219 protein-coding genes (2 of these 219 only partly in view) are annotated in these 230686 nt (G+C 62.0%); 111 read left to right on the top strand and 108 right to left on the bottom strand.

What is annotated here, in order from left to right; genetic code table 11:
* Positions 1-291, bottom strand: partial view of a class-II fumarase/aspartase family protein gene (locus AC1DUY_RS01370; protein ID WP_478111795.1) — the beginning only. It extends 1059 nt beyond the left edge of the window; 291 of the gene's 1350 nt are visible here — the first part of the coding sequence; the start codon lies at positions 289-291; its stop codon lies off the left edge, out of view.
* Positions 292-426: 135 nt separating this feature from the next.
* Here AC1DUY_RS01370 and AC1DUY_RS01365 point away from each other — a divergent pair, with 135 nt between their 5' ends.
* The gene (locus tag AC1DUY_RS01365; protein ID WP_478111793.1) at positions 427-1176 is read left to right on the top strand and encodes a GntR family transcriptional regulator; all 750 of its coding nucleotides are present in this window, start codon (positions 427-429) and stop codon (positions 1174-1176) included.
* Positions 1177-1220: 44 nt separating this feature from the next.
* Here the strand turns inward: AC1DUY_RS01365 and recJ are convergent, their stop codons facing one another.
* The 7 genes from recJ to AC1DUY_RS01330 form a co-directional block, all read right to left on the bottom strand.
* Positions 1221-3059, bottom strand: a complete 1839-nt coding sequence (gene recJ, locus AC1DUY_RS01360; RefSeq protein WP_478111791.1) for a single-stranded-DNA-specific exonuclease RecJ — start codon at positions 3057-3059, stop codon at positions 1221-1223.
* Positions 3060-3106: 47 nt separating this feature from the next.
* Positions 3107-3826, bottom strand: coding sequence for a haloacid dehalogenase type II (locus tag AC1DUY_RS01355; protein ID WP_439083406.1), 720 nt, complete (start codon positions 3824-3826; stop codon positions 3107-3109).
* 79 nt (positions 3827-3905) lie between these two features.
* Positions 3906-4358: a GNAT family N-acetyltransferase gene (locus tag AC1DUY_RS01350; protein ID WP_478111788.1), complete on the bottom strand. Its 453-nt coding sequence runs from the start codon at positions 4356-4358 to the stop codon at positions 3906-3908.
* A gap of 10 nt (positions 4359-4368) precedes the next feature.
* Positions 4369-5367 carry a class II fructose-bisphosphatase gene (glpX, locus tag AC1DUY_RS01345; RefSeq protein WP_441229741.1) on the bottom strand — a complete coding sequence of 333 codons (999 nt, stop codon included), beginning with the start codon at positions 5365-5367 and terminating at the stop codon, positions 4369-4371.
* A gap of 57 nt (positions 5368-5424) precedes the next feature.
* On the bottom strand, positions 5425-6747 hold the full coding sequence (locus AC1DUY_RS01340; RefSeq protein ID WP_120289462.1) for a homoserine dehydrogenase: 1323 nt from the start codon (positions 6745-6747) through the stop codon (positions 5425-5427).
* 77 nt (positions 6748-6824) lie between these two features.
* Positions 6825-8045, bottom strand: a complete 1221-nt coding sequence (locus tag AC1DUY_RS01335) for an LL-diaminopimelate aminotransferase (RefSeq protein WP_089264170.1) — start codon at positions 8043-8045, stop codon at positions 6825-6827.
* A gap of 93 nt (positions 8046-8138) precedes the next feature.
* On the bottom strand, positions 8139-8459 hold the full coding sequence (locus tag AC1DUY_RS01330; protein WP_441229742.1) for a hypothetical protein: 321 nt from the start codon (positions 8457-8459) through the stop codon (positions 8139-8141).
* 352 nt (positions 8460-8811) lie between these two features.
* Between AC1DUY_RS01330 and AC1DUY_RS01325 the strand changes: the two genes are divergently transcribed.
* The 3 genes from AC1DUY_RS01325 (at position 8812) to AC1DUY_RS01315 (ending at position 12069) form a co-directional block, all read left to right on the top strand.
* Positions 8812-10551, top strand: a complete 1740-nt coding sequence (locus tag AC1DUY_RS01325) for a PHA/PHB synthase family protein (RefSeq protein WP_478112408.1) — start codon at positions 8812-8814, stop codon at positions 10549-10551.
* A gap of 147 nt (positions 10552-10698) precedes the next feature.
* Positions 10699-11100, top strand: coding sequence for an MAPEG family protein (locus AC1DUY_RS01320; protein ID WP_089264168.1), 402 nt, complete (start codon positions 10699-10701; stop codon positions 11098-11100).
* Between the two features lie 27 nt (positions 11101-11127).
* On the top strand, positions 11128-12069 hold the full coding sequence (locus AC1DUY_RS01315; protein WP_089264167.1) for a glutaminase: 942 nt from the start codon (positions 11128-11130) through the stop codon (positions 12067-12069).
* A 113-nt stretch (positions 12070-12182) separates the two neighbouring features.
* Here AC1DUY_RS01315 and AC1DUY_RS01310 read toward each other — a convergent pair whose 3' ends face one another.
* Complete coding sequence (locus AC1DUY_RS01310) at positions 12183-12383, bottom strand: DUF2735 domain-containing protein (RefSeq protein ID WP_093758441.1); 201 nt, start codon at positions 12381-12383, stop codon at positions 12183-12185.
* Between the two features lie 502 nt (positions 12384-12885).
* On the opposite strand from AC1DUY_RS01310, the gene AC1DUY_RS01305 reads away from it, so the two are divergent.
* Together AC1DUY_RS01305 and AC1DUY_RS01300 are read left to right on the top strand one after the other, a co-directional pair.
* Positions 12886-13920 carry a glutamine synthetase beta-grasp domain-containing protein gene (locus tag AC1DUY_RS01305; protein ID WP_089264165.1) on the top strand — a complete coding sequence of 345 codons (1035 nt, stop codon included), beginning with the start codon at positions 12886-12888 and terminating at the stop codon, positions 13918-13920.
* Between the two features lie 161 nt (positions 13921-14081).
* Complete coding sequence (locus AC1DUY_RS01300; RefSeq protein WP_478111783.1) at positions 14082-14612, top strand: N-acetyltransferase family protein; 531 nt, start codon at positions 14082-14084, stop codon at positions 14610-14612.
* Positions 14613-14672: 60 nt separating this feature from the next.
* Here the strand turns inward: AC1DUY_RS01300 and argC are convergent, their stop codons facing one another.
* From argC to AC1DUY_RS01275, 5 genes are all read right to left on the bottom strand, one after another.
* Positions 14673-15731, bottom strand: coding sequence for an N-acetyl-gamma-glutamyl-phosphate reductase (argC, locus tag AC1DUY_RS01295; protein ID WP_478111781.1), 1059 nt, complete (start codon positions 15729-15731; stop codon positions 14673-14675).
* On the bottom strand, positions 15728-16414 hold the full coding sequence (locus AC1DUY_RS01290) for an FMN-binding negative transcriptional regulator (RefSeq protein ID WP_175368924.1): 687 nt from the start codon (positions 16412-16414) through the stop codon (positions 15728-15730). The genes argC and AC1DUY_RS01290 overlap by 4 nt, the downstream gene beginning before the upstream one ends.
* Before the next feature lie 232 nt (positions 16415-16646).
* Positions 16647-17636, bottom strand: a complete 990-nt coding sequence (locus tag AC1DUY_RS01285) for an MBL fold metallo-hydrolase (RefSeq protein WP_115028867.1) — start codon at positions 17634-17636, stop codon at positions 16647-16649.
* 146 nt (positions 17637-17782) lie between these two features.
* On the bottom strand, positions 17783-18772 hold the full coding sequence (locus AC1DUY_RS01280; protein WP_478111778.1) for an MBL fold metallo-hydrolase: 990 nt from the start codon (positions 18770-18772) through the stop codon (positions 17783-17785).
* A gap of 148 nt (positions 18773-18920) precedes the next feature.
* On the bottom strand, positions 18921-19451 hold the full coding sequence (locus AC1DUY_RS01275; RefSeq protein ID WP_093758436.1) for a DedA family protein: 531 nt from the start codon (positions 19449-19451) through the stop codon (positions 18921-18923).
* A 278-nt stretch (positions 19452-19729) separates the two neighbouring features.
* On the opposite strand from AC1DUY_RS01275, the gene AC1DUY_RS01270 reads away from it, so the two are divergent.
* Together AC1DUY_RS01270 and parE are read left to right on the top strand one after the other, a co-directional pair.
* Positions 19730-20110, top strand: a complete 381-nt coding sequence (locus AC1DUY_RS01270; RefSeq protein WP_478111775.1) for a hypothetical protein — start codon at positions 19730-19732, stop codon at positions 20108-20110.
* Between the two features lie 102 nt (positions 20111-20212).
* Positions 20213-22261, top strand: a complete 2049-nt coding sequence (parE, locus tag AC1DUY_RS01265; RefSeq protein ID WP_478111774.1) for a DNA topoisomerase IV subunit B — start codon at positions 20213-20215, stop codon at positions 22259-22261.
* Positions 22262-22339: 78 nt separating this feature from the next.
* Here parE and AC1DUY_RS01260 read toward each other — a convergent pair whose 3' ends face one another.
* Complete coding sequence (locus tag AC1DUY_RS01260; protein ID WP_089264157.1) at positions 22340-22936, bottom strand: TetR/AcrR family transcriptional regulator; 597 nt, start codon at positions 22934-22936, stop codon at positions 22340-22342.
* Between the two features lie 136 nt (positions 22937-23072).
* Between AC1DUY_RS01260 and AC1DUY_RS01255 the strand changes: the two genes are divergently transcribed.
* From AC1DUY_RS01255 to AC1DUY_RS01240, 4 genes are all read left to right on the top strand, one after another.
* A complete protein-coding gene (locus AC1DUY_RS01255; protein ID WP_478111771.1) occupies positions 23073-24041 on the top strand; it encodes an SDR family NAD(P)-dependent oxidoreductase in 969 nt (322 codons plus the stop codon).
* 27 nt (positions 24042-24068) lie between these two features.
* Positions 24069-24335: a hypothetical protein gene (locus AC1DUY_RS01250; RefSeq protein ID WP_478111769.1), complete on the top strand. Its 267-nt coding sequence runs from the start codon at positions 24069-24071 to the stop codon at positions 24333-24335.
* 90 nt (positions 24336-24425) lie between these two features.
* Positions 24426-25196: an SDR family NAD(P)-dependent oxidoreductase gene (locus AC1DUY_RS01245; RefSeq protein WP_478111767.1), complete on the top strand. Its 771-nt coding sequence runs from the start codon at positions 24426-24428 to the stop codon at positions 25194-25196.
* An 18-nt stretch (positions 25197-25214) separates the two neighbouring features.
* Positions 25215-25985 carry an SDR family NAD(P)-dependent oxidoreductase gene (locus AC1DUY_RS01240; protein WP_478111765.1) on the top strand — a complete coding sequence of 257 codons (771 nt, stop codon included), beginning with the start codon at positions 25215-25217 and terminating at the stop codon, positions 25983-25985.
* Positions 25986-25991: 6 nt separating this feature from the next.
* Here AC1DUY_RS01240 and AC1DUY_RS01235 read toward each other — a convergent pair whose 3' ends face one another.
* Positions 25992-27224, bottom strand: a complete 1233-nt coding sequence (locus tag AC1DUY_RS01235; RefSeq protein WP_478111763.1) for an FAD-dependent oxidoreductase — start codon at positions 27222-27224, stop codon at positions 25992-25994.
* Between the two features lie 94 nt (positions 27225-27318).
* Positions 27319-28818, bottom strand: coding sequence for a caspase family protein (locus AC1DUY_RS01230; RefSeq protein ID WP_478111761.1), 1500 nt, complete (start codon positions 28816-28818; stop codon positions 27319-27321).
* Positions 28819-29049: 231 nt separating this feature from the next.
* Between AC1DUY_RS01230 and AC1DUY_RS01225 the strand changes: the two genes are divergently transcribed.
* The 5 genes from AC1DUY_RS01225 to AC1DUY_RS01205 all read left to right on the top strand — a co-directional run bounded on the left by AC1DUY_RS01225 (position 29050) and on the right by AC1DUY_RS01205 (position 34917).
* A complete protein-coding gene (locus AC1DUY_RS01225; protein ID WP_441229754.1) occupies positions 29050-29358 on the top strand; it encodes a hypothetical protein in 309 nt (102 codons plus the stop codon).
* A gap of 369 nt (positions 29359-29727) precedes the next feature.
* On the top strand, positions 29728-30342 hold the full coding sequence (locus AC1DUY_RS01220; protein WP_089264150.1) for a TetR/AcrR family transcriptional regulator: 615 nt from the start codon (positions 29728-29730) through the stop codon (positions 30340-30342).
* A gap of 119 nt (positions 30343-30461) precedes the next feature.
* Positions 30462-31838, top strand: coding sequence for an MFS transporter (locus AC1DUY_RS01215; RefSeq protein WP_478111759.1), 1377 nt, complete (start codon positions 30462-30464; stop codon positions 31836-31838).
* 376 nt (positions 31839-32214) lie between these two features.
* Positions 32215-33726 (top strand): DEAD/DEAH box helicase, encoded by a 1512-nt coding sequence (locus tag AC1DUY_RS01210; RefSeq protein WP_089264148.1) that lies wholly within the window; start codon positions 32215-32217, stop codon positions 33724-33726.
* 123 nt (positions 33727-33849) lie between these two features.
* Positions 33850-34917 (top strand): GGDEF domain-containing protein, encoded by a 1068-nt coding sequence (locus AC1DUY_RS01205; protein WP_089264147.1) that lies wholly within the window; start codon positions 33850-33852, stop codon positions 34915-34917.
* A 133-nt stretch (positions 34918-35050) separates the two neighbouring features.
* Here the strand turns inward: AC1DUY_RS01205 and AC1DUY_RS01200 are convergent, their stop codons facing one another.
* The 8 genes from AC1DUY_RS01200 to AC1DUY_RS01165 form a co-directional block, all read right to left on the bottom strand.
* On the bottom strand, positions 35051-35518 hold the full coding sequence (locus tag AC1DUY_RS01200; RefSeq protein ID WP_478111756.1) for a TfoX/Sxy family protein: 468 nt from the start codon (positions 35516-35518) through the stop codon (positions 35051-35053).
* Between the two features lie 212 nt (positions 35519-35730).
* Complete coding sequence (locus tag AC1DUY_RS01195) at positions 35731-36132, bottom strand: HesB/IscA family protein (RefSeq protein WP_089264676.1); 402 nt, start codon at positions 36130-36132, stop codon at positions 35731-35733.
* Between the two features lie 89 nt (positions 36133-36221).
* Entirely contained in the window at positions 36222-36623 is a 402-nt protein-coding gene (locus AC1DUY_RS01190) for an SUF system Fe-S cluster assembly protein (protein ID WP_170849663.1), read from the bottom strand.
* Positions 36620-37867: a cysteine desulfurase gene (locus AC1DUY_RS01185; protein ID WP_093758422.1), complete on the bottom strand. Its 1248-nt coding sequence runs from the start codon at positions 37865-37867 to the stop codon at positions 36620-36622. Before AC1DUY_RS01185 ends, AC1DUY_RS01190 begins: the two co-directional genes overlap by 4 nt.
* Positions 37864-39183, bottom strand: coding sequence for a Fe-S cluster assembly protein SufD (gene sufD / locus AC1DUY_RS01180; protein WP_478111753.1), 1320 nt, complete (start codon positions 39181-39183; stop codon positions 37864-37866). Before sufD ends, AC1DUY_RS01185 begins: the two co-directional genes overlap by 4 nt.
* A gap of 11 nt (positions 39184-39194) precedes the next feature.
* Entirely contained in the window at positions 39195-39953 is a 759-nt protein-coding gene (gene sufC, locus AC1DUY_RS01175) for a Fe-S cluster assembly ATPase SufC (RefSeq protein ID WP_089264143.1), read from the bottom strand.
* 155 nt (positions 39954-40108) lie between these two features.
* Positions 40109-41590 carry a Fe-S cluster assembly protein SufB gene (gene sufB / locus AC1DUY_RS01170; RefSeq protein ID WP_439063959.1) on the bottom strand — a complete coding sequence of 494 codons (1482 nt, stop codon included), beginning with the start codon at positions 41588-41590 and terminating at the stop codon, positions 40109-40111.
* A gap of 108 nt (positions 41591-41698) precedes the next feature.
* Positions 41699-42907, bottom strand: a complete 1209-nt coding sequence (locus AC1DUY_RS01165) for a cysteine desulfurase family protein (RefSeq protein ID WP_478111750.1) — start codon at positions 42905-42907, stop codon at positions 41699-41701.
* Positions 42908-43183: 276 nt separating this feature from the next.
* On the opposite strand from AC1DUY_RS01165, the gene AC1DUY_RS01160 reads away from it, so the two are divergent.
* The gene (locus AC1DUY_RS01160; protein ID WP_068736626.1) at positions 43184-43831 is read left to right on the top strand and encodes an alpha/beta hydrolase; all 648 of its coding nucleotides are present in this window, start codon (positions 43184-43186) and stop codon (positions 43829-43831) included.
* A gap of 99 nt (positions 43832-43930) precedes the next feature.
* Here AC1DUY_RS01160 and AC1DUY_RS01155 read toward each other — a convergent pair whose 3' ends face one another.
* The 3 genes from AC1DUY_RS01155 to AC1DUY_RS01145 form a co-directional block, all read right to left on the bottom strand.
* The gene (locus AC1DUY_RS01155) at positions 43931-45457 is read right to left on the bottom strand and encodes a porin (protein ID WP_478111748.1); all 1527 of its coding nucleotides are present in this window, start codon (positions 45455-45457) and stop codon (positions 43931-43933) included.
* Between the two features lie 75 nt (positions 45458-45532).
* Entirely contained in the window at positions 45533-45703 is a 171-nt protein-coding gene (locus AC1DUY_RS01150; RefSeq protein ID WP_478111746.1) for a hypothetical protein, read from the bottom strand.
* 71 nt (positions 45704-45774) lie between these two features.
* Positions 45775-46884: an anhydro-N-acetylmuramic acid kinase gene (locus AC1DUY_RS01145; RefSeq protein ID WP_478111744.1), complete on the bottom strand. Its 1110-nt coding sequence runs from the start codon at positions 46882-46884 to the stop codon at positions 45775-45777.
* Between the two features lie 155 nt (positions 46885-47039).
* On the opposite strand from AC1DUY_RS01145, the gene tyrS reads away from it, so the two are divergent.
* The 4 genes from tyrS to AC1DUY_RS01125 all read left to right on the top strand — a co-directional run bounded on the left by tyrS (position 47040) and on the right by AC1DUY_RS01125 (position 53268).
* Entirely contained in the window at positions 47040-48290 is a 1251-nt protein-coding gene (gene tyrS / locus AC1DUY_RS01140; RefSeq protein ID WP_478111742.1) for a tyrosine--tRNA ligase, read from the top strand.
* 84 nt (positions 48291-48374) lie between these two features.
* Positions 48375-49592, top strand: a complete 1218-nt coding sequence (locus tag AC1DUY_RS01135) for an MFS transporter (protein ID WP_478111740.1) — start codon at positions 48375-48377, stop codon at positions 49590-49592.
* Between the two features lie 110 nt (positions 49593-49702).
* Entirely contained in the window at positions 49703-51397 is a 1695-nt protein-coding gene (locus tag AC1DUY_RS01130; protein WP_093758416.1) for a methyl-accepting chemotaxis protein, read from the top strand.
* Between the two features lie 176 nt (positions 51398-51573).
* Positions 51574-53268, top strand: coding sequence for a methyl-accepting chemotaxis protein (locus AC1DUY_RS01125; protein ID WP_478111738.1), 1695 nt, complete (start codon positions 51574-51576; stop codon positions 53266-53268).
* 75 nt (positions 53269-53343) lie between these two features.
* On the opposite strand, the gene AC1DUY_RS01120 is transcribed toward AC1DUY_RS01125, so the two are convergent.
* Together AC1DUY_RS01120 and AC1DUY_RS01115 are read right to left on the bottom strand one after the other, a co-directional pair.
* Positions 53344-54114 (bottom strand): SDR family NAD(P)-dependent oxidoreductase, encoded by a 771-nt coding sequence (locus tag AC1DUY_RS01120; RefSeq protein ID WP_478111736.1) that lies wholly within the window; start codon positions 54112-54114, stop codon positions 53344-53346.
* A 105-nt stretch (positions 54115-54219) separates the two neighbouring features.
* On the bottom strand, positions 54220-55443 hold the full coding sequence (locus AC1DUY_RS01115; RefSeq protein WP_175368902.1) for an ABC transporter substrate-binding protein: 1224 nt from the start codon (positions 55441-55443) through the stop codon (positions 54220-54222).
* Positions 55444-55681: 238 nt separating this feature from the next.
* Here AC1DUY_RS01115 and AC1DUY_RS01110 point away from each other — a divergent pair, with 238 nt between their 5' ends.
* The gene (locus AC1DUY_RS01110; RefSeq protein WP_175368901.1) at positions 55682-56425 is read left to right on the top strand and encodes an IclR family transcriptional regulator; all 744 of its coding nucleotides are present in this window, start codon (positions 55682-55684) and stop codon (positions 56423-56425) included.
* A gap of 45 nt (positions 56426-56470) precedes the next feature.
* Here AC1DUY_RS01110 and AC1DUY_RS01105 read toward each other — a convergent pair whose 3' ends face one another.
* The gene (locus tag AC1DUY_RS01105; protein ID WP_478111733.1) at positions 56471-59704 is read right to left on the bottom strand and encodes a YhdP family protein; all 3234 of its coding nucleotides are present in this window, start codon (positions 59702-59704) and stop codon (positions 56471-56473) included.
* On the opposite strand from AC1DUY_RS01105, the gene AC1DUY_RS01100 reads away from it, so the two are divergent.
* From AC1DUY_RS01100 to AC1DUY_RS01080, 5 genes are all read left to right on the top strand, one after another.
* On the top strand, positions 59660-60220 hold the full coding sequence (locus AC1DUY_RS01100; protein ID WP_478111731.1) for a hypothetical protein: 561 nt from the start codon (positions 59660-59662) through the stop codon (positions 60218-60220). The two genes, AC1DUY_RS01105 and AC1DUY_RS01100, sit on opposite strands and share 45 nt — an antisense overlap.
* Positions 60221-60415: 195 nt before the next feature.
* Positions 60416-60556: a hypothetical protein gene (locus AC1DUY_RS01095; RefSeq protein WP_478111729.1), complete on the top strand. Its 141-nt coding sequence runs from the start codon at positions 60416-60418 to the stop codon at positions 60554-60556.
* 20 nt (positions 60557-60576) lie between these two features.
* Positions 60577-61371: a peroxiredoxin gene (locus AC1DUY_RS01090; RefSeq protein WP_478111727.1), complete on the top strand. Its 795-nt coding sequence runs from the start codon at positions 60577-60579 to the stop codon at positions 61369-61371.
* 91 nt (positions 61372-61462) lie between these two features.
* The gene (locus AC1DUY_RS01085) at positions 61463-62821 is read left to right on the top strand and encodes a M23 family metallopeptidase (RefSeq protein ID WP_093759081.1); all 1359 of its coding nucleotides are present in this window, start codon (positions 61463-61465) and stop codon (positions 62819-62821) included.
* Positions 62822-62982: 161 nt separating this feature from the next.
* Positions 62983-65043: a carbamoyltransferase C-terminal domain-containing protein gene (locus AC1DUY_RS01080; protein ID WP_478111725.1), complete on the top strand. Its 2061-nt coding sequence runs from the start codon at positions 62983-62985 to the stop codon at positions 65041-65043.
* Here the strand turns inward: AC1DUY_RS01080 and AC1DUY_RS01075 are convergent.
* Together AC1DUY_RS01075 and AC1DUY_RS01070 are read right to left on the bottom strand one after the other, a co-directional pair.
* The gene (locus AC1DUY_RS01075; protein WP_089264130.1) at positions 65040-66020 is read right to left on the bottom strand and encodes a tripartite tricarboxylate transporter substrate binding protein; all 981 of its coding nucleotides are present in this window, start codon (positions 66018-66020) and stop codon (positions 65040-65042) included. The genes AC1DUY_RS01080 and AC1DUY_RS01075 overlap by 4 nt on opposite strands.
* 196 nt (positions 66021-66216) lie before the next feature.
* Complete coding sequence (locus AC1DUY_RS01070) at positions 66217-67086, bottom strand: fumarylacetoacetate hydrolase family protein (RefSeq protein ID WP_478111722.1); 870 nt, start codon at positions 67084-67086, stop codon at positions 66217-66219.
* Between the two features lie 228 nt (positions 67087-67314).
* Between AC1DUY_RS01070 and AC1DUY_RS01065 the strand changes: the two genes are divergently transcribed.
* Complete coding sequence (locus AC1DUY_RS01065; RefSeq protein ID WP_441277413.1) at positions 67315-67944, top strand: helix-turn-helix domain-containing protein; 630 nt, start codon at positions 67315-67317, stop codon at positions 67942-67944.
* Between the two features lie 84 nt (positions 67945-68028).
* Here AC1DUY_RS01065 and AC1DUY_RS01060 read toward each other — a convergent pair whose 3' ends face one another.
* The 5 genes from AC1DUY_RS01060 to AC1DUY_RS01040 form a co-directional block, all read right to left on the bottom strand.
* Positions 68029-68412, bottom strand: coding sequence for a hypothetical protein (locus AC1DUY_RS01060; RefSeq protein WP_116662286.1), 384 nt, complete (start codon positions 68410-68412; stop codon positions 68029-68031).
* 173 nt (positions 68413-68585) lie between these two features.
* The gene (locus AC1DUY_RS01055) at positions 68586-69464 is read right to left on the bottom strand and encodes an NAD(P)-dependent oxidoreductase (protein ID WP_478111719.1); all 879 of its coding nucleotides are present in this window, start codon (positions 69462-69464) and stop codon (positions 68586-68588) included.
* Positions 69465-69467: 3 nt separating this feature from the next.
* Positions 69468-70599, bottom strand: a protein-coding gene (gene prfB, locus AC1DUY_RS01050; RefSeq protein WP_139285829.1) for a peptide chain release factor 2 whose coding sequence is annotated in 2 segments (ribosomal slippage) — positions 69468-70529 and positions 70531-70599 — 1131 coding nt in all. Because the reading frame shifts where the segments join, the coding sequence is not laid out codon by codon here.
* Positions 70600-70707: 108 nt separating this feature from the next.
* Positions 70708-73200, bottom strand: coding sequence for a penicillin-binding protein 1A (locus AC1DUY_RS01045; RefSeq protein WP_175368894.1), 2493 nt, complete (start codon positions 73198-73200; stop codon positions 70708-70710).
* A gap of 246 nt (positions 73201-73446) precedes the next feature.
* The gene (locus AC1DUY_RS01040; protein WP_439077241.1) at positions 73447-74745 is read right to left on the bottom strand and encodes an N-acetylmuramoyl-L-alanine amidase; all 1299 of its coding nucleotides are present in this window, start codon (positions 74743-74745) and stop codon (positions 73447-73449) included.
* Between the two features lie 699 nt (positions 74746-75444).
* Between AC1DUY_RS01040 and AC1DUY_RS01035 the strand changes: the two genes are divergently transcribed.
* Positions 75445-78627, top strand: coding sequence for an Rne/Rng family ribonuclease (locus AC1DUY_RS01035; RefSeq protein WP_478111716.1), 3183 nt, complete (start codon positions 75445-75447; stop codon positions 78625-78627).
* Between the two features lie 74 nt (positions 78628-78701).
* Here the strand turns inward: AC1DUY_RS01035 and AC1DUY_RS01030 are convergent, their stop codons facing one another.
* The 3 genes from AC1DUY_RS01030 to AC1DUY_RS01020 form a co-directional block, all read right to left on the bottom strand.
* Positions 78702-80042, bottom strand: coding sequence for a dicarboxylate/amino acid:cation symporter (locus AC1DUY_RS01030; RefSeq protein WP_478111714.1), 1341 nt, complete (start codon positions 80040-80042; stop codon positions 78702-78704).
* Between the two features lie 118 nt (positions 80043-80160).
* The gene (locus AC1DUY_RS01025) at positions 80161-80769 is read right to left on the bottom strand and encodes a biotin transporter BioY (protein ID WP_478112406.1); all 609 of its coding nucleotides are present in this window, start codon (positions 80767-80769) and stop codon (positions 80161-80163) included.
* 17 nt (positions 80770-80786) lie between these two features.
* Positions 80787-81989 carry a pyridoxal phosphate-dependent aminotransferase gene (locus tag AC1DUY_RS01020; protein ID WP_478111712.1) on the bottom strand — a complete coding sequence of 401 codons (1203 nt, stop codon included), beginning with the start codon at positions 81987-81989 and terminating at the stop codon, positions 80787-80789.
* A 111-nt stretch (positions 81990-82100) separates the two neighbouring features.
* Between AC1DUY_RS01020 and AC1DUY_RS01015 the strand changes: the two genes are divergently transcribed.
* Positions 82101-83516, top strand: coding sequence for a M48 family metalloprotease (locus AC1DUY_RS01015; RefSeq protein ID WP_175368890.1), 1416 nt, complete (start codon positions 82101-82103; stop codon positions 83514-83516).
* Between the two features lie 82 nt (positions 83517-83598).
* Here AC1DUY_RS01015 and AC1DUY_RS01010 read toward each other — a convergent pair whose 3' ends face one another.
* Both AC1DUY_RS01010 and AC1DUY_RS01005 read right to left on the bottom strand, forming a co-directional pair.
* Complete coding sequence (locus AC1DUY_RS01010; RefSeq protein WP_478111710.1) at positions 83599-84255, bottom strand: hypothetical protein; 657 nt, start codon at positions 84253-84255, stop codon at positions 83599-83601.
* A gap of 20 nt (positions 84256-84275) precedes the next feature.
* Positions 84276-85241 (bottom strand): OmpA family protein, encoded by a 966-nt coding sequence (locus tag AC1DUY_RS01005; protein ID WP_478111708.1) that lies wholly within the window; start codon positions 85239-85241, stop codon positions 84276-84278.
* A gap of 359 nt (positions 85242-85600) precedes the next feature.
* Here AC1DUY_RS01005 and AC1DUY_RS01000 point away from each other — a divergent pair, with 359 nt between their 5' ends.
* The 3 genes from AC1DUY_RS01000 (at position 85601) to AC1DUY_RS00990 (ending at position 88536) form a co-directional block, all read left to right on the top strand.
* Entirely contained in the window at positions 85601-86449 is an 849-nt protein-coding gene (locus AC1DUY_RS01000) for a DUF3313 family protein (protein ID WP_184516964.1), read from the top strand.
* Positions 86450-86554: 105 nt separating this feature from the next.
* Positions 86555-87280 (top strand): response regulator, encoded by a 726-nt coding sequence (locus AC1DUY_RS00995; RefSeq protein WP_089264118.1) that lies wholly within the window; start codon positions 86555-86557, stop codon positions 87278-87280.
* 26 nt (positions 87281-87306) lie between these two features.
* Positions 87307-88536 (top strand): ATP-binding protein, encoded by a 1230-nt coding sequence (locus tag AC1DUY_RS00990; RefSeq protein ID WP_478111705.1) that lies wholly within the window; start codon positions 87307-87309, stop codon positions 88534-88536.
* A 240-nt stretch (positions 88537-88776) separates the two neighbouring features.
* On the opposite strand, the gene AC1DUY_RS00985 is transcribed toward AC1DUY_RS00990, so the two are convergent.
* Positions 88777-89904 (bottom strand): patatin-like phospholipase family protein, encoded by a 1128-nt coding sequence (locus tag AC1DUY_RS00985; protein WP_478111703.1) that lies wholly within the window; start codon positions 89902-89904, stop codon positions 88777-88779.
* Positions 89905-90015: 111 nt separating this feature from the next.
* The gene (locus tag AC1DUY_RS00980) at positions 90016-91242 is read right to left on the bottom strand and encodes an adenylate/guanylate cyclase domain-containing protein (RefSeq protein ID WP_478111701.1); all 1227 of its coding nucleotides are present in this window, start codon (positions 91240-91242) and stop codon (positions 90016-90018) included.
* 105 nt (positions 91243-91347) lie between these two features.
* Here AC1DUY_RS00980 and AC1DUY_RS00975 point away from each other — a divergent pair, with 105 nt between their 5' ends.
* The 3 genes from AC1DUY_RS00975 to AC1DUY_RS00965 all read left to right on the top strand — a co-directional run bounded on the left by AC1DUY_RS00975 (position 91348) and on the right by AC1DUY_RS00965 (position 94610).
* Entirely contained in the window at positions 91348-92607 is a 1260-nt protein-coding gene (locus AC1DUY_RS00975) for a GGDEF domain-containing protein (protein WP_478111699.1), read from the top strand.
* Between the two features lie 133 nt (positions 92608-92740).
* Positions 92741-93505 carry a DsbA family protein gene (locus AC1DUY_RS00970; protein ID WP_439058516.1) on the top strand — a complete coding sequence of 255 codons (765 nt, stop codon included), beginning with the start codon at positions 92741-92743 and terminating at the stop codon, positions 93503-93505.
* Between the two features lie 196 nt (positions 93506-93701).
* On the top strand, positions 93702-94610 hold the full coding sequence (locus AC1DUY_RS00965) for a cation diffusion facilitator family transporter (protein WP_089264113.1): 909 nt from the start codon (positions 93702-93704) through the stop codon (positions 94608-94610).
* Position 94611: 1 nt separating this feature from the next.
* On the opposite strand, the gene AC1DUY_RS00960 is transcribed toward AC1DUY_RS00965, so the two are convergent.
* Complete coding sequence (locus AC1DUY_RS00960) at positions 94612-96636, bottom strand: pyrroloquinoline quinone-dependent dehydrogenase (protein WP_478111696.1); 2025 nt, start codon at positions 96634-96636, stop codon at positions 94612-94614.
* Positions 96637-96777: 141 nt separating this feature from the next.
* Positions 96778-96945 carry a hypothetical protein gene (locus AC1DUY_RS00955; protein WP_231080567.1) on the bottom strand — a complete coding sequence of 56 codons (168 nt, stop codon included), beginning with the start codon at positions 96943-96945 and terminating at the stop codon, positions 96778-96780.
* A gap of 134 nt (positions 96946-97079) precedes the next feature.
* Here AC1DUY_RS00955 and AC1DUY_RS00950 point away from each other — a divergent pair, with 134 nt between their 5' ends.
* The 9 genes from AC1DUY_RS00950 (at position 97080) to AC1DUY_RS00910 (ending at position 104978) form a co-directional block, all read left to right on the top strand.
* A complete protein-coding gene (locus tag AC1DUY_RS00950; protein ID WP_089264111.1) occupies positions 97080-97286 on the top strand; it encodes a DUF6894 family protein in 207 nt (68 codons plus the stop codon).
* A gap of 113 nt (positions 97287-97399) precedes the next feature.
* Positions 97400-98137 carry a DUF1236 domain-containing protein gene (locus AC1DUY_RS00945; protein ID WP_478111694.1) on the top strand — a complete coding sequence of 246 codons (738 nt, stop codon included), beginning with the start codon at positions 97400-97402 and terminating at the stop codon, positions 98135-98137.
* A gap of 288 nt (positions 98138-98425) precedes the next feature.
* Positions 98426-98893: a type II 3-dehydroquinate dehydratase gene (gene aroQ / locus AC1DUY_RS00940; RefSeq protein WP_093758393.1), complete on the top strand. Its 468-nt coding sequence runs from the start codon at positions 98426-98428 to the stop codon at positions 98891-98893.
* Between the two features lie 51 nt (positions 98894-98944).
* Positions 98945-99439, top strand: coding sequence for an acetyl-CoA carboxylase biotin carboxyl carrier protein (accB, locus tag AC1DUY_RS00935; protein WP_093758392.1), 495 nt, complete (start codon positions 98945-98947; stop codon positions 99437-99439).
* A gap of 30 nt (positions 99440-99469) precedes the next feature.
* A complete protein-coding gene (gene accC / locus AC1DUY_RS00930; protein WP_478111691.1) occupies positions 99470-100822 on the top strand; it encodes an acetyl-CoA carboxylase biotin carboxylase subunit in 1353 nt (450 codons plus the stop codon).
* A gap of 116 nt (positions 100823-100938) precedes the next feature.
* Positions 100939-102462, top strand: coding sequence for a sensor histidine kinase (locus AC1DUY_RS00925; RefSeq protein WP_478111689.1), 1524 nt, complete (start codon positions 100939-100941; stop codon positions 102460-102462).
* Positions 102459-102899 carry a response regulator gene (locus AC1DUY_RS00920; RefSeq protein WP_089264105.1) on the top strand — a complete coding sequence of 147 codons (441 nt, stop codon included), beginning with the start codon at positions 102459-102461 and terminating at the stop codon, positions 102897-102899. The genes AC1DUY_RS00925 and AC1DUY_RS00920 overlap by 4 nt, the downstream gene beginning before the upstream one ends.
* Positions 102896-103990: a response regulator gene (locus AC1DUY_RS00915; RefSeq protein ID WP_089264104.1), complete on the top strand. Its 1095-nt coding sequence runs from the start codon at positions 102896-102898 to the stop codon at positions 103988-103990. Before AC1DUY_RS00920 ends, AC1DUY_RS00915 begins: the two co-directional genes overlap by 4 nt.
* 148 nt (positions 103991-104138) lie before the next feature.
* Positions 104139-104978: a metallophosphoesterase family protein gene (locus AC1DUY_RS00910; protein ID WP_093758389.1), complete on the top strand. Its 840-nt coding sequence runs from the start codon at positions 104139-104141 to the stop codon at positions 104976-104978.
* Here AC1DUY_RS00910 and AC1DUY_RS00905 read toward each other — a convergent pair.
* Entirely contained in the window at positions 104905-105402 is a 498-nt protein-coding gene (locus AC1DUY_RS00905; RefSeq protein ID WP_309946016.1) for a Crp/Fnr family transcriptional regulator, read from the bottom strand. The two genes, AC1DUY_RS00910 and AC1DUY_RS00905, sit on opposite strands and share 74 nt — an antisense overlap.
* A gap of 251 nt (positions 105403-105653) precedes the next feature.
* On the opposite strand from AC1DUY_RS00905, the gene AC1DUY_RS00900 reads away from it, so the two are divergent.
* Genes AC1DUY_RS00900 through upp form a run of 3 tightly spaced genes read left to right on the top strand, consistent with a single transcriptional unit; the run spans position 105654 to position 108834 of the window.
* Positions 105654-106910, top strand: a complete 1257-nt coding sequence (locus AC1DUY_RS00900; protein WP_478111685.1) for a GTP cyclohydrolase II — start codon at positions 105654-105656, stop codon at positions 106908-106910.
* A 10-nt stretch (positions 106911-106920) separates the two neighbouring features.
* On the top strand, positions 106921-108165 hold the full coding sequence (locus AC1DUY_RS00895) for a URC4/urg3 family protein (protein WP_478111683.1): 1245 nt from the start codon (positions 106921-106923) through the stop codon (positions 108163-108165).
* Positions 108166-108204: 39 nt separating this feature from the next.
* A complete protein-coding gene (upp, locus tag AC1DUY_RS00890) occupies positions 108205-108834 on the top strand; it encodes a uracil phosphoribosyltransferase (RefSeq protein WP_089264099.1) in 630 nt (209 codons plus the stop codon).
* Positions 108835-108891: 57 nt separating this feature from the next.
* On the opposite strand, the gene AC1DUY_RS00885 is transcribed toward upp, so the two are convergent.
* On the bottom strand, positions 108892-110337 hold the full coding sequence (locus tag AC1DUY_RS00885; protein ID WP_478111681.1) for a DASS family sodium-coupled anion symporter: 1446 nt from the start codon (positions 110335-110337) through the stop codon (positions 108892-108894).
* A gap of 451 nt (positions 110338-110788) precedes the next feature.
* Positions 110789-112144, bottom strand: a complete 1356-nt coding sequence (locus tag AC1DUY_RS00880; protein ID WP_478111679.1) for an NAD(P)/FAD-dependent oxidoreductase — start codon at positions 112142-112144, stop codon at positions 110789-110791.
* A gap of 287 nt (positions 112145-112431) precedes the next feature.
* On the opposite strand from AC1DUY_RS00880, the gene aat reads away from it, so the two are divergent.
* Complete coding sequence (gene aat, locus AC1DUY_RS00875) at positions 112432-113118, top strand: leucyl/phenylalanyl-tRNA--protein transferase (protein WP_478112404.1); 687 nt, start codon at positions 112432-112434, stop codon at positions 113116-113118.
* Positions 113119-113133: 15 nt separating this feature from the next.
* Here the strand turns inward: aat and AC1DUY_RS00870 are convergent, their stop codons facing one another.
* Positions 113134-114054, bottom strand: coding sequence for a DUF2155 domain-containing protein (locus AC1DUY_RS00870; protein ID WP_115028915.1), 921 nt, complete (start codon positions 114052-114054; stop codon positions 113134-113136).
* A gap of 225 nt (positions 114055-114279) precedes the next feature.
* On the opposite strand from AC1DUY_RS00870, the gene AC1DUY_RS00865 reads away from it, so the two are divergent.
* The 3 genes from AC1DUY_RS00865 to AC1DUY_RS00855 are packed head-to-tail and all read left to right on the top strand — an operon-like array spanning position 114280 to position 116556.
* Positions 114280-115059, top strand: a complete 780-nt coding sequence (locus tag AC1DUY_RS00865; protein WP_478111676.1) for an SDR family NAD(P)-dependent oxidoreductase — start codon at positions 114280-114282, stop codon at positions 115057-115059.
* 27 nt (positions 115060-115086) lie between these two features.
* On the top strand, positions 115087-116034 hold the full coding sequence (locus AC1DUY_RS00860) for an alpha/beta hydrolase (protein WP_478111674.1): 948 nt from the start codon (positions 115087-115089) through the stop codon (positions 116032-116034).
* A 30-nt stretch (positions 116035-116064) separates the two neighbouring features.
* Positions 116065-116556 (top strand): GFA family protein, encoded by a 492-nt coding sequence (locus AC1DUY_RS00855; RefSeq protein ID WP_478111672.1) that lies wholly within the window; start codon positions 116065-116067, stop codon positions 116554-116556.
* On the opposite strand, the gene AC1DUY_RS00850 is transcribed toward AC1DUY_RS00855, so the two are convergent.
* Complete coding sequence (locus AC1DUY_RS00850; protein ID WP_478111670.1) at positions 116553-117287, bottom strand: GntR family transcriptional regulator; 735 nt, start codon at positions 117285-117287, stop codon at positions 116553-116555. The genes AC1DUY_RS00855 and AC1DUY_RS00850 overlap by 4 nt on opposite strands.
* Before the next feature lie 163 nt (positions 117288-117450).
* Between AC1DUY_RS00850 and AC1DUY_RS00845 the strand changes: the two genes are divergently transcribed.
* Genes AC1DUY_RS00845 through aroQ (AC1DUY_RS00830) form a run of 4 tightly spaced genes read left to right on the top strand, consistent with a single transcriptional unit; the run spans position 117451 to position 120832 of the window.
* Positions 117451-118470, top strand: coding sequence for a TRAP transporter substrate-binding protein (locus tag AC1DUY_RS00845; RefSeq protein ID WP_120289336.1), 1020 nt, complete (start codon positions 117451-117453; stop codon positions 118468-118470).
* 57 nt (positions 118471-118527) lie between these two features.
* A complete protein-coding gene (locus tag AC1DUY_RS00840) occupies positions 118528-119103 on the top strand; it encodes a TRAP transporter small permease (protein ID WP_478111668.1) in 576 nt (191 codons plus the stop codon).
* Complete coding sequence (locus AC1DUY_RS00835; RefSeq protein WP_068736733.1) at positions 119100-120380, top strand: TRAP transporter large permease subunit; 1281 nt, start codon at positions 119100-119102, stop codon at positions 120378-120380. Before AC1DUY_RS00840 ends, AC1DUY_RS00835 begins: the two co-directional genes overlap by 4 nt.
* Positions 120381-120394: 14 nt before the next feature.
* Entirely contained in the window at positions 120395-120832 is a 438-nt protein-coding gene (gene aroQ / locus AC1DUY_RS00830) for a type II 3-dehydroquinate dehydratase (RefSeq protein ID WP_439085052.1), read from the top strand.
* A gap of 22 nt (positions 120833-120854) precedes the next feature.
* Here aroQ (AC1DUY_RS00830) and aspA read toward each other — a convergent pair whose 3' ends face one another.
* From aspA to AC1DUY_RS00815, 3 genes are all read right to left on the bottom strand, one after another.
* Positions 120855-122270: an aspartate ammonia-lyase gene (gene aspA / locus AC1DUY_RS00825; protein ID WP_478111665.1), complete on the bottom strand. Its 1416-nt coding sequence runs from the start codon at positions 122268-122270 to the stop codon at positions 120855-120857.
* A gap of 298 nt (positions 122271-122568) precedes the next feature.
* A complete protein-coding gene (locus tag AC1DUY_RS00820; protein ID WP_089264087.1) occupies positions 122569-122979 on the bottom strand; it encodes an NADH:ubiquinone oxidoreductase subunit NDUFA12 in 411 nt (136 codons plus the stop codon).
* Positions 122976-123152: a hypothetical protein gene (locus AC1DUY_RS00815; RefSeq protein ID WP_478111662.1), complete on the bottom strand. Its 177-nt coding sequence runs from the start codon at positions 123150-123152 to the stop codon at positions 122976-122978. The genes AC1DUY_RS00820 and AC1DUY_RS00815 overlap by 4 nt, the downstream gene beginning before the upstream one ends.
* Before the next feature lie 114 nt (positions 123153-123266).
* Between AC1DUY_RS00815 and AC1DUY_RS00810 the strand changes: the two genes are divergently transcribed.
* The gene (locus AC1DUY_RS00810; protein WP_478111660.1) at positions 123267-123767 is read left to right on the top strand and encodes a BA14K family protein; all 501 of its coding nucleotides are present in this window, start codon (positions 123267-123269) and stop codon (positions 123765-123767) included.
* A gap of 200 nt (positions 123768-123967) precedes the next feature.
* Entirely contained in the window at positions 123968-125164 is a 1197-nt protein-coding gene (locus AC1DUY_RS00805; RefSeq protein ID WP_441229785.1) for a GAF domain-containing sensor histidine kinase, read from the top strand.
* A gap of 3 nt (positions 125165-125167) precedes the next feature.
* On the opposite strand, the gene AC1DUY_RS00800 is transcribed toward AC1DUY_RS00805, so the two are convergent.
* Positions 125168-126628 (bottom strand): glycosyltransferase family 2 protein, encoded by a 1461-nt coding sequence (locus AC1DUY_RS00800; protein WP_478111658.1) that lies wholly within the window; start codon positions 126626-126628, stop codon positions 125168-125170.
* A gap of 177 nt (positions 126629-126805) precedes the next feature.
* Between AC1DUY_RS00800 and AC1DUY_RS00795 the strand changes: the two genes are divergently transcribed.
* Positions 126806-127417, top strand: coding sequence for a cytochrome b (locus AC1DUY_RS00795; protein ID WP_478111656.1), 612 nt, complete (start codon positions 126806-126808; stop codon positions 127415-127417).
* Here the strand turns inward: AC1DUY_RS00795 and AC1DUY_RS00790 are convergent.
* Complete coding sequence (locus tag AC1DUY_RS00790; RefSeq protein WP_068736749.1) at positions 127380-128279, bottom strand: DMT family transporter; 900 nt, start codon at positions 128277-128279, stop codon at positions 127380-127382. The two genes, AC1DUY_RS00795 and AC1DUY_RS00790, sit on opposite strands and share 38 nt — an antisense overlap.
* Positions 128280-129033: 754 nt before the next feature.
* On the opposite strand from AC1DUY_RS00790, the gene AC1DUY_RS00785 reads away from it, so the two are divergent.
* From AC1DUY_RS00785 to AC1DUY_RS00765, 5 genes are all read left to right on the top strand, one after another.
* Positions 129034-132777 (top strand): vitamin B12-dependent ribonucleotide reductase, encoded by a 3744-nt coding sequence (locus AC1DUY_RS00785; RefSeq protein WP_309945975.1) that lies wholly within the window; start codon positions 129034-129036, stop codon positions 132775-132777.
* A 239-nt stretch (positions 132778-133016) separates the two neighbouring features.
* The gene (locus AC1DUY_RS00780) at positions 133017-133529 is read left to right on the top strand and encodes a hypothetical protein (protein WP_478111653.1); all 513 of its coding nucleotides are present in this window, start codon (positions 133017-133019) and stop codon (positions 133527-133529) included.
* Between the two features lie 172 nt (positions 133530-133701).
* Positions 133702-134409: a hypothetical protein gene (locus AC1DUY_RS00775; protein ID WP_478111651.1), complete on the top strand. Its 708-nt coding sequence runs from the start codon at positions 133702-133704 to the stop codon at positions 134407-134409.
* A gap of 6 nt (positions 134410-134415) precedes the next feature.
* Entirely contained in the window at positions 134416-134673 is a 258-nt protein-coding gene (locus tag AC1DUY_RS00770) for a hypothetical protein (RefSeq protein ID WP_439075229.1), read from the top strand.
* Positions 134674-135146: 473 nt separating this feature from the next.
* Positions 135147-135422: a c-type cytochrome gene (locus AC1DUY_RS00765; RefSeq protein ID WP_478112402.1), complete on the top strand. Its 276-nt coding sequence runs from the start codon at positions 135147-135149 to the stop codon at positions 135420-135422.
* 231 nt (positions 135423-135653) lie between these two features.
* Here the strand turns inward: AC1DUY_RS00765 and AC1DUY_RS00760 are convergent, their stop codons facing one another.
* Positions 135654-136922, bottom strand: a complete 1269-nt coding sequence (locus AC1DUY_RS00760; RefSeq protein ID WP_120292593.1) for an alpha-hydroxy acid oxidase — start codon at positions 136920-136922, stop codon at positions 135654-135656.
* A gap of 342 nt (positions 136923-137264) precedes the next feature.
* On the opposite strand from AC1DUY_RS00760, the gene AC1DUY_RS00755 reads away from it, so the two are divergent.
* The 3 genes from AC1DUY_RS00755 to AC1DUY_RS00745 all read left to right on the top strand — a co-directional run bounded on the left by AC1DUY_RS00755 (position 137265) and on the right by AC1DUY_RS00745 (position 139017).
* On the top strand, positions 137265-137816 hold the full coding sequence (locus tag AC1DUY_RS00755; protein WP_439066556.1) for a lipid-binding SYLF domain-containing protein: 552 nt from the start codon (positions 137265-137267) through the stop codon (positions 137814-137816).
* Positions 137817-138026: 210 nt separating this feature from the next.
* A complete protein-coding gene (locus tag AC1DUY_RS00750; protein ID WP_158596860.1) occupies positions 138027-138203 on the top strand; it encodes a hypothetical protein in 177 nt (58 codons plus the stop codon).
* Between the two features lie 16 nt (positions 138204-138219).
* Entirely contained in the window at positions 138220-139017 is a 798-nt protein-coding gene (locus AC1DUY_RS00745; RefSeq protein ID WP_478111648.1) for a lysozyme family protein, read from the top strand.
* A 65-nt stretch (positions 139018-139082) separates the two neighbouring features.
* Here AC1DUY_RS00745 and AC1DUY_RS00740 read toward each other — a convergent pair whose 3' ends face one another.
* The 6 genes from AC1DUY_RS00740 to AC1DUY_RS00715 all read right to left on the bottom strand — a co-directional run bounded on the left by AC1DUY_RS00740 (position 139083) and on the right by AC1DUY_RS00715 (position 146085).
* Entirely contained in the window at positions 139083-139451 is a 369-nt protein-coding gene (locus AC1DUY_RS00740) for a hypothetical protein (protein WP_478111646.1), read from the bottom strand.
* The gene (locus tag AC1DUY_RS00735) at positions 139451-142672 is read right to left on the bottom strand and encodes an efflux RND transporter permease subunit (protein ID WP_478111644.1); all 3222 of its coding nucleotides are present in this window, start codon (positions 142670-142672) and stop codon (positions 139451-139453) included. The genes AC1DUY_RS00740 and AC1DUY_RS00735 overlap by 1 nt, the downstream gene beginning before the upstream one ends.
* Positions 142673-142693: 21 nt before the next feature.
* Positions 142694-143704, bottom strand: coding sequence for a divalent metal ion exporter adaptor subunit IhpB (ihpB, locus tag AC1DUY_RS00730; protein ID WP_478111642.1), 1011 nt, complete (start codon positions 143702-143704; stop codon positions 142694-142696).
* Entirely contained in the window at positions 143701-144972 is a 1272-nt protein-coding gene (gene ihpA, locus AC1DUY_RS00725; protein ID WP_478111640.1) for a divalent metal ion exporter subunit IhpA, read from the bottom strand. The genes ihpB and ihpA overlap by 4 nt, the downstream gene beginning before the upstream one ends.
* A 54-nt stretch (positions 144973-145026) precedes the next feature.
* Positions 145027-145452: a hypothetical protein gene (locus AC1DUY_RS00720; RefSeq protein WP_309945788.1), complete on the bottom strand. Its 426-nt coding sequence runs from the start codon at positions 145450-145452 to the stop codon at positions 145027-145029.
* A gap of 174 nt (positions 145453-145626) precedes the next feature.
* Positions 145627-146085, bottom strand: coding sequence for an ester cyclase (locus tag AC1DUY_RS00715; protein WP_478111638.1), 459 nt, complete (start codon positions 146083-146085; stop codon positions 145627-145629).
* Positions 146086-146350: 265 nt separating this feature from the next.
* Between AC1DUY_RS00715 and AC1DUY_RS00710 the strand changes: the two genes are divergently transcribed.
* Positions 146351-147028: a nitroreductase gene (locus AC1DUY_RS00710; protein ID WP_120292480.1), complete on the top strand. Its 678-nt coding sequence runs from the start codon at positions 146351-146353 to the stop codon at positions 147026-147028.
* 8 nt (positions 147029-147036) lie between these two features.
* Here the strand turns inward: AC1DUY_RS00710 and AC1DUY_RS00705 are convergent, their stop codons facing one another.
* Entirely contained in the window at positions 147037-147375 is a 339-nt protein-coding gene (locus tag AC1DUY_RS00705) for a hypothetical protein (RefSeq protein ID WP_478111635.1), read from the bottom strand.
* 196 nt (positions 147376-147571) lie between these two features.
* Between AC1DUY_RS00705 and AC1DUY_RS00700 the strand changes: the two genes are divergently transcribed.
* Positions 147572-149035 carry an L-lactate permease gene (locus AC1DUY_RS00700; protein ID WP_478111633.1) on the top strand — a complete coding sequence of 488 codons (1464 nt, stop codon included), beginning with the start codon at positions 147572-147574 and terminating at the stop codon, positions 149033-149035.
* Positions 149036-149077: 42 nt separating this feature from the next.
* Here AC1DUY_RS00700 and AC1DUY_RS00695 read toward each other — a convergent pair whose 3' ends face one another.
* From AC1DUY_RS00695 to AC1DUY_RS00675, 5 genes are all read right to left on the bottom strand, one after another.
* A complete protein-coding gene (locus AC1DUY_RS00695) occupies positions 149078-149479 on the bottom strand; it encodes a DUF1330 domain-containing protein (RefSeq protein ID WP_309945780.1) in 402 nt (133 codons plus the stop codon).
* A 48-nt stretch (positions 149480-149527) separates the two neighbouring features.
* Entirely contained in the window at positions 149528-150475 is a 948-nt protein-coding gene (locus AC1DUY_RS00690) for a Dyp-type peroxidase (RefSeq protein ID WP_478111631.1), read from the bottom strand.
* Positions 150476-150544: 69 nt separating this feature from the next.
* Complete coding sequence (locus AC1DUY_RS00685; protein ID WP_478111629.1) at positions 150545-152017, bottom strand: amidase; 1473 nt, start codon at positions 152015-152017, stop codon at positions 150545-150547.
* Between the two features lie 244 nt (positions 152018-152261).
* On the bottom strand, positions 152262-153518 hold the full coding sequence (locus tag AC1DUY_RS00680; RefSeq protein ID WP_309945776.1) for an amidohydrolase/deacetylase family metallohydrolase: 1257 nt from the start codon (positions 153516-153518) through the stop codon (positions 152262-152264).
* 214 nt (positions 153519-153732) lie between these two features.
* A complete protein-coding gene (locus AC1DUY_RS00675) occupies positions 153733-154092 on the bottom strand; it encodes a hypothetical protein (RefSeq protein WP_089264657.1) in 360 nt (119 codons plus the stop codon).
* A gap of 112 nt (positions 154093-154204) precedes the next feature.
* Between AC1DUY_RS00675 and AC1DUY_RS00670 the strand changes: the two genes are divergently transcribed.
* On the top strand, positions 154205-154438 hold the full coding sequence (locus tag AC1DUY_RS00670) for a hypothetical protein (protein ID WP_478111627.1): 234 nt from the start codon (positions 154205-154207) through the stop codon (positions 154436-154438).
* A 343-nt stretch (positions 154439-154781) separates the two neighbouring features.
* Here AC1DUY_RS00670 and AC1DUY_RS00665 read toward each other — a convergent pair whose 3' ends face one another.
* The 3 genes from AC1DUY_RS00665 to AC1DUY_RS00655 form a co-directional block, all read right to left on the bottom strand.
* A complete protein-coding gene (locus tag AC1DUY_RS00665; protein ID WP_478111625.1) occupies positions 154782-155231 on the bottom strand; it encodes a hypothetical protein in 450 nt (149 codons plus the stop codon).
* 105 nt (positions 155232-155336) lie between these two features.
* Positions 155337-156548 (bottom strand): patatin-like phospholipase family protein, encoded by a 1212-nt coding sequence (locus tag AC1DUY_RS00660; RefSeq protein ID WP_478112400.1) that lies wholly within the window; start codon positions 156546-156548, stop codon positions 155337-155339.
* A 23-nt stretch (positions 156549-156571) separates the two neighbouring features.
* Positions 156572-156850, bottom strand: coding sequence for a hypothetical protein (locus tag AC1DUY_RS00655; protein WP_231080520.1), 279 nt, complete (start codon positions 156848-156850; stop codon positions 156572-156574).
* A 236-nt stretch (positions 156851-157086) separates the two neighbouring features.
* Between AC1DUY_RS00655 and AC1DUY_RS00650 the strand changes: the two genes are divergently transcribed.
* The gene (locus AC1DUY_RS00650) at positions 157087-157713 is read left to right on the top strand and encodes a TetR/AcrR family transcriptional regulator (RefSeq protein WP_120292463.1); all 627 of its coding nucleotides are present in this window, start codon (positions 157087-157089) and stop codon (positions 157711-157713) included.
* Between the two features lie 21 nt (positions 157714-157734).
* Here AC1DUY_RS00650 and AC1DUY_RS00645 read toward each other — a convergent pair whose 3' ends face one another.
* Positions 157735-158283 (bottom strand): cupin domain-containing protein, encoded by a 549-nt coding sequence (locus tag AC1DUY_RS00645; RefSeq protein WP_093758353.1) that lies wholly within the window; start codon positions 158281-158283, stop codon positions 157735-157737.
* A 147-nt stretch (positions 158284-158430) separates the two neighbouring features.
* On the opposite strand from AC1DUY_RS00645, the gene aptA reads away from it, so the two are divergent.
* Complete coding sequence (aptA, locus tag AC1DUY_RS00640) at positions 158431-159762, top strand: omega-aminotransferase AptA (protein WP_231080519.1); 1332 nt, start codon at positions 158431-158433, stop codon at positions 159760-159762.
* Between the two features lie 84 nt (positions 159763-159846).
* Here aptA and AC1DUY_RS00635 read toward each other — a convergent pair whose 3' ends face one another.
* Positions 159847-160137: a hypothetical protein gene (locus AC1DUY_RS00635; protein ID WP_478111622.1), complete on the bottom strand. Its 291-nt coding sequence runs from the start codon at positions 160135-160137 to the stop codon at positions 159847-159849.
* 220 nt (positions 160138-160357) lie between these two features.
* Positions 160358-160750 (bottom strand): MerR family transcriptional regulator, encoded by a 393-nt coding sequence (locus tag AC1DUY_RS00630; protein ID WP_089264019.1) that lies wholly within the window; start codon positions 160748-160750, stop codon positions 160358-160360.
* A gap of 62 nt (positions 160751-160812) precedes the next feature.
* Here AC1DUY_RS00630 and AC1DUY_RS00625 point away from each other — a divergent pair, with 62 nt between their 5' ends.
* Together AC1DUY_RS00625 and AC1DUY_RS00620 are read left to right on the top strand one after the other, a co-directional pair.
* Positions 160813-161562 carry a cation efflux transmembrane domain-containing protein gene (locus AC1DUY_RS00625; protein ID WP_478111619.1) on the top strand — a complete coding sequence of 250 codons (750 nt, stop codon included), beginning with the start codon at positions 160813-160815 and terminating at the stop codon, positions 161560-161562.
* Between the two features lie 839 nt (positions 161563-162401).
* A complete protein-coding gene (locus tag AC1DUY_RS00620; RefSeq protein ID WP_478111617.1) occupies positions 162402-163385 on the top strand; it encodes a Bug family tripartite tricarboxylate transporter substrate binding protein in 984 nt (327 codons plus the stop codon).
* A 204-nt stretch (positions 163386-163589) separates the two neighbouring features.
* Here the strand turns inward: AC1DUY_RS00620 and AC1DUY_RS00615 are convergent, their stop codons facing one another.
* Positions 163590-164573 (bottom strand): zinc-binding metallopeptidase family protein, encoded by a 984-nt coding sequence (locus AC1DUY_RS00615; protein ID WP_439071951.1) that lies wholly within the window; start codon positions 164571-164573, stop codon positions 163590-163592.
* 178 nt (positions 164574-164751) lie between these two features.
* On the opposite strand from AC1DUY_RS00615, the gene blaBJP reads away from it, so the two are divergent.
* Both blaBJP and AC1DUY_RS00605 read left to right on the top strand, forming a co-directional pair.
* Entirely contained in the window at positions 164752-165639 is an 888-nt protein-coding gene (gene blaBJP, locus AC1DUY_RS00610; RefSeq protein ID WP_478111615.1) for a BJP family subclass B3 metallo-beta-lactamase, read from the top strand.
* A 96-nt stretch (positions 165640-165735) separates the two neighbouring features.
* Positions 165736-166140, top strand: coding sequence for a GFA family protein (locus tag AC1DUY_RS00605; RefSeq protein WP_478111613.1), 405 nt, complete (start codon positions 165736-165738; stop codon positions 166138-166140).
* Between the two features lie 19 nt (positions 166141-166159).
* Here AC1DUY_RS00605 and AC1DUY_RS00600 read toward each other — a convergent pair whose 3' ends face one another.
* Positions 166160-167407: an MFS transporter gene (locus tag AC1DUY_RS00600; RefSeq protein WP_478111611.1), complete on the bottom strand. Its 1248-nt coding sequence runs from the start codon at positions 167405-167407 to the stop codon at positions 166160-166162.
* Positions 167408-167601: 194 nt separating this feature from the next.
* Between AC1DUY_RS00600 and yghU the strand changes: the two genes are divergently transcribed.
* Complete coding sequence (yghU, locus tag AC1DUY_RS00595; RefSeq protein ID WP_478111609.1) at positions 167602-168474, top strand: glutathione-dependent disulfide-bond oxidoreductase; 873 nt, start codon at positions 167602-167604, stop codon at positions 168472-168474.
* 94 nt (positions 168475-168568) lie between these two features.
* Here yghU and AC1DUY_RS00590 read toward each other — a convergent pair whose 3' ends face one another.
* A complete protein-coding gene (locus AC1DUY_RS00590; RefSeq protein WP_093758344.1) occupies positions 168569-168790 on the bottom strand; it encodes a hypothetical protein in 222 nt (73 codons plus the stop codon).
* Between the two features lie 85 nt (positions 168791-168875).
* Positions 168876-169298 (bottom strand): group III truncated hemoglobin, encoded by a 423-nt coding sequence (locus tag AC1DUY_RS00585; RefSeq protein ID WP_120292443.1) that lies wholly within the window; start codon positions 169296-169298, stop codon positions 168876-168878.
* Positions 169299-169632: 334 nt separating this feature from the next.
* Between AC1DUY_RS00585 and AC1DUY_RS00580 the strand changes: the two genes are divergently transcribed.
* From AC1DUY_RS00580 to AC1DUY_RS00570, 3 genes are all read left to right on the top strand, one after another.
* Complete coding sequence (locus tag AC1DUY_RS00580; RefSeq protein WP_089264011.1) at positions 169633-170532, top strand: helix-turn-helix domain-containing protein; 900 nt, start codon at positions 169633-169635, stop codon at positions 170530-170532.
* A gap of 218 nt (positions 170533-170750) precedes the next feature.
* Positions 170751-171725, top strand: coding sequence for a Bug family tripartite tricarboxylate transporter substrate binding protein (locus tag AC1DUY_RS00575; RefSeq protein ID WP_089264010.1), 975 nt, complete (start codon positions 170751-170753; stop codon positions 171723-171725).
* 33 nt (positions 171726-171758) lie between these two features.
* On the top strand, positions 171759-172076 hold the full coding sequence (locus AC1DUY_RS00570) for an NIPSNAP family protein (protein WP_478111605.1): 318 nt from the start codon (positions 171759-171761) through the stop codon (positions 172074-172076).
* A 232-nt stretch (positions 172077-172308) separates the two neighbouring features.
* Here the strand turns inward: AC1DUY_RS00570 and AC1DUY_RS00565 are convergent, their stop codons facing one another.
* Together AC1DUY_RS00565 and AC1DUY_RS00560 are read right to left on the bottom strand one after the other, a co-directional pair.
* Positions 172309-173103, bottom strand: a complete 795-nt coding sequence (locus tag AC1DUY_RS00565) for a class II aldolase/adducin family protein (RefSeq protein ID WP_068736808.1) — start codon at positions 173101-173103, stop codon at positions 172309-172311.
* A gap of 30 nt (positions 173104-173133) precedes the next feature.
* Positions 173134-174117, bottom strand: coding sequence for a Bug family tripartite tricarboxylate transporter substrate binding protein (locus AC1DUY_RS00560; protein ID WP_478111602.1), 984 nt, complete (start codon positions 174115-174117; stop codon positions 173134-173136).
* A 330-nt stretch (positions 174118-174447) separates the two neighbouring features.
* On the opposite strand from AC1DUY_RS00560, the gene AC1DUY_RS00555 reads away from it, so the two are divergent.
* A complete protein-coding gene (locus AC1DUY_RS00555) occupies positions 174448-174909 on the top strand; it encodes an MEKHLA domain-containing protein (protein ID WP_478111600.1) in 462 nt (153 codons plus the stop codon).
* 9 nt (positions 174910-174918) lie between these two features.
* Here the strand turns inward: AC1DUY_RS00555 and AC1DUY_RS00550 are convergent, their stop codons facing one another.
* Positions 174919-175623, bottom strand: a complete 705-nt coding sequence (locus AC1DUY_RS00550; RefSeq protein WP_439058569.1) for a GntR family transcriptional regulator — start codon at positions 175621-175623, stop codon at positions 174919-174921.
* A gap of 121 nt (positions 175624-175744) precedes the next feature.
* Here AC1DUY_RS00550 and AC1DUY_RS00545 point away from each other — a divergent pair, with 121 nt between their 5' ends.
* The 7 genes from AC1DUY_RS00545 to AC1DUY_RS00515 all read left to right on the top strand — a co-directional run bounded on the left by AC1DUY_RS00545 (position 175745) and on the right by AC1DUY_RS00515 (position 182742).
* Positions 175745-176719 carry a Bug family tripartite tricarboxylate transporter substrate binding protein gene (locus tag AC1DUY_RS00545; RefSeq protein WP_478111598.1) on the top strand — a complete coding sequence of 325 codons (975 nt, stop codon included), beginning with the start codon at positions 175745-175747 and terminating at the stop codon, positions 176717-176719.
* 57 nt (positions 176720-176776) lie between these two features.
* The gene (locus AC1DUY_RS00540) at positions 176777-177916 is read left to right on the top strand and encodes a mandelate racemase/muconate lactonizing enzyme family protein (RefSeq protein ID WP_309945750.1); all 1140 of its coding nucleotides are present in this window, start codon (positions 176777-176779) and stop codon (positions 177914-177916) included.
* Between the two features lie 16 nt (positions 177917-177932).
* Positions 177933-178838: a fumarylacetoacetate hydrolase family protein gene (locus AC1DUY_RS00535; protein ID WP_120292425.1), complete on the top strand. Its 906-nt coding sequence runs from the start codon at positions 177933-177935 to the stop codon at positions 178836-178838.
* Between the two features lies 1 nt (position 178839).
* Positions 178840-179793 (top strand): hydroxyacid dehydrogenase, encoded by a 954-nt coding sequence (locus tag AC1DUY_RS00530; RefSeq protein WP_309945745.1) that lies wholly within the window; start codon positions 178840-178842, stop codon positions 179791-179793.
* Between the two features lie 7 nt (positions 179794-179800).
* On the top strand, positions 179801-180940 hold the full coding sequence (locus AC1DUY_RS00525) for a mandelate racemase/muconate lactonizing enzyme family protein (protein ID WP_478111595.1): 1140 nt from the start codon (positions 179801-179803) through the stop codon (positions 180938-180940).
* Positions 180933-181961, top strand: coding sequence for a Bug family tripartite tricarboxylate transporter substrate binding protein (locus AC1DUY_RS00520; protein WP_478111593.1), 1029 nt, complete (start codon positions 180933-180935; stop codon positions 181959-181961). The genes AC1DUY_RS00525 and AC1DUY_RS00520 overlap by 8 nt, the downstream gene beginning before the upstream one ends.
* A 199-nt stretch (positions 181962-182160) precedes the next feature.
* Entirely contained in the window at positions 182161-182742 is a 582-nt protein-coding gene (locus tag AC1DUY_RS00515) for a CPBP family intramembrane glutamic endopeptidase (RefSeq protein ID WP_320444345.1), read from the top strand.
* Between the two features lie 17 nt (positions 182743-182759).
* On the opposite strand, the gene AC1DUY_RS00510 is transcribed toward AC1DUY_RS00515, so the two are convergent.
* The gene (locus AC1DUY_RS00510; RefSeq protein ID WP_089263998.1) at positions 182760-183041 is read right to left on the bottom strand and encodes a hypothetical protein; all 282 of its coding nucleotides are present in this window, start codon (positions 183039-183041) and stop codon (positions 182760-182762) included.
* A 148-nt stretch (positions 183042-183189) separates the two neighbouring features.
* On the opposite strand from AC1DUY_RS00510, the gene AC1DUY_RS00505 reads away from it, so the two are divergent.
* Complete coding sequence (locus AC1DUY_RS00505) at positions 183190-183663, top strand: ClpXP protease specificity-enhancing factor SspB (protein WP_441229823.1); 474 nt, start codon at positions 183190-183192, stop codon at positions 183661-183663.
* A 5-nt stretch (positions 183664-183668) separates the two neighbouring features.
* On the opposite strand, the gene AC1DUY_RS00500 is transcribed toward AC1DUY_RS00505, so the two are convergent.
* The 4 genes from AC1DUY_RS00500 to AC1DUY_RS00485 form a co-directional block, all read right to left on the bottom strand.
* Complete coding sequence (locus AC1DUY_RS00500) at positions 183669-184535, bottom strand: tetratricopeptide repeat protein (protein ID WP_441229824.1); 867 nt, start codon at positions 184533-184535, stop codon at positions 183669-183671.
* Between the two features lie 67 nt (positions 184536-184602).
* Positions 184603-185310 (bottom strand): GrlR family regulatory protein, encoded by a 708-nt coding sequence (locus AC1DUY_RS00495; protein ID WP_093759064.1) that lies wholly within the window; start codon positions 185308-185310, stop codon positions 184603-184605.
* 193 nt (positions 185311-185503) lie between these two features.
* A complete protein-coding gene (locus AC1DUY_RS00490; protein ID WP_093758337.1) occupies positions 185504-188734 on the bottom strand; it encodes an efflux RND transporter permease subunit in 3231 nt (1076 codons plus the stop codon).
* Between the two features lie 126 nt (positions 188735-188860).
* A complete protein-coding gene (locus AC1DUY_RS00485) occupies positions 188861-190069 on the bottom strand; it encodes an efflux RND transporter periplasmic adaptor subunit (protein WP_093758336.1) in 1209 nt (402 codons plus the stop codon).
* 199 nt (positions 190070-190268) lie between these two features.
* Between AC1DUY_RS00485 and AC1DUY_RS00480 the strand changes: the two genes are divergently transcribed.
* The 4 genes from AC1DUY_RS00480 (at position 190269) to fabG (ending at position 194187) form a co-directional block, all read left to right on the top strand.
* A complete protein-coding gene (locus AC1DUY_RS00480) occupies positions 190269-190856 on the top strand; it encodes a TetR/AcrR family transcriptional regulator (RefSeq protein ID WP_068736841.1) in 588 nt (195 codons plus the stop codon).
* Between the two features lie 225 nt (positions 190857-191081).
* Entirely contained in the window at positions 191082-192230 is a 1149-nt protein-coding gene (locus AC1DUY_RS00475) for an MFS transporter (RefSeq protein WP_478111587.1), read from the top strand.
* Between the two features lie 46 nt (positions 192231-192276).
* Positions 192277-193494: a multidrug effflux MFS transporter gene (locus AC1DUY_RS00470; protein ID WP_478111585.1), complete on the top strand. Its 1218-nt coding sequence runs from the start codon at positions 192277-192279 to the stop codon at positions 193492-193494.
* Between the two features lie 12 nt (positions 193495-193506).
* Positions 193507-194187 carry a 3-oxoacyl-ACP reductase FabG gene (gene fabG, locus AC1DUY_RS00465; protein WP_478111583.1) on the top strand — a complete coding sequence of 227 codons (681 nt, stop codon included), beginning with the start codon at positions 193507-193509 and terminating at the stop codon, positions 194185-194187.
* A 1-nt stretch (position 194188) separates the two neighbouring features.
* Here the strand turns inward: fabG and AC1DUY_RS00460 are convergent, their stop codons facing one another.
* Both AC1DUY_RS00460 and AC1DUY_RS00455 read right to left on the bottom strand, forming a co-directional pair.
* Positions 194189-196285 (bottom strand): DEAD/DEAH box helicase, encoded by a 2097-nt coding sequence (locus AC1DUY_RS00460; RefSeq protein WP_478111581.1) that lies wholly within the window; start codon positions 196283-196285, stop codon positions 194189-194191.
* 264 nt (positions 196286-196549) lie between these two features.
* Positions 196550-197029, bottom strand: a complete 480-nt coding sequence (locus AC1DUY_RS00455; protein ID WP_093758331.1) for an MgtC/SapB family protein — start codon at positions 197027-197029, stop codon at positions 196550-196552.
* 128 nt (positions 197030-197157) lie between these two features.
* On the opposite strand from AC1DUY_RS00455, the gene AC1DUY_RS00450 reads away from it, so the two are divergent.
* Complete coding sequence (locus tag AC1DUY_RS00450) at positions 197158-197841, top strand: DUF2161 domain-containing phosphodiesterase (RefSeq protein WP_478111579.1); 684 nt, start codon at positions 197158-197160, stop codon at positions 197839-197841.
* Between the two features lie 126 nt (positions 197842-197967).
* The gene (locus AC1DUY_RS00445; RefSeq protein ID WP_478111577.1) at positions 197968-198267 is read left to right on the top strand and encodes a hypothetical protein; all 300 of its coding nucleotides are present in this window, start codon (positions 197968-197970) and stop codon (positions 198265-198267) included.
* Positions 198268-198356: 89 nt separating this feature from the next.
* Here AC1DUY_RS00445 and AC1DUY_RS00440 read toward each other — a convergent pair whose 3' ends face one another.
* Positions 198357-198989 carry an N-acetyltransferase family protein gene (locus AC1DUY_RS00440; RefSeq protein WP_478111575.1) on the bottom strand — a complete coding sequence of 211 codons (633 nt, stop codon included), beginning with the start codon at positions 198987-198989 and terminating at the stop codon, positions 198357-198359.
* 173 nt (positions 198990-199162) lie between these two features.
* Positions 199163-199561 (bottom strand): PaaI family thioesterase, encoded by a 399-nt coding sequence (locus tag AC1DUY_RS00435; protein WP_478111573.1) that lies wholly within the window; start codon positions 199559-199561, stop codon positions 199163-199165.
* A 113-nt stretch (positions 199562-199674) separates the two neighbouring features.
* Here AC1DUY_RS00435 and AC1DUY_RS00430 point away from each other — a divergent pair, with 113 nt between their 5' ends.
* Positions 199675-200457, top strand: a complete 783-nt coding sequence (locus AC1DUY_RS00430; RefSeq protein WP_478111571.1) for a cobalamin-binding protein — start codon at positions 199675-199677, stop codon at positions 200455-200457.
* 42 nt (positions 200458-200499) lie between these two features.
* On the opposite strand, the gene AC1DUY_RS00425 is transcribed toward AC1DUY_RS00430, so the two are convergent.
* A complete protein-coding gene (locus AC1DUY_RS00425; protein WP_441232209.1) occupies positions 200500-201207 on the bottom strand; it encodes a pyridoxamine 5'-phosphate oxidase family protein in 708 nt (235 codons plus the stop codon).
* 118 nt (positions 201208-201325) lie between these two features.
* Here AC1DUY_RS00425 and pdxR point away from each other — a divergent pair, with 118 nt between their 5' ends.
* The 3 genes from pdxR (at position 201326) to AC1DUY_RS00410 (ending at position 203352) form a co-directional block, all read left to right on the top strand.
* A complete protein-coding gene (gene pdxR / locus AC1DUY_RS00420; protein ID WP_175366112.1) occupies positions 201326-202819 on the top strand; it encodes a MocR-like pyridoxine biosynthesis transcription factor PdxR in 1494 nt (497 codons plus the stop codon).
* A gap of 121 nt (positions 202820-202940) precedes the next feature.
* Positions 202941-203093, top strand: a complete 153-nt coding sequence (locus tag AC1DUY_RS00415) for a hypothetical protein (protein WP_165826841.1) — start codon at positions 202941-202943, stop codon at positions 203091-203093.
* A gap of 13 nt (positions 203094-203106) precedes the next feature.
* A complete protein-coding gene (locus tag AC1DUY_RS00410) occupies positions 203107-203352 on the top strand; it encodes a DUF6719 family protein (RefSeq protein WP_089263984.1) in 246 nt (81 codons plus the stop codon).
* A 15-nt stretch (positions 203353-203367) separates the two neighbouring features.
* Here AC1DUY_RS00410 and AC1DUY_RS00405 read toward each other — a convergent pair whose 3' ends face one another.
* The 5 genes from AC1DUY_RS00405 to AC1DUY_RS00385 form a co-directional block, all read right to left on the bottom strand.
* Positions 203368-204198 carry an SDR family NAD(P)-dependent oxidoreductase gene (locus AC1DUY_RS00405; RefSeq protein WP_089264647.1) on the bottom strand — a complete coding sequence of 277 codons (831 nt, stop codon included), beginning with the start codon at positions 204196-204198 and terminating at the stop codon, positions 203368-203370.
* Positions 204199-204203: 5 nt separating this feature from the next.
* Positions 204204-204653, bottom strand: a complete 450-nt coding sequence (locus AC1DUY_RS00400) for a nuclear transport factor 2 family protein (RefSeq protein WP_120292399.1) — start codon at positions 204651-204653, stop codon at positions 204204-204206.
* A gap of 175 nt (positions 204654-204828) precedes the next feature.
* The gene (locus AC1DUY_RS00395) at positions 204829-205215 is read right to left on the bottom strand and encodes a hypothetical protein (RefSeq protein WP_120292397.1); all 387 of its coding nucleotides are present in this window, start codon (positions 205213-205215) and stop codon (positions 204829-204831) included.
* Between the two features lie 47 nt (positions 205216-205262).
* Positions 205263-205424 carry a hypothetical protein gene (locus tag AC1DUY_RS00390; RefSeq protein WP_175366113.1) on the bottom strand — a complete coding sequence of 54 codons (162 nt, stop codon included), beginning with the start codon at positions 205422-205424 and terminating at the stop codon, positions 205263-205265.
* A gap of 615 nt (positions 205425-206039) precedes the next feature.
* Positions 206040-206555, bottom strand: coding sequence for a CreA family protein (locus tag AC1DUY_RS00385; protein ID WP_120292570.1), 516 nt, complete (start codon positions 206553-206555; stop codon positions 206040-206042).
* A 229-nt stretch (positions 206556-206784) separates the two neighbouring features.
* On the opposite strand from AC1DUY_RS00385, the gene AC1DUY_RS00380 reads away from it, so the two are divergent.
* The 4 genes from AC1DUY_RS00380 (at position 206785) to AC1DUY_RS00365 (ending at position 210752) form a co-directional block, all read left to right on the top strand.
* Positions 206785-208404 carry a L,D-transpeptidase gene (locus AC1DUY_RS00380; protein WP_478111567.1) on the top strand — a complete coding sequence of 540 codons (1620 nt, stop codon included), beginning with the start codon at positions 206785-206787 and terminating at the stop codon, positions 208402-208404.
* A gap of 97 nt (positions 208405-208501) precedes the next feature.
* Positions 208502-209077: a glutathione peroxidase gene (locus tag AC1DUY_RS00375; protein WP_478112396.1), complete on the top strand. Its 576-nt coding sequence runs from the start codon at positions 208502-208504 to the stop codon at positions 209075-209077.
* A 150-nt stretch (positions 209078-209227) separates the two neighbouring features.
* Positions 209228-210172 carry a polysaccharide deacetylase family protein gene (locus AC1DUY_RS00370; protein ID WP_231080493.1) on the top strand — a complete coding sequence of 315 codons (945 nt, stop codon included), beginning with the start codon at positions 209228-209230 and terminating at the stop codon, positions 210170-210172.
* A 22-nt stretch (positions 210173-210194) separates the two neighbouring features.
* On the top strand, positions 210195-210752 hold the full coding sequence (locus tag AC1DUY_RS00365) for a dihydrofolate reductase family protein (RefSeq protein ID WP_175366116.1): 558 nt from the start codon (positions 210195-210197) through the stop codon (positions 210750-210752).
* Positions 210753-210759: 7 nt separating this feature from the next.
* On the opposite strand, the gene AC1DUY_RS00360 is transcribed toward AC1DUY_RS00365, so the two are convergent.
* The 4 genes from AC1DUY_RS00360 to AC1DUY_RS00345 form a co-directional block, all read right to left on the bottom strand.
* A complete protein-coding gene (locus tag AC1DUY_RS00360; RefSeq protein WP_478111565.1) occupies positions 210760-211215 on the bottom strand; it encodes a DoxX family protein in 456 nt (151 codons plus the stop codon).
* A 199-nt stretch (positions 211216-211414) separates the two neighbouring features.
* Positions 211415-213724, bottom strand: coding sequence for an NADP-dependent malic enzyme (locus AC1DUY_RS00355; RefSeq protein WP_068731100.1), 2310 nt, complete (start codon positions 213722-213724; stop codon positions 211415-211417).
* 67 nt (positions 213725-213791) lie between these two features.
* On the bottom strand, positions 213792-215564 hold the full coding sequence (gene aspS, locus AC1DUY_RS00350; protein WP_478111562.1) for an aspartate--tRNA ligase: 1773 nt from the start codon (positions 215562-215564) through the stop codon (positions 213792-213794).
* A 309-nt stretch (positions 215565-215873) separates the two neighbouring features.
* Positions 215874-216101 (bottom strand): hypothetical protein, encoded by a 228-nt coding sequence (locus tag AC1DUY_RS00345; RefSeq protein ID WP_478111560.1) that lies wholly within the window; start codon positions 216099-216101, stop codon positions 215874-215876.
* Here AC1DUY_RS00345 and AC1DUY_RS00340 point away from each other — a divergent pair.
* The 3 genes from AC1DUY_RS00340 (at position 216073) to rnd (ending at position 220528) form a co-directional block, all read left to right on the top strand.
* Positions 216073-217752, top strand: a complete 1680-nt coding sequence (locus AC1DUY_RS00340) for a methyl-accepting chemotaxis protein (RefSeq protein ID WP_478111558.1) — start codon at positions 216073-216075, stop codon at positions 217750-217752. The two genes, AC1DUY_RS00345 and AC1DUY_RS00340, sit on opposite strands and share 29 nt — an antisense overlap.
* Positions 217753-217802: 50 nt before the next feature.
* Positions 217803-219278 (top strand): protein adenylyltransferase SelO, encoded by a 1476-nt coding sequence (locus AC1DUY_RS00335; protein WP_089263972.1) that lies wholly within the window; start codon positions 217803-217805, stop codon positions 219276-219278.
* Positions 219279-219379: 101 nt separating this feature from the next.
* Entirely contained in the window at positions 219380-220528 is a 1149-nt protein-coding gene (gene rnd / locus AC1DUY_RS00330) for a ribonuclease D (protein ID WP_089263971.1), read from the top strand.
* A gap of 94 nt (positions 220529-220622) precedes the next feature.
* Here rnd and AC1DUY_RS00325 read toward each other — a convergent pair whose 3' ends face one another.
* From AC1DUY_RS00325 to AC1DUY_RS00305, 5 genes are all read right to left on the bottom strand, one after another.
* On the bottom strand, positions 220623-220916 hold the full coding sequence (locus tag AC1DUY_RS00325) for a hypothetical protein (RefSeq protein WP_089263970.1): 294 nt from the start codon (positions 220914-220916) through the stop codon (positions 220623-220625).
* A 138-nt stretch (positions 220917-221054) separates the two neighbouring features.
* On the bottom strand, positions 221055-222560 hold the full coding sequence (gene ppx, locus AC1DUY_RS00320) for an exopolyphosphatase (RefSeq protein ID WP_093758318.1): 1506 nt from the start codon (positions 222558-222560) through the stop codon (positions 221055-221057).
* A 12-nt stretch (positions 222561-222572) separates the two neighbouring features.
* The gene (locus tag AC1DUY_RS00315) at positions 222573-224774 is read right to left on the bottom strand and encodes an RNA degradosome polyphosphate kinase (protein WP_089264645.1); all 2202 of its coding nucleotides are present in this window, start codon (positions 224772-224774) and stop codon (positions 222573-222575) included.
* Between the two features lie 156 nt (positions 224775-224930).
* Entirely contained in the window at positions 224931-225608 is a 678-nt protein-coding gene (locus AC1DUY_RS00310; RefSeq protein WP_089263968.1) for a P-loop NTPase family protein, read from the bottom strand.
* 46 nt (positions 225609-225654) lie between these two features.
* Positions 225655-226209, bottom strand: coding sequence for a CDP-alcohol phosphatidyltransferase family protein (locus AC1DUY_RS00305; protein WP_068731090.1), 555 nt, complete (start codon positions 226207-226209; stop codon positions 225655-225657).
* A gap of 168 nt (positions 226210-226377) precedes the next feature.
* On the opposite strand from AC1DUY_RS00305, the gene purM reads away from it, so the two are divergent.
* Complete coding sequence (gene purM, locus AC1DUY_RS00300) at positions 226378-227451, top strand: phosphoribosylformylglycinamidine cyclo-ligase (RefSeq protein WP_320444376.1); 1074 nt, start codon at positions 226378-226380, stop codon at positions 227449-227451.
* A gap of 7 nt (positions 227452-227458) precedes the next feature.
* On the top strand, positions 227459-228115 hold the full coding sequence (gene purN, locus AC1DUY_RS00295; protein WP_478111553.1) for a phosphoribosylglycinamide formyltransferase: 657 nt from the start codon (positions 227459-227461) through the stop codon (positions 228113-228115).
* A gap of 193 nt (positions 228116-228308) precedes the next feature.
* Here the strand turns inward: purN and AC1DUY_RS00290 are convergent, their stop codons facing one another.
* Positions 228309-229133, bottom strand: a complete 825-nt coding sequence (locus AC1DUY_RS00290) for an alpha/beta fold hydrolase (RefSeq protein ID WP_175366124.1) — start codon at positions 229131-229133, stop codon at positions 228309-228311.
* A 337-nt stretch (positions 229134-229470) separates the two neighbouring features.
* Here AC1DUY_RS00290 and AC1DUY_RS00285 point away from each other — a divergent pair, with 337 nt between their 5' ends.
* Both AC1DUY_RS00285 and AC1DUY_RS00280 read left to right on the top strand, forming a co-directional pair.
* A complete protein-coding gene (locus AC1DUY_RS00285) occupies positions 229471-230508 on the top strand; it encodes an alpha/beta fold hydrolase (RefSeq protein WP_478111550.1) in 1038 nt (345 codons plus the stop codon).
* A 20-nt stretch (positions 230509-230528) separates the two neighbouring features.
* Positions 230529-230686: the beginning of a fatty acid desaturase gene (locus AC1DUY_RS00280; protein WP_478111548.1), read on the top strand. 793 nt of this gene lie beyond the right edge of the window; the window shows 158 of its 951 coding nt (coding positions 1-158); the start codon lies at positions 230529-230531; its stop codon lies off the right edge, out of view.

Here is a 230686-nt window from a genome sequence, read left to right as displayed (position 1 = left end):
CGCCTCTCCGGCAGCTCCAGAGAGCTGATGAACCAGCGGCAGGATCGGGTAGCCGACGATTTCGGTCTCAGCGCGGAGCTTGTCGAAATCGATCCGGATGGATTTGGCGGCGGCCTCGATGGCCTGCGCGGCTTCCTTTGGCACGACGCCGAGACGGGCCTGGGCGCGGGCCAGCGCGACTTCGGCCTCGATGTAGCGGCCGACCAGGGCTCCGTCGGCGAAGACCGCCCGCATTTCCGCGGTGCCGAACATGTCCCGAAACAGGACCGAATCGAAAACCGTGCTGCCCATACCGCTTCCTCTTATTATGTTCGTACATATTAAATTGTCCGAACATAAACCGTGTGTCAATCTCCTTCCTTGACGAGATGGTCGCCAATCAGGCTTCCATCTTGCGATCAGGGACTTAGGGGTCGAGAGACGACGGTGGAAAAGCGTTACGCGTTCGTGGCCCGAGCACTGACCGAGGCCATCGCAGACGGACGGCATCCGGTCGGGTCAGTGCTGCCGACAGAATTCGAGCTGGCGGACCAGTTCGCCGTGAGCCGATCAACCGTGCGCGCGGCGATGCAGGAGCTGCAGGCGTCAGGTCTTGTCAGCCGAAAACGTAATGCGGGCACGCGCGTCGAGGCGGCCTCTCCGGCCAAGGGCGGTGATGGCTTTACGCAGGCACTCAATACGATCGAGGCGGTGCAGCAGTTCGGCACCGAGACCGAACGACACGTGCAGCGTGTCACCGACATCGTCGCGGACAGTGAGCTTGCCAGCCAGCTCGGATGCCGGCCCGGCCGCCGCTGGTTGTGCATCTCAAGTCTGCGCACGATTCCTGGCGACGTTACAGAGACGCCGATCTGCTGGACGGACGTGTATATCGATGGTGCCTTCGCCGACGAAGTGCGCGCGAAGATGGGCGGGCATCACGAAATCTTCGGCACGCTCGTCGAGAAAATCTCGGGACGACGGTTCGTTGAGATCCGTCAGGACATCTCTGCGGTTGGCGTGTCGGACGCGATGGCGGAACCACTGAAGGCAATGACAGGCGCGCATGCGCTGTCGATTCGGCGGCAGTATCTGTTCGCGTCAAACGAGCTGGCCGAAGTCTCGCTCAGTATTCATCCGGCGGACCGGTATCGATATTCGACAAGGCTGCTCCGCCGGCAAGACACAAATGGATGAGTGCACCGGTCAAGCCGGGAGACGACAGGTTGAGAGCGGTGAGACTACCTGATCATCTTCGGCCCGGGATCCGGCGCCGCCACGTCGATCACGCGCATCTGCACGCGCTCGGCACCCTGCCAGCGATCGACGGTCAGCGAGCCCGCCACATGGACCGGCTGACCGCGCAGCTCCTGCAACGCGTTGCCGAGTTTCTGCCCCACTGAACGAAACGCGATACCGTTGACCATGGCGCCGTCCGACGCCTTGAAGCGCAGCCGCAGATGCGCCTGCCCAACTTCATCGACATAAACGAGCTGATGCGCCGGCAGCGCAATCACCGGCTCGGGATTGGCCTGCCCGAACGGCCCGGCGCGATTGAGCGTATTCACGAGATCCGTCGTCACACCGCGCGCAGTGATAGCGCCATCGATGAAGAGTTCTTTCTCGTTGCGGGACTTGCCGACATCCGCAGCCAGCGCGCTTTCGATATAGGCGCGGAATTCGCCGAGCCGTTCCTTGCGTAGCGTGATGCCCGCGGCCATGGCGTGGCCGCCACCTTTCATCAGAAGCCCATCGGCAACAGCTTGCCGCACGGCTTTGCCGAGATCGACGCCGGAGATCGAGCGGCCAGACCCCGTGCCAATTCCGCCAGGCTCCAGCGCGATGGCAAAAGCCGGACGCGCAAATTTCTCCTTGAGCCGCGAGGCGACCAGACCGACGACGCCGGGATGCCAGCCTTCAGACGCGGTCACGACTACGGAGCCTTTGTCTTCGAGCCCCAGTGACGCCAGAGCCTCGGCCTCGGCTTGCGCTTCCGCGGCCTGTTCGATCACGCGTCGTTCGATGTTCAGCCGATCGAGTTCGGCAGCGATCTTCGCAGCCTCGGAAATATCGCCTTCGAGCAGTAGCCGCACGCCCAAATCGGCACGCCCGATCCGGCCGCCGGCATTGATGCGCGGTCCCAGCATGAAACCGAGATGCCACGCTTCCGGCGGACCGTTCAAACGCGCCACATCCATCAGTGCGGTGTGCCCGATGTGATCGCGGCGTCGCAATGCGATGAGACCCTTGGCGACGAAGGCGCGGTTCAGGCCGATCAGCGGCGCTACGTCGGCCACGGTGCCCAAGGCCACATGATGCAGCATGCCCAGAAGATCCGGCTCCGGCATCTCCGCGGTCCAGAAGCCGCGCTTGCGCAATTCGCGATTGACCGCGACCAGCGTGATCAGCACGAGGCCCACGGCAGCGAGATGACCGAGACCGGAAATATCGTCGAGCCGATTGGGATTCACGACGGCATCGACGTCAGGCAATTCCTCGCCGGTCTGATGGTGATCGATGACAACCACAGACATGCCGAGCTTCTTGGCCTCGGCCAGCGGCTCAAAACTGGTCGTGCCGCAATCCACGGTGACGAGCAGCGTGGCGCCCTTGCCGGCCAGCGTCCTGATGGCATCCACATTGGGGCCATAGCCCTCGAAGATGCGATCGGGAATGTGGATCTGCGGATCGAGTCCGCAATGCCTGAGATGCCAGGCCAGCAGCGCCGACGACGTCGCGCCGTCGACGTCGTAGTCGCCGAAGATCGCCACCTTCTCCCGGCCCTGCGCGGCATCCGCGATGCGCTTCGCCGCCGCTTCCATCTGCGTGATGGTGAACGGGTCCGGCATCAGCTTGCGGATTGTGGGATCGAGAAAGTCTTCGACCGCGTCGAGTTCGATATTGCGGCCGGCGATGACGCGCGCCAGCATTTCCGGCAATTGGAAACGCTGCACCATGGCCAGCGCCCGCGCCGCCCCGCGCTGGTCCACCCGGTCGCGCCAGATCCGCCCGGTGGCGGATTCGGTGACGCCGAGAAAGGCCTGCTGGGATTCGACGGGAATGATGGTCGGTGGCGTCATGGGATCAGCAATAGGCCGCGCAGCCGCTTTCGGCAAATCTCAGGCCGTCAGCAGCCCATCCGCTTCGCCAGATCATTGAAATCATCGGCCACCACGTCCCACGGGCCCTCGGCCTTGAAATCGCGGTTCTGGTGCGGGCCATATTCAGTGACGCGCGGCACGAAGGCGGTCTTGAGGCCAAGTTTGTGCGCGGCATCGAGATCACTGTTATGGGCAGCCACCATCATGACTTCCGCAGGCTTCAAATTGAGCAGTGCGGCGGCGCCGAGATAGGCCTGCGGATCGGGCTTGTAGTGTTCGAACAGTTCCGCGCTCATGATCAGGTCCCATGGCAGGCCGGCGAATTTCGCCATGTTGGTCAGCAGCGCGACATTGCCGTTCGACAACGGGCTGATGACGTATTTGGTCTTCAAGCGCGTCAGACCGCTGACCGAATCCGTCCACGGATGCAGCCGGTGCCAGCCGAGTGTCATGTGATGCAGATCATTGTCCGAGAGCCCGTTGATGCCGAACTTGGCGACCAGCACGTCGAGCGACTGCCGATGCAGCGTGTCGAGTTTCACGAAGCCCCGTTCCGGATGATGGCGCACCACATCCATCGAGGGCATATAGGCCTGCCGCCAGGCATCGACGAGCGCGGTCCAGTCAGCCGTGATGCCGCGCGCTTTGCCGAACGCGGTACAGTCAGCAATCAGGCTGGAACGCCAGTCAACCACGGTGCCGAACACGTCGAACACCAGAGCCTTGACGTTATCGGTCTCGCTCATGGCCTCATCCCCATTTTGTTTTCTTGGTTTTTAGTTCGATTAATCCGAGCGCATGTTGGCGCGCTCGGATTGCCTTTGATCAGAGTATCTTCCGGTACTGCATAAATCCGGAATTGTCCGCGACCTGATCGTAGAGAATCCTGGCCTGCGCATTCTCGTTCTGGGTCAACCAATGCACGCGGCTGCAGCCGTCAGCCTTGGCCTTTGCATAAACCGCTTCGATCAGAGCGCGGCCGACGCCAAGTCCCCGCGCGCCGTTGTCGACGAACAGGTCCTGCAGGTAGCAGTAGTTACCCGGCGTCCAGGATGAGCGGTGATACAGGAACTGCACGATGCCGGTGAGCTTGCCGTCCACATAGGCACCGAGCAGAAACATCTGCTCGTTGGCGTCGTGGAAACGCTTCCACGCGGTATCGGTCGCGATCTGTGGCAGCGTCGCCTTGTAGAAGGTCAGATAGCCCTGCCACAGCGGCTCCCAGGCAGCCCGTTCATCGGGGCCGACCGGGCGGATGTCAACATTCGCCTTCGCCATGTGACCGAACTCAATCCAGGTGGAATTTTTCGAGCTGGCGATGCTCGCCTTTGATGATGCGCACGGTGCCGGTCACCGAACGCATCACGATGGTCTCGGTCTCAATGACGTCGCCGCGGAACTTAACGCCCGACAGCAATGCGCCGTCGGTAACACCGGTGGCGGCAAACAGGCAGTCGCCCTTCGCCATGTCCTCGATGCCATAGATCATCTTCGGATCGGTGACACCCATCTTCAGCGCACGCTCGCGCTTCTCGTCGGTATCGAGGATCAATCGGGTCTGCATCTGGCCGCCGATGCAGCGCAGTGCTGCAGCTGCCAGCACGCCTTCCGGTGCGCCGCCAATGCCAAGATAGATGTCGATGCCAGATTTGGCGGGATCGGTGGTGTGGATGACGCCGGCGACGTCGCCGTCCGGAATGAGACGCAGCGCCGCCCCGGTCGAGCGGATCGCTGCGATCAGTGCTTCGTGCCGCGGCCGCTCAAGCACGAGGGCGGTGATCGCCGACACCGGCACACCCTTGGCCTTGGCGAGGCGCCTGATGTTCTCTTCCGGCGATGCGTCGATGTCGATCACGTTCTTGGCGTAGCCCGGACCAATCGCGATCTTGTCCATATAGACGTCGGGCGCGTGCAGCAGCGTGCCGCCGTCGGCCATCGCCATGGTGGCGATCGAGCCCGGCATGTCCTTGGCACACAGTGTCGTGCCTTCGAGCGGATCGACGGCAATATCGACCTTCGGGCCGGCATTGATGCCGACCTTTTCGCCGATATAGAGCATCGGCGCTTCGTCGCGCTCGCCCTCGCCGATCACGATGGTGCCATCGATCGGCATCTTGTTGAGCTCGCGGCGCATCGCATCGACCGCTGCCTGATCCGCCGCCTTCTCCTGCCCATGACCACGCAGCCGCGCAGCCGACACTGCCGCGCGCTCGGTCACGCGAACGATCTCCAGCGTCAGAATACGCTCGAGCAGTTGCTGCGGCGGGACGGTAATATGGGTCGACATGGGCGGGCTCCTTCTACGGTGGGACGAATGTCCCCGTACAACTCTCAACGCGTGGATTTAGTTCTTCTCGATCCGGATAACCTGCGGCTTGCCCGATATCACCTTGTCGCTCTGCACGGCCTGCAGGGCCCGGCGCATCGCGTCCTCGGTAGTGGCGTAGGTGATCAGGATAACAGGCACCGGTGACGATTTCGTGCTCTTGCCGACCGGCTCGATGCCGCCATTCGGATGGCGCTGCACGATCGACTCCAGCGAGATCTTCTGTTCGGCCAGACGCGTTGCGATACGCGCGGCGGTGCCGGCGAGATCCCGCGCCATCAGGCGGATGTAATAGCCACCTTCGTGGCGTTCCATCGGCGCCTTGGTGGTGGTCTTGAGCTTCTCGACCGGCCGCCCGAACGGCAGCGCGCGCACATTGCGTGCGACATCGGCGATATCGGCAAGAACCGCAGACGCCGTCGCGGCGCCGCCAGCGCCGGGACCGACCAGCGTAATCGGCGCAATGCCTGCGCCATCAACCGTGACGGCGTTAGTGACGCCCATGACCTGCGCAATGGAGGACGACAGCGGCACCATGGTTGGATGCACGCGCTGTTCGATGCCAGTCGCGGTGCGCATGGCAACGCCCAGCAGCTTCACGCGATAGCCGAGCTCTGCAGCAGCGCGCAGATCTTCAGCGGCGATGGACGAAATGCCCTCGACCGAAACAGCGCTCTGCGCGACCTTGGTCCCGAATGCGAGGCTGGCGAGAATGGCCAGCTTCTGCGCGGTGTCGTGGCCATCGACGTCGAAGGACGGCTCGGCCTCGGCGTAGCCAAGCCGCTGCGCGTCTTTAAGGCATTCCTCGAAGGACAAGCCCTCCAACTCCATCCGGGACAGGATGTAGTTGCAGGTGCCGTTGAGAATACCGTAGACGCGATTGATATCGGTGCCGACTAGACCTTCGCGGATGGTCTTGATGATCGGAATGGCGCCAGCGACGGCGGCCTCGTAGTTCAGCGCGCCGCCGTGCTTCTCGGCCGATGCGGCTAGCTTCAGGCCATGCTTGGCGATCAGTGCCTTGTTCGCGGTCACGACCGACTTGCCGGCGCGCAGCGCCGCCTCGATCGACGACAGCGCGGGATCGCCAACGCCGCCCATCAGTTCGACGAAGCACTCGACATCGGGATGCTGCGCAACCGCGAGCGGATCCTTCATCCAGTCGATGCCGCGCAGATCGACGCCGCGCTTCTTGGTCTTGGACCGCGCGGTGACAGCAATTACCTTGACGCCACGACCGCAGCGCGCGGCCAAAATTGAGTTCTGCTGTTCGATGAGACGGACGACTTCGGCACCAACGGTGCCGAGTCCCGCGATACCCACTTTGAGGGGTGCGACCATTAAGCTTCAGACCTGTCGGAATTCTTGTTGAGCGATGACCGGTCCGAAAACCGGTTGCCGGTTTTCGGGGATCACGCCTATCGCCGGTTGGCGAGAGGAACCACGTTGTGCAACGTTTCGAGACCGCTTTCAAGGAAGCGGCGAATGCCGCGGGCAGCCTGGCGAATGCGCTGTTCGTTCTCGACCATCGCGATGCGGACGTAACCTTCGCCATGCTCGCCGAAGGCGACGCCGGGAGATACCACCACGCCGGACTTTTCGACGAGAAGCGTTGCAAACTGCATGCTGCCGACCTCGCGGAATTTCTCCGGCAGCGGCGCCCAGGCGAACATCGAGGCCGAGGGCGGCGGAATGTCCCAGCCGGCGCGGCCGAAGGATTCCACCATCGCGTCGCGGCGCTTGCGATAGGTGTCACGCATCTCGCGGATGCAGTCGTCCGGGCCGTTCAGCGCAGCAGTGGCCGCGACCTGCACGGGCGTGAACGCGCCGTAGTCGAGATAGGATTTCACCCGCGTCAGCGCGGCGATGATACGCTCGTTGCCGACCGCAAAGCCCATGCGCCAGCCGGCCATGGAGAAGGTCTTCGACATCGAGGTGAATTCGACGGTCACGTCCATCGCGCCCGGTACCTGCAGCACCGAGGGCGGCGGGTTCTTGTCGTCGAAATAGACCTCGGCGTAAGCGAGATCCGAGAGGATGTAGATCTCGTGTTTCTTCGCGAAGGCCACGAGGTCCTTGTAGAAATCGAGGCTCGCCACTTGCGCCGTTGGGTTCGACGGATAGCAGACGATCAGCGCGATCGGCTTCGGAATCGAATGGATGATGGCGCGCTCGACAGCAGCGAAGAAGTCCGGCGTCGGCTCGGACGGCACCGAGCGGATCACGCCGCCAGCCATCAGGAAGCCGAAGGCATGGATCGGGTAGCTCGGATTCGGGCACAGCACGACATCGCCAGGCGCGGTGATCGCCTGAGCGACGTTGGCGAAGCCTTCCTTGGAGCCCAGCGTCGCCACCACCTGGGTGTCAGGATTGAGCTTCACGCCAAAGCGGCGCTCGTAATAGCCGGCCTGGGCCTTGCGCAGGCCAGTGATGCCCTTCGAAGCCGAATAGCGGTCTGTGCGCGGCTTGCCCAGGGTCTCCTTGAGCTTCTCGATCACATGCGGCGGGGTCGCCAGATCCGGATTGCCCATGCCGAGGTCGATGATATCGGCGCCAGCGTTTCGCGCGGCGGCCTTGGCCCGGTTGACCTGTTCGAACACATAGGGCGGCAATCGGCGGATGCGGTAGAATTCTTCCATGGGATCGGGCTCCAGAACCGCTTCATCATGCGGTTGAATCGCTTCTTTTTATCACGGAAGCCCGGTGACACCAGTCACGACGGGCAGTTTTGACTATTTGGCCGCCGGTTTGGGCGGCAGCACGACGGCCTGGCGATCGCGGGCGGCAGTCAGTTCGGCCTGCATCTTGGCCTGATCCGCCGGCGCCATGGCGGTGCCTTCGCGGGTGGTCGGCAGATCATGAACCGGCAGATAGGTGCCCACCTCGGCCGGACGCGCCGGAGCGCCCGCCGGCGTCCCCACCATGGGCATGTCGGCGATGGTCGAGGCGCAGCCGCCCAGAGGCAAGCCAAGCCCCAGCACCAGCAAGGCGGCCGCTGTCGCCGCCCGCCCGCTGCGACCACCAATTGCCCTGAATGTGCCTCTACGCGTCACGCCACAACCCTACATCGCATTAGAATCGATTTCATCCCTATCGCAGCGCACCATTCAACCAATCTGGTCACAAACGATTAATGCCGGGAGAAGATGCTAAAGGCTTGGATCTTCAATATGACGGAAGCAAGACCCAAAGCCGAATACATGACGCGGTGCAGCACATCGAATCCTGCGGCAATCCGCGAACTGTGCCATCATCGATTTTGCGTGGCGACGTACCGTTGCCCGACTGGAATGAAGCTGTTGTTGCGCCATGACCGAAGTTGCCGCCGACGCCAAAGCTGCTAACGACAAAATCTCGGGCGACGCGTCCGCCAAACCGTTCAATCCCGAAGCTTTTGCGCTCAACATGGCCAAGGCGATTGAGAATGGCGGCAAGGCCTTGGCCGCCTATTTGCAACCGCGCCAAAGTGGCGAGACCGTCGACAAGCCGCCGAACGAGCTGACGGAGCTGATCAAGACCTTCAGCATCGTCGCCAATTACTGGCTGTCCGACGACAAGCGCGCCGCCGAATTGCAGATGAAGCTCGGCAAGGCCTATCTCGACCTCTGGGGCTCGGCGATGCGCCGGATGGTCGGCGAAGCCGGCTTGCCCGCTATCGAGGCACCGCCGCGCGACAAGCGCTTCAGCGATCCCGAGTGGAAATCGAACCAGTTCTTCGATTTCGTCATGCAGGCCTATCTGCTCACGACGCAATGGGCCCACGACCTCGTCAAGAATGCCGAGGGGCTCGATGCGCATACCCGCAAGAAGGCGGAATTCTACGTTCAGCAGATCACCAATGCGATGGCGCCATCGAATTTCGTGCTGACCAATCCGGAAGTACTGCGCGAGACCGTGATGTCGAACGGCAGCAACCTGATGCGCGGCATGACCATGCTTGCCGAGGATATCGAGGCCGGCAAAGGCTCGCTGCGCATTCGCCAGTCCGATCCGAAAAACCTCGAAGTCGGCGTCAACATGGCGACGACGCCGGGCAAGGTGATTTTCCAGAACGAGGTGATGCAACTGATCCAGTATCAGCCGGCAACCGAAAACGTGCTGCGCACGCCGCTCCTGATCGTGCCGCCCTGGATCAACAAGTTCTACATCCTCGATCTCAAGCCCGAGAAATCCTTCATCAAGTGGGCTGTCGATCAGGGCGTCTCGGTGTTCGTGATCTCCTGGGTCAACCCCGACAAGCGCCTAGGCGCCAAGACCTTCGATGACTATATGAAGGAAGGCCCGCTGACCGCGATGGACGTCATCGAGAAGGTCACCGGCGAGATGACCATGCATACCATCGGCTATTGCGTCGGCGGCACCCTGCTCGCCTCGACGCTGGCCTGGCTCGCCGAGAAGCGCCGCGTCCGCGTGGCATCGGCAACATTCCTGGCCGCGCAAGTCGACTTCACCCATGCCGGCGACCTCATGGTGTTCGTCGACGAGGATCAGATCTCGGCGCTGGAAAAAGACATGCAGGCGGCAGGCGTGCTGGAAGGCAGCAAGATGGCCATGGCCTTCAACATGCTGCGCTCCAACGACCTGATCTGGTCCTATGTCGTGAACAACTACCTCAAGGGCAAGCCGCCTTCGGCCTTCGACCTGTTGCACTGGAATTCAGACGCGACGCGGATGCCGGCGGCGAACCACTCGTTCTATCTGCGCAACTGCTATCTTGAGAACAAGCTCTCGAGCGGCAACATGATCCTCGACAACACCCGGCTCGATCTCTCCAAGGTCAAGGTGCCCGTCTACAATCTCGCCACCCGCGAGGACCACATCGCGCCGGCGCAATCGGTGCTGTACGGCTCGCAATTCTTCGGCGGCCCGGTGAAATACGTGTTGTCCGGCTCCGGCCATATCGCCGGCGTGGTCAATCCGCCAGCCTCGGGCAAGTACCAGTACTGGACCAACGACAACGCCCACGCCACCGATCTTGCCGACTGGATGAAGACCGCGCAGGAACATGCTGGCTCGTGGTGGCCGAACTGGCGGGAGTGGCTCTCCGGCATCGATGGTGAGGAAGTTCCTGCCCGGCATGTCGGCACCGACGCATTCCCCGCACTGGAAGACGCCCCGGGCAGTTATGTGCGGGTGCGGGCGTAACGGCCCGCCTCCTCCGCGCTTGCTTGGCGTCGTCACAGCAAACGTCTATGATTTCAGCAAGGACGCGTCGCATCCGCTTGCGGCGCGTGTGTTTTGCATGACCATCTCCGCGTTTTCCGCGGGAATTTCGACTGAAAGGATACCCGGATGACGCGCGAATTGTTCTGGCTGACGCTGACCGTGATTCTCACAGGCCTGCTCTGGGTGCCTTATATGCTGAACCGCATCATGGTCCGCGGTGTCACCGGCGTCATGGCCAACCCGACGCGCACCGACAGGCCGCAGGCCGAATGGGCCAACCGGATGATGTTCGCCCATGACAATGCCGTCGAGAATCTCATCATCTTCGCGCCGCTGGTGCTGATCCTGAATGCTGCGGACGTTTCGACCCCGACCACCGTTCTGGCCTGCGCGGTCTATTTTTGGTCGCGCGTGGTGCATCTGATCGTCTACACACTCGGCCTGCCGATTTTCCGCACGCTGGCCTTCGTGGTCGGCTTCATCGCCCAGGCGGTCCTCGCCATCGCGATCCTGCGGATTCCGTACTAACGCTTCTTCTCGCCAGATTGATCTGCAATGAACCACGCTGCCCCAAGTCTCGATCTCGTCGTCAAGGAAATTGCCGACGAGATGGCGCAGCGAACGGACCGCGGCGACGTCGCGAGCTATATTCCGGAACTGGCGGGCGTCGATCCCAACCAGTTCGGCCTTGTGGTTATCGATGCCGATGGCCAGGTTGCGGCCGGCGGCGACGCCGATGTGCCGTTCTCGATCCAGAGCATCTCGAAAGTCTTCACGCTGACGCTGGCGCTCGGCATGGTCGGCGACCGGCTCTGGAAACATGTCGGCCGCGAGCCCTCGGGCAATCCGTTCAACTCCATCGTCCAGCTCGAACGCGAGCGCGGCGTGCCGCGCAACCCCTTCATCAATGCCGGCGCCATCGCCGTGACCGATGTCATCCTGTCCGGCCATCAGCCGCGCGAGGCGATCGGCGAAATCCTGCGTTTCATGCAGTTTCTGTCCGGCGACAGCTCCATCGTGATCGATGAGACGGTCGCCGCGTCCGAGAAACGCACCGGCTTTCGCAACACCGCGCTAGCCAATTACATGAAGTCGTTCGGCGTGGTCGAAAACCCCGTCGACTTCACGCTCGGCGTCTATTTCCACCACTGCGCGATCGCGATGTCGTGCCGGCAGCTCGCGATGGCGACGCGCTATCTGGCTTATTCGGGCCGCAATCCATCGACCGGGCTCTCGGTGGTGTCGTCGGAGCGGGCGCGCCGTATCAACGCGCTGATGCTGATGTGCGGCCATTATGACGGTTCGGGTGAGTTCGCCTATCGCGTCGGCCTGCCAGGCAAGAGCGGCGTTGGCGGGGGCATTATCGCAGTCGCCCCCGGCAAGGCCTCGATCGCAGTCTGGGCGCCGGGTCTCGACAAGCACGGCAATTCGCATCTCGGCCGCATTGCGCTCGAAGCGCTCACGAAGCGGCTCGGCTGGTCGATCTTCGGCGTCTGACGCCAACCCGGTTTCCAGTCATGAAAAAGGGCTGAAACATCGCTGTTTCAGCCCTTGATCGTCGTCGATAAACCGCGCCCGGGGCGGTGAACCTTGCGTCCGGCCAGGCACCGTCAATGTTCGTAGGTCCGGTTGGCTTCCTGGATGGCAGCCTCGTGGTACCAGCTGTCATAGTCGGCCACGGTTTTCACGGTCGATGCACGCAGGTCCAACGGCTTGCTGAGCCGTCCCCGCGGGCCGACCGATCCACGGCCACCAACCGGGAATTGGTAGATTTTAGCGGTATGGGGGTGATGCGTTTGAGACGTCGGCATCGCTTCTATTCCTTCCTCTGATCTGTTTTTTCCTGTCGGATCATCATTATAACAGAGGCGCCCTTCTTTTGTGCCGACTGCCTCGTAAGAAGCATCCAAATGACTACAATATGCGCACTTGATGGACATGCGCTTTGGGCGCGCAGGTTTTGAAGCCGCCTACGCAGCGCCTGACCTCTCATTTGAGCGTCTGAAAGGCAGAAAAGTTCCGGTCAAAAATAGCCTGCAAGGGAATTGGGCAGCCGGTATTTTCGCGCGCGGCCGAATTCCTCTGAAAGATTTGCGAATCCGGACCGATTCCCGGCCTCCGATGCCCTCTCCAGACAGCGAATGACAGCCCCGTTGGGGACGCGCCGCGGTTTTCGTCACAAAAGCGTTGCGCCGCGACAAGTTGGCATACTACGTGCTTTATATGCAGCGCCGCTGGGGGCGGATTTTGCGTCCGCCCGCCGGCAAGCTCAGGGCTCACGCCCTACGCATCGCCAACTCATGAGAGACCCGCATGACAAAGTATAAGCTCGAGTATATTTGGCTCGACGGTTACACGCCGGTTCCGAACCTGCGTGGCAAGACGCAGATCAAGGAATTCGAAGATTTCCCGACCCTCGAACAGCTCCCGCTGTGGGGCTTCGACGGTTCGTCGACCATGCAGGCCGAAGGCCACAGCTCCGATTGCGTGCTGAAGCCGGTTGCGATCTATCCGGACGCGGCCCGTGAGAACGGCGCCCTGGTGATGTGCGAAGTCATGATGCCGGATGGCGTCACCCCGCACTCGACCAACAAGCGCGCCACCATTCTCGACGATGCCGGCGCCTGGTTCGGTTTCGAACAGGAATACTTCTTCTACGAGAACGGCCGTCCGCTCGGTTTCCCCGAGGATGGCTATCCCGCGCCACAGGGCCCCTACTACACCGGCGTCGGCTTCAAGAACGTCGGCTCAATTGCCCGCGAGATCGTCGAAGAACATCTCGACCTCTGCCTCGAAGCCGGCATCAACCACGAAGGCATCAACGCCGAAGTGGCGAAGGGCCAGTGGGAATTCCAGATCTTCGGCAAGGGCTCCAAGAAGGCCGCTGACGAAATGTGGATCGCGCGTTACCTGCTGCTCCGTCTGACGGAAAAGTATGGCATCGACATCGAATTCCACTGCAAGCCGCTCGGCGACACCGACTGGAACGGCTCGGGCATGCACGCCAACTTCTCGACCGAATATATGCGTACGGTCGGCGGCAAGGCTTACTTCGAAGCTTTGATGGCCCAGTTCGACAAGAACCTGATGGACCACATCAACGTCTACGGCCCGGACAACGACAAGCGTCTGACCGGCAAGCACGAAACGGCTCCGTGGAACAAGTTCAGCTACGGCATCGCGGACCGCGGCGCCTCGATCCGCGTCCCGCACTCCTTCGTCAAGAATGAGTACAAGGGCTATCTGGAAGACCGTCGTCCGAACTCCCAGGGTGACCCCTACCAGATCGCTTCGCAGATCCTGAAGACCATCTCGGAAGTCCCGACCGCCAAGTCGGCTGCCGCGTAAGCGTCTGACTTCAGATCAAATATGAACGGCCCGAACGCAAGTTCGGGCCGTTTTCGTTATTGACCCGATTGGCGCTCAATCTTGCGTTAGCTGCAGCCACCAAAGGCGTGCGAGAGATGTATTCGGCGTCGAGATCTGAGCCCCAACCCGTCGAGTTTCAAATGCCTTCCGAACCAGACGCGCCCCAGTCTTTTCAAATCGGCTGGGGCCGCGAACCCGACCTGGCCGATACGATCAGTGCGATGCTGCTGGCGATCGACGACCCGGCCTATATCTCGCATGCCGAACTGCAATACGGCATCGCGGACAATCTGGGCAGCTGGGCCGACCACCGGGCGGCTCGAACTAGACAATACGTTGCATCCATGTTGTCAGCATCGCCCGAAAACACAGAGGAAAGGCGCGTGGCCACGATCATGATCGATTCAACGATCGTCGGCTTCGCCCTGGTGGAAATCACACGAACAAATCCGGCAAGCCCCTTTGCGACCTTGCATGATGTTGTGTTTTCCCCGTCGGTACAGGGCCGGGGATTAGGCAACGCATTGTTTGATTGGCTTGCCGAACAATGCCGCGCGGAAGGCGTGCAACGCTTCTTTCTGGAGAGCGGCGTGGATAACCACCGCGCTCACGCCTTCTTCAAGCGCCAGGGCTTTCTCCAGACGTCGATCGTCATGATGCGCGATCTGTGAGAGCCGACGTTTTGTAGCCCGAATTTAGCTTCGCTCCATCCGGGCTGCAAACGCATTCCTTTACGGGAACATCGCGGGCTGATCGATGCCCAGCGTCTCGGCAAAGCCAAACACCAGATTCATGTTCTGCACCGCCTGCCCCGATGCGCCTTTAGTGAGGTTGTCGAGCGTCGAGACGATGATGGCGCGGCCCGGGATACGGTCAGCGGCAACGCCGATGAAGGTCATGTTGGAGCCACGCACATGCCGCGAATGCGGCGTCTTGCCGAATGGCAGGATGTGCACGAACGGCTCTTTCTCATACTGCTTCACCAGCACCTCGTGGAGATCCTGCGCCGTCTTGCCCCGCCGGCCACGCACATAGATGGTCGAGAGAATGCCGCGGTTCTGCGGCAAGAGATGCGGCGTGAAGCTGACGACAACCTCCTTGCCAGCGGCTTTGGAAAACTCCTGATCGAGCTCCGCCATATGCCGATGATGCCCGACGCCATAGGCGTTGAAGCCTTCAGACACTTCGGAGAACAGCATCTCTTCCTTGGCGGAACGCCCTGCTCCCGTCATGCCGGACTTGGCGTCGATGACGATCTCATCGGTCTCGATGGCGCGCGCCTTCAAGAGCGGCACCAGCGGAAGGATCGCGCATGATGTGTAGCAGCCGGGATTGGCGATGAGCCGCGCCTTCTTGATGTCGCGCCGATAGAGCTCGACGAGGCCGTAGACGGCTTCCTTCTGCAGCTCCAGCGCATGATGTTCGTGGCCATACCACTTCGCATAGGCGGCTGCGTCCTCGAGCCGGAAGTCGGCCGACAGATCCACCACCTTGGTCTCCGGCGCCTTGGCCAGCAAATCCTGCAGCACCTTCTGCGTCGTCGCATGCGGCAGCGCGCAGAACACCAGATCGAGGCCGATGATCGTCCAGTCGACGGAGTCGATGCTCACAAGCGTAGGCAGCTCATAGGGGGCGAATTGCGGGAACACGTCGCCCATCGCCTGACCGGCACGCCGGTCGGCTGTCAGCAGCACGAGTTCGACCTTGGGATGACGCAGCAGCAGCCGCACCAGTTCGGCTCCGGTGTAACCGGACGCACCGAGAATGCCGATTTTCTTCTTCGTGCTCATCCCATAAATCCTTCGGCCTCAGCCATAGCAGTCAATTGTGTCGTCTCTTCCGCAAACAAATGCGGCCGCAATTTGCGCATCGCATTTGAAATCTCGAACGCGGCAGGCTCCGGCCGCAGCGCCAGTGCGCTCATGACAGCCAGATGATCGGCATCTGACTTGTGCTGGTTGAGCTTGGAGCTACCCTCGACCTCGTCCACTGTCATCACCACACCGACGATCGCCTTCTTCATCGCCTCAAGCCGCCCCGCCGCCATCTTATCGGAGGTCCAGGGCTTCTTCGGCGCCAGCCGTGTTTCGAACCTTGCGCTCAGCACGTCAAGATGCGGGCCCAGTTCACCACCAGACAGGATGCGCACCGGTCCGGTGAGATGGACCGCCTGATAGAGCCAGGTCGGCACCTGATCGGGCGATACGTACCAGTCGGCCGACACATAGGCATCAGCGCCCAGGATGGCCATGGCCCATGGCGTCACGCCGTCTGCAAGCTTGAGCAGCGGATTTTGTCGCGCAAGGTGAAAGGCCAGACGCGGCGTGCCGTCATTGCCGTAGTCGAGGCAGAAAGGCACCGCGGAGGCGATCGGCTTCCTGCCATCGAAGGCGCAGACCGTGCCGAAGCCGCGCGCGTCCGCAAACGCAAGTGCGTCGGTCCGGTCGGTCTGAAATTTGGGCGGCGTATACATGACGGGCTCCTTCCTGAGTGAAGGCCGCCGGATGGGTCGCGCTGCTGTTTGGGAGAAAGACTGCCGCGGACCATATCCGGCGGCAGTGAGAGATCGAAACGCTTATGCGCGCATATCTCCACCTGCCGCGAGAATGCGGCGGCGGCGGGCGATGATGCTGGTCGCAAGGTTGATCATGGGCGCGGTCATAGGGCCGCGCCCGCGATCCGTCAAGATCACCAGAGCGCAGACCTCAGAGAACCGGGCTCCACGGCGCCGGCACGACGCGGTAGCCGTTGCCATCCTTCTCGACGAAACCGTTGGCCGGGAACGGATAGTGGAAGCCTTGCACCCGCATCCTGTCGGCGACCAGCATGTCATAGACCTTGCGGCGGGTGGCTTCGGCCTGCACCGGATCCTGGTCGAAATTCACGTGCCAGCCGGGATTGGCGGCGAATAGCGCCGGAAGGTTGGTTACGTCCGACTGGATGAAGACCTTGTCCGATCCGGACGACAGCACATAGGACGTGTGGCCCGGCGTGTGCCCGATCGAGGCGACAGCCAGCAGCCCGGGCGCGACGTCCTTGCCCCATTCATAGGGCGTAACCTTCTTCTTCAACCCGGCCTCGAACACCCGCCGATTGTTCTTGAACAGACCGGTCATGCGATCGCCGGTGGCACGGCTCATCTCGCCGTCGTCCATCCAGAACTTCCACTCTACTGCCGGCACCAGCACTTCGGCATTGGGAAACGCCAGCACGCCGTCCGCCGTCAGCAGGCCGTTCACATGATCGCCATGGAAGTGCGAGATCACGACCATGTCGATCATCTTTGGATCGATCCCTGCCGCCGTCATGTTGGTAATGAACTGACCGACATTGCCCTTGCTACTGGCATAGGCGCCCGGCCCGTTGCCGGTGTCGATCACCACCAGCTTGCCACCGGTGTTGATCACCAACGGCGCATAGAAGTTGGTGATCTGATCTTTCGGCAGAAATGCCCTGGCGAGCACTGCATTGATATCATCGCGTTTGGCGTTGGAAATATAGGTATCGGCCAGCGGAAACGTCGCCGCACCATCGGAAATGGCGTTCACCTGGATATCGCCGACCTTGTAGCGATAGAAACTCGGCGCCTGCTTATCGGCCGGCGGTGCGGATGCCTTTGCCGGGGCCGATGAAAGCAGTGGCGTCGCTGCGAGCGCGGCGGCACCCGCCAGTGCGTGTCGTCGTGACAGATCCATGAAGTCTTCTCCCCTTGCTTTGCATGGTCGCTGTTGGCGCGACTCCGGCGCAGAGACTGGCACGACGCACCGACGGAGGCGATGGGTGTTTACGAGGCCAGCCGGCCTGCACTGCAGCGCAGGCCGGGAAATTTGCCAGGCTTCGTTTAGATCACCGGGCTCCATGGGGCCGGCACCAACCGATAACCGTTGCCATCCTTCTCGACGAAACCGTTGGCCGGGAATGGATAGTGGAAGCCCTGCACACGCATCTTCTCGGCCACCAGCATGTCATAGACCTTGCGGCGCGTGGTTTCCGCCTGCGCCGGGTCCTGGTCGAACATCAGATGCCAGCCGGGATTGGTGACGAACAGCGACGGATGGTTGGTGACGTCGGACTGAATGAATAGCTTGTCGCTGCCGGACGACAGCACGAACGACGTGTGGCCCGGCGTATGGCCGACCGACTCCACGGCGAGCAGGCCCGGCGCGACGTCCTTGCCCCATTCATAGGGCGTGACCTTCTTCTTCAGCCCATCGTTGAAGAGCTTGCGGTTGCTGGCGAACAGACCCTTCATGCGGTCATTGGCGGCCTTGGCCATCTCGCCATCGTCGTTCCAGTACTTCCACTCGGCGGCCGGGACGAGGACTTCGGCATTTGGAAAAGCCGGCGTGCCGTCGGCGGCAAGAAGCCCGTTCACGTGATCGCCGTGGAAATGCGAGATCACGACCATATCGACGTTCTTGGCGTCGATGCCGGCGGCGGCCATGTTGTTGGCGAACTGGCCGACATTGCCTTTGGTCGCCGCGAGGGCTCCGGGGCCGTTGCCCGTATCGATCACCACCAGCTTGCCGCCAGTGTTGATGACCAGCGGCGCAAAGTGGATGGTCATCTTGTCCTTCGGCAGGAAGGCCTTGTCGAGCGCGGCGTTGACCTCATCCTTCTTGGCGTTGAGCACGAAGGTGTCGGCCAGCGGAAAGGTGTTGGCGCCGTCGGAAATCGCGTTCACCTGCGCATCGCCGACCTTGTAGCGATAGAAGCTCGGCGCCTGCTTGTCGGCCGGCGGAGCGGAGGCTTTGGCAGAGCCTGCGGTGAGCAATGGAGATGCGGCGAGCGCGGCGGCTCCGGCAAGGGCGTGGCGGCGTGACAAGTCCATGATGTTCTCCGGGGTGAAGCAGTGACAGGCGGGGACTGGCGGAACTATCTACCAGCGTTCGATGACTTCTGCGAGATGTCGCGGCATTCAGACACCGCGACATGTCAGCCCGTTGAACACCCGGGCGCAGCGGTTATTCCCCGCCGGACTACTTCAGCTTCCAGAGCCATTCGACAGCGACGGACAGGCCGTCGCCGAATAGCAGAAGCACGCCCGCCCAGATAAAGGCCGAAGTGAAGTTGGCGACCTGAAAGCGCCAATAGGGCATTTCGAAAATGCCGGCGGCCAGCGGCACCGAGGCCCGCAATGGGCCGAAGAAGCGGCCGATGTAAATGCTGGGCACGCCCCATTTCTTGACGAAGGCTTCGCCGCGCGGAAGCAGGTCGGGAAATTTGGACAGCGGCCAGATCTGCGCCACCTGGTCCTTGTATCTGAAGCCGAACCAATAGGAGAGCCAGTCGCCGAGCGCCGCGCCGAGAGCGCCGGCAATCAACACCGGCCAGAAGCTGATCCCGCTCGCGCCGACCAGTGCGCCGATGGCCACCAGCGCGCCCCAGGCCGGCAGCAGCAGGGAGATGAAAGCGAGCGATTCCCCGAAGGCCAGCAGCAGGACGATCGGCGCCGCCCAGACCTGGTTCTGGCGCACGAATTCGATCAGCCCGTGCATCCAGCCTTCCATATGGAGAGTGTCCCTTTACGGCTCAGGCCCGGCCGGATTGGCCGCGAACCGCTTTAACCTTCAAACGCCCGCGACAGGTAATCCGGCTGCACCGATCACATCAAGTCACAACATCTGAGGGCACATAACCACGGTGCGGGCGCCCCACCGGTAAATTTGAACCTTTTCCCGGCTTCTGCGTCCAAGGTCAGAGACCGGCTTACCCAATGGCAACTCAGTACCGCCGTTGGGCTGACTTCCCGCCCGGCTGTCAAAATCAAGAACGCAAAGGACTGAAGATGATCGGATCGCTGATGATGTGCGTGAGTGCGCTGATATTGCTGATCGGGATGGTCGCCGGCATCGTGATGGGCATACGCCAGGACTTCCTGCTGAGTCCCGCGCATGCGCATCTCAACCTTGTCGGCGGCGTGCTGCTGTTCCTGTTCGGGTTGTATTACCGCCTGATTCCCGTGGCCGGACGCTCGCTACTGGCCAAGGTCCAGGGCACGATGCACATCGTCGGCGGCATCATGTTCCCCGTCGGCATCGGCATCACCCTGCTCGCCAACCACGCCTATATGGCCATTCCGATCATCGGTTCACTGATCATGCTCGCGGCCATGGCCCTATTCGTTGTGATCGTGCTACGCACCGAGCGCTCTGGCACGGCCGCTTGAACCCCGAGGTCGCAGCCACATTGCCAACCTGAACGTGGCATAGTCACAGCAACGATTCGCCGCGCTTTGCGTGGCGCCAACCGAGACAAAACTTTAAGACATATGGCCAAGGCACAGAAATCAAACGCGAAAGCTGATCTTTTTGGTGGCGCCAGCGCGCCAAAATCGGCTGCGGCACTGAAGGCATCCACCCGCTCCGCCAATGCCGAAGACGGCTATACGGCCGCGGATATCGAGGTCCTCGAAGGCCTCGAGCCGGTCCGGCGTCGCCCGGGCATGTATATCGGTGGCACCGATGAAAAGGCGCTGCATCACCTGTTCGCCGAAGTGATCGACAACTCGATGGACGAGGCGCTGGCTGGCCATGCGACCTTCATCGAGGTGGAACTCACCGCCGACGGCTTTCTGTCGGTGTCGGACAACGGCCGCGGCATCCCGGTCGATCCGCATCCGAAGCACCCGAAGAAATCCGCCCTCGAAGTCATTATGTGCACGCTGCATGCCGGCGGCAAATTCGACTCCAAGGTCTACGAGACCTCGGGCGGTTTGCATGGCGTCGGTGTCTCCGTGGTCAACGCCCTCTCCTCGCTGCTCGAGGTCGAGGTCGCGCGTAATCAGCAGCTCTACAAGATGACGTTCGCCCGCGGCATTCCGCAGGGCAAGCTCGAGGATCTCGGGAAGGTTCATAACCGCCGCGGCACCCGCGTGCGCTTCAAGCCGGATACCGACATCTTCGGCGCCAAGGCGGCCTTCAAGCCGCAGCGCCTGTTCAAGATGGCGCGCTCCAAGGCCTATCTGTTTGGCGGCGTGAAGATCCGCTGGAAGTGCGATCCGGAACTGCTCAAGGGCCTCGAGGACACTCCGGCCGAGGACGAATTCCACTTCCCCGGCGGCCTCAAGGACTATCTTGCCGCGGCGATCCATGCCGATACGCTGGTGCATCCGGAAATCTTCTCCGGCAAGTCTGGCCGCAACGGCGCCCATGGCGCCTGCGAATGGGCTGTCGCCTGGACCGCGGATGCCGACGGCTTCATGTCGTCCTATACCAACACCGTGCCGACGCCCGATGGCGGCACCCATGAAGCCGGCATGCGCAGCGCCATGCTGCGCGGGTTGAAGGACCACGCCGAGCGTGTCGGCCAGGGCAAGCGCGCCGGCACCATCACTTCGGAAGACGTGATGGTCGGCGCCGCCGTGATGCTGTCGGTTTTCGTGCGCGAGCCGGAATTCCAGGGCCAGACCAAGGATCGTCTCGCGACCGCCGAAGCCCAGAAGATCGTCGAACAGGCCATCAAGGACCCGTTCGATCACTGGCTGTCCGGCAATCCCGTGCAGGCCAACAAGCTGCTCGAATTCGTGCTGGAGCGCGCCGACGAGCGTCTGCGCCGCCGCGCGGAGAAGGAAACCTCGCGCAAGACCGCGGTGAAGAAGCTGCGCCTACCCGGCAAGCTCGCCGACTGCACCAATACCGCGACCGAAGGCTCCGAACTTTTCATCGTCGAGGGCGACTCGGCAGGCGGCAGCGCCAAACAGGCGCGTGACCGCAAGACGCAGGCGATCCTGCCGCTGCGCGGCAAAATCCTCAACGTCGCTTCGGCGACCAAGGAAAAGCTGACGGCCAACGCGCAGATATCAGATCTCATGCAGGCGATCGGCGCCGGCACCGGCGCGCATTACCGCGAAGAAGACCTGCGCTATTCGCGCATCATCATCATGACCGACGCCGACGTCGACGGCGCCCACATCGCGTCATTGCTGATCACCTTCTTCTACCGGCAGATGCCAAAGATGATCGATGAAGGGCATCTCTATCTCGCAGTCCCCCCACTCTACCGCCTGACCCATGGCAGCAAGACGGTCTATGCGCGCGACGATGCGCACAAGGACGCGTTGCTGAAGAGCGAATTCAACGCCAATGCCAAGGTCGATGTCGGTCGCTTCAAAGGCCTCGGCGAAATGATGCCGGCGCAGCTGAAGGAAACCACCATGGACCCGGCGCGCCGCACCTTGCTGCGCGTGCAGCTGCTGCCGGAAGACCGCGACGGCACTGCCGACTCCGTTGAGCGCCTGATGGGCACCAAGGCCGAAGCGCGGTTTGCGTTCATCTCGGACAAGGCGGAATTCGCCAACGAGGAATTGCTGGACGTTTAAAAGCTCGTTTCTCGGACGCGCTCACACTTCAGAAATCATCGGGCGCATGCCGGGAGCAATCTTTTATTCCCTACTTAGTCATTGCCCCTCGCCGCCCGGCGTGCGAACGCCGGCGATCAGGATATCGACGAGCCGCTTGGCGCTGGCTTCCCAATTAGGGCCTGCGCTAACACTGGCCACGCCGGCCAGTGCGCGCAACATGTCGAGCGGATCGAGATCGAGGCGGATGTCGCCATTGGCAACGGCGCGGTCGACCAGCATTGCCATCGCAGTTTTGATCTGCGTGCCAGCATCGGCATAGAGGTCCGAACAGTCGCCAACAATCGAACCCAGCACACCCGCCATCAGTTGCTTCGTCGCAATGTGATCGACGAAGATTCGCATCCAGGCGCGCAAGGCCTCCACCGGGGCATGTGTGGTCGCAAGTTCCGCAGCGGCCTCGGCAAGCTGCTGTGTCTCGTTGCGATAGACCGCCTCGACCAATGCGTCGCGGGTGGGGAAGTGGCGATATAGCGTCCCGATTCCGACGCCCGCGAGCCGCGCGATCTCCTCGAGACCGGCCGCCTCGCCCTTTTCGGCGAATGTCGCCTTTGCCGTTTCCAACAGCCGCTGACGATTGCGCTGCGCATCGATCCGTGGTCCGCGAACGGCCTTCGGCTTGGCCTCCTGTGCCATTTTACGGGTTACCTCTTGATAAACGGAGGGAGCCTCCGTATTTAAACGGAGACGGCCTCCATTTATACCCTCAAAGCGCCGTTCGACAAAGCTCGATCAGCTCGGAGGCGCGTCGTGCCAAACACAAGGAGCTATCATGGCAGGACCTTTCAGTGCCACTTCCACCACCGACGACGTGCTCGCTGGCGTCGACCTCCGCGGCAAGCGCATTCTGGTCACCGGCGTCTCAGCCGGGCTCGGCGTCGAGACGGCGCGCAGCCTGGCCGCCCGGGGCGCGCAGGTGGTCGGTGCCGCCCGTGACCTCGCCAAGGCGGAAACGGCGACCGCGCAAGTGCGCGCCGATGCCACTGGTGGCGGTGGCCTCGAACTGATTGCACTCGATCTCGGCTCGCTGGCCAGCGTCCGGGCCTGCGCCGACGCACTGGTCGCGGCTGGCCGCCCGTTCGACCTGGTGATCGCCAATGCCGGCGTGATGGCGCCGCCGTTCGGCCTCACCGCGGACGGCTTCGAGACCCAGTTCGGCACGAACCATCTCGGTCACTTCGTATTGGTCAACCGTATCGCGTCACTGCTGTCGCCCACCGCGCGACTGGTCAACGTCGCCTCGTCCGGCCATCGCTTCGCCGACGTGGATCTCGAAGATCCCAATTTCACCAAGGGGTCCTATGAGCCGGTCATCGGCTATGGCCGCTCGAAGACCGCCAACATCCTGTTCGCCGTCGAGTTCGACCGGCGGCACCGGGCGCGTGGCGTGCGCGCCACCGCGCTGCATCCCGGCGGCATCAAGACAGAACTCGGCCGCCATATCGGCGAGGCGACGATCGATGCCATGCTCGACGGCATCAATGCCGAGCTCGCTGCCGAGGGTAAACCGCTGTTTCAATGGAAGACCATTCCGCAAGGCGCTGCAACTTCGGTGTGGGCCGGCGTGGTCGCCAGCGCGGACGAGATCGGCGGCCGCTATTGCGAGAACTGCCACGTCTCGGAAATCGTCGACGGGCTGATCAATCCGGCCAGCGAAGGCGTGCGCGCTTATGCGCTCGATGCCGAACGCGCCAAGGCGCTATGGGCCAAGAGTGAGGAAATGGTTGGCGAGCGCTTCTGATCGCCCTGCCGAAATGAAACTGCGGTGATGAAGCAAACAGTTGGTTCGTCACCGCCACAGCTGGCGCTTGAAACCTTTGGCTCCGTTCATCGTATCTATCCCATGCGCGCACCATTCCTCACCCTCGGCATTCTCGCCTTCCTGATCGGCACGCTCTGGATCGGTCAGGGCACCGGCCTCGTGAACTGGCCGAAATCCAGTTTCATGATCAGCCAGATGCAGTGGGCCTATTACGGCGCTGCCCTCGCCGCGCTTGGCGTCGGACTGATGGGACTGGCGCTCGTGCGGCGCTGACGCCCCCTTCCATCTTCCCGCCAGTCTTGCGATGATCCGTCCCAGACGCGCCACAGAACGCGTCAGGAACAATCATGCGGGGCGGACATCTTGACCAGTAATCTCTTCGATCTCACCGGCAGGGTCGCCATCGTTACCGGCGGCAACACCGGCATTGGCCTCGGCATGGCACGTGGGCTGGCGAATGCCGGTGCGACCCTCGTGATCGCCGATCGCAACAGCGATAATGCCGCTTCGGCAAAAGCCGAACTGGAGACGTCCGGACATCCGGTGCTCGCACTGACGACCGATGTTACCGACCCGAACTCGATCGCGCAGATGGTATCCGCAACGTTGAACGCGTTCGGCCGCATTGACATCCTCGTCAACAATGCCGGCATCAGCATCTCAGCGCCAATCGAAGACATGACGCTGGCCGACTGGCAGAAGGTCATCGACGTCAACATGACCGCGCCTTTCATCTGCGCGCAGGCTGTCCACCCAGCGATGAAAGCCGCAGGCCGCGGCAAGATCATCAATATCGCCTCGGTGTTGGCCACGCTCGGCGCCGGCGGCGCGGCGAACTACGCCTCAAGCAAAGGCGGCATCCTGCAATTCACCCGCGCGCTGGCGACTGCCTGGGCTGCGGACAACATCCAGTCCAACGCCATTCTGCCCGGCTGGATCGACACCGACCTGACCAAGCGCGCCAAGGACATCCGACCCGAACTGCACGATCGCATTCTCGGGCGTGTACCGGCGCAGCGCTGGGGCAGGCCTGATGATCTTGCGGGCGCGGCCGTGTTTTTGGCCAGCGGGGCTTCCGACTTCGTCAATGGTGCCGCGCTCACGGTCGATGGCGGCTTTTCAATTCAAGGCTGATGCAATGAGGGCAACACCATGACTGCAGGACTGTTCGATCTCTCCGGCAAAGTGGCCATCGTCACCGGCGGCAATGGCGGCATCGGGCTCGGCATGGCGCGGGGTCTGGCGCAGGCCGGCGCCGCCATCGCCGTGGTCGGACGCAACCAGACGAAATCCAAGGATGCCGTCGCGGAGTTGACCAAGAGCGGCGCCAGGGCGGTCGCCATTGCGGCCGATGTGACCGACAAGACCGCTGTCGATGGAATGATCGCACGCGTGCTGAAAGAACTGGGCCGCATCGATATCCTCATCAACAATGCCGGCATCAACATCCGCAAGCCGCCGCACGAGATCGCACTCGACGAATGGGACAGCGTGATCAAGACCAATCTCACCAGCGCCTTCGTCTGTTCGCAGGCGGCGCATCCCGCGATGAAGGCCGCGGGCGGCGGCAAGATCATCAATATCGGCTCGATGCTGTCGATCTTCGGCGCGTCTTTCGCGCCAGCCTATGCCGCCAGCAAGGGCGGCATCGTCCAGTTCACCCGCTCCTGCGCGGTCGCATGGGCGCCGCACAACATCCAATGCAACGCCGTTCTGCCGGGTTGGATCGATACCGAACTGACACAGAATGCGCGCCGTGAAATCGACGGCCTGCATGACAAAGTACTGGCACGAACGCCCGCCGGCCGCTGGGGCGCGTCGGGAGATTTCGCGGGCATCGCGGTGTTCCTGTCGTCGCGCGCATCGGACTTCGTCACCGGAACCGCAATCCCCGTGGACGGCGGCTTCTCGGTGCAGGGATAGTCTCTCCTAGACTTCCGGCGACTGTACGTGCTCGGGTCGTACGCCAATCGCCAGGAAGCGCGCGGTCAATCCCTGCAGTGGTGGAAACGCACTGACCAGGCGCATGATCAGCGGCGGCGTCAGCGGCTCGCCGCCCTTGGCCAGTGCACGGCTGATGATGTTGTTTTGCATCACGACCTGCATGCCCTGTGTTGCGCGCATCGGGAATTCGCGGCGGCGACGCACCGCGCCGAGGTCGTCCTCGGTCACCGGTCCCTTCGCCAGCTTCGCCGCCAGCAGGTTAGCGGTCGCGACGGCGTCCTGCACTGCGATATTCACACCGACGCCGCCAACCGGGGACATCGCATGCGCGGCGTCGCCGATGCACAACAGCCCCGGCCGGGTCCAGCGCTTGAGCCGATTGATCGCGACGGTCAGTAGTTTGACGTCGTCCCAGCTCTTCAGCTCTTCGATATGCGCGCTCAGGATCGGCGCTAGACGTGACGTTTCGGCACGGAAAGCCTCAAGGCCACGCACCTTGATCTCCTCATAGTGCCCCTTGGCGATCACATAAGCGCATTGCCAGTAGTCCCCGCGATCGATGGTCACCATCATCTTGCCGGGCTCGAGCCGCGCGAACACGCTCTCGGTCTCCGCGCCCTTGGCAACGCGAAACCACAAGATGTCCATAGGCGCACCGATGTCTTCGACCTCCAGCCTCGCCGCCGGCCGCACGATCGAATGCCGGCCATCGCAGGCCACTGTCAGATCGGCATGGATCTCGACCGGCCCCTGCTGCGTGATGGCCTTGACGCCGACCACTTGCTCGCCCGACCAGATGAGATCGGTCGCCTCGGTGTTCATCATCACCTTGAGATGCGGATAGCGCTGCGCTTTGTCGCGCAGGAAATTGAGGAAATCCCACTGCGGCATGAAGGCGATAAACGGATACTTCGCGCTGGTGCGGCTGATATCCGCGATGCGCAGCTTATGCGTTCCGAAGAAGCCATCCATCTTCTGGATACGATCGTGCTTGATCTTCAGGAAGTCGTCGATCAGGCCAAGCTCGTCCATCACCTGCAGCGTCGATGGATGCACGGTGTCACCGCGGAAATCGCGGAAGAAGTCGGCGTGTTTCTCGATAACGATCGTATCGACGCCGGCGCGGCCGAGCAGATAGCCGAGCATCATTCCGGCAGGGCCACCGCCAACGATGCAGCAGCGCGCGGTCAGCGAGTTCTCGTTCGCGCCTGCAGCCATTCGCTACTCCTCCGGCGAGTCGAATTTCTTGATCAAGGAATGCGAGCTTGCGATAGTCGAAATGCCGTGGTTCGCAGGGCGGTGTCGATCATGCTCATCGATTTCCCGAACGTCGGAAGCTCTTGGTTTCGGAGATGCTGCCGTCCCGGAACGTCAATTCGACCGACACGAACTTCGTCGAGGCCGGGATTTTGATGTAGGTCTCGGCATCCGACGGCGTCGCAATGGGGTCGCGCAGGTCGCAGGGCGGGAATTTCAGCAGCTTGTCCGGCACGGCGCTATCGATCCCGACGCGGGCCTCGCGAATGGCACAGCGATACGACATCAGATGCGTATAATACATCAGGGGCGTGTTGTAGCCACCGAAGGCAAGCCAGCTTCCAGCGGTCATATCGAGGATCTTGCGCTGGTCGCGGACCAGCGCCGCCTCGGGATCGAAGCGGATCGGAAACGGGCCCTGCATCTCGCCGTTCGCGTCGACGTAACGCAGATAGATCGTCGCCGCCGCTGCATCGGCGTCGAGCTGGATCGCCGGATTCGGCATTCGCTTGCGCGTGCGCGGATCGAGCGTGTCCATGAAGCCGGTCTCGCGGAAATTACCTCCCTCGCCCATCCGCCAGGAGATACCCAGCGTCGGATCGGCGATCGAGAACATCACGGTCCAGCCGCCATTGTGGCGCGAGAAGCTGGCGATCGGTGCGTTCACCGCATCGTTGGCCGGCGGCAGTTGCGGAACGTTGACAGGGGGCAGCGCAGCGACCTGCTGCAGCGGTTCGGGCGGCCGCGCATCGGCCTGCTTGAGAGCCACACCATTGAGAAAGACGTCATCGACCATCTGGTCGAAATACACCGGCACCTGACGGTGCTTCACGGTCTCTGCCATCTCGCTGACGGTCCGCCGGGTGCGCTGCGCGACCTGCACGAGGTTCAGCGATGGCTCCTGCAGCTCCTTGATGAAGGCGCGCGTGAAAACCGAATTCGGATCGGTGTCGTTGTTCGACAAACGATCCAGCGCGGTCTGCCGCGGCCCGGCCGAGAAGATCGAAAACACGCCTTCCGGGAGCGTGGTCATCGGGGCGAGGCCACCGCTGCCGGCCACAGCGCGGGTGCCAGCGCGCTCGAACGGATTGTTGCGACAGGCGTCGAACACCAGAATCGACGTCCGCGCGCCGCGCATCTGCAGCCGCGTTACAATCCGGTCGGCGAGAATCGCTGAGTCGCGCACCAGCTCTTCCTGCCCTTCCGTGGCGGCAGGGACATCCGTCGGCAGCAGGAAGTTCTGGCCGGCGATCTCGAAGCCGTGCCCTGCAAAAAAGAAAAAGGCCGTGTCGCCTTTTTCAATCGTCGAATCGAAAGCAAGCAACGACTGACTGAAGGCCTGCCGGGTCTGGTTCTCGGCCACCATGACACTGAAGCCGAGATTCTTCAGTGCGTCCCCTATGCTGCGGGCGTCATTCACGGCCTTCTGCAGTTTCGGCACATTGCGATAGTCGTTATTGCCGATGACCAGCGCCACGCGTTTTGCAGCAAAAGCCGGCGCTGTCGAAAGTACCGCCGCTGCCAGCGCTGCCAGCAGAATCAAAAGCCGTCGCATTGTTCTATCCCCGCCCCACCAGCACATGTATCCGTGTGGTGACTCGACCGCGTCATTGTCTGCCTTGGTCGAGGCAGAACTGCGGCCGGTTCAAACCGAGGTCTAGCCGTTACCACCCATTTTGTCCTGCCTGCTCAGGCAGATCATCTGCCTGCCGATTGCAGCCCCGCTGCCACATTTTCCGCCTTAATCTCCGCTAGCCCGAGCCCCAATCAGAGTCAGGAGATCGTTGTGAAATCACTCGTCCTCGCAGCCGCGCTGTTGCTTCCCACCATGGCACTCGCGCAGGATGCGGCCCCCGCTACCGCGGCGAAACCGCCGGCTGCCACCGCCAAACCGAAGCGCGCCCCGGTAGCCGCCAAGCCTGCACAGACCACCCCGGAAGTGCTGGATATCAACCAGATCATCGGGATCCGCCAGGTCGATCCGGCGACGTATGAGGTCGATGCCCGTCTACAGAGCGGCAGCGAGGTGCATCTGCGCATGAATGCTTTCGTGATGCAGAATCTCGGGATGCAGCTAGGCACTTACGGCAAATAGTCAGCCTGCGGTATCCCTCTCACGCGCGCCGGAATAAGTCGACTTCCGGACGGCTCGGTGTGCGCTCTCGATCAGGGGTGATGAGGTACCACATGTCGCGAAGTCCTGTGGATAAGGGTTACGCGGCCAATCATCGACATGATTGCCCTGACATGTGCTATGTGACAATTCATCAGGTCCGGAGCCAATCCGGGGAGCAATTGCTAAAACCGGCTCCTGCTACAGGCAACCAACGTCAGGAAGCGCGCTTCAGGAACTTTGCGTTCCTCGTAGCTTGGCGATTTGAGGATGGGATTTTTTAGACTGTAAGATTTCAGGCAGTTTTAATCACCCGCCCGAAGCCTGCTACGACTGGATACCTGACGACCAATGGCAAAGAAGATGATTACGCCCGGGCACGAGTTGCTGCTTCGGGTCAACAAGGCATTTCTCGACCACGGCTATGCCGGCCTGTCGATGGTCGGTCTCGCGAGAGAGTGCGGCTTCACGCAGCGCGCGCTCTATTACTATTTCAGCAACAAGGAAGAGGCATTTCGTGCCTCGATCGGCCATCGCAATGAAGTCGCGATAGCGCAGGCACTCGAGGCCGGCCAGAAAATCCGGGAAAGTGGCGGCAGCGCACTCGACATCTTTGCGACGATCATCGACCTGAGATACGGCGAAACCCGTCGGATGCTGACATTCTCACCGCATACCGTCGAGCTCAATGCGGAAGCCTTTCGGCGCTGCCGCGATCTCATGATCGAGTCCGCAATCGCCTTCCAGGCCGAGCTGGAAAAGCTGATTATCGATTTCCACTACAGCAAGCTGCTGATCCTGACCGGCCGTTTTACGGCCGCGCAGATCGCGCAGGCGCTGGCCGACGGCGGGCGGGCTGTCAATCAGGCACTCCCTCCGATCGCAGCGAATGACTTCTCGGCGCGCTATCGCCAGACCTGCGAGATGATCCTGTATGGCTGCGCGGCAACGCCGACGCAGATTTGAGACGCTGCGGTTCGCCGCCACATACCCTCCTCTCGACTCATCTAGCTCCATCGACATATGGTCCGCGCGGGCAGCGGAGGACGCGCATTGCGTTGCCGCTATGAGATGCGGGGCGTCAGATGAACGACCAGGTGCGGACGCACGGGGCGCCAGCGGGCGCAGCCGTGCCAACTATTGCGGCACGCCTGGACGGGCTGCCAGTCTCGCCGCTTCACCTCGGCATCTTCGCGCTCTGTGCCTTCGGCCTGTTCGCAGACATCGCCGAAGTGGCGCTCAGCAATGCCTTTTCCGGCATCTTCCTCGCGCCGCCCTACAGCATCTCGCGCGGCGAGCTCTCGCTGTTGTTGGCATCGGTCTTTGCCGGCGGCGCCGTTGGTGCGCCTGTGTTCGGCTGGATTGCGGATCGCTATGGCCGCCAGATCGCGCTGCAGAGCGCGCTTGCCGTCCTGGCGCTGGGCTCGCTCGCCGTCGCCGCCAGTCGCGATGTGGCAACCATGACGGCCTTCCGCTTCATCTCCGGCCTCGCCATTGGCGGCTATCCGCCTTTGACATCGGCCTATCTGTCAGACCTGCTGCCGCCCCGGCGGCGTGGCCTCTTGATGATGCTGTGCGGCGCGCTCGCCTTTCTCGGCGCACCGGCTATCATCCTGATGATCCGCTGGCTGACACCCATCGCGCCATGGGGCATCGAGGGCTGGCGCTGGGCTTTGATCTTCGGCAGCGCGTGCTCGACCCTGACAGCCCTGCTGTTCTTCCTGGTGCCGGAATCGCCGCGCTGGCTCGCATCGGTCGGACGCGACGCCGAGGCTGATGCCGCCTGCCGCCGCTTCGAGGCATCCGCGCGTCAGCCATCACCGCCGGCGATCCCCGCTCCCGAAACTATTGCGACCAGATCCAGCGGCTTCCGAGCGCTCGCCCGCGATCGGATCAGCCTGCGGCGCACAGCGCTCCTTGCCGCGCTCTATGTACTCGGACCCTGGGCCACCATTGGCTTCCCGCTGCTCAGCGCCGCAGTGATGGTGCAGAAGGGATTTCATGTCAGCGAGTCCCTGCTGTTCGCGGGACTTACGATGTTCGGTCCATCGATCGGCATCGCGGCGGCATCGGCCTTCGTCGATCGTATCCCGCGGCGCCTCGCTCTGGTCGCCTGTGCCGTGGTGATGATCGCAACCGGGCTGACTTTCGCTGTCAGCACGGTGCTAACGCCGCTCATCGTCACCGGCATCGTGTTCAACCTCGCCAGTGCCGTCTACAGCGCCGTGCTTAGCCTCTACGCTGTCGAGCTGCTGCCGACGCATCTGCGCGCTTCGGCCACCGCTGGCGCATGGGGCCTCGGCCGCGTCGTATCGGCGCTGGTACCGATCGCGCTGCTGCCGCTGCTCGGCAGCCACGGTCCGATCGCGATGTTCATGGTGATCTCGACCGCGCTGTTACTGAGCGGCGCGCTCATCGCCATTGCCGGTCCACCCGGCCGCGAACGCAGGCCGGTCGACTAACGGTCAGCGCTGCATCGACGTCACACGCGACGTCGCGTAGCGGCCGTCCGGCGGGGCCCCAAGCCCCCGCCAATATCCCGGTTTTGGCCCTTTTCCGCTAAAACATTAAGCTTTTTGGGATGTTCCAGGGTGTGGCGGATTGACTTTGGCCGATTCCAGCCTATGTTCCGGCTCGACGCGGCCCGGTATCGAAACGCGATATCTTGAGTAAGCCGCCTGTCAGCGCCCAGCGTCTCCGTGCATGTTTGCGTGCCGCTCCGGGGATAAGCGCTGCAGTATTTCCCGAGAATCCAAGCGGCGGTTTCGACCTGAGGCGTGATTCCGAACGGTGATCATCCGGATACCGGATCAGATCATGCCCCCATACAGAGGCTCAATGTCCTTCTCCAATCTCGGCTTGTCCGACAAGGTTCTCGCCGCCGTTGCGGCCACCGGTTACACCACCCCAACCCCCATTCAGGAACAAGCGATTCCTCATGTGCTGGCGCGCAAAGACGTGCTCGGCATCGCCCAGACCGGCACCGGCAAAACCGCTGCCTTCGTTCTCCCGATGATGACCATGCTGGAAAAGGGCCGAGCCCGCGCCCGCATGCCCCGGACGCTCATTCTCGAACCGACCCGCGAACTGGCCGCACAGGTCAAAGAGCAGTTCGACAAATACGGCGTCGGCCAGAAGCTCAACGTAGCGCTGCTGATCGGCGGCGTCTCGTTCGGTGATCAGGACAGCAAACTCACCCGCGGCGTTGACGTCTTGATCGCCACGCCGGGGCGCCTGCTCGACCATACCGAACGTGGCGGACTGCTTCTCACCGGCGTCGAATTGCTGGTCATCGACGAAGCCGACCGCATGCTGGACATGGGCTTCATCCCCGACATCGAACGCATCTGCAAGCTGGTGCCGTTCACCCGTCAGACTCTCTTTTTTACGGCGACCATGCCCGCCGAAATCCGACGCGTCACCGAGACCTTCCTGCATAATCCGGTGAAGATCGAAGTCTCCAAGCCCGCCTCCACCGCCGTCACCGTGACCCAGTCGCAAGTGGCCGTCGGCCGCGAGCCGCACGAGAAGCGCGAAGTGCTCCGGGCCCTTCTCCGCGAAGCCACCGACCTCAAGAATGCGATCATCTTCTGCAACCGCAAACGTGAAGTCGCGTTGCTCGCCAAGTCGCTCCAGAAGCACGGCTTCAGTGTCGGCGCCCTGCATGGCGACATGGAGCAGTCGGCCCGCACCGCCGCGCTGGACCAGTTCCGCAAGGGCGAGCTGCCGATCCTGGTGGCTTCCGACGTCGCCGCCCGCGGTCTCGATATTCCCGCCGTCAGCCACGTCTATAATTTCGACGTCCCGCATCATTCCGACGACTACGTGCACCGCATCGGCCGTACCGGCCGCGCCGGCCGCACCGGCTCCGCGATCTCGCTGGTGTGCCCGTCCGACCAGAAGTCCATGCTGGCAATCGAAAAACTGATCGGCCAGTCGATCCCCAAGGTCGAAACTTCCATAGCGATCTCCGAGCCTGTCGAAGGCGAAACCGCTGAGGCGTCGCGCCAGTCGCGCAACCGCACCGGCAATCGCGAAGCCAATGCCGAACAGCCGCGCGGCGGCCGCAACGATCAGCCCCGCGAAGGCGGACGTGATCGCAAACCGCGCCGTGAGCGTGGCCCACGCCGTGAAGGTGGTCGTTCGGAAGGCGGCGAGCGCAGCCCGCAGCCGCAGGCCGCGGAAGCCGCTTTGGCAGCACCGGTCGTGGCAGCGGCAGCCCCGCAGGCGCAGCGTCCCCCCTCCATCGGCCGCGCCGAAGCGCCACGTTCGCGCCGCGAAGACAACGAACCGGCGGATCATTCGCACCTGCCGGCCTTTCTGTTGCGTCCGATCCGGGCACGCGCATAGGTAGTATCGCGCCAGGAACGTTTACTTGCCGTTCACTCTCGTCCCCTAATCTGAATGCGATATTTTTAACGAATTTGCATTTCAGAGGACCGCGTATACACGCTGTCCACGAGGGCACAGAACGTGACCGGCATCCTGGACGAACAAGAGCGGACTTTGGCCTTTGCCGAAGTCGCGCTGGGCCAAATTCGCTCGCTCCGCCAGACGGCGATTCCGCGCAATTATGAGATCTGGTACGTCTACGCGACTGGCTACAATTCGGCGCTCAACAAAGTCATCAATGAGACGCTGGCACGCAATGGCCGGCTGACCGAAGCCGATCTCGACCTGATCCACGACACTTATCTCTCACAAATTCGCACCACCGATCGCATCGATCAGGTCGGCGCCCGCGTCATCGGCGAGATCGACGACGTGATGGCGCTCATCACCGATGCTCTGGGCATGACCACGAACTTCAATGCCAGTCTGGATGGTGCCAGCAAGGATTTGTCGCGGGCGCACGATCCCGCTGCGGTGAAAGCCGTGATCGAAAGGCTCGTCAAATCCACCCGTGAAGTGCATGACACCAACAAGGCGCTGGAAGAACGGCTACTGTCCTCGAAGAGCGAGGTCTACACGCTGCAACAGAGCCTCGAAGCGATCCGCGCCGAAAGCCTGACCGATCCCCTCACCGCGCTCGGCAACCGCAAATATTTCGACCGTGCGCTGATGGCGGCAATCGATACCGCGGTGAAGCGCGGCGAACCGTTGTCGCTCCTGATGCTCGACATCGATCACTTTAAGTCCTTCAACGACAATTATGGCCATCTCACCGGCGACCAGGTGCTGCGTCTTGTCGGCCAGTCATTGAAGCAGACCATCAAGGGCCAGGATATCACCGCGCGCTATGGCGGCGAGGAATTCGCCGTGGTGCTACCGAACACGCCGTTGCGTCAGGCGCTCACCGTTGCCGATCACATCCGCCGCGCCGTGATGTCAAAGGAGCTGAAGAAAAAATCGACTGGCGAGATCCTGGGACGCGTCACGATTTCCGTCGGCGTCTCGATGCTGCAGATCGGCGACGATATGGAATCGATCATCGGCCGTGCCGACGCCTGTCTCTATGCCGCGAAGCGCAGCGGCCGCAACCGCGTGATCTGCGAAGTCGATCCGGAATATTCTGCGGAGCTGCAGTTTCAGGTGGCATGACGCCCTACACTCCGTCCTCACGGTGAGGAACGCGTCTTCGCGCGTCTCGGAACCATAAGCTCGCGCGGGCTCCTATAGCCATCCCCAGCGAATGGCTTCACCGGAAGGAGACGCCGCGCAAGCGCCCGACTTCTCAGGATGAGGATTTACGCTTCTTTGCGGCTTTACTGGCTTTCTTGCTGGCGACCGTCTTAACCGCAGCCTTCTTGACGGCCTTCTTTTTCGCCGCGGTCTTCTTCACGACCTTCGCTTTCTTCGTTGCCCGCTTCTTGCTTGCTTTTGCCAGCGATGCACGGATCGCTGCGGCATGCGCGACCCTCGCCCATTCGGTGACTTCATCGGGATCGTCATAGAGCCGTTCCGGCAGCTGCCAATAGGATCCGATCATCCGCAGCTTGCCGCGCATCTCATACTGAAAACACTGCGAGCCCTCACTCTCGAAACGCGGGATCGAGATTTCATCGGCACGCAGATAGACCGCGCCGCGCAGCACCAGCGCGAAGTTGATGCCATCGGCGGAAATGCCAAAGCCGGAAAACATCCGGCGGATCGTTACCGGGCCAAAGCCGGCGAAAAGTTCACTGAGAAATTCGCGGTCCATGGCGGAAGTGTAGGATGGTCGCGAACCGGGTCAACACGGAAGCGGCTTGCACACCGACCTCTCCCCACGTCATGGCCGGGCGTGACCCGGCCATCCAACTTCGCGCCGTGCAGCGCCAAAAGATGGATGCCCGGGGGGTCTAGGCGAAGCCGCGCTTCGCGCTTTGCCCGGGCACGACAGCGTTTAAATTGAGAGATCGAAGGCTAACGCCCTCAGCCGTCGATCTTCGCCGGCGTCAGTTGCACGGACTCGCCGCAGCCACAGGCCGAGATCTGGTTCGGGTTGTTGAACACGAACTGGGCCTGCATGCGGTCGGTCTTGTAGTCCATCTCGGTGCCGAGCAGGAACAGAACGGCCTTAGGATCGACCAGGATCTTGACGCCCTTGTCCTCGACGATTTCGTCGGTCGGCTTGATGTCGTGGGCATATTCTACGGTGTAGGACTGGCCGGCGCAGCCACCGTTCTTGATGCCGACGCGCAGGCCGACGATCTCGGAATCCGCACGCTCCGTCAGCTCCCGGATCCGCGTTGCGGCAGCATCGGTCAGGCGCATCACCTGCGGGCGGGGACGCGGCTTCGGCTTCGCAGCCGGTGCGGTTGGGGTTGGTGTCATCTCAGTCATGTGTTCAGTCCCTTCGGCGGTTCAAGGCCGCCATAGGAATTCAAGCGACTTGGGCGTATTCAGCAAACCGGACGCAACCATCACCACATATTCAGAACGAGACGGGCCTCGTCGGTCATCCGGTCCGGCGTCCAGGTCGGCTCCCAGACGATCTCGACCTTGACCAGACCGACTCCGGGCACGCTGGCCACGGCGTTCTCCACCATGGTCGGAAGCTCTTCGGCGGCCGGACAATTCGGCGTCGTCAGCGTCATCTCCACTTGGACAGAGCGATCGTCCTTGATGTCGACCTTGTAGATCAGGCCGAGCTCGTAGATATCCGCGGGGATTTCCGGGTCGAACACGGTCTTCAGTGCAGCGACGATCTCGGTGCCCAAGCGTTCGGTTTCGGCGGGATCGAGCGCCGAGGTGGTCTGCATGTGAGCGGGCTTCTCAGCCTCGGGGGTGGCGTCCGGCGTCTTGGCTTCTGCAATGTCACTCATGCAAACAACTCCCGTGCCTTGATCAGCGCCTGTGCGAGGTGGTCGACCTCCTCGCGGGTATTATACATTCCGAATGATGCACGGCACGTGGCCGTCACATTGAATCGCTCCAGAAGCGGCATCACGCAGTGGGTTCCCGCGCGGACCGCGACGCCCTGCCGGTCGATCACGGTCGCCACGTCATGAGCGTGAGCGCCCTTCAGTTCGAACGAAATCACCGGGCCCTTGTTCTTGGCAGTTCCGATAATACGCAGCGAATTGATCTCGCGCAGCCGGTCCTGTGCATAGGCCAGGAGGTCGTGCTCATGGGCGGCAATCCGCTCCTTGCCGATCGAATTGACGTAATCGATGGCAGCGCCGAGGCCGATGGCTTCGACGATGGCGGGCGTACCAGCCTCAAACTTGTGCGGCGGATCACCATAGGTGACCCACTCCTTCGCCACTTCGCGGATCATCTCGCCGCCGCCGGCATAGGGCCGCATCGCGACCAGGCGGTCATATTTGCCATACAGCACGCCGATGCCGGTCGGTCCGTACAGCTTGTGGCCGGTGAAGATATAAAAGTCGGCGTCGATGTCCTGCACGTCGATCGGCATGTGCACGGCAGCCTGGCTGCCATCCACCACGACGGGAATGCCGCGCGCATGCGCAAGCTTCACCACGTCCTTGACCGGAACCAGCGTGCCCAGCGCATTGGACATCTGGGTGATGGCGACGATCTTGGTACGATCGGTCAGCAGCTTCTCGAACTCGTCGATCAGGAAGTTGCCTTCGTCATCGACAGGCGCCCATTTGATGACGGCGCCCTGACGTTCCCGCAGGAAGTGCCACGGTACGATGTTGGAATGGTGCTCCATGATCGAGAGCACGATCTCATCGCCCGGCTTGATGTTCTCGCCGCCCCACGATGCTGCGACGGCATTGAGCGCATCGGTGGCATTGCGGGTGAAGATGATTTCCTCGGGGCGCTTGGCATTGAGGAAGTGCTGCACCTTGATGCGCGCGCCCTCATAGGCCTCGGTCGCGGCATTGGCGAGGTAATGCAGTCCGCGATGCACATTGGCATATTCGGACTTGTAGGCCTCGGTCATGCGGTCGAGCACAGCATAGGGCTTCTGCGCCGATGCCGCGTTGTCGAGATAGACCAGCGGCTTGCCATAGACCTTCATCTCGAGCGCAGGAAAATCCTCGCGGACGCGAGCGACGTCATATGACCCGTTCGAGACCGCGGGATGCAATGTCATGCGCGCGACTCCAGCCAACGCTCTGCGGCCGATATCGCGACGTCGCGCAGATCGTCATTCACGATCGACTCCAGCGCTTCACCCACGAATGCCTGGATCAGCAGCGCCTGCGCCGCCTTCTCCGGCAGGCCGCGAGCCCGCAGATAGAACAGCAAGCTGTCATCCAGCGCGCCAATGGTCGCGCCGTGGCCGCACTGCACGTCGTCAGCGAAGATCTCGAGCTCGGGCTTGTTGTCGATCTCGGCCTCGTCGGACAGCAGCAGCGCCCGTGACATCATCTTGCCGTCGGTCTTCTGCGCGATCTGATGGACGTTGATGCGACCCTGGAACACCGAATGCGCGCGATCGTCGAGCACGGCGCGGAACAGCTCACGGCTGAGGCAATTCGGCGCCGCATGCTCGATCACGAAGGTACAGTCGCCATGCTGCTTGTCGCGCAGCAGATGAACGCTGTTGGTCGACAGCTCCGAATCCACACCAGCCAGCGTGATAAAGCTCTGATAGCGGCTGACGCCACCGCCAGTGGTCAGGCTGAAGGTGTTGAACTTGGTGCGCGCACCGACTGTGACGATGGCCGTTGCAATATTCGCTGCATCGCCAGCGTCTTCCATCACGCGCACATGCTGCAGATCGGAATCGTCGCCGATCCAGATCACGACAGCATCATGGGCCTGATACGCCTTCGCGGATTCTGTCGCGACGAAGCTTTCGACCAGCGTCACGCGCGCGCGATTGCCGATACGCACCAGCGACCGCGTGAATGCGGCCACGCTCGGGCGTGTCGCGACATGCACGATATGCAGCGGCCGGGCCGGAACGGCATCGTCCGCGATATCGATCAACATGCCATCGGTCGCAAAGGCGGCATTCAGCGCGATCATCGGATCGACAATGCGCGAGCGCAGCAGGTCGGCACGCGTCGCACTGGTCGCGTCATCGAGCATGGCGCTGAGCGCATGCACGGTCACGCCGCCGCCCGACGTCAGATCGGAGAGACCCGCTGCGAAGACGCCGTCAACAATGACGAGCTTCTGCGTATCACCCGTACCGAGTGTTTCGACCAGTCTGCCGGCTTGCGCCAACGCAGCCTGATCCGGCGTGGGCGCAAGCGGCGCCACGTCGCGCAGCAGGTTGCGCAGATCGGTATATTTCCATTCTTCGATGCGCCGGGTCGGCAGACCGGTGCGCGCGAAATCGTCGAACGCCTGCTGGCGCGTTTCGGCCACCGTGCCGACGCCCGGCAACCGACCGCGCGCGGCGGCAAATGTGCCGTCCAGCACCGCGCCCGTTGTTGTCTTTGCGAGAGCTACATTCATGATTGTCTCACTCAGGCCGCCGCGTCTTCATACTGCGCGTAACCGGACTCTTCGAGTTCCAGCGCCAGTTCCTTGCCGCCACTCTTCACGACGCGGCCCTTCGACATCACATGCACATGATCCGGCACGATGTAGTTCAGCAGGCGCTGATAATGCGTGATGACGACCATAGCGCGATCCGGGCTGCGCAGTGCATTGACGCCGTCGGCAGCCACGCGCAACGCATCGATGTCGAGACCGGAGTCCATTTCGTCGAGGATGCACAGGCTCGGCTGGAACAGCGCCATCTGCAGCACTTCGTTGCGCTTCTTCTCACCGCCGGAGAAGCCGACATTGACGCCGCGCTTCAGCATATCCATCGGGATGTTCAGTGAAGCAGCGACTTCACGGACCTTCCTGAGGAAGTCCGGCACCAGATATTCGGATTCGCCGCGCGCCTTGCGCTGCGCATTCACCGCGGTGCGCAGGAAGTTCATCGTGGTGACGCCGGGAATTTCCACGGGATACTGGAACGCCAGGAACACGCCCTTGGCGGCGCGCTCGTCGGGCTCCATCTCCAGCAGGTCTTCACCCTTGAACAGGATCTCGCCGCCGGTCACCTCATAACCGGGCTTGCCGGCGATGACGTGGCTGAGCGTGGATTTGCCCGAACCATTCGGTCCCATGATGGCATGCACTTCGCCGCCATTCACGGTCATGGTCAGCCCATGGAGAATCTCGCGATCCTCGACACGAACCTGCAGGTCCTTCACTTCAAGCAATGCGGTCATCAGTCTCTATCCTTTGATCATCATCGTCATCCTCGCCTGAACGCACTCGGGTTCAGCCTGGAGTGCTCGCCATTCGCGGCGAGCCTCTAAGGATGGTTTTCAATCTTGCCGACATCCTGGAAGCGCCGCTGTGCGGGCATCCGCGATGGCGGGACTTAGCCCACCGATCCCTCAAGCGAGATCGAAATCAGCTTCTGCGCTTCCACCGCGAATTCCATCGGCAGTTGCTGCAACACGTCCTTCACGAAACCGTTGACCACGAGGCCGACGGCTTCTTCCTGCGACAGGCCGCGCTGGACACAATAGAACAACACGTCTTCGGAGATCTTCGAGGTGGTCGCCTCGTGCTCGAACAGCGTCGAGGAATTCTTCGCCTCGATATACGGCACGGTATGTGCACCGCACTGGTCGCCGATCAGGAGCGAGTCACAGGCCGTGAAGTTACGGGCATTCGTCGCCTTGCGATGCGCGGTGACGAGGCCACGATAGGTGTTCTGCGACTTGCCGGCAGCGATACCCTTCGAGATGATCCGGCTCGTGGTGTTCTTTCCGAGATGGATCATCTTGGTGCCGCTATCGACCTGCTGATAGCCGTTCGAAATCGCGATCGAATAGAACTCGCCGCGCGAATTGTCGCCGCGCAGGATGCAGCTCGGATATTTCCAGGTGATGGCGGAGCCGGTCTCGACCTGGGTCCAGGAAATCTTCGAGCGGTCACCGCGGCAGTCACCACGCTTGGTGACGAAATTATAGATGCCGCCCTTGCCTTCGGAATTGCCGGGGTACCAATTCTGCACCGTCGAATACTTGATCTCGGCGTCGTCATGGGTGACGAGCTCGACGACAGCCGCATGGAGCTGGTTCTCGTCGCGCTGCGGCGCCGTGCAGCCTTCGAGATAGCTGACATAGGCGCCCTTGTCGGCAATGATCAGCGTTCGTTCGAACTGGCCGGTGTTGCGCTCATTGATGCGGAAATAGGTCGACAGCTCCATCGGGCAACGCACGCCCGGCGGCACATAGACGAACGAGCCGTCGGAAAACACCGCGGAGTTCAGCGTGGCATAGAAGTTATCCGAGGTCGGCACGACCGTGCCGAGATACTGCTTTACCAGATCGGGATGCTCGCGGATGGCTTCCGAGATCGGCATGAAGATCACGCCGGCCTGCTTCAGTTCCTTCTGGAACGTGGTTGCGACCGACACCGAATCGAACACGGCATCGACGGCGATCCTGCGCTCACCTTCCGGACGCACGACGCCTTCCAGCGCCTCGATCTCGCGGAGAGGAATGCCGAGCTTCTTGTAGGTTTCGAGAATTTCAGGATCGATCTCGTCGATCGAGCCGATGGTCTTCTTCGGCTTCGGCGCCGAATAGTAATAGAGATCCTGGAAGTCGATCTTCGGATACTCGACCCGCGCCCACTTCGGCTCTTCCATGGTCAGCCAGCGGCGATACGCCTCAAGACGCCATTCCAGCATCCATGCCGGCTCGTTCTTCTTGGCGGAGATGTAACGAACGGTGTCTTCGGAAAGGCCCTTCGGGGCCTTCTCGGATTCGATGATGGTCTCGAATCCATAACGATATTGATCGACGTCGATCTGGCGAACCCGATCAACGGTCTCTTGTACGGCAGCCATTTTATCCTCCGCTCGCGGTTTCAAGGACCGCGGTGGATCAATCCAGAAACGTGAAACTCAAAGCTTGTCGGGGTTCTTTACGATGTTCCCGCGGGGAAATCACCCCTCTTAGAACCGTTCAAGCTGTGTTTCGTCGCTATGTTTAAGTAGTGTACCCGAGAGCTTTCGCCAAGCCTCCAGGCACCGATCGACGTCCGCTTCGGTGGTCGACCAGCCCAGACTGAGACGCACAGCACCCCGGGTCAGCTCCGGCCCGAAACCCATGGCTTCAAGCACGTGAGACGGCTGTACCTTACCAGAAGAACAGGCCGATCCCGACGATACCGCGATACCTTCGAGATCAAATCCAATTACGGCGGTCTCGGCGCGCAATCCGGGGGCGCCGAACAGGACCGTATTGGGCAGACGCGGCACATCTTGGGCGAACACAAGTCCATTGCTGGATTGCCGCAAGCCCGCCTCAAGCCGCTGACGCAGTTTTTCGACCCGTTTCATGTCATCAAGCGACGCGATAGCGGCCGTCACGGCGGCGCCGAAGCCGGCGATTCCGGGCACATTCTCGGTTCCCGCCCGACGCCCCAGTTCCTGCCCGCCGCCGCTGAGCAGCGCATTGAGCCCGGCGACGCCATTGGCCAAGACCAGCGCACCAATACCCTTTGGGCCGCCGATCTTGTGCGCAGAAATTGATAGAAGATCAGCCTGCAATAATTTGATATCTATTGGTATCTTTCCGAACGCTTGCACCGCATCGACATGCAGCAAGCCGCCGGCGTCATGCACGATGCCCGCAAGCTCAGGAATTGGTTGAAGGGCGCCGGTTTCATTATTGGCCAACATCACGGAAACCAGCGCCGGCTCCCCACCCGCTAGGAGCGCCCGCAACTCATCCGGTTTCACGACGCCATCCTGGTCCACGCCCAGTACCTGGAGGTCTCCCGCGGCGAAGCGGCCTCCCGCCAGCACCGAGGCGTGCTCTACCGCGGAGACGATCAGCCGCCGCACGGCCGCGCCTGGATTGCGCACCAGCCGGGGCGTTAGCGCCAGCACATTGGCTTCGGTTCCGCCTGAGGTGAATATGACGTTTCGCGAATCTGCGCCTAAGGCGCCTGCGACCGCCGCACGGGCGTCCTCAACGATCCGGCGGGCCTGACGGCCCTCGGTATGAACCGATGACGGGTTACCAGCCAAATCCCACGCGGCCACCATCACCGCCCGCGCCTCAGGGCGCAGCGGTGTCGTCGCATTCCAGTCGAGATAGACCCGGTCTTTGGCCAATTCTGCTTTACCTTGAAGGACTTGGAGCCTTGCTGGCGGCATCGGACGTCGTCCAGTGCCGCGCGCCGTCTCTCTTAGCCCAATTGCTCACCAAATGCGCCCGCGGCAACGCATGTCACGGCCGCCGACACGTTCAATATGCTTGCTTTTCGCCCCTGCGCTCATGGTAGAACGCGGCCTCAACTTCACCCGGTGCCGCCCGCCATCAACCTGGCGGTGCCCGATCGCCCTTTCCTCGCAGGGTCCCCTCCGAGCCATTCTCGCCGAGCCCTGCGCGAAACCGGCTGATCACGCCAAGAACGGGACCTAAGGATCACTATGCCCGAAGTTATTTTTACCGGTCCCGCAGGCCGTATTGAAGGCCGCTATCATCCGGCCAAGCAGAAGAACGCGCCGATCGCCATGGTGCTGCATCCGCATCCGCAATTCGCGGGCACGATGAACCACCAGATTGTCTACCAGTGCTATTACGCCTTCGTGCATCGCGGCTTCTCGGTGCTGCGCTTCAACTTCCGCGGTGTCGGTCGCAGCCAGGGCTCGTTCGACCACGGCACCGGCGAATTGTCGGACGCGGCAGCCGCGCTCGACTGGGCACAGACGATCAATCCCGAAGCGCGCGCCTGCTGGGTTGCCGGTTTCTCGTTTGGCGCCTGGATCGGCATGCAACTCCTGATGCGCCGCCCCGAGGTCGAAGGCTTCATCTCGATCGCGCCGCCGGCCAATCTCTATGATTTCTCGTTCCTCGCACCCTGCCCGTCGTCGGGCCTGATCGTGCACGGCGAGAAGGATGCGGTCGTGCCGCCGAAGGACGTCAACACGCTGGTCGAGAAGCTGAAGACCCAAAAGGGCATCGTGATCGATCAGCACATCATTCCGGGTGCCAATCACTTCTTCGATAACAAGCTCGAGCCGCTGATGGAATCGGTCACCGGCTATCTCGACATGCGCCTCGCCAACGTGCGCTGAGGCGTCGATCGGCCTCACGCCGGCCGCTTCATGTCAACCTAACAAAAAGCCCTCGGCCGGATCGGCCGAGGGCTTTTCAGTTTTAGGTCCTGATCGGGATCAGAACGAGCGCAGGATCTGGACCGAGCCGTTGTAAAGATTCTGATCCTTGATCTGGTAGGCCTGATTGGGCTTGCCAGTTGCCGTGCCGGTATAGGTGCCGTCGAGATTCTGATCGAGGCGGCTATAGGTGAATTCAGCCGACAGGGTCAGGTTCTTGACGGGGGTCCATGCAGTACGTGTACCGACCTGGGCAATTCCGAAATCAAAATTATTGGTCGTGCCGGTAATGCTGCCAGCCGTAGAGCCCGGGTTGGACGAACTGCTCGTTCCCAGGCGACCGCCGGCCGGGCTGAATGCCGCGGCGAGCATCGCGTTGCCGGCATCGCCATAGGAGATATGGCTGTAGTTGCCGAACACCGAGGTGCGCCATGCCGTGTTCCAGTAGTGCTCATAGAAGGCACTGACTTCCCAGGCATCGCTCTGCTGGATCGAGCTTCCCGGCGAATACACACCGTCGAGCACGTAGCCGAAGCCAACCGTGTTGCCATCGAATTTGGCAAAACGACCGCCGCCGGACGTTTCGAGCGAGCCGCCGGTGAAGGCGTAACGCGCAGCGCCCTTGGCATAAGACGCTTCGATCTTCAGGCTGTCGTTTGCACCGGTCGGCAAGACCTTGAATTCCACCGCGCCGCTGACGGCAAAGCCGTAGACATCGTCAGGATGTCCGAAGGATTCGTTAGCCCCGTAGAAGCCGGCCGTGGATGTGTGCATGGCCGCAGCGAAATGCAGCGAGCCCCACTTCTGATCGAGCCGAAGGTTGCCGACGACATCAGGAATATGGTTGCCGCCCGTGGCGTTGCCGAAGAACGTGTTCGAATTGGTGCCGTAGAAGGCACCGGTGAACGACCCCGCGCCCGGCGCGACGATGAAGGTCGCGGTATTGTAGAGGCCAGCATTGCGATAGGGCGACGCATTCTCGAGCGCGATGGTGCCCGAGAAACCGTTGCCAAATTCAGCTGTGTAAGCGATTTGGGGAATGCCGGTCGTATTGCTCGAACCCGCAAGGAAGCCCGATGAGATCCAGGGTTTGGTCAGCGCCCATTGCGGATCGAAGTTCGACACAGCCTTACCGAAGGTGAATCCGGCGAACTGGATGAATGCGAAATCCACTTCTGTGAAGCCGCCGGCGATGCTGTCGCGGTTCTGCGTGAAGTCGAGCTGCATGTTCGCATATGTACGCACCACGCCGTATTCGGACGCCGTGCGCGTATCGGTCGTGATGTTGATACGCTCGCGTGTGAGGAAGTTATCCTTGGTCCAGAGATTGTTGCCGCCGGCGCCACCCTGCCAGAACGGCGCGTCGTACGGGCCACCGTTAAAAGTCGTATCAAGGCGGATCGCGCCGCCGATCTTGATGCAAGTGTCAGTGCCCGGGATGTAGTAGAAGCCGGCACCGTAGATCGAGCAGATCTTCACGTATTCGACAGCCTTGGCCTTCACCGGAAGGTCCGCCGCCTGGGCAGTGCTCGCTGCCAGCAACGCTGCAGCGGAACCAAGTATCATTTGCTTCATCGTGGTGATCATGTCGCCTCCGTACCGATCGTATCGGCACGCGCGATTGCCCCGGGCGTGCCATTCATGAGGCAGAGTTGTGGAAGATCATGTTGCGAAACAATGCGCGCGGTCGATTGTCGCAGCATCATTTTCCGGCTGTGTGCTTTCGGCAACATAATCGGCAAGCCGCGGCATTTCCGTACCGAACTTATCACGAGATTTAATGATGCCATCACGCATCCGTGTCCGCGGCAGCTTGCCGACTGCCACAGGCATCGACGCCGTTATTCGCGATCAACCTGATTCGTTGAGTGAGTCGAATCGCCTTAGCTATGGCGAACTTCGCACTAGCTCGCGAGGTAGTCCGCTCTCACACCGCCCGTCATCGGCTCCGGCACACCAGTCGTTGCCGGATAGCTCAACGGCAAGCCCGCAAGCGAGCGCGCCGCCAGGAACGCGAAGGCCTGCGCTTCCATCGCATCGGCCGACCAGCCCAGGTCATTCGCACTCTCGACGCTGGCGGACGGCAATCGCTCCCGCAGCATGCGCAGCATCGTCGGATTGCGTGCGCCGCCGCCAGTGATGATCCAGCTGCGCGGCGCCTTCGGTAACAGCGGCGCAATGCTGGCGATGGTCGCCGCGGTGAACGCCGTCAGTGTCGCTGCACCATCAGCCGGAGTCGTATCGCTCAGTTGCAATGCAGCGAAGTGATTGCGATCAAGCGACTTCGGCGGCGCTGCCGCAAAGAACGGATTCTGCAACCCCCTTGCGATCCACGCGTCATCGACACGGCCCTGCGCCGCCAGTGCGCCATCCGCATCGAACGGCTGCCCCGTTGCACGCAACACGAAATCATCGAGCAGCGCATTGCCCGGACCGGTGTCGCAGGCAATCAACGCGATGTCGCCGTCAATGTAAGTCACATTGGACACGCCGCCGATATTGACCACAGCAATGGGCCCGTCACGATGCAGTCCCTGCGCCAACGCACGGTGATAGACCGGCACCAGCGGCGCTCCCTGCCCGCCCGCAGCCACATCAGCCGCGCGCAGGTCGTGGATCACCGGCAGGCCGAGCATCCCGGCAAGACTCGCCCCATCGCCAATCTGCACGGTGAGTCGATCGGCGGGACGATGCAGCACGGTCTGGCCGTGAAAGCCGATGATGTCGATGCTGCCTCGTGCGATGCCATGATCAGTCAGAAACGCCTCGACCGCCTCAGCATGGACCGATGTAACCACCCGCTCCGCCTCGGCCAGACTGCCCGGTCTGATATCGCGCCGGCTCAGTTGCACGGCCTCAGCCAGCGCCTGGCGCAACACGGCACGCTCAGCCTCGCTATATGGCCGATACCCCGACGGGCCAAACGACCCGACCCGTTCGCCATCAGTCTCGATCAGGGCGACATCGACCCCGTCCAGCGAGGTTCCGCTCATTAGTCCGATCGCGGTCAGCATATCAGGCACACGGCAAAGCCCTCATTTCCGGTCAAAACTTGTGTCGAAGCGTCCAATCTTATAATGCCACAGGCACTTTGGGGCAGCCAGCACGCCCCCACCTTGCCGCCAATCCATTGAGACAGCGTAAAATTATCCAACCGAGCCGTAAACCGATGACCACCTACAAGTCCGATTTTCTCAACGTCCTGCAGAGCCGCGGCCTGATCCATCAGGTCTCGGATGCCGAGGCGCTGGACGCCGCCTGCTGCAAGGGACCGGTCACGGCTTATGTTGGCTATGACGCCACGGCGACCAGCCTGCATATCGGCAATCTGATCTCGGTGACCATGCTGTACTGGTTTCAGCAGACCGGCCATCGCCCAATCACGCTGATGGGTGGCGGCACCTCGATGGTCGGCGACCCGTCGTTCCGGGACGACCAGCGACAATTGCTAACGGTCGAGAAGATCGCGGAGAACATCGAAGGCATCAAGAAGATCTTCGGCAAGATGCTGGCGTATGGCGACGGCCCGACCGACGCACTGATGGTCAACAATGCCGACTGGCTGCTGAAGTTGAACTATGTCGAATTCCTGCGCGATGTCGGCCGCCACTTCTCGGTCAACCGCATGCTGTCCTTCGACAGCGTGAAGTTGCGCCTCGACCGCGACCAGTCGCTGTCCTTCCTTGAATTCAACTACATGATCATGCAGGGCTACGACTTCGTCGAGCTCAACCGCCGCTATGGCACGCTACTGCAAATGGGCGGCTCCGATCAGTGGGGCAACATCATCAACGGTGTCGACCTCAGCCACCGCATGGGCGGCCCGCAGCTTTACGCACTGACAACGCCGCTGCTCACCAAGTCATCTGGCGAGAAGATGGGCAAGTCGGCCTCCGGCGCCGTCTGGCTCAATGGCGATCTCTTCAGTCCCTATGACTTCTGGCAGTACTTCCGCAACACCGAAGATGCAGACGTCGGCCGTTTCCTCAAGGTCTTCACGCGCCTGCCCCTCGACGAAATCGCCAAGCTCGCGGCCTTGGGCGGTTCGGAGATCAACGAGGCGAAGAAGATTCTCGCCACCGAAGCGACGGCCGTGGTGCACGGTCGCGATGCAGCAAATGCCGCTGCGGAGACGGCACGCAAGACCTTCGAGGAAGGCGGGCTCGCCGACAGCTTGCCGACCGTCAATATTCCGCAAGCTGAACTTGAAGCAGGCATCGGTGTCCTCGCGGCCTTCGTCAATGCCGGTTTCGTCGCGTCGAACGGCGAAGCGCGGCGGCAGATCAAGGGCGGTGGCTTGCGCGTCAACGATGTTGCGGTGACCGACGAAAAGATGATGCTGACTCCCGCGCTGCTGACGGAAGGCGTCATCAAGCTCTCGCTCGGGAAGAAGCGGCACATCCTGCTCAAGCCTGCATAGCCACATTCATCCAGCGCACTTGTTCATGCACGGTGAAACGCGCTCCATGGCGCAGCTGTCGCAAACGCCGTGAAGAAGAGCCAGATGGATTTGAAGTCGTCGCAACGCATCGGACTATCGGTCCTCGGCCTCAGCTTCACCTTTGCGCTGTTCGGCCGGGGACTGCAGGAGAGTTTCTCGGTCTTCCTGCTGCCGATTTCACAATCATTCGGCTGGGACCGTAGCGAAGTCGTTTCGATCTATTCGTTGACGGCGCTGTGCGTCGGCCTGTCATCTCCATTGATCGGCCGGCTGTTCGATCGCTCGGGGCCGCGCACGGTATTCGTCGTCGGCCTTTCGGTCCTTGGACTTTCGTTGCTGGCCGCCGCCTATGCCCAGCACCTGTGGCAGTTTCAGCTCGCCCTCGGTGCCTGTTTCGGCTTTGCCGTCGCCTGCATCGGCAACGTCCCGAATGCGCTGCTGCTGGGACGCTGGTTCGGCAAGCGACTGCCGCTGGCAATGTCGGTTTTCTATTCCGCCACCGGCGCAGGCGTCCTGGTGATGCTGCCGCTTGCCCAGCTTCTGATCGATCACATCGAGTGGCGTGGCGCCTACCGCACCTTCGGCATGATCGCGCTGGCCCTGCTGGTACCCACCATATTGCTGCCTTGGCGTAAGATCAGCGCGGGGTCGCCGCATCTCGATGAATCAGAGAAGCACGACGACATCATCGACGAAGGATGGACACTGGTCGGCGCCATGCGCCATCACGCATTCTGGGCGCTATTCGGCACATTCTTCTTCACTGCCATCGGCATGTTTGCAATCACGCCGCAAGTGGTCGCCTATCTCGTCGATGTCGGCTTCCCGCCTCTGCAAGCAGCGACGGCTTGGGGCTTCAGCGGCATAGCGCTGCTGTTCGGCATGATCGGCGTCAGCTGGCTCGACGGCGTGATCGGTCGACGGCCGTCGATCCTGTTCAGTTATTCAATGTCGATCCTCGGCATCGTGATGCTGTGGCTGCTGCAATGGTATCCGAACTACGCGCTGCTCACCGGCTTCGTCGTCTGCTTCGGCAGCATGATCGGATCGCGCGGCCCGCTGCTGTCAGCGACCGCCATGAAGATCTTTCGCGGCAAACGGATGGGCACCATTTATGGGACGATCACCTTCGGCAGCGGGCTCGGAGCGGCACTTGGCTCATGGACCGGCGGCCTGCTGCATGACTGGACCCAGAGCTATAACGCGCTGCTCGCCTTTGCCTTGATCAGCGTCGTGATCGGCATGATCCCGTTTCTCGTCGTCCCTGCCTTGCGCCGCTAAATCGCTACACATGCGTTCGCACAGCGAACTCATTGAGTTTGTCAGCTTTCACGATTGGTAAGCGACTCGCTGGTATCTCTTTGCCAGTAGTGCTCCGATCAGAGGTCGACATGAGTTTGCTTAGCCGTTTCACCATTCGCACCAAGCTCACCAGCATGGTGCTGGTTTCTGCTGCGTCTATTTGCGCTATCATCGCGGTGGCCGCTTCGCTGAGCCAGAAGCGCATGCAGCAGGATCGGATGGAACAGCTCCATACCGCGGTCGACCTGATGGTCGGCATGGCCGACAGCATGCAGGAAGAAATTGCGGCCGGAAAGATCACCCTGGCTGACGCCCAGATGCGCTATCGCCAACTGGCTCGCAACATGACCTTCGGCAACAAGCAAGGCTATCTCGTCGCCTACAAACCTGATGGCGTTCTCCTGGTGAATGCCGGCAACCCGAAGCTGGAAGACAAGAACACGGGCGCCAAGGATTCCAATGGCATCCTGATCTCCAGAGCAATCATCGACGCCGCACGCCAGACCGCCAATGGCGGCAGCACTTACTATCTCTATCCGCGTCCCGGCCAGACCGAGCCGACCGCCAAAATGGTCTTTGCTCGTTACTATGCCCCATGGGATATCACCTTCAGCACCGGCCTTTATATCGATGACCTCGACGCCGACGTGAATGCTCTCCTCGTCCGCCTCGGCTCACTCGGCGCCGGCGTCCTCGCTGTGATGGCACTGCTGTCCTTTCTGATGGCCAGCGACATCCTGAGCGCACTCCGTCGGCTACAGGCACGTATGCACGCCATTGCCAATGGCGCGCTGGACGAGAACGTCGGCGAAACCGATCGCGGCGACGAAATCGGCCGCATGGCCGAAACGCTGGAAATGCTGCGCCAGACCTCGCTGACCGCCCGCTCCCTCGAAGCCGAGCAGGCCAAGTTGAAACAGATGAGTGAAGCCGAGAAGCGCGATGCGCTGATTGCCCTCGCCGATCGTTTCGACTCCTCGGTCGGCCAGTTGGTCGGCCTGATGGCATCCGGTTCCACCGAACTCGAAGCCACCGCGCAGTCGATGAGCGGCACCGCCGCCCGCACCAATGACCAGGCCGGCATCGTCAACACTGCCGCCTTGCAAGCCAGCACCCGCGTGCAGACGGTCGCCGCCGCCGCCGAGGAACTGTCATCGTCTATCGCCGAGATCGCGCGTCAGATGGCGCAGTCGGCCAAGATCACCACCCACGCCGTCGATAGCGCCCGCCGCACCGATACCATCGTTCGCGCCCTCGCTGACGGCGCGCAGCAGATCGAGCATGTCGTAGAACTGATCTCGACGATTGCCGGCCAGACCAACTTGCTGGCGCTAAATGCCACGATCGAAGCCGCCCGCGCCGGTGATGCAGGCCGCGGCTTCGCCGTCGTCGCGACCGAAGTGAAGAGCCTTGCCGGTCAGACCGCCGACGCCACCAAGGAAATCAGCACCCGCATCGCGCAGATCCAGAGTGCGACCAAGGAAGCGGTCGACGCGATCCAGGGCATCACTGCGACGATCGAAGAGGTCAGCGCCATCGCCACCACGATCGGCTCCGCCATTGAGGAGCAAGGTGCCGCGACCGCGGAGATCGCCCGCAACGTGACGCAGACGGCGCAGGCTACGCAGGACGTCACTACCAATATTGGCGGCGTCAGCGCTGCCGCGCATGAGACCGGCGACGCTGCCGGCATGGTGCTCAACGCTGCTTCCGGCCTATCGAAGCAGGCCGAGCAATTGTCTGGCGAAGTCACGACGTTCCTCGCCGGCGTGCGGGCTGCCTAAGCATGACGAACTAAACCCCATTGAATGAAAGGCGCAGTCAGCAATGACTGCGCCTTTTTCATTTCAGGACCTGACGCAGCGGCACATGCTGAAAGGGATGCATTGCAACCCGTGATTTACCATTGGTAAGCAGATTGACGGTATCATTGTCTGGCCACTCTCACGCCGAGGTCCAGATGAGTCTGCTCAGTAACTTCACGATCCGCACCAAGCTCGTCAGCATGGTCGCGGTCTCTGCCATTGCGGTCTGCGCCGTCATCGCGGTCGCCGCTTCGCTTAGTCAGAAGCGGATGATGGAGGATCGGATTTTGCAGCTCCGCACCGCCGTCGATCTTGTCACTGGCCTCGCGCAATCGCTCCAGGACGAAGTTGAAGCGGGCAAGATGAAGTTGCCCGAAGCCGAAGATCAGCTTCGCCTGCGCAGCCGGCGCATGTTGTTCGACAAGGGACAGGGCTACGTGCTCGCCTATCGCGCCGACTCCACCGTGATGGTCCACGGCACGCTGCCGAAGCTCGAAGGCACCATCACCAACGGCAAGGATTCCAATGGCGTCCTGATCGCCTCCGCCGTCATCGCCGCCGCCAACAGCAAGCCTGAAGGTGCGACCGCGACCTATCTGTATCCACGTCCTGGACAGGATGAGCCTCGGCCGAAAGTCGTGTTCGCGCGCAAATTTGCGCCGTGGAACGTCGTCATTAGCATCGGCGTCTATGTGGACGACCTCGATGCCGACATGAATGCGCTGCTGATGCGCCTCGGCGCTATCGGTGCTGGCGTCCTCGCGCTGATGGCGCTGCTGTCCTGGCTGATTTCCAGCGACATTCTGGGCGCACTGCGCCGGTTGCAGTCACGCATGCATGACATCGCCAATGGCGCGCTCGACGCCAAGGTTGAGGAGACTGATCGCGGCGACGAAATCGGCCGCATGGCGGAAACGCTGGAGATGCTGCGCCAGACATCGCTGACGGCGCGCTCCCTCGAGGCCGAGCAGACCAAAATGAAAAGCCTCAGCGAAGCCGAAAAGCGCGATGCGCTGATCGCTCTCGCCAATCGCTTCGACGCATCCGTCGGCCAGCTGGTCGGACTGATGGCGTCGGGTTCGACCGAGCTCGAAGCCACCGCACAGTCCATGACGGGGACGGCCGACCGGACCAACCAGCAGGCCACGATGGTGAGTTCGGCTGCGACCGAAGCCAGCACACGCGTTCAGACAGTCGCATCTGCCGCCGAAGAACTGTCGTCCTCGATCACCGAGATCGCCCGCCAGATGGCCCAGTCCGCCAAGATCACGTCGCACGCGGTGGATAGTGCACGCCGCACCGACACCATCGTGCGCGCGCTGGCCGATGGCGCGCAGCAGATCGAACATGTTGTCGAACTGATCCAGACCATCGCCGCCCAGACCAATCTGCTCGCGTTGAACGCCACCATCGAAGCTGCACGTGCCGGCGATGCCGGCCGTGGCTTTGCTGTGGTCGCCACCGAGGTAAAGAGCCTGGCCGGCCAGACTGCCGATGCCACCAAGGAGATCAGCACCCGCATCGCGCAGATCCAGAGCGCAACCAAGGAAGCCGTCGACGCAATTCAGGGCATCACCGCCACGATCGAAGAAGTCAGCGCCATCGCCACCACGATCGGCTCTGCTATCGAGGAGCAAGGTACGGCGACTGCGGAAATTGCTCGCAACGTGACGCAGACGGCGCAGGCGACCCAGAACGTCACTACCAATATCGGCGGTGTCAGCTCGGCAGCGCACGAGACCGGCAACGCTGCGGGCATGGTGCTGAGTGCGGCAACCGGCCTGTCGAAACAGGCCGAGCAACTGTCCGGCGAAGTCAAAACCTTCCTCGCCGGCGTTCGCGCCGCCTGACGCAGATATCCCTCAAGCACGAAGGGCGCGGTCAGCAATGACTGCGCCCTTTGCTATTTTAGGAGTGACTGCCGATCAACGCGCGGTGAAGCCGCCGTCCACCGGCAGCGCAACGCCCGTGATAAAGGAAGCATCGTCCGAACCAAGCCACAGCGCGGCATGCGCCACATCCTCGGCCTTGCAGAGACGGCCCATGGGCACCGCCGCCAAAAGCTTGGCCTCGTTGGCCGCAGCTTCCGCTGCGACGCCCGAGCGGCCGGTGAAACCGAGCTTCATCGGCGTATCCGCAAGACCCGGGCAGATCACGTTGACGCGGACTTGATCGGAAGCGAATGCCTGTGCCAGTGACTTGGTGAGGCCGACCACAGCGAACTTAGCAGCCGAATAGATCGGGCTCATCATGGAGCCGACAATGCCCGAGACCGACGAGGTGAAGATCACCGAGCCGCCGCCGCGCTTGCGCATGTGCTTGATCACTTCGCCGGCCGCCAGCGTCGCCGAGGTGACGTTGAGCGCCATCGCAAATTCATAGGCCGTGAGGTCGAGATTCTCGACGCCGGCCGGGCCCGGCGTGCCGGCATGGGCCCACAGGATATCGATGCCGCCGAGCGCTGCCGCGGCGTCATTGATTGAACTCTTCATCTGTTCGGTTTTCGACAGATCGGCCTCGATGGTGGTGAGCTCATAACCCAGCTTCTTCATGTCGGATTTGAGCTGCGCGAGCGCGTCCGCATTGACGTCAATGGCGGCGACCTTGGCGCCTTCCTTGAGGAACAGTTCGACGCCGGCGCGTCCCATGCCCGATGCAGCAGCGGTGACGGCGGCGAGTTTATTGGCGAGACGCATTCTGTTGTCCTTGTGATGGTTTTGATATCGCGGTTCAGAAAAAGAAAAACGCGCAGCGCGGGGTCACCGACATCTGCGCGTTCTCATCGTTCGTTGCTGCAGCCGTTACTTGATCAGCGGGCAACCGCCGTCCTTGAGCGGACGGAAGGCCGTGTCGGCCGGGATCGTCGCCAAAACATTGTAATAATCGTACGGCTTCTTCGACTCAGCGGGCTTCTTGACCTGGAGCAGATACATGTCGTGCAGCACGCGGCCGTCTTCACGCAGCGTGGTCTTGCCGAACAGCGGATCGTCGAACGTACCCATCTCGCGGATCGCCTTCACGACCGCCGCGCCATCCTTCGGCGAGCCAACCTTGGCGACCGCCTTCAGATAGGTGAGCGACGCCGAATAGGCGCCGGCCTGGTTCATACTGGGATAGCGACCGTTGTTGCGCTTGGCGAACCGCTCGCCAAAGGTGCGGGTCTGCTCGTTCAGATCCCAGTAGAAGCCCTCAGTGAGCTGCAGGCCCTGCGCCGTGTTGAGACCGAGAGAGTGGATATCCGAAATGAACATCAGCATGCCGGCGAGCTTCTGGCCCGCCTGCACGATACCGAATTCAGACGCCTGCTTGATCGCCTTGATGGTATCGCCGCCGGCATTCGCCAGTGCGATGACCTCGGCCTTGGAGGCCTGCGCCTGCAGCAGATAGGACGCGAAATCGTTCGAATCGGTCGGGTGCTTGATGCTGCCGAGCACCTTGCCACCATTGGCATTGATGACGGCTGTAGCATCACGCTCTAGCGAAGCGCCCAGCGCGAAGTCGACAGTAAGGAAGAACCAGCTCTTGCCGCCGGCCTTGGTCATGGCGTCGGCCGTGCCGTGCGCCAGTGCCCAGGTGTCATAGGTCCAATGCACCGAGTTCGGCGTGCAGGCCTTGCCCGTCAGGTCCGACGTGCCTGATGCCGTGAACAGCGCGACCTTGTTGAGCTCCGCTGTGAGCGGCGCGACAGCCAGCGAGGTGGCGCTGGTCGGAATGTCGACGAGGACGTCGACGCCTTCGGTCTCGTACCACTTGCGCGCGATGTTGCGCGCGATGTCCGGCTTGTTCTGCGGATCGCCCTGGATCACCTCGACCTTGAACTTGTCGGCGCCCGGAAGCTTGTTGAAATCCTCGACAGCCATCTTGGTGGCGTCGAACGAGCCCATGCCGCCGATGTCCGAGAAGATGCCGGACATATCGGCGAGGACGCCGAGTTTCACCGGCGTCTGCGCCGACGCCATCGGCGCGGACAGCAATCCGAGCGACAGCGCCACGGCTGACACGGCAACAGTATTGCGAATGGTCATCTATTCCTCCCCTGACAAATTCCATGATTCACCTGGCAAGACGCCAGCCCAGCGATCACGTGAATAATTCTTGTTTATGAATTTATAAGACCTATACGTGAATTGTAAGTCAAGACCAGCGTTGTCGATGTGGATGGCTTTCAAAGCCATTTCAGCGATACAGAGGCCAACCAGACCGTGCGGAAACGCGGACAGTTCGCCATTCGTGGCGTGCCCAAATGGAAGAACGAGAATTTCAATGCTGGTCAGACAAGCTGCCAACGTCCTGGAACTGATGGAGTATTTCGCCCGGCGCAAACGCCCCGCAACGCTCGCCGAAATTTCGGACGACCTCGGCTGGCCGCGCTCCAGTACGTTCAATCTCGTCGGCACCATCGCCGACAAGGGCTGGCTCTATGAGCCCCGTGCGCGCAACGGCTACTATCCCAGCCCCCGCTGGCTAATGCTTGCCCGCGCTGTCGCAGATGCCGAGCCGCTCCCGGACGCGGCCCATGCGCTGGTGACCGAAATCGCCGACCAGACCGGCGAAACGACCGGCGTCGCCGCCCTCGCCGGAACGTCAGCAATCTTCCTGGACGTCGTCGAGTCCACGCATTCGGTGCGCTACTTCGCGCAGATAGGCGACCGCGTTCCGGTCCATGCGAGTTCGGTGGGCCGCGCCATTCTCGAGCAGCATTCGCCCGAGGAACGCAAGGCGATCTATCGCAAGATCAAGTTCGAAGCCTTCTCCCACACGACACCGACAACGGCAGAGGCGATCGAGGACGAACTCAGAGAGGCGGCCGAGCGCGGCTATCAGCAAAGTTCATCGGAATATATCGCTGACCTCGCGGGCGTCGCCGTGCCCTTGCCGGTGCAACATCGCCGGTTGTCGCTCGTGGTTGCCGGTCCGACGTCGCGCTGCCTGACACGACGTCCCGAAACGGCAGCCATCATCCAGAAGCTGATACAGAGATTCGCATCCGAACTCGCGTCAAGCTAAGCCCCGCACAACGCGGCGAGCGCTGCGCTTGAGCCACAGACGTCGTTAGTTGCTGTTGTTGTTCTGGTTCGGGAATTCGACCGAATTGTTCTGCTTGCCGGTGCCGAATTCGAAGATCTTGCGGAACACGCCCGGTGCCATGGCCGAGATCGGATTGACGCGCAGCACCGGCGCACCGGGCGTACCGACGACTTCGTAAGTGACGCCGATCAGGCCTTCATTGCTGCCGCCGCCGAGAAACAATCCGACAATCGGAATCTGGCCGAACATGTTGTTCAGCCCATACATCGGCACAAAGGTGCCGCTCATCCGAACCTGGTTGAGCGGGTAATCGATGCTGCCTTCGATGGTCGCACCGACGGTCGGGCCTTTGACAACGCCGTCCCGAATGGTGAGCTGGCCGTTCTGCCGCGTAAACTCGGCACGCAATCGCGAGAACGCGACGCTGCTCTGCGCCGCGTTCTGCCCGCCTCCGGCGACGCTGGCCAGTTGCGCCTCGCCCTTGACGTTGAAGTCGCGGATGTTGATCAGGCCTTCCTTGGCGCGGGTATCCGACGACGGCGGATCCATCGCCAGTGCAAGCTGGCCTCCCGACATCTTGGAATAGGTGTCGGTCGCGCGCAGGAAAGCGCCGGCATCGTTGGTCTCGATATAGATGACGTCACGGCCCGCACCTTGGGAGCGTCCGCGCATATCGCCCGTCAGCGGCGTGTCGCGTCCAAGCTTTCCGCTCAGGGAGAATTTCTGGATCGTGCCGTTGCGCCGCGAAATCTTGGCATCGACGCTGCGAACCGCCTCGCCGTAGTAACCGGCAACAGCACCGAGCTTCACGTCAATATCGAAGTCGACCGATTTGGTTTTGCTCTTGGGATCCCCATCCTTGCCGGAAATCGCCGATTTCAGGAAGCCGCGACCGTCGAACACGTCGCCACGCATCGTGACTTTCAATACGCCATCCGGACCACGGTCAGCTTTCAACGACGTCTTGTCGCCCTCGGACGGTGAATAAGTCGGGAAGTTCACACCAACGAGGTCACCGTTCTGATCGACTTCGACGGAGCCCTTGATCGAAGCCCCACCGCCATCGACGACGATGTCTTCCAGACGGGTTGTGTCGCCCTTCTTCACGACGTTGAAGACAGCGCGAGCGCTCTTGCCGGGCAGCTTCATCCAGCCCGGCAGGATATTGTCGAGCTTCAACGGCGTCAGATCGGCGTCGACCCCGAGCTTGCTGTCACGGTCCCCGGAGCCAATCTTGCCGACAACCTTGATCGGGAGATTGCCGACCACCGCCGGTCCGAGGTCCACACCGAGCCGCGCGCGGCTTGCATCGTCGAGCGTCGCGTTGAGACGCACATCGGCATCGCCATCGGTCGGCTTGCGATAGTCGAGCGATGCCGCCTGCCCGTTGATCTTGACGTCACCCTTGACCTGATAACCCTGATTGTTCGCTGTGACCTTCAGCGAATTGGCTTCGAGCTTCTGGTTCATCACCAGCTTGTCCGCGGAAAATGCCGTCAGATCCGCGGTGATGTTGTAGGTCGTATCGGCCTTGGTCAGTTCGTGCTGGATCGGCATGCCCATGGCGACCTGAGCGGTCACATTGCCCTTGGTGGTCGCCGGGTCGAGCATGTTGCCGGTGACTTCGCTCAGACGGTTGGAGTTGAGGACATCGGCCACCGCCGCCACCGGTCCCTCCAGTTTGAAACGCACGCGAGCCGGCGAAGGCTTCGGCGCCATATCCGGAACTTCGAACACGATATCGCTGAGATTGAGCTTGCGTCCGCCCGCGGTCTCGGAGTTTGCCTGACCGATGGTCACGGTCGCGGTCCGTCCCGTTACGCGCGCGCGCAAATCGCCGTCGCGGATCACCGGCATGCCATCCACCGGACGTAGCGCCACGCCATTGGCGAGGATCTTCACCGACAGCCCCTCATCGGGGATTGGCGGCCCGCGCCGTGTCAGGTTCTTGGTTGGCGAATTGACCCCGATCTCGATGCTCTGAAGCTGTCCGCCCTCGATGCGTTCGGTAACCCATTCGCGCACTTCAGGCACGATCAGGATCGGCCACATGCGCTTGAGCGCCGAGGCCGACATCGGCGTTCCCGCAAAGCCGAGGGTCATGCGCGGCTCGCCCGCGTAGTCAATGCTGCCTGTGCCGGCGACCCCGATCTCGCCGTTGCTGATATTCGCCCGCGTCAGCAAAACCCGGCGGTTGTCGGAATCGAAACGCAAGCCGATGTCGATGCTGTTGAAGATCAGCGGCGCTTCGCCCGGACCTCCACCCAATACGATGGTGCCGCCGCTGATCCCTGCCTGCCACCAGTCGGTCGCGCCATTGGGGGGCTCGACATGGGCAAGCGAAGTGATGCGGTTCTCGCCGGACACGAACTTGAACGGCGCCAGCAGCACACGGCGGCCGGCATCCCACTCGACGCTCAGCTCCGCCTGATCGATCGGCATCGGATAATCAGGCGTATCGTTATCGATGATGTTTCCAGCGCCTGCAGTGAGCTTGCCGCGGAAATAGGTCGGGAGGCCGTCGCGCCCAATTTCGCCCCTCAACTCACCGGTCAGCGGCAGATCGGCGCTGTAAGTCAGATCCTTCATGCGCAGCGCGAGCAGGATATTCCGGGTCGAGACCTTGTCGGCGCGCAGACTGACCGCACGCACGCCATTGGCTGGCGCGCCGACCGTGACGCCGAGTGTCCATGGGGCCTTGCCGCCTTCGCCCACTGTCATCATGACGCCGCCGCCGCTCGGTCGGCGCAGGGTCAGGCTGATATTGTTGAAGTCCCACGTATTGCCGCGCTGCTGGTCATCAACCACCAGCTTGCCGTTCTTCAGACCGATCTCGTTGAGGTTCTGTCCGTCGAGGCCCGACAGGGTCAGGCTGTCGAGCCAATCGAGACCCGCAAGCAAGCCGGTGGATGCCTCGCGCTTGTCAGCAGGGGGCTGCGGAATCTGGACCATCGGCGGCTGCGGCTGCCGCGGGAAGGTCAGTTCCGGTTGTCTGCCCGGACCGAGCCACGACCCTGGTGTGCGCGGCGATGCGACACCCGTCGCAATCGGGCGAGCATTCTCGCCGGTCGACACCGTCACCTGCCCATCCGGCGTAATGCGCACAGCCAGCACGACATCGACCAGGTTGAGGCTTTCGGCGCGCAAGCGGCCCATCATCATGGCAGCAGCAGAGAGACGGACTTCGGCCTTCGGAGCACTGGCCACGACGGCGTGATCACGATCGCGGACGACAATGTCGCGGATACGCACAGCCATCCGGACCCGCCCGGCGCGTTCGATCTGCGTGCCGCCAACTTCGACCGTATTACCCTGCCCGATATTGTCCTGGATCGCCTCGACCAACCACGGTGTGGCCATGTCGAAATTGATCGGGCCTGCGCCCAGCCGAACCCACAAGGCGCCAAAGCAAACGCCAAAAATAATCAGAAGGATGCCAAGAACAGCCGCGATCCGCTTGACCCATCGACCGCCGGACAGCCAATCGCGAACCGCAACGAGCCGATCGCCGAAACGGTGCCAGCCACTATCTTTCTTGGACAACAAGCGGCGTGCACGGTGATGCCCGGCCTCGTCATGCTGATGATCCCAATCGGCATCATCCCATTGCAAGGACTCGTCATCGGCGCGCGATCGATACGCTTGTGGCGGCTTATTTCTGGCCATTGCCTCTCGGTGCTGGCGCTGACTATGAGAATGATCGTCACCGGCCCTTCGCGCATCGACAACCGACGAGCGCTTTTCTGCCGGCATCGCTGCCAATCCTCGGTTTGAATTATAACTCGTCGTGCGGTCGTTGCGGCGCCCCTATGGCGCACGGAACGTGTGTTGCGTCGAATCCTTTGTAACCATACTCCGAGACCAGCATATTTGGGCCAGCGCATTTGCACCGCAACGTGCCGCCACCCGATCGCCGGTGCTTTGCAATGTCATCACACTGAGCCGCTGAAAGCGACGAAAGGAAGGCGTATGTCCAAGAAATCGCGCAAGAATCCCTCGAAACGAGCCATCTGTACAGTGGCAGAAAACGCATCGGGCGCGAAAGCCGGATTGACGCTGGAAACTGCGGCCAAGCGCCTCGTCGGGCCCGCCGCGCAATTGAACCGCTGAACGCGAAGAAAGGAACATCCATGGCCAAGAAAGCCAGCAAGAAACCCGCCAAGGCCGCCGCCAAGAAAACGGCCAAGACTGCTTCTCCCTCGAAGGCGAAGAAGCCTGCCAAGGCTGCAACAAAGTCCCCAGCCAAAAAGGCTGCCGCCAAGCAAGCCAAGCCTGTGGCGAAAGCCGTGTCCAAGGCGCTAGCCAAGCCAGCCGCCAAAGTCGCGAAGGCTCCTGTCGCCAAAAAGGCTCCAGCGACTAAGACGATCGCCGCGAAGGCGTCGCCCAAAGCAGTTGCGGAGCCTGCGCCGCCCTCCGTGGCGGCACCGAAAGCAACTCGCGAGAAAATCGCACCGGCCCCTAGTGTCGCAGCCGAGGGGGCCAAGGCTCCGGCCTTCCAGTTGCCCCGTGACGGCGGCGCCACGGTCTCGCTGTCGGACTATGCTGGCCAGAAGCTGGTGATCTTCTTCTACCCCCGCGCCAGCACTCCGGGCTGCACCAAGGAAGCCATCGACTTCACCCGCCTGTCCGCCGACTTTCAGGCAGCCAACGCCGCCGTGCTTGGCGTCTCGGCCGACCCGCTAAAGGCTCAGGAGTCGTTCCGCGACAAGTTCGCGCTGGGAGTTCCGCTGCTGTCGGATGCGACACAATCGATGCTGAAAGCCTATGGCGCCTGGGGCGAGAAATCCATGTACGGCAAGACCTTCGAAGGCGTTCTTCGCACCACGGTTTTGATCGATGCAAAAGGCAACGTTGCGAAGATCTGGCACAGCGTCAAAGTGGACGGACACGCAGACGCGGTGCTCGAAGAGGCACGTCGGATTTGATCAATGTCATTTGCTCAAAATTAACCATGAAGGGCTCAAATCGCCTCCGTTGAGCCAGCCGACGAGTCTCCGGCTGGCATCAGGAGTGCTGATGTCGAACCGCCCTACCCAATATGCCGAGTACCCTCAGCACCACGCACATGACCATGGACGGCCACAGGCGCGCCGCGTCGGGCCGGTCAAGGCGCCGCCCCCGAAAGCCAATCAAAGCGACTATACGATTGCTCATGGCGGCAAGCAGGTCCGCATCGGACCTGTGGTGTTCTGGATCGTCGTCGGCACGGTGACCGTGCTGGGAGCATGGTCTGCGGCCACAGCCACTTACTTTGCCTTTCGCGACGACGTGCTGACCAAGCTCATCGCGCGTCAGGCTGACATGCAATATGCCTACGAAGATCGCATCGCCGAACTCCGCGCCAAGATCGACCGGACCACCAGCCGCCAGATGCTGGACCAGGAGCAGTTCGACCAGAAGCTCGATCAGGTCATGCGCCGGCAGACCACACTGGAATCGCGCGCCACGGCGCTCGGCACCATGCCCGATCTGTCTGTTACAGGTTCGATCGGCAAGCCGCCGGCCCGTGGCGCCGCGATCGAGCCTACGACATCGATCCCCAAGCCGTCGCCGATCAGCGACACGGTGACCTTCGTGGCGCCGCCGGATCGCGAAGCGCGGCTTGAGTCCCGCACGCCTGCGCTCACCGCCCAGCAACCCAACCAGTTCGCCAAACTCGGCGGCGTCGACAATGTGATTGGTCGCCTGCAGGCCTCGCTCGATCAGGTCGAGAGCCGCCAGATTGCGACACTCGCCGCGGCTGAAGAATCCATGGACTCGAAGGTTCGTCGCATGCGCGGCGCGATCTCGGACCTCGGGCTCAATATGGCGAAACTCGAATCCGCCACACCGCGCGCCCCCATGGGCGGCCCGTTTGTGCCGGTCAAATTGTCATCGAGCGCGGATCCGTTCGAACGCCAACTCTACCGCATCCACGTGACCCGCGCGCAGATGGACAAGCTCAACCGGACGATGGCGCTGGTGCCCTACCGCAAGCCGGTCGTCGGCGAAGTTGAATTCACCTCAGGCTTCGGCGTGCGCAGCGATCCGTTCCTCGGCCGCCCCGCAATGCATACGGGCCTCGATTTCCGCGGCGCCACGGGCGACCCGATCCGCGCCACGGCCAACGGCCGCGTCGTTTCCGCGGCCTATGCCGGCGGTTACGGCCGCATGGTCGAGATCGACCATGGCAACGGATTGTCGACCCGTTACGGCCATATGTCTGTGATCAACGTCAAGGTCGGCGATGTCATCAAGATCGGCCAGGTGATCGGCCAAGTGGGCTCGACCGGCCGCTCCACCGGTCCGCATCTGCACTATGAAACCCGGATTGACGGCGAGGCCGTCGACCCGCAGAAATTTCTCCGCGCCGGCGTGCGCCTCAACGCAGGCTAATTGCAGCATGCGGGGCATTGTTGCCCTGCCCTTGATGTGATTGAAGCGGGTCTCCGTCAATCCGAGGCAGCCCGTTGAAATCCCCCCGACGCATCGGTCCCCGTTTCCCCCGCCTCGGCCGGTTCTGTTTCCGCGCCACACGTCGGGTCGCGACCTGGGCGATGACGCTGGCAGGTTTTCACGCCAACGACTCCCATTTCACGGTCCGTCGCATCTCGGAGCTCCGCGCCAAGCTGGCGCGCGGCGAAACGATTCTGCTCGCCGGCCTCGGACTGCCCGGCACGCACAATTCCGGCGTGGCGCTGGTCGAAGTCACGCAGGCTCACGGTCCGCGCCTCATCGTCAACAACGAAGAAGAGCGATTCTCGGGCGACAAGCACACCACGCAATATCCGCGCGCCGCGCTCGATGCGATGCGCGTCACGCTGCAGGCGATGGGCCGTGATGTCGCCGATATCGATGCATGGCTGACGACCTGGGACTATCCCGATCTGCTCGGCACGCTGGTGCGAAGCATCGTCGAAGAACTTCCCGACGGATTGAAGCTGCTGCGCACCAAGAACTCCGTCAGCTTCGACGCACGACGGTTGGAGCAGATGACGCGGACCCCGAAACTGCTTCGCAAGCAATTCGGCCTGCCCGCGCGTGTCCCGCTGCTGATGATGCCCCATCACGACAACCACGCCTGGTTCTCCTTTGCCGCATCGCCCTTCCCCGATGACGAACCGGTCGCTATCGCCGTCCTCGACGGGACCGGCGATCAGGGCTCGATCTCGCTCTATGTCGCCGAGCACGGGGAGATGCAGCAGCTCTATTGCAACAACAGCGTCTTCGACTCCCTCGGCGCGTTCTACAGCGTGATCTCATCGACGCAGGGCGGCTGGACATGGCTCTCGAGCGAAGGCCGCTATATGGGCGCCGCTGCCTGGGGCGACATGGATCGCGCCAGCAATCCATACTACGCACGCTTGCGCGAGGTGCTCGACTTCGGCACCGATGGCGAGGTCCGGCTCAATCGCGCCATGGGTAACTGGTACTGCGATCCGTTCGAAGTACCCTACAAGCAAGCACTGATCGACATTCTCGGCGAGCCGCTCAAACCAGATCAGCTCTGGAATCCGGACGCCGTGCTGCGCGTCGAAGATATTCAGCATCGACCGGATACGCAGGATCGCCTCGACAAGGCCGCGGCCACGCAACTCGTCTTCGAAGATGCGATGAAGCACGTCGTCGATCATCTACTGCGCACCACCGGCGCGCATCGGCTGGTGCTCACCGGCGGCGTGGCACTGAACGCGCTCGGCAACATGCGACTGCTGCAGCATTTCGACGAAACATGGTTCCAGAAGGCGCAAGGTCGCGCGAAACGACTGCATCTGTGGATTCCACCGACACCCGGCGACCCCGGTGTGACCATCGGCGCGGCCTGGATGTTCGCGCATCTCATCGGCGCGCCACGCGGCGCCGCGATGACGCACGCGTTCTATTGCGGCGATGCGCCGACACAGAGCGACATCACCGCGGCACTGCAGGCTGACGACATCAAGACACAGACAATCGGCAATATCTCAACGCCTGAGGGCTGCGATGCAATTGCCGACCTGATGGCCTTCATGGTCGCTCAGAGCGGCATCATCGCGCTTTATCAGGGCGCGGCGGAGACCGGCCCACGTGCGCTCGGCCATCGCTCGATCCTCGCCAATCCCTGCGACGCCGGTACGCGCGAACGGCTCAATGAACGCGTGAAATATCGCGAGGCGATCCGCCCGTTGGCGCCGATGGCGACGCTTGACGCGGCGCACGAGTATTTCGATTTGCTGGAGGGCGGGTCTGACGCGAACTACAACGCCTACAATTACATGGTGCTGACGGCGCAATCGAAGCCGCATGCACGGGAGAGAATTCCGGCCGTTATCCATGCCGATGGCACCGGACGTATCCAGATCGTCCGCGCCGAGGACGATCCTCTCACTCATGCCTATCTCAAGGCACTCGGTCGCCATATCGGCGTCGAGCTGTCGGTGAATACCTCATTCAACGTCGCTGGCCCGATCGCACAGACGCCGCAGCAGGCCGTCGAGACCCTGCGCCGCTCGGCGGGTCTCGACGTGGTGCTGATGGTTGCAAGCGACGGTCAGGTGACTGCCGCCTGGCATGGCGGCACCCGCGACAGCGGCCGCTTCACGGCCTGGCTGTCAGAGTGGACACGCAGCCGCAGTTAGACCTTGCCGATCTTCCTTGCGACGGCAACCAGACGCGCGCTGTCCTTGGCCACGAACGCCGCGAACTCTTCCGAATCCTGATAGGCGGGCATGTTGCCGGCAGCCTCGAACGTCTTCGTGACTTCCGGATCGCTCATCGCCTGCTTCATGGTCTCGCGTAATTTGGTCACGACCGGTGCGGGCATTCCCTTCGGCGCAAACAGGCCGGCCCAGATGTAGAATTCGACATCGGGATAGCCCAGTTCCTTGAACGTCGGCAGATTCGGGAAGGCAGCGAGGCGTTCGCCGCCGAAGTTTGCGAGAACACGCAATGTCCCGGCATCCACATGTTGCTTGAGCGTGCCCGGCGCCGAGGCCAGTGCCTGGATTTGGCCGCCCAGGAGATCGCTGATCGCAGGCGTTGCGCCGCGATAAGGGACGTGGAGCAGCTTGATGCCAGCGGCGATCGCAAACATCTCCATCGAGACGTGCAACGTACCGAACGGGCCCGACGATCCGTATGATATCGCTCCGGGTCGCGCCTTGGCGTCGGCGACGAATTCCTGAATCGTTTTCCAGGGCGCACTAGCCGGCACCGCGAACAGGGTCGGATCCGCGAGCACGCGCGCGACCGGTTGCAATTGGTCGACCTCATAGGCGACCGGCCGGTCATAGATGCGATCCGACTCGGGCAGCACCGCAAGCGACGACAGCGTCATCAGCAGCGTATGCCCATCAGGCTGGGCGCGGGCAACGGTCGCGTTGCCGAGCGAGCCGCCAGCGCCGCTGCGGTTGTCGATGATGACCGGCTTGCCGAGGACCTTCTGCATATAGCTCGCGACCGGACGCGCGGCGATGTCGGCCTGCCCGCCAGCCGGAAATGGCACGACCATGGTGATGTTGCGGCTCGGCCAGGCTTCCTGCGCGCGTACACCCTGACCGGTCAAAGCGAGCGTCGACAAGCCCCCGAGGCCGGCAATGAAGTCACGACGTTTCATATTTGTCTCCCGTTTTGTTTTTGAGCAACGCATTGGTTTCAGTCGCATCCAGGGGACGACGCACCATCTCGGGAGACAGCGCCTGCGCGCCTTGGAGCTCTTTCAAAGCTCTAAGTTGCTGAAGCTCGCAGAATTGAGCGTGGGGCAGATGATGCCCCGCGCCTCTTCATCAAAACCGCAACCTGTGTAGGCTTAATCAGCCGACCGGGTTTTCGAGTTTGCCGATGCCGCTGACCTCGATCGTAACCACGTCGCCCTTCTTCAGGAAGCGCGGCGGCGTGAAACCGAGGCCGACGCCAGCCGGCGTTCCGGTCGCGATCAGATCGCCCGGCTCCAGCGTGATCCCTGCCGAGAGCGTCTCGATCAGCGTCGGAATGTCGAAGATGAGATCGGTCACCGACGCATCCTGGCGCTTTTCGCCGTTGACGGATGTCGTCAGTCGCATTTTCGTCGGGTCGGGCATCTCGTCAGCGGTCAGGATCGCCGGCCCCATCGGGCAGAAACCGTCGATGCCCTTGCCGATGAACCACTGACGATGCTTGTGCTGCAGCGTGCGTGCCGTTACGTCATTGATGATCGTGTAACCGAACACATGCGCCAGCGCGTCCTGCTTCTTGATGCCGCGGCCGCCACGCCCGATGACGACCGTCAGCTCGCCTTCGTAGTCGGTGCTGTCGGTCGGATCGAGATAATTCGGAATCGACTTGCCGGAACCGATCACCGTGCTCGACGGCTTCGTGAAGATGACTGGCGCTTCCGGCACGACTTCCTTTGCCGAGGAGTCGAAACCACTACCCGCGAATTCCTTCGCGTGCTCATGGTAGTTCTTGCCAACGCAAAACACGTTGCGTGCCGGGCGCGGGATTGGCGCAAGAAGCTCGACGCTGGCGATAGGAAGGGGGCCGCCCGCTGAAGCGGTGAGCGTACCCTTCAGGCTATCGAAATTGGCAATTAGCGCAATCATATCGGGGGCAACGTCGCGCGGCAGCGGCGAGACCTGAGTGAGCGCCTGATCTGCAATGCCGACCGTGGCCTGGCCCTCATGCAGGAAAGTAACAAGGTGCATTCTTCCTCCTGATATGTCTGCTTGTCCGGCGAACGGATCGCCGGCATCTTCTAAAGATACACCTATCTTCGATAGAAGATTTTGGCAAGCTGATCATCCCGGCTATTTATTCTTTAGAAGACGCACGCGGTCATCTGCCGCAGCAGGATGTGACATGGCGGGCAACGGCGCCTAAGATGGAATCACCGGCGGATTACATCCGCGAATGACATTGGAGCAGCACCCGATATGGCGAAACCGGCGACGCGGAAGGTCGTTCGTGAAGACCCCGTCAGTCGCGCATTCGGCGATCGGGTTCGCATATTGCGTGAACAGGCCAACCTGACCCTGGAGCAGTTCTCCAAGCAGTCCGGTGTCAGTCGGGCGATGCTGTCGAAAGTCGAGCGCGGCGAGAAGAGCCCGACGATCGGGGTCGCGCGACGTATCGCGCTGGCTCTGGAAACATCGTTCTCGACGCTGATGGGCGACGACGACGCGCCGCGCCGGGCCTTCGCTGTGGTGCGCAAGGATCAACGCCAGATCTTTCGCGATTCAAAGACGGGCTTCGAGCGCTTCCTGCTGTCGCCCGTCATGGCCGGCATGGCAGTGGAAGTCGTCCTGCATCACCTGCCCCCGAAAACCTCGACCGGCAAATTGCCCGCCTACCCGCAGGGCACATCCAAACACGTCCTTGCCACGCACGGACGCGTCACCGTGCGCACCAAGGATACCGAGACGGTTCTGGATGAGGGTGACTCGCTGTATTTCGAAGTCGACGTCGAGCACTGGTTCGAGAACAGGACTGCGCGTCGGTGTGAATACTACCTCGTGATTTCGGTGCCTCCGAGTTACGGACGACGCAGCGACGGCAAGGCCTAGCACACGTCCGCAAGTTTGAAGACCCTCGCTCACCTGCGAGCGAGGGACCTGTTGGCTAGCAGCCGATTTCAATCTGCCATACGATTACTTCTTCAGGCAGAGACCAACGGTTGGCGTCGTGGTGCACTTGGTGCCATCCGGTGCGCCGCCACTCGGGCAGACAACGGACACCAGCGTCTCCGTCGCCTCGCAGCTGATCGCGCCATCTGCCTGCACCGCGCGGAAGCTCACTGGTGCCGCATCGCCCTTGTCACCCTTGGCGCCGGGCGTGCCCTGCGGACCTTGAGGTCCCTGTGCACCCGCCTGCCCCTGCGCGCCGGGAATGCCCTGAACGCCTTGCGCACCCTGCGGACCGGCCGGCCCCTGCGCGCCGGTTTCGCCCTTCGGACCTGCTGGTCCGGGATCGCGGCCGCAGCCGCCCAGCATCAATGCAACGCCAACAGCAAGAATTGGAATGATCTTCTTCATGCCCCACACCCCGTTGAATTCGTGACACCGCGACATGCGGCGTCAGGATAAGCCAGCGCCGGATATTGAGTTCCGGCATGGGGATGATATCGGGTGAAAGGAAGAACGGAAGCGGCCACGCAGCGACGCGACTGTTTCAAGACGCCGCAGACTTTGGCGGGCGGTTAGCTTGCTCAGCCGTCACTCGGTTGCGAGATGAGCTCGATCATTTTGGCTTCGTCATCGTCGGGCGCGAAAGCCTTTGCCTTTTCATAGGCTTCAACAGCCGCCGCGCCGACCAGGGGCCTCGCCTGCAAAAGCTGCTCCGCCAATCTCACAGCATAGGCCGCATCCTTATGGCGCAATGCAGCGGTGAAGGATGCACTTGAATAATCGCGGGCCACCATCCGCGGCGCATGTCGCAGCACCTGTGGGCTTGCCGCGACGCCGCTCGCGATGGACTCCAGCACCAGCTTCATGTCCAGCCCGGCATGTTCTGCGATGGCCAGACCTTCGGCGAGCCCAGCGATATGGATTGCGCCCATCAGGTTATTGATCAGCTTGTAAACCGTACCCGATCCGACGGGGCCGAAATGCCGGATCGTCGATCCGATCGGCGCCAGGAACGGCCGGGCCTTGTCGAGGTCCGCAGCATCCGCGCCGACCAGCAGCGTGAGTTTGCCGCTCGCAGCCGCATCCGGCAGACCGGTGACCGGACTATCGATATAGATCAGGCCGCGATCCTGCAGCGCCTTGGCGAGGTCGAGCGCGTGCTGGTGCGACACTGTCGAACATTCGATCGCCAGCGCGCCCGCCTTCGCGGTTCGCCCGGCACCATCAATGCCGAGCCACACAGTCTGTGAAGCCTCGTCATCGGCGACCATCGTGACGATGGCATCGGCGCCTTCGGCTGCATCCGCCGGTGAAGCTGCCCAACGTGCGCCACGTGCGATCTGATCTTCTGCTTTCGCCCTGCTGCGATTCCAGACGGCAACGCTGAAGCCGGCTTCGAGATAGCAGCCGGCCATGCCGTGCCCCATGCGTCCCAAACCGATGAACGCAACATGGGGCATGGCTCAGTCCACGTCGTCGATTGCGCCTGGCGATGTGCCGAAGGCGCGCTGCGCCAGTGTCGCCGCCATGAACTCGTCAAGATCGCCGTCGAGCACGCCTGAGGTGTCCGACGTCTGCACGCCGGTGCGCAGGTCCTTCACCATCTGATAGGGCTGCAGCACGTAAGAGCGGATCTGGTGACCCCAGCCGATATCGGTCTTGGCAGCCTGATCGGCAGCAGCCTTCTCTTCGCGCTTCTTCAGCTCGATCTCATAGAGTCGCGCGCGCAGCATGTCCCAGGCCTGGGCCTTGTTCTTGTGCTGCGAACGGCCGGCCTGACAGACCACGGCCACGCCGCTCGGAATATGCGTGAGACGGACGGCCGACTCTGTCTTGTTGACGTGCTGACCGCCGGCGCCGCCTGAACGCATCGTATCGACGCGCACATCGGATTCGTTGATGTCGATCTTGATGCTGTCGTCCACGACCGGAAAGATCGCAACGCTTGAGAAGGAGGTGTGACGACGGGCGTTTGAGTCGTAAGGCGAGATACGCACCAGACGATGCACGCCGCCTTCGGTCTTCAGCCAGCCATAGGCATTGTGACCGGAGATCTGGATCGTCGCCGACTTGATGCCGGCTTCTTCACCCTGCGTTTCTTCGAGATACTCGATCTTAAAACCGTGCTTTTCAGCCCAGCGCGTATACATGCGCAACAGCATCGAGGCCCAGTCCTGGCTCTCGGTGCCACCGGCGCCGGCATGGACTTCCAGATAGGTGTCGAAGCGATCGGCCTCGCCAGAGAGCAGCGCTTCCAGCTCGCGGCGCGCGACCTCCTTCTTCAGCGCCTTGAGCGCATTCTCGGCTTCGGTCACCACGCCCTGATCGCCCTCGGCCTCGCCGAGCTCGATCATTTCGATATTATCGTCGAGTTCGCGCATGACCTTGCCGATGCCCTGAAGCGAATCCTCTAGCGAGGTGCGCTCCTGCATCAGCCGTTGGGCCTTTTGCGGGTCGTTCCAGAGATTGGGGTCTTCGGCGAGAGCGTTCAGCTCTGCAAGTCGTGCCGTGGATGCATCGACGTCAAAGATGCCTCCTCAGCAGCCCGACTGACTGCTTGATCTCTTCTACGAGGCGTTCGATTTCAGCGCGCATGGAAACTCTGATCTGGCGGCATCAGCCGCAATACGAATGGTGATCGGGATGTAGCGGCGTGCGCGGCAAAGCGCAATCCGCAAGGATCTGCTGTGGGTCAGGTGAGCCTCAATACAGCCCGCCCGTTCCCGGTCGCATGAAACTGCGGTCGGTTTCCGGCGACACCGAGAGCGAACGACCATCCGCATCGGCGACACCGATCACAGAATAGTTGTCCGGCGGCGCGGTGCCCGGCTTGAAGGCCTCAAGGATGGTGCGGCCGCCATCGCCCGGTCCGGCGCGCATGCCCGACTTGGCGTCGACGCGGATCAGCTTGATGCCGGCAGGCACGCGGAACGGCACTGCCGGCTTGTCGGCGAGCGCAAGCTTCATGAAGTCCTTCGCGATCGGCGCAGCCAGCGCACCGCCGGTGGCCTTGTTGCCGAGGTTCCGGGGCTTGTCGTAACCGACATATATACCGACCACGACGTCAGGCGAGAAGCCGATGAACCAGGCATCCTTCTCGTCATTGGTCGTGCCGGTTTTGCCGGCGATCGGCTTGCCGACTTCGCGGAGCACGGTCGCGGTGCCACCCTGCACGACGCCTTCCATCATCGAGGTGATCTGGTAGGCGGTCATGGCGTCGAGCACCTGCTCGCGGCGATCGACCAGCTGCGGCTCGGCCTGATTCTTCCAGCCTTCCGGCGCGTCGCAGCCGCGGCATTCGCGCTGGTCATGCTTGAAGATCGTATGGCCATAGCGGTCCTGAATACGGTCGATCAGCGTGGATTTCACGCGGCGGCCGCCATTGGCGAACATCGAATAGGCCGTCACCATCCGCATGACGGTCGTTTCACCGGCGCCGAGCGCGTAGGACAGATAATTCGGCAATTCATCATAGACGCCGAACCGCTTGGCATATTCGCCGATCAGCGGCATGCCGACGTCCTGCGCCAGTCGCACTGTCACAGTGTTCAGCGAGCGCATCAATGCATTACGCAGGGTCACGGGGCCGAAGTACTTGCCGGTCGAATAGTTTTCCGGACGCCACACCCCGGCGCCCTGCCCCTGATCGATCTCGATCGGCGCGTCGACCACGACGGTGGACGGCGTGTAGCCATTGTCCATCGCTGCCGAATAGACCAGTGGCTTGAAGGATGAGCCGGGCTGACGATAGGCCTGCGTGGCGCGGTTGAACTGGCTCTGGTCGAACGAGAAGCCGCCGACCATGGCAAGCACACGTCCGGTCAAAGGATCCATCGCAACCATGGCGCCGGACACTTCCGGATACTGCCGCAGCCGGAACTGGCCTTCGACGACCGAGCCGTCCTTGTTTGTGAGCGGATCGACATAGATCACGTCGCCAGCGGCCAAAACCTGCGACACGGCCGTCGGTGTTTTGCCCTTCGTCGGTCCGGCCGCGGGCTTGGCCCAGCGCACGCCGTCCAGCGTCAGGATGCCGGTCTGGCGATCCTTGAGCACGGCGCCGCCGAGTTCACGGCCCGGCTGGAAGCCGATCCGTGCCGACTGATCGCTGACATCCAGCACGACCGCGAGCTTCCACGGCGCGATGTCGGACAGCGCTTTGACCTCGGCGAGCTTCACGCCCCAGTCGCCGGAAATATCGATCTTGTTGGTCGCCCCGCGCCAGCCACGCACCTCGTCGAAATTGATCAGGCCGTTGGTCATGGTCTTGCGCGCCATTACCTGCAGCTTGGGATCGAGCGTGGTGCGGACCGAGAGACCGCCTTCATAGAGCTTCTTTTCGCCGTAGCGTTCCAGGATGTCGCGGCGCACTTCCTCGGCAAAATACTCGCCGGCAAAGATGTGACCCGAACTGTTGCGGCCGGTGACGCTCAGCGTCTCCTTGCGCGCCTTGTCGGCATCGGCCTGCTTGATCCAGCCGTTCTCCAGCAGACGATCAACGACATAGTTGCGGCGCTCGATGGCACGGTCGCGGTTCTTGATCGGATGCAGCGACGACGGCGCCTTCGGCAAAGCTGCGAGATACGCCGCTTCCGACACGGTCAGTTCGTTCACCGACTTGTCAAAATAGACCAGCGAGGCGGCGGCGATGCCATAGGCACCGAGGCCGAGATAGATTTCGTTGAGATACAATTCGAGAATCTTGTCCTTCGAATAGGTGCGCTCGATGCGCATCGCCAGCAAGGCTTCCTTGATCTTGCGGGTAAAGGAGACCTCGTTGGTCAGAAGGAAGTTCTTCGCAACCTGCTGCGTGATCGTCGACGCGCCCTGCGGCCTGCGGTTGGAGCCAAGGTTCTGCGCGTAAAGCACCATCGCGCGCGCCATGCCCGAATAATCGAGGCCACCATGCTCGTAGAAATTCTTGTCTTCGGCCGCGAGGAACGCGTTGATCACCAGCTTCGGCACGGCCTGAATCGGCAGATAGAGCCGGCGCTCCTTGGAGTATTCGCCAAGCAGTGCACCGTCCGCCGCATGGACGCGCGTCATGACCGGCGGCTCATAATCCTGAAGCTGCGAATAGTCTGGTAAGTCCTTGGAATAATGCCAGATCAGCCCGGCTGCGGCGGCGACGCCCACCAGGAACACCACGGTTCCTGCAGCGAACAAGAAACCCAGAAACCGCACCAGCAGACGCATTATCGACGATCCGTTTCAATCGCTGTGCCGCAATATACCATACGGCGGCCCCCATGGGCGCGAAGTCAGCAACAAGTCCCGCGGCAAAAATCAGCAAGGAGACAACCCGAAATGGCCGTCAGTCTTGACCGATTCTGACAGCCACACGGAAATTTTTATAGAGCTCCGGCTGTGGCCAAACTAGGGCTTTCATACTGAAGGCCGGGGCTTTCGTACTGAAAGATTTGTCATTTTCAGTTCCGGTCGTCAGTTTCCCGGGCCGGCAGAGACCATCCGCTTGGAGAAGAACCCGTCGATCGCCTTGGCGACCGCCCCGACAGTCTTGGAGCGCCAGTTCTCGGACATCAGTTGCTGGAGATCGTCTTTGTTAGACACGTAACCCAGTTCGATCAGCACCGAGGGGACGTCCGGGGCCTTGAGCACGCGGAAACCTGCCGATTTCAGGGGATGCTTGTGCATCCGCGCCGTGGTCTTCATCTCGCCCACCACAAGCCGGGCAAAGCGGTTTGAGAAGGTCCGGGTTTCGCGCTGCGCCAAGTCGATCAGAATGTCGGCAACGTCGGTTGGCTCTTCCGTCAGATTGACGCCGGCGATAGCGTCGGCCTTGTTTTCCGAGTCTGCCAGCCGCTCCGCCTCCGCGTCGGAGGCCTTGTCAGACAGTGTGTAAACGGTGGCGCCCTGCGCATCCCCCTCGCCACGCGGCAATGCGTCGGCATGGATGGAGACAAACAAGGCAGCCGACTGGTTGCGCGCCACCTTCACCCGTTCATCCAGGGGAATGAACGTATCGTCGGCGCGGGTCATCACGATGCGGTATTTGCCGAGCTTCTCCAGACGATCACGCAGGGCCAAACCGAAACCCAGCACGATCCCCTTCTCGCTCTCGCCGCCGGCCTGGGTGCCGTTGTCGATGCCGCCATGACCGGGATCGATCACGATGACTGGACGGGCGTCCGGCGCGGCATCGGGCACGGCGCTGGCGACCACCTTGGTGGCAACCGGAGACGCCGCAGCAGTCGTTCCGACGGCCGGTCGCAGATCCGGGCGATTCTCAACCGCCAGCGCCTGTACGAATGTGGTGCGATCGACCGATTCGAGTTCGATCACCATCCGCGCCGGCTGCCCGTTGGCGGGATCGAGCGCGTAGGAATTCTTGATCTTGGCTGGTCCGGTCAGGTCAAACACCATGCGCGACCCGCCCGGCATCACCAGACCGTAGCGGAACGCCTTGATCAGGCCGCGGGAGACCGTCCCGGCGCCGGGATCGAGATGGAAATTGACCTGGGGAAGATCGATGACCACCCGATATGGGTCAGCCAGCGCAAAGGCACGCAGCGGGATCTTCCGGTCGAGATCGAGAATGAAACGGGTCTGTTTCTCGTCACCGGCGATGCGCACGTCGGAGGCGATCGGGAATACACCCTCCACTTCCGCGCGTGGCGTCTCGCCGGCGGCCTGGGCGGAGTTCGGACACCAAAACAGCCCAAAACCGGCACTGAAGAGCACCGTGGCCAGCCTGACGATGTGGTTTGCGCGGCTCGTCAACGAATCCACTGCCTCCGAAGCAGCCCCTCATTAACCCAATAGGATTGCAGGGTTAACCGGAGCTTAAGTCGGCCATATCGAATAAGCCTGAGTGTTGCAGCCTTGTGACGCTTCCCTTGCATGCGCCCCCCATTCCTCGTATGTACGAAGAGCTGACGGTTTAACTCCCGGTTGTGTCGCGTTCAGCCTCCCGGTGCAACGCTCGTTCCCCCGATCATCTATCGGTGGATCCAGCGTTTTCCGGCCTCCTCTCTACAACCAGCGCAGCGCGCGGTTGCCCAGAGAGGCGGTCTTAGCCCAGGCGGTGTCCGGTCCCAGGTCCTTTCTCGCTCCCGGGGCGGCTTTAGACACTTCATGACCGATTATTCCGGCCTTACGGGCGGAGTATGCGACAGCCGGTGACCGCGTTCTGCGGCGCGCCGGACGTCAGCAAAAGGCGGCGCCTTTGCCGCCAAGATGTTCAGACGGGCCGACGCTTGATGCGCCAGACTGTGATGCCGACCGAGACCCAGGTGGGAACTATGCCGATGCGAGGCCCAAGCCTCGCGCGTCGCCCCGCACTGACCTCGCGATCGGCACGGCGTTCAGGGCTGTGTATCGGCCTTCCCCTCACCCCCGAATCAGGTGGACCGTTGCGTCACCCGGCCGCGCGATACGCGCTTGCCGCCACGCACGCCGTCCGCCTCCATGAGCTTCCAAATGCCAAACAAAATGTTGATCGATGCGACCCACCCGGAAGAGACCCGGGTTGTCGTGGTTCGCGGCAATCGCGTCGAAGAGTTTGATTTCGAGACTGCGCAGCGCAAGCAGCTTCGCGGCAATATCTACCTCGCCAAGGTCACGCGCGTCGAACCGTCGCTGCAGGCCGCCTTCATCGAATACGGTGGCAACCGCCACGGCTTTCTCGCTTTCAGCGAAATTCATCCGGACTATTACCAGATCCCGGTCGCCGACCGTCAGGCGCTGATCGAGGCGGATGAACGGGCCCATCGCGAAGCTGAGGAAGAGACCGAAAACCGCTCCAACCGTAAGCGCTCGCGTCATCGCAACTCCCGTCGCCGCGACCGTGGCGAGCGGGTGCAGAGCGATGTCGTCGATGCGACAGCGATCGATCCGTCGCAGGCCGAACAGCCGCGCGATCCGGCCTTCGAGGTCCACAGCCATACCCATGATGACGGGCACCACGCTGCCGATCACGACCATCATGACCATGACGGTCACGAGCACACCCACGCGCATGAGCACGCCGAAGGCGATCATGCGCACGACCATGAACATCACGATCATGCCCCCGCGCCGGTCGCGTCCGAGAGCGTCGCTGCCGAAGCTGCGGCTCCCGAGGTCGTCGTGTCCGAGGTCGTTGCATCCGAGCCTGTGACCGAACAGCCTGTTTCGACAGGCTTCTCGCCTGCTCGGGTCGAAGCCGTTGCGGAGACGCCGGCGCCAGTTACCGCCGAAGCGCATGATGATCACGCGCATGACGAACAGATTCAGGCCGCTCACGCCGAAGAGAACGCGGCGCATGCCGAGGACGTTCACCACGAAGAGCGTGCCGAGGGTGAGCACACCGCTGCCGCTGACAGCGACGAACACGACGACGAGGAAGACGAAGACGACGGCGAGGAAGAAGCCGAAGAGGATCAGGTCGAATCCGTCGGCGGTGACGACGTTCTCGAGGAAGTCCCCGAGCGCGCCTTCCGTCCGCGTCGCCAGTACAAGATCCAGGAAGTCATCAAGCGTCGCCAGGTCATGCTGGTGCAGGTCGTCAAGGAAGAGCGCGGCAACAAGGGCGCTGCGCTGACCACCTACCTGTCGCTCGCCGGCCGCTACGCCGTGCTGATGCCGAACACTGCCCGTGGCGGCGGCATCTCGCGCAAGATCACCTCGGCACAGGATCGTTCGCGTCTCAAGGAAGTGGTGTCGGACCTCGACGTGCCGGAAGGCATGGGGATCATCCTGCGCACCGCCGGTGCCTCGCGCACCAAGCCGGAAATCAAGCGCGATTTCGAATACCTGATCCGGATGTGGGAAACCGTCCGCGACATGACGCTGAAGTCGCAGGCCCCAACCCTCGTCTATGAGGAAGGCTCGCTGATCAAGCGTTCGCTGCGCGACCTCTACAACAAGGAAATCGACGAAATTCAGGTCGCTGGCGAAGCCGGCTATCAGGAAGCGCGCGACTTCATGCACATGTTGATGCCGAGCAATGTGCGCGCGGTGAAACAGTATCGCGACGGCCAGCCGCTATTCTCGCGCATGGGCGTCGAGAGCCAGTTGGACGCGATGTTCTCGCCGACCGTGCAGCTCCGCTCCGGTGGCTACATCGTCATCAACCAGACCGAAGCCTTGGTTTCGATCGACGTGAACTCGGGCCGTTCGACCCGCGAGCACCACATCGAAGATACCGCGCTGAAAACCAATCTCGAAGCGGCCGAGGAAGTGGCGCGTCAGCTCCGCCTGCGCGATCTCGCCGGTCTGATCGTGATCGACTTCATCGACATGGACGAGAAGCGCAATAACCGCGCTGTCGAACGCAAGATGAGCGACTGCCTGCGCCAGGATCGCGCGCGCATTCAGGTCGGCCGCATCTCGCATTTCGGCCTGCTCGAAATGTCGCGCCAGCGCATCCGCGCCAGCGTGCTGGAAAGCTCCACGGATATCTGCCCGCATTGCGGCGGCAGCGGTCATGTCCGTTCGGTGTCGTCGGTGGCCCTGCAGTTGCTGCGCGGTCTCGAAGAAATCCTGATGAAGGGCGCCACGCATAACCTGATCGTGCGCACCCGCACCGATGTCGCGCTCTATGTGCTGAACCACAAGCGTGGCCATCTGCGCGATCTCGAAAACAGCTTCAAGGTGACACTCGCCGTCATCGCCGATCCGAATGTCAGCGGTCAGCAGTCCTTCGTGATCGACCGCGGCGAACAGGTCCACACGCTGGAAGCTGCCAAGGCACTTCTCGCGGCGCAGGTCGCAGCCTTCCCGCCGCCGCTGGAAGAAGAACCCTTCGACGACGAAGATCTGTTCGAGACGGAAGCCGAGATCGAAACCGAGGAGACCGAAGGTCTCACCGACGACGATACCTCGGGTGAAAGCGCCACCGGCGATGCAGACAGCGATGGGCGCAAGCGCAAGCGCCGTCGGCGCCGTCGTGGTCGCTCCGGTGAGGCACGCGAAGGCGGCGCTCCCGGTCGCGAGGGCGGCGATCTCCAGAACGCCGCTGAAGGCACGGTCGAAGGTAACGTCGAAACCGTTGGCGACGACAGCGAAGGTGAAGACGACGAGGCCGACGATCAGCCTCGTGAGGCCCGTGCCGATCAGCCGGCCGATGGCGAGCGTCGCCCGCGTCGCCGTGGCCGTCGCGGCGGACGCCGCCGGCGTGGCGGTAACGACGAAGGTCTGGCCGGATCGATCGCCGATGAACTCGGACCGACGCAGACCTCGGAAGCCAGCGATGCCGTGGCCGATCTCGAAGGTCAGGACACGCGCCACGACGCACAGCCGCACCAGTACGCAGCTTCGGACACCGTGACGTCCTATGCAGCGCCACAGCCAGAGGCCGAACAGAGCCGTCACAACGCCGTGCCAATGTTCGCTCCAGCCGTGCCCGAGCCGACGCCGATCGCTCCTGCTCCCGTCGCAGCACCTACCCCCGTGCAGGAAGCCGCGGCACCGCAGGAAGATGACAAAGCCGCAGCCCGCCGCCGCTCGACGGTCCGCGAAAAGGTCAACTTCGGTTCGACATCTCCGGAGCCACAGCCCGCGGCAGCGCCCGTCGCTACAGCCCCGGAGCCGGCACCTGCTCCAGCCGCTGCACCGGCCCCCGCGGTCGAAAGCCAGCCGCGTAAAGCCGGCTGGTGGTCACGCGTCCTCGGCAACGACTAAGCGCTCTCAACGCAACAACGAAAAGCCGCCCGGCAAAACCGGGCGGCTTTTTTAGTGCTGCAATCTACTGTGGATCAGTCCGTCGTGATTGCCGTTTCGACATCCGATGGATCGATGGTCTTGTTGAGATTGGCGTGCATCGTGTCGTGATCAAGCTCGCCTTCCCACCACGACACGAACACCGTAGCAATGCCGTTGCCCGTAATGTTGGTAAGCGCGCGCACCTCGCTCATGAATTTGTCGATCGAGAACACAATCGCCATGCCGGGCACCAGACGCGGATCAACCACCGACAGCGTGGCTGCCAGCGTGATGAAGCCGGCGCCGGTGACGCCCGAAGCGCCCTTTGAGGTCAGCATCGCCACGATCAGGATAGTCACCTGCTGGCCGAACGACAGATCCACACCGAGTGCCTGGGCGATGAACAAGGTCGCCAGGGTCATGTAGATGTTGGTGCCGTCGAGGTTGAACGAATAGCCGGTCGGCACCACGAGGCCGACGACCGACTTCGAACAGCCCAGACGCTGCAGCTTCTCCATCAGCTGCGGCAACGCGCTTTCCGACGAAGAAGTGCCGAGCACGATCAAAAGCTCATCCTTGATGTAGACGATGAACTTGAAGATGTTGAAGCCGACGATGCGGGCAATGATGCCGAGCACGACCACCACGAACAGTGCTGCAGTCGCGTAGAACAGCACGATCAGGCTCAACAGGTTGGTGAGCGCCGCCGGGCCGAACTTGCCAATGGTGTAGGCCATCGCGCCGAATGCGCCGAGGGGGGCTGCCTTCATGACAATGGCGATCACGCCGAACACGGCATGCGACGTCTCATCAATCATGTCGCGCAACCTGTGGCCACGCTCGCCCAGCGCCATCAGTGCGAAACCGAACAGGATCGCGAACAACAGCACCTGCAGGATGTCGCCCTTGGCGAAGGCGCCAACGACGCTGTCGGGAATGATGTTGAGCACGAAATCGACCGACTTCGTCGCTTCGGCCTGTTTGACGTAATTAGCGACTGCGCCTGCGCTACCTTCGGTCTTGGTCACCAGACCATGGCCGACCTGGAACAGGTTGCCCATCACAATGCCGAGGATCAGCGCGAAGGTCGAGACAATCTCGAAATAGACCAGCGCCTTGATGCCGACGCGGCCGACCTTCTTGGCGTCCTGGATATGGGCAATGCCAGACACCACGGTACAGAAGATGATCGGCGCGATCACCATCTTGATCAGCTTGATGAAGCCGTCGCCGAGCGCCTTGATCCATTCATTGGTGGCGAACTGAGGCTCCAGCCACCCGACCAGCACGCCGATCACGATAGCGATCAGCACCTGAATATAGAGAACCTTGTACCAGGGCTTTTTGACCGGAGCGGCCGCTCCCGGACCCGCCGTTGCCGTTACCGCAGACATTCCGCTTCAACTCCCTGAGCATTTTTACTGCCGCGGTCATTAGTCACATGGGCGGCCTCTTGCAAGCCGCCACGCGGAATTACTTGGGCGATTAACGAACAAATATCGCGCCGAGCGTTCAGCGATACCGGCGATCAACCATTCCGCGCAGGACGGGCACCAGGATCGCGCCCAATGTGTTCTTCACTAATGCCCCCGCTAGGAACGGCATGACGCCGACCAACCAGGCTTTCTCGGCGCCGAGCTTCATACCGTAAGCCAGCCAGGCAAAGCCCATGGCCATGATCACGATGTGGCCGATGGCCATGGCAACGAACAGGCGGATCATCGAGCGATCCCATCCGCGTTCGCTGAACCAGCCCGTGATAAACGCAGCAACGACAAAGCTGGACAGGAAGCCGGCCGTCGCCCCTGTGAGCGGTTTGAGACCGCCAACCGGCCCGGCGAACACCGGCAATCCCAATGCACCAACGGCGAGATAGGCGATGATCGTCAACGTGCCGAGGCGCCAGCCATAGACGGCGCCGATCATCAAAACGACCAGCGTCTGCAGGGTCATCGGCACATATGGCAGTGGCAGATTGATCTTCGCCGAAACCGCCAACAACGCGACTCCGAACGCCGCCAGCACTATGGCACGGCGCGCAGAAGCCAAGCCTTCACCGCGGCTTGGCCACCACACACTGGCGATCGAGACGTGGGGCAAATTCGAGACAGATGAATCCATCGACAAGACAGGCTCGCTCACTTCGGACCACCCTGCCCGAGCCATTTGCTGATCCGCGCGACCGCCTCATGCATGTCCTCGGTCGAGCTCGCATACGAAAAGCGAATATAGGACTTGCCATGGATCGGATCGAAGTCGCTGCCGGGCGTTGCGGCCACATGTGCCTGTTCCAGCATCTGCTTGGCAAAATCGAAGCTGTCAGTGGTGAATTTCGACACGTCTGCATAGAGATAGAAGGCGCCATCGGCCGGCAGGAAGTCCGTGAGGCCGGCTTGCGGCAATCCTGCGGTGAGGATGCGACGGTTCTCTTGATAGCCATGCTTAATGTCTTCCATCTGTGCATGACCGTCGAAGGCTGCTTCCGCCGCGATCTGCGACAGTGTCGGCACCGAGATCGACAGGTTCTGCTGCAGCCGTTCCATGGACCGCACCAGCGGTTTCGGCACGACCATCCAGCCGACGCGCCAGCCGGTCATGCAGAAATATTTCGAGAAGGAATTGATGACCAGCGCGTTCGGCGACAGCTCCGCCGCGGTCACTGCGGGAAATGCATAATCGAGACCGTGATAAATCTCATCCGAGATGAAGCGAATGCCCGCATCATCTGCCGCGTGGATCAGGCTGGTGAGCGCTTCGCGCGACATCATGGTGCCCGTAGGATTGGCCGGACTCGCGACCAGCACGCCCTTCAGCGGCTTTTCACGATGCGCGGCGAGCAGATCCTCGGCGGTCAAGGCGTGCCGCTTGTCGGCATGGGTCTCGATCAGCACCGGCTCGCAGCCCAGCGCGGTGAGGATGTGCCGATACGGCGGATAGCCAGGCACGGTGACGGCGACGCGGTCGCCGGGCTCGAACAGGGCCAGGAAGGACAGGATGAACGCGCCGGAGGAGCCGGTAGTCACCACGATCTGCTCCGGATCGACCGTGCAGCCATAGACGTCGCGGTAATGCCTGGAGATCCGCGCACGCAGCGAGGGGATGCCAAGCGCGGCGGTATATTCGATCCGCCCGTGCGCCAGCGCGGCCTGCGCAGCCTCGATGGCCACCTTGGGCGCGGGCGCTGCCGGCTGCCCGACTTCCATGTGAATCACGTGCCCGCCAGCGGCCTCGATCCGCGCCGCAGCGGCCATCACATCCATCACCATGAACGGGGGAACATCGCTGCGTCCGGACGCTGCAAGAAGGCTGTGTGCCCGGGTTTTGAGGATCGTATCTGGCATGGAAATCTGCTATCTGCGCGGCGTTATGCACGTTACGGCATGGGAGCAACGCCGCGCTCCCGCCGCAATATTTGACTTGTTAGGGCTTATATCGAATCCGAACCTCGGCCAATGATGAAAGACCTGCAGCTGCAGCCAAAAAGGGCTGCATCTCGATTGTTCTCGAAGCTGACCACGCTGCTGACCGCGGCGGCATTGACGCTGACGCCAATGGCGGCCCATGCGCAGCAAGGCGACGCTCCGCGCCTGCTGCGCGACGCCGAGATCGAACAGCTGCTGCGTGACTATACGCGCCCGATCCTGCGCGCCGCAGGCCTGGAAAAGCAAAACATCCAGGTCGTCATCATCAACAACGCCAGCTTCAATGCCTTTGTCGCTGACGGTCGCCGCATCTTCGTCAATCACGGCGCGCTGATGCAGTCACAGACGCCGAACCAGCTGATCGGCGTGCTCGCCCACGAAACCGGCCATCTCGCCGGCGGCCATCTGTCAAAGCTGCGCGAGCGCATGGCGCAGGCGCAGACCCAGATGATCGTGGCAATGCTGCTCGGCGTCGGCGCCATGGCGGCCGGAGCGCGCGGCGGCAACTCCAATGGTGCTGCCGGCAATATCGGCGCCGCAGCGGTCGCCGCGCCGCAAGCGATGATGATGAATACGATGCTGTCCTATCAGCGGCAGCAGGAAGAAAACGCCGATCGCGCCGGCGTCAAATTCCTGAACCAGACCGGCCAGTCGTCCAAGGGCATGTACGAGACGTTCCAGCGCTTCGGCACCGACAGCCTGTTCGCAGCACGCGGAAGCGACCCGTATATGATGTCGCATCCGATGCCTCGAGAGCGCGTTGCCGCCCTCGAGGAACTCGCGAAGTCGAGTCCCTATTGGGACAAGAAGGACGATCCGGCGCTGATGCTGCGCCACGAGTTGATGCGCGCCAAGACCGCCGGCTTCATGGAGCAGCGCGACACGGTATTGCGGCGCTATCCGCCGTCCGACACCAGCCTGCCCGCGCAATATGCCCGCGCCATCGCCACCTATCGCCATGGCGATCTGCGCGTGGCTGTCGAGCAGATCGATGCGCTGATCAAGGCGCAGCCGAACAATCCGTATTTCTACGAGCTGCGCGGCCAGGCACTGCTGGAAGGCGGCAAGCCCAATGAGGCGATCGCGCCGCTGCGCCGCGCGGTGCAGCTCTCCAACAACGCGCCACTGATCGAGATGATGCTCGGCCAGGCACTCGTCGCCTCCGACAACAAGGCCTATACCGACGAGGCAATCCGCATCCTGCGCACTGCTGTGGCGCGCGAGAGTGAAGCGCCCGTCGGCTATATGCAGCTCGCCATGGCCTATGGCCGCAAGGGCGACTATGCGGAAGCCGACTTGGCGTCGGCCCAGGCGGCCTTCCTGCGCGGCGACAACAAGACCGCCCGCGACCTTGCCTCGCGCGCCAAGGCGCGGTTTGCCGTGGGCACGCCCGGCTGGGTGAAGGCCGATGACATCATCGCCGCGAAAATGCCAGGCAAGAACTAGCGCAGAAATGTACTAAAGCAGAACGCCTGGCCTAGCAGCGAGCCATCTTTGTCGAATCTGACCACACCACTGTGACAGCGTTCTAAACATGCGGCAGCAGGTAGATAAAGATGAGAAGCGCAGCCAGAGTTATCATCAACGATATCGAGAATGCTTTATTAATTCGCTCGTAAGATCGCGCTTCGTTCGATCGCCCGCGATCACGGGTCGCAACAAAAACAATTACGACCGAGAAGATTATCGTCAGTGCAAGCACGCTCATGATACGGCCAATTTCGTTGGCGACAGCTGATAACCGGACCATCGCCCCACGGTCTTTCAATGCGAAGAATTCCCATACAAGCAATCCGATCGTGAGCAACAACCCCGAATTAGTTATTCCATTGATAGCAAAATAGAGTTTCTCAATAGTGGAGTGCTGGGGATTAGAGTGCGTAATACTAATTTGATTTCTGATTTCCGTCAGACTGCCTTCTAGCGTCCTGACTTTTTGCTTCAACTCAGGACTACCCGACAATAAATCCGGAGAGATAGGAGTCACCTCCTTAGGAATCGGGAGTAAATCGCGCTTCTTGGGCGCCCATAGCCAGGCAATCAATGCCAGAAGGGCAAGCAAACCGACAGAGAGAACAAGGAGAATAATTGCACTCGCGTCCGATGAAACAGGCGGAATTTTATCTCGAAGCAAAGCAAATACCCACTCCACAACGTTCGTCATAATCTTAAGAAAATCCGGCATAAGTAGAAGCTCCGTCGCGACTAACCGCAACTCAGATGGATGTCCGTCCTGCGATTGTACATTTCAGGCTTATCGTCGCGGGTGATCTTCATCCCATTCCGCTCGCTGCTCGCAAACCGCTCAACTCTCGCCAAACGATCAAAGCGCGCGGAGAGAACCTTTTCAACGGCGCGCGCGCGACGCTCAGACAATGCAATGTTGTGAGAATCGCTCCCAACCGTATCAGCGTTGCCGTCCACGAATATCACGCAGCCGGTACGCCCTCCTATTTGCCTGATAAGTCGTGGCACGACGGTTCGCTCGACCTCACCCATATCATCCGCGCTGTCCGACACCGGGTACCAAACAGACGTGTAAATATCGAGCAACGAGCCTGAGGGAATTGAAGTACTTGAGTTGCGCGAATTCTCAACAGTCAGTGTGACATTCACGTTTGCTGATCTGGAACACGACTCCGGCCAAAGATGGCAAATTACCGCCTTCGTTAGTTCATTTACTCCCGTTTTTCCGGTTTCATAGATCATATCTCCAAGAAACTTCGCCACGCGTTCCGCGACCATATCGAATTTGGGTACTGGCCTAGTCACGTCGAATGCTGCTCTGACAAAGTCGAGAAAGCTGACCGCCGGGTCCCTTTCTACCTTTGTGCCTAACGTTCTGTATTTCTCAAGGATCGCACCGATCTCAGCGACCGTTGGGATAGACGTCTCTGGCGCAGAAGTTCTGTCGACTAGCTTCTCCTGAATGAACGTAAGCTTTTCGAGAAGCAGCTGTAGCTTCTCAGAACTAGAATCGGGAGGGCTGATAGATATGAAATTCGAAAGATGCCTCTCGATCACGGTGAGCTGACCAAGTAGTCCTTCCAATGTTCGACTATCAGGCAAGGACCGCCCCATCGAAACGATTGCTGTATAGATCGCTAACAAACCGAGCGGGACGCTTATAAAGAATATATTCTTAAAAAGATACGAAAAACGCTCCTGCATCCGCAGCCCTCCAATTTAAAGGGTCCGGATTAAGTCTACATAAAATCAATCTAATAGCGATTCTTTTATTATCGGCTATTTTAAGTAGACTGCGAGCCGAGCAGCGGCAGCAGTCGAATGTAATTGACCTCATTTGATCCTATCCGCTCGGCTGCGGATCAGGAAGTGATGGCCCACAGCCGAAATCACGCGGGCTGTTGAAAAGCAGACGCATCATCGCCGCGAAAATGCCGGGCAAGAACTAGCGCGCCTCCCTCTGCAATGTTCTGAAACAAATGGCGGCTGATCCGTAATCTTTCGCAATGTGGCTGACAATTTGTCTCCGTACGCAGTGTCCCTGACTATTGGGGGACATCTATATGCGCGCGAACGCCATCAACCACGTGTTGAAACTGATATGCCTGCACGCTCTGACAGCAACTGTCGCTGGATGCGCCACGGCGCAGCTGGAGACATCAGGGTCTCTCGCCTCGTATAACGACCTCGCGCCGGCCGACGGCATCACTACCAAGTCCAAGATGCGCGTCGACAAGGCCGGTGTCCTGGCGGCCAGGAGTGTCAGCATCATACCCACGTCATTCTCTCATGCCGCATCTCGAGCCGCCCTCACCGACAAGCAACGTCGCGTCATCGCGAATGCTGTCGACCGTTCCGTCTGTATCGGACTGAGCGACCGCTTCAATGTGGTCCCATCCGGGCAACCCGCCGACCTAACGGTGCATGTCACAGTGACGCGTGTGACCGTCACCGACCCGAATGTCGCTGGGGCCGCCAAGGTTGCCTCCGCCGCACCTATGTTCATCAGTGCAGGCTTTCCCATCGTCGTGCCCCGGATCCCATACGGCATGGGCGGCCTGTCGGTCGAGGCGGAAGCCCGCGACGTACAAGGCCAGCAGAAAGCGGCATTCGTCTGGGCCCGCGATGCTGACATGTTGACGAGCACGCCGCGCGTTGCGGCATCCGGCGATGCCTACGACCTGGCGGGCGAGTTCGGCGCAGATTTCAGCAAGCTCCTCATTACCGGTGAAAATCCGTTCGACAAGAAGCTGTCCACGCCCAGTCTACAGCGCGTGAATTCGGCCTTTGGGGGCAAGCCCAAATACGCCGCCTGTGACGCCTTCGGGCGCACCGGCGTTTCCGCCTTCATCGGCGGGAAAATGGGAGCACCTCCCGAGTGGAACGACGACGCAATGCCGGTGACGGAATGACCGGACATGCATGACAGTGATTACCGTCCCTCCGCCCAAGACAGCTATGCTACGACATTAGCAGTCACGTTGAACGAACAACCGCCTGGAGCCGGATGCCGCCCAATGCAGACCATGTCTCACATCCTCATCGTCGATGACGATCTTGCCATACGAAAACTGCTGGGACGCTATCTGACCGAACAAGGCTACCGCGTATCCATCGCCTCCGACCAGCGAACGATGAAGGAAGCGCTGCAGACCAACGAGGTCAGCCTGATCGTTCTCGATGTCCTGCTCCCCGATGGGTCGGGGCTCGATATCTGCCGCGATCTTCGGCGGGAGGGTTCCGAGATACCCGTCATCCTGTTGACGGCGCTGAAGGAGGATGTCGACCGGATCATCGGCCTCGAAATCGGCGCGGACGACTATCTCGGCAAGCCGTTCAATCCGCGCGAATTGCTCGCCCGCATCCGCGCGGTGCTTCGTCGCAAGGTGACGCAGGACATCCAGCTCTCCCAGGTGCTCGAACATCACTTCGGCAGATTTAAACTCCATCCCGGCGCGCGGCAGTTGCTGGACGAAAACGGGCAGCCGTTCGATCTCACAACAGCCGAATTTGAACTCCTGCTGGTGCTCGTCAGACGGCCGGGTCGCCTGCTCTCGCGTGATCAGTTGATCGAACTGACGAACCGCAGCTCCGACGACGTATTCGATCGCTCGATCGACGTGTTGATGAGCCGGTTGCGCAAGAAGCTTGGCGACAATGATGATTTCCAGTTGATCAAAACCGTGCGTAACGGCGGCTACATTTTCTCGGCACGCGTTGAAACCATTGGCGCAGACACATGAACTCCATACGCATTCGATTTTCCTTGATGCTCGTGGGCTCGGTCCTTTGCGTGGTGATCCTGGCCAGCGCCGTGATGTCGCAAATGATACTCGGGCTGGTCGAAAAGGATTTTCGTGACGGATTGACGTCTCGCGTCGCTGCATTTTCCAACAGCATCACCTTTCGCGGAAACGATGCAGTCTTTCATCTTCAGCCGGCGCCCATCGAGGGAAAGCTTCTGGAAGCGCCGACCAAGCTTCTGCAGGAAGCATTTCAAAAATCGCAAGCCAATTTCGACATTTTCGTCAAGCAAACGCCGGATGGCCAACGATGGGCGTCCATCAAGATGGGCCCCGGCTGGCTGAGCTGGCCCATACGCGAGCACGCGCCGCCTCCTGAAGTGTGGTGGGGCCTCGCCGGCTGGATGGTACTGATCACGGTTGGCGTCATCGGGGTTGCTCTTACGGTCGCCCATCAGACGACGAACCAGCTTAAATTGCTGCAGAGCATGGCGATGTCCGTTGGTAAGGACGGCGTGCTGCCCGTGCTCAAAGAAGAAGGGTCTATCGAAATCAAGGCAACCGCTCAGGCACTGAACATGATGGGCGCAAGTCTAAAAAAAGCGATGGACAGCAAGATCAGACTTGTAGCTGCCGCAGGGCACGATTTGCGGACACCCATGACACGCATGCGTCTGCGCGCCGAATTTCTCAACGAACGAGAGCGTGAGGAGTGGCTGCATGACCTCGATGAAATGGATCACATTGCCGACAGCGCCATCCAGCTCGTTCGGGAAGAGACCGTCGGAAAAGGCACCGAGCACGTCAGACTAGACGAACTCGTCGGGGACGTTTGCGCCGAACTCACCCTGATCAAGATGCGGGTGACAATTGCCGGACTCGATCACAGCAGCGTCAAGATCTCACCGCTCGCACTCAAGCGCGCCCTACGCAATCTCATCATCAATGCTGCGACCCATGGCGGCGGCGCCATCGTAAGCCTGCGCGTTCACGATCGCCGCGCTGTCGTCCTGATCGATGACAACGGTCCCGGCATTCCCGAACAATTCCTGGCAAGTGCCTTCGAACCGTTCTTTCGCGCCGATCCGGCCCGCCGCCAGTCAATCCCCGGCGCCGGGCTCGGCCTGGCCATCGCCAAGGAAATTGTCGAACGACAGGGAGGCACGCTCGAGATCGAGAACCGGCAACCTCACGGGTTAAGGCAGACGCTTTCCATCGAGATCGATGTCGCGAACGTATCATCGGTCGCAGCCTGAACGACGCGCTCGCCATGCGACCACACGGTGCCGCTGCAGACCATCACTGAAGAATGATCCTTCGTAAGCAACACCTGTTCAGCTGGACCACAAGATCATCGCGATCCCGAAGACGAGCAACGGATAATACGCAACCTCCACGCTCAGGAACGCGATGTCTTTTACGCGAGACCAGAGGCGCCAAACGGATATCCGTATTCGGGAGCGTTCCAGAGACGCTGTTGGAGCGATGCGACACATCTAGCTACCCTGCCCCCTCAACCCTTCCAGGTTCGATTGAAATCCGCTGGCCGAACCACCCTTGGCACGACCGTAGGCGTAGAGCTCTTTCATATAATCAGTATCGAAATTGGTCGGATCGCTCGTGGTGAGCTTGCCCGCGTCGATGGCCGTCGCTTTGAAATCCCAGTTGTTGCGTTTGCAGAAATCGTATGTCGCGATCATCGCATTGCGCGTATTGGCCTTCACCGAGGTCTGAAACGAGCGCGCCACGATCGGAAGCGTCAGATCCGACGTATAGGAGGCGTCGGGCGACAGCTTGCCGTTAACGATCACGAAGACCCGAGACTTCGTAGCCAGCGATCCCGCATGGGCCGTCAACACGCTTTCCGGCACAGCCAGAATATTCGATGTCACGCCGCCATCGACATGCATCTCGGAATACATGTTTCCGCCGGACTCGACGGCGATCAAGGCCGGCGGGAAAATCCCGGGGATAGCGGCTGACGCAGCGAGAACATTCCGGAACAACTCATAGCGGCCAGAACTATCGCTGCTTGCGATCTCCCCCATATTCCAGAGCGTCGTCCCTTGGGTGTCGAGGTTCGTGGTGGCCACGATGAGCATCTTGCCCCTGCGATACCGTGCGCCGACCGCATCGATGATCCGATCATCAGCATATTTCGAGATGAGGTCTTTCATCGGCCCCGCCTTGAAGACGCCCGATCCGACAACGGCGTTGATCCCCGCGATACGCATCAGATTTTCAGTAGCGCCGCTGGTGAAGATCGCTTCGAGACGGCCGTCATAGCCCGGGCCGAGAAACGCGAATGGCGCAATCAGGGCGCCAACGCTGGAGCCGGTGACGATATCGAAATCGGGGCGCAGTCCGGAGTCGGACCAGCCTTGCAGGAATCCTGCGCCATAGGAGCCGTCAGCGCCGCCGCCGGACAAGGCAAGAATGGTGAGCGGTGCGGCACCGCGCCGCGATCCCGCGAAGATGCGATAGCCTTCGTCGGGCGATATCCTGGCCAACGGAATCTGCGGGATCGTCGCGCGCGCGCTTGCTATCAGCGGAGCGCGCGGCAGCGACGCACAGGCCGACAGCAGCAGCGCCGTGCAAATAATGGGAAGCGTCGCGCGAGGCATCACGCGAGCTCTGCAACGATCAAAGTGAATCTTGAATACTGGGCCATGCGGGTTTCCATGTCCGGAAACTCTTGCACGGTTGATTTGCCATTTGTTTGCGCGTTTATTTCATTATGTTTCGTGCGGCGGCTGCAAACCGAATGCGACAATTCCATCCACGCGTCCACGAATGGGAAGATGACCGAGTGCACTGACCGTGAATGGCGGTGCCGAGGCAAAGCAATCCATCGCCGCCTTCGATGCGACAAAACCGCCCTCTACACCACGACTGAGCTCTTCCAGCCGCGAGGCGGTGTTCATGACGTCGCCATTGAAGACAATCGCGCGTTTGACGTCGCCGATTTCGCCGATGATCACCGGCCCGAAATGCAGGCTGCCGCGAATGCGGGGCGCCGTGCCAAACTCGCGCTCAAACTGCCCCGCTTTGCGCGCCAGTTCGTCGCGCATGGCCATGAAGCAGCGCAACGGACGGCAATCGACCGCACCGTCCCGCTTCGTCCAGGTCACAATCATCTCGTCGCCGACATAGGCGAGCACCTCGCCGCGATAGTCGACGACCGGGAGCGACAGCAGGCGAAAGGTCCGATCGAGGAAACGGTGGATACCGACGCCACCAAGTTGCTCGGCCAGGCTGGTTGAGCCCGCAATATCCACGAACAGGACGAAACGCTCTTCCTCGACCGGCGTGTGATAGCGCCCGGTGAAGAAGTTCAACAACGCGCGTCCGCCGACGAGATTGGTGATTGCCAAAGCCAGATTGACGACGATGGAGACGACAACCGAATAGACCAGGCTCGACCAGAACGTATCCTCCGCGATCTCGACCGTCCGCCCGATCAGCACATCCGCAAGCCGAAACCATTGCACAGCCAAAATCACGACGGCGTAGAACGCGCTCTTGATCAGGAGGTTGGCGGTGAACGAGCGACCGCTCAGCCAGATTCGGATCGGACCATCGGCCACCATGATTTCGAAGCCGCCCAGAACCGTGCTGATCACCAATCCGATGACGAGCCCGGGCAGAATGGGCAGATCATGAGTGGCACTGAACGCGACACCGGCAGCGCCGCCAGCGGCGATAATCGTCGTGAGGACCCTCAGTTTCCGTTCAAACCTGGCGTTCATGGTCCCTCCCATCGGCACAGCCGACGGGAGGGGGTATATCAGATCGTCCGAGGGAGGGCTGACACGGGCCGATGGCAAAGGTTGCCCGCCAGCAGACCGATGCGTGGCCTCACCGAGCCCTGCCGTCCACGCCGATATGATCTTCATCCTTTTACAACCACCCCAAGCTTCTCGCCGGCAGCGGTCAGGTTCCGTTAACGGAACTCGCTGCATTTAGTGAAAATGGATGCGCTCATCGCGTCCGGCGGGGAGACCAATGCAGCCATCGGAGCACGAAACCGCACACAGCGGCGTCACACGCACGTGGGACCGGCGGCAATGAGCACGACGACCATCTTCTGGTTCACGCTCGCCAACTTCCTGTCATCAGGTCTCGTCTGGGCCTATGTCGCACGCTGCTATCCGAACTTCGTCCCGGCCCGCTACTGGAGCGCCGCTTCACTGAGCGCGTCGATCGGCCCTGCTCTCGGCCTGCTGTTTCCCAATCCCGTCGGCCTGCTGTTCGCCGCGCAGATGACGGTTCTCGCTTACTGTCTGTCAGAGGTCGGTATCCGCCGCTTTTACGACAGGCCTACATCCTGGATCGCCACCGCCCTGGTAATTTCCGCGAGCCTCGCCGGCTTCATGTTCTTCAGACTGGTCATCGACGATTATGCGATGCGCGTTGTCGTCTACTCGCTGAGCCAGGGCGTTCCCGTGGCGCTGACGCTACCGCTGCTACTGTCGCGTGATCATCGGCGCAGCAATCACGGCGCACGGATGGCCGGCTACCTCTCGATTCTCTTGCTTGTTGCTTTTGCCTGCCGCGCGATCGCCGCGCTGCTTCATCTGGGCGGCAGCGAGACGACCATGGTGACGGTCGATGCGGTACAGGCCGGCTTCATGCTGGTGGCGGCATTCCTCGCCATGACGTGGAATTACGGACTGCTGATGATGGCGATCGACCGCCTGCGCGGCGACGCAGCCGAACTGGCGCTGATCGACGATCTGACCGGCGCCGGCAATCGCCGCCGCCTGTTGCAGCGGATGGACGAGGAATGTGCGATGGCGCGGCGGACCGCACGCCCATACGCACTGCTGGCGATCGACCTCGACGGCTTCAAGGCGGTCAATGATGGCTTCGGTCACAGCGCCGGCGATGACTGCCTGAAGCAATTCGCCCAAGCGGCGCAAGATCAGTTGCGCCCCGGCGATACGCTGGCCCGATGCGGCGGCGACGAGTTCTGCATCGTGCTGCCCGACACCGACCTGCAGCAGGCAGGCGAGATCGCGCGGCGCGTGCTGGCGGCCTGCCCGCGACAATTTGGCAATGCCGGACACACAGTGAGGACTCTATCCGCCTCCATCGGCGTCGCGCAGTGGTCCTCCGAGCTCATCGCTTCCCCCGAACGGTTGATGGCGGCCGCCGATCACGCCCTGTATCAGGCCAAACACAGCGGCAAGAACCGGGTCGTGCTCTATGAGCCCGCACCACCGCTGGCACCGATCTTCGATGACGAGATCGGAAGCGCTCCCTTGCCGGCACCGCATGCCCTCACTGCAATGACCGGGCCGGATCACCACCATTCCGGCTTCTGAGACCTGCGGCGCCATGATGAATTGCGCGTGACCGCCTTCACAAATAACGCGTATTTTGCCCTCAAAATGCTAAGCAGCTTCCCGAATGACACGTGGCTTTCTGACTCGGCCTTTTCCAAAGGATAATTTGCCCATGCCTTCGTTCCGCCTTCTCGCCTCTGCCGCTGTGGCCCTCGCCCTGTGCGGCGCGCCTGCATCGGCGCAGACGTTCAATGACGCCCAGCGCGGCGAGATCCAGAAGATCATCAAGGACTACCTGATCACCCATCCGGAAATCCTCGAAGAGGTCTCGGCCGAGCTGACCAAGCGTCAGGCCCAGGCTGAAGCCGAGAAGCATCAGGCTGCGATCGCCGCGAACGCAAACACCATCTTCAACTCGCCACGCGGTGTCGTCGTCGGCAACAAGGATGGCGACGTCACCTTCGTCGAGTTCTTCGATTACAATTGCGGCTACTGCAAGCGCGCCATGGACGACATGGTCGGCATCATGAAGAACGATCCGAAGCTCAAGGTCGTGCTGAAGGAATTCCCGGTGCTCGGGCCCGGCTCGGTTGAAGCCGCCCAGGTTGCTGTTGCCGTGCGCATGCAGGACCCGACCGGCAAGAAGTATCTCGACTTCCACCAGAAGCTGTTGAGTGGCCGCGGCCAGGCCGACAAGGCCCGCGCCTTGGCAGCGGCCAAGGAAGCAGGTCTCGACGTCGCCAGACTGGAAAAGGACATGGCCAGCCCGGAAGTGCGCGCGACCATCGAAGAGAACTTCAAGCTCGCGGAATCCATGGGCATGAACGGCACGCCGAGCTACGTCATCGGCAAGCAGGTGATCATCGGTGCCGTCGGCGCAGACGCGCTGAAGGAGAAGATCAATCAGGCCCGCTGCGGCAAGGCGCTCTGTTCGTAAACCCAGACACCGGCAGGGTGATTCATACCGTCGCCCGCGCCGACACGAACATCTCGGAAATATGACAAACCGGCTGCATCGCAGCCGGTTTTTTATTTATCTTGCGGTAGCGGTCAAAGCGGCTGAACGCCATCTGTATAGGGTAACCTATCCCCAACGGTAAAAGGATGCAGCGGACACCCCGCCTAAGTTCCCAATGTTGACCGATACCAAACAGGAGCAGCGGCTCCTGAAGATTTCGATTTACGTCACGCTTCTCATTTCATTTGCCAGCATCGCTTTCGGGCTCGCCATCAGTTCGCGCGCCATCGCCTTCGACGGTTTTTACACGTTGATCGACGCAGCCATGACCGGCGTTGCATTGCTGACCGCACGACTGATCAGCAGAGGCGAAGACGACCGCTTCCAGTATGGCTACTGGCACCTTGAACCAATCCTCGCGCTGATCAACGGCACGGTGCTCAGTTTCGCTTGCGCCTATGCCTTCATCGACGGCCTTAACGGGCTGATCACCGGCGGTCGCGCCATCGAATTCGGCCCCGGCGCTATCTTCGCCGCGGTGGCGGGTGCCATCAGCTTCGGCATGAGCATCTATATCCGCCGCTCGGCCGGCGAACACGGCTCGCAACTGCTCGACATCGATGCCCGTGCCTGGCTGATGGGCGGTGTACTCAGTCTGGCGGTCTGCATCAGCTTCCTGCTCGGAGCGGTGATGGCGAAGACTCCTGCAGCGGCCTATGCGCCGCTGGTCGATCCGCTGATCCTGCTGGTGGTTGCGATCTGCCTGCTGCCGTTTCCGCTCTCGACGATCTGGAATGCCGGGCGTGACATCCTGCAGGTCGCACCGAGCGATCTCGACGAGGAGGTTCGCGAGCTCGCGCAATCGATCGCGCACAAGCACGGCTTCAGCGACTGCAGCTCGCATGTGATGCGATCCGGCCGCCAGCAATTCATCGAGATCGGGCTGGTGGCACCGTCCGGCGAGATCAGCAAGACCTTCGCCGAACTCGACGCCATCCGTGCGGAGATTGCCCTGGCCATGGGCGGGCTCAGCCCCGGCTATTGGCTGACAGTGGACTTCACCGCCGACAAGCGCTGGGTTTAAGTCACGCCCGCGCTTTGTGCCGAACACGCCAGGCTAGAACAACGGCAAGAGACAGCACGAGCACCACGCCCAGCACGATCGCGCCGGCGCGAAGCCGGCCGCCGGGACGATCGATATAAAGCGAGCGCAGCGATGGCGCCTCTCCGTCGTGCGCAAGACGAAACGCCACGACGCTGTCGCCGATCGAAGTGCCGACTTCCGAATGCCCGCCGGCGGCGATGACCACATACTGCTCTCCATTCGCGGCGTAAGTCATCGGATTGGCGACGCCCGGCACCGGTAGCCGCCCCTGCCAGAGTTCGGCGCCGGTCTTCGCATCATACGCACGCAGGTAGGCGTCCATCGCGCCGGCGAAGATCACGCCCCCGCGCGTCGCCAGCAGACCATTGACAAGCGGCATGCCGGTGGCCAGTGCGAGCCCCAGTGGTGCGGTGTCCTCGCTGGTGCCGACTTTCGACTCCCACAGCACTTTGCCCGCCTTGAGGTCTACCGCAACCATCGCGCCCCAGGGCGGCTTGTTGCAGGGCATGCCGAGCGGCGACGCCACAAGCGCCCGCGTCATGGCAAAGGGCGCGCCGCGCTGCGCGCCAAAATCCGTACCTGCCGGCGGCTTGTAGTTCTGCGCCTCGGCGCGTGGGATCAACGTCACCCGATGCACAGCGCGGCTCGTGTTGGCATAGAGCACCTGCCTGACGGGATCGAAGGCAACACCGCCCCAATTGACGCCGCCGCCGGTCATCGGAAACAGCAAGGTGCCGGCACCCGTCGCAGGTGGCGTGTACAGGCCTTCGTTACGTCCATTGGCCAGTTCATCCCGGCACTTGCCGCGATCCCAGAATGTCACGCCGAACGCATCATCCGGCGTTATCCGCTGCGGCACCAGTGTCGGAAGATGCGTCGGAAACGGCTGCGTCGGCGACAGACTCTCGCCTTCGACACCGCCTTGCGGAACTGCCCTCTCCTCCACCGGCCAGATCGGCGCGCCGCTGCTGCGATCCAGCACGAACAGAAAGCCCTGCTTGGTCGCCTGGATCACGACGTCGCGCGAACCGCTTGCCAGATCGATGCGGGCCAGCGTCGGCTGCGCCGGCACGTCGTAGTCCCAGACATCGTGATGCACGGTCTGGAACGACCAGACCAGTTCACCCGTGTCGATCTTCAGCGCAACGACCGAATTGGCGTGCGCATTGTTACCGGGCCGCTTGCCACCCCAGAAATCCGGACTGGGTGACGACGTCGGCAAGAACAGTAATCCGCGTTCGTCATCCACCGACATCGGCGCCCAGACATTGGCATGCCCGGCTTCGATACCGTCATGGACCAGCGGATCCCACGACCATCGCGGCGCGCCGCTGCGCACATCGAACGCGCGGACGGTCCCTTTGGGCGCGCTCACACGCCGATTGTCGGCGAGTGCAGAACCGACCACGACGACGTCGCGCCCGACCACCGGCGGCGATGTGATCTGAAATTCACCGGGGCCATCAAGCGGCATTCCCGGGTCGAGCTTGACCTCACCCTGCGCGCCGAAGTCGGCACATGGCAATCCGGTCGCGGCATCCAGCGCAATGACACGGGCATCGTTGGTACCCATGAAGATGCGGCTGCGACAGGTCGCGCCAGATGCTGCGCGATCGTCACGCCAATAGGCGACGCCGCGGCACACCCATCGATTGGCCGGACGCACATCCGCTGCGACCCGCGCATCAAAACGCCACTTCTGCCGACCGCTGGCAGGATCGAGTGCAATCACCTCGTTGAATGGCGTACAGAAGACGAGGCTGTCTTCAACGAGCAACGGCGTCGCTTCGAATTTGGTGCGCGCCATCTGCGCAGGTGTGCGACGCAGGAGATCGCCAGTCTGGAAGCGCCAGGCCTCGATCAGGCGGCCGACATTGTCGGAGGTGATCTGCTCAAGCGGCGCAAAGCGAGAGCCACCACGGTCGCCGCCCCAATGCTCCCATCCAAGAGCAGGTGCTACCGACAGGACTACGAGCGCCAGGATTCCTCCAATCCAATTCCTCATCGAAGCACAGCTCCGCAGATCCCGACTGACATGACCTGATGTTAGTCGTTGAGGCCGCCCTGTCCATGTCCAACGCATAGTAAAGAGGCCGGCTGCGTAACAGCCGGCCTCTTTGAAACTCGATCAATATTACAGCGATAGTTACGCGATGTCCTCGATTGTCGTCTCGCCGTCATCCGGGCGCTGCTCAAAGCGCGATAGCTTGTTTGCCGTATTTTCTAGGACGCCGGCGACAAAATCGGACACCGAATTCTCGATCGGCGCCGCTTCCGCTATCTTCTGAACGATCATCTCCACAAAGGCTGGCATCGCATTTTCCTTATTCGATGGTGCAATGCACGTGCTGCCATTTGGTTCCGGCTGAGACCGTCGTCATTCCATTTCCGACTTAGGAACATCCCCAACGGTGGTGGATTGCCCTTTATGGAGGAGGAGAAAGAGCAATGCCAAAATATCATTTCGAGATTGTCGATGGTTTCCGGCTTGAGGACCCCGTAGGTCTGGATTGTAGCGACGACACACAAGCCAGGGATGTCGCCAAGAATATTGCTCATCAAATCGCAGTTGATATCGCAGGCGACTGTGACCGGAAGGTCGTCGTCATCGATGACAACGGCGATGAAGTCTACAAGACGAAGATCAAGCCCTGACGCGGCGTGACGTATACTCAAGCGTAACAAAAGCAATGGAACTACACTTTCTCAGGAACATCCCTCCGCCAATGCCGTTGTACGGCGGGCAATGCATCGCGAGGAGAACCAAGATGAACAACCGTTTATTGATGAGCGTCGCCGCCGCTGCACTGATTGCAGGTTCGGGTTTGGCTAGCGCGCAAAATCCCGGCGGCGCAGGAGCTGCAACGTCGGGTGGTGGCGCCGGAGGTGCCGGAATGACCCGTGAGGCGCCGGCGGGCGGTGCTGCACGTAGCGGCGCAACGAGCGCGCCCGCAGGCGGCGCGGCTGCTGATCGTGCTGCGCCGGCCGAACGCAACGCACCAGTCAACAAGGACGAAGCGACCGACACCACCAACAAGTCCGAGCAGAAGCCGGCGGTGAAGTCGACGCAGTCCGACGACAAGATGCAGCGTGACGACAAGCGTACGACCGACTCGACCCGTGACAGCGGAAAAGGCGGCAAGGACATGAAGGCCGATTCCAAGTCGACCGACTCCAAGTCAGGTGCCGACACCAAGTCGACATCGACCGAGACCAAGTCGACCACGACCACCGGTCAGGCCGGCGCGGGCGCCAAGCTGACCACCGAGCAGCGCACCAAGGTCACCACGGTCATCAAGCAGCAAAATATCCAGCCGGTGACCAATGTGAACTTCTCGATCTCGGTCGGCACCCGTGTGCCGCGCGAGGTCCGCTTCCACCCGCTTCCGGCTGAGATCATCACCGTCTATCCGGATTGGCGCGGCTATGAGTTCTTCCTGGTTCGCAACGAGATTATCGTCGTGAACCCGCGAACACTCGAGATCGTCGCAGTCATCGACGCCTAAGGCGGCGCATCTGATGTGACACCCGGGCGGGCTCGAAAGGGTCCGCCCGTTTGCTATCCGGGACGCTCCGCCCCTGTCGTGAGCCGGCAGATTGCCGGAATGGCGCCAGCGGCTTTAACCTTGGTTAATAAGCATTTTCCACAGGTTCCATCGGGCTTTTTATGAATTGGGTGAGGTATTTGGCTGGGGGAACCGGGGGTCTAAAGGCTTCCCCTCTGCAGTCAGGTTACCTATAACCCCCGCAGACCGGCGCCCACCCGCGCCCATTGCGATTGCCCGGGATGTCCGATGGCCAATACCACGACCAACACCATCTACGTGCTCAACGGCCCCAACCTCAACCTGCTGGGAATCCGCGAGCCGGACACCTATGGGCATGCAACTCTGGCCGATGTCGAGAAGTTGTGCGTGACCACGGCCGCGCAATATGGCCTGACCGCAGATTGCCGGCAGTCCAATAGCGAGAGCGAGCTCATCGGCTATATCCATCAGGCCCGCGAGAAACACGTGGCCGGCATCGTGATCAATGGTGGCGCTTACTCGCACACCTCGATCGCCCTGCACGACGCCATTGTCGGCGTGCGCATTCCAACTGTGGAAGTGCATGTCAGCAACGTCTACACCCGCGAGAGCTTCCGCCACCATTCCTTCATCGCCAAGGCAGCCTTTGCCAGCCTCTGCGGCTTCGGCATCGAGGGCTATCGCCTTGCCATCAGCGGCCTCGCCGCAAAAATYGGTGCCAACGCCATCGCGTGACGCGCCCGCCTCGCTCATTATTCGTCTTTCACTTCAGACATTGGATTGCCCATGGCCCGCAAGCCTGACGACACACAGACCGCCACGCCGAAAGCCAGCAACGATAGCGGCATGATCCGCGAACTGGCGCTGCTGCTGGATGAAACCAACCTCACCGAGATCGAGGTCGAGCGCGCCGGTCTGCGCGTGCGCGTCGCGCGTAACATCAGCGTTGCTGCCGCTGTGCCGGCTTATGCGCCCGCACCGGCTGCTGCACCCGCGCCTGTCGCCGCAGCTGCTGCCGCACCGGCCGCCGCCGACATGACCAAGCATCCTGGCGCTGTGCCCTCGCCGATGGTCGGCACCGTCTACCGTGCCCCGGAGCCCGGCAAGCCGGCCTTCATCGAAGTCGGCACCAAGGTTGCCGCGGGACAGACTCTCGTCATCATCGAGGCAATGAAGACCATGAACCAGATCCCGGCACCGCGGGCCGGTACCGTGACGCAGATCCTGATCGAAGACGGCTCGCCGGTCGAATACGGCGAAGCGCTGGTCATCATCGAGTAACACCACAACGTCCTCTGACTTCGGAACGCCATGTTCGAGAAAATCCTGATCGCCAACCGCGGCGAGATCGCATTGCGCATCCTGCGGGCCTGCAAGGAGCTCGGCATCGCGACCGTGGCCGTGCATTCAACTGCGGACGCCGACGCCATGCATGTACGCCTCGCCGACGAGAGCGTGTGCATCGGCCCGCCAGCGTCGAAAGATAGCTATCTCAACGTCCCGTCGCTGCTCGCCGCCTGCGAGATCACCGGCGCCGATGCGGTGCATCCCGGCTACGGCTTCCTGTCGGAAAATGCGCGCTTCGCCGAGATCCTCGCCGATCATAATCTGAAGTTCATCGGCCCCAAGGCCGAGCACATCCGCCTGATGGGCGACAAGATCGAAGCCAAGAAGACCGCCAAGCGGCTTGGCATTCCCGTGGTGCCCGGCTCCGACGGCGGCGTCGGCCCCGAGGACGATGCCATAGCCATCGCCCGCGAGATCGGCTTCCCAGTCCTCGTCAAGGCAGCCGCCGGCGGCGGTGGCCGCGGTATGAAGGTCGCGCAGACCGAAGCCGATCTGCTAATGGCGCTGTCCACTGCCTCGAACGAGGCCAAGGCTGCGTTCGGCGACGCGTCGGTCTATCTCGAAAAGTATCTGACCAGGCCGCGCCACATCGAAATCCAGGTGCTGGGCGATGGCCGCGGCGGCGCGCTGCATCTCGGCGAGCGCGATTGCTCATTGCAGCGCCGTCACCAAAAAGTCTGGGAAGAAGGCCCTTCGCCGATCCTGTCACCGGAAGCGCGCGCCAGGATCGGCGGCATCTGCGCCAAGGCGATGCAGGACATGCAGTATCTCGGCGTTGGCACCATCGAGTTCTTGTACGAGGATGGCGAGTTCTATTTCATCGAAATGAACACCCGCATCCAGGTCGAACATCCCGTCACCGAGATGATCACCGACATCGATCTCGTGCTGGAGCAGATCCGCATCGCCGCCGGCGGCGACCTGCCCTGCACCCAGGAAGAGGTCAACATCATCGGCCATTCCATTGAGTGCCGCATCAATGCCGAGAACCCGGAAACCTTCCGGCCCTCGCCCGGCACGATCACCCAGTATCACGCCCCCGGCGGCCTCGGCGTCCGCATCGATTCCGCGGTCTATCAGGGTTACAAGATCCCGCCTTATTACGACTCGCTGGTGGGCAAGCTGATCGTTCACGGCAAGAATCGGCCGGAATGCCTGATGCGGCTGCGCCGGGCCTTGGACGAGATCGTAGTGGACGGCGTCGAGACGACCCTGCCGCTGTTTCGGGCCCTGGCCCGGGAAAGCGACATTATCGAGGGCGACTACCACATCCACTGGCTGGAACAGTATCTCGCGGGCAAGCCTCCCAAGACCTGAAACATTTGGGATCAGTCTGGAACCAATCGCCTCGATCCGCGTTTTTTGTGCTGCCGGGAGACGTCCGGCGGCGGGGGCCATATTGAAGTCCAATCTGCAATCCAAGCGAGTACTACGTGACCGCTGACGCCGCCCGCAGGCGAGCGCTATGGCAAATCCTGGTGCTCTTGGCGGGATTGCTGGTGCTTGCCGCCATCAGCGCGGCCTCCGTTATCCTGGTGAATCAGGCACGTGACGATTCCAGGTGGGTGGTCCACACCGTCGAAGTCCAGAACCAGATATCGAACCTGCTGCTGGAAATCCGCCGGACCGAAAGCGCGACCCGCGCCTATCTGCTGTCCAGTGGTCCACAATTCCTTTCCGAATACGAAACCTCGGCGGCGGCCATCCTGCCAGCCGTCGACAGACTGGTGGCCCTCGCCAACGACAATCCGGCCCAGGTCGCCAACACGGTCAAACTGCGTGCAGCCGTCGAGCAGCGACTGGCGGAATTCGCCAGGGGGATCGACCGCATCAAGAACAACGACATTCAGTCGAGCATCGACATCCTTCGTCGCGGCGGCGCCAATCAGGCCGTTCAGGACATCGCCAATATCACCCGCGCGATGCGCGCCGAAGAAGGCCGCCTGTTCGTCGAACGCACCCGGACGGCCGACCAGAGCCAGCAATGGGCCTCGTGGGTCACCGTGGCCGGCTCCGGTCTGGTGGTGCTCCTGGCGGCGCTGTCGATCTTCCTCGTGCGCCGCTCGTCAAACGCCCGCGATGAGGCGGAGGCCAGGTTGCGCGACAGCAACATCGACCTCGAAGCCGCCGTTGAGGAGCGCACCGCCGACTTGCGCGAAGCCAATGACGAGCTGCAGCGCTTCTCCTATATCGTCAGCCACGACCTCCGCTCGCCGCTGGTCAACATCATGGGCTTCACCAGCGAGCTCGAAGAGCTGCGCGGCGATATCTTCAGGCGTATCGCAACGCTCGCCAATGCAGACCCCGTCGTGCCCGATGTGAACGGCGAATTGCCGGAGCCGGCGCTGCCCGAACAGGACAAGCAACTCTCCGCCGATTTCACCGAAGCGCTCGGCTTCATCAAATCGTCGATCGGCAAGATGGACCGCTTGATCAGCGCGATCCTCAATCTGACCCGCGAGGGCCGGCGGGAGTTCAAGCCGGTGAAGATCGACACCCGCGAACTCATCGAAGGCATTGCTTCCACGGTGGCGCATCAGGCAGCCGAGACCGAAACCCAGATCCGCATCGAGCCATTGCCTGACATCGAGAGCGATCGTCTCGCAATGGAACAGATCTTCGGCAACCTGATCGACAATGCGTTGAAATATCTGAAGCCCGGCGTCCCTGGCGACATTCTCGTCAAGGGCCGCACCAAGATGGGCTTTGCGATCTTCGAGATCATCGACAACGGCCGCGGCATCGATCCCCGGGATCATCAGCGCATCTTTGATCTTTTCCGCCGTGCGGGTACACAGGACAAGCCCGGCCAGGGCATCGGATTGGCCCATGTGCGCGCTTTGGTGCGACGAATGGGCGGCACCATGTCGGTGTCATCGGAACTCGGCAACGGCAGCAACTTCACCGTCACGCTGCCGGCCAGATGGACGGGGCATAACCGGGATAAACAAACATGAGTAAGCCAGTCACCATCATTATGATCGAGGACGACGAGGGTCACGCCCGTCTGATCGAACGCAATATCAGGCGCTCGGGTGTCAATAATGAGATCATCCCGTTCACCAACGGTACAGACGCCGTCAACTACCTGTTCGGCAAGGATAGCACTGGCCTCGATCACAAGGGCGAAGCCCTGCTGATTCTGCTCGACCTCAACCTGCCCGACATGACCGGGATCGATATCCTGAAGCGGGTCAAAGAGAACGAATTTCTCAAATGTGCGCCCGTCGTGGTCCTCACCACCACCGACGATGCGCAGGAAATCAAGCGCTGCTACGAGCTCGGATGTAACGTCTACATCACCAAGCCCGTGAACTACGAGAGCTTCGCCAACGCGATCCGCCAACTCGGTCTGTTTTTCTCCGTCATTCAGGTTCCACAAGCGTCCACATGACATCTGCCACGACGCCTACGCTGCTGTATATCGATGACGACGCAGGTCTTGCGCGGCTGGTGTCGCGCGGCCTGACGCGGCAGGGCTTTGGCGTCGAGCATTGCGACAATGGCGAAGCCGGTATCGAACGGATCAAGCAGGGTGGCATCGACGTCATCGCGCTCGATCAATACATGCCAGGCCTCGACGGGTTGGAAACGCTTGAGCAGATCCAGAAACTGCCCTCGCCGCCCCCGGTGGTGTTCGTCACGGCGTCGCAGGACAGCAAGATTGCCGTGACCGCCCTCAAGGCGGGTGCCGCCGACTATCTGGTGAAGGACACCCAGGGCGACTTCCTGCCGCTGCTGCATGTCGCCTGCACGACCGCCATCAAACAGGCCCTGATATCAAAGGCACGCGACGACGCCGAAGCCGAAGTCCACGCGTCGCGCGATCGTTATGCGGCCCTTGCAGCCGAGCGCGAGGTGTTGCTGCGCGAGGTCAATCACCGCGTCGGCAACTCGCTGCAGATCATCGCCTCGCTGCTGCATCTGCAGGCCAACTCAACCAGCGAAGATCACGTCAAGGTGGCGCTGACCAACGCCATGGGCCGGGTCGCCGCCGTGGCGCAGGTCCATCGCCGGCTGTACACCTCGCACGACCTCAACAGCGTGCTGCTCAATCAGTATCTCGAAGCGCTGCTGGAAGATCTCCGCCGCTCGGCCGAAGGCAACCGGATGTCGCGCCTGACGCTGAAAGCTGAGTCCGTCGAGATCGACCCGGACCGCGCCGTCGCCATCGGCATCATTGTCAACGAGCTGGTGATGAACGCCGTCAAATACGCCTATCCCGACGGAGCCGGCCCGATCCATGTCGTTCTCACCGCGCAGGGCGACCAGCTCGAACTGTCGATCACTGACGATGGCGTCGGCCTCAACGTGAAAGTCGATCCGCGCTCCACCGGCATGGGCCAGCGGATCGTCAATGCCATGGCCAGCAAGCTCGAAGCCTCCGTCGAGCGGGATCCCGACCATACCGGCACCCGCATCGTGCTGCGGTTCTGTGCCGTCACCAAGCCCGCGGCCAAGCCGCCTGTGAGTGCGGCGGGCTAGGCCTGCCTGCGCCTGCGGCCGCGCCTTAAACACCCCCAACCTGCACAAATATGCCGCGCCCGTTCGCCTTGCGCGGTTCCATCGCATGCCTAGACTGCACCTTTCAGTCTGCTGATATTTCTCTTTCTTTCCGGACCTCGGATTTCATATGCGCTGCCTTGTCGTAGCCGATCTCCACTATTCGCTGCCCCAGTTCGACTGGCTACTCAGCGTCGCGCCGCAATTCGACCTCGTGATCTTTGCTGGCGACGCTCTTGATATCGCCTCAGTCGTCGACTTCCGCGCTCAAATCTTGGTGGTGAAAAAGTATCTCGGCCTGCTTGCCCAACGCACCAAGGTGATCCTGTGCTCTGGCAATCACGATCTCGACGAACGCAACGATGAAGGCGAGAAGATCGCGCGATGGGTTGGCGATGTCAGACAACTCGGCATTGCTTGTGATGGTGACAGTCTCACCATCGGTGATACGCTCTTCACGGTTTGCCCATGGTGGGACGGTCCGCTGGTGCAGCAGCGTATCGTGCAACAACTCAGCGAAGCATCCGCACAAAGCGCAAAACGCTGGATCTGGGTCCATCACGCACCGCCGACCAACTCGCCGACGAGCTGGGGCGGCAAGCGTTACTTCGGCGATGTCGAACTGGTGCAATGGATCGAGGCGCATCGGCCCGCGATGGTGATCTCAGGCCACGTGCATGAGTCTCCGTTTGTCCAAGACGGCTCATGGTACGACCGGATTGGTGAGACCTGGGTGTTCAATGCAGGCCGACAGTTCGGTCGGCCGCCAACTTACATCGTGCTCGACCTCGATGACGGCACAGCATTCTGGCTATCGGCGGAAGGCGCTGACCATATCGATCTGAACGCTCCGCTGCAGCGTCCGGCGTTACCGATCAAGGTCGCGCCCGCATGGCTCACATCCGTGGATCGTTGTGTCGATCCGAGCCCCGATCCGAACCTGGTGACACCTTCGTCGGCGACAGGTTGACCATGTTGTCCAGGAGCTCGCCGACCATCGACAGATGCGTACCATGGCCGGCATATTGCTGCTTGATATCGGCAAGATAGCTCGTCGCCACATTGAGCCGCTGCGCCAGCAGCCGCGCGATCATCAGCGCGACGGTCGGGTGATCCCGCAAGAAATCCGTCGCATTCTCGAATTCATAGACTTGCGTCTCCATCGCGGCGCGCACGGTCGCGGTATGCGGCTGTTCGAGGAGCACCGACATTTCACCGACCACAGCACCGGGTTCGGTCAAACTCGCAACCACCGTGTCGCCCTTGACGACATCGAGCTGCCCTTCGATCAGCACGAACAAATGCCCGCTTGTCTGTCCTTCCCGGATGATCGTATCGCCCGCCGCAACGCTGTGCTTCACGCCATCGCTGCAATGATCCAGAACGGCGCGCATATCAGGCACTCCAACATGGTTGATAAAGCGTATGCTGGCCGTGACGATCGCGTGACACAAGGCCCGAATGCGCCGAAATTGTCGGCAACCGGCGCATATTGGGTGCGTCGGAGCTTGCGAGACGTCCCGTGCCGGCTACCGCGTCTTTCACCCTGTTGCATTTGTTCGGGAGATAGTTATAGTTAGTTGCTTCCTTAGCAATAAGGCCCGTCCTTCCAGACGGGCCGTTGCCATTTTAGGGGGCCTTTGCGATGAGCCGTTCCAACCGGATCGATCATATTCGCCTGACGTCGCATCCTGCGCCGGGCGCCAAGCATCACTTCCCGATCCAGTGGGGCGCAGCCTCCGCACGCGAACGTGGACCGGTCATCGGCACCGTCTCCCGCCCGCAGGACCGCAACGTCATTGGCACCCATGGTGGCTCCTATTCGGTCTATCGCGCGCTCGCGGTTTCATCTGGCGCACTTGATCCGCTGAAGCGCCCCGACCTCACAAACACCCATCCCGCTGCTGTCGTCGGGCCTTTCGGACAATGGACCGATCCCGAGAAGATCGTATCGCTCGATCCCTGGGGTCATCTCGTTGCCGAGAACTTTGCGCCCGAGATCGCCGAAGGCATCGATATCCGCCCGAGCATCGCGATCACCAAGGCGCGGCTCGATCTGCCCGAGCTGCAGGCCGCGATCGCTGGCGGTCGCCTCAAACACGACGGCGACGTCGTGCATGCCAATGGCAGCGTCTCCGTCGTCAAGATTGCCATCGATCCCGTATGGTATCTGCCCGGTCTCGCCAAACGCTTTGATACCAGCGAGAACAATCTGCGCCGCCAGCTGTTCGAACAGACCGCGGGCATGTTTCCCGAACTCGTGACGCGGCCTGACCTGCAGGTGTTCCTGCCGCCCATCGGCGGGACTACCGCCTATCTGTTCGGCGACGTCAGCAAGCTACCGGATCACACGACCAAGATCACCTGCCGCGTTCACGACGAGTGCAACGGCTCCGACGTGTTCGGCTCCGATATCTGCACCTGCCGCCCCTATCTGATTCACGGTATCGAGGAATGCGCGCGCGCCGGCCAGTCCGGCGGTCTCGGCATCATCATCTACAACCGCAAGGAAGGCCGTGCGCTCGGCGAGGTCACCAAATTCCTCGTCTACAACGCGCGCAAACGCCAGGAGGGCGGCGACGCCGCTGCGCAGTATTTCGAACGCACCGAATGCGTTGCTGGCGTGCAGGATGCGCGCTTCCAGCAGTTGATGCCGGATGTGGTGCACTGGCTCGGCCTCAAGCGCATCGATCGCTTCATTTCCATGAGCGACATGAAGCATGATGCGTTGACCAGTCAGGGCGTCGAGATCGTCGAGCGCGTGCCGATCCCCGACGACATGATCCCGGCCGACGCGCATGTGGAGATCGCCGCCAAGAAGGCGGCCGGCTACTTCACGCCGCACCCGGTGACACCGCAGGATCTGATCGACTCCGTCGGTCGCGGGCTTGAGAAGTATTGAGATATCAGCAGTGAATCCCCAGCCCCCGGAAGCCTCTGCCGCCCTCTCGTTACTGTCAGCTCATGCCGTGCGCACCCGTGCGCAACGCATGCTGAACCTCGGCCTCGACGACAAACTGCCGAACTTCCGTATCGATCTCACGCGCATGAACGACGTGATCAACCTGGTGCTGGACACGACGCGCGCCTCCTATCCGTCGCTCGATGTCCCGTTCCATTCGCGCTGGCGTCACTTCGTCAATGCCGGCGACAATCGCTGGGCCGATGTCGCAGATGGCATTTCATGGCCTGATCGCGCGGCACGCGGACGCGCGGAATTCGATCTCGCCATCACCAGCGTGTTCCTCGATGCCGGGGCCGGTCCAACCTGGCGCTATACCGATCCCCAAACCGGCGCGGCCATCGGCCGCTCCGAAGGTCTCGGTCTCGCGAGCCTTGCGATGTTTGCCGGCGGCACGTTCTCTGCCGATCCCGCGCAGCCGCTGCGCGCTGATGCCAGCAAGCTCACAGAGCTCGACGTCAGCGATCTCAAGCGCGGCATGCAGGTCTCCGACAGCAATCCAATGGTCGGCATCGACGGCCGCGCCGATCTGCTGCGCCGGCTTGGCGAACACGTGGCGTCGAAGCCCGATGTGTTCGGCACCAGGGATAGGCCGCGGCCCGGCGGATTGTTCGACCGTCTGGCGTCGCTGGCTGGCAATGGCCGCCTGCCCGCTCCCACCATCCTCTCGGAACTGCTGCTGCAACTTGGTCCGATCTGGCCGTCGCGGCTGACGCTGGACGGCATCGCGCTCGGCGACTGCTGGAAGCATCCAGCGATGACGACCTCGGATGCGACGAGCGGCCTTGTGCCCCTCCACAAGCTGTCGCAATGGCTGGCCTATTCGCTGATCGAACCGCTGCAGACCGCAGACATCGATGTGACCGATATCGACGGGCTCACCGGACTGGCCGAATATCGCAATGGTGGTCTTTTCGTCGATGGTGGTGTCCTGAAATTCCGCGATCCTGCTGACGCCGCGCGTGAGCACGACGTATCGTCGCCGCTGGTGGTGGAATGGCGGGCACTGACCGTGGCGCTACTTGACCGCGTCGCCGGCGGCCTGCGACAAAGACTGAAGCTCGACGCGACGTCGCTGCCGCTGGCCAAGGTGCTCGAAGGAGGCACATGGGCTGCTGGCCGCATCCTGGCGCGCGAGCGCCGCGAGGATCATTCGCCGCCGGTGAAGGTCATCAGCGACGGTACGGTTTTCTAGATCAAAGACGGTTTTACACTCTCGCAACGGATGAGGTTCATGGACGGCGTCACGATCGTTAATCACCCGCTGGTGCAGCACAAGCTGACGCTGATCCGCGACAAGAACCGCTCGACCAAGGGCTTTCGCGAACTCCTCAACGAAATCGGCATGCTGCTGTGCTACGAGGTGACGCGCGACCTGCCGCTTACCGATGTCGAGATCGAAACGCCGATCATGAAGATGACCGGCAAGGAAATCGCCGGCAAGAAGCTGGTCTTCGCACCGATCCTTCGCGCAGGCCTCTCTTTCGTCGAAGGCATGATCGGCCTCGTCCCGTCAGCGCGTATCGCGCATATCGGCCTCTATCGCGATCCCGAAACATTTGTCGCCGTGGAGTACTTCTTCAAGGCGCCGACCAATCTCGACGAGCGTCTCGTGATCGTGATCGATCCGATGCTGGCCACGGCAAACACCGCGGTGGCCGCCATCGATCGCATCAAGGAGCGCGGCGCCAAGGACATCCGCTTTGTCTGCTTGCTGGCCGCCCCCGAAGGCATCGAACGTCTGCGCGGCTATCATCCGGACGTCCCGATCTGGACCGCGGCGATCGACGACCGGCTGAACGAGCACGCCTACATCGAGCCGGGTCTCGGTGACGCCGGTGACCGTGCTTACGGCACCAGGTAGCGAGGTGCACCGACACGCGGGCGCCTCCTACCACGCGACACTTCCTTGGACTGTGGCTCAGTTGATCATCAGCAGCCAGGGCATTACGACCAGCAGCAAGCCGGCGAAATAGATCAGCCCGAAGATCAGGCCAAACTTCCAGAAGTCGGCCTTGCCGATATAGCCGCTGCCAAAATACATCGGTGCTGGTCCGGTGGCATAGGGCGAGATCACGCCCATCAGGCCAAGCGAATAGATGCAGAGCAGTGTCAGGGTCGACATCGGGATTCCGGGAATGCTCGACCCCACCGCCAGCACGACAGGCAGCATCGCCGCCGCGTGCGCCGTAATGCTCGAGAAAAAATAGTGAATCCAGAAGAAGATCGAGACCAGCAGGATCATCGCAATGGTCGGGCTGAATGTGGCGAGTGGAGCCGCCAGGCCGGCGGCGGCCCATTTGATGAAGCCGATGTCGTTGAGGCCGGATGACAACGTCAGCAGCGATGTGAAGTAGAAAAACACCTCCCACGCTGCTTTCTCGGCGATGATGTCGGAAAACGTGATGACGCCGGTGACGAGCATTAGCGAGATCACAACGAACACCACCATGGTCGCATTGATGAAGTTCGAACCGACGCCAGGCAGCGAGATGTCGGGATTGGATCCGGTGATCCACAGGAACATCGCAAGCACGACCAGCCCGGCCATGATCCATTCACTGCGCGACAACGGCCCCATCGACGCGAGTTCGCTCGCGCTCCACGCCACGATCTCCGGGCTTTCTTTCACCTCCGGTCGGCAAATTGCGTAGCTCAGCAGTGGCAGAAGCAAAATCAGCGGCACGCCGAGCGGCGCGAAGCCGATGAACCACTGTGACCAGCCGACGTCCACGCTCACGATCTTCTTGGCGATGCTCAGTGCAGCCGCATTGGGCGCAAGCGCAGTGAGGAACATCGAGCTCGTGACTGCAGTCGCCGCGAATGCGGTCCACATCACATAGGTTCCGATCCTGCCGGCTGTCGGACCCGGCTCCGACCCGTAGATCTTCGGGATGTTGCTCACAATCGGATAGACCGTGCCGCCGCTGCGCGCGGTGTTCGATGGCGTCGCGGGCGCGAGAACGAGATCGGACAGTGCAACGGCGTAACCCAGTCCCACCGTGTTGCGCCCGAGGCCGCGAACCAGCAGCAAGGCCAGACGCCTGCCAAGCCCGCTCTTGCGATAGCCGATCGAGAATACGAAGGCGCCGACGATCAGCCACACCGTGCTTTCGGAGAATCCGCTCAGCATCCAGCGCAACGACTTGTTAGGATCGTGTTCGACATATCCCATCACGCCCGCAAAGGTCAGACCGATCAGACCGACCGCGCCAACGGGCATGGATTCCAGGATCAGGCCGGTAATCACCGCAGCGAAAACGGCAAAATAATGCCACTGATTGGCGACAAGCCCTGCCGGAATCGGGATGACGTACAGCACCAGCCAGACAGCGAGAGGTGCGATCTTCTTCCAGCTCAACGACACGGCATCTCCTCCGGCGAGCCGAGCCGCCGTACCTGCGACAATACGTCCAGCAACGTAACACCAGTTGTTGCCCGGCGAGCAACCGCCAACGCGATCTGCGCCGCATGTATCACCATCTTAGAGCGCGCCTCTCTTTCCTTTCGCATCCGCAGCAAACGTCGCGCTGTCATGTAGCTAGGTCACGCGCGGCGTTGCGCCGGCAGCCCCGAACGCGACATGGAGTGGCAGGAAATGCTCGTCTATCGGATGGTTTTCTTCACCGCATGGGGAGCAAGCCGACGACTGATTATGAGTGAAGCTGCCACTGCCGATTACCAGCACATTGGGTGCGCGTAGCTCGCCAGCGCGTATAGTCAGGCGACGCTCTCAGGCTGGATCAGCCGCGGCCCACGCTTGACGGCATCCATGGCGTCTATTTTTGCCAAGCCGCCCTGGCAACCGTCCCGAGATTTCAGCGCGCCGAACTGACGCGCTTCTCCTCGCCGCTATGCGACGGCACGGATTGGCTGTCGACCACGGCACGCCCCTGTGTGATCAGCCGCGCGCCGCGCTGATCCAGCGTGTGGATCCAGAGCCAGTTGATCGCAACGGCAAGACGATTGCGCAGCCCGATCAGGAAATAGATATGGGCGATGCCCCAGATCCACCACGCCAGCGCGCCGCGCAGCCTGACGCGGCCGAAGTCGATCACGGCGAGCTTCTTGCCGATCTGTGCGAGACTGCCGTCGTGCGAATAGCGAAACGGTGCGGGCGTCTCGTCGCGCAGACGTTGTTTGATTGCTGACGCCACATAGCGCCCTTCCTGCTTTGCTGCCGGAGCAATGCCAGGTACCGGCTTGCCATCAGGAGCAGCAATGGTCACGGTGTCACCGACAGCGAATATCTCGGGATGACCCGGCACTGTAAGATCCGGGTTGACCTGCAGACGTCCGGCGCGATCAGCGGCAACGCCCAACCATTCGGCAGCCGGCGACGCGCGCACGCCTGCCGCCCAGATGATCGTCCTGGCGCCGAGTGCCTTGTCGCCATAGACAACGCCATCGATGTTGCAATCGGACACGGCATGTCCGAGCGCGACTTCAACGCCGAGCTTCTCTAACGAGCGTTGCGCATAGGCCGACAGATCCTCCGGAAATCCAGCGAGCACGCGTGTCCCCGCCTCGATCAGCACCACGCGCGTCTCGCGCGTATTGATATTGCGAAAATCTTCCGGCAGCGTCACCCGCGCGAGCTCCGCGATGGTGCCGGCGAGTTCGACACCTGTCGGCCCGGCGCCGATGATTACGAAGGTGAGCAGCGCCGCGCGCTTGACAGGATCGCTCTCGCGTTCGGCACGCTCAAAGGCCGTGAGAATACGGCGGCGCAGCGTGGTCGCGTCTTCCAGCGTCTTGAGGCCCGGCGCGAACGGCTCCCATTCATCATGGCCGAAATAGGCATGGCCGGCACCTGTGGCGAGCACCAGCGTGTCATAGGGCAGCGCCTGCCCGTCATCGAGCAATACCCGGCGCGCCCCCGCATCCACGCCGGTCACGGTGCCGAGCAATGTCGTCACATCCTTGCGTCCACGCAACAGATAACGGATCGGCCAGGCGATCTCCGACGTCGCCAGCGATGCGGTCGCGACCTGATACAGCAGCGGCTGAAACAGGTGATGATTGCGGCTATCGACAATGGTAATGCTGACATCGGCGCCAGTCAGCCGATACACGGTCTCCAGCCCGCCGAAGCCGGCACCGACAACGACCACCCGATGAGGCGTTGTCGATCTGGTCGATGCCTTGCCGTCGATTGTCACGATATTCGTCATGGTGAACAGGCTCCCTGCCTGCATCCTGATAGCTATGCCCGTCGTCCGAACAATCAAGCAACAATCGGGCGCGCCAGGCCGGTTGTTGAGCGGTTCCAGATTGATCAGCCCGCGTTGGCGTCAGTGTGCCCTGCGCGACCAGGACCGATCCAATAAGTAAGCCAAATGCCGGGCATAAGCATTGCTTGGTTCGTGATTCCGATCCTCCGAGGCACCCTCAATCCGCTCAGCGCCTGTTGAGCGCCGAGACCGTCGCCCGCGCCGCCTCCGCCTGCTATGCTGGCCGCATGAGCTCACGCGACTCCGCCTCTTCCGAGGTCACGCCCGAACTGCTGCTGCGCGCCTATGCCTGCGGCATCTTCCCGATGTCGGAAAGCGCCGACGATCCCGGCCTGTTCTGGGTCGAGCCTGAGCAGCGCGGCGTCATTCCGTTGGATGGGTTTCGCATCAGTTCACGCCTCGCCCGCACGGTGCGTTCCGATGTTTTCACCGTGACCGTCAACACCGCCTTCAAGCGCGTGATGGCCGAATGTGCTGCGCCAAAGCCGGGCCGGGAGGACACCTGGATCAACACGCGTATCCGCGATCTCTATGGCGAGCTCCATGAGATGGGCCACGCGCACAGCGTCGAAATCTGGCAGGACGACACGCTGGCCGGTGGCCTGTATGGCGTCTCGCTCGGCCGCGCGTTCTTCGGCGAGAGCATGTTTCATCATGCGCGCGACGCCTCGAAGGTGGCGCTGGTGCATCTGGTCGCCCGGCTGATCGCCGGCGATTTCAAGCTGCTCGACACCCAATATGTCACCGATCACCTGCTGAGCTTCGGCGCACAGGAAGTGCCGCGAGCCCGCTATCGCAAGCTGCTCGACGCGTCGCTCGACGGCATTGCGGAGTTCGACAGACTGCCGATGGATTTCCCGCTCAAGGGCGCGACGGTGCTGGACATCATCGCGGGACGGAATAGCGCCTCTTAAGACGCGCCGTAGTGCTTACTGCCGGAACGCCGGGAAGCCCGGTGGCGGCTGCAGGGGCTGCTGCTGGGCGCGCGGCTGCTGCTTCGGCGGCGCACGCTTCTGGGCCGGCGGCGGCGCACGCGGGGCGTCGGGCTGTGTCGTCGCAACCGTGGCTTCCGGCTGCTTACAATCGGTCAGCCAGATGTCGTAGATCGGGTGCTCGACGCCGTGCAGACCCGGACTGGCCGCAAACATCCAGCCGGAGAAGATGCGCTTCACCTCGCCCTGCAGCGTGATTTCATCGACCTCGACGAAGGCGTCTGTATTCGCGGCCTCGGTCGCCGGACGCGTGTAGCAGGCATCGGTCTTCACGCGGAGCGCGCCGAATTGCACGGTCTCGCCGATATCGGCGTCGAAATTGATGATGCGGCCGGTGATCTTGTCGAGGCCCGAGAAGCTGGCCTTCTTGTTGACGATCTTCTGCGCCGGCGGCTCGGTGACGACTTCATCGCCGGGCTGCAGCGTGGCAGGCGTCGGCGGCGCCACCTTCGGCGGCTGACGGCCACCGGGAGCGGCGGCAGGCGGCGCGTTGGCGACGCCGGGCTGTTGCTGCCCTGGCGCGGCCGGCTGCTGGGCCTGTCCCTGCCCCGGCGGGTTCTGCGGAACGATAGTGGTGTTGCTGCCGGGCGGCGGCGCCAGAGGCTGCGACTGCACGGCGCCGGGCGGCGGTGCGCCCATGCCGGGACGGGTCGGCAACAGACGGCCCTGCGGCAGTTCCGGCACCTCTTCCTCGTCGTCCATGGGCGGCGGGGGTTGCTGGCCACGCGGCACGGCCCCGGGCGGGCGCGGCGGCGTGTCGCCGAACAGCGGACCGAACTGCGCCTGCACAGGTGCAGGCGACAGTGAGGTGGCGGCCAAAAGGGCCGCAAATCCGGCAATGGTCAGGGTTCGCAACATGCGGCGCGGCTCAATCGAGAATCAGGCTCGCGACATTGTAGGAGAATGGCCGCGTAATCGCCTCCGGTTAACACGCCGAATGCGGCGGCGAAAGGGCACCCTGCTCCCCATACCGCCCGGCTGGTCAGGTCATTCTCCCCGTGAAATAGTCCACATCAGGCAGGCGCGCGATACGCGACTAGCCATCAATCCGGAACAAACCGGAGCATGGGGAGAACGTTCAAGATGACTGACGGAATCCGTCTGGACGGCAGAATCGCCGTCGTCACCGGCGCGGCCGGGGTAATCGGCACCGAGACCATCAAGCTACTGGCGGCGCGCGGCGCCAAAATCGTCGCGGTGGATCGCGATGCCACCGCCTTGAAACGCGCCGTCGCAGAACTCCCCGCCTCCGCCGAAGCGCTCGCTCTCGCCGCCGACGTGACGAGCGAGGAAGACGTCATCGGCTATGTCGCCGCCACGGTGAAACGCTTCGGCACCATCGACATTTTCTACAACAATGCCGGCATCGAGGGCACGATCACGCCCATCGTGAAGATGTCGCTCACCGACTTCCGGCGAGTGCTCGACGTCAATGTGGTCGGCGTCTTTCTCGGCATGAAGCACGTGCTGCCAGTGATGCTGAAGGCCAACAAGGGCTCGATCATCAACACCGCCTCCATCGCCGGCGTGATCGGCTCGGCCGAAGTCGCCGTCTACAGCGCCAGCAAACACGCAGTGATCGGCCTCACCAAGAGCGCGGCGCAGGAATGCACCGGCACCAATGTGCGCGTGAACTGCGTCTGTCCCGGCCTGATCGACAGCCGCATGCTGTCGGCGATTGTGGATGCCCGCGTCGGCCGCGGGGCGCCTGCCCCGGTCGAGAAGGTCGTCGATCGCGTGCCGCAGCGCCGGCTCGGTCTTGCCCGGGAAGTCGCCCCGATCGTCGCCTTCCTCGCCTCCGACGATGCGAGCTACGTCACCGGCTCCGCTTACACCGTCGATGGCGGCCGCACCTCCGCTTAAACATCAAGAAAACCAAGAGCAGATCACATGCCCGTTGTTCTCGATCCCGATGCCGCTGCCGTTCTCAACGTCTTTCGCGATGCCGGCCGTCCGCCCTATGAGACCATCTCGCCGCAGGAAGCGCGCGAGTGGTATTTGAAAGCGCGCCCGGTCGCCAATCCCGAACCGCCGGAACTGGCGTCGGTGACATCCATGACGGTGCCCGGCCCGGCCGGCACTATTCCCGTGCGCCTCTACACACCAAAGACCCTACGGAAAAAGGACGGGATGTCGCCATGCCTCGTGTTCTTCCACGGCGGCGGCTGGGTGATCGGCGATCTCGACAGCCACGACGTGGTGTGTCGCATCCTCGCCCATGAAGGCGAGATGATCGTCATCTCGGTCGACTATCGCCTCGCGCCGGAGAACAAGTTTCCGGCAGCCATCGACGACGCCATCGCCGCAACGCGCTGGATTTCCGACAATGCCGTGCAGCTCAATGTGGATGCGAAGCAGATCAGCGTCGGCGGCGACAGCGCCGGCGGCAATCTCGCCGCCATCGTCGCCATCGATGCGCGGGACAATGGCGGGCCCAAGCTCGCCGGCCAGTTGCTGATCTATCCCGCCACCGATTTCCGCATGAGCCATCCCTCTCACAGCGAGCCGGAGACGAGTTGCCTGTTGACGCACAACGTCATTCGCTGGTTCGCCGACCACTATCTCACCAGCAAGGCCGACGTGGACAACTGGCGGGCGTCACCTGCCCGCGTGGAGAACCTGAAGGACCTCCCGCCGGCCTATGTGCTGACCGCCGGCGCCGATCCGCTGCGTGACGAAGGCGACGAATATGCCAGGCGCCTGTCAGACGCCGGCGTCGCCGTGGCCTACAAAACCTATCCCGGGCAATTCCACGGCTTCATCACCATGGGCAAGATCCTGCCCAAGGCAAACACCGCGCTCCATGAGATGGGGGAATGGCTGAAAGGGTTTGGCTAGCGCGCTGGCGGCACCCCGGGAGCAATCGCGATGAAGAAGCCGGAGAAGATCGCACCCGGCGGTCCGGTCAGGGGCCGTTGCCTGTGCGGCACGGTTCAGTTCGAAATCGATTTTCCGGCGCGCTGGGCGTGGCACGATCATTCCCGCGCAACACGGCAGGCGCATGGCGCGGCCTATGCCACCTATGTCGGCAGCTGGCGCAGGCGTTTCCGCCTCACCGCAGGCGAAGCGGAGATCACACGCTTTGAAGACAAGGCGTCGGGAACAGCGCGAAGCTTCTGCGCGCGATGCGGCACGCCACTATTTTACGAGCGCGCCCGCTCGCCGCACATGGTCAACATTCCCCGCGCATTGTTCGAAAGCCGCACCGGCCGGCAGCCGCTTTATCATATCGGAATCGAGGAATTGCAGGAGTGGACCTACACCGGCGAGCCGCTGGTTCCGCTCAAGGACTTTCCGGGCGTCGTCTGGGAGCGTCCGGGAAGAAAGAAGAAACGGACTCCCAACGACGAACCGTTCTAGGTTTTCGGTTTCCTGCGCTGCTGGATGGTCTGCTGCCGCGACGGAGCCGGTCTCAGCCAATCCGAATTGCCAAGCGCATGTTTCACGCAGTCATGGATGTGGGTGTGCAGCAGTTTTCGCGCCTTCGCGGAATCCCGTGCCAGCGCAGCGTTCATCAGCTCGCGATGCTCGACCGCGGCGACCTCGCCGCGAAACACGACGGCGAGCATCTGGTAGCGCAGATACTTGTCGTAAGCCGCCGACAGCGCATCGAGCAGGACCTGCGATCCACAGGCCGCGATCAGCGCACGGTGAAATTGCCAGTCGCACTGCTTCCAGGCCTCGGTCTTCGACTTGTCGCCGGCCAGCATGGCCTTTTCCATGGCGGACAGCTTGTGATGAGCCGAGACCACCAGCGCCTCCCAGTCGAGATCGCCTGATTTGAAGGACTGCTCGATGGCATGGCCCTCGAGCAGTTCGCGCAATTCGGCGATCTGCTGGAATTCCGTGGCCGAGATCGAGGTGACCTCGAAGCCGCGCTGGCCCTCTGCGACGACAAAGCCTTCCGAACACAGCCGGTTCAGCGTCTCGCGCAGCGTGCTGACGCTGGTGCCATAGGCAACGCTCATCTTCTCCAGCTTCAGCTTCTGGCCGGGCTCGAGATTGCCGAAAATCACGTCGTTGCGGATACGCCGATAGGCGCTGTCGCCGACGGTCTCTCCGGCGCGGTCCGCAATGGGGGTATCCAGCATGAAAGGTCCTGGTGACGAGGAATGGTCGCGCTGCGCCACCATACATCACCCCGCGCCTCAGACACAAATCATCATAGATAATGTAAAATATCGGTTGATTTTTGTTTTGTCGTAGATGACGGTGACGCTAAGAAGTAAAAATACCATCCAAGGGAGCTTCAACATGTCCGTACACCCGAAGTCCGCCGTCTGGCTTGCCGCTATCGCCGCCACCCTCGCCATCGCCGGCGGCCCTGCATCCGCGCAGGTGCAGGAGCGCACGATCCGCTGGGGTCACCTCAACAACACCGATCATCCCGTCAGCAAGGGCGTGCAGAAGTTCACCGAACTCGTTGCGGCCAAGAGCGGTGGCAAGATGAAGGTGCGCGAATATCCCGCCAACCAGCTTGGCTCCGAGATGCAGCAGCAATCCGCGCTGCGCGCCGGCACTCAGGAAATGCAGTCGCCCGCGACGACCTCGCTGGTCGGCATCGTCAAGGATTACGGGCTGATCGATTTCCCGTTCATCGTCTCGACGCCGAAACAGGCCGACGCGCTGCTGGACGGCCCGCTCGGCTCGGCCCTGCTTGCCAAGCTGCCGGAGAAAGGCCTCATCGGTCTCGGCTACTGGGATCTCGGCTTCCGCAACGTCACCAACAGCCGCCGCCCGATCACCAAAGGCGAGGATCTCGACGGCATCAAGATCCGCGTGATCCCGAACCCGGTCTATCTGGAGACCTTCAAGGCGTTCAACGCCAATCCGGTGCCGATGAGCTTCTCCGAGCTCTACACCGCGCTGGAAACCCGCACTGTCGACGGCCAGGAAAATCCGTTCTCGGTGATCCTGTCGAACAAGTTCTATGAGGTGCAGAAATATCTCAGCGTCACCAACCACACCTATTCGACCAACATCATCCTGGTCAGCAAGGTGTTCTGGGACAAGCTCTCCAAGGACGAGCAAAAGATCCTGCAGGATGCTGCCAACGAGGCCCGCGACTATCAGCGCAAGGTCAGCCGCGATGCCGCAGCGGCTTCCATCGGCGAGCTGAAGGCCAAGGGCATGGAGGTCAACGAGATCGCTCCGGCCGAGCTTGCGAAGATGCGCGACAAGACCAAGCCGATCGCGGCAAAATTCTCCGCCGACTACGATCAGGAGATCGTCAAGCTGTTCAACAGCGAACTTGAGCGCGTTCACAAGGACTGAGCCGCGCATCACCAACCGTCACTACGCGGCGACCCCACGCTCACTGCGAAAGCATCCATGCCCGCTTCATCAACTACTGCGACAAGCATGATCGTCGAAGCCTATTACCGGTCGATCAAGATCGTCATGGCGGTGTTGCTCGCCGCCATGGTGATCCTGGTATTCGGCAATGTGGTTCTACGTTACGTCTTCAACTCGGGCATCGCCATTTCCGAGGAGCTGTCGCGCTGGCTGTTCGTCTGGATGGTGTTTCTCGGCGCCATCGTCGGCCTCCGCGAACACGCCCATCTCGGGGTCGACAGTTTCGTGAAGCTGCTGTCACCCACGGGCCGCAAGATCTGCTACGCGCTCAGTCACATACTGATGCTCTACGCCTCTGTATTGCTCACCGAAGGCTCGTGGAAACAGACGGTGCTGAACTGGGACACGACGGCGCCCGCCTCCGGTCTCTCCGTCGGCCTGTTCTACGCCGCAGGTCTCGTCTTCGGCGTTGCCTCGATCCCGATCCTGCTGCATGACCTCTATCGCCTGTTCAGCGGCCAGCTCGCCACATCGGAGCTGATCGCTATCAGCGAGTCCGAGGAGCATGTCCCGGCAACGTCGTCTCACGCCAACGGGAACGACCGCCGATGACCATCAGCATCTTCACCTTCTCGCTGCTCGGCGCGATGGCCATCGGTATGCCGATCGCATTCGCCCTGATCATTTGCGGCGTCGCGCTGATGACCTATCTGGATATATTCGATTCCCAGATCATCGCGCAGAACGTCATCAATGGCGTCGATTCCTTCCCGCTGATGGCGGTGCCGTTTTTCATCCTGGCCGGCGAGATCATGAACACCGGTGGCCTCGCCCGCCGCATCCTGAACTTCGCCATCGCCCTTGTCGGCCATTTGCGCGGCGGCCTCGGCTATGTCGCGATCCTGACCTCGTGCATCCTGGCATCGCTATCCGGGTCGGCCGTTGCCGACGCCGCCGCGCTCGGCGCATTGCTGGTCCCGATGATGGTTGCGGCCGGGCATAACCGCGCCTCCGCGGCCGGCCTCGTTGCCGCCGGCGGAATCATCGCGCCGGTGATCCCGCCTTCGATCGGATTCGTGATCTTCGGCGTTGCCGCCGGCGTTTCCATCTCAAAACTGTTTCTCGCCGGCGTGGTGCCCGGCCTGATGCTCGGTGGCAGCCTGTGCTTTGCCTGGTGGTGGGTTGCACGCAATGAGAACTCGGTGAGTCCGCCGCGCCAGAGCCTGGCGCAGATCTTTCGCGCGTTGATCGACGGCTTCTGGGCCTTGATGCTGCCAATGATCATCATCGTCGGCCTCCGCTTCGGCATCTTCACACCGACCGAAGCTGCCGTCGTTGTTGCGGTCTACTCGTTCATCGTGGCAACGTTCGTCTATCGCGAGCTGACGCTGGCGCAGCTGATGAACATCCTGATCAGTTCGGCCCAGATTACCGCCGTGGTGATGTTCCTGGTCGCGGCAGCACTCGTGTCATCGTGGCTGATCACGGTGGCCGAAATTTCCGGCCAGATCGTCGAACTCGCCCGCCCCTTCATGGGCAACCAGACGCTGCTGATGATCGTGTTGATGATCATCGTCGTCATCGTCGGCACGGCGCTCGACATGACCCCGACCATCCTGATCCTGACGCCCGTGCTCATGCCCATCGTCCGCGAGGCCGGCATCGACCCGGTCTATTTCGGGGTGCTGTTCATCATCAACAACGCGATCGGACTGATCACGCCGCCTGTCGGCGTAGTGCTCAATGTGGTGTGCGGCGTGGCGAAGGTGAGCATGGACGAGATCATGCGCGGCGTCTGGCCGTTCATGATCGCACAATTGGTGGTGCTGGCGCTGCTGACGCTGTTTCCGTCGCTCGTGATGGTGCCGGCGAAGTGGCTCGGCGGCTAGAAGGAAGTTCGATAATGAAACGCGTGATGATCCTCAACGGTCCCAACCTCAACCTGCTCGGCGTGCGGGAGCCGCATATCTACGGAACCACCACGCTCGACCAGATCAAGGCCAGCTGTGAGGAACAGGCGGTCAAACTCAAATTGACGCTGGCGTTCCACCAGTCGAACCACGAGGGCATTCTGGTCGACCTCATCCAGTCGGCCCGTCAGGATGCCGACGCCATCATCATCAATCCCGCGGGCTATTCGTTCACATCGATCGCCATGCTCGACGCGATGAAAGCGTTCGAGGGACCGATCGTGGAGCTGCACATTTCGAACATCCACGCGCGCGACAAGTATCATCGCCATTCGGTGCTCTCGCAGGCTGCCACCGCTGTGATCTGCGGTCTCGGACCGTACGGCTATGTCGCAGCGATGCTGGCGGTCGCGCAGATGCCCACGCGTTGATCGCGCCGGGCCGATGCGGCCTTCATTCGCGGATCAACATGCTCTGGGGCTTGGTGAGTACGTCGGGGTGGAGAATGGCGGCAAGGGTCGCTGCGGGTAGCAAACCTTTTTCCAGCACCAGATCGTAGACGCTGCGGCCGGTCGCATGGGCCTCCACCGCGACGGCGGTGGCATTGGCGTAGCCGATATAGGGATTGAGCGCAGTGACGAGGCCGATCGAATTCTCGACATAGGCACGGAGACGTTCGCGGTTCGCGGTGATACCCGCGACACAACGTTTTTCCAGTGTCAGGCAAGCCTCCCGCATATGACTGACGCTCTTGAACAGGCTGTGCGCGATGATCGGCTCGAACGCGTTGAGCTGAAGCTGGCCAGCCTCTGCGGCGAAGGTCACCGTGAGATCGTTGCCGATCACCTCGAACGCAACCTGATTCACGACCTCGGGAATAACCGGGTTTACCTTGCCCGGCATGATCGAGGAACCTGCCTGTACCGCCGGCAGATTGATCTCGTTGAAACCGGCGCGCGGGCCGCTCGACAGCAGCCGGAGGTCATTGCAGATCTTGGAAATCTTGACGGCCACCCGCTTGAGCACGCCGGACAACTGCACGAACGCACCGCAATCCTGCGTGGCTTCGATCAGGTTTACAGCGGTGACCAGCGGCATTCCCGTGATGGCGACGAGATGATGGCAGACCAGACGCGCGTAGTCCGGATGGGACGTGATCCCGGTGCCGATGGCTGTCGCACCCATGTTGATCTCGCAAATCAGCAGAGCTGCCTCGCGCAACCGGTCCTCGTCTTCGCCGATCATAACGCCGTAAGTGCTGAACTCCTGACCGAGCGTCATGGGCACCGCATCCTGCAACTGGGTACGGCCCATTTTCAGGACATCCTTGAACTCTTCGGCCTTGCGTTCGAAACCCTGGCGCAACACGGCCATCGCATCGATCAGGTGAAACACGCCGTGATAGGTCGCGATCTTCAACGCCGTGGGATACACGTCGTTGGTGCTCTGGCTCATGTTGACCTGTTCGTTCGGGTGCAGGTACCCATAGTCGCCCTTGCCGTGGCCGAGAATTTCCAGCGCACGATTGGCGATCACCTCATTCGCGTTCATGTTGGTAGAGGTGCCGGCGCCGCCCTGGATGACGTCCACCACGAACTGGTCATGCAGACGGCCGGCGCGAATTTCCTCGCAGGCAGCGATGATCGCATCGCCGCGTAGCTTGTCGAGCAGCCCCAGCTCCATATTCGACAGTGCCGCCGCCTGCTTGATCGCGGCAAGCGCACTGATGAGTTCGGGATAGATGGAAATCGGAATCCCGGTGATCGGAAAATTTTCAACGGCCCTCAGCGTATGAACGCCGTAATAGGCGTCGGCCGGAACATCGCGGTTGCCCAACAGGTCGTGCTCACTGCGCGTGTCGTTGGTCATGTCGGATCTTCCTGAGTTGTCGCTGTGAGCAGACGATTGATCTCGTCGGCCGTCCCCGTCCCCGATCATGCCCAGTGAGCTTTCGAAACCTAACATCTCGAACGCACATATTACGGCTATATCGTATCCGCCCCAGCCCAGTCGATCGAGTACAATCCGGCGCCGCCCTGCAAGGCGGGCTCATCCGAGGCGGACGTGCTTGCCGGTCTCACCGCAAGAGCTGGCGGCCGGAAACAATGCGAGGCCGCGCGCGCCGCAGAGCGGCCCGCACAACCGGTCGTCCAGAACGGGTGAGTTGTTACGAGCCCGGCGTCCAGGCCTGGTAGTCGCCGGTCGCCTTGGGACGCCGGCCACTGGCCAGAGTCGAACCAGACGGACGATAGGCTGCGGGCGTGCCGGTCAGGTTCGGCTGATGCGGCTTCTGCCATTCGCGCGGCGTATAATTCTCTTCGGTCGGCGGCACGTCCACGGTGTGGTGGATCCAGCCATGCCAGTCCGGCGGGATCTTGGTGGCTTCGGCATAGCCGTTATAAATCACCCAGCGGCGCTCGAAGCCCAGCGTCGGGTCGATCTTGCCGCCTTTGGTGCGGTAATATGTGTTGCCCTGCTCGTCGGTGCCAACCAGTTCGCCGAATCGCGACGTCCACAGGTTCGTCCCGAAGGTCGTCCCGCTCCACCACGTGAAGAATTTCAGCAGAAACTGTTTCATATTTTGAACCGTTCGAAGGTTTTCGTCGGGTTGTTGATGCCATCCGGGCCGCCAAATGTCCAGTTGCCGCCGCGACCGATCGCCGCCTGCAACTGATCGTGACAAGCCTCGTATCGGCCTCCCCCGAACCCTATCTCCAAAGTACCGGCGGTCGCAGAAACGGCGCAATCCATTCATGCCACATACAGTTCCGGACGATCATTCTGTCGTTGCGCAATAACCGCGTGGCGGCAGGGAACGGCAGTCCCTTCAGGGGGTTGAAGATGCATCCCAGACAGGAGCAAACGATGACGAATTTGAAAATCTTGAGTGTCGCAGCAGCCGTCGCTGTGGCCATCCCCGCCTTCGCGGTGACCCCCAGCTACGCACAAAACACCAAGGTCGTGGGCGTCGGCCCCGGCGGTGCGCGCACGATCGGCACGTTCTCTGGCGGCGGTGCGCGCTTTGGTGGCGGAGGTGGCGGCTGGCATGGCGGCCAGCGCCCTGGCGGCGGCGGCTGGAATCACGGCGGCGGCTGGCGTGGCGGCGGTTACGGCCCGGGCTTCGCAGCCGGCGCCATTATTGGCAGCGGTCTGGCCGCCAGCAGCTATTACGGGAATTCCTACGGCTATTACGGCGGCAGCCCGTATTACGGCAGCAGCTATTATGACGACGCGCCGGATGTGGTCGAAGTCGCTCCTGACACCGGCGGCGGCGACGTTGACTACTGCATCAGCACCTACAAGTCGTACAATGTCCGCACGGGCACCTATCTCGGTTATGACGGCCTGCGTCACGCCTGCCCGTAACACGACGATCTAAGCGTTACGCAAAAGACGGTGCCTCGCGGCATCGTCTTTTGTCGTTTCTGGTTTGCGCCTGCTGTCTCAAGGTCTAAGAACGTGGGTGCAGCGTACGGGGGACATTCAGGGAACTCGCGCGTAGTGTTGGTAGACATGTGGACCTATCTACCGGTTCGATGGGTCGACGTCGGGTGTGAGCAGGTTCAGTGGACGCGTCAGACAAGCCGAAGATCGCCAGGCTCCATCCCAATGAAGCCGAACGCCTCAAGGCGCTGCGCTCCTACGGCATTCTCGACACCGCCATTGAGCCATCCTTCGATGACATCACCAAGATCGCCAGCTATGTCTGCCAGACGCCGATCTCGATCATTAGCCTCGTCGATGACGGCCGGCAGTGGTTCAAGTCGGAGATCGGTCTTGGCGTGCGGCAGACGCCGATGGATCAGTCGATCTGCGCTCACGCGATCCTCGAACACAGTTTTCTCGAAGTCGAGGACGTCACCAAGGATCCAAGATTCGACTGCAATCCGCTGGTGACCGGCGAGCCCCATTTGCGCTTCTATGCCGGCGCACTGCTGCGCACACCGGACGGCCTGCCGCTCGGCACCGTCTGCGTGCTCGATGACAAGCCGCGCGTGCTCTCGGTCGAACAGCGCGAGGTGCTGGCCGCCCTCGCCCGCCAGGTCATGGCGCAGATGGAATTCCGCCGGGCGCTGCATCTGTCGGATCGGCTTCAGCGCAATATCAGTCGCCTGATGGCGGTGGCAGGCCACGACCTGAAGCAGCCATTGCAGGTCATGATCATGGCGATCGACCGCATCCGCAACAAGCTGACCGACGAGAAGGATCGCGAGCGGCTCGGCTATGCCATCGATGCCGGCATGCGGATGGCGGAAGAGCTCGACCGTCTCGCCGAGACATCTGTGCTGGATGCCGGCTTTGGGATTCCGAACCTGCGATCGTTCCCGATCTCTGACGTGTTCGAGTCGATCAGCGCCAACTGGCGCCTGCATGCCGAAGCCAAGGGCCTCGACCTCGTCATTGTGCCGAGCAAGGCGCAGGTTGTCAGCGATCCCGGCATGCTGCGCGCGATCCTTGGCAATCTCGTCGGCAATGCCATCAAATACACCGAACGCGGTCGCGTGCTGGTCGGCTGTCGCAAGCACGCCAACGCGGTGACCATCGAGGTGCTGGACTCTGGCACCGGCATTCCCGCCGAACAGCTCACCGCGATCTTCGATGCCTTCCACCAGATCAATCCGGCCAGCGAGGGCCTTGGCCTCGGCCTGTCGATCGTTCGACGCACAGCCGAAGCGCTCGGCCATGTGATCGAGGTGAAGTCTGACCTCACCCACGGTTCGCATTTCACCGTGAAAGTGCCGTTGGCGGCGAAACCGGCCTAGCGACTACTCGCCCGCGTTGGGCGCCTGTCGTGCTGATGGCGCAGTGGGCGCAAAACCCCATTCATTGTTGCCGCGCAGGAAGGCGATCCAGCCCCACGCCGCACCGGCGTGACGCAGCAACTGAAAACTGAACGGTTCGAGGATCGCCGCGAACACCGCTGCGGCAAAACTCGTGCGCGTGCGGCCGCCTGTCAGGCGCTGATAGAGATGCACGGTCCAGAGATAGACCAGGAAATCCGCGACGATCTTCGCGGTGATCAGACCGAACACTGGCACGGCGATGGCAGTCTTGCCGGTGACGAGCAAAGCCAGCAGCAACACGAAGGCCGTGAGGCCGTAGATCGGCTGCAGCGTATCCAGCGCCTTGATCGGCAGCATGCGCATGCCGAGCCGGCCATAGCGGCGATTGCCGGTCATGTCGCGATTCCAGTACTGCGTCTGCAGGAAGCCCGCGAACCAGCGCCGGCGCTGCCGCAGGAACGTCATGACGTGAGACGGCGCTTCCGTGCGCGCCAGCGACGTGCCGATCATGCGAAGCTGCCAGTCGAGGCCGTGATCGACGGCATAGCGATGCATGCGGTGAGTCAGCTCATAGTCCTCGACAAGACACTCCGCATCGAAGCCACCGACGGCCACCAGCGCCTCCCTGCGGAAGCCAGCAAAGGCGCCGGAGATCAACAGCAGGCTGTTGCCGCGCATCCAGGCGAAGCGCGAGATGATGTTGCGGATATATTCGTAGGTCTGGAACCACTGCATCACGCGGCCGCTGGCGCTGTCGTCGCAGACCGGCACGAGAATGCCGCCGGCCGCGACCAGCGCGGGATCTGCAGCAAAGGCCCCGCGCATTTCGGCGATGGCATCGTCAGCCAGAAACGTATCGGCATCGAGCGTGATGACGATGTCGGTATCGGCGTTGAGGATCGCCGTGTTCAGCGCCCGCGCCTTGCCCTGATGCGGCAGGCGCAGCCATTGCAGCCTGGAACTGCCAAACTGGCCGATGCTGCTCTGGCCGACCGCCGGAATGGCGAGACCGTAACGGTCACGGAGGAGCGTATCAGTTGCATCGCGCGAGCCGTCATCCGCGATCAGGATCAGATCCGGCGCATCGGACTGGCGTGCGATGGCCGCCAGCGCCTCCGGCAGATTAAGTGCCTCGTTATGCGCGGCTATCAGGATGCCCACCGATGGAAGCGATTGCGCAGCAACCGCTCCAGATGGACCACGCGCGGACACTGCCAGCGGCAGCGTCTGCCACACCACATAGAGCATCAGCACCGTGTCATAGGCGATATAGACCATGCCCGCTGACCACGCCCAAATGTTGTTCAAAAAGAACGCGCGGCCGAACAGCAGCGCCCATAGCGCGAGCACGGCGAGATAGATCATCAGGCTGATGAACGGCATCCGGCGCGGTGTGATACGCGGCGATGCGGCGGCGAAGGCCGCCTGAAGGGATATTGTCATGCCGTCAATTCAATCGCGCGTTCGAGCAAACCGATCCTGCGAGAGCTACGCGTGAATCGTGATCGAGTTGCGGAGCCGCGATCAAATAGCGCGTGATTGCGGTCACGACGAACACACAAAGTCGTCATGCCTCAAAAGACAAATCCTGTTTAAACTTATTCCATGCACGCACAGAAAATGCCGATTCAACGTTACAGCCGCATCGCCATGATCCTGCACTGGCTGATTGCCGTTCTGATCACACTCAACATCGCACTGATCTGGAGCGTGAACCTCATTCCTGAGGACAACATCCGGTTCGTCATCGATGCGCACAAGTCGTTCGGCATCACCGTGCTCGGCCTCGTGCTGATGCGCCTGCTGTGGCGCGCGGCCAACAAGCCGCCCGATCTGCCCGAGACCTATCCGCCCGCCGAGAGGACCGCCGCGCATGGTGCGCATCTCGCGCTCTATGTGCTGATGATCGGATTGCCGCTGTCCGGCTGGATGCACGATTCCGCCTGGAAGGCGGCCGGCGAGATTCCAATGTACCTGTTCGGCCTGTTCCAGTGGCCGCGCATCGGCTGGATCATGAGTGTCGAGCCAGCCTTCAAGGAACGCCTGCACGACATCTTCGGCGGCATTCACGTGTGGCTGTCCTATGCGCTCTATGCGCTGGTCGGCCTGCACATCGCCGCCGCGCTGAAGCATCAGTTCTGGGACGGCCATCCCGAACTGCAGCGGATGTGGCCCGGCGGCGACGCGCCCGCGCCTAGCCCCTTGTCGCCAGCGCAACGCCCGCCAGCGTAAATACCAGGGCCGCGATCTGCATGGCGCCGAGCGGTTCCCGCAGGGCGATGGCCGAGCTGACCACGCCGATCACGGGCACCGCCATGGTCCCGATTGCGGCCACCGAGGCCGGCAACTGCTTGAGCGCCGCGAACCAGCAGACGTAAGCGATGCAGAACCCCACCAGCACGACATAGGCGAGCAGCCCCCAGCCCAGCGGCGTCAGTGCTGCAAAATGCGGGCTTTCGAAGATCAGACCCAGCAACAGCACCGGCACGCAACCGATCCCGATCTGCCAGGCGGATGACGTCACCAGTGGCAGCGTGAGCCCGAACTTCTTGGCCAGCACCGTGCCGAGCGCAAAGCCGAACCCGCCCAGCAGCGCCAGAGCGATTCCCGGGAGCTTCTCCGCGCTCGCGGCCAGACCACCGCCCCCCATCAACGCGGCGATGCCGGCAAAGGCCATCAGCATGGCCACGATCCGCTGCATCGACAGGCGCTCGCCGAGGATCAGCCAGGCCAGTCCGGCAGCCCAGACCGGCATGGTGAACGCAATCACCGCGGCCTCGCCGGCCGGCAGCCACAGTAGCGACAAGCCGACGAAAGCCATCCAGCCGAACACGTTCAGGCCCGCCAGCACAACCAGATGCAACCATTGATGATGCGGTACGCGGAGACTCTCGCCGCGCCAGACGGCGATCCCGGCCAGCAGCAATGCCCCGACGATGCCGGTGCTGCCGCGCGCCGACAGCGGTGGCCATTCCGACAACAGCGCTTTCGACACCGGCCAGTTCAGACCCCAGGCGATCGACGCGATGGCGAGCAACACGAGACCGAAGGGAGCGATTCGCGCGCGCGAAACGGGGGGACTGGGCATTGTCATGGAGGGAACCGGCTGAGGAATCGGCGGGACCATGCGCGCAGTTGGAGGGTCTGACCACTGCCGGTGGAGGGAACCTGCCCGGCAACCACCGCTGCGCCTGAGTCCCCCCAAACGCAATCCCTGGATGACAAAATAAAGTTGGGCTGTGAACAGTGGGCGCAGCTCGGATTCCGGACAGTTTTAGAAATATTTTTGACTTCCGAATCCGTGAGGACTCACTGATACTTGACCTCAATCGAGGCGCGCTCTGCCCCCTTGGTTATCCACCCTTTCCACCATATTTAGTATTTGATTCAGGAACCCCGACTACTCCTTGACGGGTGAGATCGGTTTGGCCTAGTTTTCGAACTGTTCGGCGCGGGTCGTTTTTTGTCCCGTCGGACGCTCCCAAACGGGTTCCAGATTGACCGCTCCGTCCTCCAGTCGAGGCTACGGGATCGGGGATTTGCGTCCTGGAATCCGGGCCGGAAAGTCGGCGTTTGGAGCACTAAAAAACGGGCCGGAAACCGGCTCAAACAGCGTGGTGAGGCGTTAGGATCAGGTCGACCCGCAACAGCGAGGAAGCCCGATCCAAGGAAGCATGACCCCGGCAGTCCCGGGTGGCCGAGATGACGGCCAGCACATGCTCCACAGAGAAAACAGGACCGGTTCACCCGGCCAAGCTGCGGCGAATTTGGGGCAACCCGGACGTCGCTAACAGAAATCGCCGATGCCGCCAGATGGGGTGTCGGGCTTAAGACGGGGCACGACCACGATGCAGATTCAACGCCGCTACACCACCGAAGGACAGTCGCCCTATGCCGGGATCGACTTCCGCCACACCACGTCCGAGATCCGCAATCCGGATGGCTCCGTGGTGTTCAAGCTTGAAGGCGTTGAAGTGCCCGACTCGTGGTCGCAGGTCGCCTCCGACGTGCTGGCCCAGAAGTATTTCCGCAAGGCCGGCGTCGCCGCCAAATTGAAGAAGGTCGAGGAAGAGACCGTGCCGTCGTGGCTGTGGCGCTCGGTGCCGGACACCGAGGCCCTCGCCGCGCTGCCCGAGAAAGAGCGCTTCGTCAGCGAACTTTCGTCCAAGCAGGTGTTCGACCGCCTCGCCGGCTGCTGGACCTATTGGGGCTGGAAGGGCGGCTACTTCACCTCTGAAGCCGACGCCCACGCCTTCCACGACGAGCTGCGCTTCATGCTCGCCAAGCAGATGGTCGCGCCGAATTCGCCGCAGTGGTTCAACACCGGCCTGCACTGGGCCTACGGCGTCGATGGTCCCGGCCAGGGCCACTATTACGTCGACTGGAAGACCGGCAAGCTGACCAAGTCGAAGTCGGCTTACGAACATCCGCAGCCGCATGCCTGCTTCATCCAGGGCGTCGAAGACGATCTGGTCAATGAAGGCGGCATCATGGACCTGTGGGTGCGTGAAGCCCGTTTGTTCAAATATGGCTCGGGCACCGGCTCGAATTTCTCGAAACTGCGCGGCGAAGGCGAGAAGTTGTCGGGCGGCGGACGCTCATCCGGCCTGATGTCATTCCTGAAGATCGGCGACCGTGCTGCGGGCGCCATCAAGTCGGGCGGCACCACGCGCCGTGCGGCCAAGATGGTCGTGGTCGATGCTGACCATCCGGATATCGAGACCTATATCGACTGGAAGGTGAAGGAAGAGCAGAAGGTCGCGGCCTTGGTCACTGGTTCGAAGATGAACCAGAAGCACCTCAAGGCCATCCTGAAGGCCTGCGTGAATTGCGAAGGCTCTGGCGACGACTGCTTCGATCCCGAGAAGAACCCGGCTTTGCGCCGCGAGATCAAGCTCGCGCGCCGCTCGCTGGTCAATGACAACGTCATCAAGCGCGTCATTCAGTATGCCAAGCAGGGCTACAAGGACATCGACTTCCCGATCTACGACACCGACTGGGATTCCGAAGCCTATCTCACCGTTGCCGGCCAGAACTCCAACAACTCCGTCTCGCTGAAGGACGATTTCCTGCGCGCCGTCGAGACCGACGGCACCTGGGACCTGATCGCCCGCAAGGACGGCAAGGTCATGAAGACCATCAAGGCCCGCGATCTCTGGGAGAAAATTGGTTACGCCGCCTGGGCATCGGCCGATCCCGGCCTGCACTTCAATACCACCATGAACGACTGGCACACCTGCAAGTCGTCGGGCGATATCCGCGCGTCCAATCCGTGCTCGGAATACATGTTCCTGGACGACACGGCGTGTAACCTCGCCTCGGCCAACCTGCTGACCTTCTACGACACCGCCTCGGCCACCTTCGACATCCACGCTTACGAGCATCTCTGCCGTCTGTGGACCATGGTGCTCGAAATCTCTGTCATGATGGCGCAGTTCCCGTCGAAGCCGATCGCCGAACTCTCCTACGAGTTCCGCACCCTCGGCCTCGGCTATGCGAACATCGGCGGCCTGCTGATGACCATGGGTCTGTCCTACGACTCCAAGGAAGGCCGCGCGCTGTGCGGCGCCCTCACCGCTGTCATGACCGGCGTTAGCTACGCGACCTCGGCCGAGATGGCCAAGGAGCTCGGCCCGTTCCCCGGCTACAAGAAGAACGCAGCCCATATGCTGCGCGTCATCCGCAACCATCGCCGTGCCGCCCATGGCGAAACCCGCGGCTATGAAGGCCTCGCCGTCGCCCCCGTGGCGCTGGATCATGCCTCCTGCCCGCAGGCCGACATCGTCACCCGCGCCAAGATCGCCTGGGATCTCGCCCTCGAACTCGGCGAACTCCATGGCTATCGCAACGCCCAGACCACCGTGGTGGCGCCGACCGGCACCATCGGCCTGGTGATGGATTGCGACACCACCGGCATCGAGCCTGACTTCGCGCTGGTGAAATTCAAGAAGCTCGCCGGTGGCGGCTACTGGAAGATCATCAACCGCGCCGTCCCCGCCGCACTGCGCGTGCTCGGCTACCGCGAGAGCGAGATCGCCGAGATCGAGGCCTATGCCGTCGGTCACGGCTCGCTGTCCAACGCGCCGGGCATCAATGCCTCGACACTGAAAGCCAAGGGCTTCACCGACGAAGCGCTGAAGAAGGTCGAGGCCGCGTTGCCGACCGCCTTCGACATCAAGTTCGCCTTCAACAAGTGGACCTTTGGCGAAGACTTCCTGCGCGACACCCTCAAGATCGAAGCCGAAGCCATTGCCGCTCCGGGCTTCGACCTGCTCGCCGCGCTCGGCTTCACCAAGCGCGAGATCGAAGCCGCCAACGTGCACATCTGCGGCGCGATGACGGTGGAAGGTGCCCCGCACCTGAAGGCCGAGCATTACAGCGTGTTCGATTGCGCCAATCCCTGCGGCAAGATCGGCAAGCGCTATCTCTCGGTGGAAAGCCACATCCGCATGATGGCGGCATCGCAGCCCTTCATCTCGGGCGCGATCTCCAAGACCATCAACATGCCGAACGACGCCACGGTGGAGGACTGCAAGTCCGCTTACCTGCTGTCGTGGAAGCTCGCGCTGAAGGCCAACGCGCTGTATCGCGACGGCTCCAAGCTCTCGCAGCCGCTCAACTCGCAGCTCATCAGCGATGATGACGAGGACGAGGATGCGCTGGAGAACCTGATGGAGAAGCCGATGGCGGCCCGCACCGCCGCGATCTCCGAGAAGGTGGTCGAGCGTCTGGTCGAGCGCATCGTGGTGATGCGCGACCGCGAGAAGATGCCGGATCGCCGCAAGGGCTACACCCAGAAGGCCGTCGTCGGCGGTCACAAAGTGTACTTGCGCACCGGCGAATATGATGACGGCCGCCTGGGCGAGATCTTCATCGACATGCACAAGGAAGGCGCGGCGCTGCGCTCCTTCATCAACAACTTCGCCATCGCCGTCTCGCTGGGCCTCCAGTATGGCGTGCCGCTGGAAGAATATGTCGACGCCTTCACCTTCACCCGCTTCGAACCCGCGGGCCCGGTGCAGGGCAATGACTCGATCAAGTTCGCGACCTCGATCCTCGACTATGTGTTCCGCGAACTCGCGGTCTCCTACATGTCGCGCTTCGATCTCGGCCATGTCGACGTCTCCGAGTCGGGCTTCGATGCGCTCGGCAAGGGCGAAGATGAAGGCAAGGCGCCGGCCGACCAGAACAAGTATGTCTCCAAGGGCCTGACCCGCTCGCGCACCGACAATCTCGTCGTCATGCGCGCGCCGGCCCCGGCCGAGAACACCGACGCCCGTGCGAGCGGCAACGTCACCTCGCTGAACGCATCGGGCGCCACCGCCCGCCACGGCAGCGGAGATGCCGCCGTGGCCCTCAAGACCGCCGAGCCGGAGCACGCGCTCTCGCCGACCGAAAAGCTCGAGGCGCAAGCCTGGAGCAAAGCCGGCACCGCCGCAGCCGCCGCGCCCAGCAAGGCCGAACGCCGCGCCGAAGCGAAAGCCAAGGGCTATGAAGGCGACATGTGCGGTGAGTGTTCGAACTTCACGCTGGTGCGGAATGGCACGTGCATGAAGTGCGATACGTGCGGCAGCACGACGGGGTGCAGCTGATATCATCACGCTAATATGGATGGGCTAGACCCGACCTAACATGAAAAAAGCCGCTCGAAAGAGCGGCTTTTTTGTCAATCAATCGCCAAATTTACTTACCACCGACCTGAGAGCAAGACTACTCAGAGGTTCGTCACTCGACTAGAATCTCACCCATCGAAGAAAGAGAACACCGGCATGATGAAAGAAGAAATCGACCGGCTATATCTCCTAGTCGGAAGGATCGCCACAGTAGTTCCGTGGAAAGCCTTTGGTACTTAATATTTACCTGCTTGCTACATCAAACGCCAAGATCCGCAACGGATGCGATCTTCAATCAAATTATGGGTGGCAATCAGCAACGTAAATTGATTGTTGCAGTAGCAAAGGCAACTCTTCCGACGGATTCCCCTATTCTGAAATCAATAACTGATCTAGTTGCCCAAACGTCGAAGGCTGCGGAGCGTCGAAACGCTGCGATTCACAGCATAATTCACATCGCAGACTACGCGATTCCTCCACATGTAGCAGCAATGGGCATTTCGAAGCGATCGTCTTTGGCGGATAAAGATATTCCAGCCGAGCTAGCAGATCTATATCGAACCATAGCGACCCTAGAGCTTGATGTTGCCGACTTGCGCCTACTCGCAATTGAATCAGCCGGAGCCACGCATGATCTCACCCGCGAGAAACAGAATCTCGTGGGCGCACGCAGTGATCTAAAGATGACTCTGGAGGCCGACAAGGTTCTAAGAGCAATTGAGGGGCGTTAATTTAGAATCTGTCGCCATTTAATGGATTCGCAAATCAGCAAACGTAGGTCGGGTTAGCAAGCGTAGGGCGAGTTAGCGCAGCGTAACCCGCCAACTTCGTGTCGGTGCAATACGCTTCGCTATTGCGCCCTACTCGCTGATCGCATCTCACGAGAAAACGAGGATAGTTGACATGGGAGAGATTTACGTCCCTCGCGATCAAAGAATTGCGATCACAAAAATCGACGACAGCAGCTTGAACAGGCTCATAGAGCAAGCGATCCTCGAGGAGCGATTGGGTGATCTGCATACTTTGCATCTCGCAGACTGCGGATCCTATATCGCAACCCAACTTCGTTATTTCGAACGTGCACTAACAAGGCACCGCGAGGCCAAAACATCGAGAAAGCGAGATGAAACGGAAAGTTCGCTCCGACGTGCGGCATATGACCTGTCCTCCGCTGTCAGAGCAATGAAATCAAGGGTAGGAATAGAGCAGAAGGAAGAGCAGTTTTTCTACGTCGAAAGCGAGCTCAACTTGGGATTACATTTTGGTAAAAATCTGACCACAAGGGTAACTTATCGATGGCGCCAGACCATCGACGACGAATGGAAAAGTGGCGACATAACGTTCGCCCACAATGTTGAACCGCGCCCGGACTATATGACACCGCGTCCCAAACGAAAGCCGAGCGCAGCTAAACAGAAGCAAGAACTAGAAAACATGCTGCATGAGATTTGGGAGGATCTTACGCGCAGCGCACTCTATTCCGTCAGGAGCTATTTTAGGGACGGCGGCGACGGGAGTAAGATTCCGGAAACCTTCAAAGTAACAGTCGATCCACATTCTGGCGGTCTAAACAACTACAGCACACAGTTCTGGCGTTCGCAGCAACCGTAGGACAGATTGGCGCAGCGCAACCCGCCTCAACTGTCTCTCGGCGCAATACGCTTCCGCCTTCGCTCTGCGAGCTACGGCGGACAGGTCGCACTTGCGCCCCATTCGTATACGGCGCTCGGTGCAGGTGTGGCGGTCGGTGCAGGCAGGCGCGCCATCCAGATGCGCAACGCCAAGGGTGTCGTCCTGACGCTGGAAGGCGAGCAACTGGGCCTCCAGTTCGATTTCGACCTGAGCGGAATGAGCGTCTCCATCCAGAACCAGTAATCGGATGCACCAACGTCAATGCGTTGGCTTTCACTGCGACATCCAACCAGCAAGCGTAGCGCGGATTGGCGACCTGTCCGCCGTAGCTCGCAGAGCGAAGGCGGAAGCGTCATCCGCCGCTCTCGTCTCCACAATTGGTGCAATACGCGTCGCACCAGCTTCCTACTCACTGAAACGAGCCGTATCGGTACGTAATGCGGATCGCATGCAGCGGCAATGATCGGTACAACCGAACGGCCGCCAACGTCGTGGATATGAGAAATGGTGCCTCCCCGCTCCGACCAATCTTAACCTGCGGCGAATAGAGCATTCATCGCCGCTCAAAAAGCCTTATTGGATCGGTCCATTGATCCAGATCAAGCCAGATCGCGACTCAAGGCTTCATGGTGCAATTGATCTACGATCCGTGTTCTCCCGAAATCGAGGCTGCAATGATCGGACGAATAATCAGGCCTCTGGCGTTGACGCTGATCATGCTGACGCAAGCGGTAGCCGCTTCGCCAGCAGAACAGCGGGGCATGACCTTTGTCCTGAACAATTGTGCGCAGTGCCATTCCATCGACAAGGTGACGCCAAGCCCGCTGAAAATTGCGCCGCCCTTCCGAACGCTGCATCTGCGCTACCCAATCGAATCCCTCGGCGAAGCCCTGGCCGAAGGCATTTCCACGGGCCATCCGACCATGCCGGAGTTCCAACTCGACCTCGATCAGATTCACGATGTGCTGTCGTATCTGAAGACGCTCGAATAACCGGACATCGTCGTGGCGAGCACCGCGCTGCGCGTGATGAACTGCGCAAGCGCAGGACGCGTTAGCGCAGCGTAATCTGCCGCAACTGTTTTTCGGCGCAATGCGCTTCGCTATTCCGCCCTACTCGCTGCGTTTTCCCTAGCCCCTTGGAGTCTTGTCGCGCTTGGTCAAACCATCGACAGCCATGGTCGAGGCACGAGGCGCTGTTCATTCATCAGAGGTCGGGCACGGCTAGGCGCTGGTGACGCAGCGCCGCGTGATGTGGTTGATGTCGAGCGCACCCACCTGCCGCATGATAGTAATGAACTCATCGTCCAGGATCTGCAGCACCCGGTCCACGCCCGCCTCGCCGAACGACGCCAGGCCCCACACGTATGGCCGGCCAATGCCGACGGCCGTGGCACCCAGAGCGAGCGCCTTCAGGACATCGGTGCCGCGGCGTACACCCCCGTCGATCAGCACCGGGATGCGGCCGCCCACCGAATCCACGACCTCTGCCAACACACCGATCGTCGACTGCCCGCTCTCTTCCGCGCGCCCGCCGTGGTTGGAGACGATCAGGCCGTCCACGCCATGGCGCAACGCCTCCTTGGCGTCCTCGCCCGTCATGATTCCCTTCAGCACGAGCTTGCCCTTGACGATCCCGCGCAGGCGATCGACGAATTCCCACGTCATCCCGGTGCCGTAGAGGTTCGTGACCTTGGAAACATCGATGTCCGCGAAGTTGGCCTTGCGGCTGACCTCATTGGTGAAGCCCGGCGTGTGACAGCCCGAGCACTCGCGCAGGTCCTGGCGTCGCTCGCGGAACAGGGTTTCGGTGTTGCGGCCGCCCTGGCGGTCGACCGTGAGAACGATCGCCGGAGAGCCTGCACTCTCGGCGCGCTGCACCAGCGCCCGCGTCACGTTCCAGTCGTCGGTCGGATACAACATGAACCAGGCGGGCCGTCCGTGCGCCTTGTTGACGTCGACGATGCTCGCATTATCGACCGTCGAGAGAATCATCTGATGGTTGCGCTTGGCAGCGGCGCGCGCCACGGTGACCCCCGCCTCGGGATCGTAGGCGCCGAGGCTGCTGACCGGGCACATGAAGATGGGGCTGGCCCAGGTCTCGCCGAAGATCTTCACGCTGGTGTCGATTTTCCGGGCATCGATGAGACGCTGAACGCGGATATTGTACTTCGCGAAGGCCGTGTGATTGGCGTCGCGCGTCACGTCGCCGTCGACGCCGCTCTGGAGGTAGCCCCAGTGCGCCGGCGCGTCCTGGCTGAGCACGGCCTTCTTCGCCGCCGGCTCGAACTCAAACACGTCCAGCGCATCGGTTGGAGCGGTGATGATGCCGTCCGGACCGAACGCTCTTCGCGAGCCGCGCAGCACGTCGTAGCTCTGCGCGAGGGCTTGATGCGAGTTAGCCGTCAACAGGGTGGTGATCGTACCGAGAGAGGTCGCCGTGAGAAGAGGACTGGCGGCGAAAAAACGCAGGAGTTGGCGGCGCGCGATCATGGTGCGCTCTGTAACGTCCGGCGCCCCGGCTGCACTTGTCGCCTTCGCCAGCGTCGTCCTGCGCGAGAGACCTGTCATCGTGTTCTTTCGAATGCGAATGAGTGCTGCAGGTTAGGCGGATTGGTCTGTATCGTCGTCACGTCAGTGTCATCAGGTAGGCGATGACATTCCGGCGATATAATGACAATTCTGGTCGCATGTCCATCGGCAAGCGGTGGCCGGATGAGCGCAGCGTAATCCGCCATTGTCGTATCGGCGCAATACGCTTCCGCCTTCGCTCTGCGAGCTACGGCGGACAGGTCGCACTTGCGCCCCACGCGTTGATGTCGGACGTTGCGCCCGTTGGGAGGCGACCGCGCGTCGACCTCCGTCATTGACGAGTCCTGCGATGCTCTATCTAGTTGCCGCAGTGCCGCCACGCGGCAGCCCGATGACCGGAATATCCATATGCGCTTTCAAATAGCTCGCTGCCTCACGCGTCTCACCGTCGCAACTCTGCTGTCCGCCGCACTGTCGCTGCCCGCTCACGCGGACACCGGCAAAGTCCGCTTCAAGTTCTTCAAGGCCGGATGGTTCATCGGAGCGCAGGCAGGGAGCGGAATCCTCAGTTTCCGTGGGGAGATGTATCCGTTTCGCATCGGCGGCGTGAGCGCGGGCCTGACGTTTGGGGGCTCCTCGACCGATCTGGTCGGCGCGGCGCAAAATATGCATCAGGCTTCGGACATCGAAGGCATTTATACGGCGCTCGGTGCAGGTGTGGCGGTCGGCGCAGGCAGGCGCGCCATCCAGATGCGCAACGCCAAGGGCGTCGTCCTGACGCTGGAAGGCGAGCAACTGGGCCTCCAGTTCGATTTCGACCTGAGCGGTATGAGCGTCTCCATCCAGAACCAGTAATCGGATGCACCAACGTCGAGATGTTTGCTGCCGGTGAAACCATCGTGACCCGCGCATCACGAAACCCGGCCGCTCGCCGTCCGGCGCTGTGAAGCGGGGCGACTGCGTATCGCGAAAGCAAGCGTAGCCCGGATTACGCGGAGTTTATCATCGGGCGCGCTACGCGCGACCCGTTGGCTTCATCCGGGCTACAGACTATTATAAGTTCTCATGAAACTAAGCCAGAAATCCGACGCTGTCTGGACCTCACAGCAGGACGAAGAATTGCGGCGGCAATTGTCGGTCGGTCGCAGCGTCAACGAGATCGCGATCCGGTTGAAGCGGTCACCGCTATCAGTCCGCACCCGCGTCAAGAAGCTCGGCATCAGCCAGCTGCAAGCGGATTAGCGCGCTGCCATCAGCCATGACGAAGGGCCCATTCATCTTCAGCGCCAAACGCCGTCGCCGCTGGCGGCGCAGCCTGCGCTCGGCGCAACGGACGCTCGCGAAACTGCCGCGCGCCATTCAAATCACTGGCGCCGTCGCAATCGTGCTTGTCACCCTCGTGCTGTCCAACCTCATCTATCACGTGATCCACAAGCCGACCGAGTTGTTCTTCTTTGTCGGCCACAGGCTGGACAAGGAGCCGGCCGAGACGTGGCGGCATTACGGGCCGCTGTTTCGCGCCTTTTCGACGCGGTCGATCACGCCCGAATTGCTCGCTGCGCTGGCGCAGGTCGAGAGTTCCGGCAATCCCCTGGACCGTACCTATTGGCGCTGGCGGCTCAGCTTCAATCCGTTCGCGATCTATCGGCCCGCATCCAGCGCCGTCGGTCTCTTTCAAATGACCGATCCGGCCTATGCCGAAGTTTCGCGCTTCTGCATCCGGGCGAACGCGGTTCAGGATACGGGCTGCGGCTTCGGCCCCTATATTCGTGCCATCCCGAGCCATGCCACCGAGCTCGCATCGATCTATCTGGACCGCAATGTCGCCGCCGTCCTCGCGCGCGCCGGCGGCGTGGCGCCGACCCCGCAACAGGTGCAGGATCTCGCCGCCTTCATCCATCTGTGCGGTGGAGGACCCGCCACCGCTTATGCACGCCGTCGCTTCCAGATGACGGCCAGTGAGCGATGCGGCGACCATTCCGTTGCGGGTTATGTCTCCAGGGTCAACGCGCTGAAGCGCAAGTTCCTGCTGATGGCATCCGATAGCGATAAATAGCGCGTAGTTTGGGTCGAGCAAGCGCCGCTGGGATGAAGCTCTTGCGTCATCCGGGATTGATCCCCTCAGTTCTTGAACCTCGCCTGCCCGGACTTGCCGTCGGCGGTCTTCAGCGTGACGCTCACCGACGCGCCCTTGGCGATGTCGCCCTTCGCTTCGGCCTTCAATGCCGTCCCGGCGGTGACGAGCGGCAGCGTCTCACGGTCGCCTCCGGAGGTCAGCAGCACGGCGCCGGAAAAGCCGCCGGCCGGGAGCGGTCTGTTGGCCTCGTCGAGAATGTTGAAGGTCAGCACCTTCCCCGCAGCAATCATCTCGACATGCACGCCGGCGACATCCTCCATGGGTCCGCCATTCGGCCCCTTCTGATGGGCGTGCTGCGCCATCGCCGGAGCCGCCAGCAACAGTGCGGATATAACGAGCAGGATTGTCTTCATCAATGATCTCCCTGAGTGGCGTGGACAGACATCGCCTCCACATAAGCAGGCGACGATTCCCGGCGGAACAGGATGTAGAGCGCCGGAAGAACGAGCAGCGTGAGGATGGTGGACGAGACGATGCCGCCGATGACGACGGTCGCGAGCGGGCGCTGCACCTCGGCTCCGGCACCGGTCGCGATCGCCATCGGCACGAAGCCGAGCGAGGCCACCAGCGCCGTCATCAGCACAGGCCGCAGGCGCGTCAGCGCGCCTTCGCGCACGGCCTCCACGACCTTCTTTCCATCGCGGCGAAGCCGCGCGATGAAGGTGATGATGACAAGACCGTTGAGCACTGCGACACCCGAAAGCGCGACGAAGCCGATGCCCGCGCTGATCGACAGCGGAATGTCACGCAACAGCAGCGCGAAGATGCCGCCCGTGAGCGCCAGCGGCACGCCGCTGAAGACCAGCAGCGCATCGGCCACGGAGCCGAGGCTGATGAACAGCAGCAGGAAGATCAGCAACAGCGCGATCGGAACCACGATGGTCAGGCGCTGCGTCGCCGAGACGAGCTGCTCGAACTGGCCGCCCCAACCGATCCAGTAGCCCGCGGGCAGTTTGACCTTCTGCGCGATCTGCTGCTGCGCCTCGCCGACGAAGGAGCCGAGATCGCGTCCGCGCACATTGGCAGAGACGACAATACGGCGCTTGCCGTCCTCGCGGCTGATCTGGTTCGGACCCGGCGCGACCGAGATCTCCGCCAGTTCCGACAGCGGCGCGTAACGCATCTGGGCCAGCGGCGAGGTGCCGAACGCCGCCGGCATCGCCTTGTTCTGGCTCGGTTGCCCCTCCAGCGGCGGTAGCGGGATCGGCAGCGCCTTGATCGCCTCGATATCCGTCCGGAGTTCGTCCGGGAGGCGCACGACGAGGTCGAAGCGGCGGTCGCCCTCGAACACCAGGCCCGCGGTCTTGCCGCCCACCGCGATCTCGACCAGGTTCTGCACGTCCGAGACGCTGATGCCGAAGCGCGCCAGCGCCTTGCGGTCCAGCTTGACCGTCAGCACCGGAAGCCCGGCGACCTGCTCGGTCTTGACGTCCGCGGCGCCCTGGATGCTCTGTAGCGCCGACTGCACCTGCCCCGCGATCCCTGCCAGCACGCCGAGGTCGTCGCCGAAGATCTTGACGCCAACATCACTGCGCACGCCCGAGATCAATTCGTTGAAGCGAAGCTGGATCGGCTGCGAGAGTTCGTAAAGACTGCCTGCGACCTCTTCGGATGCGGCCTCGATCTCCTTCATCAGATCGAGCTTCGACTTCTTCGGATCCGGCCACTGGTCGCGCGGCTTGAGCATGACATAGCCGTCCGAAATCGACGGCGGCATCGGATCCGTCGCCACCTCCGCGGTGCCGGTGCGGGCGAAGGATTCCTTCACTTCCGGAATCTTCAATAGTCGCCTCTCGAGCGCCATCTGCATCTCGAGCGATTGCGTGAGGCTGGTTCCGGGGATGCGCATCGCCTGGATCGCGACGTCACCCTCGTCGAGGCTCGGGATGAACTCGCCGCCCATCCGCGTCGCGGCGTATCCGCTGATGACAACGAGCGCCACGGCCGCGGCCGCCACAACGGCACGCAGACGGATCGCGAGTTCGAGCAACGGCATATAGGTCCGGCGCGCGGCGCGCATGAACCAGTTTTCTTTCTCGGAGACCTTGCCGGTCACGAACAGCGCGACAGCGGCCGGAACGAAGGTCATCGACAGGATGCTGGCGCCCAGCAACGCCATCAGCACGGTCAGCGCCATCGGCGTGAACATCTTGCCTTCGACGCCGGTCAGCGTGAGCACCGGCAGATAGACCACAGCGATGATCAGCGTGCCGAACAGGCTGGGCTTGATGACCTCGCGCGACGCTTCGATGATCGTCTCGAAGCGTTCCTCGCGGGTCAACAGGCGCCCTCGCTTCGCCTGCTCATGGGCGAGCAGACGCAGGCAGTTCTCCACGATGATGACAGCGCCATCGATGATGATGCCGAAATCGATGGCGCCGAGACTCATCAGGTTGGCGCTGACCTTGTTCTCGAACATGCCCGTGATGGTGAACAGCATGGACAGCGGAATGACGAGCGCGGTGGCGAAGGCCGCCTTGAAATTCCCGAGGATGAGGAAGAGGATCGCGATGACGAGCAGCGCGCCCTCGACCAGGTTCTTCTCGACGGTTGCGATGGTCGCGTCGATCAGATGGGTGCGGTCGTAGATCGCGCGGAGAGAGATTCCCTCCGGCAGCGACTTCTGGATCTGCTCCAGCTTCTGCCCGACACGCTGCGCCACGGTCCGGCCGTTCTCGCCGATCAGCAACATCGCCGTGCCGAGCACGACTTCCTTGCCGTCGACGGTCGCCGCGCCGGTGCGCAGGTCGGTGCCTTCCTTGACCTCGGCGATGTCGAGGATGCGGACCGGGACGCCGTTCCGGGAGCCGATGACGATCTGCCGGATCTCCTCGACGTCGGCGACCTGTCCGGGCGTGCGCACCAGATACTGCTCGCCGTTCTTCTCGATATAGCCGGCGCCGACATTGGCATTGTTGTTGGCGAGCGACGTCATGACGTCGCGGAAGCTCAGACGATAGGCCATCAGCCTGGCCGGATCCGGAAGCACGTGGAACTGCTTCTCGAAACCGCCGATGGTGTTGACCTCGTTGACCCCCTGCACGTTGCGGAGCTGGGGCTTGATGATCCAGTCCTGCACGGTCCGCAGGTCGCTCGGCGTATAGGGCTTGCCTTCGGCTTTCTTCGCCCCCTCCTTCGCCTCGACCGTGTACATATAGATCTCGCCGAGCCCGGTGGAGACCGGTCCCATTGCCGTCTCGATGCCGGTCGGCAGCGAGTCCTTCACCCGCTGGACGCGTTCATTGACGAGCTGGCGCGCGAAATAAATGTCGGTGCCGTCCTTGAACACGACGGTGACCTGGCTGAGGCCGTAGCGCGACAGCGATCGCGTGTTCACAAGGTTCGGCAGACCGGCCATTCCCGTCTCGATCGGGAACGTGATGCGCTGCTCGACCTCCAGTGGCGAATAGCCCGGCGCGTTGGTGTTGATCTGAACCTGAACATTGGTGATGTCAGGGACTGCGTCGATCGGCAGGCGCGTGAAGTTCCAGACGCCGAAGGCGCCCATCATCAACACGGCGATCATGACCAGCCAGCGCTGGTGCACGGAGAATGCGAGAAGCCTGTCGATCATGACCTAATTCCCGGAGCGAGCTCAGTGTTCATGGGAGGCCGATCCCTTTCCGAGCTCCGCTTTCACGATGAAGCTGTTCTTCGCCGCGTATCTGTCGCCGTCGAGCAGTCCGAACAGGATCTCGACATTGTCGGAGTCGCGCGCGCCGAGTTCGACGTCGCGCGCCTCGAACTTGTCGCCGCTGCGGACGAATACGACGCTGCGGTTCTCGACTGTCTGGATCGCCGACGCCCGAACGGCAATCGCGACCGGCTTGGCCGACAGGATCAGGCGTGCCGAAACGAACAGGCCCGTGCGCAGGCGCATGTCGATATTCGGCACGACGGCGCGCGCGAGCGCGCTCTGCGTGTCGCTGCTACCGACCGGCGAGATATAGGACAGGCTGGCCTCGATCGGCTTTCCGCCATCGCCGACATCGATCAGAATCCTGTCGCCGATCCGGACGCGCGGCAGGTTGCGACGGTAAACGGACAGATCCACCCAGACCGTCGAGATGTCGGCGACGATGAAGGCCGGCTTCTGCTCGGAGGCATATTCGCCGAGCGAGATCTGGCGGTCGATCACCGTGCCCGAGATCGGCGCCCGCATCTCATAGACGCTCAGGCTCTGGTTGCTCTCGATCTTCGCGAGGAGTTCGCCCTTCTCGACGGTGTCGCCGATGCGCTTCTTGATCTCGCGCACGACGCCCGGAAAACGCGGCGTCACCTGCACCAGCGTCTCCTGATTGGGCTGCAGGATGCCGTTCAGCACCAGAGAGTCGTGCAGCGTCTCGCTTTTGGCGGAGAGTATCTCGATGTTCGACGAGGCGACGCGGGCATCGCTCATTTCCACGACGCCCTCTTCACCGTGGCCTTTCTCGTCGTGGCCCTTCTCACCCTTCGCCTTTTCACCTTTGGTCTTGTCGCCCTGCTTGGCAGCCTTGGAAGTAGCCGCGGTCTGCGTGTCGGACTTGCTCGGTGCGGTGGCGTAGACCCCGGCGCCGAGCGCGAAGATCGCGGCGGCGCTCACCAGGACCATGATTGGCTTGTTCATCGTGCGCTCCCCCGCGCCAGTGCAAACGGATTGCCGACCAGCCCCTCGATGGTGGCGACGGCAACGTGGAAATTCTGCTGGGCTTCCTGCTCGCGCAGGCGCGCCTGCGCGACGCTGGCCTGGGCGTCGAGCACTTCGAGCAGCGAATAGCGTCCCTGCCCGTAGCCTTCGGAAATCGCATCCGCCGCGTCCCTGGACTTGGGGATCGCGGTCTCGCGCAGGATGGCGAGTTCGCGCAGCGAGCCCTGCAGCGAGTCGTAGGCGCGGCCCGCCACCACGATCAGCATGTTGCGGTTGCCCTGGCGTTCGGCGGCGGTCTTGGCGAGGCTTTCCTGCGCGGAGAGGATGTTGCCCTGGTTCTGGTCGAACACCGGGATCGGCACCGACAGCGAAAGCCGAACGGCGTTGTCGCCGGTCTCACTGAAGCGGCGCCATCCGGCGGATACCGTGACGTCCGGATAGGGCTTCAACCGGGCGAGGAGCAGTTCGGCGTTGCGCTGCGCATAGATCGCCTTCCAGCGAACGAGCTGCGGGTTGGCATCGATCGCCGCGACCACCGACTGAAATGTCGGCGGCTTGCCGGACGCTTCCAGCCGTCCGGAGACGGCCGCGAATTTCGGCGCGCTATCGCCCATCAGGATCGCCAGTTCGCGGCGCGCGCTCGCGAGCGACGACCTGGTGCGCTCACGGTCGGCCTTGACCAGTGCCGATGCGACCTCGGCGCGTCCGGTCTCTGCGATGGACGATGCGCCGGCCTCGACGCGCCGCTGCAGCAGCGGCGAGATCTTGTCGATCGCCTCGATCTGTTCGTCGAGGATCTGGATCCGCCGCTGCAGGCCGAGCACGCTCACGAAGGCGATCGCGGTCTCGGACAGCACTTCAAGCCGGACGGCCTGGCGTCCGATGCCCGCCGCATCGAGACCTGCCTGACCCGCGGCGACGCGCGCATCGCGCTTGCCCCACAGCTCGAACATCTGGCTGACCTGCAGCGTGGTCTCCGCCGAGCGGGTTCCGCGATATGCGCCTGACCCGAACGAATTGTCCTGTTCGTACGAAATCTCCGGATTGATCAGCGCGCCTGACTGGATGCGCTGGCCACGCGCGATCCCGACGTCACGCTCGGCGGCTGTCAGACGCGGACTGGCGGCAAGCGCGCGTTGAAGCGCAGCACCCATGGTGAGGGTTTGCGAATGAGCTACCCCCGTCAGCGACGAACTGACGAAGAGCACAGCCGCGCACGCGAAACGCGTGGCGATCTTCGAGAACATGATGGAAACCTGACGAATGACGGAGTCTGGGCGCGGTGCGCCCGGCGATGACGGTCAGGTCAGGAATTTGGGTGGGGGAGGATCGATCCCGCGCGGCAGGCTGCGACGTTCGACATCGTGGAAAACCGCAGTGCGGGTCTCGATGGAGACGGGCATTGCCGCGAAGACAAGCGGCTGTGCGGTCACAGAGAAGCAGCCGTGGCAGTGATTGTCCGCGACGACTCCCTTGTCGGAATGGCCGGTCGCCTTCTCCGCGAGCGAGACGGTCGTCGCTCCGGACGGATTGGTCACATCGAATTCGCAGAGACCGTGCATGGCGCCGGCAAAGACGTACGTCGCCAGCACAACCATCACCAACGCCCTGCGCGAGATGCGCAGCAGGCCATGGCGGAAGATGCGGGCGAAAATCGTCACTTTGAGCGTCTCTTTCAAACTCTGCGAGCGAGGTAGCACGGATCGGCGATTCATGTCGATGCGCAACAATGTAACAACTATGGTTATGCGCAGGGTACGTATTGCCTGCGTGTTACCATGTTAACGAGTAACCAGATCGCAAATGTGGCAAGCGCGACGTCTGGCCACATGGTCATGATCGCGAGACGTAGCCGCAGGAGAGGAACTCAATCGGACGGGTTGAGTGCGCTTCGGCCAGTCTCACCGAGACGTGGAAAATTCGTTGCCCTGCATGCCGTCTGTCCTGATCTGTCCGAGCAGGCCGTAGATGTCACCGAGCACCCAGAGGTCGCGCACCTTCGGCCCGTCGAACGAAAAGATCGGCGCTCCAAGCCACCCGACGAGCTTTCCTGTCGGCGGATTGCCGAACATCGCTTCGCGTTGAACGCCATGGAAGTAGACCTTGCCGGCAACGCGATTGCCCTCCTCGATCATCATGAGAATGTCCGTCGTATAATTCTGCAGCACGCCGGTGACCCAGCGGACATAGTCGGCGAACTGGTCATGTCCGACCAGCACCGGTCCGAGCGATCCCCTGAACGTGAAATCCTCATGGAAGATTTGCGGGATCAAAGTCACGTCCGCATGGTCCCACATATCCTTGTAGAAGGCGCGGACCACTTCCTTCTGCGGCGTGAGCGTCACGCCATCGAACGTCATTGGCTTCTCAAGATGATCGCTGCGTGTGTTCATCGCCCTCGGCCCGGCATGATGGGATTGAACAACAACACTAGCAATCGCAGGGCGGATTGGCGAAGCGTAATCCGCCGCCGTCGAGATGTTTGCGCAGCGGAATACGCTTCGCTGTTCCGCCCTGCAACTGAACGGCGACCACCTCCTGCCCCTCACGTCAATCATGCACACGGCCGAGGAAACCGGGAATATCCCGCCCAATTCAGAAACGCCCCCGGGAGATTCCAGGCCTATGAAGTTCGATGACGTCATTCTCGGCCGCCGCAGCATCCGCGGCTACAAACCCGATCCGGTCCCCAAAAAGCTGATCGAGGAAATCATCAACCTTGCGATGCGCGCGCCGTCGTCGATGAACACCCAGCCATGGAATTTCTATGTCGTGACCGGCGAGCCGCTCGACAGGATCCGCGCCGGCAATACCGAACGGATGATCGCAGGTATCCCGCAGTCACGCGAATTTCGCACCGGTCAGGCTTTCGGGGGTCACCACCGCGACAGACAGGTCGGCGTCGCCAAGCAGTTGTTCTCGGCGATGGGGATCGCCAGGGACGACAAGGAGATGCGGCAGGACTGGGTGCTGCGCGGCTTCCGCCAGTTCGACGCGCCGGTCTGCGTGATCGTAACCTATGACCGCGTGCTGGACGGCAGCGACGATACGCCGTTCGATTGCGGCGCCGTGGCGACCGCCCTCGTCAATGCCGCCTGGTCGCGCGGCCTTGGCGCGGTGATCAACAGCCAGGGCATCATGCAGTCACCGGTGGTGCGCGAACATGCGGGGATTGCCGACGATCAGGTCATCATGAAAAGCATTGCGCTCGGATGGCCGGATGACAGCTTTCCCGCCAATGCGGTGGTGTCCGAACGCAAGTCGGTCGAGGAAGCCACGGTGTTCGTCGGCTTCGACAATTAACGCGTCGCCTATTGCGGTCCGACTGTGCCGGTGTGTCTCAGGCGGGATGATCTGACCCAGCCTGTGACGCCGCCGCCCGTCGCACGCGCATACATCACCGAGGTCCACCCGTCGCGCGTTTCAGCATAAGCGACCAGATGATCCCTGGGGATGACAAACACACCGGCCATCGCGCAATGCGCGCTTGGCGCCGAATGAAATTGCAGGCGCCCCGTACCGGTGACGACGGCGCCGAGCGGCGGCGAAAAGATCGGCGTGTCTTTGGTACCGGTCCCGGGCTCGTTGCAGGCGGCGACTGCCGGAGACGCCAGGAATGCCAGCGCGATCACCAATGCTTTAGACGTCACGTCCATTCTCCCGGGGCTGATTGAGCGAGGCCGCGTCTCGGTATCAGCTCTCACCCTGGGTTGGTCGGGCAAAACGCATTGCGGTTCAGCAAGCGCTGGGCGGATCGACGTTGCACGCGCCCCATGCGCGCAGCGCGGTTGACGTCCCTGCCTTTCCCGCGCATCCAGCCCTCAACGAGAAACCTGGGGGCGGAACGTGCTTTACCTGATCTGGGCGCTGCCCGCGTTGGCGGTGATCGGCGCCATCGCCAGCGGACTCGCCGGCACGCTCCCCGCCTCGCTCATCGGCCTCGCCACGGCGCTTGCAGTCGCGCTGGCCACCGCCCCGCAACTGTTCGGGATCGCTGACGCTGGAACGGCGCTGCTGCGCGGCGCATGGATCGGCTGGATCGTCGTGCCCTACATTCTCGGCGGCTTGCTGTTCTGGCAAATGGCGATCCGCCCTGGCGACGCGGCCATGCCGGTCGAGACGTCGCTGCCGGATGCGCATGCGCGGCGCCGCCTGCTGTTCACCGCCTGCTATCTGATCGGGCCCTTCGCGGAATCCGCCACCGGCTTCGGCATCGGCATCATGGGGACGATGGTGCTGATCCGCCGCCTTGGCCTGAAGCCGATCGAGCTCCTCGCCTTCTCGCTGATCAGCCAGACCATGATCGTGTGGGGCGCCATGGGCAGCGGCGCGGTGGTCGGCGCCGCCTTTGCGCGAACCGATCCCACCGCGCTCGCGCTGCGCACCAGCCTCATCTATCTCGTGTTCAACATCCTGTGGCTGCCCATCTACTGGCGCATGGCGGAGCGCGCCGGCATCGGCGCCGACTGGCGCGAGCGCGCCAGCGAAGCGCTCTGGTTGCTCGGCAGTCTTGGCCTCGCCATCATTGCGACAGCGTTCCTCGGGCCCGAGCCGGCGATGCTGGCGGCGTTCGGGCCGGCCATCGTGCTGCGCTATCTCATTGACGAAAAGCCGGACCGCGCGGCGATCGGCGCTGCGGCACGGCGCATGCTGCCATTCACGCTGCTGATCGGCTGGCTCGCGCTGACGCGCCTCGTGCCGCCGCTCAATCAACTGCTTCAGACCGCATGGAGCATGCAGCCCTTCGCCGGCGCGCCAGTCTGGGCACCGTTGTTTCACGCCGGCACCTGGCTCGTCGCAGCGGCCGTGCTGACCGCCCTGCTGCATGGCCATCAGCGAGCCTTCCCTTCGGAGATCGCAGCCGCCTGGAAGACCGGCCGGCTCGCCGTCCTTACGGTGATCGTGTTCTCGATGATGGCCGAACTGCTGTCGCGCTCGGGCATCGCCGGCGGCCTCGCCCGCGGCATGTACGACACGTTCGGGGTCTGGTCGGTGACGGTCACGCCGATGATCTCGGCCGTGTTCGGCGCGCTGGCCAATAGCGGCAATGCGGCCAACGGGTTGTTCATGCCGTCGCAGCTTAGCCTTGCGACCGAGGCCGGCCTCGACGTCGCCGCCGTCGTCGCGCTTCAGCACGCCGCGGCACTGTCGCTCAACATGGTCTCGCCGGTGCGGATGTCGATCGTCTGCAATCTCGCCGGCACGCCCGGCCACGAGCGGGACGCCTATCGCGCGATGTTCCCCTTCGTCGTGGTCATCGTCGCGGTTCTGCTCGTGATCTCCGTCCTCATCGCCACCCGGCTCATATGAGGTTTGGTGGCTCGAATAAGCCGGAATCCGGTGTCGATCCCCTCAGCCGATCTTGAACTTGCTGTAAGCCTCGCTCGTGCAAATGATCACATGCTCGGCACAGCCGTTGGTCCGGTGCGGGTCGCAGAGATTTTCATAGTCCGGTGACGTCATCATCTCGATGAAGGCTGCAACGGAGGGATAATACACCAGCGCCAGATAGTCCCACTGCTGGTGATCCGGTTCGCCGAGCGCGACGGCCTTGGCGTCACCGGTCCACAGCAAGGTGCCGCCGCGGGCCTTGATCATCGGCACGGTCAGCGCGCTGTAACGCAGATAGGCGTCCCAGCCCGACCCATCGCCGTCGAGCGAGCGCTCGCGGAATCGCATCAGATTGACCATGACGATCGGGCCCTGATGCTCCAGCTCTTTGAGCCCCTTGATGTTCAGGAGATCGACACCCATGCACAATCTCCTGTTTCAGTAAGCCGCGGGCAGATAAGCGAACACCGGTTACGCCTCGGGATCGACATCGTCCAGGAACGTCGCTGTGGGAACGAAGAACAGCGTCCCCGTCACCGCGCGGCTGAAATCCAGCAGATGGTCGTAAGTGCCCGGCGGGTTGCCGATAAACATGTTCTCCAGCATCTTCTCAATGCGCTGCGGGGAACGGGCGTAACCGATGAAATAGGTGCCGAACTCACCTTTGCCCACTTCGCCGAACGGCATGTTGTCGCGCAGGATTTGAAGCTGCTCCCCATTCTCTTCAATCGACGTCAGGACGTTGTGCGCATACGGCTTCTTCTCGGAATCGCGCTGTTCGATATCGGACAGCTTGTGCCGGCCAATGATGTTCTCCTGTTCCTCGACGGGCACCTTGTTCCACCGCGCGACGTCGTGCAGATATTTTTGCACGATCACGTAGCTGCCTCCGGCAAAGCCGGGGTCTTCATCGCCGACAAGGGTGGCCGCGTCAGCGGCCTGACCGACAGGGTTTTCAGTTCCGTCAACAAAGCCGATCAGATCGCGGTCGTCGAAGAATTTGAAACCGTGCACCTCGTCCACGGCCGAAACCGCGCCGGCGAGCCGCGACATGATGTGCGTCGCCAGCTCGAAACAGAGATCCATGCTCGCCGCGCGGATGTGAAAGAGGATGTCGCCGGGTGTCGAAACGGCGGTATGCACGCCGCGAATTTCGCGAAACGGATGCAAGTCTTTCGGACCCGGCGCTCCGAACACCCGACTCCAGGCGTCAGAGCCGAACCCCATGATGCAGGACAACTGCCCATTGAGATTGCGGAATCCCACGCCGCGCAGCAGGCTCGACAGGTCGCCGCACAAGCCACGAACCGCCTTCTCGGGGGCCGGTCCGGGATTGATCGTCACGACCAGGAATATCGCCGCCCGCGTTAGTCTGGCAGCGACCGACTGGGACACGGGAGCCGGCAAGCTTGAAACCATGTTCGATCCATTCGATATCCGCTGTGTCACGCATCTTTAGCGCGACGAAGACAAGATACGCCGACACGCCTATTGCCGGCTCACATGCTTTCCCGGCAGCTTGCCGCCATTCCACTTGCCGTCGATCACCCGCTCGATCTGCGCGGCCAGTTGCAGTAGCAGGCCGTCATTCGCCTGACGCGTCTGCGCCTGGATGCCGAGCGGCAGTCCGTTCTCCTGCGCCGCCAGCGGCAGCGAGATGCCGGGGATGCCGCACAGATTGGCAAGCGGTGTATAGGCGAAATTCTTCCACAGATTGGCGAACCAGTCGTGCACCGACGGATTGGTGCTGGTGGTGAGATATTCTGACGTGCCGACCTTTGGCGTCGGCTTGGCGGTGATCGGCGTCAGGATGATGTCGTAGCGCTCGAAGAACGCGCCGAAAGCGCGCGACGTCGTATTGAACACGGCCTGCATCGCGTTGCGCTCGGTATAGGACGTGTTCAGCCCGCTCTCCCAGATCTTGATGTTGATCGGCTCAAGCAGATCGGTGGTCGGTTTATCCAAACCGAGCCGCGCCAGATGACCGGCGATCACCTGCGCAAAATTGCTGATGTAGCAGGTCGTCTGCGCCGCAAATGCGTTACGGAAATCCACCTCCGGCAGCGCCCATTCCACGTGATGGCCGAGCCCTTCGAGCATCTTGCCGACACGCTCCAGCTCTGCAACGAAATGCGGCGGCGCTTTGTAGTCGCCCCACTCATGCGACAGCGCGATGCGCAGTCTTCCAGGATCCCGCTTGATCAACTCGCTATAGGGTTCGGTCGGTGACCAGAACGGCATGAATTCGCCGGGTGCGCCGCCGCGGCAGTTGTCGACGAAGGCTGCGGTGTCGCGCACGCTGCGGCTGACGCAGCCCTGGATCGAGACAAGCCCCGACAGGTCCGACAGCGCGGGCGCCAGCGAATAGACGCCGCGCGAGACCTTCAGGCCGATCAGGCCGTTCACGCCCGCGGGAATGCGGATCGAACCACCGCCATCCGTGGCATGGGAGATCGGCAGCACGCCGGCCGCGACCATCGCCGCAGAGCCGGCGGAGGAGCCACAGGTGGTGTAGTCGGTGTCCCAGGGATTGCGGGTAACATAGAGCTTGTTCTCGGCAGAACTGCAGACGCCGAATTCCGGCGTGGTGCTACGGCCAATGATGTTGAGCCCGGCGCCCCGGATCTTGCCGGTCAGGAAGCTGTCCTGCGCGGGACGATGCCCCTGCATGATCATGGAGCCGAATTCCTGCAGCCGTCCCTTCAGGGTCGGGCCGAGGTCCTTCATGAGGTACGGAACGCCAGCGAACGCACCCTCGGCATTCATGCCGTCCTTGAGCGGATCGGCGACGACGTCGTCAAACACTTCGACGACGGCATCGAGCGCGGGATTGGTGCTGGCGATGCCGGCCGCGGCCTGCGCCGCCAGATCGGCCGGCGTCAGGTCGCCCTTGCGCACGCGATCGGCCAGCGCCACGGCGTCATGTTTCGCCCATTCGTCCCAGCTCATCGCCAATGTCATGTCGCACGTCCAATTCGAGATTCGGTTGGTGCGAGCCTAGACCGGATGGTGGTTTTTTCGGAAGCCGTGGCAGGTGCCCTGAGCGCGCGGCAGACGCAGGGCAGACCAGCGTGCCGAAGCGCGATCGCCGTCACCCTCCCCGGCGGCGGCGGTAAATTCCAGCAGGACGTCAGCGTGCGGCACCATAACCAAGCCGCCGACGCCCGGGTGGCGCTTCGCTCACCCGGGCACCGCGCCGCTCTCGTCAGTTTGCCGAGAACGGCAGAGAATACGGCCGTCCGAACGGGACCCCGCCGCGCACGGTCTGGACCGCCTTCAGATAGGCCTTGCCAGTGCGGGGCTTGTTCGAGGTATCGAGCAGTTCGACCGGCCCCTCGACGAGTTCGAGAATGGCGACATCGGCGGGCGCGCCGACCTGCAGCGTGCCCAGTTTCGGCACGCGGTTGATGACATTGGCCGGCTTGATCGTGGCGGCCGCGATCACCTGGTCGAGCGAGAAGCCAAGCGCGAGAAACTTGCTGAGCACCCAGGGCAAATACGGCCTGCTGGGCGTGTTCGCCGCGGCCACATGGACGTCGCTGGAAATCGTATCGAACACGAGCCCCTGCTGGATGGCTTCCTCGGCAATGTCATAGTCGAAGCTGCCGGCGCCATGGCCGACATCGATGATGACGCCGCGCTTCTTCGCCTCCAGCAGCGCCGGAAGCACCTTGCCGTTCTGCACCGTGTTGTTGCCGAGCGCGCTGTAGGGATGCGTGAGGATATCGCCGGGACGCAACGTATCGACGAGCACCGACAGATCGCCCGGTGCATTGCCGATGTGGCACATCACCCGCCCCTTGGTGCCCGAGCGTTCGACGGCCAGAATGGCGCGCTTCAACGGCTCGATGCCATTATTGCCGACGAATGCCAGCGTCTCGCGCACCTTGGCGCCGAGCACGAGATCGGGATTTTCCGCAATCGTGCGCGCCGCGGCATCGACATTGGCGTAATCGATATTCAGCAACTCGCCGACGGGAAAGCCCGCAAGGCCGATGGTCGAGATGTGAACGAAGGCAAACAGCCGGCTGCGCGAATGCCCGACGACATCGCGCTTGAATCCGGCAAAGGTGTTGGCGCCGGCATCTCCGGCACTCACATAGGTCGTCGTCGCCGAGAACGGCACAAGCTCGTCGGGCGGAATGCCGATCGCCGACCCATAGGGATAGACATGGGTGTGAAGATCGACGAGGCCGGGCGTCACGAGTTTGCCTTTGGCATCGATGCTTTGTTTGGCCCGCTCCGCAGGAATGCTCGGCTCGACGGCGGCGACCTGCCCGAACTTGATGCCTATATCGCGAATGCCGCGCAGATTCTGGCTGGGGTCGATGACCTCGCCGCCCCGGATCACCAGATCGAAATTCTCAGTGGGCTGCTGGCCGAACGTCCCCCCAGATGCGCCAAGCGACCCAAGCATGGCCGCGCCACCTGCCAACACGTCACGTCGTGAAATCTTAGCCACTGATATCTCCGCCCCTGAACCAAAGTCCTGTCAGGCGAAGATAGTGGTCGGAACTCGAAATGTGTTTTCGTTGATTTTGCTTTCACGGCGCTTTTGAACTCCGCCGCGATCAAACAGGAGCAACAGATAGTCGCTGCGATGATTTAATGAGGGTCGCTACAACGTCGACCGGAAACTTTCACGGGAATCGGCGCTGCGAGATGCGCCGCCTCGCCTAGCCGCAATTCCAGATCGGTCCGATCGGGGTTCGCGTCCAGCATGGGCCCATGCTGCCGCCATTGTACTGGCCGCGATAGAAGCCGGGCCGGCCGAAATAATACTTCTCGCCGTCGGACCAGCGATAATAGACCGGGGTACGGTCGATGTACCAATGGCGCCGATCGCGTTTGGCCATGCGCAGGTCCGCGCGCTTCTGCATGAACAGCGGAACGCTGTTGTTCAGCGGCTGGTGATAGCCCGGCAGGAAGCCGTAGCCCTTCCATTGCTGCGGCTTCTTCTTGACCGGCGCCGCCAGCGCAGCGGCGGAGGTAAGCGACAGGACGAGAGCAATCGATAGACACATGAATCGCGACATGCCCATAGCATAGAGATTTGGCGCGCGGGCAGCCATTCAAATTCAGGTGGGTCGGATGGATTCCTCAGGGTATCCCCGTGACGTTTTGTCTCCGTCGCGATACCCTAACGCCATGAAAACCAAGCCCCTCGCCGATATCCTGGAACGCGTCGAGACGTTGCCACCACATGTGCAGGACGAGCTGGCGGCCTATGCCCGCGAGCTTGAAGCGGGCGTGAAGGGTGACGCGTATCAGCCAACGCCCGAAGAACTTGCCGGCATCGATCGCGGATTGCGGGCTGCCGATGCTGGCCGGTTCGCCACCGTGACTGATGTCGAAGCTGCCTTTGCCAAATTCCGCCGCTGATGAAGGTTGTCTATACAGACGAAGCTCTCACAGACATCGATCAGATCGCTGACTGGCTTATCGCCCACTATCCGGCGATCGCCCCCACCGTGGGACGGCGTATCCAGGCTGCATATCTCAAAACGTCGACGGCGTGCGAACGCTGATCACCTCGTAGGGTTCGCGCCGACGCAGCGGAAGCGATGCGTGCGTCGGCTTTAGAAGCAATAGGAATCGCCGGGAGTGAGGATGCGACGCTCTTCGTCGTCGGCCACCTCCCGCGAGCCATGGGCACTTGCACCCTGCCTCGCCTCGCAACGTGCCCTTGTGAAACACCTGCGATCGCTGCGACGCGATCCCCCGATCAGTTTCGGCTCATGTTGATGGTGACGTTCCGGATGTCGCCTTCGGACGATATCGAGAAAGACTGCTTGTTGCCGCGCGTCGAGAGCGACAGGCTGGCCGAGAAGCCGGGCGCGTCGATGACGGCCGAGATGAGGCCGCCGGACTCCCTGCCCGCGATGCTTCCGCTGATTCCGCGACTGGTTTCGCTCCATGTTCCGGCGATGGTCCCATCCTGGCTGACTACGTCGCTGTTGAGATCGAAGCGGTAGCTGTCGCTCGCGCAACGCAAGCTCTGCAGGAGCCGCCTTTCGCCATTGCTGACCTGGTATGTCGCCCTGCAGCGAAGCCGCTCCTTCGATCCGTCGGACAGCGAGATCGCTCCTGCGCCTGCCCAGGATCCGGTAAGGCCTGTGAACGGCGGCGACTGCGCCGCCGCCGAACCTGAGGCGGCGACGAGCAGGATCGACACCAGCGCAATCCGGCGGGGTGAAACGATCTTGCGAAGCATGGAAAGTCTCATGAGGTCACTCCTGTTTCAGCACGCATGTGCCGGGTTTGAACGTCGCATCGCGCATCAGTTGCCGCTTGCGACTTGCCGCGTGATTGCTGTGTGTGACGCCGCCACGGAATCCTGATCGTCGGAGGGCGGGGATTTCGACCACAGACGATTGCCCCGCGCCCTCTCGTAACCGTACTGGAACAGCGCGCGCATATAGGCGGTGTCGAAGCCGGACATCGGCGATGGCGGTCGATCGCCCTCGATATAGGTCAGATTGAATCCGAACTTGTTGCGGCGGGCGAAGGCATAGGTGTTGTAAAGGATGGAGCGTGTCTGAATCTTCATCACAGTCGATGACGCCCGCGCAGCGATTTCGATGGTGGAATTGGGAATGACCTGAAATTCCCGTTCGATCTTGTTGTTGATCAGGACGTAGAGCTGCAGCTTCTCTGCCCTGGCGAATGTGGCGTCGCGCAGCAGGAAAGCCTCCGGCAATGTCAGGACAGGCGCGGTGACGCCGCCATCGACATGCATCTCCTCGAAGCGCTTGCCGTTCGCCTCCGCGGTCACCAGCATCGGCGGAAACACCACGGGCAAGCTTGCCGAAGCCGCGACAACGTCCCGGAACAGGTTCAGTGCTTCGGGCGTACGCAGCGAGGCGATCCGTCCCATGTCCCAGATGGCGGTGCGCTGGGAGTCCAGGTTGGTCGTGACGACGAACAGCATCCGCCCCTTCGCGTGTTCGGCTGCGACAGCCGCGACGAAGGTCTCGTCGATATACTTCGCCACCAGCTCGCGCAGCCGCGTATTGCCGAACAGGCCAGAACCAAAGATCGCGTTGAACGGATTGGGTGCATCGAGCAGGCTCGCGGCAACGCCGCTGGTGTAGACGTCACGCAAGGTCGCGTCATAGTTGGAACCGAGAAACGCGAAGGGCGCGATCAGTGCGCCGGTGCTCACACCGGAGACCATCGAGAACGACGGGCGCGTCCCTGCCTCGGTCCAGCCACTCAGCACGCCGGCGCCATAGGCGCCGTCCGCCCCGCCTCCCGACAGCGCCAGATAGGTTCGAGGCCCCCGCAACACGACCTGGTTCTGACCGCTTCGGAACGTCGAGGCCGGTTCGTCCGCATAACGGCGCAGGTCCGCGAGATCGAGGACGCGCGCACTGGATGCATCCGTGACGCTATGCGGCGTCCGTGGCAGCGACGAACATCCGGCGAGCAGAAGGCTCAGCGCCGCAGCGACAAGCAACGAAACCGACGGCCGCCAACGGTAGCCACGCATGACATGTTCGGTCAGGAGAGCGCTCACGGGTTCGACGCCCCGTCCATAGAACCGCGTCGCTGGGCGACCTGAAGGGATGCCGCCGCGGGTTGAGCGACGAGTTCGAGGTAGTCCCGGTGGATCGCCTGGACGGTCGTGCGCTCGTCGAACTTGACCCGCCAACTGCTCGGCGAGCCGCGGCCCACGATGACCCCCTGGCGATCGCCGTATTTGGGATGCCGCTCACGACCGAGAACGCTCATCCGGACACGGGCACCGCGGAACAGCCGCGGCGGCGATGCGTCACTATCCGCATTCATCATGCAGCCCTCGCCCGGTCGGGCGCCTGATGGGCAATCAGTGTCGCTTTCGCTGTGGCCACGGTTTCGATCAGCTTGCGTCGCCGATCTGCGGTGCCGGCCGCATCGGCTGGCAACGGAGACATCATTTTGAAAGCACTATGCATTTGACCGCGCGTGTTAAGTGAGCAATCACTCACTATTATTGACTGACTCAAAAGTCAATAGCAGCCCTGCCGGGGATCGATTATCCTGGTCCCATGAATGCTGAGCTGAAGAAGCGCGCCCGACGAAAAGCGGAACGACCGATCGAGATCCTCGACGCGGCCTTCGAGGAATTCGCCAAAAACGGCTATGCCGCCACCCGGCTGGAGGATGTCGCCGCCCGCGCCTCCGTCACCAAGGGCACGATCTATTTCTATTTCGAAACCAAGGAGCGCGTGTTCGACGAGATGATCCGATACAAGTCCCAGGCGTTCTTTCCCGAACTGGAAAGCTATGCCGGGACGCTGGAAGGATCATACAACGCGCGCCTGCGCGCACTCATGGTCTTCGTGTATCGCAAGATTGCCGAGGACAGACCTTTCCGCGAAACACTCCGCTTCCTGATCGCCGACGGCTCCCGCTTCCCCGACCTCGTGGACCGGCACTATGACGAGTTCATGCGGCCGGTTATCGACCAGTTCCGGATGGTGATCGAGGCGGGAGTCGCGGCTGGTGAATTCCGCCCGTCGCAGGCAAGCACATTCACCGAAATCGTGATGAGCCCGGCGCTGCTGTTGACCGTGTGGTCACTGTTGTTTGGAACGCGAAGGCAGATCGACGTCGCGGTCTTCACCGATGCCAGTATCGACCTGCTGATGCGAGGAATCGATACGTCACGTTAGCCCGGGCGTGAGCTTAGGTCCTCAAAACGTCGGCGGCGTGCACGCACTGATCACTTCGCAGGGTTTCGCGCCGACGCAGCGAAAGCGATGCGGACGGCGGCTTTCGAAATAATAGGCGTCGCCGGGATCGAGGATGCGGCGCTCCTCGTCGACGGTCACTTCCAGCCGGCCCGAGACCACGATGCCGCCCTCCTCGCCGTCATGCACCAGCGGCACCCGTCCGGTGTCGCTGCCCGGCTCGTAGCGCTCCTTCAGGATCTGCAGGCTGCGGCCGAACAGATTGTCGCCGACCTGGCGATAGGAGATTGGCGTCTTGCCGATTTCGGTCAGCTCATCCGAGCGGTAGAACGCCTTGCGCGGCCGGTCCGGTTCGATGGCGAAGAAGTCGGCGAGCCCCATCGGAATGCCATCGAGAATACGCTTGAGCGCGCCGACCGACGGGTTCATCTGGTTGGACTCGATCAGCGAGATCGTCGAATTGGTCACGCCCGCGCGCTTGGCCAGTTCACGCTGCGACAGCTTGTGACGCCCGCGCACGAAGCGCAGCCGTTCGCCTAGATCGATACTCACGCCAAATCCCTGTTGCGAGTGTTTCGGATCGAACAAATATGACCCGGCCCATTCAATAAAATCAACAGGTTAATCAGATCGAGAAAAGGACTTGTTGCATTCGGGCGAACATGATCCAGATGCTGAATCAGCCAAGGGAGCCGCGCCGTGACCGTTCATCAGATTCCGAACACGCTACAACTCGAGTCGTTCTGGATGCCGTTCACGGCCAACCGCCAGTTCAAGGCGGCACCGCGCATGTTCGCATCCGCGCAGGGCATGTATTACACCACCGAAGACGGCCGCAAGGTGATCGACGGATCGGCTGGCCTCTGGTGCACCAATGCCGGCCACGGCCGCCGCGAGATCGCCAGTGCCGTTGAGAAGCAGCTCACCACCCTCGACTTCGCCCCCGCGTTCCAGATGGGCCATCCGCTCGCCTTCGAATTCGCCAATCGTCTGGCCGAGATCGCACCCGCGGGCCTCGACCGCATCTTCTTCACCAATTCCGGTTCGGAGTCGGGCGATACCGCGCTGAAGATCGCGCTGGCCTATCATCGCGCCAACGGCCAGGCCTCGCGCACGCGCCTGATCGGCAGGGAGCGCGGCTATCACGGCGTCGGCTTCGGCGGCACCTCGGTCGGCGGCATGGTCAATAACCGCCGCGCCTTCTCGTCCGCCCAACTGCCCGGCACCGATCACATCCGCCACACCCACGATCTCGCACGCAACGCATTCTCCAAGGACCTGCCGGAGCACGGCGCCGAACTCGCCGACGATGTTGAGCGTCTGGTGGCCCTGCATGGCGCCGACACCATTGCCGCCGTCATCGTCGAGCCGGTGCCCGGTTCGACCGGCGTGCTGCCGCCGCCGAAGGGCTACCTGCAGCGTCTGCGCGAGCTCTGCACCAAGCACGGCATCCTGTTGATCTTCGACGAAGTCATCACTGGTTTCGGCCGTCTCGGCACGCCGTTCGCCGCAAATTATTTCGGCGTAACGCCGGACCTGATGACCACCGCGAAAGGCATCACCAACGGCACCGTGCCCTGCGGCGCCGTGTTCGCCAGCCGCAAGATCTATGACGGGCTGATGACCGGGCCGGAAAGCCAGATCGAGCTGTTCCACGGCTACACCTATTCGGCGCATCCGGTCGCCTGCGCCGCGGGCATCGCGACGCTGGACATCTACAAGAGCGAGGGACTGCTGACGCGCGGTGCCTCGCTGTCCGACTACTGGCGCGATAGCCTGCACGCGCTCAAGGACCTGCCCAATGTCATCGACATCCGCAATTGCGGCCTGATGGGCGCCGTCGAACTGGCTCCGCGGAAAGATGCACCGGCTGCGCGCGGCTATGACGTCATGGTCGACTGCTTCAACCGCGGCCTCTATCTGCGCCAGAGCGGCGACGCCTTCGCGATGTCGCCGCCCCTCATCGTCGAGAAGAACCAGATCGACGAGATCGTCTCGATCCTGAGCGACGCCATCAAGCGCGTCGCCTGAGTCCACACACCATCTGATCCCACATGGCCCGGAGGAAGCGCCTGCTTCATCCGGGCCTCGTTGTTCAAGAGATCCGGCTGTCGATCAGCTTGCGCTGCCATGCGCCCGCGCGCACATCCGTGTCACATGATCCGCGCTCATCACCGGCGTCGGCGCAACGGTGTCGCTCGAACCTGTGCTGGTCGTCCATGAGAGACCACCGAGCGACGCTATGACAGGCGCTATGGCAAAGCGCGACATCATCGCGACATTCACCATCGCCGGCACGTCGACGCGGGGATGGCTGACGATCGCGTCCACGATCAGGCCGAAGGCGGCCAGTCCCAGTGTTCGCTTGCGAGATCTGATTGAGGTCTTGCGGAATTGGATCGGCATCGCGGGCTCATTGGCTTGAGGATGCGCACGCACCGAAGTCGGAGTGCGCCGACGCGTCGACGTCGCGCGCCATTTTAGCGATCAACTGTGACCATCCGGTCTGATGCCGCGAACAACAAAGCTCGCAACCGATCACGTCGCGAAGAGTCGCCCGATATCGGTCATCACATCTTCACGAGGACGAGTACCTCGGCGCGGCGAGCAATCGCCGCGCTTCGCTTTATTCGGACAGCGTCTCGATCACCCGGCAGTCACTGACCCTGCCATGACTGCACTCTTCCACCATGCGCTTCAATTCTCCGCGTAACGCGGTGAGTTGCGCGATCCGGCGCTCGACGTCCGACAAGTGCCGGCGCGTGATCCGATCGACCTCTGCGCAAGACTGATCGGGTCCCTCGCTCAGGGTCAGCAATTCGGCGATATCGGCGATCTCGAAGCCGAGCTCGCGGGCGTGCCGGATGAAATTCAGGCGGGCGACATCCTCCGGCCGATAGCGGCGCTGCTTTCCCTCCGTCCTTGTGGGCGCGGCCAGCAGACCAATCCCCTCGTAGTAACGGATCGTCGGCACCTTGATGCCCGTCAGACGCGACGCTTCTCCGATTGCGTAATCCATTTTTCCCTTGAACCTCTAGTCGCTAGAGGTTGTACGCTTGTCTCACGTTGAGAGAAAGCGCGATGTCCGACAAGACCTGTTGCACCACCGATACCTGTTGCGAGCCGCCGCCCATCGATTTTTCGAAGGCGAACGCGAAGCCTGTCTCCCCGGCGGCTTGCGGGACCGAGGCATGCGGTTGCTCCGGCGGCGTTCCGGTCTTCGACGGCGTCGATCCCCGCTACAAGCGCGTGCTGTGGACGGTCATTGCCATCAACGGCATCATGTTTCTTGTCGAGATCATCGCGGGACAGATCGCGGGATCGCAGGCGCTGAAAGCGGATGCGCTCGACTTCCTCGGCGATACCGTCACTTACGGGCTGAGCCTCGCGGTCATCGGCACCGGCATCAGGACGCGGGCAACGGCGGCTTTGTTCAAGGGCCTTTCGCTCAGCGTCATGGCTCTATGGGTGTTCGGTTCGACCGTCTACCAGACGCTTGTCCTGGGCGTTCCAAGTGCCGAGGTTATGGGCGCCATCGGCTTCCTGGCGCTGGCAGCCAATCTCGCCTCGGTGCTGCTCCTGATGCGTTACAAGGACGGCGACGCCAATGTGCGCTCTGTCTGGCTGTGTTCCCGCAACGATGCCATCGGCAACGTCATTGTCATGTTCGCAGCCCTGGGAGTCTGGGGCTCGTCGAGCGCGTGGCCGGATCTGGCGGTTGCCGCCGTGATGGCCTTCATATTTCTCTCCTCCTCGGTGCAGATACTCCGTCAGGCCTGGACTGAATATTCCGAACAGCCCGCGCCCGTCGGCATGTCCCAGCGTTCTTGAGCCTAACATGCTGCCCCTCCATCGCCGGCGTGTGCGCCCGCGGCGATGGCCTTGAAAATAATCCTTGACGTTGTTTTCGGAGAGATTATATTCCATTGCATCCCGTCCCACTTTGAGGGGCGTTGCCAGGGACGCTTGTTAGCGCGGGGCGGGATGTGGCGCCTGCGGGCGGGAGGGAGACGTTTCCTCACGCACTCGGGAGGCCTTGGGTCACCGTCCGGCCCCACTACGGGGGTCTGCCACTCATGCTGGCTGGACGTGGCATTGGTGAACGGCGGGAAACCGTCGGGATCAGCGGACTGCGGAGGTCTGCGCCTTTGCCCGGAAGAACGGTCCCGGGGACAGAAATCGCCACGATGGAGCGTCGAAAGGCGTTTCCGCGGCCTCTGCTGTCCGGCGATCCGGACACTACGCTGCGGCACTGTACCCAAGTCGCGCCTTTCGGCGCTTCATCTCCCTCATTCTTGAGGGAGGCCACCGGGACTGCCATTCACGCGCACAGGCGCGGGCAAGGACGGCGCACGCTCGTCCCTCACCTGCATCACAGTAATCAACAACGTCATCACGGGAGGTCACATGCTCCTTGGTCACAAGCATCCTGGTCACATGCATCCGCGTCTCACATCGACAAATTCCACGCTGCGGCAGCAGACGTTAGCGGCCTTTCGTCTACTTTCCCCGTTACCATGCGATGCGGTAGCCTGCATGCGGGACTCTGCATCCCGCGACATCCGTCGCGGCGCAGAACGGGCAGACAACAAGAAGAACGGTCTGCGATCCGAGGCAGGCGCTACGGCGCTCCCGCCGCCTTGGAGCGCGCCGGCAGTCGAGGAAATGAAATGATGAAGAGCTTCGTCCGCGCCGCGAGCGTGATCGCCGTGATGGCCGCCTGCGCCGGCAGCGCCGAGACTGCCTTTGCGCAGAGCTGGCCGAACCGGCCGATCCGCATGGTCGTGCCCTATACGCCGGGCGGCTATACCGACCTGATGGCGCGCCTCGTTTCCGAAAAGATGTCGATCGCGCTGGGCCAGCCGATTGTCATCGAGAACAAGCCGGGCGCCAATGCCGCCATCGGCACCGACGCCGTCGCCAAGGCAGCCCCCGACGGCTACACCTTCGGCACCGTGATCGCGGCGCATTCAGTGAATCCGACGCTCAATCCGAAGCTGCCCTATGATGCGATGAAGGACTTCACTTACGTGTCGCTGACCTCGGTCGCGCCGCTGATTTTGATTGCGACGCCGTCCCTGCCCGCCAAGGACATGAAGGAATTCATCGCGCTCGCCAAGGCGAAGCCCGGCTCGCTCAATTTTGCCTCCAGCGGCATCGGCTCGGCGGCGCATCTGACCATGGAAATGCTGAAGAGCCGCGAAGGCATCAATCTGCAGCACATTCCCTACAAGGGCACGTCCGGCGCGCTGCAGGATACGGTCGGCGGCCAGATCAATGTGATGTTCGACGTCATCGGCCCGCTGATGTCGCAGGTGAAGTCCGGCAATGCCAAGGCGCTCGCCGTGGCTGCCAAGGAGCGCGTACCGGCGGCCGGCGACGTGCCGACCATGGCGGAAGCCGGCGTGCCGGATTTCGTCTCCGGCACCTGGTCCGGCATCATCGCGCCGGCGGGCACGCCGAAGGAGATCGTGGATCGCGTAGCCGCGGAGGCAAAGAAGGCGCTCACCGATCCCGACCTGAAGAAGAAGCTCGACGATCAGGGTATCGTCCCCATGGGCACCACCCCGGATGAATTCCGCGCCTTCGTCACCGACGAAATCGCGCGCTGGAAAAAGGTGATCACGGACGCCGGGATCAAGATGGAGCAGTAAGAGCCAACCTCGTCATTCCGGGACGCGAGCGCCACTTGGCGGTCGCGGACCCGGAATCTCAAGATGGGAGTCGCTCCCTCCGCCGCGCTGGATCAAGAGGTGATGAACACATCAAGATTCCCCGTCACTCCAATTGGAGTGGCTGAGGTTCGCGCCGAACCGCTTCGCGTTTCGGCCCGCCCCGGAATGACAGCGTAAGGCCATTCAGCTTTCGCTGCGCGTTTTCAGAATCGCCAGATGCACGAAATGCAGCTTTCCCCTCACCGCCTGTGTCAGGTGAAACGGATAAGCGTCGCTCATGCCCATCGAACGATTGAGTTCGTTCATGCTGTAGGACACAGCATCCCACAGCGACAGCAGCGCTTCGAAATCACGCTCGAGATAGGGATCGTCCAGCGTATGGCGCGAGCGTTCGTCCAGTGACAGCGGCAGCGACGATGCGGTGTCCAGCGTCGAGACGATGTGCAGGAAATGCGCGAAGGTCTCGGCCCAGTCTTCCCACGGATGCGAGGTCGCATATTCGCTGATGAAGGCATCGCTATTCCACGAGCGATCGGCGCGATTGTGATAGGCCGCGAGTGCCTCGCCATAGTCGCGGGTTTCATCGCCGAAGATCATCCGGAACGGACCGATGAGCTGCGACTGATCGACCAGCGCTTCCCAGTAGAAATGCCCGACCTCGTGGCGGAAATGGCCGAGCAGTGTTCGATACGGTTCGCGAAACGCGGCGCGGCGCGCCTCGCGCTCGGCATCGTCAGCTTCCGAGAGGTTCATCGTGATCAGCCCCGACAAATGCCCGGTCATGATCGGATGTCCGGCGGTCTCGTCCGAGAGAATGTCAAACGCGATATGCGCGCCGCTCGACACGGCAAGGGGTAGCCTGAGCCGCATCAGGTCGTAGGTCAGACGCCGCTTGGCCTGTTCAACCCGCTTCCAGAGCGCGACATTGCGATCGGATACCAGATTGGGAATTGTTCGCGTAAGCCGGCAGGACGGACAGAACGGATCGCTGTCATCCGTGGCCCAGTTGCAGGCGATCAGATCGCGATTGGCACAGGACATGGCCGCCGCAGCGCTGACGACATTGGACTGCGCGGTGTCGAAGATCAGCGCCTCGCCGCATTGCACGCAATCGCTCTGCTCGAAGAAGACGCGCGTCTGGCAATTGGGGCAGATCAGTTGTTTCATGGATGAAGTCTAACCCGAAACGGCCGGGATGGTTCAACGCGCTCGCAACATTCGCCGCCCGGCCGTATCTGTCATGCGTGACGCCGGCATGCAGGAATGGCGCTTGAGCCATCCGCCCAAATCGCGCTTCAATCCTGGCGTTCAAAAGAACCAATAAAAATCGAACCGGGAGGCCATCATGAAGACGCTCGCAGGAGCCATCTGCGCTCTGGCGCTATTTGCAGGTAGCGCGCAAGCGCAGACCGTCAAGGATTTTCTGGCGCAGGTGATGGTCAAGTGGACCGCCCCCTTCGAGCCGTTTCAATTGATCGACAACATCTATTACGTCGGCACCGACGGCATCGCGGTCTATCTCATCAAGACATCCGACGGCCTGATCCTGATGGATACGGGCGTCCCGCAATCGACCGGGATGATCAAGGAGCACATCGCAAAGCTCGGTTTCAAGGAAGCCGATATCAAGATCATCCTCAACAGCCATGCCCATTTCGATCACACCGGCGGTTTTGCGGAGATCAAGAAGGACACCGGCGCGCAACTGATCGCAGGCCTACGGGACAAGCCATTGCTCGAAAGCGGCACCTATCCGGGCGATGAAAAGAACACCGATATCGGTTTCCCGCCGGTCAAGGTGGATCGCACCGTCACCGAGGGCGATAAGGTCACACTCGGCGGCACCACGCTGACGGCGCATGCAACGCCCGGCCATTCGCCGGGCTGCACGAGCTGGGAAATGACCGTGAAGGACGGCAGCGAGAACCGTGAGGTCCTGTTCTTCTGCAGTGGCACCGTGGCGCTGAACCGGCTGGTCGGCAATCCAACCCATGCCGGCATCGTCGACGATTATCGGTCGACCTATGCCAAGGCCAAGGCGATGAAGATCGATGTGCTGCTCGGGCCGCATCCGGAAGTCTATGGCATGCAGGCCAAACGCGCGGCGATGAAGGACGGCGCGCCAAACCCCTTCGTGAAACCGGGCGAGCTGGCCGCTTACGCTGCAACGCTCGAACAGGATTTCGACAAGCAGCTCGTGAAGCAGACTGCGGCGCTGCAGAACGGCAAATAGCGACTGCCAGCCGCGGCGAGCGATTTGTCGCAAGCCGCGGCAGTTGTCGGCGATTGCGGTCGGCTGGTAGTTTTGCGCATCAGATGAGGTGCGCCCATGGAACTCGCCTGCCCCTGCAACGCCGTGAAGCTCAGGATTTCAGCCGACCCCATCGCCCATTTCTGGTGCCACTGTGCCGACTGCCAGACCGTCCACGGCGCGGCCTATGTGGCCGAGGCCGTCTATCCGGCTGACGGTGTCGAAGTCGTTCAAGGCGACACGACGTCGTTCGCGCTGAAGACGACTCCGCGCCTCAGTTGCGCAAAGTGCGCCACACCGCTGATTATCGAACTCGACGGGATCGGCATGCGCAGCATCAACGGTTATCTGCTCGGAGATGCATTCAAGCCGAGCCTGCATATCAATTGCAGCGAGGCGATCGCTCCGGTTCGGGATGGCCTCCCACATTACGCGGCCATGCCGGCAGCATTCGGCGGCGACGACCGGTTCGTCGACTGGTAGGACGCCGAGGCTTTCCTCGCTAGGGCAGCGCCAACAGTCCCGCCGCGACGACCATGGTCGCCAGCGCTGATAGCGCCAGCGACCAGTGGATGCCGATCATGCTGCCGACGACGCCGACCGAGATCCCGCTGAAGGCACGCAGCCCCAGGCTCGCCATATTGAACAGGCCGATGACGCGGCCGCGTTTGTCCAGGGGCGCATCGAGCTGCACGAGGCTCTGCGCCATCGCGTTGAACGACAGTTCGAGGAAACCCGCCGCAAACAGGAACACCAGCGCGATGGCGTAATGACCGGTCAGCGCGAAGATCGCCAGCGCGCCGCACCAGAGCAGCGCCAGCAAGATCGCCGTGCGCGGCTTCGGCGCGAGCAACTGCCTGCCCTCCAGCGCCAGGCCGGCAAGCAGGCCACCGGCTGCGTCAGCCGCCAGCAGCATGCTGTAGGACATGCCGGGATCGCCATGGCCGAGATCACTGGCGAAGCCCGGCATCTGTGAACTATAGGCGTTGCCGACGAAGAACGATGCCGCGCCGGCCAGCGCGATCATGGAGACGATCACCGGACGGTGGCGAACGTCGCGCATGGTCTGGACGATGTCCGCGAAGCCCCGCACGGCGCGCTGAGGCGCGGGCGCGCCGGTGCGAAAGCGCGGACCATAGGGCGCCTTGATCAGCCACAGCACCAGCGGCAGATAGAAGATGGTGTTGAGCATGATGCCATAGGCCGGACCCAACGCGAGCAGGATCACGCCGCCGACCGCAGGCCCGACCATGACGCCGAGATAGCGCGCCATCGCGTTCAGACGCACCGCACTCGGCAGGTCGGCGGAACCGACGACATCGTAGAGCAGCATCTGGTTCGGCGTCTGCCAGAGCACGCCGGCACAGCCATGGATCACCAGCAGCACCATGGCCTGCCACATCTGCAGGGTGTCGGTGACGAAGAAATAACCCCAGCCCAGCGAGGCCAGAATGAACAGCGCCATGCCGCACTGGATCACGCGCCGCGGGTCGAACCGCTCCGCCAGCGCGCCAGACGTGACCGAGAACAGCAGGAACGGCAGCCAGTGCGAGACGATGGCGAAACCACCCAGCGCAGGCGACTGGAATTTCTGAAACACCACCCAATAGCTGATCACATGCTCGATATTGTCGGCCATCATGGCCAGCACATAGGTGATGAATTGGGCGCGGAATCCCGGGTGATGCAGCGCCGCGAAGGATCGTTTGGTGGGCGATGCGCCGACGGTCTGCGCTGGGGTGTCGCTCATCGGGAGGGGAATCTTCGGACGGAGGGAAACGCCGCCATCGGCAATTACGGCGCAGACTCGTTACATCGCATGTCTTCGCCCGGCACAAGGCGGCTTCCGGCATAGGACGCCTCGCCATCTTGCATGCAATTGCATTCATCCCTACCTGTCCCCGGCAACCATCAACCCTGCCCCTTTTCCGGAGCCAGCCTGACATGACCGACGCCCCCTACACGCCTCCCAAAGTCTGGACCTGGGACAAGGAAAACGGCGGCAAATTTGCCTCGACCAACCGGCCCATCGCCGGCCCCACCCATGACAAGGAGCTCCCGGTCGGCAAACATCCGTTCCAGCTCTATTCGCTGGCGACGCCGAACGGCCAGAAGGTCACGATCATGTTCGAGGAACTGCTTGTTGCCGGCCATACAGGCGCGGAGTACGATGCATGGCTGATCCGGATCGACGGCAACCAGTTCGGTTCGGGTTTCGTCGATGTCAATCCGAACTCCAAGATCCCGGCGCTGATGGATCGCAGCGGCGACAAGCCGTTCCGTATCTTCGAGTCCGGCGCGATCCTGGTGCATCTCGCCGAGAAATTCGGCGCCTTCCTTCCAAAGGACGGAGCCGAACGGGCCGAAACCCTATCCTGGCTGTTCTGGCAGATGGGCAGCGCGCCGTTCCTCGGCGGCGGCTTCGGGCACTTCTATGCCTATGCGCCCAGCAAGATCGAATATGCCATCGACCGCTACGCCATGGAGACCAAGCGCCAGCTCGACGTGCTCGATCGTCAATTGGCCAACAACGAATTCATCGCCGGCAAGGATTACAGCATCGCCGACATGGCGATCTTCCCCTGGTATGGCGGCCTTGCGGAGAGCGCCATCTACGGCGATGCCGGCACGTTCCTCGATGTGCAGAGCTACAAGAACCTGCAGCGCTGGACCAAGACCATCGCGGCACGACCTGCCGTGAAGCGCGGTCGCATGGTCAATCGCACCTCGGGCGATCCGGCCGGCCAGTTGCGCGAACGCCATGACGCCAGCGACTTCGACACGAAGACTCAGGACAAGCTCGAAGCGAAGAGCTGAGACGAAGACTTCGAGTTGACGTCGCTTCAGCCCGGAATCGAAAAGCCCCGCGCGCGCGGGGCTTTTGCACGTCTGGATGCGTGAGGCAGCAGCCTCAGCCCTTCATGCACTTGTTGACCGATGAGGTCTTGGCGGCGCCGGCCAGTGGCTTGCCCTCGGCGCTCTTGGCGTTGTCCTCGCAGCACTTCTTCATGAAGCTCTTCTTGGCAGCGCCCGCGAGCGGCTTGCCGTCGCCGCTGACGGCGTTGCAGGATTGCGCCATTGCGGGCGCAGCACTGAACAGGCTCAAGAGAACGAGGACAGACAGACGTTTCATGGACCGACTCCCGGTTTGCTGGAGTCGCAGCCTAGCGCAACGGCCGGCTCTCGCAAGACCGGCGTTGCATCACGGGCCTACCGCCTTAAACGCTATGTCGCGGCGCAGCGATCTCGCCGCGCACCGAGGCAACGCCCATCTCGAAACTGTCAGCGATACGGCGCGCGCGGGTCATGAAGGCCTCGGTGACCTCAGCCGGAAATATCTCGCGCGCGGTCTGCTCGAACAACAAAAGCCAGCGATCGAAATGTTCACCCTTCAGCGGCAGCACGAGATGTGGACGCATAGGCCGGCCATTGTAGCGGCCGGTCTTCAGCATCATCGACGACCAGAAATCGCTGATCTGCGCGATGTGATGATCCCAGTCGGTCACGGCGCTGTTGAAGATCGGCCCCAGCAAATCATCCTCGCGGGCACGGCCGTAAAAGGTCTGCACCAGAAGCGCGATATTTTCTTCATTCAGGGAGGGCTGGAAGCTGGTGAAGCCGATTTCGGAGGTCTGCGTCATGCGCCCTGATGTAGGCGACGGCGGCCAGCTCGGCAACCGCCATCGCCCGAAATCCGTTCTGCAATTGATCCAGCGCAAACTCAGTTGCGACGACCCGCCGTCTGCGTCCGTTCCATCAGGTCCCCTTCCGAGCGAACGCCATAAAATGCCTGCAGGAGCATCCCCCGACGCAACTTCCCGGGTGTGATGGAGCGGCACCCAGAATTCCTATAGAGCTGCCGAACTCCTCGGAGAGACCGTCCGGTGTCGCATTCGCCAACACCCGGTACTCTCCGGCTTTTTGCGATAGGATGACGCTGATAACCGTGCCCCGAAACCGCAAGGACACCTTCACTTGCCCGAAGCTCTCCTCTCCGCCCGCTCCGGCGAGTTTCCGACCTTTGAAACCTCGGATTTCGCGGGCGAAGGCTCGTTCTACTTCGACCTCGTACGACTGGAGGACCGCGACGACATCCCGCGCGGTTTCCTGCACCGGCACAACTACTACCATCTGCTCTGGATGACCCGGGCGAGCGGCACGCACACACTCGACTTCGCGCATTTCGACGTGCGCGACCACTCAGTGTTCTTTCTTTCGCCGGGCCAGGTCCATGCCTGGACGTCATCGGTCAAGCCTCACGGCTACGTGCTGAACTTCAGCACCGACTTCTTCGCGCGGATGTTTCCGCGCGCCGAAGATGTCGCGAAACTTCCGTTCTTCCACCCTGCGCGCGGCAACAGCGCGCTCTATCTCACGCAGGCCCAGCATGACGGCATGCTGCCACTGCTCTGCGAGATGGAGCGTGAGGCACGCGATCGCCAGCCGGGATTTCCCGATGTGGTGCGGGCCAGCCTGCTGATCCTGCTCACGCGCCTGCGCCGTGTGTGCCCCGACAACGAGCCCGCCGGTGGCGTTGGTCCACACCAGGCGCTCGCGCGCCGTTTCGCGATGCTGGTGGAAACGCACTACCTGCGCTTCGGTACCATCGGCCAGTACGCCGAGGCGCTTGGCGTGAGCGAGCGCCAGCTCAACGATGCGGTCAAGCGCACTGTGGCGCGCACGGCCAGCCAGGTGGTGCAGGAGCGCGTGGTCCTCGAAGCCAAGCGCTGGCTCAGCAACACCGAAACGGGCATCGCCGAGATCGCGTTCCGCCTCAATATCGAGGATCCGGCCTACTTCGCGCGCTTCTTCAAGAAGCAGACCGGCCTCACGCCGGGCGACTTCCGGAGGAAGCATTGCCGTCCACTGGACTGACACGCGAAAAAGTCCAACACAACGTCTGATCCGTCCTAGCGCCGTCGCCGCGCGGCTGCATAGAGTGTCCCGCATGGACGCCTGACCGGGCGCTGCCATCGCCACCTGCGCGTTTGTATGCGCAGGTCGGCATGGCATGACGCCCACCGCCACGACCGCCCCGCATCTGCGGAGCGCGCCGTCGGCAGGACATAAAAACAAGAGGCAGAGGAAACAAAATGCACAAAGCAATCATCCCGTTGCGGAGCCTCGTCGTGGCCGCAGCATTGGCCCTCACCTCAGTCAGCGCGATGGCCGATTATCCAGAACGTCCCCTGCGCGTGATCGTGCCGTTCGCCGCCGGTGGTGCCACCGACGTGATCGCGCGCACCGTGGCGCAAGCCATGTCGGTACGGCTCGGCCAGTCGATCGTGGTGGAAAACAAGGCCGGCGCCAACGGCAATATCGGCGGTGCCGCGGCGGCGCGCTCGGAGCCCGACGGCTATACGCTGCTGATGGCCACATCGAGCCACGCGATCAATGCATCGCTCTACCAGAAGCTCAGCTACAGCCTCACGCGCGATTTCGCGGCCTTGTCAAACCTGGCGTCGGTGCCCCTGCTGCTGGTGGTGCACCCGTCGGTGCCAGTCAATTCGGTGAGCGAACTCGCCGCTTACGCCAAGGCCAATGCCGCGAGCGTCAACTATGCATCGGGCGGCGTGGGCACCGCGTCCCATCTGTCCGGCGAGCAGTTCAGCACACTGGCTGGTGCGAAGATCACGCACGTCGCTTACAAGGGCGGCGCGCAGGCGCTCAACGATATGATCGGCGGCCAAGTGCAGATCATGTTCGCCAACCTGCCCGAAGTTCTCTCTCTGGTGCAGAGTGGCAAGCTCAAGGCGCTGGCGGTGACGGGCAGCACGCGTCACGCCGCCTTGCCCGACGTGCCCGCTTTCTCAGAAACGCCGTTCCCCGGCATGAACGCACGCTCGTGGTTCGGCCTGTTCGCACCGGCCGGCACGCCCCCCGCTATCGTCGAGAAGCTTGCGCAGACCATTGTTCAGAGCGTGGCTGACCCCGCTGTCCAGGAGCGGCTCAAAGGGCTCGGCGCCGACCCCGTCGGCGACGATCGGGCGACATTCCAGAAATACGTGAACGACGAGGTGGCGCGCTGGGCCGTGCTTGTCGCGCAGTCCGGCGCCACCGCCGAATGACCCTATTGATCCGCCACCGCTCGAGGAAACCCCATGCTGCTTGACGTTCGCACCTACACCTGCCGCCCCGGCACGATCAAGAAACACTTGGCGCTGTATGCCGAGCACGGTTACGAGATCCAGAGCCGCCATCTGGGCAAGCCGCTGGCCTACATGCAAACCGAGACCGGCAACGTCAACAGCTACATGCACATCTGGGTTTATAACAGCGCAGCCGATCGCGAGGCCAAGCGCCAGGCGCTGCAGAAGGACCCGGCCTGGGCCGACTACCTGAAGATCAGCGCCGAGGCCGCCTATCTCATCAGCCAGGAGAACCAGCTGATGACGCCGGTGTCCTTCTTCAAGCCGTAGGCGGACCTGCAGTCGCGCATCTGACTGCCGAACCTATGATGCGCCGCATTCTTGATGCCGCGCATCCCTTCCGTTCATCAGGTGGATGCCACGCCTGCGGGCCCGGCAGCCGCGGAGCCTGCTAGAGCATGATCCCGAAAAGTGGACACCGGTTTTCGGACAAGATCATGCTCTCATAGAGAAAATAGCTAGAGTCTGATCCATCGAAGATGGATCAGACTCTAGCGCAAGCTCAGTTGCGATAGGACGGATCGACCCGGTCGAGCTTGCGGAGCAGCGCCGGCCAGGCCAGTTCGCCGCTGAGGCCCGGAACATTGTCGCGTGGCTTCATGCGGTCATAGGTATCCTGCAGGACCTTCTGTGGCGGCGTGATCAGCTTGGTGTTGCACGACAGCGCTGCAACCTGAACCTGACAGGCCCGCTCCATCCGGAACAGTACGTTGAAAGCCGCGGCGATGGTCTTGCCGACCACCAGCAGGCCGTGATTGCGCAGCACCATCGCCTCGTGATTGCCGAGATGCGCGATCAGTCGTTCCCGCTCTTCTGGATTGTCCGCGATGCCCTCGAAGTCATGATAGGCGACATGAAGGAAGCGCATGCAGGTCTGCGCCACCGGCAACAACCCGCATTCCATCGCCGATACAGCCATGCCGGCCACGGTATGAGTATGCGCGACGCAATCGACATCGTGACGCGCCATGTGAATGGCACTGTGGATCACAAAGCCCGCAGCATTCACAGCGTAGTCGGACGCGTTGAACAGCGTGTTGCCGTCGAGGTCGATCTTGACGAGGCTCGACGCATCGATCTCCTCATAGAGCATGCCATAGGGATTGATCAGGAACTGATCTTCCGTTCCCGGCACGCGGCAGGAGATATGGTTGGCGATCATCTCGGTCATGCCGTACATCGCCGTGAGACGGTAGCAGGCTGCGAGATTGACGCGCGACTGCCACTCCTCGGGACTGACCTGATCCTGCACCGAACGGACGACTTTCACGGCGGGTGAGCTGACGGCTGCATTCATTGATGTTCTCCCTTGATCTTGTTCATGCGGTCAGTCGACCGTGATGTTGGCTTCGCGAATGAGTTTGCCCAGGCGGTCGCGCTCGCTCTTCACATGGGTTTCGAGTTCTGCCGGCGTCATCGACCACGGCTGATTGCCGATCGGCTCCATCTTCTTTGCAAATTCCGGCGTCTTGACGATGCGGGTGATGGCAGCGCTCAACCTGTCCAGTGCTGGCTGCGGCGTACCCGCGGGCGCGAAGACTGCGAACCATGTCGCGCCGACGATCGAGGGGAATCCGAGCTCCTTGAAGGTCGGCACATCAGGCAATTGCGGAAGGCGCTCCTCGGACAAGACCGCCAGCGCGCGGTACATGCCCGCCTTGTGGTTTGGCACGGTATTGGTCAGCGCCTCTACATTGCTGTCGACGATGCCCGCAAGCATGTCGTTCATCGCCGGCGCAGCACCGCGATAGTGTACATGCTGCAGCTTCACGCCGAGTCCGCGGGCCACGATCTCACCCATGAGGTGCACGGTGCTACCCGGTCCGTTGGTGGCATTGTTGACCTTGCTCGGATTGGCCAGCGCATAGGCACGAAACGCCGCGACGTCGGCGGCCGGAAAGTCCTTCTTCACGACGAAGGCAAACGGCACCTTCACCACCATCGCGACCGGCGCAAAGTCCTCGAGCTTGTATTTGATGGAGGCCAGCAGATGCGGGTTGGTCGTGAAGGTCGTCGCGCTGGCGAATAGAAGCGTGTAACCGTCCTTGTCGGCGCCGGCCACGACTTGCGCACCGATCGATGTGCTGGCGCCGCCGCGATTCTCGATCACCACCTGCTTGCCGAGTTCGGTGCTGAGCTGTTCGGTGAGGATGCGCGCGACGATGTCGGTCGTTCCGCCGGGCGGAAATGGCACGACCATGGTGATGTTGCGCTCGGGATATTGCTGCGCCTGCCCTGGCGCTACGGCGAACAGCGATGCGGCAAGGACCGCGGCGATGGCAAACCATCGCCCCTTCTTGTTGTTGCTCACGTTTTCTCCCTTTGCGCCGGTCCATTGGGCTTTCGCCTGGAACGACATTTTCGGGAGAGGCTAAAACAAGAGCCCAGCCGATGCGACGACTAAATAAGCCGGGCAGCTATCGGATTACACGGGACGCGCAATCGACGAAGGGGACGCAGCCGTCTCGGTGAATCAATATGCACCGTGGCGTTCGAAAACAGGTTGATCACGACCTGATCCTTCCTGCCGACCGATAGCGGCTGCTCCATGCATTCCGGGGCAGTCAGCACCGCTTTCGCTGCCGATGTCGTATAGAGCTATGCGGGCTATGTCCTCATAGCCTATCCCCGAGAGAGTCCCGTGACCGCTCCGACGCCCCCTGCTTTCGCACTCGATGCACCCTTCTTCAAACTCCTCACCGGGAGCTATCTCCGCACTGTCGGGAAGCCCCTGTTGGCGCCTGGGCAAGATGCGGCGTGGCTCTACAGCGACGCACCATTTGCGGTGCTCGCACATAACACCGACGCCGATCCGGTGTTCACCTATGCCAATCGCACCGCGCAATCTTGCTTCGAATATAAGTGGGACGAATTCGTCACCATCCCGTCGCGGCTGTCGGCGGAAGCGGCGAACCGCGACGAGCGCCAGCGCCTGCTGGATGCCGTCGCGCGTAACGGCTTCATCGACAATTATCGCGGGTTGCGGATCGCAAAATCCGGCCGGCGCTTCTGGATCGAAGGCGGCATCGTCTGGGAATTGAAAGACGAGAACGGCGAACGACGCGGTCAGGCAGCGCTGTTCACATCATGGACGGATGTGTGAGCGCGGCAACTAAGACGTCGCCAGCGCCTCACGCAGGGGCCGGCGCAACTGTCCATTGGCATCGGCAAGGCTTGCGAGATAGTCGGCGGCCTCGGTGATATCGGCGACGATCTCGCGCTCCGCGGCATCGGCATCGCCTGCGACGATGGCCTTGAGCGCTGCCGTGTGGTGATCCCAGCCCTTCAGCAGCACGACATATTCGGGAATCACGAAAGACAGCGCCGGGCCGCAGCGCAGCCACATATTCTCGATGGTCTCGACGAGGATCGGGACGCCCGACATCGCATAGATCTCGAAGTGAAACTGGCGATGATAGTCGAGATAGCTTTCGAGATTTTTTGCGGCGATCAGCGACTGCATCGTCGCCAGCAGTGACTTCAGACGTTCGAGTCCTGCCGCATTGCGCCGGGTCGCGGCTTCCCGCGCCGCCTGTCCCTCCAGCGCACAGCGCACCACGGTCAGATCCGCGAGTTCACTCGCCGTCAGATGCGGGACGATCGCCGCATTGCGCGGTCCCTGCTGCAACACGCCCTGTGCGACGAGCCGGGTGACTGCATCACGTACAGGCGTGATCGACGTGCCGAAGCTCTCCGCGAGCGCGCGCAAGGTCAGCACCGTGCCCGGCGCGAAACGGCCAGCCAGCAGCGCGTCCCGGAGCTGCGCATGCGCCAAGTCCCAGAGCGGTTCGCGTTCGATCCGTTTCAGTGCGGTCATTCTGTGCTCGCTACCTCACCCCATTGAGTCCCGCAAATTCATGTCCCGCAACCGCGGTGAGTTGTTCCATTGACCCCTAAAGATGTTTGTTATAACAAACACCAAAAATGGGAGGAAAACAATGTTTGTTCAACGCGTCAGCTTTGCCGTGCTCGGATTGGTATTGGGATGCTGGTCCCTGCCTGCTCACGCGCAATCCAACTTTCCGCAGAAGGACATCACCTTCATCGTGCCGTGGAATGCTGGCGGCTCCAACGACGTGGCCGCACGCGCGCTGAACCCCATCCTGCGCGAGCACGGCATCAAGATCGTGATCGAGAATGTCGTCGGCGCCACCGGCGTCATCGGTATGAAACGCGTCGCGAGTTCTGCTCCGGATGGCTACACGATCGGCATGGGGACCAGTTCGACGCTGGCGCTGATCGCCCAGAACAAAGCGAACGGACTCACCAACAGCAATTTCACCCACATCGCGCGCGTCTCGACCGATCCCCTGATGCTGCTCGTGCCTTCCACCGGCACGATCAAGGCCCTCCCCGACTACATCGCCAACATGAAGGCGAAGCCCGGCAAGGTCACCATCGGCACGCCCGGCAACTACAATCTCAACCACATCTTCGCATCGATGACGGCACGTGCGGCCGGCGTCGACTATGTCAACGTTCCCTATACCGGCGGCTCGAAAGTCGTTGCCGATCTGATCGGACAACATGTCGACTCCGGTGTGCTCAAGCCGTCGGAAACGCTCGGCCAGATCCAGGAAAAACTGCTCACGCCCATCGGCATCTTCGCCAATGAGCGGCTCGAAATGTTTCCGGATGTCCCGACCTTCAAGGAAAAGGGCATCGACGTCTTCCCATATGGGCCCGTCGTACAGATGGCCTATGTGGTCGGCCCGGCGAACCTGCCTGACGATGTCCGCGCCAAGCTGACCACCGCATTCCGCGCCGCCATCCAGGACCCGCGCTTCAAGGAATTCGCCAAGAAAAACGTCTTCCTGGTCGACGACGTGACCGGCGACGCGCTCGCCAAGGAAGTCGACGGCGTCGCCGCCGCGATCGGCAAGGTCGCCGCGCAAACTTTCCCGAAAGAATAAACGCGACCGGCACCCGCCGGCCGCATCCACCTGATTGATCTCGACGAGGACACCACATTGAATATCAAGAAGATCACCTGCCATGTCGTCGCCGCTCCCGTGCAGCGTCCGTTCACGTCGTCACGCGGCTGGCTCTACACGACGCGTGGCACCTGCCTCGTTGAAATCGAAACGAGCGACGGCATCGTCGGCTGGGGCGAATGCTACGGCCCCTCCGCTGTCGCCAAGGCCTTCATCGATACCCAGCTGGCGCCGCGCGTCATCGGCCGCGATCCCTTCGATGTCGAGGTGATCTGGGAAGATCTCTACAACCGCATCAAGGACTATGGCCCGAAGGGCATGTCGATCGCCGCCATCAGCGGCATTGACATCGCGCTCTGGGACATCATCGGCAAGGCCTGCAACAAGCCGGTGCACAAGCTGATCGGCGGCGCCTTCCGCACCGAAGTCGATTGCTATGCGACGGGCCTATACTTCACCGACATGGAACGTCTTATCGATGAAGCAGTCGAGGAAGCCGTCGGTTACAAGAAGGCCGGCTTCAAGGCGATCAAGATGAAGATCGGCCTCGGCTCCATCAAGCGCGACTATGAGCGCGTCAAGGCCGTGCGCGAAGCCATCGGCTCCGACATCAAGCTGATGGTCGACGCCAATCACTGCCTCACGGTGCCCGCAGCGATCAAGCTCGGCCGCAAGCTCGAAGAGCTCGATATCGAATGGTTCGAGGAGCCGATCTCGCCGGAGGATATCGACGGCTATATCGAAGTCACCCGCGCACTCGACATGGCGGTCGCCGGCGGCGAGAACGAATTCACCCGCTGGGGATTTCGCGACGCCATCGTGCGCAAGGCGATGGACATCGTGCAGCCGGACGTCTGCGCCGCCGGCGGCATCACCGAATGCAAGAAGATCGCAGCGCTCGCCAGCACCCATGGCGTCGAATGCGTGCCGCATGCCTGGGGCTCGGTGGTCGGCCTCGCCGCCACGATCCACTTCCTCGCCTCGATCCCGAACCAGCCGCCCAGCTTGTTCCCGATGCCGCCGATGCTCGAATTTGAACAGGAAGAAAACCCGTTCCGCGACCATCTCGCGAAAACACCGATCCAGCAGGTCAACGGCGTCATCGCTGTCCCGACCGGCGCAGGCCTCGGCGTCGAGGTCGACCGCGCGGTGATCGACAAGTATCGCGTAGCGTGATGACGAGGACGCACGCATGAAGTTTGTCACCTTCGTCGAGTCCGGCCTGACGCGCGCCGGCGTCCTTGTGGGCGACGCCACGCGTCCGACTGATATTGTCATCGATCTGGCTCACCCGGCGATGCGGGTGGGCCTCAACGGCATAGCACCACAAATTCAGGCGTTTCTCGACGCAGGTCTTGGCAAGGTCGTCAGCATCATCACGGCTCACGGGCTGGCCGATGCCGCGCGGTTGACTGCGGACCGAGTGACGTTGCTGGCGCCGCTCCCCGCGCCGCGGCGCATCTTCGGGATCGCTCACAACTATCGCGACGCGGTTGCCGAACGTGGCATCGTCCCGCCATCCGAACCGGTCCTGTTCATGAAAGCTGCGCGCACGGTCATTGCCGCCGGCCGGTCGATCATCCTGCCCGCAGGGATCGGCGGCGTCACCTATGAGGCCGAACTCGCCGCCGTGATCGGCAAGCGCGCCGTGAATGTCTCGAAGGAACAAGCACTCGAATGCGTCGCGGCCTATGGTTGCTTCAATGACATCAGCGCCAGCGAAATGATCAAGGCCGACGGCCATTTCGACCGCGGCAAGAACATTTCGAGTTTCGGCCCGTTCGGACCGTTCCTCGCCTCATCTGACGAGATCGCCGATCCGCAGGCGCTGCAGGTGTCGCTGACCATCGACGGCAAGGTACTGCAGAAGGGATCGACCAAGGACATGATCTTCGGCGTTGCCGACCTCGTGTCCTGGCTGTCGCATCGCGGGCCGCTTGAGCCTGGCGACGTCATTGCGACCGGAACGCCGGCTGGCGTCGCGGCCATGCACAAGCCACCAGCCTGGCTGAAACCCGGCTCGACCGTGACCGCCAGTGTCGAGCGACTTGGCCAGCTCGCCAATCCCATTACCGAAGGACCGGCTTTCGATGCCTGACATGCCCACCGTTCTCCTGACTAACCCGATGCATGCCGATGGCGAAGCGATCCTGTCGCCGCATGCGCGGCTGATCACGGCGCCCGATACCAAGCCGGACACGCTGCGCGCATGGGCGAAAGACGCCAACGGCATCATCGTACGCGCAAAACTGCCCGACGACATCGTCGATCACGCGCCGCGCCTGAAGGGCATGGTCCGTCACGGCGTCGGCCTCGATTTCATCCCCGTCGATGCGGCCACGGCGCACGGTGTCGCCGTCGCCAACCTGCCCGGCAGCAACACGAGCGCAGTCGCGGAATATGCGATGTCGGCGCTGCTGCATCTGCGGCGTCCGATCCATCTCATGAACGGACTGATACGCGATAAAGGCTGGGGCGCGTCGCGCGCGACAGCCGAGACCTTCACTGAACTGAACGGCTCGACACTCGGCATTCTTGGCGTCGGCACGATCGGCCGCCGCGTCGCGCAGATTGCCAGGCAAGGTTTTGGCATGAAGGTGATCGGCACATCGCGGCGCAAGGGATCGCTTCCCGCCGATGTCGAGGAAGTCTCGCTGGATCAATTGTTCGCGCGCAGCGATGCCCTCGTGATCTGTTGTTCACTGACCGATGAAACGCGCGGCCTCGTCAATGCCGCGCGCATCGGCCAAATGAAGCCCGATGCGGTTCTGGTCAACGTTTCGCGCGGCGCCGTCGTCGAGAACGCCCCGCTGATCGCCGCGCTCAAGGCGAGCAAACTCGGCGGCGCGGCGCTCGATGTGTTCGACATCCAGCCCCTGCCTGCGGATGACACTCTGTTCGATTGTCCGAACGTGCTGCTGACGCCGCATTCGGCAGCGATCACCGCGAGCAGCAGCCGCGGCATGGCAGTCGGTGCTGCCGAAGAAATGCTGCGCATTCTGCGCGGCGAACAACCGCTCAATCTCGTCAATCCCGATCACAAGGCAGCGTGAGGCTCCCATGAAGATTAGTGCGATCAAAGCCGTTCCGATTTCCTATCGCGTCCCACAGGGACAAAACGTCCGTCTCGGCATTGGCCGCGCTGTCAAGCGTGACGCAGTGCTGGTGAAGGTCACGACCGACGAGGGCATCACCGGCTGGGGCGAAGCGCATCACGGCCGCTGCCCGGGTGCGATCGCCAAACTCATCGACACGACTATCGCCGAACTCGTCATCGGGATGGACGCGATGAATGTCGTCGGAGTGTGGCACCGCGTCTATCAGATGCAGTTGTCGAGCCATGGCATGGGCTATGCCGCGGCCATGGCGCTAAGCGGTCTCGATCTCGCGCTGTGGGATATCCGCGCCAAGGCAGCCGGCTGGCCGCTCTACAGACTGCTCGGCGGCGCGTCGAAGCCGATCAAGGCCTATGCCGGCGGCATCTCGCTCGGCTGGCAGGCGCCGGAGTCGCTCGCCGAGGAAGCGCAGGGTTACGTCGCGAAAGGATACCGCGCGGTGAAGCTGCGTGTCGGCGATAATCCGCGCGATGACGTCGCCCGCGCCACGGCCGTGCGCAAGGCTGTTGGCGACAGCATCGAGATCCTCGTCGACGCCAATACCGGCTACACGCTCGACGATGTGCGCCGCGTGATGCCGGCCTATGACGATCTGCAGGTCGGCTGGCTCGAGGAACCGTTCCCCGCACTCGACTATCGCTCCTATCAGGCCGCCGCCGCGATGGGCTCGACGCCGCTCGCCGCCGGCGAGAACCACTTCACGCGCTACGAGTTCAATCGCCTGATCGAGGACCGCGCCGTGAGTTTCGTGCAGCCTGACCTGTCGAAGACCGGCGGAGTCACCGAGTCCATGCGCATCGCCGGCATGACCCAGGCGTGGAAGCTCTCCTTCAATCCGCACACCTCGGCGACTGGCATCAACATGGCGGCGACCATCAACGTGCTCGCCGCTGTCGAAGACCCCGGCTATTTCGAAGGCGACGTCGCCAAGCACAATCCGTTCCGGGATGAAGTTGGTGGCATTCCCTGCAAACTCGACGCCAATGGCTGCGTCGCTCCGTCGGAGATCCCAGGCCTCGGCGTCGAGATCGACGAAGCCTTCATCAATGCACATCCGCTGATCGAGGGTCCCTGCTATGTCTGATCCGCGACGGGCTGAAGTTGTAGTGCGCGCCTCGCGTCTCGTTCACTTCGCCTGCCGCGCGCTCATTCTCCTGCTGGCCGGCACCGCCTGCGTTCATGCGCAAGCGACAGCACCAGCGGGCGAGACCTATCCCAGCAAAACCATCAAATATATCGTCCCCTATCCGCCCGGCGGCTTCAACGACACGCTCGGGCGGATCTTCGCGCAGAAACTGCAGGACGCCTTCGGCGTTCCCGTCGTGGTCGAGAACAGGCCCGGCGGCGGCACGCTGATCGGCACCGAAGCGGTCGCCAAGTCCGCACCCGATGGCTACACGCTACTCGGTATCGCCTTCCCGTTCGGCTCCAATCCGAGCATCTACAAGAACCTGCCCTATGACACCGTGAAGGACTTCACGCCGCTGGTCTTTGCAGGGCAGACGCCGAATCTGCTGGTCGTCAAACCGTCCCTGCTAATCAACTCCATCAAGGAGCTGATCGATTACGCACGTCAGAATCCCGGCAAGGTGACCTACGGCTCGACCGGCATCGGCTCCTCGAACCATCTGTCGATGGAACTGTTCAAGAGCCTCGCAGGCATCGACATCGTGCACGTTCCCTACAAGGGCAGCGCGCCGATGGTGAACGACATGCTTGGCGGCCATATCGATGTTGCCTTCGACAACACGCCCAATGTGCTGCCGCAGGTGAACGGCGGAAAGCTTCGTGCCCTTGGAGTGAGCAGCAAGATACGATCGACACTCGCGCCCGACGTTCCCACCGTCTCCGATGCCGGCGCGCCCGGCTACGAGGTCAATGTCTGGTTCGGCGTCGTCGGTCCCGCGGGCATGCCCGACCAGATCGTGCGCAAGCTCAATACCGAAATGAATGCGATCCTCAAGCAAGAGGACGTCAGGCGTCGCTTCATCGACCAAGGCGTCGAACCCGTGGGCGGGACGCCTGGCCAGTTTGCGGAACACATCAAGACCGAGCTCCAGAAATGGGCCAGGGTCGTGAAGGACGCCGGCATCAAACCGGAATAGAGGGTCGTGGCAATCCGCCGCCGGCATTGTCATTAATCGACGTTCAAAGTGCGCCGCTTCGGCCGGCGCGTTCCACCATATCGACGATCACGCTTTCGTCGCTCGCGGCCTTGTGTCGCCACTCCGCCCTTAAACCACCACATGATTTCAGCTATAGAACATCATGACGGTTTTACGACAGAAACGATTTCAATGGCGATTGATCGCTCCACTGCCGGGATTTGCCGCGCTGCTGCTGGCGCCTGGTCTCGCCATTCACTGGGGCTTTCTGCCGTTCGAATATCGCATTCCCGCGTTGCTGCTGGTGTCCGTGCTGTGCATCGCGCTGTGCCTTCTGGCCGGCTTCTCGGTCGCGGAACTCGGCCTCAGCCGTCCCTCTGACATCAGGCACTGGCTGTTCTGTGCCGCGATCACGGCAGGCATTGCGGCGATCATGGTGGCGCAGACCCGGTTTCTCACCTTCGACCACAAGCCACCGGTCTGGCTCAGCTTTGCGCCGTTCTATGTCCTGGTCTCGAGCCCCTGCCAGGAAGTCGTGTGCCGATCGATTCCGAAACTGATGACCGACCGATTGCAGGTCAGGCCATGGACCTATGTGATCTACTCCTCGGCGGTATTCTCGCTGATCCACATCGCCTATGGCGATAGCGTGCTGCTGCTCAACACGTTCCTGGTCGGCATCGTCTGGGGGTTCGCCTATCTGCGAATGCGCAACATCTGGCCGGTGATCCTGTCGCATGCCGCGATCGGCACGCTGGCCTTCTCGCTCGGGCTGGCCTGATTCAGATTTGCCTGAGCCTAGCGATCGTATCCGCCACCGAAGCTGCTCTTGATCTGATGCAGCAGCGTCAGCACCCAGCATAGCGCGAAGGCTCCCGCGAGCCCGTAAGCCGTGCGGCGATCGATCACCGACAGGCCGGTCCAGAGATAGATGCGATAAAGCCAGAGGCCGGCAAGACCGACGCCCAATAAGCACACCAGCAGTTTGACGAAGCGCGCATTGGCCACACCTACCGCGGCAAACAGGATGGTCAGCGGCACCAGAAACAACTGACAGATGGCAATCAGGCTTTCGTTCACAGGCGGCTCCAGGGAAACGCAAAAGGCGACTCAGAGCCGGGAGTTTAGGCTGCCAATTTCAAACAAATGGTTGCGGACGCATGCGGCAGAAAATCGCTGCCATGGTCGAGCGTCATGAACCCGCTCACTCCCGCCGCGACAAAGGATCATGACCCCGTCCTTGCCTCGCGACATCCGCACCCTCGCCGCATCACTCGCCGCTGCCATGATGATGCTGGCCGCGCTCACATCACACGCGGCAGCACAGCAGCCCTGCACCACCGACCCGCTCGCCCAATATGCCGAGGTGAGATTCACGCTTGCCGACGTCGCTAGACGCGGTCTGCGGGGCCGTCATTATTACGAAATCACTTTCAAAACCGCGTTCGACGGCGTCATCGTGCCCGATGCCCAGCGCGCCAAATATCCTGAAGACATGACGTTCGTGCTGCAGCACCAGTTCGAGCGACTGAACGTCACCGCGGATCGCTTCAGCGTCAACCTGTGGTTCAAGGGGATCAAGTCGCGCGTCACGGTGCCGTTCAACGCCGTCACCTATTTCGTTGATCCGTCGGTGAATGACCGGCGCGAATTCGACGTGGGTACGCCGGCGCGCGCCTGCGACAGACCGCAGTCAGGCTAGGCTGATCAGAAGCACATATTGCTGACCACGTTGCCGCGCTTGTCCTTGAGCACATAAGGGCACTTGATGCGTTCTAGCGCCTTCTTCGCATCGTCGTCGCCGAGCGCTGCGGCCTTCTCATAATAGGCCTTCGCGGCATCCTTATCCGACGCACCACCGCGGCCGCTTTGCGCGAACGCGCCCATGCGCTCCAACGCGCCCGCATGGTTCTGTGCTGCCGCCTTCTCGAACAGGCTGCGTGCCGCAACATCGTCTTTCGCGCCGCCGATGCCTTCCGACAGCATCATGCCGAGCTGATATTGCGCCTCGGCATTGGTCTCCGCGGATTTCGCCAGCAATTGCCGTGCACGCACCGGGTCTGAACCCGCGCCTGCGCCTCCGGATAGTGCCGCAAGATTGCTGACACCGCGCGGATTGCCGGCTTCAGCCGCGCGTTCGAACAGTTTGCGCGCTTGCGCCTCGTCGCGCGCGACGCCGGTTCCGTTGCCATAGGCGACGCCGAGTTCGACCATGGCGGAGGTACTGCCTTTGTCAGCCGCCTTGCGCCATGCCGCGAGCGCCTCAGCTGCCTGCGCATTGGCCGCGTAAGCACGCCCGAGCTGGAACATCGCACGGCGCGACCCGCCGGACGCGGTCCGGCAGAATTTGATGGCGGTGGCAATATCGGCTTTGGCAATATCGGCCACGCCCTTCACATCGGCAGGCTTGTCGGGATCGGCAGGATCGGCCGCGAGGCGATCGCACAGAACCAGATCGGCGGACTGGGCCTGCACACGCGTCGGCGCGGACAGCACAGCCAGTCCGGCGGCGATACCGAGCAAACAGATCAGAGGCGTCGCACCGATACGCTGGGTCATGGTTTTCGTCGCCATCTGTGTCATTCGCCGGTGACATTACGGACAGGCGCGCAACCCATCAAGCCGTGCGCCAGCCTGGAACTTACACGGCCTTGCGGATCAGCTTCAGCACTGCCTGCAACCGCAGGCTCCGTTTGCCGGCCAGCGCCGTGGCTTCCAGTTCGGCGCCGGTTTCGTCGCAGGTGCCGGAAAAGCCGATACCGATTTCATGGCCGCCGAAGACCGGGTTCTCGCCCTTTGCCGGCGTGTGCTCCTGATTGAGCATCTCGCCCTTCCAGCGTCCGTCCGCGGAGGAATAGGCGCCGAGATAATAGAAGAACGCGTCTCCGCCGAGGATGCGGCCGTCATGCAGCAGCATCACGCCGTTGAGCCCGCCATCGATGCCGTCAAGTGTGCGCAGATGGATCGAATACAGCCCGTTGGCGATGCCACCCGCACCGATCGGTCCGGCCGGAGGCATCTCGCCGTCATCGATCGTCGTCATGACCGACTCGAATTTCGCACCCGGCATTTGCGGCGACGAACCCTGAAAACGATAGGTGTCGCCATAGGGCCGGCCGGTGACGCTGATGGTCGCCACATCCTGGCCGAGCAGCGAGGGATAGTTGGGATCGTTCATGTGGCGGCGGCTCTCGATCTCCGCCACCACCTCGTCACCCCGGAGCTCATAGCTGCCGATATGGGCAAAAGCGGAATTGCCGCCGAGCATGCTGCCATGCTCGACAAACATCACACTGCGACCGACCGCCTCATCAACCCGGTATTCGCATTTGTAGAAGCCCGTCCGCAACCTGTCATTCCCCTGCAGTGCCTTTCGCATTGTAGCGGAAGATGTGCAGTGGAGGAAAGCGCACCCGGCCAATTGGGGGCGATTCCAACAGTCTTGGACGCAGGCTACGCAATTCCTCGCCTTAGAATGGGTCGAAACGGCGCATCCGTGGACCAGCAGCCCTCGTCAGGCGTTACCTTACGCCTCCCGCGCGTCACGAATGCGATGTGGCATGCGGGCGCGATTCTGCTTCGTGCGATCCCGGTGCCAGCGGCGCCGCCTGATCGACCGTCGCTTCGCCATGCTGGGTCAGCGGACGGTTGCCTGCCATGGCACGCAGCAACACATAGAACATCGGCGTGAAGAAGATGCCGAAGGCCGTGACGCCGATCATGCCGGCGAACACCGCGACACCCATGGCATGACGCATCTCCGAGCCTGCGCCAGTGGACGTCACCAGCGGCACGACGCCCATGATGAAGGCCAGCGACGTCATCAGGATCGGCCGCAACCGCAGACGGCTGGCCTCGATCGCGGCCTGGATCGGTGTCCGCCCGGCAAATTCCAGCTCGCGGGCAAACTCCACGATCAGGATGGCGTTCTTCGCCGACAGACCCACCAACACGATCAAACCAATCTGGGTGAAGACGTTGTTGTCGCCCTTGGTCAACCAGACGCCGAACATCGCCGCCAGCAAGCCCATCGGCACAATCATGATGATCGACAATGGCAGTGTCAGGCTTTCGTATTGCGCGGCGAGCACCAGGAACACCAGCAGCATCGCCACCGGGAACACGATCAGCGACGAATTGCCGGCGATTATTTCCTGATAGGTCAGTTCAGTCCATTCGAAGTCGATGCCCTTGGGCAGCGTCTCCTTGGCGACACGCGCCACGGCGTCCTGCGCCTGGCCAGTGGAATAGCCGGGCGCAGCGCCGCCATTGATGTCGGCCGACAGGAAACCGTTGTAGCGCATGGCGCGCTCCGGCCCTGCACTTTCCTTAACGCGCAGCAGCGTCGAGAGCGGGATCATCTCGTTGCTGTCGGAGCGAACTTTCAACTGGCCAATATCGTCGGCCCGCGCCCGGAATTTGGCGTCAGCCTGGACGCGCACCGAATAGGTGCGACCGAATTTGTTGAAGTCGTTCACATAGAGCGAGCCGAGATAGATCTGCATCGTGTCGAACACCGAGGTAACCGGCACGTTGAGCTGCCGCGCCTTGGTGCGATCGACATCCGCATAGAGCTGCGGCACATTGATCTGATAGCTTGAGAACAGACCGGCCAGCTCCTTCTGCTGCATTGCCTTGCCGATAAAAGCCTTGGTGGCGTCGTTCAGCGCCTCATAGCCGAGACCGGCGCGATCCTCGATCTGCAGCTTGAAGCCACCGATCGTGCCAAGACCCGACACAGGCGGCGGCGGGAACATGGCAATAAAGGCGTCCTGAATGCCGGCAAACTTCTTGTTCAGCGACAACGCAATGGCATTTCCGCTCAGGCTCGGATCCTTGCGTTTGTCAAACGCATCCAGACCGATGAAGACGATGCCGGAGTTGGACGAGTTGGTGAAGCCGTTGATCGACAGGCCCGGAAACTGGATCGAATTCTCGACGCCGGGCTCCTTCTGCGCAATCTCGCCCATGCGACGGATCACCTCTTCGGTACGATCCAGCGTAGCGCCGTCGGGGAGCTGCGCAAACCCGACCAGATACTGCTTGTCCTGACCGGGCACGAAACCGCCCGGGACTGCGTGGAACAGATACCCGGTAACACCAATCAGCAGAACGTAGATTCCCATCACCGCCGCGCGGCGCGAGACGACGCGCTTCACGCCGCCGCTATAAGCGTCGGAGCTTCTGGCAAAGAAGCGGTTGAAGCGGACGAAAAACCAGCCGAGCGTCTTGTCCATGAAGCGCGTCAACGCATCCTTCGGCGCGTCATGGCCTTTCAGAAGCAGCGCGGCGAGTGCTGGCGACAGTGTCAGCGAATTGAAGGCGGAGATCACAGTCGAGATCGCCACCGTCAGCGCGAACTGCTTGTAGAACTGCCCGGTCAGGCCGGTGATGAAGGCCAGCGGCACGAACACCGCGACCAGCACCAGTGCGATCGCGATGATCGGGCCGGTCACTTCGCGCATGGCCTGATAGGCTGCGCTCTTCGGATCGAGCCCGCGCTCGATATTGCGCTCAACATTCTCGACCACGACGATGGCGTCGTCGACGACGATGCCGATGGCCAGCACGAGGCCGAACAGTGTCAGCGCATTCACCGAAAAGCCGAACACATGCATCACGGCGAAGGTGCCGACCACCGATACCGGCACGGCGATCAGCGGGATGATCGAGGCTCGCCACGTCTGCAGGAACAGGATGACGACGAGCACCACCAGTGCGATGGCCTCGAGCAGCGTATGGATCACCGCCTCGATCGAGGCGCGAACGAATTGCGTGGGGTCGTAGACGATGTCGTAGGTGACACCGTCCGGCATGTTTTCCTTCAGCTCCTTCATCGTCTTGCGCACGTTGTCGGAAATCTGAATCGCGTTCGAGCCGGGCGACTGGAAGATCGGAACCGCCACTGCGGACTTGTTGTTCAGCAGCGAGCGCAGTGCATAGTCGGCGGCGCCGAGTTCGATACGGGCGATGTCGCGCAGCCGCGTCACCTCGCCATTGTCACCGTTCTTGACGATGATCTCGCCGAACTCTTCTTCGGTCTGCAGGCGTCCCTGTGCATTGATGGAGAGCTGTAGATCGAGGCCTGGCTCATTGGGCGAACCGCCCACCTGCCCCGCTGCCGCCTGCACGTTCTGCGCACGGATCTCACGCACCACGTCGCCGGGCGACAGACCGCGCTCGGCGACCTTCTGCGGATCGAGCCAGACGCGCATGGAGTAGTCGCCCGAGCCGAACAGCTGAACCTGACCGACGCCTTCGATGCGCGCGAGGCGATCCTTGACGTTGAGCACGGCGTAGTTACGCAGATAGGTCATGTCATAGCGGTCATTCGGCGACAGCAGATGTACGACCATGGTGAGGTCTGGCGCGCTCTTGATCGTCGTCACGCCCAGCGCGCGCACTTCCGCCGGCAAGCGCGGCTCGGCCTGCGAGACGCGGTTCTGCACCAGCTGCTGCGCCTTGTCGGGATCGGTGCCAAGGCGGAAGGTGACGTTGAGCGTCATCCTGCCGTCGGTGGTCGCCTGGCTGCTCATATAAAGCATGTTCTCGACGCCATTGATCTGCTCTTCGATCGGCGTCGAGACCGTTTCCGCAATCACCTTTGGATTGGCACCGGGATAATTCGCTGTCACCACCACGGTCGGCGGCGCGACTTCCGGATATTCGGAGATCGGTAGCACCGGCATCGACAACAGGCCGGCGAGAAAAATCACCGTCGACAACACGCCGGCAAAGATCGGACGATCAATAAAGAATTTTGAAAAGTTCATGGCGCTATTCCGTGATGATCCAGACCTGCGGGATACAAGGGCCCCGCGCGGCCGATCGCTCGACCTCGATGACGTGCTGTGTATTAGGAAGAGCGCCCTGCCCGCCTGCGGACAGGGCGGTCGTTATCAGTTCTGCGCGACGGCCTTGATCGAGACGAGAGACGCGGCGTTCATCGCCACCATCTCCGGCTTGATGGTCACACCCGGCCGCACGCGCTGAAGTCCGTTGACGACGATCCGTTCACCGGCTTTGAGGCCGTTGAGGATCACGCGCATGCCATCAACCGAGGGCCCCAGGATCACTTCGCGATATTGCGCCTTGTCCTTGGCATCGACCACCATGACGAACTTCTTGTTCTGGTCGGTGCCAACTGCCCGCTCGCTAATCAGCAGCGTCTGTTCTGCCTTCGGCTGGCCCATTGTGAGCCGCGCGAACTGGCCGGGCATCAAGCGACCATCGGCATTGTCGAACATCGCACGCACCCGCACCGTGCCGCTGCGCGGATCGACCTGATTATCGATGAACTGCATGCGGCCCTTCACCGGTGCGCTATCAGTGACGGTGGTCATGTGAACCGGGATGCGGTCGATATCGCCCGGCGTCTTCTCGTCTGCCAGCGTCTTCAGCGCGCGCGACACCACCTGTTCGTCGGCATTGAAGCTTGCATAGATCGGATTGACCGAGACCAGCGTCGTCAGCAGCGGCGCGGACGGGCCGGCCGAAATCAGGTTGCCGACGGTGATCTCCACCTTGCCGACCCGGCCCGCGACCGGCGCGCGCACCTCAGTGTAGCTGAGATTGAGCTCGGCGGTCTTGAGCGCGGCTTCTGCAGCCTTGAGGTTGGCTTCGGCCTCACGATACGCATTGATACGATTGTCGAGGTCGCGCTGGGTGATGCTGGAGCTGGTCAGTTGCTGACCGCGGTCGAAATCGGCCTTAGTCAGGATCAGGCGCGCCCGCGACGCGGACACCTGCCCTTGGGCGCGATCGACATCTGCGGCGTAGAGCGCCGGATCGATCAGCACGAGCAGGTCATCTTTCTTGACCAGCGCGCCTTCGCGAAAGTGGATCTCCTGGACGGCGCCTGCGACGCGGGAGCGAATCTCCACGCGCTCGATGGCCTCAAGGCGGCCCGAGAACTCGTCCGAAGGCGCCGTGGCCTTGGCTTCCACCAGGGCAACCGAAGCCTGAACAGCAGCGGGAACAACCGCACCGGACTCGGCTTGAGCTGCAACGCTGGACAGATTCATCAGCGCCGCACCGCCGCCAACGGCGACCGCTACCAACGCGATTCCGGCGCCAAAAGCGATCTTGCGAGGGAGATTATGTGCCATTGTGAACCCCATTTAATCTGCGTAGGCCTTGTAAAGCCCTGTCATTTCAGTAGCTAAGCTGTACATTCCGCGTCTGGCCGGTCCCGCCGGGCATCTCGCTGCAACGCACACATTCGTAACGTCCGGTATAGATGGGCTATCGACATCCACTGTCAAGAGACTTATCTACTGAACGGTAGAAAACTTTGGAGGGCCCGTCGTGGCACTGGGACGTCCTCGTGAATTCGATACCGACACGGCCCTCGACCTCGCGCTGCATGTGTTCTGGCGCAAGGGTTACGAAGGCGCGTCGATGGCCGACCTCACCGAAGCCATGGGCATCACCAAGCCCAGTCTCTATGCAGCGTTTGGCAACAAGGAAGATCTGTTCCGCAAGGCGCTGGATCGCTACGTCGATGGCCCCGGCGGCTATTTCCGCACCGGCCTGGAGAAGGCCACGGCCCGCGAAGCGGTCGAACATATCCTCTACGAATCCGTTGAGGCGGTGACTGATCCCAGGAATCCCGGTTGTCTCGCGGTCCAGGGCGCCCTCTGCTGCGGTGATGCCGCGGAGACGATCAAGCAGGAACTGATGGCGCGTCGCTCGAAGAGCGAGGACGATCTGCGCCTTCGCTTCACACGCGCCCTCGCCGAAGGCGATCTGCCAGCCGACGCGGATGCCGGCGATCTCGCTCGCTACGTGTCTGCCATCTTGCAGGGCATGGCCGTGCAAGCCGCAGGCGGCGCACCGCGCGAGCAATTGCGAAAACTCGCCGACATGGCCATGCGCAGCTGGCCTCCGGTCTGAGCCGTCCGCCTGCATTTTATGCTGAGATCGCACTGCCGGCCTATTGTCCGCTGACAGCCGCTCCATCGAAACGCCTCCCGACAGTTTGATGACCGAGGCGCGCAATGCTGCCTCCCCCGCGAGGCGGTCGCCAAATCGCTGAGGTCGTGGCACATCTCCTGATATTGCATCGCAATATTTCCGCTCAGGAGAATACCCATCCGACTATCCCTTCCTATTCTCGCATTGGCTGCGGCATCTTTCGGCATCGGCACGACCGAGTTCGTCATCATGGGCCTGCTGCCCGACGTCGCGCGCAGCCTGTCGGTGACCATCCCGCAAGCCGGCTATCTCGTGTCGGGTTATGCATTGGGCGTCGTGATCGGCGCACCCATCGTGGCAATGGTGACCGCAGGCATCCCGCGCAAGACTGCTCTCCTGGCTCTGATGGCGCTGTTCACGATCGGTAATCTCGGCTGCGCCCTCGCGCCGGATTACTGGTTGCTGATGACCGCGCGCGTGGTCACTGCCTTTGCCCATGGCGCGTTCTTCGGAATTGGCGCTGTCGTTGCCAGCAATCTGGTGCCACGTGAGCAGCGCACGCAAGCGGTGTCGTTGATGTTCGCCGGCCTTACGCTGGCCAATGTGCTCGGTGTGCCATTCGGCACAGCTCTGGGACAGGCCGCCGGATGGCGTGCGGCATTCTGGGCGGTCATGGTGATCGGTATCGTTGCGTTCCTCGCGATCACGCGTTTCGTTCCATCGGGCATGCCGGGCACACGCGGCGGACTGGCGAAAGAGTTTCGCGCCTTGGGCCGCTGGCCGGTGCTGCTGCCGATGCTGATCTCTACCATGGCTTCAGTCAGCATGTTCAGCCTGTTCACCTACATCACGCCGCTGCTCGAAGAGGTCACCGGCCTCACGCCGCATGGCGTGACCGGCGCACTGCTGGCGATCGGCGTCGGTCTCACCATCGGCAATCTGATCGGCGGCCGCCTCGCCGACCGCAACCTGCTCTCGACCATCATCGGTGCATTCATCTGTCTCGTCATCGTGCTCGGCGCACTTGCGCTTGTGGTGCACATGACGCTTCCGACCCTGGTGCTGCTGATCCTGTGGGGCGGTATCGCCTTCGCGCTGGTCTCGCCGCTGCAGATTTGGGTGGTCGATGCGGCCACGGACGCGCCGAACCTCGCCTCGACCCTGAACCAGGGCGCGTTCAATCTCGGCAACGCCACCGGCGCATGGATCGGCGGCGTCGCGCTGAATGCCGGCATGCACTACGCGCAGCTTCCGCTGCTCGCAGCGCTCGTTGCCATGGTCGGGCTTGGGCTCACGCTGAGCAGTCTCATTGACCGCCGGATCTTGCCGGCGCAAATCAGTCCGGCAGAATAGCGCCGCGACCGCATAAACACTTTTTCGCATTTTCAAGGAATCGATTTTGGCCCTCAGGCGCGACAGTTTCGCCTTCACCGCCTTTCTGGGCACATTGACCGCATTGCCACCGCTGTCGATCGACATGGGATTGCCGGGTCTTCCGGCGATCGAGGCGAGTTTCGCCGACGCCGCAGGACGCGGCCCGCTGACGCTCAGCCTGTTCCTGGCGGGCTTTGCTATTTCGCCGCTGATCTGCGGCCCCCTCGCAGACCGCTTCGGCCGACGCGCTACCTTGCTGGATGGACTGCTGCTGTTCTCGATCGCGGCAGGCGCCTGCGCGCTCGCGCCGTCCTTCACCGTGCTGCTCGCGTTTCGATTGCTGCAGGGCCTCGCTGCAGGCGCTTGCGCCATCCTGCCCTTCGCCATCGTGCGCGACCTGTTCGAACACGGCAGGGCGCGCCACAAGCTGTCGCAGATCGCCGCCGTACTCGGCATCGCGCCGATGATCGCGCCGGTGCTGGGCGGCTGGGTGATGACCGTCAGCGACTGGCGAACGATCTATGCGGTGCAGGCCGCCGTCGGCCTGATCCTGCTGATCGTCGGCGCGATCAGTCTTGAGGAATCTCAGCCGGTCGAGAAACGCCGTTCGCTCAATCCCGCGCAATTGATCGAAAGCTATCGCATGGTGCTGTCCGATCGCATCTTCGTCGGCTTCTCCCTGCTCTACGCCTTCGCCTTTGCCTGCATGTTCGCCTTCATCTCGGGCGCGCCATCCGTGCTGATCGGCAGCCTCGGGCTCTCCACCACGATGTTTGCGCTGCTGTTCGGGTTGACCTCCTGCGGCGTGCTGGTTGCCTCGCTGATCAGCGGGAGCCTAAGCCGCCGCCATGTGGCCTCAAGCAAGATCATCATGGCCGGTCTGTTGCTGATGATCGCGAGCGCCGTTGCAGCCGTCGCTTTGGTGCCTGCCGGCGCCATCACGACGCTGTCGTTGATGCCGCTGATGGCGCTCACGATCTTTTCCTTCGGCTTGCTCGCACCGAGCACCAACCATGAAGCCTTGCAGAACCTGCCGCATGTGGCAGGCGCGGCAGCTGGCGTGATGCGCTGTATGCAGATGGTCATGGGCGCCTTCGCCAGCGCCATGATCGCGGTGTTCGAACCGTTCGGACACCCGGCGCTGGTGATGACCGGCCTGATGGCCGGCATGGCGCTCGCCGCCGGCGCGATCTATCTGTGGCTATTACCCAAGGCCAATTCCGGGCAGGATCATCGCGCGTAACAGGAGTTCCCCATGAACGGAAAGATCGTCGTCATCACCGGAGCGTCCGGTGCGCTGGGTCAGGTCGTGCTCGAACGCGCCGTTAAGAGCGGTGCAACCATTGCCGCCATCGACCATTCCGCCAAGACGCCAGCCTCAACGCCAGATCGTTTACAGATCGGCGGCGTCGACCTCTCCGATGCCGCGCAAGCCGACGCCGCCATCGCTGCAGTGGTCAAACAATTCGGCAAGATCGACGTGCTGATCAATATCGCCGGCGCATTCACCTTCGAGAATATTGCCGACGGTAACAACAAGAGCTGGGAGACGATGCATCGGCTCAACTTGCTCACGGCTCTCAATGCCTCGCGCGCGGCAATCCCGCATCTGACGTTGTCGAAGGCCGGACGGATCATCAATACCGGTGCGATGGGTGCGCTACAGGCCGGCGCCGGCATGGGGCCTTACGCCGCCTCGAAGGCTGGCGTGCATCGGCTGACGGAAACGCTCGCCGCCGAGCTGAAGGGCAAGGTCACGGTCAATGCCGTATTGCCTTCGACCATCGATACGCCGGCAAACCGGCGCGACATGGCCACTGCAGATTTTTCGAAATGGGTCACGCCGGACGAACTCGCCAGCGTGATTCTGTTTTTGGCCAGCGACGCCGCCAGCGCCGTCACCGGCGCATTACTGCCGGTGAGCGGGCGCGTCTGACTTACGCCTGGGTCTTTTTCTTCTTGCCGAACGCAGGCTTGGCGAAATTCGCACCGCCATCGCGCTTGGCCTTGGCGACGTAGGGCGGCTTGTCCGCGCGTGGTTTCTTTTCGAACTTCGGCTTGCCTTCGTAACGCGTGTCTTCGCTGCGGGGCTTTGCATAAGCCGGCTTGTCGGCGCGCACCGGATCGTATTTCGGCTTGCCGTCGAACTTGGGCTTGCCTTCATACTTCGGCTTATCGTCGAAACGCGGTTTGCCCTCGTAGCGCGGCTTGTCGCCCTGATAAGGTTTGTCGCTCTTCGGCTTGTCCTTCCAGGACTTTTCCTTATAGGCACCCTTGTCCTTGAAGTCCGGACGGTCGCCATCGGATCTGAAGCTGGGCTTGCGCGGGCGCTTGTTGGAATAGTCGCGATCTTCCGGCGCCGTGCGGTTCGATGCGACCGCGCCTTCCGGACCGTTGGCCAGCGGCTCGATGTGGATATTGTCTTCCTTGTCCGGACGCTTGATCATCGTCGCGAACTTCTCGGCCGCGGCTGCCGAAATCTCGAATTCCGAATTGCCGTCATAGATCTTGATCGCGCCGATATCCGCCTTCTCGATGCCGCCGCGACGGCAGATCATCGGCAGCAGCCAGCGCGCTTCGGCATTCTTCTGCCGGCCGATGGCGACGCGGAACCACTTGGCGCCCTCGCCCATCGGTTCGCTCTTCTTCGGAGTCTTGCGGACCGGCGCGCCTTCCTCGTCCCGGCGACGGCTGCCTGGGCGATCCTCGCGACCGCGGAACGTGCCGGGATCCTGCACATCTTCAGGCGACGGCAGACGCGAGCGATACAGCCGCGCCAGCGCCGCTGCGATCTCCTCGGCCGAACGCTCGGCGAGCATCGCGCGCGCCAGCGTCAGATCGTCCTCGGTGGACTCTTCAGTGAACAGCGTGTCCTGCAGCATGCGCTGCTGATCGAGCACACGGATTTCCTCGACGGTCGGCGCTGATCCCCAGACGGCATCCGTGCCAGCGAGATTGAGCAGCATCTCGGCGCGGCGACGGCGCGATGGAGGCACCAAGAGAACACTGACGCCCTTGCGGCCGGCACGCCCAGTACGACCCGAACGATGCTGCATCACTTCGGGATCGTTCGGCAGATCGGAGTGAATGACGAGGCCGAGATTCGGAAGATCGATACCGCGCGCAGCCACGTCGGTAGCGACGCAAACGCGTGCGCGACCATCGCGCAGCGCCTGCAGCGCGTGAGTGCGCTCGTTCTGGGACAGTTCGCCCGAGAGAGCGACGACCGAGAAGCCGCGCTCCAGCAGGACGGTCTGCAGATGGTTCACCGCGTTGCGGGTGTTGCAGAACACAATGCTGCTCGGCGATTCAAAATAGCGGAGCACGTTGACGACCGCATGTTCGACGTCGTTCGGCGAAATCCGGATCGCGCGATATTCGATGTCGGAGTGACCGCCTTCGGTGCCTGCGACTTCGACGCGGAAGGCCTGCTGCTGATACTGCTTGGCGAGATTGGCGATGCCGCGCGGCAGCGTCGCCGAGAACAGCAGCGTACGGCGGGATGCCGGCGTGGTCTTGAGGATGAACTCCATGTCCTCGCGAAAGCCCATGTCGAGCATTTCGTCGGCTTCATCGAGCACCACGGCCTTCAGCTCGGAGACGTCGAGGCGGTTGCGACGCAGATGGTCGCAGAGACGCCCGGGCGTACCGACAACGATGTGCGCGCCTGCGGCCAACTCGCGCTGCTCCTTGCGCGGATCCATACCGCCCACGCAGGAAACGACGCGTGCGCCGGCATATTGATAGAGCCAGGTCAGCTCGCCATGCACCTGCAGCGCGAGTTCGCGCGTCGGTGCGACGATCAGCGCCAGCGGCGATCCAGCCTTCGGCAGCTTCTCCGCGCCTTCGAGCAGATTTTCGGCGATCGCCAGACCATAAGCGACGGTCTTGCCGGAGCCAGTCTGCGCAGACACGAGAAGATCACGACCGACAGCATCGTCAGCGAGGACAGCGGCCTGGACGGGGGTGGATTCATTGTAGTTGCGCTCAGCCAACGCGCGGGCGAGCGACGGACCAGTCGAGAGAAATGACACAGATGTAAACCTTGGTTGCAGCGGACCGCGTCGCGGTCGGACTCATTGAGATCCACGGGATCAATACTTGGGACCAAACGGAAACGAATCTGCCGCCCTTCAGTTGGCGGTCACGTCGGGTCCAGGAGTCCGGTGCGTATCGGGATCGACGGAGCTTTACGCTGCTTCGCAGCAAAAGGCCAATCATTGCTGCCATGTGCCGGCGAAATCGGGCGAATTGAGGTTAACCCTCACAGAATTGCGCCAGCACCGGTATTTTGTCGCTCAAATTTCGCTGGGAGGCTTTTTAACGTCCTCTTCCGTCTTTGGCCCCTCCTGCTTGAAAGGTACCAGGAGCCAAAGAGTCAGGAAGGTGAACAGCGAGATGACGACCGCCACGTCATAGGCGCCGAGGCCCACGGCAGCGCCAGTTGCGCCGGTTGCCCACAGACTGGCTGCAGTGGCGGTACCACGCACCGAGCCGTTGTCTTTCAAAATGGCGCCGCCGCCGATAAATCCCATACCGGTCATCAGGCCTTCGATGATACGCGCCGTGCCTTCGGGATGACCGTTCAGAAACCCCTCGGTCGCCTGAACGATGCCGCAAGTGGCAAGCGCCACCAGCGGAAAGGTCCGCAGCCCGGCGCTGCGCTCGGCGCGCTCGCGATTCCAGCCGATGGGCAGCGCCAGAACATAGGCGATCGACATGGCGATCAGATGCGGCAACAGACGAAAGCTGTCCGACATTTCCAGAAGGGTCTTCACCGCGGGTCTCCGATCGCACAGGGATAAGGCGCCTCGGGTGTCGCCGCGGGCCAACCCGGATAAACTCGGCCGGTGAGTCGCGGTTGCAGCGGCGCATCGTCTCATGGACCTCGGCTTGGACGTTCGATTTGGAAACTTCGCTCTACCTTCCGGTGAAACACTTCCTTGAAGGCCTTGGCTTTACAGTCAAAGGCGAGATATCAGGCTGCGATCTCGTGGCGCTGAATGGTGATGATCCGCCGATCGTAGTGATTGGCGAGCTCAAGCTCAGTTTCAATCTCGAATTGATCCTGCAGGCCGTCGATCGCGCTAGCGCTAGCGATGAAGTCTGGGTGGCGGCCAAGCTTTCGATCAAGGGCAAGGGCCGTGAAAGCGATGCGCGCTACCGCAACCTCTGCCGCCGACTTGGCTTCGGGATGTTGGGAATCACCGATGCCGGCGGCGTCGAGGTTCTGGTCGCGCCTGCCACTGTCGCGCCCCGACGCAATCCGAAGAAGCGTTCACGCCTCATCACGGAGCACAAGAAGCGCCAAGGCGATCCTGCGCTGGGTGGGAGCACCCGCGCACCGATCATGACGGCCTATCGCCAGCAGGCGCTGGCCTGCGCTGCGATGCTTGTCGTCGGTCCGCGCAAGGTGCGCGAGCTCACGCCTGATTATCCGGACGCGCAGAAGATCCTGCATCGCAACGTCTATGGCTGGTTCGAAAGTCCCGCGCGCGGTACCTACGCGCTCACCGATGCCGGCCACGCGGCGCTGAAACGCTGGCCGCAACCCCAACGGGATACCGCCCCGCCATCCGCTTTGTCGTAAAGCTACTGACCAAACTCTTTCTCGTTTTCCGGGAACAAGTTTGCATGGCTGCTTTGTCGCGGTAATTCCATATTGCAATGCAACAACTGCTCGCTTAGGTATCGCAAATCAACACTGAGGCGAGCGATGAGCGAAGACTGGAACACGAAATATGGAACGCGGCGCGTACGGCGCGATCCCCCGACCCTGGAAGAAGCCATCTTCGCCGCGATGGGTATCACCGAGGATCTCGATCAGCAGGCGGAGATCGCCGCCTCGCTGATGGGCATGCCGTTCGACGCCGTGCAGGCTGAAGTGAAGAAGGCCAATCGTTCGACCGGCACACTGCGCGTGACCCGCGTTATCGCAGGCGAGCAAGGTGCTCAGCGTTCGGTGGTCGTGGAACGTCGCGTGACGCGCAAATTCGGTCACGACAAGCGCATCTGATTTTGAGGGCGCTCACAGCCCTCCCCGCAGTCGCAAAAAAGGCCTCGTTCACCACGAGGCCTTTTTCTTTGTCGCTATAGTTTCTTGGCTCAGGACGATTTGCCCCAGCCGGCGAGCTTCAACCACAGACCCCAATAAGCCCGGTTATAGTCGGCCACCGCGCGCGCCACATCGAGCGCCGAGGTCTTGGGCTGCGGCGCGACACCAGCGCCCATGGGATCGCGCAGGTCTATAACGCCCGTGGATTCGCCGTGCCGGAACGACAGGTGCGCACCAAACTTGTTGGCCAGTGCACGCATCGCATCGTTCTGCGCGCCGGTGGTGATACGCAGCCTCGCGTAGCCCATCGACCGCGCCTTGGCGATCAGCTTCGTGAACAGGATGCTGCCAACGCCCTTGCGGCGCACGATGGCTTCAACGCTGAAGGCAATCTCGGGCAGCGAGTCCGGCGACAGGTCGGCTTGATGCAATTCCGCGGCGCCGCGCACGATGCCATCCTCGAAGTAAACGAGAATGACGGTGCCGGTATTGACGGACTTCTCGGCGTAACGTGCAACCCAGTCGTCGTCGAGCGAACCGTTGAAACGATCGCGGCGGCTCTCGCGATCCAGTCTCAAGAGATGTTCGCGGAACAGCGGCAGCTCGCGGGCTGCAAGGACACGCACATGTCCGCGGGCCGGAGCCCGAGTCGAAATGGCAATGGTGGTGGCTGCGTCTAACATGGTCAAAATCCTCAAGTTGCCCTCGAGGAAAGCGTCGATTCCCTAGACACCCTATATTGTGCGACGCACCATGAAATTCAAGGGCGTAGATGCCGCACCTGCCAGCGCCCACTGCAAGTGAGCCATGCAATTATCCAGCATTAACAAAACCTTAAGCGCGACACACCACCGCCTTACAGCACCAGTTGGGTCTGCGTCACGACACCCACCAGCTTGCCCTCTTCGGTCTCGATTCGGGTCTGCCATACCTGCGTTCTGCGCCCCCGATGAACCGGCGTTGCGATGGCGCGCACGGTGCTTCCTGCTTTCGCCCCGCCTGTGAAATTGGTCTTACTCTCGATGGTCGTCGTTCCCTTGGCGTCCTCCGGCAGATTGATGACCGTCGCCGCCGCACCAACCGCGTCGGCGAGCGCCATTACCGCGCCGCCATGGATCGTATGGCCGAGTGTGCACAGGTCCTCGCGCACCAGCATCGTGGCAACGACGCGTTCCAAGTCGGCGTCGGTAAAGGTCACGCCCATCGAGACCGAAAACGGCATCGTGAGGCTGTGGATCTTGTCAAGTGGCGTCATGCTGGCCTCAACTCCCTGCAGTCTGTCTCGCCCATCGTCGTGCGGGCTTGATGAAATTTCACGACACAACACCCTGCCGTGACAAGCTCTTTGTTAACAGGCATATCGACGTCATGCGCCACTTCCCGCCACGCCGGATCGTCTGCCTTACGGAAGAGACCGTGGAGACGCTGTATCTGCTCGGCGAGCAGGATCGCATCGTCGGCGTTTCCGGCTATGCGGTGCGGCCGCCGCAGGTGCGGCGCGAGAAGCCGCGGGTGTCCGCGTTCATCTCAGCCGATGTGCCGAAGATCCTCACACTCGATCCTGACTTGGTGCTGTGCTTCTCCGATCTGCAGGCTGAAATCGCCGCAGACCTGACGCGCGCCGGCGTCGCCGTTCATGTATTCAACCAGCGCGACATCGCCGGCATTCTGGCGATGATCCGCACGCTCGGCGCGATGGTGGACGCGAGCGAACGCGCAAATCAACTCGCAACGCAATTTGAGCTGCGACTTTCCAGCGTCAAAGCTGCGGCAGACTTGCGGCAGACGAAGCCACGCGTCTATTTCGAGGAGTGGGACGATCCGCTGATCACCGGGATCGGCTGGGTGTCCGAGCTGATCGAGATCGCCGGCGGCGAAGACGCTTTTCCGCAGCTTCGACATCAGAAGGCAGCGAAGGATCGCATCGTCATGCCTGCCGACGTGATTGCCGCGGCCCCCGATGTGATCCTCGCTTCGTGGTGCGGCAAGAAAGTCGTGCCCGATAAAATCCGGCAGCGACCGGACTGGAACACGATTCCTGCCGTGCGCGACAATCGCATCTATGAGATCAAATCGCCGCTGATCCTGCAGCCAGGACCAGCAGCGTTGACGGACGGACTCGACGCGATCGTCGCGGCGCTGTGGCCGTAACCGGCACGAGCACCGACGCCGTCATCCTGAGATGCTCGCCCCTTACCCCTTTGGGTATTGTAGAAAATAGGCATCGGTCAGTGCATCTTCGAGCAGCCGGCCTTCCGAATATGCTTGCAAGGATGCAGGCCGCTCGACGCCGGGCAACAACCGCGGACACGGCTCCGGCGCACCGATCACCGTCCTTACCGGAATGCGCTCGGCATAGATCGGCAGTTCGTAATCCTCGTCATCGTCAGCCACGCCCTTGGCGCGGATCTTGGCTGATGCCTCCTCGATCTCCATGGCGATAAAGGACGTCGCCTTCATCTCCTGTGCCGTGGTCTCGCGCAGACTGGCGGTGCGATCCGGAAAGAAACGGTCGACCATCGCGATGCCAGCCTGCTCCTTCTCGTGGGGATCGGTGACGAGATAAGCGTTTCCGAATGCCATCACCGCACGGTAGTCCGCTGAATGATTGAAGCCGCAACGTGCCAGCACGAGGCTGTCGAGAAAGGCCACCGTGAGGCAGACGCGTTGCTGCGCGGTCTGGTTCTTCAGCATGCGGCTGGCGCTGCTGCCGTGCCAGTACAGTTTCGTGCCTTCGCGCCAGAAGAAGGTCGGCGTGCAATAGGGCTGCCCGTCGATCACGTAGGACACATGGCACATCATCGATGCGTCCAGAATTTTATGCACGGTCTCGTGGTCATAGAAGCCGCGGTCATGGCGTCGCTTCACGCGATTGCGCGCCGTGAGCGGATATGACGCGATGTCTGCGTTCGTCGGTTCATCGGTCTTCAGTTCGGCTGTGGTCACGGCAATTCCCCGTCAATTGGAAGTGTTCGAATGTGTTGTACCGCCACATTTGGTCTGCGATAGTGCCAATTCCATGCGAAAAATTCCGACCAATTTGGCGAAGCCAATTCCGAAACCCGAGCTGCCGCTCGATCTCACGGGCGCACATATCACCGAAGGATCGTCCTCGCAGGATCGGCTCTATCAGGCGCTGTGCCATGCCATCACCGGCGGCGTCGCCAAGCCCGGCGAAGCTTTGCCGCCGTCCCGTATTCTCGCCAAGCAAACCGGCATTCAGCGCAACGCCGTCACCAATGCCTATGAGCGGCTGATCGCCGATGGCTTTGCCATTGCACGCGTCGGCTCCGGCACTTTCGTCGCCGCGCGTATCCCGACGCGGAGCAGCAGCAAGCCGACAAAGACCATCGCCATCGACGCACCGCAGCGGGGCACGCTCGCGCTCGGCTGCACGCATATCGACGAACAGGCGCTGCGCCGTTTTCGCGCTTTCGCCGGCCGCCGCCTGCGCGCTTTCGGCGCCGAGCATCTGCACTACGGCGATCCCCGCGGCAGTCATGAACTACGCACCGCCATCGCCAATCATCTTCTGTCGGCGCGTGGGCTACGCTGCGATCCCGATCAGATCATGCTGACATCGGGCACACAGCACGGGCTGCGCATCGTGCTGTCAGCCATTCTCAAGCCAGGCGAACAGATCTGGTGCGAGGACCCCGGTTACCCCGCCGCACGAAAATCGATCGAACATTGCGGCGCCCGGCCGGTGTCGGTGCCGGTCGATGACTTCGGCCTGATCGTCGCCAGGGGCCGTGCCACGGCGCCATCTGCGCGCGCGGCCTATGTCACGCCCTCGCATCAATTTCCACTCGGCGTGCAAATGGCGATGCCGCGGCGTCTTGAATTGCTCGACTGGGCGAAGGACGCCGGCGCATGGATATTCGAAGACGATTACGACAGCGAGTTTCGCTATGACGGCGCGCCGTTGCTGTCGCTCGCCGGCATCGATCACCTGCAACGCGTGATCTATATGGGCACGTTTGCCAAGACTCTGTTTCCCGGTCTGCGCATCGGCTACTGCGCCCTGCCCGAACGCCTGATTGGCCCGGTCACGACGGCGCGCGCGGCGATGGACCGCTTTCCCGGCACATTGATGGAAGGCGCCGTCGCCGACATGTTGAACTCCGGCGCCTTCGCGGCCAACCTGCGCAAGATGCGGAACATCTATCGCGAGGCGCGCGACGCTCTGGCGACGACGTTGACGGATGCGTCGGACGGGCAACTGACCGTGCCGGTGCCGTCACAGGGCCTGCATCTGGTGGCGAAGTTCGCGCCCGCGACGTCGCTTGAGATCGCCGCAAAGGCCAAGGCTGCAGCCGGCGTCGAGGGCTGGTTGCTGGCTGACACCTATCTGCGCGCTCGCCCTGCGCCGGGCTTCGTGCTCGGCTTCGCCGGCCATCCCATTCGTCAACTTGTCGCATCGGCGGAAAAACTGGCGAAAGCCTCAGCGGCGAGTTTGCGCGCCCACCGCAAGCCTGCAGCAAAGACGCGTGGAACCCGCGTGGGGGGCTAAAACTTGAGGCTGGCTGGCACTCAATGCCGGCAACCGCTGCGCTTCTAGAATCGGATGCGCATCCCTACAATCCAGGCAGACAAAATGCCCAGCAGGCAGATCTGCCCCCAACGGAGACCTCATGTCCGGCAATCGCAACGTGCTCTACCTGATCATCGGCGCGCTGATCGTCGGCATCGGCGTGCTCGGCTACAATCTCTACCAGACCAAGAAAGAACCCAGCGGGCTGCAGATCAATGTCGGCCCCGACGGCCTCAAGATCCAGAACAAGTAATAAAGGTCGCACAATGCGCTCGGCAATTTGGCTATCAGGAATTCTGGCTTCGCTTGCGTTAGCGACGCCGGCGCTTGCGATCGATCAGGTCAACCGCGAACAGGACATTGTTGATGTCCGCCTCGGCCAGCGCATTCTGGTCGATGACGGCTCTTGCCCCACCGGCCAGATCAAGGAAGTGTCCGGCACGACGCTGACCACGTCCGGTGTGACGCGTGTTCGCAAATGCGTTCCCCGCGCGGGCACCAAGACGCGCTAGTCCAAGACATGCTCATCAATGTCGCAGCGGCTCGCTTGGCGGCACCGGTGAACCGGTCTGGCCCACACTCGCACCGCCATCGATCGCTAGCGTAATCCCTGTGATCCAGCGGGCCTCGTCGCTGGCAAGAAACAGAACACCATAGCCGATATCCCAGCCGGTCCCTTCGGTGCCCAGCAGTGTGCCCGCTGCGCGCGCCTTGCGCATCTCATCACTCATGCCACGCGACGCCACCATCGGCGTATAGACCGTGCCGGGAGCGATGCAGTTGACGCGAATGCCGTCGCGGCCGTGATGTGCCGCCATCGCTCTGGTGAGGCCGATCACCGCCGATTTCGACGTTGGATACAACAAGCTCGGATGGCCACCACGCAGGCCGGCGATCGACGTCAGGTTGATGATCGAGCCGCCGCCGGATTTCATCATTTCCGGAATCGCATACTTCGCCATCAGCATCATTGAGGCAACGTTGATACGCATGGCGCCGTCCCAGGCGCGGTCGTCGACCTCGATGGCGTCGCCGCGCGGCCCGGTGAGGCCAACATTGTTGACGAGGATATCAAGACGGCCAAAGCCTTCGACGGTGCGTTCGACGATCGCCTCGCATGACGCGCGATCACTGACATCGCCGTCATAGATCTGCGTGATGCCGCCCTCCACAGCGATCAATCGCGCGGTTTCTTCGGCAGCGTCTACGTCGGTGTCGACCAACGCGACGCGCGCGCCATGCCGCGCCAACAACACCGCTGCGGCACGTCCGTTGCCAATGCCATCGCCGCGGGAACCCGCACCGGTGATAATGGCGACCTTGCCTTTCAATCGATCGTCACGCTGGGGCTGCGCCATATCCATCAGAACATGCCGTTGGTGTTAGCGGATTTTTCCGGGATCGGCTGAACGGCATCCCAATGTTCGACGATCTTGCCGTTCTCAAGCTTGAAGATGTCGATGATCGCGTTACCGCGCGTGCCCTTTTCGCGCACGGCATGCACATGCAGGATCACATAGTCGCCGTCGGCGAAGGCCTGCTTGATCTCGCTATGCGAGTCCGGGAATTTCTCCCGCAGGAAACCGATAAAGCCTTTGAAGCCCTCGACACCATCAGCCGCGTTGGGATTGTGCTGAACATAACGCGGACCGAAATATTTGGATGCCGCCTCGAAGTCCTTTTGGTTGAGGCCCTTCTCATAGAATTCAACGACGGCTTTCTTGTTGGCTTCCTGGGTGCTGGCATCTGCAGCTAACGCCGCGCCGGTCAGAAATATCGAGACACACGTCAAGCCGATCGAAACAAATCGCATAAAAAATCCCTCGGTTCCCACCAATTCAATTAGTAGCGAATCCACCCACCTAACGGTGGTGTAGCAAAACGCTATCATCGGCAGTAACGGGATGACGAGAGGGAAAGACAGAAATCCGCTATCATTTTGGCGCGACGACGCAGCGCAAAAAGATCACGCGAACTAACTGAGTGGTTCAATCCAGCGGCGCCGGATCATACATGCATTGCAGGGTCGGCTTCGCGATCTGCGTGAAGGTCGCGCTGATCATCGACTGCTTGGATGCCGGGATCCAGTCCTTCTCGATGGTAGGCACGCCGCGCTCGCTAATGCCCCGCAGCAGTGCCTCGCGCAAATCGACGTCTTCCACCGTTGCTACAGCATGGTCATGCAGGCAGCCGCACACTTCTTCTGGATGCGCCCATCGCCCGACCATATGCGGCGAGCACAGGCGGACGAATTCGCCGCGCTGGTCCGGCAATTTCCGCCACGACCAGATCTGCGCCTGCGCTGCACTTCCCGTGATGGAACTTGCAAGGGTGGCAGCGACAACAATGGCGGTCAGAACACGTGGTCGGGTCATTTCAAAACTTTTCTTGTTGTTTCTCGGTTGTCTACCCGCGATCGAAATCAGCGTACGTAGGCCACAACCATCGGCGCAGCAGCACTGATCGCGGGCGAACCGGTAAAGGCGAACGTACCGATACCGGGTAGGTTACCATCGGTGGAACCGGCCATCGACGGGCCGGCCAGGATGAAGGCGAAAGCGAGGATGAAGCTGATGGTGCGCATCTGACGTCTCCAGTTCGGCAGCGCTTCCCGCCGCGTCGTTGGCAAATGGATAACCAATGGCGGTTTCGGCACGTCTGCGACCCAAGAGGAAAATGGTTTCGTCTGCCTGCTCAATTGTTTCGTCGCGCCCATCCGACGACACAATCCGGGCGGTTACTATGCGAACGGCTCGAAAAGAACGCCTTGGAAAGGATGTCTCGAAAGTTCGTCTGGCTGTCGCACGCCCTTAACAAAACTGAACCTAAACGCAGCTAAAGCGACTTCAGGAGAGCGTATGCAACCTTTTCAGGCGACTGCGCGTTTCTGTTCACTTGGAAGAGAAGGAATGCAGTCGTGGGAACTGGCAACAACGACGTTGGCAAGGATACCCCGATCAGCGCCCCCGGACGGCCACTGATCTCCACGGTACACGCGCGCGCCAAATGCCAAGGCGCCATGTCGCAGCAGGGCTACGGCTCGCACGGCAACGAGTGCTATCCGCAGCAGCTAGTCCAGCTCGTGGGCTATCGTGACCCGCAGCCGCAGCAGTCATGGGACCGCTTGCGCACGAAACGCGTCGTCACCCACTCCGCTGAATAGCGAAGCACGGCTAAGTTCTAGCGGCCGATAGATCGCTTATTTGATGAAGTCGCCGCATTTCTGGACGGCAACGTCTGACTGCCCCCAGGGCATGATCGGAACTGATGACGTCGAGTTCTTCGGCGAACCCTCAATGATCCGGTCCGAATAGACCATGTAAACCAGCACGTTTCGCTTGGCGTCGCAGCCCCGGACGATTTGCATTTTCTTGAAAAAAAGACTGCGGCGCTGCCGGAACATGTCCTCGCCCTGATCGCTCTTGGCCTTGAACGTGATGGGACCGATCTGCCGGCACGCGAGCGAGATGTCCGAAACTTCTTCGGCCAGACCGAGCCAGCCCTTGAAGCCGCCCTTTTCAGGCACCGTGAAGTGGCAGGCGACGCCGTCGACTTCGGGGTCGTCGACGCCATAGGTCGCCAGCTTGTCGTTCGGGCTGAGCCATTTGAACACGGTCGAGCGCCGGAAGATCAGATCCGGTTCATCCGCAGCCTGCGCCGGGACAATTGCCAACGCCGCGAATGCCGAAAGCGCCAGGACGCCGCGCCGCAACATCTTGGTGAGCCCGCCAGATCCATTAAACGTCATGCAACTCTCCGTGACCGATCCAGAATATGTAGGCATTCCAACCGGATTCGGAAGCCAGGATGCCCCTCTGTTAATTCAATGTGAGGCTTTTTTGCTAGGCTGATCCCGACTCAGCGGTAGCCAGATCACTCATGCTGGTGAACCCATCTCGCGCCTGCGAGACTAATGTTTTCAGATGGATTCGAGGATATTGGACGTGGGTGCATTTCAATTGTCGCGTGAACCGGGAGACAACTGCCGTTTTCTGAGCGGCACGATTTTTTCCGGCAGCTTCCTGCGGATCGCGCTGGTCGCCGTGGCCGGCATGACCGTGGCGGCGCCTGCGGACGCCGCGGTGTTCTGGACCGACGAAAACCCGATGATCATGCGGGAGATCGAACCGCCGGCGCCGCAACCGCAGCAGCGCCAGAAGAAGCTGAAGCGCCTTGGCGCCAGACTTGAGAAACAGGTCAAGGAACACACCAAGCCGGTCGGCCCACTGGTGATCGCCATCTCGATCGAGCGACAGTCCTTGCGGGTGTTCGACGCCAACGGCCTGTTCGCGGAAACGCCGATCTCGACCGGCATGCGCGGCCATTCGACGCCCATGGGCGTGTTCAGCATCATCCAGAAGAACAAATGGCACCGCTCCAACATCTATAGCGGCGCGCCGATGCCTTACATGCAGCGTATCACCTGGTCGGGCATTGCTTTGCATGCCGGCGCGCTGCCAGGCTATCCGGCGTCCCACGGCTGCATCCGCATGCCGATGGCCTTTGCGACCAAAATCTGGGGCTGGACCCGCATGGGTGCCCGCGTGATCATCGCGCCCGGCGAAATCTCGCCTGCGGAAATTTCGCATCCCCTGCTCGCCGCTCAGAAGCCTGAGCTGGTTCCGGTCGCGGCAGCGGCGCCTCAAGACGTCCAGGCGTCGCCCAAGGCTGATAAGGCATCGGCAGATGCGAAGCCCCAAGACCTCGGTCTGAGGCCATCCGCCGCCGACCGCACCAAGACTCAGGACAAGACCCAGACCGCCGATGCCAGCAATGCGATGACAAAACCGGCGCCAGCAACTGTGATGTCGGACGCCACATCTGCAAAGGTCGAAACCGCCGTCAAAGCCGCCGAACCCGAGATCATGACGCGCCGCGATCTTGACGCCGCCATTGCCAAAGTCGTCGAACTGCCGACCCCCGAGGTCAAATCTGAAGAGACCGTCGCGGAAGCGCCAGCCAAGCTTGAACCTGCCAAGACGGAAGCACCGAAGGCGGAAATCGCGAAAGATAACGTCACGCCGGTCGCCGCCAGCGTACCCGACGTCAAGAAGGACGAAACGCGCCCCGCCGATTCAGCCAAGGCCGAGATGCCTGCCGCCGATGCGACGCCAAAGCGGTCCGGCCAGATTGCCGTGCTGGTCAGCGGCAAGGACGGCAAGCTCTATGTGCGGCAGAATTTCGCGCCGCTGTTCGAGACGCCGATCGCCATCAAGCCCAGCGATCGCCCGCTCGGCACTCACGTCTTTACCGCCCGCACCGACAAGGATGATGCCAAGGCATTTCACTGGACCGCAGTCTCGCTGCCTGCCGTCCCGCGTCGCGCGGACGAAGACGACAATGTTTCGCGTCGCCGCAAATCCACTGGTGCGGTTGAGGTGAAAACCCGTCCGCTGCCAAACAGCGCCGCAGAGGCGCTTGACCGCCTGACGATCCCCGCGGACGCGATGGCCCAGATCACCGAAGCGCTCGCGAGTGGCGGCTCCATCGTGGTGTCCGATCAGGGCATTGCCGCCGGCGGCGAGACCGGCCAGGGCACTGAATTCGTGGTGCCGCTGCGCTAGCCTCGTTCACTCCGGCCTTGTAACAGCTTGTTGAGTGCGTCATCTCGGAGATGACGCTACTCTGCTCGCGAAACAGGCTGGGCTACGACGAATGGCGATGATCAATCGCAGGCAGATACTGACAACGGTATTGGGCGCGGCAAGTGCCGTGGCGGTCGCGCGTCACGCCTCGGCGCAAGGCGCCGTGAGCCGCATGACCGCCTATGGCTTCGCGTTTCCCGGCCTCAAGGGTGGCGACATCAAACTTGCCGACTATGCCGGCCGCCCGATCATGGTAGTCAACACCGCCTCGCAATGCGGCTTCACCCCGCAATATGCCGGGCTTCAGACATTGTGGACCGAGTTCCGCGAGCGCGGCTTGATGATCGTCGGCGTGCCCTCCAATGACTTCGGCGGACAGGAGCCGGGCAGCGCCAAGGAGATCGCCGACATTGCCGAGGGGCATTTCGGCATCGGCTTCCCGATGGCGGCCAAGACAATCGTGAAGGGACCGAACGCGCACCCGTTCTACAAATGGGCGGCAGAGGCACGGCCGCGCGACCTGCCGCGGTGGAACTTCCACAAATATCTGGTCGGCCGCGATGGCTATCTCACCGACTCCTTCGCCTCGGAATTCGAACCGACCGACACACGCATCAAGACCGCCGTCGGACGCGCCCTGACCGCGGCTTGAGCGGTTCAATATCGATCCAGGCGCTGACTGGGGATAAGGTCCGTTGCCATAGCGGGACCGCCTGAAATCGCGCTAGAATTGCGGTCACGACCATCTGGATCAGCCCGGCCACCTCGCTGACGACGCTGGTCGCAGGTCAAGGGGGACGTGATGCGCAGTGCGGCAGGTCTGATTTTTGCGAGCGCTATTTCATTGTGGGCAGCAGGCGCACAGGCGCAGGCGCCCAAAGCCGGAGCCCCAGCGCCCGCCCCCGCGGCAACGCCCGCGCCGCCACCGGCGCCCGCGGCTGCACCTGCTCCCGCCAAATCGACCTGCGCCAATCCCGATGCGCTCGGCGTCAGCCGTGTGGTCGAGATCGACACGACGGGCGGTCCGGGCTTTGGCTTCGAACATTTCAAGCAGCTCGACTTCCTGCGCGACAAGGAAGTGGTGCTGACCTTCGACGATGGCCCGTGGCAGACTACGACGCCGACCGTGTTGAAGACGCTGGCCGACGAATGCGTCAAGGCAGTGTTCTTTCCGATCGGCAAGCACGCTACCTATTATCCGGAGGTGCTCAAACAGGTCGCTGCGGCCGGCCATACCATCGGCGGACACACCTGGGCTCATATCGCGCTGACCAACAAGAAACTGACCCAGCAGCAGCGCATCGATGAAATCGAGAAAGGCTTCAGCGCCGTGAAGTGGGCACTCGGCTCAGCCCCAGCACCGTTCTTCCGCGCTCCGGCGCTGCAGCACCCGCCGGAAATCGTCACCTATCTGGGCACGCGCAACATGGCGATCTTCTCCTGTGACATCGACTCGTTCGACTTCAAGACGCGCAAGTCCGAACAGGTCATCACCAATGTGATGACCAAGCTCGACAAGCTGGGCAAGGGTATCATCCTGATGCACGACTTCCAGAAGCACACCGCCGAAGCGTTGCCGACCTTGCTGCGCAAGCTCAAGGCCGGTGGCTACAAGGTCGTGCATATGCGTGCCAAGGCGCCCGTGCAGACCATCGCGTCCTATGATGAAGCGATCGTCAAGGACGCCAAACTGCCGACGGTCAGCAGCCGTCCTGTGAACAGCGTCGTCCAGACGATCTCGGAATAATGAGGACGCGTCGACGCCCCTGATGCCCGCATTTCGTTTTAACGGCTACGTCATCGTCTCGGCGGACGGCATGCTCGCCGACGCCAGTGGCGTGATGCCCGATACCCTCAAATTTCCCGGCGACCTCGCCTTTTTCACCGCAGGTCTCGACCGTGCCGACCTGATCGTGCACGGCAGGCATTCGTTCGAGGATCAGCCGAACTCACCGAAGCGCAAGCGCATCATCGTCAGCCGCAGCATCGCTGCCATAGGCCCCGATCCCGAAAACAACAAAGCCACGCTGTGGAATCCGGCCGGCGCATCTTTCGAAGACGCTTGCGCGCATGCTGGCGTTCATGCCGGCACCGTCGCCGTCATCGGCGGCCCCAGCGTATTCGAGATGTTCTTTGATCGCATCGACGTGTTTTGGCTGTCGCAGGCGCCGCATGTCCGCCTGCCCGGCGGCGAGGGATGCTTTCCCGGCGTCCCCGAACGATCACCGCAGGACATTCTCTCCAGTCACGGCCTGCAAGCGAGCGAGGTCCAGATCCTCGACTCCGCGCATGAAGTCACAGTAACGGCCTGGCGGCGGGTGTCCTGAGCGAGGACTATACTTCGTTGTAGCCGCCCGGCAGCCGCGCGCTGCGGCCGATACCGGCGATCATGAAGAGGCCGCCGATCAGCGACAGGTTCTTCAGCGCGTGGATCATCTGGTTCTTGGCCTCAGGGCCTGTCAGGTTCCAGAAGTCGTGGAAGTAGAACGTTGCGGCCATCACGAACAGCACCAGCACCAGGGCGAAGAAGCGCGCGCCCAGATTCAGCGCGACGAGGATACCGCCGACCAGTTCCAGTGTCGCAACGGCGATTGCAAGAATCTGCTTCAATTCCATGCTCACCAGCCCTTCGAGCTGCGTCGCATAGGGCGTCACGACCGCTGGGATCGTCGGGATAACCTTATTCGCGATCGCATCTGCTGTTGCGCTGAGGTCGAGAAACTTGGATGCGCCGGACGCAATGAAGATCACTGCAAAGAGAATGCGCCCGAAAGTAATAAACGCTGGCATTGGTCGGCCTCGCTGGACTGCAATGAATACTTGTCGAAATACATGACGAGTATGATCATTCCACCACATTTTTCAAACGAACAAATGGATGACCTCGTTGCCGTCATCCATTTGTCGCGATGTCTTTCAGATCGGCGAACTATCCAAAAGCGCAATGGCCGGGAAGCATCCAGCCACAGCGCGAGGCTGACTGAACGCGCTAGCCGAACAGGCTCGCCTGCGGACGCCCAGCCCGCTCCTGCGCCTCGACAGCCGCCACCGCCGTCATGTTGAGGATACCACGCGCTGTCACCCCCGGCGTCAGGATATGCGCCGGACGCGCCGGGCCGATCAGGATCGGGCCGACCGGGAGCGCATCCGCCAGCGTCTTGATCATCTGATAAGCGACATTGGCGGCATCGAGCGTCGGCATGATGAGGACATTCGCCGAGCCCTCGAGTTTCGAATGCGGCAGCACGATCTTGCGGGCTGCTTCCGATAGCGCAGTGTCGCCCTGCATTTCGCCATCGGACTCGATTTCCGGATGCTTCTCACGCAGCAATGCTGCGGCGCGGCGCATCTTGCGCGAAGAGTCCGTATCGTAGCTGCCAAAGTCAGAATGCGACACGAAAGCGATCTTCGGCTTCATGGCGAAGCGCTGCACGTGGTTGGCAGCGAGCGCCGCGATTTCCGCGAGTTCTTCCGCGCTCGGATTGGGACGCACCTGCGTATCGGCGATGAAGTGCGCACCCTTGCTGGTGATCATCAGCGACAGCGCTGCAAAATCGCTGACGCCCGGCAGGAAGCCGATGATCTCGCGCACATGGCGCAGATGGCTCATGTAGCGGCCTTCGACGCCGCAGATCATTGCATCCGCCTCGCCGCGGATCACGGCGAGCGCGGCGATCACCGTCGCATTGGTGCGGACGACCGTGCGCGCCGCATCCGGCGTCACGCCGCGACGGCCGGCCACGTCGATATAGGACTGCACGTAAGAGCGATAACGCGGATCGTCCTCGGGATTGATCAGGTCGAAATCCTGGCCGGCCTGGATCGCCAGACCGAACCGCTTGATGCGGGCTTCGACGACCGACGGACGGCCAACGAGGATCGGACGCGCCAGCTTCTCTTCCAGCACCACCTGCACGGCGCGCAGCACGCGCTCGTCTTCGCCTTCGGCATAAATCACGCGCACCGGCTGGGTCTTTGCCTTCGCGAAGACCGGCTTCATCACCAGACCGGAGCGGAATGCGAAACGCTCGAGACCTGCGGTGTATTCCTCGAAATTGGCGATCGGGCGCGAGGCCACGCCGGATTCCATCGCCGCCTTGGCGACGGCCGGTGCGATGCGCAGGATCAGGCGTGGATCGAACGGGCTCGGGATCAGCGACCCCGGACCGAAGCCCTGCGTCTCGTTGTCGAAGCCGGCGGTCACAGCATCCGACGGCGGGTCTTGCGCAAGCTGCGCGATGGCATCGACGGCAGCGATCTTCATCGCCTCATTGATCGCCGTCGCACCACAATCGAGTGCACCGCGGAAGATGAACGGGAAACAAAGGACGTTATTGACCTGGTTCGGAAAATCCGACCGGCCGGTGCAGATCATCGCGTCCGGGCGTGCCTTGCGCGCTTCGTCCGGCATGATCTCCGGCGTCGGATTGGCCAGCGCCATCACCAGCGGCTTGTCGGCCATCGCCTTGACCATCTCGGGCTTCAGCACGCCCGGAGCGGAGACGCCCAAGAAAATATCGGCGCCGGCGATGACATCGCCCAGCACGCGCGCATCGGTCTTCTGCGCATAGACCGCCTTCCAGCGATCCATCAGGGTGTTGCGGCCCTCATGCACGACACCGTCGATATCGCAGACCCAGATGTTCTTCTTCTGCGCGCCCAGCGACACCAGAAGATTGAGACAGGCGATCGCCGCAGCGCCAGCACCCGAGCAGACGATCTTGACGTTCTTGATGTTCTTGCCGTTGAGCAGCAGCGCATTCTTGATCGCGGCGCCGACGATGATGGCGGTGCCATGCTGATCGTCGTGAAACACCGGGATCTTCATCCGCTCTTTAAGCTGCGCCTCGATCTCGAAACATTCCGGACCCTTGATGTCCTCAAGGTTGATGCCACCGAAGGTCGGCTCCAGTGCCGAGACGACCTCGACCACGCGCTCGATGGTGTCGGCGGCGATCTCGATGTCGAACACGTCGATGCCGGCGAATTTCTTGAAGAGGACCGCCTTGCCTTCCATCACCGGCTTCGAGGCCAGCGGGCCGATATTCCCGAGACCAAGCACGGCCGTGCCGTTGGAGACGACAGCCACGAGATTGGCGCGCGAGGTCAGCGACGCCGCTTCATTGGGGTCGGCTGCGATCGCGAGACACGGCGCGGCCACGCCCGGCGAATAGGCCAGCGCCAGATCACGCTGGTTGGCAAGCGGCTTGGTGGCCTGGATTTCCAGCTTACCCGGCCTGGGAAGGCGATGATAGGCAAGCGCCGCGCGCGAGAGATCGTCAGAAGATGAAGAAGACATGCGTGCTCCCGCGCGTCATAAAACAAAAGTTAGGTAGAAGGGCGTTTCTTCTTGTTGGTTTGCCGGACTACTTGTCCTGCAGATTGAGACGGATATGCGCTTCACGCAACTGCTTCGGCGAAGCCTCTGACGGCGCGCCCATCAACAAATCTTCAGCACGCTGGTTCATCGGGAAGAGCGAGATCTCGCGCAGGTTGTTCGTACCGCAGAGCAGCATCACGATACGATCGACGCCTGCCGCCATGCCGCCATGGGGCGGTGCGCCGTACTGGAAGGCGCGATACATGCCGCCGAAGCGCTCGACCACCGTCTCCTCGCCATAACCGGCGATCTCGAACGCCTTCACCATTGCTTCCGGCTTGTGATTACGGATGCCGCCCGACGCGATCTCGTAGCCGTTGCAGGTGATGTCGTACTGGAAGGCCTTGATGGTCAGCGGATCCTGACCTGTCAGCGCATCCATGCCACCCTGCGGCATCGAGAACGGGTTGTGCGAGAAGTCGACCTTCTTGTCGTCCTCGTTGTACTCGTACATCGGGAAATCGACGATCCAGGCCAGCGCAAAGCGTTCCTTGTCGATCAGGTTGAGCTCCTCGCCGACCTTGGTGCGTGCGAGACCGGCGAACTTGTAGAATTTCTCGGGATCGCCCGCGACGAAAAACGCGGCATCGCCGGCCTTCAGGCCGAGCTGCTGACGGATCGCTTCAGTGCGCTCCGGTCCGATGTTGTTGGCCAAGGGACCAGCGCCCTCACCGCCTTCACGCCACATGATGTAACCGAGGCCCGGCTGGCCTTCGCCCTGCGCCCAGGAATTCATGCGGTCGCAGAATGCACGGCTGCCGCCACCGGGACCGGGGATCGCCCAGACCTGATTCTTGTCGTCTTCGAGCATGCGCGCGAACACCTTGAAGCCGGAGCCGCGGAAGTGCTCCGCCGTGTTCTGCATCTCGATCGGGTTGCGCAGGTCCGGCTTGTCGGTGCCGTATTTGCGGAGCGACTCTGCGTAAGGGATCTTCGGCCAGTCCTTGTTGACCGGCTTGCCCTTGGCGAATTCCTCGAACACGCCAGCGATGACCGGCTGCACGGCCGCGAACACGTCTTCCTGCTCGACGAAGCTCATTTCGAGATCGAGCTGGTAGAACTCGCCCGGCAGACGATCGGCGCGCGGATCCTCGTCGCGGAAACATGGCGCGATCTGGAAGTAGCGGTCGAAGCCCGACATCATCAGCAACTGCTTGTACTGCTGCGGTGCCTGCGGCAGCGCGTAGAACTTGCCGGGATGAATGCGCGACGGCACCAGGAAGTCGCGCGCGCCTTCCGGCGACGACGCGGTGAGGATGGGCGTCTGGAATTCGAAGAAGCCCTGCTCCTTCATCCGCTTGCGCATCGAGTCGACGATGGCGCCGCGGGTCATGATGTTCTGATGCAGCTTCTCGCGGCGCAGATCGAGGAAGCGATATTTCAGCCGGATGTCTTCCGGATAGTCCTGATCGCCGAACACCGGCAGCGGCAATTCGGCCGCAGGGCCAAGTACCTCGATGGCATCGATATAGATTTCGACATCGCCAGTCGGCAGTTCCGCATTCTCGGTGCCACCGGGACGACGACGCACCTTGCCGTCGATCTTCACGACCCATTCCGAACGCAGCGTCTCGGCGACCTTGAATGCCGGCGAGTCCGGGTCGGCGACGCATTGCGTCAGGCCGTAATGGTCGCGCAGATCGATGAAGAGCACGCCGCCATGGTCGCGGATACGATGGCACCACCCCGACAGGCGAACGGTCTGGTCGATATGGCTGTCGCGGAGCGCGCCGCAGGTGTGAGACCGGTAGCGATGCATGGGTATCCTGGAAATACGTCAGAGGGCGGAATCGGGTTCGCGATCAGGCGCGAAGCGCAGGGTTTACCCGACCGCATCCGACGCGGCAACCAAAGCTCGGCGATCAGATCGCCCGAATTTGCGGGCCGCGACTGCGTCATGCGAGGGGTCCAGACGGGAAATTTGAGATCCTCATTTCAAATCGCAATCAGGCGATAAGAAAATCTCCCGCAATGCGGGAACTACATGATTGTACAAGAAATAATCAACTACCTTAGATCGCGCACGCCAAGTAACCAAGTGCGCGGCATCGGTATTTCAGCACCAAACTCAATCACTTAAAGTGGTATTTGCGTCAAAATTTACTGAACGTTGACGACCGCCGTTCACTGTCGTGTTGTGAATCCTGCCCGTTTTGAAGGCAGGCTCTTCAACTGGAACTTGCTGCTTCTTGCCCTGCCGCAACCCAAGGCAGCCGCCATTTCGGCTGACCGGCGTCGCAGCCTTAGAACCGCCGAGGAATATGTTCGTGCTCGCCAGATATTCGATCAGTACCAAGCTGTTTGTCATTGTTGCTTTTCTCTTCGTCGTGATCGCGGGCATCGGCACCCTCGCCTTCATGCAGATGCGAGCCATCAACGCAGCAACCCAGGATATCCAGACGCAGTGGCTCCCCAGCGTCCGCTGGATCGGCGAAATGCGCGTTCAGTCGGCGCGGTATCGCGCAGTGCTGCGCGACCATCTGATCGTGGCCGACGCCGACCGTCCGGATGTCGACAAGAACCTCGCCGCCCGCAAGTCTGACTTCGACAAGGCCGCGAAGGCCTACGCCCCGCTGGTATCGTCGCCAGCCGAACGCGAACTGGCCGATAAGCTTGACGCGGAATGGAAGGCCTTCATCGCCGCCGGCAACGACGTCCAGGCCCTCGCCAACAAGGGCGACGTGGCGGCAGCCAAAGAGATCAACGCCAAGAAGGTCGTTCCGACCGGCCGCGCCATGGACGGCACATTGGCCAAGCTCGTCGAGTTGAACGACAAGGGCGCCGAAGTGGCCGGCAGCAATGCCAACGCAACCTATGCCAACGCCATCTGGATGATGGTCATCATCCTCGGCGCCTCGGTCGTGCTCGGCCTCGGCGCTGCCATGTATCTGGTGCGCGACATCTCCGGCGGCATCGCCTCGATCCTGAAGCCAATGGGCCAGCTGACCGATGGTCAGTTGGAGGCCGTCATTCCGCATCAGGGCGAAAGCACCGAGATCGGCCGTATCGCCAGCGCGTTGCAGATCTTCAAGGACGCCCTCATCGCCAAGCGTGCTGCGGATCAGGCTGCCGGTGCCGAGGCCGCCATCAAGGCCGCCCGTGCAGAAACCATCACGAAGGCGACCAGCAACTTCGAGTCGATGATCAGCGAACTGGTGGGCTCCTTGTCATCGGCCTCGACCGAACTCGAAGCCTCTGCCACCACGCTGACCCGCACGTCGGATATCACCATGACGCTGTCGGGCTCGGCAGCGTCTGCATCGCATACGGTGTCGAGCAACGTTCAGTCGGTGGCCGCGGCAACGGAAGAAATCACCTCGTCGGTGAATGAAATCGGCCGCCAGGTTCATGAATCGAACCGTATCGCTTCGACCGCCGTGCTGCAGGCCGAGAAGACCAATGAAAGCATTGTCAAACTCACGCAGGCCACTGCACGCATCGATGACGTCGTGAAGCTCATCACCGCCGTTGCCGAACAGACCAACCTGCTGGCGCTCAACGCCACCATCGAGGCCGCGCGCGCCGGTGACGCCGGCCGCGGTTTCGCCGTTGTCGCCGCCGAGGTGAAGGCGCTGGCGTCGCAGACCGCCAAGGCCACTGACGAAATCAGCATGCAGATCGCCGGCATGCAGGCGGCCAGTGCCGAGACGATCGAGACCATCAAGGAGATCGGCTCGACCATCACGCTGATCTCCGAAGTCTCGTCCGCCATCGCAGCGGCGGTCGAGGAACAGGGCGCAGCGACGCAGGAGATCGCGCGCAATGTCCAGCAGTCGGCCCAGCTCAGCACCCAGGTCGCCAGCGAGGTCACCGAGGTCAATCGCGGCGCCAGCGAGACTGGCTCCGCATCGACCCAGGTGCTGGCTGCAGCGCAGTCGCTGTCGCTGGAAAGCAATCGCCTGAAGGACGAAGTCGACCGGTTCCTCGACACGGTTCGCGCCGCCTGAGACCACTTTCAGCGGTTGCCTAACACGTCGTGGCCCCCCATCTTGGGGCCATGACAGTCCACTTCCCGTTCGACAACAGCTATGCCGCCCTGCCCGCGAATTTCTTCGCCCGCGTTGCACCAACGCCGGTAGCGACGCCGCGGCTGATCAAGCTGAACCGCGCACTGGCCGACCAACTCCGCATCGATCCTGACTGGCTAGCCAGTCCCGAGGGCGTCGAAGTCCTCGCCGGCAAGCGCGTGCCGGATGGCGCCGATCCCCTCGCGATGGCCTATGCCGGACATCAGTTCGGACATTTCGTGGCGCAGCTCGGCGATGGTCGCGCGATCCTGCTCGGCGAGGTCATTGACCGCGACGGTGTGCGCCGCGACATCCAGCTCAAGGGTTCCGGTCCGACGCCTTTCTCGCGCCGCGGCGATGGCCGTGCTGCGCTTGGTCCGGTGATCCGGGAATATATCGTCAGCGAAGCCATGGCGGCCCTGGGCATTCCCACAACGCGCTCCCTTGCTGCCGTCCTCACAGGCGAACGGGTTCAGCGTGAGACGATGCTGCCGGGTGCGGTGCTGACGCGCGTCGCCTCAAGCCACATCCGCGTCGGCACCTTCCAGTTTTTTGCCGCGCGCGAGGATATCGCCGGAGTGAAACAACTCGCCGATCATGTGATCGCCCGGCACTATCCCGACGCAGCCGAAGCCGAACATCCGGTTCGCGCGCTGCTCGATGCGGTGATCCGCCGTCAGGCCGAACTTGTCGCACGCTGGCTACATGTCGGCTTCATCCATGGTGTGATGAACACCGACAACTGCTCGGTATCCGGCGAGACCATCGATTACGGCCCCTGCGCCTTCATGGACGCCTACGATCCCGCGACGGTATACAGCTCGATCGACGAGATGGGCCGCTACGCTTATGCGAACCAGCCGCGCATCGCGCTGTGGAATCTCACGCGCTTCGCCGAGACGCTGCTGCCGCTGATCGACAGCGACGAGAAGACCGCCATCGAGATTGCGCAGGCCGCATTGGGCGAATTCTCCGATATTTTCGACACGGCCTATCAGGCCGGTCTCCGCCGAAAGCTCGGGCTGTTCACCAGCCAGCCGGACGATGCCGCATTGGCGCAGGATCTGCTGACCGCCATGACCGCCAATCAGGCCGATTTCACCCTGACCTTCCGCCGCCTCGGCGCCGCCGCGGTTGACGCAGACAGCGACGAAGCCGTCCGCGGGCTGTTCATCGATCCGACGGCGTTTGACGCCTGGGCCGTGAACTGGCGGGCACGACTCGGCCGGGAGTCGCAGGACGCCGGTACCCGCCATCAGGCCATGCAGACGATCAATCCAGCCTTCATCCCCCGCAATCATCGCGTCGAGGCGGTGATCCAGGCGGCGCTGGCCGACGACTACGCGCCGTTCGAGAAATTGCTGGCCGTGCTGGCGAAACCCTATGAAGATCAACCGGAGATGGCGGATTACGCCGAGCCGCCGGAGCCGGATCAGCGCGTACTGAAGACCTTCTGCGGCACCTAAACACCCTCATTCTATCGGAGCAGACCTCCAATCTGCCCGAAACACCTTGACTCAACAGGTTTTTCGGCCGAACGCCTTGGCAAAAGCGTTATGGACCGTCCATGGAACTGATCACGACCACTGCCCAGCTGACCGCCGCGTGCGAGCGACTTGCCAAGCACCCCGTCATTACGGTCGATACGGAATTCCTCCGCGAGACCACTTATTACCCGCTGCTCTGCGTGGTCCAGATGGCCAGCGCGGAAGACGCGGTGGTGATCGACACGCTTGCCGAAGGCATCGACCTCACGTCGTTCTTCGACCTGATGGCCAACGAGGCCGTGCTGAAGGTCTTCCATGCCGCGCGGCAGGACATCGAAATCATCGTGCACCGCGCCGGCGTGGTGCCGCATCCGATCTTCGACACCCAGGTCGCAGCCATGGTGCTCGGCTACGGCGACAGCATTGCCTATGACCAACTCGTCGAACGCGTCACCGGCCACCGCCCCGACAAGACCCACCGCTTTACCGATTGGTCGCGCCGTCCGCTGACCGAAGAGCAGTTGCACTACGCCGTCTCCGACGTCACCCATCTGCGTGATGTCTTCGCCAAGCTCGATGCCGATCTGAAGAAGCGCGACCGCAGCGACTGGGTCAGCGAGGAAATGGAAATTCTCACCTCGCCAAAGACCTATGATTTCCATCCCGAGCGCGCCTGGGAACGGCTGAAGACCCGCGTCCGCAAGCCGAAAGAGCTCGCAGTGCTGATGGAAGTCGCTGCCTGGCGCGAACAGGAAGCACAGAGCCGCGATGTGCCGCGCTCGCGCGTGCTGAAGGACGATGCCGTCGGCGATATCGCGACCCATGCGCCGACGTCACTGGAGAAGCTTGCCAATCTGCGTTCGCTGCCGAAGGGCTTTGATCGCTCCAAGTGGGGCAGCGACATTGTTGCCGCCGTCCAGCGTGGCGTCGCCCGCGATCCCGCCACGTTGCCGAAGATCGAGAAGCCGCGCGGCAATTCCAATGGCGCGGCCACCGTCGAACTGCTGAAAGTGCTGCTACGCATGACGTCGGAACGTCACGCCGTCGCCAGCAAGGTCATCGCCACCGTCGACGATCTCGAGCAGATCGCCACCGACGACAATGCCGACGTCGGCGCCCTGCACGGCTGGCGGCGTGAGTTGTTCGGCGAGGCCGCCCTGGCGCTCAAGCATGGCCGCCTTGCATTGGCGATGGAAAAAGGCCGGGTGATCCGGGTGGATCGCGCGTAGGCTGCGTCGTCCAAGGTAGCGTTCTAATTGCCTGCCGCAAACAGCAGGACGGGGCGTACCAGACCTCGCCCTGCGAGACGCAATGACGATCGCTTTACGCCGCCGATCTGTTCTTGATGGCTCCGACGATTGCCGTCAGCACCGCACCCGCGACACCGCCTCCGGCCACCTGACCGATCAGCGAACCGATATCGGTGGTCGCCGATGCGTTTGAAAGCATAGGAATCAGCATTCCGAGAATTTGACCGCCAACGCCGCCACCTATTGCACCTGCGATCGTGTTGCCGATTGTACCAAGATCGACAGACTTCGATGCACCGCCGGCAACATTTCCGCCAATCGCGCCGCCAATCAGTTGAACGATAAGGTTGATCAGAAGGGCTGACATTTCGACTCTCCCGGTCCGGAAATCGTATGTACTTGCCGCGTGGACCAAAACGGCCGCACCAGAAAAGAGTATACGCACGGAAACCGAGAGTCACGCCGCGGTGCAATCAGTAGTATCACTCGGAATGAGCGGCGGTGGCTATCGCCTGACGATCGAACCGGACTTCCCGACCAGTCGCGCCAGTTGCTTGAAGCGGCTACCGACGCGGTCGGCGACGAGATCGACCATGCGATGCTCGAAGACGAGCATCATCTTGCGATCCTTGGTGGCGAAATGCGTGGCGGGCAGCACGCCCGGCCGCGCCGCCGAAATGAGATGCGCGACCCTGAATAGCGCGCCGAGCAAACGGGCGCGTTCGACCTGTGCCGGCGAGACAAGCGCGCGGACCAGCTCGGGGGGCTCGTTCTCGGCGCCGAATCCTGCGTAGCGGTAGTACACACAGAGCGCGAGGAATGCGCGACCGTGATGATCGACCGAGCCGAAATTGCCGTTCGTGATCAGACTGAGCGTCTGCTCGCCGCGATGATCCGGATGGACGCGCCAGCCGATATCGGACAACAGACACGCCACCCGGCGTAGCCGACGATCCTCGTCGGTCTCTTTGAGCTTGGCGACACGGGCGAACCGATCACTCCAGTCGCTCAGCTCCTGTGCGTGGCGGGCCGAACGCGACAGTAACTCGTTCATCGTCTGCGCGGCACCGACCAGACCATCTTGCATGCGCTGCGCTTGCGGCAGCATTTCGTACAGCAAGCCTTCACGGACGCCATAGGTCGAGAACACGATAGTCTTCGGCTTGGCAGTGCGAATGACATATTCAAGCACGAGCGCCGCGTAGACCAGCAGAGGCTGGCGCTGTTCGGCTATGGCTTCGATGTTGGCGAGAATGTTGGCTGTTGCGAGTCGGCGCAAGCGGCGCACAAAATCGAGCGCTTCGGTGGCCGGGATCGAATAGCCATGCATCACACGTAGCGGATAGCCGCTCTGGATGATGTGCAGCCGCGCCAATGCACGCCAGGTGCCGCCGACCGCATAGAAATTGCGACCTACGCCCGCCTTGAGCTGCGCGACGTCAGCCAGCGCCAGCCTGACGATGCGCTCCGCCTTCTTCGGTGATTTCTGTGAGGCATCCTGCAATGCGAGACTGCCGAGCGGCAGCGTCACGCCCTGCCGGACCGCATTGCCTTTGACATCGATCAATTCGAGCGAACCGCCCCCGAGATCGCCAACCAGGCCATCCGGCTTGTGCACGCCCGAAATCACGCCCAGCGCTGAGAGCTTCGCTTCGCGCGGCCCCGATATGATCTGGATCTCGCAGCCGCAGATTTTCTCCGCTGCCGTGATGAAGGCAGGTCCATTGCTCGCATCGCGCGCCGCAGCGGTCGCGATGGCGTAGACGCGACCGACCTTCATGACCCTGCACAGCGCACGGAAGCGCCGCAGCGCCGTCAGCGCCTTGTCGACAGCGTCCTTGGCCAGCAACCCGGTGCTCTGCACTTCGCGGCCGAGACCGCACAGCGCCTTCTCATTGAAGAGCGTGACAAGACTTCGCGTCAGCGACTCGTAGACAACGAGACGCACCGAGTTGGAGCCAATATCGATGACGGCGACGCTGGTCGCGCGTTGATTGGCACGCGCTACCACGTTGCTGGTTCCTTACGAGGATTGGTGACGCTCCGAACGGCGGGTGAGCCGGCGCGGGGATGATTTCTCAAGCGACTTTCCACGGCCAGACAGACTCGGATTCGTCATGAAGTAATTGTGCACATTGAAGGGTTCCTCGCCCTTCGCTGCCTTCATACGCGTTGACGACCCGTCCGGCAACAATTGCCAGCTCTGTTCCGTATCCTTGAGATTGGCCACCATGATCTGCTCGAGCACCTGGGTATGCACGGTGGGGTTCTGCAGCGGACACAGAACCTCGACGCGGCGATCCAGATTGCGCGGCATCATGTCAGCCGACGATATGTATATCGCCGCCTTCGGGCTCGGCAGGCCATTGCCCATACCGAAGCAATAGATTCGACCATGTTCAAGGAAGCGGCCGATGATCGACTTGACGCGAATGTTTTCGGACAGGCCGGGCACGCCCGGCCGCAGGCAGCAGATGCCACGCACGATCAGTTCAACGGATACACCGGCATTCGACGCCTCATAGAGCGCATCGATGATTTCCGGATCGACCAGCGAATTCATCTTGAGCCAGATCGCACCCGGCTTGCCGCTGCGGGCGAATGCCGCTTCACCGCGGATGTGTTCGAGCATGCGTCCACGCAAGGTCAGCGGCGACACGGCCATCTTCTCGATGTCGCTCGGCTCGGCATAACCGGTGATATAGTTGAACACGCGTGCGGCATCGCGACCGATGATCGGGTCGGATGTGAAATATGACAGATCGGTGTAAATGCGCGCGGTGACCGGATGATAGTTGCCGGTGCCGGTGTGCACATAGGTCGTGAGCGAGCCGCCCTCGCGGCGCACCACCAGCGACAGCTTCGCGTGGGTCTTCAATTCCAGGAAGCCATAGACCACTTGGACACCGGCGCGTTCGAGATCGCGCGCCCAGCGGATATTGGCCTCTTCATCAAACCGCGCACGCAGTTCGACGAGCGCCGTTACCGACTTACCGGCCTCAGCGGCCTCCACCAGCGTGCGGACAATCGGCGAATTGTTGGAGGTGCGATACAGAGTCTGCTTGATCGCCACCACATCCGGATCGCGCGCGGCCTGCTGCAGGAACTGCACGACGACGTCGAAGGACTCATAGGGATGATGGACAATCAGGTCCTTCTGACGGATCGCGGCAAAGATGTCGCCGCCATGATCGCGGACACGTTCCGGATGACGCGGCACATAGGGCACGAATTCGAGATCGGGCCGATCGAGCCGCGTGAGCTGCGAGACCTCGTTCATGGCGAGAATGCCGTCGACCAGCAGGATTTCGTCATCCGAGGTCGCCAGCGCGCGCTGCACGAAGGCACGGAGTTCTGCCGGCATGCCGGCTTCGATTTCGAGGCGGATCACCGACCCTCTGCGGCGACGCTTCAGCGCAGTCTCGAACAGCCGGACCAGATCCTCGGCCTCTTCTTCGACTTCGAGTTCACTGTCGCGGATGATGCGGAAGGCACCCTGCCCCTGAACAGTGTAGCCCGGGAATAGACGCGCGATGAACAGGCCAGTGGCCTGTTCCAGCGTGATAAGGCGGACCGCGCCGTCCTTGCCGGGGGTCGGCAGGCGGATGAAGCGATCGATCTTGCCGGGCATGCGGATCAGCGCGTTCATCGTCTTGCCGTCGGACACCCGCGACAGATGCAGCGCGATGGTGAAGCCCAGACTCGGAATGAACGGGAACGGATGCGCCGGGTCGATCGCCAGCGGCGTCAGCAGCGGGAAAATATTGTGGAGGAAGTGGTCCTCGATCCAGGACCGGTCGGCCTTGCTGACCTCCTTGCCGTCGAGCAGCACGATTCCGACATCGGCCAGCATGCCGCGCTGGTCACGCCAGATCGCCTGCTGGTCGCTGCCGAGCTTGGAGACCGCGCTGTTGATCAGCACCAGTTGCTCGGCCGGGGTCAAGCCGTCCGGACTGCGCTCGCTGATTCCCTCACGGACCTGCGCTTTGATACCGGCGACGCGGACCATGAAGAATTCATCAAGGTTGTTTGCGGAAATCGACAGGAAGCGGACGCGCTCCAGCGCCGGATGGCCCGGATTTACGGACTCCTCAAGGACGCGGCGATTGAAATGCAGCCAGGACAGCTCGCGATTGATGAAGCGCTCGGGACCCGATGCGACCACCTCTGCTGGCTTCGCTTCGCCCTTTTTCTCTTCAATAACAATCTCTTCTGCGGAGTCCATGAGACAGCAATCCATCCAGTTCAAGCAGCGCTATAGTGCCGGCAAATCACAGCGGACATTGCGTCAGTTGCATGACGCTTCGATGACATTGAGGAACCAGCCTGCCGCGCCGTCAAGGCACCGTTCGACGCGCCGCGTTTGACGTCCAAGGCTAAGTCAGGCGTCGCGCAGCAGTTCCGCAGCCAATGCACGGGTCACCGGCCGCCCAAGCCGGAGCGCCTCGCTATCCAGCAATTCCACCGTATGGCGGGCGGCGGCGAATGACCGCTCGATGCGGCTGGCCACATAGCTGACCACGCTCTCGTCGATGCTGAGCTGGCGGTCGGCGCAAAACTTCACGATCAGCGCCCGAAACAACCCGTCATCCGGTGGCAGCAGATTGACTACCGGGATCGCACGGAGCCGCGACCGCAGATCGCGCAACTCGACCTCCATGGCGGCCGGGGCGACCCGCGCCGTAATCAGCACATAGGCGTTGTCCTGACGTGCCAGATTAAGAAGGTGGAACAGCGCCCGCTCGTCGAAGGCACCGGCATTGAGATCCTCCACCACCAGTGCGTTGGTCACCAACTCAGCCGGAACCGTCGCAGCCGTCAGGCTGTGCGCCATGGTGGAGCGCGCGCCGGCCTCCTCGGCCCAGATCGCCGCCAGATGGCTCTTGCCGGACCCTTCCGGGCCGACAAGGAGCATTACCCGGTTCGGCCAGTCCGGCCAGCAGTCGATCAGTCCCAGCGCCTCGGCATTGGCCGGGCCCTCAAGGAAGTTGTCGCGGGACAGACTCTCCGCATGGGGCAGCGCGAACGCCAATTGACGAGGTTGGACGCGGGCGACCACGCAAATACTCCTGCCGGCTCCGCCGGCGAACGTCACGAATACCGGTTTACCGGGGCTCTTGACCGGGTTCGATGGTGCTCATGTGTCGCATCCACTCGACGAGATAGAAGGACACAGAGAGCAGCGTCAAGACGGTCACAAAGCCCATTAAAATCAAATCGTAAGGCGAGGATTTGAAACCAAATCCGAGGGCAGCAAGAACCAAGGCTGCGAAGGCCACCTGCGCCACCGTATTGAGCTTCGATACCATCAGCGGCTTCATCGGGATCGGTTTGCCGAACAACCACGACACAATGACGGCGCCCACGATCATGATATCCCGCGACACCACGAGAATCACGATCCAGCGCGGAACTGCCCCCCATATCCCCAGGGAGACATAGATCGAGACCAGCAGCGCCTTATCGGCCAAGGGGTCGAGCAGCGCACCGAGTTCGCTGGCCATGTTGAAACGCTTGGCGAGAAAGCCGTCCACGGCATCGCTGACCCCTGCAATCACGAAGATTGCAAAGGCGATTTCCATCTGGTTCGAGGCAATCGCCCAGACAATCACGGGCACCAGCAGGATACGCCCGAGGGTGATTAAATTGGGGATACTCACGCGGCGCTTCCCGGCTCCGGCCTGTTTCGCAATCCGAGCTTGGGGGCTCCGACCGGCTTACCGCCTACATAGTAATCGGGATAGCGTTTACGAGCCATTGCGCAGGCGGGGATTCCGACGTAACCAGCCGAAAATACACAGTTTCGCAGCTCCGGCAGGATACCCGGCATGACCGACCAGAAAAAAGGCCTCACTTACGCGGACGCGGGCGTCGATATCGATGCCGGCAACCGTCTGGTGGACCTCATCAAGCCGATGGTTCGCGCAACCGCCCGTGCCGGCGCTGACGCCGAGATCGGCGGCTTCGGCGGACTGTTCGACCTCAAGGCCGCCGGCTTCAAGGATCCGGTTCTCGTCGCCGCCACCGACGGCGTTGGCACCAAGGTCAAGATCGCCATCGAAGCCGGCATCCATAACGGCATCGGCATCGATCTCGTCGCCATGTCAGTCAACGACCTCGTGGTCCAGGGCGCCGAGCCGCTGTTCTTTCTCGACTACTTCGCCTGCGGCAAGCTCGACCCGGAAGCCACCGCCTCAATCGTCGCTGGCATCGCAGAGGGCTGCCGCGAGTCTGGCTGCGCCCTCATCGGCGGCGAGACCGCCGAGATGCCCGGCCTGTACAAAGACGGCGACTACGACCTCGCCGGATTCTCGGTGGGCGCTGCGGAGCGCGGCACGCTGCTGCCGACCAAGGACATCGGCGTGGGCGATGCCGTCATTGGCATGGCCTCGTCTGGCGTCCACTCCAACGGCTTCTCGCTGGTCCGCAAGATTGTCGAGCGCACGGGCCTCTCTTACGCCGACAAGGCGCCGTTCTCGCCGGTGATGACGCTTGGCGGTGCACTGCTGACCCCGACCCGGCTCTATGTGAAATCCTGCTTGCGCGCGATCCGCGAGACCGGCGCCGTGAAGGGCCTCGCGCATATCACTGGCGGCGGCTTCACCGACAACATCCCGCGCGTGCTGCCAAAGAACCTCGGCGTTCGCATCGACCTGCCCTCCCTCACCGTCCTGCCGGTGTTCAAGTGGCTGGCAAAGGAAGGCGATATCGCCGAACTCGAGCTGCTGCGCACCTTCAACTGCGGCGTCGGCATGATCGCCATCGTCAAGCGCGAAGCCGTGCAACAGGTGATGGACATCCTGCGCGAGGGCGGCGAGACCGTGTCGCTGCTCGGCGACGTCATCGAAGCTGAGGGCGACGAGCGCGTCGTCTATGACGGACATCTCGAACTCAACCTGTGAGGCCGTGATGCGTCGCGTCGCCATCCTGATTTCCGGCCGCGGGTCGAACATGACCGCATTGATCGAGGCCGCCGCAGCAGATGGCTTCCCGGCCGAGATTGCGCTGGTGATTTCCAACAGGGTTGACGCTCCCGGCCTCGCCACTGCGCAGGCCAATGGCGTCAACACGCTGGTGATCGAGAGCAAGCCGTTCGGCAAGGATCGCGCAGGCTTCGAGAAGCTGCTGCAGTCGGCCCTCGACGAGCACAAGATCGAGCTGATCTGCCTCGGCGGCTTCATGCGCCTGTTCACGGCGGAATTCGTGCGACACTGGTACGGCCGGATGCTGAACATCCACCCGTCGCTGCTGCCCTCCTTCCCCGGCCTCGATCCGCACGGCCAGGCATTGCGCGCCGGCGTCAAGATTTCCGGCGCCACGGTGCATTTCGTCATTCCGGAGACCGATGCCGGCCCGATCGTGATGCAGGGAGCCGTGGCCGTGGCCGATAACGACACCCCCGACACCCTCGCCGCGCGCGTGCTCGACATCGAGCACAAGATCTATCCGCAGGCGTTACGGCTGTTGGCCACCAACAGCGTCGGCATCACCGGCGACACCTGCACCACCAGTACCGGCGCCAGCGCCAGCCGCGACGACACGCTGATCTCGCCGACGGTGATCTAGGCGAGACGTCCGCGGATTCGCGCGATCGTAACTTTTCGCAACGAGGACAACGCACTTTATTGTTCGGGAGACGCCCCGGACTGTCGTGTGTCCGTCGTCAATGGGGATTGTTCAGTTCGCGAGCACCGGTCGCAGGACCATCAAAGACAATGCGAACGACGCAACACGTGCTGCGTCGTTCGGACCATTTCGTTTAGCTGCGAACAAATGCCAGAATATCCGGATTGATCACGTCGGCATGGGTGGTCAGCATGCCGTGCGGGAAGCCCGGATAGGTCTTGAGCGTGCCGTTCTTGAGCAGCTTCACCGTCAGTGGTGCAGCGTCGGCATAAGGCACGATCTGGTCATCATCGCCGTGCAAAACGAGCACCGGCACATCGATCGCCTTCAGGTCTTCGGTGAAGTCGGTTTCCGAAAATGCCTTGATGCAATCATAGTGCGCCTTGGCGCCGCCGATCATGCCCTGCCGCCACCAGTTGTCGATCACGCCCTGATAGACTTTCGCGCCCGGCCGGTTGAAGCCGTAGAATGGCCCGGCCGGGACATCGACGTAGAACTGCGCGCGGTTGGCAACAAGCGCAGCACGGAAGCCGTCGAACACTTCGAGCGGCAGGCCGCCGGGATTGTTCTCGGTCTTGAGCATGATCGGCGGCACGGCGCTGACCAGCACCGCCTTGGCGACGCGTCCCTTCTTGGCACGCGCGACGTAACGCGCAACTTCGCCGCCGCCGGTGGAGTGACCGATATGCACGGCGTCCTTCAGATCCAGTTTGTCGGTGAGTTCGGCGACGTCGGCCGCATAGGTGTCCATCTCATTACCGGTCGCGGTCTGGCTGGAGCGACCATGGCCGCGGCGGTCGTGCGCGATGACGCGATAGCCCTGATTGAGGAAGAACATCATCTGGTTGTCCCAGTCGTCCGCACTTAGGGGCCAGCCGTGATGAAACACGATCGGCTGCCCGGTGCCCCAATCCTTGTAGAAAATCTCGGTGCCGTCTTTGGTGGTGATGGTTCCCATGATCCAGACTCCTTTGAGTGGGTTGCGGGCAAGCGCGACTTCGAATTCGCAGCGGCTTATGCGGATAACCTGGCCGCTTTCCGCCTCTGCGCCGATGACAGGCCAGTGAATAGACTAACGGGCCGCAAGTCTCTTGTACGTTTCGAATACAAAAACAAGATGTCGCCGAGCCGCCAACGGGCGACGACCAGCTGCATTCTATTCAGGCGGCAATGCCGAAGTTTCGGCATTGCGCTCTTCGTCAATTAATATACTAATAGTACAATTATTAAATTTTGTCGAGCGGATCGCTTGTCGCACCCTCGGCAAGCGTCAACGGACCTTCCGGAGCTGCAACATGAATACGCCGAGCGACTACCAGATTTTCGAGGCGGGTGACGTGCTGCTGCAATCCGGCCAGCGGCACCCGCGCCTGCAGCTTGCCTACAAGACCTATGGCGCACTCAATGCTGCCAAAGATAACGTCATCCTCTATCCGACGTCGTTCGGCGCACAACACTATGACACTGAGTGGCTGATCGCGCCGGGCGCCGCACTCGATCCGGACCGCTACTTCATCGTCATCCCCAATCTGTTCGGAAACGGGCTGTCGTCATCGCCATCGAATTCGCTGGAAGCTCTGGCTGGCGCCCCCTATCCGAACATCAGCTATCATGACGCCATTTCTATCCAGCATCGCCTGCTGACCGAGCAATTCGGCATCGCCCGTCTGGCACTGGTTTATGGCTGGTCGATGGGCGGCATGCAGGCCTATCACTGGGCCGCCCGCTATCCGGACATGGTGGCACGCGCGGCAGTGGTCTGCGGCAGCGCCCGTTGTTCGCCGTTCAACGCCGTATTCCTCGAAAGTGTGCGGGCCGCTTTGACCACCGATCCTGCCTTTGTCGATGGCCGCTTCGTTTCGAAACCATCTGCCGGACTTCGCGCCATGGGGCGGGTTTATGCCGGCTGGGCGATGTCGCACGGCTTCTACCGCGACGAAATCTGGCGCGAAGCCGGCTTCACCTCGCTGGAAGACTATCTGGTGCGATCATGGGACGTCGCTTTCGCGCATCGTGACGCCAACAATCTGCTCGCTCAACTCTGGACCTGGCAAAATGGCGATATCAGCCGCTGCGACGCCTTCGGCGGCGACTTCCGCAAGGCCATGGCTGCGATCACCGCGCGCGTTCTGCTGATGCCCGGGCAGACGGACAATTATTTTCAGGTCGGCGACAACGAAGACGAACTCCCGTTGCTGATCAACGCGCGCGCAGCCGAACTGTGTCCGATCCCCTCGCTGCACGGACACCGCGCCGGCAATCCCGTCAAGATTCCAACCGACGCAGCCTTCATCAACACGAAGGTCTCCACGCTGCTCGCCGCCGACGCCTGAACCGAGAACGGAACGAACCGATGACGATGGATGCAGTTGGCCATGGCAAGATCGAAACCCGCGCCCTAACGCCTGCACAGCTGAAGGACCTGTCGGTTCGCGCCAATCTTCCGGGGCTCATTCGCTCGATCAGCCATTATGCCTTGATCGCTTTGGTTGGAACACTGATCTGGCAGGT

Source organism: Tardiphaga sp. P4_G1, from assembly GCF_056401215.1.
Note: the sequence above shows the minus strand (reverse complement) of the source record. Positions and strands in the feature narration are given on the sequence as shown.

Bases quoted from the DNA above. Each gene is read 5' to 3' on its own strand.
- AC1DUY_RS00525 (WP_478111595.1), top strand. From the start codon at position 179,801: ATGAAGATTAGTGCGATCAAAGCCGTTCCGATTTCCTATCGCGTCCCA.
- sufB (WP_439063959.1), bottom strand. From the start codon at position 41,590: ATGGCTGCCGTACAAGAGACCGTTGATCGGGTTCGCCAGATCGACGTC.
- AC1DUY_RS00790 (WP_068736749.1), bottom strand. From the start codon at position 128,279: ATGACAATGCCCAGTCCCCCCGTTTCGCGCGCGCGAATCGCTCCCTTC.
- AC1DUY_RS00785 (WP_309945975.1), top strand. From the start codon at position 129,034: ATGCAGATTCAACGCCGCTACACCACCGAAGGACAGTCGCCCTATGCC.
- AC1DUY_RS01185 (WP_093758422.1), bottom strand. From the start codon at position 37,867: ATGACATTGCATCCCGCGGTCTCGAACGGGTCATATGACGTCGCTCGC.
- AC1DUY_RS00945 (WP_478111694.1), top strand. From the start codon at position 97,400: ATGAACAACCGTTTATTGATGAGCGTCGCCGCCGCTGCACTGATTGCA.
- AC1DUY_RS00485 (WP_093758336.1), bottom strand. From the start codon at position 190,069: ATGGCACATAATCTCCCTCGCAAGATCGCTTTTGGCGCCGGAATCGCG.
- AC1DUY_RS01340 (WP_120289462.1), bottom strand. From the start codon at position 6,747: ATGGTCGCACCCCTCAAAGTGGGTATCGCGGGACTCGGCACCGTTGGT.
- AC1DUY_RS00565 (WP_068736808.1), bottom strand. From the start codon at position 173,103: ATGAATGCAGCCGTCAGCTCACCCGCCGTGAAAGTCGTCCGTTCGGTG.
- AC1DUY_RS00670 (WP_478111627.1), top strand. From the start codon at position 154,205: ATGAAAACCAAGCCCCTCGCCGATATCCTGGAACGCGTCGAGACGTTG.
- AC1DUY_RS00395 (WP_120292397.1), bottom strand. From the start codon at position 205,215: ATGACCCGACCACGTGTTCTGACCGCCATTGTTGTCGCTGCCACCCTT.
- AC1DUY_RS01165 (WP_478111750.1), bottom strand. From the start codon at position 42,907: ATGCCGCCAGCAAGGCTCCAAGTCCTTCAAGGTAAAGCAGAATTGGCC.
- AC1DUY_RS00815 (WP_478111662.1), bottom strand. From the start codon at position 123,152: ATGGATTGCGCCGTTTCTGCGACCGCCGGTACTTTGGAGATAGGGTTC.
- AC1DUY_RS01070 (WP_478111722.1), bottom strand. From the start codon at position 67,086: ATGCACCTTGTTACTTTCCTGCATGAGGGCCAGGCCACGGTCGGCATT.
- AC1DUY_RS00685 (WP_478111629.1), bottom strand. From the start codon at position 152,017: ATGACATTGGCGATGAGCTGGGACGAATGGGCGAAACATGACGCCGTG.
- AC1DUY_RS00910 (WP_093758389.1), top strand. From the start codon at position 104,139: ATGCGCTGCCTTGTCGTAGCCGATCTCCACTATTCGCTGCCCCAGTTC.
- AC1DUY_RS01190 (WP_170849663.1), bottom strand. From the start codon at position 36,623: ATGAGTGACATTGCAGAAGCCAAGACGCCGGACGCCACCCCCGAGGCT.
- AC1DUY_RS00955 (WP_231080567.1), bottom strand. From the start codon at position 96,945: ATGCCAGCCTTTGTGGAGATGATCGTTCAGAAGATAGCGGAAGCGGCG.
- argC (WP_478111781.1), bottom strand. From the start codon at position 15,731: ATGAGCACGAAGAAGAAAATCGGCATTCTCGGTGCGTCCGGTTACACC.
- AC1DUY_RS01150 (WP_478111746.1), bottom strand. From the start codon at position 45,703: ATGCCTGTGGCAGTCGGCAAGCTGCCGCGGACACGGATGCGTGATGGC.
- AC1DUY_RS01155 (WP_478111748.1), bottom strand. From the start codon at position 45,457: ATGATCACCACGATGAAGCAAATGATACTTGGTTCCGCTGCAGCGTTG.
- AC1DUY_RS00385 (WP_120292570.1), bottom strand. From the start codon at position 206,555: ATGTTGCGGCGCGGCGTCCTGGCGCTTTCGGCATTCGCGGCGTTGGCA.
- AC1DUY_RS00695 (WP_309945780.1), bottom strand. From the start codon at position 149,479: ATGGGTGTCGATCTCCTGAACATCAAGGGGCTCAAAGAGCTGGAGCAT.
- AC1DUY_RS00390 (WP_175366113.1), bottom strand. From the start codon at position 205,424: ATGCGCACCATCAGCTTCATCCTCGCTTTCGCCTTCATCCTGGCCGGC.
- AC1DUY_RS01240 (WP_478111765.1), top strand. From the start codon at position 25,215: ATGACTGCAGGACTGTTCGATCTCTCCGGCAAAGTGGCCATCGTCACC.
- AC1DUY_RS00325 (WP_089263970.1), bottom strand. From the start codon at position 220,916: ATGTCAGCCCTTCTGATCAACCTTATCGTTCAACTGATTGGCGGCGCG.
- AC1DUY_RS00775 (WP_478111651.1), top strand. From the start codon at position 133,702: ATGGGAGAGATTTACGTCCCTCGCGATCAAAGAATTGCGATCACAAAA.
- blaBJP (WP_478111615.1), top strand. From the start codon at position 164,752: ATGAAGACGCTCGCAGGAGCCATCTGCGCTCTGGCGCTATTTGCAGGT.
- AC1DUY_RS01105 (WP_478111733.1), bottom strand. From the start codon at position 59,704: ATGGCTGTGCGTATCCGCGACATTGTCGTCCGCGATCGTGATCACGCC.
- AC1DUY_RS01075 (WP_089264130.1), bottom strand. From the start codon at position 66,020: ATGAAACGTCGTGACTTCATTGCCGGCCTCGGGGGCTTGTCGACGCTC.
- AC1DUY_RS00520 (WP_478111593.1), top strand. From the start codon at position 180,933: ATGTCTGATCCGCGACGGGCTGAAGTTGTAGTGCGCGCCTCGCGTCTC.
- AC1DUY_RS01030 (WP_478111714.1), bottom strand. From the start codon at position 80,042: ATGTCTGCGGTAACGGCAACGGCGGGTCCGGGAGCGGCCGCTCCGGTC.
- AC1DUY_RS01335 (WP_089264170.1), bottom strand. From the start codon at position 8,045: ATGGAAGAATTCTACCGCATCCGCCGATTGCCGCCCTATGTGTTCGAA.
- AC1DUY_RS00500 (WP_441229824.1), bottom strand. From the start codon at position 184,535: ATGGCGACGAAAACCATGACCCAGCGTATCGGTGCGACGCCTCTGATC.
- AC1DUY_RS00740 (WP_478111646.1), bottom strand. From the start codon at position 139,451: ATGAAGACAATCCTGCTCGTTATATCCGCACTGTTGCTGGCGGCTCCG.
- AC1DUY_RS00545 (WP_478111598.1), top strand. From the start codon at position 175,745: ATGTTTGTTCAACGCGTCAGCTTTGCCGTGCTCGGATTGGTATTGGGA.
- AC1DUY_RS01080 (WP_478111725.1), top strand. From the start codon at position 62,983: ATGACGCTGGCAGGTTTTCACGCCAACGACTCCCATTTCACGGTCCGT.
- AC1DUY_RS00550 (WP_439058569.1), bottom strand. From the start codon at position 175,623: ATGACCGCACTGAAACGGATCGAACGCGAACCGCTCTGGGACTTGGCG.
- AC1DUY_RS00965 (WP_089264113.1), top strand. From the start codon at position 93,702: ATGTTGACCGATACCAAACAGGAGCAGCGGCTCCTGAAGATTTCGATT.
- AC1DUY_RS00575 (WP_089264010.1), top strand. From the start codon at position 170,751: ATGCACAAAGCAATCATCCCGTTGCGGAGCCTCGTCGTGGCCGCAGCA.
- AC1DUY_RS00615 (WP_439071951.1), bottom strand. From the start codon at position 164,573: ATGAAACAACTGATCTGCCCCAATTGCCAGACGCGCGTCTTCTTCGAG.
- AC1DUY_RS00635 (WP_478111622.1), bottom strand. From the start codon at position 160,137: ATGCCGATCCAATTCCGCAAGACCTCAATCAGATCTCGCAAGCGAACA.
- AC1DUY_RS00370 (WP_231080493.1), top strand. From the start codon at position 209,228: ATGCGCAGTGCGGCAGGTCTGATTTTTGCGAGCGCTATTTCATTGTGG.
- AC1DUY_RS00690 (WP_478111631.1), bottom strand. From the start codon at position 150,475: ATGGTTTCAAGCTTGCCGGCTCCCGTGTCCCAGTCGGTCGCTGCCAGA.
- AC1DUY_RS01090 (WP_478111727.1), top strand. From the start codon at position 60,577: ATGGCCAAGAAAGCCAGCAAGAAACCCGCCAAGGCCGCCGCCAAGAAA.
- AC1DUY_RS00865 (WP_478111676.1), top strand. From the start codon at position 114,280: ATGACTGACGGAATCCGTCTGGACGGCAGAATCGCCGTCGTCACCGGC.
- AC1DUY_RS00570 (WP_478111605.1), top strand. From the start codon at position 171,759: ATGCTGCTTGACGTTCGCACCTACACCTGCCGCCCCGGCACGATCAAG.
- AC1DUY_RS00600 (WP_478111611.1), bottom strand. From the start codon at position 167,407: ATGAGCGACACCCCAGCGCAGACCGTCGGCGCATCGCCCACCAAACGA.
- AC1DUY_RS01305 (WP_089264165.1), top strand. From the start codon at position 12,886: ATGACAAAGTATAAGCTCGAGTATATTTGGCTCGACGGTTACACGCCG.
- AC1DUY_RS00405 (WP_089264647.1), bottom strand. From the start codon at position 204,198: ATGGCGCAGCCCCAGCGTGACGATCGATTGAAAGGCAAGGTCGCCATT.
- AC1DUY_RS00845 (WP_120289336.1), top strand. From the start codon at position 117,451: ATGTCCGTACACCCGAAGTCCGCCGTCTGGCTTGCCGCTATCGCCGCC.
- AC1DUY_RS01315 (WP_089264167.1), top strand. From the start codon at position 11,128: ATGAACCACGCTGCCCCAAGTCTCGATCTCGTCGTCAAGGAAATTGCC.
- AC1DUY_RS00605 (WP_478111613.1), top strand. From the start codon at position 165,736: ATGGAACTCGCCTGCCCCTGCAACGCCGTGAAGCTCAGGATTTCAGCC.
- pdxR (WP_175366112.1), top strand. From the start codon at position 201,326: ATGCGAAAAATTCCGACCAATTTGGCGAAGCCAATTCCGAAACCCGAG.
- AC1DUY_RS00990 (WP_478111705.1), top strand. From the start codon at position 87,307: ATGCTCGTGGGCTCGGTCCTTTGCGTGGTGATCCTGGCCAGCGCCGTG.
- AC1DUY_RS00360 (WP_478111565.1), bottom strand. From the start codon at position 211,215: ATGCCAGCGTTTATTACTTTCGGGCGCATTCTCTTTGCAGTGATCTTC.
- AC1DUY_RS00880 (WP_478111679.1), bottom strand. From the start codon at position 112,144: ATGACGAATATCGTGACAATCGACGGCAAGGCATCGACCAGATCGACA.
- AC1DUY_RS01160 (WP_068736626.1), top strand. From the start codon at position 43,184: ATGCCCGAAGTTATTTTTACCGGTCCCGCAGGCCGTATTGAAGGCCGC.
- AC1DUY_RS00960 (WP_478111696.1), bottom strand. From the start codon at position 96,636: ATGAGGAATTGGATTGGAGGAATCCTGGCGCTCGTAGTCCTGTCGGTA.
- AC1DUY_RS00650 (WP_120292463.1), top strand. From the start codon at position 157,087: ATGAATGCTGAGCTGAAGAAGCGCGCCCGACGAAAAGCGGAACGACCG.
- AC1DUY_RS00655 (WP_231080520.1), bottom strand. From the start codon at position 156,850: ATGATGAATGCGGATAGTGACGCATCGCCGCCGCGGCTGTTCCGCGGT.
- AC1DUY_RS00445 (WP_478111577.1), top strand. From the start codon at position 197,968: ATGAGCGAAGACTGGAACACGAAATATGGAACGCGGCGCGTACGGCGC.
- AC1DUY_RS00760 (WP_120292593.1), bottom strand. From the start codon at position 136,922: ATGATCGCGCGCCGCCAACTCCTGCGTTTTTTCGCCGCCAGTCCTCTT.
- tyrS (WP_478111742.1), top strand. From the start codon at position 47,040: ATGACCACCTACAAGTCCGATTTTCTCAACGTCCTGCAGAGCCGCGGC.
- AC1DUY_RS01310 (WP_093758441.1), bottom strand. From the start codon at position 12,383: ATGCCGACGTCTCAAACGCATCACCCCCATACCGCTAAAATCTACCAA.
- AC1DUY_RS00535 (WP_120292425.1), top strand. From the start codon at position 177,933: ATGAAGTTTGTCACCTTCGTCGAGTCCGGCCTGACGCGCGCCGGCGTC.
- AC1DUY_RS01280 (WP_478111778.1), bottom strand. From the start codon at position 18,772: ATGGACTTGTCACGCCGCCACGCCCTTGCCGGAGCCGCCGCGCTCGCC.
- AC1DUY_RS00745 (WP_478111648.1), top strand. From the start codon at position 138,220: ATGACGAAGGGCCCATTCATCTTCAGCGCCAAACGCCGTCGCCGCTGG.
- AC1DUY_RS00985 (WP_478111703.1), bottom strand. From the start codon at position 89,904: ATGCCTCGCGCGACGCTTCCCATTATTTGCACGGCGCTGCTGCTGTCG.
- glpX (WP_441229741.1), bottom strand. From the start codon at position 5,367: ATGTCGACCCATATTACCGTCCCGCCGCAGCAACTGCTCGAGCGTATT.
- AC1DUY_RS00365 (WP_175366116.1), top strand. From the start codon at position 210,195: ATGCCCGCATTTCGTTTTAACGGCTACGTCATCGTCTCGGCGGACGGC.
- AC1DUY_RS00415 (WP_165826841.1), top strand. From the start codon at position 202,941: ATGTCCGGCAATCGCAACGTGCTCTACCTGATCATCGGCGCGCTGATC.
- AC1DUY_RS00435 (WP_478111573.1), bottom strand. From the start codon at position 199,561: ATGACGCCACTTGACAAGATCCACAGCCTCACGATGCCGTTTTCGGTC.
- AC1DUY_RS00750 (WP_158596860.1), top strand. From the start codon at position 138,027: ATGAAACTAAGCCAGAAATCCGACGCTGTCTGGACCTCACAGCAGGAC.
- AC1DUY_RS00835 (WP_068736733.1), top strand. From the start codon at position 119,100: ATGACCATCAGCATCTTCACCTTCTCGCTGCTCGGCGCGATGGCCATC.
- AC1DUY_RS00840 (WP_478111668.1), top strand. From the start codon at position 118,528: ATGCCCGCTTCATCAACTACTGCGACAAGCATGATCGTCGAAGCCTAT.
- AC1DUY_RS01135 (WP_478111740.1), top strand. From the start codon at position 48,375: ATGGATTTGAAGTCGTCGCAACGCATCGGACTATCGGTCCTCGGCCTC.
- AC1DUY_RS01115 (WP_175368902.1), bottom strand. From the start codon at position 55,443: ATGACCATTCGCAATACTGTTGCCGTGTCAGCCGTGGCGCTGTCGCTC.
- AC1DUY_RS00765 (WP_478112402.1), top strand. From the start codon at position 135,147: ATGCTGACGCAAGCGGTAGCCGCTTCGCCAGCAGAACAGCGGGGCATG.
- accB (WP_093758392.1), top strand. From the start codon at position 98,945: ATGGCCCGCAAGCCTGACGACACACAGACCGCCACGCCGAAAGCCAGC.
- aroQ (WP_439085052.1), top strand. From the start codon at position 120,395: ATGAAACGCGTGATGATCCTCAACGGTCCCAACCTCAACCTGCTCGGC.
- AC1DUY_RS00855 (WP_478111672.1), top strand. From the start codon at position 116,065: ATGAAGAAGCCGGAGAAGATCGCACCCGGCGGTCCGGTCAGGGGCCGT.
- AC1DUY_RS01220 (WP_089264150.1), top strand. From the start codon at position 29,728: ATGGCAAAGAAGATGATTACGCCCGGGCACGAGTTGCTGCTTCGGGTC.
- AC1DUY_RS01055 (WP_478111719.1), bottom strand. From the start codon at position 69,464: ATGCCCCATGTTGCGTTCATCGGTTTGGGACGCATGGGGCACGGCATG.
- AC1DUY_RS01110 (WP_175368901.1), top strand. From the start codon at position 55,682: ATGCTGGTCAGACAAGCTGCCAACGTCCTGGAACTGATGGAGTATTTC.
- accC (WP_478111691.1), top strand. From the start codon at position 99,470: ATGTTCGAGAAAATCCTGATCGCCAACCGCGGCGAGATCGCATTGCGC.
- AC1DUY_RS01065 (WP_441277413.1), top strand. From the start codon at position 67,315: ATGGCGAAACCGGCGACGCGGAAGGTCGTTCGTGAAGACCCCGTCAGT.
- AC1DUY_RS00400 (WP_120292399.1), bottom strand. From the start codon at position 204,653: ATGCGATTTGTTTCGATCGGCTTGACGTGTGTCTCGATATTTCTGACC.
- purM (WP_320444376.1), top strand. From the start codon at position 226,378: ATGACCGACCAGAAAAAAGGCCTCACTTACGCGGACGCGGGCGTCGAT.
- AC1DUY_RS00410 (WP_089263984.1), top strand. From the start codon at position 203,107: ATGCGCTCGGCAATTTGGCTATCAGGAATTCTGGCTTCGCTTGCGTTA.
- AC1DUY_RS01145 (WP_478111744.1), bottom strand. From the start codon at position 46,884: ATGCTGACCGCGATCGGACTAATGAGCGGAACCTCGCTGGACGGGGTC.
- yghU (WP_478111609.1), top strand. From the start codon at position 167,602: ATGACCGACGCCCCCTACACGCCTCCCAAAGTCTGGACCTGGGACAAG.
- aspA (WP_478111665.1), bottom strand. From the start codon at position 122,270: ATGACCAACGACACGCGCAGTGAGCACGACCTGTTGGGCAACCGCGAT.
- AC1DUY_RS00975 (WP_478111699.1), top strand. From the start codon at position 91,348: ATGAGCACGACGACCATCTTCTGGTTCACGCTCGCCAACTTCCTGTCA.
- AC1DUY_RS00355 (WP_068731100.1), bottom strand. From the start codon at position 213,724: ATGTCTTCTTCATCTTCTGACGATCTCTCGCGCGCGGCGCTTGCCTAT.
- AC1DUY_RS01095 (WP_478111729.1), top strand. From the start codon at position 60,416: ATGTCCAAGAAATCGCGCAAGAATCCCTCGAAACGAGCCATCTGTACA.
- AC1DUY_RS01025 (WP_478112406.1), bottom strand. From the start codon at position 80,769: ATGGATTCATCTGTCTCGAATTTGCCCCACGTCTCGATCGCCAGTGTG.
- AC1DUY_RS01020 (WP_478111712.1), bottom strand. From the start codon at position 81,989: ATGCCAGATACGATCCTCAAAACCCGGGCACACAGCCTTCTTGCAGCG.
- AC1DUY_RS00980 (WP_478111701.1), bottom strand. From the start codon at position 91,242: ATGCAGCGAGTTCCGTTAACGGAACCTGACCGCTGCCGGCGAGAAGCT.
- AC1DUY_RS01125 (WP_478111738.1), top strand. From the start codon at position 51,574: ATGAGTCTGCTCAGTAACTTCACGATCCGCACCAAGCTCGTCAGCATG.
- AC1DUY_RS00970 (WP_439058516.1), top strand. From the start codon at position 92,741: ATGCCTTCGTTCCGCCTTCTCGCCTCTGCCGCTGTGGCCCTCGCCCTG.
- AC1DUY_RS01250 (WP_478111769.1), top strand. From the start codon at position 24,069: ATGAAGCAAACAGTTGGTTCGTCACCGCCACAGCTGGCGCTTGAAACC.
- AC1DUY_RS01195 (WP_089264676.1), bottom strand. From the start codon at position 36,132: ATGACACCAACCCCAACCGCACCGGCTGCGAAGCCGAAGCCGCGTCCC.
- AC1DUY_RS00490 (WP_093758337.1), bottom strand. From the start codon at position 188,734: ATGAACTTTTCAAAATTCTTTATTGATCGTCCGATCTTTGCCGGCGTG.
- AC1DUY_RS00440 (WP_478111575.1), bottom strand. From the start codon at position 198,989: ATGTTAGACGCAGCCACCACCATTGCCATTTCGACTCGGGCTCCGGCC.
- AC1DUY_RS00920 (WP_089264105.1), top strand. From the start codon at position 102,459: ATGAGTAAGCCAGTCACCATCATTATGATCGAGGACGACGAGGGTCAC.
- AC1DUY_RS01285 (WP_115028867.1), bottom strand. From the start codon at position 17,636: ATGGATCTGTCACGACGACACGCACTGGCGGGTGCCGCCGCGCTCGCA.
- AC1DUY_RS01235 (WP_478111763.1), bottom strand. From the start codon at position 27,224: ATGGCTGCAGGCGCGAACGAGAACTCGCTGACCGCGCGCTGCTGCATC.
- AC1DUY_RS00710 (WP_120292480.1), top strand. From the start codon at position 146,351: ATGAAGTTCGATGACGTCATTCTCGGCCGCCGCAGCATCCGCGGCTAC.
- AC1DUY_RS00630 (WP_089264019.1), bottom strand. From the start codon at position 160,750: ATGGATTACGCAATCGGAGAAGCGTCGCGTCTGACGGGCATCAAGGTG.
- AC1DUY_RS01200 (WP_478111756.1), bottom strand. From the start codon at position 35,518: ATGGACCGCGAATTTCTCAGTGAACTTTTCGCCGGCTTTGGCCCGGTA.
- AC1DUY_RS00430 (WP_478111571.1), top strand. From the start codon at position 199,675: ATGCGCCACTTCCCGCCACGCCGGATCGTCTGCCTTACGGAAGAGACC.
- AC1DUY_RS00900 (WP_478111685.1), top strand. From the start codon at position 105,654: ATGAGCCGTTCCAACCGGATCGATCATATTCGCCTGACGTCGCATCCT.
- AC1DUY_RS01060 (WP_116662286.1), bottom strand. From the start codon at position 68,412: ATGAAGAAGATCATTCCAATTCTTGCTGTTGGCGTTGCATTGATGCTG.
- AC1DUY_RS01085 (WP_093759081.1), top strand. From the start codon at position 61,463: ATGTCGAACCGCCCTACCCAATATGCCGAGTACCCTCAGCACCACGCA.
- AC1DUY_RS01325 (WP_478112408.1), top strand. From the start codon at position 8,812: ATGGCCAAGGCGATTGAGAATGGCGGCAAGGCCTTGGCCGCCTATTTG.
- AC1DUY_RS00505 (WP_441229823.1), top strand. From the start codon at position 183,190: ATGACCCCGTCCTTGCCTCGCGACATCCGCACCCTCGCCGCATCACTC.
- AC1DUY_RS00715 (WP_478111638.1), bottom strand. From the start codon at position 146,085: ATGACGTTCGATGGCGTGACGCTCACGCCGCAGAAGGAAGTGGTCCGC.
- AC1DUY_RS01010 (WP_478111710.1), bottom strand. From the start codon at position 84,255: ATGCCGGATTTTCTTAAGATTATGACGAACGTTGTGGAGTGGGTATTT.
- AC1DUY_RS01355 (WP_439083406.1), bottom strand. From the start codon at position 3,826: ATGAGCGAGACCGATAACGTCAAGGCTCTGGTGTTCGACGTGTTCGGC.
- AC1DUY_RS01255 (WP_478111771.1), top strand. From the start codon at position 23,073: ATGGCAGGACCTTTCAGTGCCACTTCCACCACCGACGACGTGCTCGCT.
- AC1DUY_RS00800 (WP_478111658.1), bottom strand. From the start codon at position 126,628: ATGACAATATCCCTTCAGGCGGCCTTCGCCGCCGCATCGCCGCGTATC.
- sufC (WP_089264143.1), bottom strand. From the start codon at position 39,953: ATGACCGCATTGCTTGAAGTGAAGGACCTGCAGGTTCGTGTCGAGGAT.
- AC1DUY_RS01015 (WP_175368890.1), top strand. From the start codon at position 82,101: ATGATGAAAGACCTGCAGCTGCAGCCAAAAAGGGCTGCATCTCGATTG.
- aat (WP_478112404.1), top strand. From the start codon at position 112,432: ATGAGCTCACGCGACTCCGCCTCTTCCGAGGTCACGCCCGAACTGCTG.
- AC1DUY_RS00810 (WP_478111660.1), top strand. From the start codon at position 123,267: ATGACGAATTTGAAAATCTTGAGTGTCGCAGCAGCCGTCGCTGTGGCC.
- AC1DUY_RS01300 (WP_478111783.1), top strand. From the start codon at position 14,082: ATGCCTTCCGAACCAGACGCGCCCCAGTCTTTTCAAATCGGCTGGGGC.
- AC1DUY_RS00590 (WP_093758344.1), bottom strand. From the start codon at position 168,790: ATGAAACGTCTGTCTGTCCTCGTTCTCTTGAGCCTGTTCAGTGCTGCG.
- AC1DUY_RS01320 (WP_089264168.1), top strand. From the start codon at position 10,699: ATGACGCGCGAATTGTTCTGGCTGACGCTGACCGTGATTCTCACAGGC.
- AC1DUY_RS01260 (WP_089264157.1), bottom strand. From the start codon at position 22,936: ATGGCACAGGAGGCCAAGCCGAAGGCCGTTCGCGGACCACGGATCGAT.
- AC1DUY_RS01290 (WP_175368924.1), bottom strand. From the start codon at position 16,414: ATGTATACGCCGCCCAAATTTCAGACCGACCGGACCGACGCACTTGCG.
- AC1DUY_RS01230 (WP_478111761.1), bottom strand. From the start codon at position 28,818: ATGCGACGGCTTTTGATTCTGCTGGCAGCGCTGGCAGCGGCGGTACTT.
- AC1DUY_RS01000 (WP_184516964.1), top strand. From the start codon at position 85,601: ATGCGCGCGAACGCCATCAACCACGTGTTGAAACTGATATGCCTGCAC.
- AC1DUY_RS00585 (WP_120292443.1), bottom strand. From the start codon at position 169,298: ATGACGCAGACCTCCGAAATCGGCTTCACCAGCTTCCAGCCCTCCCTG.
- AC1DUY_RS00820 (WP_089264087.1), bottom strand. From the start codon at position 122,979: ATGAAACAGTTTCTGCTGAAATTCTTCACGTGGTGGAGCGGGACGACC.
- AC1DUY_RS00795 (WP_478111656.1), top strand. From the start codon at position 126,806: ATGCCGATTCAACGTTACAGCCGCATCGCCATGATCCTGCACTGGCTG.
- AC1DUY_RS01035 (WP_478111716.1), top strand. From the start codon at position 75,445: ATGCCAAACAAAATGTTGATCGATGCGACCCACCCGGAAGAGACCCGG.
- parE (WP_478111774.1), top strand. From the start codon at position 20,213: ATGGCCAAGGCACAGAAATCAAACGCGAAAGCTGATCTTTTTGGTGGC.
- AC1DUY_RS01120 (WP_478111736.1), bottom strand. From the start codon at position 54,114: ATGCGTCTCGCCAATAAACTCGCCGCCGTCACCGCTGCTGCATCGGGC.
- rnd (WP_089263971.1), top strand. From the start codon at position 219,380: ATGGAACTGATCACGACCACTGCCCAGCTGACCGCCGCGTGCGAGCGA.
- AC1DUY_RS00950 (WP_089264111.1), top strand. From the start codon at position 97,080: ATGCCAAAATATCATTTCGAGATTGTCGATGGTTTCCGGCTTGAGGAC.
- AC1DUY_RS00530 (WP_309945745.1), top strand. From the start codon at position 178,840: ATGCCCACCGTTCTCCTGACTAACCCGATGCATGCCGATGGCGAAGCG.
- AC1DUY_RS01045 (WP_175368894.1), bottom strand. From the start codon at position 73,200: ATGCGTCTGCTGGTGCGGTTTCTGGGTTTCTTGTTCGCTGCAGGAACC.
- AC1DUY_RS00315 (WP_089264645.1), bottom strand. From the start codon at position 224,774: ATGGACTCCGCAGAAGAGATTGTTATTGAAGAGAAAAAGGGCGAAGCG.
- ihpB (WP_478111642.1), bottom strand. From the start codon at position 143,704: ATGAACAAGCCAATCATGGTCCTGGTGAGCGCCGCCGCGATCTTCGCG.
- AC1DUY_RS01275 (WP_093758436.1), bottom strand. From the start codon at position 19,451: ATGGAAGGCTGGATGCACGGGCTGATCGAATTCGTGCGCCAGAACCAG.
- AC1DUY_RS01130 (WP_093758416.1), top strand. From the start codon at position 49,703: ATGAGTTTGCTTAGCCGTTTCACCATTCGCACCAAGCTCACCAGCATG.
- AC1DUY_RS00915 (WP_089264104.1), top strand. From the start codon at position 102,896: ATGACATCTGCCACGACGCCTACGCTGCTGTATATCGATGACGACGCA.
- AC1DUY_RS01215 (WP_478111759.1), top strand. From the start codon at position 30,462: ATGAACGACCAGGTGCGGACGCACGGGGCGCCAGCGGGCGCAGCCGTG.
- AC1DUY_RS00335 (WP_089263972.1), top strand. From the start codon at position 217,803: ATGACAGTCCACTTCCCGTTCGACAACAGCTATGCCGCCCTGCCCGCG.
- upp (WP_089264099.1), top strand. From the start codon at position 108,205: ATGGACGGCGTCACGATCGTTAATCACCCGCTGGTGCAGCACAAGCTG.
- AC1DUY_RS00675 (WP_089264657.1), bottom strand. From the start codon at position 154,092: ATGTCGCGATTCATGTGTCTATCGATTGCTCTCGTCCTGTCGCTTACC.
- AC1DUY_RS00905 (WP_309946016.1), bottom strand. From the start codon at position 105,402: ATGCGCGCCGTTCTGGATCATTGCAGCGATGGCGTGAAGCACAGCGTT.
- AC1DUY_RS00285 (WP_478111550.1), top strand. From the start codon at position 229,471: ATGAATACGCCGAGCGACTACCAGATTTTCGAGGCGGGTGACGTGCTG.
- AC1DUY_RS00625 (WP_478111619.1), top strand. From the start codon at position 160,813: ATGTCCGACAAGACCTGTTGCACCACCGATACCTGTTGCGAGCCGCCG.
- AC1DUY_RS00850 (WP_478111670.1), bottom strand. From the start codon at position 117,287: ATGCTGGATACCCCCATTGCGGACCGCGCCGGAGAGACCGTCGGCGAC.
- AC1DUY_RS00860 (WP_478111674.1), top strand. From the start codon at position 115,087: ATGCCCGTTGTTCTCGATCCCGATGCCGCTGCCGTTCTCAACGTCTTT.
- AC1DUY_RS00375 (WP_478112396.1), top strand. From the start codon at position 208,502: ATGATCAATCGCAGGCAGATACTGACAACGGTATTGGGCGCGGCAAGT.
- AC1DUY_RS00620 (WP_478111617.1), top strand. From the start codon at position 162,402: ATGATGAAGAGCTTCGTCCGCGCCGCGAGCGTGATCGCCGTGATGGCC.
- AC1DUY_RS00290 (WP_175366124.1), bottom strand. From the start codon at position 229,133: ATGGGAACCATCACCACCAAAGACGGCACCGAGATTTTCTACAAGGAT.
- AC1DUY_RS01005 (WP_478111708.1), bottom strand. From the start codon at position 85,241: ATGCAGGAGCGTTTTTCGTATCTTTTTAAGAATATATTCTTTATAAGC.
- AC1DUY_RS00870 (WP_115028915.1), bottom strand. From the start codon at position 114,054: ATGTTGCGAACCCTGACCATTGCCGGATTTGCGGCCCTTTTGGCCGCC.
- fabG (WP_478111583.1), top strand. From the start codon at position 193,507: ATGAACGGAAAGATCGTCGTCATCACCGGAGCGTCCGGTGCGCTGGGT.
- AC1DUY_RS00735 (WP_478111644.1), bottom strand. From the start codon at position 142,672: ATGATCGACAGGCTTCTCGCATTCTCCGTGCACCAGCGCTGGCTGGTC.
- ihpA (WP_478111640.1), bottom strand. From the start codon at position 144,972: ATGTTCTCGAAGATCGCCACGCGTTTCGCGTGCGCGGCTGTGCTCTTC.
- AC1DUY_RS01270 (WP_478111775.1), top strand. From the start codon at position 19,730: ATGATCGGATCGCTGATGATGTGCGTGAGTGCGCTGATATTGCTGATC.
- purN (WP_478111553.1), top strand. From the start codon at position 227,459: ATGCGTCGCGTCGCCATCCTGATTTCCGGCCGCGGGTCGAACATGACC.
- AC1DUY_RS01210 (WP_089264148.1), top strand. From the start codon at position 32,215: ATGTCCTTCTCCAATCTCGGCTTGTCCGACAAGGTTCTCGCCGCCGTT.
- recJ (WP_478111791.1), bottom strand. From the start codon at position 3,059: ATGACGCCACCGACCATCATTCCCGTCGAATCCCAGCAGGCCTTTCTC.
- AC1DUY_RS00995 (WP_089264118.1), top strand. From the start codon at position 86,555: ATGCAGACCATGTCTCACATCCTCATCGTCGATGACGATCTTGCCATA.
- AC1DUY_RS01350 (WP_478111788.1), bottom strand. From the start codon at position 4,358: ATGGCGAAGGCGAATGTTGACATCCGCCCGGTCGGCCCCGATGAACGG.
- AC1DUY_RS00660 (WP_478112400.1), bottom strand. From the start codon at position 156,548: ATGCGTGGCTACCGTTGGCGGCCGTCGGTTTCGTTGCTTGTCGCTGCG.
- sufD (WP_478111753.1), bottom strand. From the start codon at position 39,183: ATGAATGTAGCTCTCGCAAAGACAACAACGGGCGCGGTGCTGGACGGC.
- aspS (WP_478111562.1), bottom strand. From the start codon at position 215,564: ATGCATCGCTACCGGTCTCACACCTGCGGCGCGCTCCGCGACAGCCAT.